Source organism: Micromonospora sp. NPDC005087 (assembly GCF_042872965.1).
Taxonomy (GTDB): domain Bacteria; phylum Actinomycetota; class Actinomycetes; order Mycobacteriales; family Micromonosporaceae; genus Micromonospora.
In genome coordinates this window covers 1-230,686 of sequence record NZ_JBIALB010000009.1, presented here as the reverse complement: position 1 = coordinate 230,686, position 230,686 = coordinate 1, and the positions used below count along the sequence as shown (strand labels likewise).

Here is a 230,686-nt window from a genome sequence, read left to right as displayed (position 1 = left end):
CGTCATCGTGTTGATGTGCGACCGGGCCATGCCGGCGTCGATCTCACCGGCGGCGACCTGCTCGATCAGATCGTGGATCTGGGCCAGCTCGCCACGCAGGCCGTCGTGCACCTGCACCAGGTGCTGGCCGGTCGCCTGCTCCTGTGCGGTGTAGGTGCGCGTCGGGTCGGGCGCGGGCCCGCTCGGCCGGGCCGACTCGTCCCAGACGCGCTGGTCGCTGAGCCGCCGCCCGTCGTCGGGGGTCGGCACGACGGCGAACGCGCCGCCTGTCACGCGCGGCCGCGCCGGGGGCTCGACGACGGCCGCCGGCTCGGTGACCGGGGAACGCGCCGGCGCGGTGCCACGGTCGCGCTCGGCGGCGACCAGCTCGCGGACGGCGGGCGCCACCTCACCGGCGAACCGGCGCAGGTCGTCGGGGTCGTCGCTGCCGAGGATGAAGGCGCTGATGCCGTCGCTTAGCGCGAGCTCGGCCAGCTCCCGCGCCCACTGCTCGGTGGGCCCGTGCAGCGTGCCGCGCCCGGCGGAGGCGAACTGGCCGGAGATGTTGAGCAACCGGCGGACGTCCCCGGGCGAGCGGCCGGCCTGCCGCGCGGCGTCGTCGATGATCTCGTTGCCCTTGGCCAGATCACCGGGCTGGAGGTAGCCCAGCGACGGCAGCCACCCATCGGCCCGGCGGCCGGTGAGCTCGAGCATGCGCGGCTTGTACGCGCCCAGCCAGATCGGCACCGCGTGCGCGGGGGCCGGGCCCCGCTTGGCGCCGACGACCCGGTGGAACTCGCCGTCGACCCGCACTCCTCCCCGCGCCTCGGCGTCCCAGAGCTGGCGGATGACGTCGATGGCCTCCTCGAGGGCCCGCACTCCCTGCCCGGGGGTCAGCCGTCGGCCGCCCATCGCCTCGATGGCCTCCCAGAACGCGCCCGCGCCGAGGCCGAGCTCGACCCGGCCGCCGCTGAGCAGGTCCAGGCTGGCGACGCTGCGGGCGAGCACGGCCGGCGGGCGTAGCGGCAGGTTGGTGACGTTCGCCGACAGGTGCACCCGACTGGTCCGCGCGGCCACGTAGCTCAGCAGCGTCCAGGTGTCGAGGAACCTCGATTGGTACGGGTGGTCCTGGAAGGTGACCAGGTCCAGCCCGACCTGCTCGGCCAGGACTGCGAGGCCGACGGTGCGGTCCGGATCGTCGCTGCCCGGCGTGGTGAACGATCCGAACACCAGGTCGTGGCCGTAGTCGCCCATCTGCGGAGCCTCCGTTTCGCGCGACGCCTCGGTACGACGCGTCATGACCTCAACCTTATGCCATACAGAACATCTGTTGCCAACAAGGTCTGCGGTGCTGCGCTATTGTCGACGCATGACGGGTGCCAGTGACACGCGGGACCGGCCCGATCCGCTCGACGACGACCTGGGCTGGATGCTCGGGATCGTCTTCCGTGGCTACGTCCGGGCGGCCGAGCACGCGCTCGCCGACTTCCCCGGCGGCCCGCGCGGTTACCAGGTGCTCACCGCCGCGATCAACGGACCGGCCCGGAACCAGGGTGCGATCGCTGAGGAACTCGGCATCGACCGCACCGTGCTCACCTACCTGATCGACGACCTGGAACGCCCCGGGATCGTGGCCCGTCGGGCGGACCCGGCCGACCGGCGCAGCCGGCTGGTGGACGTCACCGCCGCCGGCCGCGCGGCGTGGGAGCAGCGGCGTCGGGCGCTGCGGCAGGTCGAGTCGCACCTTCTGGGGGCGCTCACGCCGGCCGAGTCGGCGACGCTGCGGGCCCTGCTCCAGCGGGTCGCCTGCTCGGCCCAGGCGGTCGACCCGCTGCGCGACCTATGCGAGGTGGTCGCGCAGGTGCGGCCCGACCCGGCCGCCCCTGGCCCGAACCGGTCGGGGGCAGCGCCCGAGCCGGGCAGTCGGGCACCCGCCGCCCGGGCCCGCCGCCGCGGCACCGCCTGACATCCGGGCGAGTCGCCCGCCAGCCGCTGAAAGCGGCGCGGGTCCGCCAGCACCGCCCGACCGTCGTGCGTCGAGCCGTACCGGCGGACCCGCGATCCGCTGTCGCGCTGGTCAGCGCACGTGCACGAACACCGGGTTCGAGTAGAACCACAGGTCGTCCCACGGGCTCTCCAGCCCGTCGGCGAGCGGCTCGGCCTCGTCAGTGCTGGTGCCGCGGACCCGCGCGTAGGTGTCGGTCTCGACGTTGCGCAGGGTGTGCCGGATGACGTAGTCCGCTCCCTGCCGGCGCCAGTCGCGCGGGCCGAAACGGGCCACCACCTTGGTGGTGGGGTTGGTGTCGGCGTCCAGGCTGGCGCTCGGCCCGGTGATCTGGCCGACGATCAGGTCGACCCGGCGGACCTCGGGCCGGTCACCGTTGGCGTTCTCGCCGTTCAGCGGACGGAACTTGATCTCGATGTCGACGTCGGTGCGGTTGCGACGGCTGACCGTGATGGTCTCGCCCACCTCGGCGGTCTTGCCCTGGGACTTGGCGGTGACGTCGAGGCTGCGGATCAGATCGCCGGTGGTGACCCAGATCCGGCCGTTGCGCAGGCCGTCCATGATGTCGCCGTAGTCCTGGCGGGCGTGCACGTAGGTCTTGCTGTACTCGCCCGGCCAGAAGTCCGAGCCGCCGCGCGTCCAGTGCACGTGCGAGTCCGAGGTCGCGGTGATCCACCAGCGTCGGCCCTCACCGAGCAGCGAGTCCCACAGCCCGCCAACCCGCGCGGTCATCTGGTCGAAGCCGCCGTAGGTGGGGTGGTTGCCGTACCCGCCCCGCGCGCCACCGTTGAGCGGACCGGCCTGGTGACCGGGTGCGCCCTCGAAGCCAATGTAGACGTCCGGCGCGGCGTTGTTGCCGTTGCGGAACTCGCGCGGGGTGTCCTGGCCGTAGACGCCGAGACCGGGCGCCGAGCGGGACGCGTGGTGGGCGATCACCAGCGGCTTGTGCGGCATGCCCCGCGCGACCTTGAGGAACTCCACCATCTTGGCCTCGGTGTCCCGGGCCGGGTCGGTGGGGAACGCGTCGTACTTGGCGAACCGGCTCTCCAGCTCGAAGAGCTGCTTCGCCTCGTCGTCGTGGCGCGGGATCATCAGCGTGTGATGGTCCAGCGAGGGCGCGTCGAACTCCATGCCCCAGAACTGGAGCACCTCGGGGACCAGCTTGCGCGAGCGCAGCAGGTCGGGGTACGCCTGTTCGATGTTCACCTTCGAGTGCGTCGGTCCACCGTGATCGGTGCACATCGCCCAGGTCAGACCGAAGTTCTTGGCCATGATGGCGTTGGTGACGATCGGGTAGACCGCGTCCGCGCCCTTGTGGAAGACGATCGGCGACTTCGTGGTGTCGAACTCGCCGCTGTACTCCGAGTGGACGTGGTGGTCACCGGCGCGCCACGCCCGGGCCTTCGAGTCACCCCGGTCGTTCTTGTCGTCGCCGGGCCGCCGCTCCTCGTCGGCCCAGGCCGCACCGCCGCCCACCAACGGGCTGGCCGCGGCCAGCGTCGCGCCGATGCCCGCGTACTTGACCAGCTTGCGCCGTGTCAGCTGCGCGCGCTCGACCTCTTCGGGTTGCTTGTCCCTCACGTGCGAGCCTCTCCTCGATCAAGCGAATGCTCTTTGATCAAGAAGCCTCGGAGAGGGCCGTTAACGGCGGTTGTACGGGATACGGGTCCACGATGAACACCCTGCCCAAACCCACTGAAGGCGCTGCCGTCAGCGGCGCGACGCTGCGGTCGGTCACCCGATGACAGCGTGGGGTGCCGGAAACGGGCCGGCCGGTCAGGGCACCTGCCGGGTGTCCCGCGTGGTCCGGGCCGCCGACGGGTCGGCCGGCGCGGTGACCACCCGTGGCGCGACGTCGACCGTGGGCAACCCGGCCCGACCGGCGAGCGGGAGGATCAGCTCGCTGCGGCCGAGGTCGACCCGGACGGTGGCGTCCCGGTCGTCGGTCTCGGTGAACTCCGGGTCGCTCTGGCCGAGCACCAGCCCGAGCACGTGGCCGGCGGGCAGCACCGCGTCGTACGCGTTCAGCGGCACGGTCAAGGTGTACCAGCGGTCCGGCAGCAGCGGGGTGCGGAACCGCAGTGAACGGTGGTGGGCGGCGTCGAGCCAGCCCCGGGTCAGCACCGCGTGGTCGGAGACCCCGGTGATCTCCTCGGTGTCCGGGTAGCAGGCGTCGTCGGCGGCTGTGGAGGCTCCCCAGCAGGACTCGGTGCTCAGCGTCCGCACGCCCTCCGAGCTGTCGTAACGGATCCGCTCGGCGGTGCCGTAGTCGACCAGCCGGGCGGTCAGCTCGGTGGTCGGCCGGTCCACCCGGATCCGCAGTCGCACCGAGGGGCTGCCGGAGATCCGTACCGGCGCGGCGAGCGCGCCGGAGAGGAAGACCAACCGCCCGGAGGTCGCGGTGTTCGGCTCGGCGACCAGCTCGGCCTCGGTCAGCGACTCGTCGACGTACGCCTGCTCGCGGCCCGGCCGGGCGCCGCGCCCGCCGAGGGTGCCGGTCACGCCGTCCCCGGCGCCGAGGGCGACCCGGACCGACCGGGTGCCGGGCGCTGGCCAGTCCCGCTGCGTCGTCCACGTTCCGGGCGCGGTCTCCAGGTCGACCCGCGGCTCGTCCATGACCCCGTTGTGCAGCCCCTGCAACCAGTAGTCGAACCAGCGGTGCAGGGGGTCGACCCACTCGGCGCGTCGGACGTCGAACGGGTCCTCGTGGCCGGCCTGGTAGAGCCAGAGCTTGCGGGGCACGCCCTGCTCGGCCAACTCCTGCCACCAGCGGGCGAACTGGTTGGTCGTGACGTTCAGGTCGTTGACGCCGTGCGCCACGAACACGCTGGTCCGGACGCGGCCCGCGGCGGGCCGGTAGTCGCGTTGCGCCCAGAAGCGGTTGTGGTCACCGGTCTCCTCGGCGCTGTCGGCGCGCAGCCGGGCCAGCACGTCCGCGCAGACCCCGTCGGTGCGGCCGTTGACGTACGAGTGCAGGTAGCCGGGATAGTCGGCGGACCGCAGCACCCCCTGGTAGCGCATGTAGTCGTACCAGCTGGAGATCGCGGAGATCGGCACGATGGTCGCCAGCCCCGGGATGCGGCGCGTGGATGACATTCCGTCGCATCGATACCGGTCTTGCCTAGGGCGCGTTTCTAATCCGGGCTCGGGGCAGCCAGCCCAGGAAGCGCAGCCGGGCCCCGGGCAACGGCAGCGTGGGCAGGTCCTGCGCGGCGGCGACGAGGCAGGAGCCGAGGTACACGGCGAGGGCGGCGCGCGCCCCACCGAACTCGGCGAGGAGTTGACTCTGCTTGGTGGCACAGGGCCAGTCGCGACCACAACCGGTGCAGGTCCAGGTCGGCGGGCTGGGCAGGTGTTCCGGCAGCTTCGGCCGGTACCGGCCCACGACGTTGTTGTCGGAGCGTACGTCGCGTCGCCCGGGCACCGGGCCGCCGTTGCGGTGCGTGGGCTGCCGGCCGGCGGGCAGGTAGCGCCGGACGGTGCCGAGGAGTGCGCCGACGCGGACCAGCGCGTCCGGCCCCACCTGGTGGGTCAGCAGCGCCGTCAGCAGGTGGTGCCCCAGCAGGTCCATGGAGTCGCGGTTCAGGCGCAGGTCGCGGCACAGGTCGACGAACTGGGGCGTCGTGAGCGGCACCCGGTCGTCGAGCGCCCGGCGCAGCACCTCGCGCAGCGCACTCCCGAGGCTCTGCAACGCGTCCGTCTCGCCCAGTGCCAGACTGTCCTCGCCCGCCACCCGCGCGAGCGTCTCGGCCACGGCGAACCGAACGACCCGGTCAGATTCGGTACTGTCCAATGGTCTCCCCCTATGTGGCCAGTCGCCCGGCATCCCCTACGACCCCCGGGGAATCATGGAAAGAATTCCGCCGGTGCAACCTGCATGGCTAGGCCAGTAGACGCAGGAACCCCGGACGCGGTAGCCGGAAAGCGAAGTCGACTCAACGGATCGGACGAGCGCGAGCGGAACACGGGCGGATTATCGTAGGGATTGAGTTCCCGTCATTGGCTATTCCGATAGCGGGAATCAAAAGATCAGCTCCGATCCACACTGGCTCGACCGACCGCCGCCGTCCCGCTCACAACGCTTCATTCACCCCGAGATCTCCCAACCCGAACACCCCCGCCGCCAGGTCCCGCCACCCGTCCGAACTGGACGGCGCGGGCGGGAACTGGCACCGCAACGGCTCCGCCGGCAGCAGCGTGCCGGGACGCGCCTCCGCGCAGGCACGTCCCGACCTCGCCGCCGGCCCTGGTTCGCCATTCGGCGGCACCATTCCGGACGGAGACAGCGGATGACGTCACCAGTGCAGACCCGAGGGTTCGACAGCCGAGATCCGTCGGCCATCCACCACTTCCTGGCCAGGACGTACAACACGGAACTACGAATGCGCGGCGGGGACGACGGAATCCGGCTCGTCCACAAACGTGTCGACGCCGGGCCGTTCGCCGTCGCGACCACCGGGCAGACGGCGTACCTCGACATCGAGGTGGGTGCCATCGACGGATTGGTGATCTGCCGCGCCCACACCGCCCGGGTCGACCGTACCTGTGATGGCACGGCCCACCGGTTCGCTCCCGGCGACGTCTTTCTCGCCACCCGGCCCGACCTGCCGTACAGCGTGCGTTGGCACCCCGGCGAGGTGGAGATCTGTGTGCTGGACCTCGCGGTGCTCTCGCAGGTCGCCACCGCCGCGCCGGGCCGGCGACCCGGTCAGATCCGGTTCACCGACATCGGCCCGGCCTCGGCGACCCTCGCCCGACAGTGGCGCAACACCACCAGCTACGTCAGCGACGTCGTCCTGAACAACCCGATCGCCAGCGCGCAGCCGCTGGTGATCGGCAACGCCGCGCGAATGCTCGCCGCGTCGGCGCTCACCGTCTTTCCCAACACCGCGGTCACCGATCCGACCGTCCAAGACCGACGCGACGCCAACACCGCAACGTTGCGCCGGGCCATCGCCTTCATGGACGAGCACGCCGACCGGGACATCACGGCGGCCGACATCGCGGACGCCGCGGCGGTCTCCCTCCGGGCGGTGCAACTCGCCTTCCGCCGTCATCTCGACACCACCCCGATGGCGTACCTGCGGCAGGTCCGGCTCGATCGGGCCCACCACGACCTGCTCCTGGCCGACCCTCGCCGGGACACCGTGTCGGCGATCGCGAGCCGGTGGGGGTTCGCAAACCACAGCAGGTTCACCGCCCGGTACCACGCCAGTTACGGAGTACCGCCCCGCGAGACGCTCAACGCCTGACGGCCAGGCGGGCACCGTCACGGACGGCTCACGAGGCGCGTGGCAGCGCGAGCCACTCCTGCCAGGTGATGTCGCGGCCCAGATAGCGGGGCTGACGGAAGGGCCAGTCGGCCGCGATCCACCACGGCACCAGCGCGTCGAGCGCGCGCTCCTCCTCGCCGCCGACAAGGTCGTCCACCACCCACCAGGAGACCTCGCCGTCGGAGCCGGCGCGCTCGGGCGGGTCGATGTAGACGCAGCCCAGGATCGCCGTCTCTTCCTCGTCCAGCAGCGCGTAGTTGAACGACTGGTGCGCGGCTATCTCCTTCTCGTGCCGCAGCAGATCGATGCGGTCCTCTTCATAGGTCATCGTCGCCGGGGGCCAGGCCCAGGCCGGGCCGAAGATCTCCCACAGGCGCTCTTGGGAGCCCATCACGGCGGGGTAGTCGAGCGGGGTGTCCGCCTCGCGGATCGGCCGCAGGTGCAGCGCGGTGCCGGGCACGGGCACGTGGACGGGGTGGACGAACTCGTCAGGCAGCCAGCTCATGAGGGCTGAGGCTACAACCCGGCCGCCGCAGGATGATCAACGCGGCAGGTGTGCCGCGGAAGCGCTAGCCCCGGTCGCGCTCGTGGGCGTCGCGCGCGGTCTGCAGCTCGGGCACCGAGGCCTCCAGCAGGTTGGCGAGGCCGCGAATCTGCTCCGCGACCCGGGCGCCGAGGGGCGTCAGCGAGTATTCGACACGCGGCGGGATCGCCGTGAGGACCTCGCGGGTGAGCATGCCGTCGCGTTCCAGGGTTTGGAGGGTCTGGGAGAGCATCCGCTCGCTGACCCCGTCGATGCGGCGGCGCAGCGCGTTGAACCGGTAGCGACCTTCACCGAGCGCGAGCAGGGCTAGCGACGCCCACTTCGAGGTGACGTCCTCGAAGGCCGCGCGGGAGGTGCAGCCCCGCGCGAAGACATCGCTGACGAGTTCCTGGGTAGGCCCCGCCGGGTCCCGGGCCGGCATGTCGCTCACCTCACCAGCCTACCCCAAAGTTACGACTTAGCATGTGCTGTAGATTCGTAAGTGCTTACAGGTTTACATCACCCTATCGGAGGTTGTCATGCCCACCTATGCCGTCACCGGCGCCACCGGCCGCCTGGGCCGCCTGGTGATCCAGCAGCTGCTCGACACCGGCGTACCCGCCGCCGAGATCGCCGCCATCGTCCGCACCCCGGAGAAGGCCGCTGACCTCGCCGCGCGTGGCGTCGAGATCCGTCGGGCCACCTACGACGACCCGTCGATGCTGCCCGGCGCCGTGGCCGGCGTACGCCGCCTGCTGCTGATCTCCGGTGACACGCCCGGTCAGCGCGTGCGCCAGCACACCGCGGTCATCGACGCGGCCAAGCTCGCCGGTGTCGAGCGCCTGATCTACACGAGCATCCTGCGCGCCGACACCACCACGAACCCGCTGGCGCCGGAGCACAAGGCCACCGAGGAGATCCTCGCCGCCTCAGGCCTCCCCCACACCGTGCTGCGGAACAGCTGGTACACCGAGAACTACACCGACCAGCTGCCGCAGTACCTGCGGACGGGCACGATCCTCGGTGCCACCGGTGGCAGCAAGGTCTCCGCCGCGACCCGGGGCGACTACGCGGCCGCCGCCGCCGCGGCGCTGACCCGCGAGGAGGACGGCAACACCGTCTACGAGCTGGGCGGCACCGCCTTCACCTTCGACGAGCTGGCAGCGGCCGTCACCGAGGTCACCGGCACCACCGTCGTCCACCAGGACCTGTCGGCCGCCGAGCTGGCCTCGGCCCTGGAGAACGTCGGGCTCGACGCCGGCACCGCCGGGTTCGTCGCCGCGCTCGACCACTCGATCGCCATCGGTGAGCTGGTGACCGACAGCGACGATCTCAGCCGGCTGATCGGAAGGCCGAGCACCCCGCTGCACGACGCGATCCGGGCCGCGCAGGCCTGACCGTCGGCCGAGCCGACCGGCAAGCCGGGCGGGCGACGGGTGTCCGCACCCGCCGCCCGCCGGCGCGCTCCGCCCACACCGGACGGCAGGGCGTGGTCGATTACGCGGCGGGCTCGGCGAGGAGCAGACCGGTCAGCAGGCCGCGCAGGGCCCGCTCGAACAGGTCGGTCCGGGGCGCTGGTGGCGAGGGCTGACCGAACGCCGCGACCAGGTGCGGGTACGCCGCGAGGTCGGTGCCGGCGAAGGTGAAGGACCCGGCCGTGGCCTCGCTGCGCGCGAAGAGGCTCACCACGCCGGTCACCATCGCGATCGCCTCGAACTTTGCCGTGACGGCGCAGCGGACGGGTTCCAGGATCCGGAGGCAGGTGTCGAACCAGGCCAGGCTCTCGGGGCCGATGCCAGACGGTCGGTGAATCACGTCGGTCAGCCACGGGTGGCGGCGGTGCAGCGCCAACTGCCGGCGGGCCAGCAACAGCATCCCGTCCAGCCAGTCGCCCTCCGCCCGCGGGTACGGCCGCAACTCCCCCACCACCCGGTCGGTCATCAGGTCCAGCAAGTCGTCCCGGGACGACAGGTACCGGTAGAGCGACCCGGCCCCGGTGCCCAGCGCGGTGGCGACGGCCCGCATCGACACCGCCGCGAGTCCTTCCTTGTCCGCCAATGCGATGGCGGCCGCGACGATGGCGTCGCGACTGTGTGCCGGGGCGGGACCGCGGCTGCCGCGTTCGGGTCTGGCCCAGATCGGCTGCCGGTCGGAACCGCCGTCGCCGGCTCTCGTGGGTGCGTCGCTCACGGATCTACTGTAAACTGCAAACGTCGTTCGCAGTTCAATCACGGGAGGTGGGCTGGCGATGGAGCGGATCACGGCACGGGACGGCGCGAACATCGTGCTGCACTCGACGGGCACTGGGCCTGGGATCATCGTGGTGCACGGCGGCGGGATCACCATCGACATGTACCGACGGCTCGCCACGGCGTTCGCCGACCGGTTCACCGTGCACCTCTACAACCGGCGGGGACGGGCGGACGCCCCGCCCAGGTCGACGCCCTACACCTTCGAGCAGGACATCGACGACCTCGCCGTGGTGCTGGAGCACACCGGGTCCGGCAACGTCATCGGCCACAGCTCCGGCGGCTTCATCGCGCTCCAGGCGGCGCTCCGACTGCCGATCGACCGGCTCGCCGTCTACGACGCCGCGGTCTCCATAGACGGCGGCTTCCCCACCGCGTGGCTCGACCCCGCACAGGAGGCGCTGCGGTCCGGCGACATCGCCCGGAGCCTCGCCATCACGGCCGCCGGCATCAATCCGCAGATGGCGGCGGCGAAACTCCCGTTCGGCGTACGGCTGGCCATCGTCCGCGCGTTCATGCGTACGCCGATCGGGCGGACGATGGCCTACCTGCTGCCGATGACCCTGGACGAGTCAGCCCTGATCCGGGCGCACGACGGCCCGGCCAGCCGATGGGAAGGCGTCACCGCCGAGGTGCTGCTCGCCTGCGGCGCCGACAGCCCGCCCTACTACGTCGACCTCAACGAGGCCCTGGCCAGCGTGTTGCCCCGAGCCCGGACCCTGGTGATTCCCCGCAGCGGCCACGACGCCGTGAACCGGGCCCATCCGAGGTTCGTGGATCCCTTCGCCACGTTCTTCGGAGCCCCGGTCAGTCCGGAACGGACCGGCCACCACTGACGCGCCGCGCGGTCACCCCACCCGTGGCCGAGCGGGAGACCGTCGGTCACGGGTCGGGCGCTTGGTTAGGGTGATGGACATGCCCGCACGCCGCCCGCACCGCCACGACGCCGGCCGGAGGTGGGCCCGACCGGCGGCCTCCGCACGCACCATCGGGCCGGGCGACTGGTGAGTGGCGCACGCGTACCCGTCCCGCGGGGTGAGTCGGCGGCGCCCGCGCCCGGCCGGTCCAGACTGGTCGACGCCTGCGGTCGACTCGCCCGGTCGCGCCCCTTCGAGGTCGGCATCGTCGCCGTCATCCTCGCCAACGGGATCGTCCTCGGCCTGGAGACGTACCGGGGCCTGACCGTGGCGGGCACCGTGCTGCACTGGCTGGAGTTGCTCTTCCGAGCCGTCTTCGTCGTCGAGATCGGCATTCGGCTGGCCGCCTACGGCCGTCGCCCGCAGGACTTCTTCCGGCACGGCTGGAACGTCTTCGACTTCGCCGTGATCGCGGCGATCTTCATTCCGGGCCTGCACGGCGATCCGGCGCTGCTGCGGGTGGTGCGGGTCGCCCGGATGGTCAGGCTGGTGCGTTTCTCCCCGGGCCTTCGTACCATCGTCTCCGCCCTGTGGCGCAGCCTGCCGGGCGTCGGTGGTTTCCTCGCGCTGGCCGTGGTGACGCTCTACGTGTACGGCATGGCCGGTTGGCTGATCTTCGGCAGCAGATTTCCGGACCAGTACGGCGACATCGGCCGGTCCCTGCTGACGTTGTTCGTGCTGCTCTCCCTGGAGACGTTGCCGGACCTCATCCAGCAGGGCATGACGATCTCGCCGTGGACGCTGCTCTACTACGTCAGCTACGTGGTCATCACCGTCAACCTGCTGCTCAACATCCTCATCGCGGTGATCGTCAACTCGATGGAGGAGGCACGCCGGCTGGAGATGACCGAACGCCTGGCCCCGGGGTACGACGAGGACGGCGACGGCGTACCGGACGAGGTGGACCGCATCGCGATCAGCCAACGGCTCGACGATCTGCGCGCGGTGATCGCCGAGTTGGAGCGGGAGCTGCGGATCGACCGGGATGACGGGCACGGCCGGCCGCACCGCGAGGACGCCCGCGCCGGACGGTGAGCGGCCGCCCGACGCCGGTCGTCCTCGCCGACAGGACCACGCGAGCGGTTCGCGCCCATGTCGGCCATCCGACGCTCTCGCCTCGCGATGCTCGACTGGGATAGCCTCGACGGCGGTGCCATCGGTCCGGCCGAAGGGGACATTCCCATGACAGCCAGTGTCGACAATGCCCGCCCCAACATCGACCTTCTGCCGATGCTCGGCACGCTGATCGACGACGTGATCCGCCCTCAGGCCGCGCTCGTCGACCGGGACGGCACCTTCCCTCGGCAGAGCGTGGACGCCCTCGCCGCGGCTGGCCTGCTCGGCCTGGCCTCCTCGACCGAGGTCGGTGGCGGCGGCCAGGGTCTGCGCACCGTCGCGGAGGTCATCGAACGACTGGCCGCCGAGTGCGGCTCCACGGCGATGGTCGTTCTCATGCACTACGCGGCGACCGCCGTCATCGAAGCGCACGGCCCGCGTGACGTCCGTGCGGCAATCGGCGCGGGTCAACACCTGACCTCCCTGGCGTTCTCCGAGTTCGGCTCGCGCAGCCACTTCTGGTCGCCGACCGGCACCGCGACGACGGACGACGGCGCGGTCCGGCTCGACGCCCGCAAGAGCTGGGTCACCTCGGCGGGTGAGGCGGACAGCTACGTCTGGTCGAGCCTCCCGCTCGCTGCGGGAGCGGGTCCGATGACGCTGTGGCTCGTTCCCGCCGGCAGCGCCGGCCTCAGCATCGCCGGCGACTTCGATGGGCTCGGCCTGCGCGGCAACGGATCCCGGCCGATGACCGCCGACGGGGTCCGCGTCCCCGCCAGCGCGATGCTGGCCACCGACGGCGCCGGCCTCGACATCGCGCTCGGCGCGGTCCTCCCCTGGTTCCTGGTGCTGAACGCCGCGTTCTGCCTCGGCCTCGCGGACAGCGCGGTCGCCGAAGCGGGCCGGCATCTCACGGGCACCACCCTCGCGCACACCGGCGCGGCCCTTCGCGACGCACCGGTCACCCGGCGCGGCTACGCCCAGCTGAAGATCCGCACGGACGCCCTGCGCGCCTTCCTCGGCGACACCCTGACCGCGCTGGAGACCGGCCGGGAGGACGCGACGCTGCGGGTGTTGCAGGTCAAGGCGCTCGCCGGCGAGACGGCCGCCGAGGTGACCGACGGCGCGATGCAGCTCTGCGGCGGCAGCGCGTTCCGCAAGGAGTTGGGCCTCGAACGCCGATTCCGCGACTCCCGCGCGGCCCGGGTGATGGCACCCACCACCGACGCCCTGCACGACTTCGTCGGCCGTGTCGCCACCGGGCTGCCGCTGCTCGACGAGGTCAACCGCTGATGGCGGCGCCCACTGTCCTGATGGGCGCGGTCGCGTACGACCCCAAGGTGGTGACCATCTGGGAGGGCTTCCGCGCCTGGCTGCGAGGGCGTGGCCTGGACTTCGACTTCGTCCTCTACTCGCACTACGAGCGGCAGGTCGACGATCTCGTCGCCGGGCGGATCGACGCGGCGTGGAACTCACCGCTCGCCTGGCTGCGGGCCGAACGGTTGGCGGCGGCCAGCGGCGGCACGGTGAGCGCCCTCACCATGCGCGACACCGACCGGGACCTCACCTCGGTCGTGGTGGTGCGCGCCGACTCACCCGTCCGACAGGTCGAGGACCTGTCCGGCTCGCTCGTCGCCGTCGGCGCGGTCGACAGTCCGCAGGCGACGCTGATACCGCTCGGGCACCTCGGGGCCGCCGGGGTCGAGGTCGACGTGCGCCGGTTCGACGTCGGCGTCGGGTTGCACGGCGACCACATCGGCGGTGAGCGCGACGCCGCCCGGGCCCTCGTGGCCAAGGAGGTGGACGCCGCCTGCATGATCGACGCCAATCACCTGGCGTTCGTCCGGGAGGGCACGCTCCCGCTCGATGGCACCCGGATCGTCGCGCAGACCGCACGATACGACCACTGCAACATGACGGTGCGCGATCCGGCGTCCGCCGGGGTCCGGCTCTTCGGCACGCTGCTGCGTGGCATGTCCTACGCCGACCCGGAGGTACGCCCGTTGCTCGACCTCGAAGGGCTGACCGCCTGGGAGGACGGCCGCACCACGGGGTACGACGCCCTCGCCCGGGCGGTCGACGCCAGCGGGTTCTACGCGGCCGACGGGCGGGTGACCGCCGCGGACTACCGGCCGTGAGCGGCGCGCCGGCGGCCGACGCCGAGCTCCACCTCGGGGGTCTGGGCTTCGACCGGGGCGCGCACCTGCTGGTGCAACGCGCACTCGCCTCGCTACCGCCCGGCGGCCGGCTGGCGGTCTCCGGCCTCGACGCCGCCCTGCCGGTGCACCTGCCCGCCTGGTGCCGGAGCCGGGGTCACCGGCTCGAATGGCCGGATCCGGCCGACCGGAGCGAACTGGTCGCGGTGGTCGTCCGCGGCACGGCGGACGACGCCCGCTGGTTCGGCGCTGAGCGGGCCGGGCCCGCCCTGCCCTCGGCGCTCAGCAGGCACCCGCCGCCACGGTGGGGGCTCGGCGCCCGCGGTGCGCTGCTGGAAGCCGGCGGCCCCGAGGCCCGGTTCGACCTGGACGACCGCGATCTGGTGTGGGCCGACGTCGCCCCCAAGCTGTACGCGCAGGCGGCGGCGCGGCAGTGGGACCCGGAGACCGCGGTGCCGTGGGACGACGCGTTCGCGCTGCCGGCCGACGTCGAGGCGGCGGTGGTGCAGGTGATGACCTACCTTGTCGAGAACGAGCAGGCCGCGCTCGTCGTGCCGGCACGGTTCGTCGGGCGGATACACCCGCACTTCCGTGAGGTGATGCAGCTCCTCGCGGTGCAGATGGCCGACGAGGCCCGGCACATGGAGGTGTTCGGCCGGCGAGCGCTGCTCCGGGGCGCCGAGCTGGGCACGTCGTCGGCCGGCGGTCGGCAGTCGCTCTTCACACTCGTCGCCGAGTCCGACTTCGCGTTGGCCTCGTTCCTGCTCTCCGTACTCGGGGAGGGCAGCTTCGTCGACCTGCTCTCGTTCCTGGAGCAGAACGCGCCGGACCCGGTGACCCGTCGCGTCTGCTGGCTGGCGATGCAGGACGAGCGACGGCACGTGGTGTTCGGCATGGCACACCTCGAGCACCAGGCGACCGTGGACCCCCTGCTGCGGGACCGGCTCCGCGCGGCCATCCACCGCCGCCACGACGCGCTCGTCGACACCGCGGGGCTCAACGCGGACGTGTTCGACGCGTTGGTGGTCCTCGCGGCCGGTGGCTGGCACCCCGACGACGTGTCCGCCGGCTTCGAGCGGGTGCAGAAGCTGCAGCACGTGATGGATCAGGGCCGGCAGCGCCGGCTGGTACGGCTGGGTTTCCGGCCCGACGAGGCGGCGGCGCTCTCCGCCCTGCACACCCGCAACTTCATGTAGCGGGACAGCCACCGCCGAGGCGTCCGCCCGGCCGACCTGGGCCACCCGCAGTACGGTTGAGCGGCCATGAACAGGGATTTCAGCTCGATCCGCGCGGAACTGCTCCACCTACGAGACCAGAGCCGGGCCCAGGCCGAAGCGTTGGACAGCGATCTGCGGAGCCTCTTCGAGGCCTCCCGGTCGTCCAACGCCGACGATGAGCACGACCCCGAGGGCAGCACCATCGCGTTCGAACGGGCCCAGCTCACCGCCGTCCTGGACGCGACGCGCCGACGCCTCTCCGAACTCGACGTCGCGCTGCGGCGGGTCGAGGCCGGCACCTACGGCGTGTGTGAACGATGCTCCCGCCCGATTCCCGCCGAACGACTCGCCGCCCGCCCCTCAGCGAGCAGGTGTGTCGGCTGCGCCAGCCGGACCTGACGCACCGCCGGGGGGCGACGACGGCGGAACCGGCCCCCGTCGCCCCCGGCGGTGTTCTAGAAGTCGTCGTCGAACGCGACGGTGCCGCTGACCCCGACCTGGTACGCCGACACCCGCCGCTCGAAGAAGTTGGACAGCTCCTGCACGTCCTGCAGCTCCATGAAGGCGAACGGGTTGGCCGACCCGTAGTGCGGCGCGATCCCGAGCTGGGCCAGACGCCGGTCGGCGACGTGCTGGAGGTACTCCCGCATGTCGGCCAGCGTCAGGCCGGGCACCCCGTGGCCGAGCAGGTCCTCGGCGAACTGGACCTCGCACTCGACGGCCTCGGTGAGCATCTGGCGGACCTGCCCGGCGAGGTCGTCGTCGAACAGGTCGGGTTCCTCGCCGCGCACGGTGTCGACGACGTCGAACGCGAAGGCCATGTGCATGGACTCGTCGCGGAACACCCAGTTGGTGCCGGAGGCGAGACCGTGGAGCAGGCCGCGAGAGCGCAGGAAATAGACGTACGCGAACGCGCCGTAGAAGAACAGTCCTTCGATGCAGGCGGCGAAGCAGATCAGGTTGAGCAGGAACCTCCGCCGGTCCTCGCGCGAGCGCAGCTCGCGGAGTTCGCTCAGCGAGTCGATCCAGCGGAAGCAGAAGTCGGCCTTACGGCGGATCGAGGGGATGTTCTCGATGGCGGCGAAGGCGGCGAACCGCTCGCTCTCGTCGGGCACGTACGTGTCGAGCAGGTTCAGATAGAACTGGACGTGCACCGCCTCCTCGAACAGCTGCCGGGACAGGTAGAGGCGACCCTCCGGGCTGTTGACATGCTGGTAGAGGTTGAGCACGAGGTTGTTGGCGACGATGGTGTCGCCGGTGGCGAAAAACGCGACCAGCCGGCTGACCAGGTGCCGCTCCGCGGGGGAGAGCTTGTCGAGGTCGGCGAGGTCGGCGTGCAGGTCGACCTCCTCGACCGTCCAGGTGTTGCGGATGGCGTCGCGGAACCGGTCGAAGAAGTGCGGGTAGCGCATCGGGCGGAGGGTGAGGTCCATCCCGGGGTCGAGCAGCATGTGCGTGGTCCTCGTGTCGGTGGCGGTGGTGTCGGCGGCGGTCACTGGCAGGCCTCGCACGACTCAGGGTTCTCCAGGGAGCAGGCCAGCGCCTCCGGGTCGGTCGCCACGGGTGCGCCGAGGGCGACGGTGGCGGGTGCGACGGTGGCCTGCTGGATCCGGGTGGCCGGGCGGGACCGCAGGTAGTAGGTCGTCTTCAACCCGGCCTTCCAGGCGTACAGGTACATCGAGGAGAGCTTGCCGATGGTCGGCGAGGCCAGGAACAGGTTCAGCGACTGCGACTGGTCGATGAACGGCGCGCGAGCGGCGGCCAGGTCAATCAGCGCCCGCTGCGGCAGCTCCCACGCGGTGCGGAACAACTCCCGCACGGCGGCGGGTAGCTCCGCGATGTCCTGCACCGACCCCTCGGCGCGCTTGATCGCCGACCGGACCGGCTCGGTCCACAGGCCACGGGCCTTCAGCTCGCGTACCAGAGCGGTGTTGACCTGAAGGAACTCCCCCGACAGGGTTTCGCGCTTGAACAGGTTGGACACCTGCGGCTCGACGCACTCGTAACAACCGGCGATCGAGGCGATGGTCGCGGTCGGGGCGACCGCCACCAGCAGCGAGTTGCGCAGCCCGTACGCCTCGACCCGCTCCCGCAGCGCGGCCCAGCGCGCGGTCTGCGTCCCCTGAACGCCCCACAGGTCGGGCTGCAACTGCCCCCGCGCTGCCCGCGTCTGCCCGTACGCCGGGTGCGCGCCGAAGCGCCGCGCCAGATCGGCGGAGGTCTCCAGGGCGGTCAGGTACAACTCCTCGCTGACCCGGGTGGACAACTCCCGCGCGGCTGGCGAGTCGAACGGCAACCGCAGCGCGAAGAACACGTCCTGCAGGCCCATCAGCCCGAGCCCGACCGGCCGCCAGCGGGGGTTGCTCGCCGCCGCCTGCGCGGTCGGGTAGTAGTTGATGTCGATGACCCGGTCGAGGAACGTGACCGCGGTCCGGACCGTGGCGCGCAGCCGCTGCCAGTCGATGACGCCATCGGTGACGTGAGCGGCCAGGTTCACCGAGCCGAGGTTGCACACCGCGGTCTCGGCGTCGCTGGACACCTCGACGATCTCGGTGCAGAGGTTGGACAGGTGCACCACGTTGCCCGGTTCGGCGGTCTGGTTGCACAGCCGGTTGGCGGCGTCCTTGAAGGTCATCCACCCGTTGCCGGTCTGCGCCAGGGTGCGCATCATCTTCCTGTATAGCTCTCGCGCCGGGACCTGCCGCACGTAGCGGCCCTGCGCCTCGGCCTCCCGGTACGCGACGTCGAACCGCTCACCCCACAGGTCGGGCAGTTCCGGCACCTCGTTCGGGTCGAACAGCGACCACACCTCGTCGGCCTCGACCCGGCGCATGAACTCGTCCGGGATCCAGTTGGCCAGGTTGAGGTTGTGGGTGCGCCGGGCGTCCTCGCCGGTGTTGTCCCGCAGTTGCAGGAACTCCTCGATGTCCGGGTGCCACGGCTCCAGGTAGACACACGCGGCGCCCTTGCGCCGCCCGCCCTGGTTGACCGCGGCGACGCTCGCGTCCAGCGTGCGCAGCCACGGCACGATCCCGTTGGACTGCCCGTTCGTGCCGCGGATCAGCGCGCCCCGGGACCGGACCCGGGAGTACGCGATGCCGATGCCGCCGGCGAACTTGGACAGGTTGGCGACCTGCGCGTACCGCTGATAGATCGAGTCCAAATCGTCGCGCGGGGAGTCGACCAGGTAGCAGGAGGACATCTGGGTGTGCCGGGTGCCGGAGTTGAACAGCGTCGGCGAACTGGGCAGGTAGGCGAGGCTGGACATCAGCCGGTAGAAGTCGACCGCCTCGTCCGGCGTACGGGACAGCCCGCAGGCCACCCGCAGCAGCCAGTACTGCGGCGTCTCCAGCACCAGCCGGCTGGTCGGGTGGCGAAGCAGGTACCGGTCGTACACCGTGCGCAGGCCGAAGTACTCGAACCGCAGGTCGCCGTCCGGGTCGACGGCGTCGTCGAGCGTCCGGCCGTGCGCGGCGACGAAGGCGGCGGTCTCGTCTCCGATCAGTCCCTCGGCATGGCCCATCCGGATCGCCGTGCTGAACGAGGTGACGCCCTGCCGGCGCACCTCCTTGTCGACGTAGCCGGCCAGCAGCCGGGCAGCCAGCCGCGAGTACTGCGGCTCCTCGCCGATCATCTCGGCCGCGGTCTGGATGGACAGCCGGTCCAGCTCCGCGGTCGTCGCGCCGTCGTAGAGGCCGCTGATCGTCCGGGTCGCCACCCGCAGCGGGTCGACGTCGGTCAGGTCGTCGGTCCACCGCTCGACCGCGCGGACGATCTTGTTGACGTCCACCGGTTCGCTGGCGCCGTCGCGCTTGCGGACGTGCATCTGCGTCCGCCGCCGGCCCGGCAGGTCGGTGTCGCCGCCGGTCGGGACCACCTGGGTGACTGTCACCACTCACTCCTCGCGAGTTCGAGACCTGATGGCCCTCGGACGCGAGGAGACAGACACCGGCGGACGCCACGCCGGGCGTGGGTCAGGGGGCGTCGGCCGTCCCACGCGGCGTCGGGCCGCCGCCCACCCGGGTGCGGGTGCACGGCGCGCTGGCAGGTCTTCGGACTCGTGGGCACGACCGGGCTCGCCGGTCTCCTACTGGCCGTCGCTTCCCAGGCCGCTTGGCGGCCCAGTGCTGATGACGGCGGTCGTTCCCACTCACCGCTGCGGGGCAGTCCCGGAATTCCACCGGGTTCCCTCTTGCCTCGACCACTGCAGACGAGCGGCCGAACCAGCTGCGTCGACACCATATATAGGGACGACGCCGTTGTCACACCCCACATCTCGGGTATGGGCGTGTCGGCGGTCGAGTCAGTGACGACGGTCACCGGCCCGGACGCCCCCGCCGGGCGGGGTCATGGTCGACGCTAGCTGCGCGCGGGGCGGGCCGTGATCCGGCCCGCCCCGCGCGTTACCGCTACCGCCGACTCAGTTCGTGACGGTGAAGGGCAGCGCGACCCGCGTCACCGACTCGGCCCCCGCCAGCGTGATCACGGTCGAGCCGGCCTTCGCCGCCCCGGGGACGCTGACCGTCGCACCGGCGATGACACCGTCACCATTCGCGCGCACGGTGCTGACCGCGAGGCCGTCACCGAAGCTGACCGTGACCGCCTCGTTCGGAGCGAACCCGGCGCCGTCGACCGTGATCGACGTACCGTGCGGTCCCGCGGTGGTCGTCAGCGCCGCCTGCGGATCGTAGGTCGGCTTCTCCTGCTGACCGGTCACCTGGACGGTGGCCGTCGCCGGCGTCCGGGAGGACGCGCCGGTGGCGGTGACGGAGTACCGGCCGGGCTCGGCGTCACCGGACGTCGCGACGGAGGCGCGTACCGCTCCCGCCGCGGACGCCGCGACCTTGACGGTCCGCGCCGGACTGGTGCCGAGAGTCACGGTCACCTGCTCACCGGCCGCGAACCCGCTGCCGTCGACGGTGACCGCGTCACCGGTGGTCACGGTGGCCGACGCCGACACCGCGATCGCCGGCTGGAGTCCGCCCCGCGCCACGGTCACCGTGAAGGTCGCGGTGCTGCTCGACGACGTGTCCCATGCGGTGACGTGCACCGTGTAGGGGCCCTCCTGCGCATAGGTGTGCCGTCCGCTCAACGCGCCGTCCGGGCCGACCGTGACGTCGTCCGGAACCGTGCCGTCGCCCCACTGCACCCGGGCGTGGAAGCCCGTCGTGCCGGGAACGCCGCCGCTCACCGAGCCGAGCGTGGCCGCGAGGACCTGCCCGGCGTTGGCCGTCTGGTCGCTCGGGGCGGTGGTCACCAGCGCGGCGGCCGGAGTGCCGTCGTTCGCGATGGCGAACACGTGGATCCGGCCCGCCGAGCCGGGGTCGCCGGTCTGCGTCGGCAGGGTCACCGAGACGAGCGTCTTGCCCGCCGGGATCTGGTACGGCGCGGTGGCGAACAGGAACGGCTGCGCGCCGTCCCGGCTCGTGCCGCTCAACCGGTACGCGGCCTTGGCGACGACGATGTTGCCGTACGACGGAGTGCCGTTGGCGTTGCCGCCCAGCGTCCAGTCACTCATCTGGATCGGGATGCTGGCCGTGCTGCCGTCGCTGAACGTCGCCGTGCCGGTGCTGTTCTGGTTGCCCTGCGTGCCGGCGCCGATGAACGAGATGCTCCGGGCGTCGGTCGGCAGGTCGAGAACGACCGTCCTGCCGTTGCCGGTGGTGTTGTCCGGCTGCCCCGCCGGGACCGCCGGCAAGGTGAACTGCAGGTCCGTTCCGGGCACCTGGTGCCGCTGGCCCTGGGTCACGCCGGCCGCAGTCAGGGCGGCCCGCGAGTACGCCCACGACTTGGCGTCGCAGTTCGCCGCGAGGGCGCCCTCGTCACCGATGCAGACGGTGTCGAACGCCGCGGTGAGGCCGGAGCTCGGCGCGTAGGCCACGTCGACGCCGACCGTGACCGAGCCCTGGCCGGTGCCGTCGGTCACCGTGACGCTCGCCTGGTGGTGACCCGGCGTGGCGTACGTGTGCGAGCCGCTGACGCTGTAGACGGCCCGCGAGCTCAACGTCAGGGTGCCCTCGGTGGTCGGTGAGCCGTCACCCCAGTCGATCGTGGCCCGGTAGCCGCTGGCGGTACCCCCGGTGACGGAGGCCAGTGGCACCGAGACGGGTGCGCCGGACGTCGCGTGCACGCTGCCCGCGGCGGTCACCGTGATGTCGCCGCCACCAATCTCGAGGTCGCCTCCGGCGAGCAACTCGATCTCGGCGAGGTTGGCCTGCGCGGCGCCGGCGGTCCTGGTGACGACGAGACGGAACTGGGCGTACCGTCCCGGCCTGTCGATGGTGAACGGACGGGTCTGGTTGCGCCACCGGAACGCCTCGCCCTTGCGGGAGTCGACGGTGCTCCAGGTGATGCCGTCATTGGAGCCCTGCAACCGCCAGTCCGCCGGATCGCCCGCACTGGCACCGGAGGTGAGGGTGTAGTGGCTCGGCTTCTGCCTGGCGCCACGGGAGGCCCAGCTGACCTGCGGCGTCGCGGTGGTGAACGTCAGCTGCGTGGTCGACGAGTCGTCGAACAGCTTCGACGCGTCCTGGCCGTCCGTCGCGGTGGCGGTGCCGAGACCGGGGCCGGTGACGTCCTGCAGCGGCTTGGGCGCCTTGTCGCCCCTGGTCAGCGAGGGCGGCGCGTCGTTCTTGCCGCTGCCCCAGGACGACGGCTTGGGGCCCATCTCGAAGTCGATCGTGCCGCCCTTGGCGAACGCGCTCACGTCGACGGACAGCTCGCGCTGCTTCTTTCCGTTGACCTTGACGCCCTGCACGTAGACGTTCTTGGTGCTGTTGTCCGGCGCGTTGACGACGATGTCGCCGCTCGTGCGGTGGACGGTCATCTTCGTGAACTGCGGCGAGCCGATGGCCCAGTGGGACGATCCGGCCTGCAGCGGGTAGATGCCCAGCGAGCTGAGGATGTACCAGGACGACATCTCGCCGTTGTCCTCGTCGCCCAGGTAGCCCTGGCCGATCTCGCTGCCGACGTAGAGGCGCTGCAGGATCTCCCGTACCGCCGCCTGCGTCTTCGCCGGCGCGCCGGCGAAGTTGTACATGTACGGGATGTGGTGCGACGGCTGGTTGCTCATGCCGAGCTGTCCCATCCGCACCGCGCGCGCCTCGAGCATCTCGTGGATCGTGCCGCCGTACCCGCCGGGTCGGTCGGCGTTCTCCGGGGTGGCGAAGAACTGGTCGAGCTTGTCGCGCAGCGCCTTCTGCCCGCCGTGCAGGTTGGCCAGTCCCTGGCCGTCCTGCTGGGCGGTGAACGCGAAGTTCCACCCGTTGGTCTCGGTGTAGACGCCGCCCCAGTCCAGCGGGTCACCGGCGAGGAAGTTGCCGGACGCGTCCCGGCCCTGGAAGAGCTTCGTCTTCGGGTCGAAGAGGTGGACGTAGTTGCGGGCGCGCTCCAGGAAGTACCGTGACTCGTCCTTGAGCCGCTGGCGCTCCGACTTCGGCGTGGCCGGGTCCTTGGCCAGGGCCGCGCCCATGTTGCCGATGCCGTAGTCGTTGATGAAGCCTTCCAGCGCCCACGACACCGACTCTCCGGTGGACGTCGGCGTGTAGCCGAGGAACAGCGAGGTCTCGATGCCCTTGCGGCCCACCGCGCTGCGCCCGGAGGCGACGGTCGCGTCCTTGACCGCCGCGTCGTACGCCGCGAGCGGGTCGGGCAGCTTTACGCCGGTGAGGTACGCCTGGGCCAGTGCCACGTTCGCGCTGGTGCCGGTCATCAGGTCGGCGTAACCCGGAGACGACCAGCGGGCGATCCAGCCGCCGTCGCGGTAGTGCTGGACGAACCCGTCCGAGATCCGGGCCGCGACGTCCGGGTACAGCAGCGCGTAGGCGGGCCACACGGTGCGGTAGGTGTCCCAGAAGCCGTTGTTGACGTAGATCTGGCCGTCCACGATCTTCGCGCCGGTGAGGGTGGCGGACGACGTGCCGGTCGGCGCCGACACCGGGCTCGCGTACTGCCAGCGCGGCGCGGCGGCGGTGCCGGTGTTCTCCGACTGCGAGTTCGGGTACAGGTTCAGCCGGTACAGGTTCGAGTACATCGTCACCAGCTGCGTCTCGGTCGCTCCCCGCACCTCGACCCGGCCGAGCCGGTCCTTCCACGCGGCGGTGGCGGCCGCGCGGACCTGGTCGAAGCTCTTCCCGGTGACCTCCAGGTCGAGGTTCCGGTGCGCCTGGTCGACCGAGAGGAACGAGGTCGCGATGCGCATCGTCACCTGGCGGTTCGCGGAGATGTCGAAGGTGGCGGCCGTCGCGGAGGACGCCGTGGGCGCCCGGTCGAACGTGCCGGACACGAACATCCGGCTACGACCGGCCGACAGGCCACTTCCGTTGTCGACCCAGCCGGTGAACGTGCCGTCGGCGCCGATGGTGAACGTGCCGTTGTAGAAGACCAGGCTTCCGGTCGCCGGCCCGGACGGGAAGGTGAACCGCATGATCCCGGCATGGTCGGTGGGCGACATCTCGGCGGTGAGGCCGTTCTGCAGCGCGACCCGGTAGAGGTCCGGCTGGGCCGTCTCGTCGTCGTGGTTGAAGGCGAGCGCCCGGCTGCTGGGCGGCCCGGTGAGGGGGCCGTCGCCCGCCACCGGCATGACCGACATCTGGTTGCGGTCACCCATCCACGGGCTCGGCTCGTGTGAGATCGCGAGGCCCTGCAGGGTGGGCAGGTTGGCGGCGTTGTTGACCCGGTGGTACTGGTACTCCCACGAGTCGGACGTCGCGTCGGTCACCGGGGTGAAGAAGTTGAAGCCGTTCGGCACCGAGGTGATCGGCAGGTTGTTGCCGCGCGAGAACCCACCGGTCGAGTTGGTCCCGCGCCGGGTGTCGACGTAGTTGGTGAGCCGCGAACCGTCGATGGACGCCGGCGAGGCGGTCACCGCGACGTCGTCGAGCCAGCCCTGGAACCGGGTGTCCGCCGTCGCCTGCGGGTTGTCGTAGGCGAGCAGGATGCGGTCGATCGTCCTGCCGCGTGCGATCGCGCCGATGTCGGCCTGCACCGCGTTCCACTGGTCGGCGTAGAGCACCTTCGACGCACCCTGCCCGGCCGGGGTGAGCGCGTAGCCGTGCTGGTCGACGGGCGAGAGGCCGCTCAGGTAGCTGCCGTCGGTGAAGTGCAGGTCGACGGCCGCGAAGGTGGACGGGTACTGCGGGTCCTCGCCGGTGTACTCCGGGAAGATCTTGTAGGAGAGCCGGGTCTTCGGCCCGACCGGGATGTTGACGTCGAACAGCCGGTTGGTCGCGTACGAACGGCCATCGTCCTCGGCGCCGCCCGCGTACCGGAGCGAACCCAGTCCGGTGAAGCCGGCCCCCGGCTTCGTGGTGTAGCCGCCGGACGGACCGGTGCCGACGACGCTGACCATGGGGGCGGCCGGCGGTCGGACGTTGGAGCCGTCGCTGATGTCCCAGCCGGCGAGCTGCACGAGGGGGTCACCGGAGTTCGCGGTGATGTTCAGCCGGTAGTAGCCGTAGGCGGTCGTGTTGGTGAGGCTGTAGGTCTTCGTGGCGAACCGCCGAGGGAAGCTCTGCTCGGTCTGCCTGTTCAGGTCGACCCAGGTGCTGCCGTCGGTGGACCCCTGCACGGTGAAGTCCCTGGGGTCACGGGTCGGAGCGTCGTCCCCGGAGGTCAGCGCGTACCGCACCACGGCCGTCGGCTTGGTCAGCTGGTAGGTCACCCAGCCGGTCCGGTTGCGCGCCAGCCATTTGGTCGACGGATCGCCGTCGGTGAGCTTCGCGGCGGTCTCGTTCGGCGGGTTCTCGGCGCTCGCGGTCACCGCCTGGACCTGACCGAGCAGGCTGCCGGGCAGTACCCTGCGGCTCGATCCGCTCAGGTTCGCCTGGACCGGTTTTCCACTCCGGTCGACCTCGACGGTGCTCGCGGAGGGTTGCGGGTCGGCCGACTCGAACGAGGAGCTGAAGGTGCCGGGCGGCGCGGTGGTCGGTGCGGCGCTGGCCAGGGGCGCGCCGACGAGCAGGCCCACCGGCAGCAGGACCGCGGTTGTCGCGGCGATCAGTCGGGGGGACAGGAGGCGCGCGATGGGGGGTTGCGACATAGGGGCAGGGCCTTTCGCCTCGAACCGGGTCGAGTACGTCGAACGTCTGGGCAGAGTGGACCGTGGCTGCGGTCCATCGTGGTGGATTCCTCGGAGCCGCCTGACATCGTTGTCATGAGAACTCACGACGACGACGCAGGAGCAGTGGACTGTCGCTGATGGTTCCGGGTGGATCACGGCCGTGTCAATGGGTTCACCAGAGCGAAACAACCTGTGGTCGCATCCGCTCCGAAAACCGTTTCGGCTCGTCGTCGCGGGCGTGACGATCTACCGCCCTCGACAGCTTCGCTACCTTCCCCGGAGCCAGCGTGCGCACTACGCTTGCGGGGAGCACGGGCAGCAGGCACCCGCCATTCACCCCTGAAATGTTTGCGAAAGGCTTTCGGTGGGCCGACGACGATCCCAGTCAGTGACGTTGAGCGACGTGGCGAACCGCGCCGGCACCTCCGTGGCCACCGCGTCCAAGGCACTCAACAGCCGCGCCGAGGTCGCGCCGGAAACCCGGGAACGGGTCCTGCGGGCCGCCGCCGAGCTGTCGTTCCAGCCGAACGTGCTGGCCCGCGGTCTGATCTCCGGGCGCACCCGCACCGTCGGGCTGCTCACCGACGAACTCGGTGGCCGGTTCGCCATACCCATCCTGCTCGGCGCCGAGAACGCCCTCGGCAACGGACAGATGTCCGTGCTGCTCTGCGACGCCCGTGGCGACGCGATCCGCCGGCAGCACTACATCCGCACCCTGCTCGCCCGCCAGGTCGACGGGTTCATCGTGGTCGGCGACAGCAACGACCTGCGCTCGTCGTTGACACAGGACATCCCGGTCCCGGTGGTCTACGCCTACGCCGAGTCGACCGATCCGAACGACCTGTCGATCGTCGCCGACGACGAGGGTGGCGCCCGGCTCGCCGCCGAACACCTGGTGTCGCACGGCCGCCGCAGGATCGGGCACATCACCGGGCCGGACACCTACCGAGCGGCCCGTGATCGCGCCACCGGACTACGAACGGTGCTCGCCGAGGCCGGGCTCACCCCGGCCGGCGACCCGCTCTACGGCGAGTGGTCGCAACGATGGGGCCGGCACGCCGCCCGGCTGCTGCTGGCCGCCCGGCCGGACGTGGACGCGATCTTCTGCGGCAACGACCAGGTCGCCGCCGGTGCCGCCGACACGCTGCGCGATCTAGGTCGGCGGATCCCCGACGACGTGGCGATCGTCGGATACGACAACTGGGAGTTCTTCGCGGCCGACTGCCGACCACCCCTGACCACCGTGGACCTCAACCTCGAACAGCTCGGGGCCGCCGCGGTCAACCATCTCTTCGCCGCGATGGACGGCAACCCCGGCTCCGGGGTCATCCGGCAGCCCGGCCGCCTCGTGGTCCGCGAGTCGACCGGCCCGGTGCTGCACCACTGAAACCCACGGCCGCGCGGGCGTGCAGCACGGCCGCCGGACTCAGCCGACGGGCAGGGTCGACTCGCGCATCACCACGCGGCCGGGGAACTCCTCCGAACTGGACGCGGCACCGTCGATCGCCGCGAAGAGCCGCTGGCCGGCCACCTCGCCGAGGTGCTTCAGGTTCATGTCGATGCTGGTCAGCCGCGGACGGGAGTCGGCGGCGACAGCCTCCCAGTTGTCGAACCCGATGACCGAGATGCTGCGCGGCACGTCACGTCCGAAGTCACGCAGCGTCTCCAGGACACCACGTGCGATCTGGTCGCTGCCGCAGAAGATCGCGTCGACCTCGGGGTGTTGCTCGACGACCATGTGTGCGGCGGCTCTGCCCCAGGACTCGTCCCACGACCCGAAGTAGGGCCGGTCGCCGACCATTCCCAGGCCGGCGTCGGCGAGGGCGGCGGCCGCGCCCTCGGCACGGTCCCTCGCCGCCTGGAACCCGGCCTCCCCGGTGATGTGGGCGATGGAGCGCCGGCCGCACGCCAGCAGATGCTCGATGGCGAGCCGCCCACCCCCCACGTTGTCGACCGTGATCGAGATGTCCGCCGGATCGGCGGAGGGTGCGTAGACGTAGACGACCGGCACGGGGATGGTGCCGGCCAGCGGCGGGCGGGGGTCGGTGCGGGAGCCCACGACGATCAGGCCGTCCACCCGCCGGGACAGCAGCGCCTGCACGTGATGCTTCTCCCGGATCGCGTCGCCGCGCGCGTCGCACAGGAAGACCGAGACCTGGCCGGCCCCCGACGCGTCCTCGGCGCCCATCAGGATGGGGATCGAGAAGCGCCCCTCGAGGTCGCTCGTCAGCAGGCCGACGGTGCCGGTCCGGCCACTGAGCAACCCGCGGGCCAGGGCGTTCGGCGCGAAGGACAGCAGCTCCGCCGCCTCGAGCACCCGGACTCTCGTGGACGACCGCACCTCGCCGCGACCGTTGATGGCCTTGGACGCGGTGGCGACCGACACCCCGGCGAGCTTGGCCACATCGGTGAGCGTGGGCGGGCGGTAGGCGGGGATCTCGGGCTCGGTGGTCATGCGATGCTCCCTCTCAGCGACCGACACAGGTGCGCTGCGCGTCGGTGAGGCCGTCGCCGGGTGTCTTGTCGATCAGCCAGCGGAAGCACATCCTAAAACCTTTTCGGAGATGTTGCGGCGCGGGTGCGGCCCCCGCAGCACGCGCGGAACCCCTACCTGGGCGGAACACTACACGGGGAGCTCGCCGCCCTGTCACAGGCAGGGACACCCGTCCCGAAAACCTCTCGAAACCTCGACCGAATGCCCTCGCTCGGCGGCGGCAGCGAAGGCCACCGAACGGCCGTGGCCCGGTCGACTCGACCGGGCCACGGCCGTCCAGCACGCGGGAGGACGGCAGCAGGCGACGCCTACGGAGCGAGCTCCTTGTTCGATCGGGCGGCGGTCGTCACGACGGTCGACCTCTCCTCCTGGCTGAGCAGTCCCGCCTCGACGAACGCCTGCGCGACGTGGTTGACGGTCGACACGAACTGGCCGTGGTTCTTGAAGGGCGCCTGATCCCAGACCAGGTCGAGGAAGGTCGGGCCGTCACTGCCGGGCGACGGAACGCCCGCCACGGGTACGTCGTAGTTCGGCAGCCCGTCGTTCCGCTTTCGGTTGGGCACCCCGGTGTCGACCGAGCCGAACACGATCGTCGGCTCGATCCGTCGGAAGTACGTCGAGGCGGCCTGCGCGTCGCCGATGTGGTACGGCCGCAGGTTGAAGCCGTGCGTGGTGAAGAGCGCGTCACCCGCCTGCGTGGTGCCCGTGGGGGTGATCGCCGCGCGGGCGTAGTCGCCGTCCCGCTTCAGGTGGCGGTACAGGGACAGTTCCCGGTAGTTGCCGACACCCGGGTTCCCGAGGATCTGCATGAGGAGGGGCCCCCAGAAGATCGACTGCGTGTCGGGACGGTCGATCGCCCGTTCGATCCGGATGCTGAACGGCATCCGGATCTCGATGGTGTCGCCCGGCGCCCAGGTACGGCTCAACGTCAGGTAGCTTGCGGGTTTCGCGTCGACGTCCTGGCTGACGCCGTTGATGGTGACGTGGAAGCCCTTCTGCACCCAGCCAGGCACCCGCAGCTTGATGTCGAGCGGCCCGCTGCCGTTGACGGTCAGCCTGGTGTGGTCCTCGCGCGGGTAGCTCGTCTCCTGAGTGACGGCGAAGCCCTTCTCGGCCCAGGTCAGGGTCGACGGTACGTACAGGTTGACCCACAGCGTCGTGCCGTCGGCGGACTTGAAGTAGACCGTTTCCTGGTACTTGGTGTGGTTCTCCAGGCCCGTCCCGCCGCAGCAGGTCCCGGTGTTGCCGTAGCTGCGGGTGATGCCCGGGGTCAACGGCTGGAAGTAGGTGACCTGTGGGTTGCTGACGCTCGTCGTGTCGGCCCGCGAGCCCGCGATCTGGTTGAACAGCCCCCGCTCGTAGTGGTCCATGTACGCCGGGTCGTGCTCGTGCAGGAACAGATTGCGGGCCAGCTTGAGCAGGTTGTACGCGCTGCAGGTTTCCGCACCGCCCTGGGCGATCGAGTTCGCGATGTTGTCCCGGTTCTGGAACAACTCGGTGTTGTTGTTGGAGCCGGGGTAGTTGCCGCCCAAACCACCGTGTGCGTACCTGCGGTGCGGCACGAGCATGCCGAAGAAGTTCTTGGCGGCCTGGAAGTACTCGGGGTCCCCGCTGTGCTCGTAGACACGCATGTAGCCGACGAACTGCGGCATGTGCATGTTGACGTGCAGCCGATCCGGGCGGCGCCGACCGGGCCTGGTGTCCGGCGTCGTGACCAGGATGTCGCGGTTCTCAACGCAGGCGTCGAAGAGCGACTCCCGGTTGTCGAAACGCTTGGCGGTGTCCAGGTGCTTCACGTCGCCGGTGAGCGCGTAGATCTCGGGGAACACCTCGTTCGCGCCGCCGGACTCGCCGGCGATGTAGAGGTCCCACATGTAGTTCAGGTTGTCCCGGGTGATCGGGCCCGCGTACGCGGGGTGGTTCTTATCCCCGATGGTCAACGCGAGGTGCGCCCAGTTGGCCATCTTGACCACGACGTCGAGGGCCTTGGGGTTGTCGGTGTGGTAATACGCGTCGAGCAGACCACGCATGATCTTGTGCTGCGTGTACCACGGCGCCCACGTGTTGGTGGCCGCGTTGCCGCCGTAGACGGCCCACCGCGGCGGACCGAGCCGCAGCACCGTGTCCTCCGGGAGCGCGCCCAGATAGCCGGGGTGGGTCGGCACCCAGTCGGCGGCCCCGCTGCTCTGGGCCGCGACGATGCCGCCGTCCCGGCCGTTGGGCGAGGCATCCTTGATCGCGGTACCGCCCTCCTCCTCGAACCGGTACCAGGCGATCGACCCGCCGGCGGTGCTCCCGGTCGGCGAGTCCAGCATCGACTGGACCTCCGCCTGGCTCAGGGCCCGGTCGAAGATGTGGAACTCGTCGATGCTCGCGTCCAGGAACGGATCGCCGTACTGCGACCGCCCGATCCACCGGTTTCCGGGGTTCCCGAGGTTGGCCGGGCTCAGCGTCATGGCCGTGTTCTGGCCGGCCTGCTGACCGTTCACGTACAGCGTGCCGGTGTTCTGGGTGAGGGTGACGGCCAGGTGCACCCACTGGTTGGTCGGCAACGCCGCGTTGCCGTCGATCCGTTGCTCGCCGCCGCTACCGCTGACCGTGATCGCGAACCGCGGCACGTTTCCGGTGACACCGGCACGCGGGGTCAGGAACATGTTGACCGTGGTGTTCTGACCGAAGTCGAACAGCCGGCTCCAGTTCTGGGTGGCCGCGAGGTTCACCCAGGTGGCGATCGTGAAGTCGGCGAGCTGGCTGATCGCCTCCTGCGGAAGGGTCACGTGCTGCGCCCGGCTGGGGCCATTCAGGCGGAGCGCGCTGCCGAAGCGGCCCGGCACCCGGCCGATCTGCGGCTCCTGCGGCTCCTCACCGCCCGGGCCGCCATCGCCCATCCGCGCGGTGATCGCGGCCTGGCACGCCGCGAGTTCGCCGACCATCCAGTCGAGCTTGGTCTTGAAGATCGGCTCGCCAAGGTCGGCGTAGCCCTGCGCCAGGGCCGTCATGAAGTGGCCGGCCCAGTGGCCGCTGAGCAGACCGCCGTCCTCCCACCCGCCAGGGACGGAGACGCCCGCCGGGTTCGGCCGACCAGCCTGGTTGTTGAACAGCACGAGGAACCGGCGCTCGTCGAACTGCCGGAGCCAGGCCTTCATGCGGTCGCGCTTCTCCTGGAGCAGTCCGTTGCCCAGCTTCACGTCACGCAGCTGGAACGGCCTGACCGGGGCGGTACCGCCGGGACCGGGATCGGCCGGGGTCGCGCCCAGGGCGGTCGCGCCGGTCGTCGTCGCCGTGGCTGTCGCAGCCTCGGCGGCGGTCGCCGGGAGCGCGCCCGCGGTGGCCACGGCGGCGGCGCCAATGGCCGATGCCTGAAGTACCTGACGTCGGCTGACGGGCATCTTGTCGGATTCCACCATTGCGGATCGTCCTTTCGGGCAGGGGGTTTTACGGGGCCTTCGGCGCGTTGCCAGCCAGTGCCGAGGTCCGGGCTTCCGCCCGGCCCTCGTTCCGGGCGTCGGCGAGCAACTGCACGAGTCGCCGCCGGCGTCGGCGGACGGTGCTCCGGAGGGCAAACGCGAGGGCTGCGAGGGCTGCGGCCAGGGCCAGTTGCGGCCACGGCAGCGCCCAGATGGTGACGGTGGCGGTGGCGGGCCTGATCTCGGCGCCGGCGGGGCCACCACCGAGGACGGCCGGGGTGAGGTCGACGCGGGTCTGGAGCCGTCCCACCGCCCACACCCCGTCGAGGCGGGCCTCGACCTCCCGGGTGCCTCCGGGAAGCGTCTCCTCGACGTTCGTCGCGATTCGCCGTGTGGCCAGGTCGAACGGACCGGTGGCCGCCGTCCGGCCGGTGCCGGTCACCGCGACGTTGCCGTCGTTCGTCGTGGTGTACCTGAGACGGACGGTGCCGGCCGAGAAGGGATTCCACGAGCGCTCGTACCTGGCGGTGAGGCCGCTCACCGCCAGAGACGCGGTGACCGTGCCGCTGGCCCGCAGCATGACCCGGAACCCGACCCGACTCTCGACGGCGACCGTGCCTCCCGTGCTCGTGACCGCCGCCGCGATGCCGGCCGGGTGGTCCCCCGGCGTGGCGTCGCGGGGCACGGCGATGGTGAACGGCACCACCTTCGTCTGCCTCGGCCCGACGCTGACCGTCTCCTGCACCCTGATCCAGGTGCCACCGTCCACCGACTTCCGGTTGGACGGGAGCATGTTGAAGCGCCCCTTGTCGGTGAGGTAGCCGTCGGCCGCCTTCAGCGCGAAGACCACCGTGCCGTCGCTGAGGTTCCGCACGGCCAGGTGCTCGGTCACCACCTGGCCCGGGTCGAGCGTGCGCTCGACCCACCGGCGGCCGTCCGGGCCCTGCTGACTGGCCGGCTGGACCGCCCAGGTCAGCGTCGGGCTGGTGGGTTCCGCCACCGCGGTGGCGGGTGCGATCGGCACGGCGACGAACACGGCGGCCAGCACGGCGAGCAGTCGCAGCGGCGTCCGCGGCAAGGTCCGGATCATCGGGGTCCTTCGACGGAGGGATGTGATGGTGGGGGCCACGGCGACGCGGCCCCCACCCGTGCGTCACTCGAACAGCGAGAGGGTCAACGTCGAGGTGTACGAGCCGGCGGCGACATCCGCCGGGGTCCGCAGGTACAGGTCGGCGTCCACCGAGTACGCGTCGCCGGTGACCGCCTCGGAGTCGAACGTCGACACCAGCAGCTCCTGGTCGACGAGGCCCACGTTGTTGCCGGGCTGGGTCGGCTCGTCCAGGACGGTCACCACCTCCTCGCCTTCGGTGACCAGGCCGCTGTCGCCCCCGTCGAGAAGGCGCGGCTTCCAGCCGAGATGGCCGGCGCTGATCGGCGCCTGGCCGGCGCCGCCGACGAAGTCGGTGGCGCTACCCAGCACGGCCCAGGCCGCGTTGTCGGGCACCTCCTCGGCCGTACGGGTGTCGGTGACCGTCACCGTCGGCAAGCTGCCGACGAACTGACGGACCAGCAGGGTCGAGCCGTCCTCGGACAGCGCGACGGAGTTGCCGGCGATCGACATGGCGAGCACGCCGGGTTCGGCGATCTCCTCGATGTCGACCGTCACCCGCACGTCGGCGCTGTCGCCGGGCTCGGCCTGGACCGGCGCCTGCAACGCCACCGTCCCGACCAGCACCGCACCCGCGGCACCGGCCGCGAGCAACCGCCTACGGTTTCCTGTGTTCATCTGCTACTCCATCGTCGCTAGTGGTTACGGGGCCTGACGGGGATCGCCGGCACAATCGGCGCCGGCGTGGTCTGCGGTGCGGACGGTCGTCACGTTCACACCGTTGATGGGCCCGGTGGCGCGGACGGTCGCCGAGCCGGCCGGCACCGAGGGCGTCCGGGTGGCGAACGACTGGTAGGCGTTCGCACCGGGTGCCACGTCGGCGACGGAACGCTGGCCGTAGGCCGTCTCCAGGACGATGTCCACGGGCGCGTCGTGCTCGTTGCGCGCCTGCACGGCGACGTACGCCCTACCGCCGACGCACCGCGCCTGGACGCTGACCGTGACGGGCAACGCGGGTTGGACACCCGGGTCGTCGGCGACGACCCGCCACTCCGTGATCGCGACCGCGGAGTAGGTGGTGCCGTTCCCGTCGGCCCGGATCGTCGCCCGCACCCGAGGTGTGGTGACTGGATCGAAGGTGACGGTGTTGAACGCGGTGGTGCTCGTGCCGTAGGCGGACGCGCCGGTCACGTCACGCCAGGCCGTGGTCCCCTCGTCCCAGTACTGCAGCACCCACCCGTCGGGTTCGGCGACGCCGTCGCCGGTGCCGCGGTTGGAGTCCCGCCAGAACTTCAGCTCCGTCCCGGTGACGCGCACCGGTCGGGCCCAGTCGTACTGGACCCACTGGGTCGCCGGGCGGGTCCCGGACCAGGTGCCCCAGAGCTGCGCCTGGCTCGGGTTCGCCGGGTCGGCGCCGTCGTTGAGGGCGGTGAGGCTGTTCCAGCCCGCCGTGTAGGACGCCGTCGGGGTCGCGATGGGCCCGATGTTGCCGGTCAGCGGCCCGGACAGGTCCGCCGGGATGGTGACCGTCTTCGCGGTCTCCTGGTTCCCGGCCGTGTCGAGCGCGCGGAACGACACGGTGTGCCGGCTCGAGTCGGGCGCCGCGATGGCGCCGCTGTAGGCCGTCCACGGGCCGGCGTCGATGGCGTACTCGACACGGGCGAGACCGGAGGTCGCGTCGCTCGCGGTCACCGTGACCGCCCGGGTCGTGCTGTCCACGGTGGCCGTGCTGACCGGTGCCGTCGCGTCGATGCGTACGGCCAGGCTCGCGGGCTCCGAGGTGTTGCCCGCGCGGTCGGTCGCGGTCGCCCGGAGCGTGTGCTGGCCGTCTCCGGAGACGGTCACGTCGACGGACCGCACGGCGCTCGCGACGACCGGCTCGCCGTCGTCCACCCGCGACTCGATGGTCAGCCGACCGCCGCCGTCGTCGACACCGGCGATACGCACCCGCACGGCGGACCGGAACCAGCCGGCACCGCCGGCGCTGCCGCTGGGTGTGAGCGTCAGCGTCGGCGCCGTCTCGTCGCCCTCGGTGTCATCCGGTGAGATGACCCTGACCTGGGCGGAGACGCGACCGGCGGCGTAGCCGAGCACGCTGCCCCCGATCGTGAACGTCCCGGGCGTCGCGACGTCCTCCGGCGTGACCGGGTCCCAGAAGACCGGCACCCGCAGCGTTTCGGCGCCGAACGACACCGGGAGGCTGTCGGGCAGCTCGGTCTCCCCCACCTCCACCGTCATTCCCGGCGGGGTGACGGACTCGGGCTGAGTGGCGAGGATCTTCCACTCCTCGACCGCCACTCCGGAGTAGGTGCTGCCATTGGTGGACGCGTCGAACACGGCGCGGACCTGCGTCGTGGTCACCGGGTCGAACGTGGTGTCCTGGAAGGCCTGCGTGCCGGTCGGGAAGCCGCTCGGGTTCGGCACGTCGGCCCACTGTCCGCTGTCGAGATTCCAGTACTGGAGGCGCCAGCGGGCCGGCGCGGCGACGCCCGCGCCGGTGCCCTGGGGCTGGTCGTTCCAGAAGTCGATCTGCGACCCGGAGATCCGCATCGGCTGGTCCCACGTGTACTGCGCCCACTGCTGGGGCGGGTTGTTGCCGGTCCAGGTGCCCCACATGTCCGGTGGCAGCGGGTTCGACCGGACGATCTCGTCGTTGAGCGCCTTCACCCAGTACTGCGTGGGCACCGGCACGTTGGAGACGGTGACCGTCGCCTCCTGGGCGATGTTCGCCCGCGGGGTGCGATCAGGCCCCCTGACCGGCGTCGGCGTCACGAGCTTCAGCCTCGGCGGGTTCTGCGTGTCGTCCCACTCGACGGGGTCGATCGCCACCGAGCGGCGGAAGTGGCCGCCGCCCACAGCGTCGGCGGTGTGGTACGCGATGTACCACCGGCCGTCGAACTCCAGGATGCCCGGGTGGCTCGTCGTCGAGGAGACCGGCCGGAGCATGGTGCCCCGGTAGGTCCACGGCCCCTCCGGCGACGACGCCGTCGCGTACGCGATGCAGGCGTGGTAGTTCGCCGGGGTGCACTGCGAGGTCGGACCGGCGTTGTTCCCGGCGTACGCCATGTAGTAGGTGCCGTTGCGCTTGAACGCCCAGGCCGCCTCGAAGAAGCCGGTCAGGCCGGTGACCGAGCGCTGGGTGGTGACCGGGGTCTTCATGTCCTGCTGGAGCTCGATCATCCGCAGCTGGCTGAACGAACCCCACCAGAGGTACACCCGCTGGTTCGGTGCCGTGCCGTCGACGAGGATCGTCGGGTCGATGTTGTGGATGGTGTTGGGCGTGGGCACCCGCTGCGAGATGATCGGCCCGCCCGCGTGGTCGGTCCACGGGCCGGTCGGGCTGTCCGAGACGGCCACGCCGATCGCGAACTTGTCCGAGGCCGGGCTGTCCCGTTCGTTGATCGGTACGTACCAGTAGTAGCGCCCGTCCACGCCCCGGACGACCTGGCCGGCGTACGCGCGCCCCGGCGTCGCCCAGGCGAAGACCTGTTCCGGGCGCATCAGCGACGGGTAGTGGGTCCACTCCCCCGCCTCGACGTCCGTGGTCCGGAAAGCGCCCCACTCGTTCATGACAAAGTCGTTGGTGGACGGCCCGGCCTGGTCGTGGCCGGTGTAGATGTAGAGCTGGTCCTGGCCGCTGTCGTTGCCGGGTGCGCCGCTCGGCACGACGACCGGCGCCGGGTCGGCGGAGTAGTAGCTGCCGTCGCCGAGGATCGGGTTGACGGTGTTGGTGAAGGTGTACGAGTCGGCGGCGCGCGCGGGCGCGGCGACCCCGACCAGGCCGGCGGCGACGAGCCCGGTGACCGCCGCCGCGGCGACCACCCTGCGGAGCCGGCGCACGGGCCGGCGGGTTGGTGGGGCGGCGCCGCCCACCACGGTGGTGTTCACGGTGTCGATCTCCTCACTGTTGTCCGGAGGTGGTGGCGGCGCCGGTGCGGCGCCGCCACCACGAAGGGTCAGCCGCAGGCGAGCGCGCCGAACGGCGCCTCGAACGCCGCCGTCACCGGCTGGCCGTCCACGCTGCCGGTGGCCTTCACCGTCGCAACCCCGGCCGGCACCGACTCGGCGCGGGTGGTGAACGCCTGGTAGGCGGACTTGCCGGGGGCGACGCCGGACACCGTGCGCGAGCCGTACGGCGTGATCAGCTCGATGGTGAGCGGCACGTCCTCGGCGTTGCGCGCGTTGACCGAGACGTAGGCGCGGGTGCCGATGCACTGGGTGCGCGCCTGCACCTCGACGTCCCACGTCGGGGTCTCCGGGGGGTCGCCCACGGTGAGGGTCAGCGTGGTCCGCGTGGCGCCGGCCTGGCTGACGTAGTCGGGCAGGATCAGGTTGCCGATGATGGTGTAGCGGCCGGGGGTGTCGACGATGTCCTCGTCGAACTCCCAGTCGACGCCGATGGCCTGGTTGTCGCGGGAGCCGTCGTTGTAGGAGACCTCCACCTTGTCCGGCAGGTGGGGCAGCTCGCCCACGTCGACGGAGCGCTCGAACGTCTCCGCGCCCTGGATCGAGATGCCGCCCGGGGCTGTCTCGGGACGCACGTACACGCGGGCCTCGGCGATCAGGCCGTACGCGTCGTTCGTGCCGTAGACCACGAACGGTTCGACGTTGGTCTCCGCGACCATCGCCGGCGTGATCTCCTGCCAGTTGAAGGCGACGGTGCCGCGCGCACCGCTGGCGTAGACCGCGTCGAGCGTGCTCGGCAGGGTGGGCACAGCGCCCACGGTGGTCCGGATGAGCACCGGCGAGCGCACCGAGTCGACGGTCTCGCCGTTGGCACGCCACCGCAGCACGCCGGTGCCGGCGCCGCTGCCCATGAGGCCCCAGATGCGGATGCGCAGATAGCTGGTCGTGACCGGTTGGAAGTCGAAGTGGTTGTAGGTGTTGGTGGCGAGCCCGTCGGCGTACGTCGAGTCCCCGGTGAGGGTGACCGGCGTCCAGGTGGTGCCGTCCGCGGAGCTCTCGATGGCGTACGTCGTGCCCGTGGGCCGGCGGGTGCCACCGTTGTCGTCGTACCAGTAGATGTCGGTCGACGACAGCCGCACCGGTCCGGTCCACCGGTACTGGATCCACGCCTCCCGCTCCGGGCTGGTGCCGTTCTGTGTCTGGCCCCAGTTGCCCCAGCCGTTCCCGGCACCCGGGTTCGAGCTGTTCGGGGTGGTGCTCTCCTTGACCCGCTGGTGGTTCTCCCACGACGCGGTGCCGCTGGTGCTGACCGTCGCCGAGGAGCCGAACTCGGCGACCACCTCCCGCTTGGCGAGGGTCACCGCCACGGTCGCCTCCGACCGCTTCTCGCCGTCGCTGGCGAAGAGGCGGAACACGTAATCACCCTCGACCGTGCCGGTCACCCGGGTCGTCAGTGCCTTCGGGTCGGAGAAGATGACGCCCGCTCCGGGCGGGGCCGAGACGGTCTCCCAGCCGAAGGTGAGCTCGCTGTCGTAGGGGATGCCGTCGTCGGACGCCGTGCCGACCAGCCTGGTGGACAGGTTGCCGTCCGCCGAGCCGTCGCGCGCGGCGGTGACCACGGGGGCCTGGTTGGAGACCTCCGGTACGTCGCGTCCCGAGTCGAACACCTGGACCTCGGAGATCGCCGTGTAGAACGTCGGGTTGTTGGTGAAGGCGATGCGCAGTTTGCTCGACGTCACGGTGTCGAACAACGCCTCGTTGAACTTCGCCGACGGGACGGTCGGGTTCTTGAACTGGCCCGGTACCTCCTTCCAGCCGCCGTCGCCGTCGGGCACCTGCACCCACCAGCGCGCGGGCTCGCGGTAGCCCCCGGCCTGGCGGTCGCTGACGGCGTACACCTTGACGTTGTCGAAGGATTTCGCCGACCCGAGGTCCAGCTCGATGTAGCCGTTCTTGTCGGTCGTGCCGTAGTTGCCCCAGTACGGCTCGTTGGCGGTGACGCCGTCGGTCACGGCCGCGAGCGACACGGGCCGCTCGGTCTCCTTGATGGCGCCGGGTGTGTAGTTCATCGAGGTGGTGCTCCAGCCGGGCGTGTGGAACTGCCGCCACGGCGTCGGCCGCACGCCCTGCTGGGTGTACGACGAGCTGAGGTTGGCGCCCGCGGCCAGGTTCGGCGCGTCCTCGGTGAGGTCGATGCCAGCCGTCTTCAGGTACTCGACGACGCGGGTGTCCTCGATCGGGGTGTCGACCGCGCTCGGGACGTCGGCCCCGGTCGTCGCGGTGAACGTGACGGTCAGGCCGGCCTCGGCCTGGACCTGGTTGGTGCGCGGGTCGTAGGTGAGCTTGCCGATCTTGTCGGTGCTGACCTTCTTCTCGCCGTTGAGGAACAGGCTGTAGCCGGCGCCCAGGCCATACTTACTGCCGTCGGGGTCCCAGACGATGGTGACGTCCTGCCCGTGGTAGCGCAGGTTGTTGGCCATGAAGTGGTCGTAGCCGAATTTGATCGGTGAGAGCTCGATCTTGTCGTCGGAGCGCGGCTGGAGGCCGGCCATGTCCTCGACGAAGATGTAGTTCATGTTGCCGAGCATCACGTGGTTCGGGTTGTTGCGGTTGTAGGTCTTCGCGGTCGGGTTCCAGTTGGAGTAGTACTCCGCCTGGTTCGGGGCGCGCAGGTCCGCGTTGGGGTAGATGCTCCAGGCCATCCAGTCCAGCAGCCGCTTGGCGTACGCCGGGGTGATGTACTTCTGCTCCGGGTCGTAGTGGCGCAGCGCCGAGCGGACTCCGCGGTACTGCACGGTGAAGTTGATGTTGGAGAAGTTGTTGGAGCCGCCGATCCCGTAGGCCGTCCGGTCGTACTGGTTGGCGGTGTAGAACGGGAAGATCGGGAAGTTGTCGCCGTAGGTCAGGAAGCGGTACCCGTCTACGTAGTTCTGCCACTGGTCGTACGGGATGAGGTTCTCGGCGTAGACGTCGTAGAGGTTCGACTCCCGGGCCGGGATCAGGTCGCGGGCCGTCGCGGGCAGCGGGTTGGGCCGGCCGTTGGCGCTCGCCGCGCTGGTGGCGCCGTGGGAGGTGCCGGCGAGGAACATCCGCATGTCGGGGCTCCACAGCCGGTCGAGGATCGCCGCGCGGATCGCGTCGGCGCCGCCGGCCATCTCGTCGACCTTGCCCTGGTCGGCGCCGGCGAGCTGGTAGAGCTGGCGGGCGGCGTCGAACGCGCCCCACACGTACGCCGACTCGGGGCGCTCGATGGTGCGCGCGCCGGGTGCGCCGGCGTTGCTCTTCGGGTAGCCGAAGGTGATCGCGTCGGCGTCGTTGCCCGGCATGTAGTTGGTGTCGTAGGCGATGAGCTTGTCGTCGTTGCCGTCGTAGTGCTCGAGCTGGCCGACGCCGTCGCCCTCGAAATAGTGGGCGAACTTCCGGGCGATCTCCTTGCCGCCGCCGTGCACGTTGTAGGCCTCGAGCCCGGCGGTGCCGATGTACTGCGAGTAGTGGTTGTTCCAGCTCGTGTGCCCCGGGCTGTCGAGGAAGGCCGACGAGCCGGACAGCTCGCCGATGTTGAGAACCTGGCCGTACGGCAGGTAGGGCGTGCGCAGCCACTTGGTGTCCTGCAGGTGCATCGGCTGGGTCAGCGCCACGGCGTTCTGGTAGAGGTTCACGCCCTCGATCGTCGTGGGGTACTGGTAGACGTGGCCGGGCGCGTTGGCGTCGAGGGTGTTGTACCGCTCGCCCCACCAGCGGTAGACGATGGCCTTCTCCAGTGCGGGATCGGGCACGTTGATGTAGGGCACGTCCTGCGCCCAGCGGCGGTTGAAGGCGGTGATGCCGGTGCGCACGGCCGTGGCCGGCGACATCTCGGCGTACTCCTGGTAGCTCTGCACGGTCCTGGTCAGGCTGGCCGAGGAGACGGCGCCGACCACGGACAGCGACACCGAGCCGCCGGCCGGCACGGTGATCTCGCGGTCCAGGTTCGCTCCGGTACGACTGAAGCCGGCACCGGTGACGTCGACTCTGATCGAATCCCACGCGGTGTCGACGAGCCCGTTGTTGGCGCCGCTGGTGATGGTGCGCGTGCCGGTCAGTGCGGCGGCGCCCGGTCCGGCCTGGGTGGCCAGCGGGGACGCGGCGCGGACGGTGAAGGTGGCCGACGCGTCGCCGGGGTTGTCGAAGTCGAGGGCGGTGACGGCGACGTTGTCCTCGGTGATGAACTTGGTCTGGTTGGCGGTGACGCCGGTGGTCCCGATCGTGTACCGGCTCTTCGCGTGGCTCGGCGCGTTGAACCGGTTGGCGTTGACCTCGGCGACGGTCTGCCCGGGCACCGTGACGGTGTACAGGTTGCCGAGGTTGTTGGGGCCACCGACGTACGCGCTGCCGGCGAAGCCCATGACGGTGAAGTTGTTGTTGCTCGCGCCGCGCATGTAGAGAGAACGGCCCCGGGTCATCAGCACCGCCGACCCGATCGTTCCGGGGACGCCCAGCACGCGGTCGAGGTAGTAGTCCGTGCCGCCGGCGGCCAGGTCCTTCTCGAAGATCGACTGGTGCATGTTCCCCGCGGTGAACGGCACGCCGGGCTTGAGCTGGTTGGCGACGTCACCGACGTTGCTGTAGGTCGGGTCGCCGATCTCCATGGCATGGTTCTGCCCGTTGGTGTAGACCCCGACGTCACCCTCGTTGCCCGGCAGGATTGGGCTGGCGGCGTGGGCCGGAGACGGTACGCCGACCGCCCCTCCCAGCACCAGCGCGCCCAGGGCGGCCCAGAGGGGCACCCTCCTCACTCTTCTATGGATCATGTCGTTTCCTCCCTGTCGTCGGTGCGGCTGAACGGGCGAGGCGCGTACGGGCGTTAGCGCTAACATCAGGGAGCCGGTCGGCCCCTGACATCTCGTCAGTGCTCTGTCGGGAGCCAGACGCGCATGGTCGAGGGCCCTCGGTTGGCCCAGTCGTGGTACTCCACCAGCGCCACCTCGTCGACGCCCTCGTCGACCACCGGCGCCGACTCGGCCGCGTCGGTCCGGTACGGCCAGTCGTGCTCGCGTGGATGGACGCGCCGGCACTGCACGGTGACGCGGCCGTCGACGAGGCGGGGCGGTTGGCTGGTGTCGACGCGGAGCTCGTCGACCGTCTCGACGTCGGGCACGTCCACCGACTCCAGGGCGAGCACGAGGGGGCCGTGCTCCACCGCGACGCAGCCACGGACCGCGTCGATGCGGGCGTCCGGGTAGGTGAACCGGGGCGCCATCGGCAGAGACAGAACGACCTCGTCGTCCCGTCGCCACGTCCGGTTCTCCGTGACGAGGCCGGGACCGACCGCACGGGTGTCTCCGTCGACGGTCAGCGTCGCACCCTGGCCCGCCCAGCCGGGCACCCGCAACGACAGCGACCAGGGACGGTCGTCGTCGCTCTCGATCCGCACCCGGACCTGCCCGCCGTGCGGGTAGTCGGTCGCGATGCGCACGCACAGGTCGCGCCCGTCGGCGAGGCGGTGCTCGACGGTGCCCGGCAGGTACTGGTGCAGTTGCAGACCCTCGTCGTCGGACGTCGCGACGTAGGCCGCCAGGCTGGCCAGGGTGCGGGCGACGTTGGTCGGGCAGCAGGAGACCTCGAACCAGGGCGCCCGCAGCGAAGCCGCCGCGCGCAGGCTGGGCCGGTCGGCGTCGGGAAGGCTGCCGAGCTCGCGGCGGTGCAGCGTGTTGGTGTAGAAGAAGCTCCGTCCGTCGGCCGACGGCGAGGTCGACACCACGTTGAACAGCGTCCGCTCGATGACGTCGGCGTACCGGGGGTCGCCGTCGGCGAGCAGCAGCCGCCACGCGAGCATCACCGAGCCGACGCCGGCGCAGGTCTCGGAGTAGGCACGGTCGGGAGGCAGCACCCAGTCCTCGCCGAACGCCTCGTCCTGATGCCGGGAGCCCTGGCCGCCGGTGACGTACGTGCGCCGGGCCAACCCGTTGCTCCACTGGGTGCGTACCGCGTCCAGCAGGCTGGCGTCCTTCAGTTCGACGGCGACGTCGGCGGCGCCGGCCGCGAGGTAGTTCGCCCGTACCGCGTGCCCTCGCAGGACCGTCGCCTTCCGGACGGGCCGTTCGTCCTGGAAGTACTCCCGCCCGAACTCCACATCGCTGAGCCGGCCGTGACCCCGCCGGTCGACGAAGAGCGCGGCCTGGGTCAGGTAGCGGTCGTCACCGGTGACCCGGGCGAACTCCACCAACGCGGTCTCGATCACCGGGTGCCCGCAGATGCCGTCGACGCCGTCCGGCCCGAAGGTCTCGCAGACATTGTCGGCGGCACGGCGGGCGACCTCGAACAGCCCGTCGTCCGCACCCGGACGCGTTCGGGCGCGGGCGACCGCGGCCTGCAGGAGATGACCGACGCAGTAGAGCTCATGACCCCATTCGAGGTCGGACCACCGGGGCGCCTGCCCCGGGCGACCGAACCTGGTGTTGAGGTAGCCGTCGGCCTCCTGCGCCGCGGCCACCCGTCGCACGAAGGCGCGAAACCGCGACTCGAGCCCCGCATCGCCGGTCCGGCCGATCTCCCACGCCGCCGCCTCCAGGAACTTGTAGATCTCCGAGTCGGAGAACTCGCGTCCACGGCGATCGCGTGACAGGTCGCCCCGCACGGCACGGTCGAAGTTGCCGATCCAGCCCGCACGCTCAAGCCAGTGCGCGATGTGCGGCAGAGTCGCGGCGGCGTTGATCGACTGACGCTCGGCCCAGAATCCCCCCGTGATCCGGACCTGGTCCAGCCCGAGCGGCCGGAGCCGGCCACGGATCGGCAGGACAGGGGCGGCCGTAGGTGCGGTGCCGCTCATGGTCATCCTTTCATCGCGCCGGACATGAAGCCGCGCACGTAGTGTCGTTGGAGCAGCAGGAACAGGACGATGCACGGAAGGGCGAGAACGACGACGCCCGCTTCGGTCGCCCCGTAGTCGACGACACCCTGGACCTGGCCCCGCAGGTTGGACACAGCGAGCGGAAGGGTCATGCGCTCGCTGTCGTTGATGAGGATCAGCGGTGCCATGAAGTCGTTCCACGCGGTGAGGAACGCGAACAGCCCGACGGTGATCAGGCCCGGCTTCACCGCGGGCAACAGCACCCGCCACAGAGCGCTGAACGTCGAGCACCCGTCGACCATCGCGGCCTCGTCCAGTTCACGTGGCACCGCCTCGAAGGAGATACGCATCAGGAAGGTGGAGAACGGCAGCTGGAACATCGTGAGCACGAGGGCCACGCCGACGAGGGAGTTCTCCAGCCCCACCTGGTTGAGCAGCACGTAGAGCGGGATCAGCAACGTCGCGTACGGGACCATCAGGATGGCGAGCGTGACCAGGAACAGGATGTTCTTGCCGGGGAAGCGGAACCGGGCGAACGCGTAACCACCGAAGAGCGAGATCAGCAGCGTCAGGGCGACCGCGAGCAGGGCGACGAAGGCCGTGTTCGCGAGGTAGCGCCAGATGCCGGCCTGGTAGTTCGCCAGCGTCTCGTAGTTGCCGAAGCCCCAGCCGTCCACCTGGTTGGTGCCGGCCCGCGGGCCCACCGAGGCGACCGCCGTCCAGAGCAGCGGAGCCAGGAAGATCAGTCCGACCGCGCCGGAGAACACCCAGTACGGCGTGCGCAGCGCGATGCCGGCGATGGTGACGCCCCTGGGTCCGCCGCGACGGCCGGGCGCCGCGGCGGGTGGCGGAGTTCCGCCGGGATCGACGCGGGAACGGGATACGGCGACCATCGGGGTCAGCTCTCCTCGGATCGGAAGGCGCGCAGTTGCAGCGCGTTGATGAGGACCAGGGCCAGCAGCACGATGAGGGAGAGGGCGGCCGCCACACCGAGGTCGTTCTGACCCTGGAACGCCACCATGTAGATGAGCTGGACGACGGTGATCGTGCTGTTGTCCGGGCCGCCCTTGGTCAGGATGTAGAACTGCTCGAAGGCGAGCAGGGAACCGGTCACGCACAACACGGTCGTCAGCGCCAGGGTCGGACGCAGCAGGGGCAGGGTGATCTTCCGAAAGGTCTGCCAGCGGGTGGCACCGTCCGCGCGGGCGGCCTCGTACACGTCAGCCGGGATGCCCTGGAGGCCGACCAGCATGAGCACCATGTAGAAGCCCGCGTAGCGCCACACGATGAGGAAGGTCGTCGAGATGAGCGCCGCGGTCGGTGAACCGAGGAAGGTGACGCCGAGACGGTCCATCACCGGCGCCAGCGGGCTCGCGTACGGCGAGTAGAGCACGTAGAACAACAGGGACGCCGACGCCAGCCCGAGCGCGCTGGGAATCAGGAACGACGCACGGAGCAGGTTGTTCCACCGGCTCGACTCCTGCACGAGCAGGGCCAGCCCCAGGCCGAGGGCCAGGAGCAGCACGGTCGCGAGCACGGTGTACTTGACGGTGAACACCACCGAGTCGGTGAAGAACCGGTGGTTGACCGCCTTCACGAAGTTGTCGGGAGCGTTGATCCCCTGGTCGCCGGTCAGCAGCGGCCATCTCGACACCGACATCCTGATGACGAGCAGCAGCGGTACGGCGAACAGCGCCACGACGAACACCGCGGTCGGTGTCGCGTAGAGCCAGCCCAGCAGGGCCTGCCGGCCGCGTGGGCGGGCACGGCCCCGCGTCGCCGCACTGGGCGGGCGAGACGGTGCGGTGACTCTCATGGGAACCTCTCGGTCGGTCGACGGCGGGCGGTCGTGGACACGCGGGGACGTGTCCCGCCGCGGGCGTGTGCCGGCCCGGGAAAGCCGTTGGTCGGCACACGCCCGCGATGGGCAGCTACTGCTTGAGCACGGCGGTGATCTCGCCGTTGTCCTTCTGCAGGTCGCCGCTGCCGTTCAGCACCTGATTGCGGACGAGGGTCAGCCAGGGGCTGTTCGGCGCGTTGAACGCCTGCTGGAAGTTCAGCGCGACGGGGGTGTCGCCCTTGCCGGCCGCCTCGTTGATGGTGACCAGTCGCGGGTCCTCGGCGGCGTACTTGTTGGCCGCGAGGTCGGCGCGGGACACCACGTCCTTGTTCTTCGCCAGCACCTCGACCTGGGCCTCCTCGGACATCATCCAGCTGAGGAAGTTCCAGGCCTGAGCCGCCTTCTTCGAATCCTTCGACACGCCGATGCCGTCCCCGCCTACGAAGGTGGAGCCACCACCGCTGGGGCCGGGGATCGGGGCCACGCCGACGTCGAACGGGGTCGAGGAGAGCAGCGTCGCCGGGTAGAGCATCAGACCGACCTTGCCCTCGGTGAACGGGGCGGTCCAGGTCGGACCCGTCTCACCGGCCGAGGCGGGCAGCACGGCTCCGGACTTCCACAGGTCGTTCCAGGTGCGGTAGACCTTCTGGGCGGTGTCGTCGGCGAGCTTGGACTCGGTGCCGTCCTCGCTCAGCACCTCACCGCCGCCGGCCCAGACCGACGGGAACCAGGTGAAGACGAGGCAGCCTCCGCAGTTCAGGCCGGTCGCCGTGCCGTAGACGCCGTTCTTCTTGGTCGCCTGGACCGCCTTGGCGGCAGCGGCGTACTCCTCGAGCGTCGCCGGGGCCTTCTCCGGGTCCAGCCCGGCGTCCTTGAACAGCTGCTTGTTCCAGAACAGCATCGACAGGTCCAGCACGAAGGGCAGGACGTGCTTCTTGCCGTCCACCGTGCCGGCCGAGAGGTGCCCCTTGTTGATGGAGTCCTTGAAGCTCAGGCCGTCGATGTTGGCGCTGAGGTCCTGGAAGAGGCCCTGCTTCACCCAGTTCGGCACGTAGACGATGTCCGCGGCGAAGAGGTCCGGAAGGCCGTCCGAGCCTGCGGCCGCGCCGACCTTCGCGACGTAGTCGTCGTTGGGAACCACGGTCAGCTTGACCGTGTTCTGGTGGCCGGCGTTGTACGCGTCGACGAGGAGCTTCGCCTGCTTCTCCAGCGGCGCGCGGGTCCACAGGGTGAGCTCACTGCCGTCGTCGACGCCGTTGGGGCCGGCCTCTGCCGCGCTCGTGCCGCCGTCGTCGCTGCTGCACGCGGCCGTGGCCACGGTCAGCGCGGCCACGAGGACTCCTGCCAGTGAACGCAGAGCGGTGCGCCTGCCCAAGGTTCTAATCATGGTTCCTCTCCTAGGGGTTCATCGTTCGGAGAAAGCCGCTACGCGGGTCCCGCGAGCGAGGATCAGTCCGGTTCCTTGGTTCGTTCGTGTCGTCGGGGCGGGCCGTAGCCGCTACGCCAGAGCGATGACGTCGGCCACCGCGGTCGATCACGGTGGCCGCCGGGCGGGTTCCGCGGATCGGGTCGGCAGCCGTGCGGACCGGTCCACTGCGGACCATCCGGCACGTCGCGAGATCGCTGGTCCTCATCGCGCCCCCCGCCTCCCGCCGGATCCGGCGCGGCTCGTGCAGCACGTCGTTACCGCCGCGACCGGGGTGGTGGATGTCACGTTCCGCCGCTAGCGTCGCGCACGAAAACGGTTTCGGCAAGATGTCAGGCGGGTAAAACCTGAACCGCTTTCGCTGGCGTCCTTACCGTCCTACGTTGGCAGACTGGGCACCTGGCCTGCCAGGGGTCGGAGTCCGCGGGTGACTGTCGGGTTCCCTGAAAAGCTTGCGAAAAGGTTTCGGTAGACCGGCAGGCAGGTCGACCAGGTGTCCGCGGATCCACACGGCTCCGCGTCCCACGCCGTCGGTTCTCACCGACCGCCAGCGGCCAGCTCGGCGAGCATCCCCTCACAGCTGCGGACGACGACCTGCGCGCCGCGCCGCTGAGCCAGTGGGAGCAGCGGGTCCTCGGCCCGGTCCCGCCACCGCCACTGCGCATCGGCGGCGACCTCCCAGAGCCGCTGCACCGTCGCCTCGTGCTCGACGCCGAGGCGGGCCGCCAGCCCGACGCCGTCGCCACCGACCAGCCGCTGCGCCTCGGCGACCAGCTCGGCGTCGAACCCGAGCCGGCTGTTGCGTAACGCCACCAGCAGACGAAGCTCCCGGAACTCGTGCGCACCGGCGAGGATCTGCTCAATCGTGCCGACCAGCTCGTCGGCGCCCCGGACGGGCTCGGCTCGCACCAGCGCCTCCACAGCGGCCAACGCCGACCGGGCCTTCAGCGTGTCGCGGCGATCGATGAAGCAGCGGGTCATCGACTCGCGCAGCTCGGTGAGCCCGCTACGCCGGATGAGTTCGGCGGACAGCTTCACCCGACTGTCGAACCCGCTACGGACCAGGACGGCCGCCAACCGGATCCCGAAGAGCCCGAACCGATCCAGCAGTGCCGCGCGCACCTCGGGGTCCAGCCGTACCGGCAGCTCGCCACCGAGGAAACGGTCGGCGGAGAGCAGGTGCGGCTCCAGCTCCGCTCGGGGCACCCGGGCCAGCGTCGCGAGCGCCACGAAGTCCGACTCGCTGAGCATCCGACCCGCCAGACCGATCGCCCCGCTGCACGCCACCACGTTCACACAGAGCGCGCCGACCCGTGGGTCCCGGTGGTGGCGGCGGGCGAGCTGGCGGGCCGTGAGCAGCCCGTCGATCCGGCCACCACCGGTCTCGTCGGCCCGGGACAGCACCATGATCACATTCACCGGCGCGGCCTGCCCGACCGCACTGTCCCGGCCGGACTCCAGCACCCGCAGATCACTGTCGCGACCATCGCGGGTCAGGTACAACACCGCGTCCGCGTCCCGCAGCACCCGGTCCATCACCGGCACGCGACCCTGCTCACCGGTGCCGGCGACCGCCGGAGTGTCGATCAGGGTCACCTGGCGCAGTGCCCGGGTCGGCCACCGCACCACGATGTCCCGCACCTCCCCCGCGCCCCAGCCGAGGTCCACCCGCATCCCGGTCGCGGACTTGACCACCGTCAACTCCTGCGGAGGCTGGCCCGCCGGGTAGGCGGTGGCGCGCGGTTCGGCGCCGTCCTCGTACCAGGTGAAGACGCCGTCGGCTCCCTCGACCGGCGCGACCTCCTCCCCCATCAGCGCGTTCAGCACCGTCGACTTGCCGGAACGCCAGGGGCCCGCGACCGCGATCCGCAGCGGTTGCTCCAACCGGGCCACCTGATGCCGCAACTGCCCGACGACCCGGGGATTGTCCTGGTAGAGGTCGATGGCCTGGTGCAGCAACCCCCACGCGGCCTCGTCCAACCGCAGCCCGACGGTCACGCCCGAGGCTCCAGCAGCACCGGGGCCGCGCGGGTGCCGCTCAGCTGCTGAGCCTGCTCGTAGAGCGTGGCCAACCGGGTCATCTTCAGCCGGATCTCGCGCTGCCGCTGGTCACGCAGGGCGGCATCGGTGTCGGCCTCATGCTTTGCGCTGCGGAACGACTGGACGATGGCCTCCTGCAGCTCCTCGGTCAGCCCCGTGAAGTGGTCCCGCAGCATCCGCTGCACCTGCCGGGCGGCGTCCCGGCAGTCCCTGATCATCCGGACGAAGAAGTCGTCGACATGCCGCTGGATCGCCGTCTTGACGGTCGCCTGTCGGCGACGCAGCAACTGCCTGCTCTCGTCGCGGATGCTCTTGCCGCCGAAGAGCGCCCCGATGCCGACCGAGACCGGATTGATCATCGGCATCCCGGCCAACGTCGTCGCCAGACCGAACATCAGCATGCCGCCGTACGAGCCCTTCATGCCGGTGAACAGCTTCTGACCCGTGGTGAACCGGTCGATCTTCGGCCGTTCCAGCTCCGGCAGCCGGCCACCGATGTCCTCCGGCATCGTCATCGACCAGGGCGGCAACACGTCGTAGCCGTACCGGGCGAAGTTGGCGGCCACCCGCCGGGCGATCCAGTCACAGCGCTGGATCAGCCACTCGTGATTCGCCTCCGCCGCCTCCACCAGGCTGCGCTCCAGCCAGTCCTGGAAGGTGTCCCAGGCGACCAGCGGATCGGCCGTGTCGAACGCCTCGTCCACCGTTCGCAGGATCTGCCGGGTCCGGTCGCGCAGGTCGTACTCGATGTCCGAAAGCAGGTCGGCCATCTCGTCGGTGAGGGTGTTCTGCCACCGGGTGGAGCAGCGGCGCAGCTCGTCGACCTCACGCTGTGCCGCGTGCAGCCGGGAGATCGGCCCGGACTGCTCCTCGGCCTCCTGGGTCGCCAGCTCGGCGCGCAGCGGCGCGGCCAGCTGCTCCACCACCGTCCGGGCCACCCCCTGCACCGAGGCCCGGGCCAGCTGATCGGCCTTGCCGGACAGGTCCCGCTGCAACCGGGCGATCAGCGCGGGAAAGCCGGACTCGGCGTTGAGGCCGCGGTCGTCCGCCGCGGCCGCGCGCAGCCGCAGGTCCGCCGAGACCGGGATCACCGGCGCGGGGACACCGGCGTCGGCCAGGTGCTGGCGGTTGCGCTCGGCGATCGCGCGCCAGTCCGCCACGAGATCGGTCTTGCTCTGCACCACGACCACGTTCGGATGCGAACGCATCACGTGCAGCAGCATGTTCAACTCGGTGACCGAGAGTTCCCGCGTGGAGTCGGAGACCAGCAGCACGGTGTCCGCGCGGGTGGGAGCGGCGACCGCAGCGTTGCCGCCCAGCGCGGCGATCTCGTCGGCGCCGGGAGTGTCCACCAGCACCAGTCCGGCACCGAGCAGGGCGCGGGGCAACCCGATCTCGACGTACGCCGGGCCACCACCGGGCCGACGCCCGACCGCGCCGGCCACCCCCGCCGCGACCTGGTCGAGCGCCACCGGGGATCGCTCGAGGATCGCCGCGGGCGCGGCGCCGGCGGGCCGGCCCGGAGCCGGTGGCGGCGCCTGGATCACGGCCGCGGACGGAACGTCGGCGTGCTGCACCACGGTCGGCAGGACGGTGGTGCGGCCGTCGCCGACCGGGCACGCCGGCGCGTTGATGATCGCGTTGATCAGCTGACTCTTGCCCTGGTTCGGCTCGCCGATGACCAGGACGCGGAGCTTCGGGTCCAGCAGTTGGGCGCGCTTCTGCCGCACCGTCTGGAGCAGGTCACCTCGGCCGTGTGCGTTGCACGTGCGGGCGATCTCGTCCAGCACGTCCAACCAGATCCCCGCCATCACCGCACCAAGTGTGCGGATTTCGGCTCAATTATCAAGAGGGACCGGATGTGGAACCGGAGAGGGCCGGACCGCCCAGGGCGATCCGGCCTCCCGCTCCTACCGGGAATCCCCGTCAGAGCAGACCGCCGGTGATGCCCAGCAGTCCGTTGTCCGACGCGGCGTGCCCGCCGTCGTGCGAGTCGCCCAGCACGCCATCGGTGAGGCCGCCGGTCACGTCGCCGACCGTGCCGGTGACACCGGGCACAAGCCCGTCCACCTGGTGCGTAACGCCGCCCACCACGGACGGCACGTCGAGCGGCGGGACCACGCCGCCGACACCGTCACCGTGACCCAGGCCCAGCCCGCCCAGGGTGTCGTCGACACCGAGGGAGCCGACGACGCCGTCGAGCTGACCGCCGGTGCCGGAGAGGAGCCCACCGGTCAGGTCGCCACCGTGCAGGCCCGAGTCGGCGGTGCCGACCAGGCCGGTCGGGTTGCCCACCGTGCTGGTGACGTCACCGAGCACCGGGTCCACGATGCCGTCCACCGGCGCGACCACGTCGGCGTCGAGGGTGTGCGCCACGTCGTTCACACCCGTCAGGTCGGTGTCGAGCCCGTTCGGGCCGACGCCGAGGCCGATCCCGGGCAGCACGGTGACCCCGGCGGCGACCGTTGCCGGATCGACCGCGATGGCGCCCAGCACGCCGGCCTTGACGTCCAGGCCGGTGGGAGCACTGGTGATGCTGATCTGCTGCGCCACGCTCTGGAGTTGGCCGACCACATCGGTGGCGTCGGTCACCAGCGGGTCGAACCCGAGCTGCCCGACCGGGGACAGCGGCGCCAGGCCCTGCCCCGGGGCGTAGTCGACCACCAGCGGAACCACGTCCTGCACGTCGGCCGCGGTGATGTCGGTGAGGCCCGCGGCGTTCAGCGCGCCCTCCGGGTCGAGGTCGAAGGCCGACCGCGCGTCGGGGTTCGTCAGCAGGTCGAGCACGAAGTCGTGGAGGGTCTGGTTCGAGTCCATGTGCCGGTTTCTCCTCGGATGTGGCGTCAGCGACCGTCGTTCGTCGACAGTGACGTTATTGCGGGGAGCCACCCCGGACATCGGGGCTCGGCCCGCATCCCGTCCCGCTGCATTAGGGTCTCCGCAGCTTCGTACGTTAGGGGGACTGGGGGAAACCGTCCCGGTCAGATTAGGGTCCCGACCAGGGAGCGATCTCTGGTACGAACGTAGGAGCCCGCGGGGGTTCGCCGGGGGTGGGTCGCCGGGCAGCGCCGAAGCGGTCGCCACCGGCCGGCCAACTCACGGGGAGAGATGAGACGGATGCCGTACGTCCTGGGGATAGACATCGGAAACACCAACACCGCCGCCGCCGTGGCGCGGCGACACGGTACGACCTGGACGCGTCCCGAGGCGGTCCCCCTGCACGCCGGCTCGGCCCTCGTACCGTCGGTGCTGCACCTGTCGGAGGACGGCTCGCTGCACGTCGGAGAGCCCGTGACCGACGACGGCAGCCGCACCACCAGGGACTTCGTCCGCCGGATCGGCGATGATGTCCCGCTGCTGCTCGGCGGCGAAGCGTGTGCGCCGCAGACGCTGACCGCCGAGTTGGCGACGTGGGTGGTGGAACGGGTGTACGCCTTCGAGGGCGGCCCGGCCGACGCGATCGTGCTCAGCCACCCGGCGGGCTGGCGCCCGTACCGGCGGGAGTTGCTGCACCGGGCGCTGTTCGACCTCGGTCTGCGCAACGTGACGCTGCTGCCCCACACGGTCACGGTGGCCGAGAGCCACGCGGCGCGCGGGTTCGCGGGCACCACGGCCGCCGTCTACGCGCTGGGTGGCAACAGCTTCGAGGCGGCCCTGGTGCGCCGCACCCCGCGCGGCACGTACGAGAGCTTCGGCGTCCCGCAGGGTCTCGATCCGATCGGCGGGACCGACTTCGACGAGGCGCTGGCCGGGCACGTACGGACCGTGCTGGCCCGGGAGCTGGCCGGCACCGCACGCCGGGGCGCCCAGGCCGCCCTGCGCGGGCTCCTCGCCGAGTGCGACCGGGTCAAGCGGGAGCTGACCGTCGACCTCGCAGCCGATGTGGTGCTGGCCCTGCCGACCGGCCCGGCGCGGGTCCCGGTGACCCGGGCGCAGTTCGAGGCCATGATCCGCCCGACGGTGCAGGCCACCGTGGACCTCCTGCTCCGGACCGTGCAGGGCGCCGGCCTGGCGCCGGCGCAGCTCGACGGCGTCCTGCTCGCCGGCGGTTCCGCCCGCATCCCGCTCGTCACCGAGCTGATCACCGCGGCCCTCCCGGTCCCCGTCGAGGTGGAGCCGGACGCACAACTCACCGCTGCCACCGGGGCGGCGATGGCCGCCTGCCAGGTGGTGTCGCCGCGCCCCCGCCCGCCGGAGCCGGTACGCGAAGCAGCGCCGACCTCCGGCGCCGGCCGGGCCACCATCCCGGCGACGCGCCGCCCTCACCACGACACCATCGTCCCGGGCGATCCGCCACCCCGACCCCCGGTCCGGATCCTCCCACTGGAACTGCCGAAGGCGTCCCGCCTGGCGCTGGCCCGAAGCCGGGGACGCGAAGGATGACCTTAATGATCATGAATGACGTCGCCGGGTCCCGGCTGGTCCTGGGCAAGGGGCCGACAGCCCTGCTGGAGATGGTCGCCGAGGACCCGACCGGCCCGCTCACCGTCGGCCTGGCCGGGCCGGGCGGCCATGGCAAGACGGCGCTGCTCGCCGAGCTGGCGCGGGTCCACCAGCAGGCCGGCATCGCGGTGCGGATGGGCGTCCCGGAGCCGAGCGAACCGGTCGACCCCGACGCATTGGTGCTGGTCGACGACGCGCACCTGCTCGACGACGCGCGGCTCGGGGCGCTGCTGCGTCTGGTGGCCACCCGCCGGCACCGGCTGGTGGTCGCTTACCGCCCGTGGCCCCGGTCGGCGGCCCTCATGGAGCTGGCCGACGCCCTGCGTCGCGACGGGCGGGCCCTGCTGCTCACCGCGTTCACCCGGGAGCAGACCGCGGCCCACCTCGCCGCCGTGCCCGAGCTGGGCCGGCGGAGTGACCTGGTCGACTTCGTGCACGCACAGACCGCCGGCGTGCCCCGGGACGTCGAGCGGCTGGCCCGCGGACTGCGCGGGCCGGAGAACGGCGCCGGCGTACCGGTCGAACCACCCCGGTCCGTCGTCCTGGAGTTCGGGCCGGACCTGGAGGTCCTGCCGGCCGATGTCCGTCGACTGCTGCTCGCCGTCGCGGCGGGCGTGCCACTGCCGGTGAGCATGCTCGGCGCGCTCCTCGGCCGGGAGCCCGAGGCGGTGGACGAGTTGATCGCGACGACCAGGGCGGCCGGGCTGCTCGGCGCCGATGGCCGGCTCGCACCGATCGTCCGGCGGGCCGTCACCGCGCTCAGCCCGGCGACGGACCGCACCGCCGTCTGGCGCCGGCACACCGAGTTGCAGCTCGCGCGGGGCGGCGCGGTGCTGCCCCTGGTCCGGTCACTGCTCGCCGTCGGCGTGCTCGGTGACTGCCCGGCCCCGACGTTGGCAGCCGCCGCGGAGGAGGCACTGGCCGATGAGCCGGCCTTCGCCGCCGAGTTGTTCGCGGCCGCCACGGCGGCCGGGTGGCCAGCCAGCGCCCGGCAGGCGCTCGCCGCCGCGCTCGCCGGCAACCTCGACGGCGCCCTGCGGCTGGCGGACCGCCTCCTGGCCGCAGCCGCTCCCGCCGACCGCACCGAGGCCGCCATCGTGGCCGCGACCGCCCTGGCGCACCGCGGTCACGCCGACCGCAGCGTGGAGCTGTACCGGTGGGCGGGCACCTCCTCGTCGATCGCGTTCGCCACCGTTGGGGGGCTCGCCACCGGCGACCTGGCCGCCGCCACCGAGCCGCCGGCGGGCGACCCGGCCGGCGAACCACCCACGCTGCACGCCAGCGCCGCCCGCCTGATGGCCGACGGGGTACGGGAGAGCGTCGCCGGCACGCCCACCGGGGCGCTCTCCGCGCTCGTGCAGGCCGCCGCGCTGCTGGAACCGGACGGGCGGGCCGCGCTCCTGCCGGACAGTCCGGCCGCGCTGGCCGCCCTGACCGCCGTGCACTGCGGTGAGCTGGAGATCGCCGAACGGGTGCTGCACCGGGCCCTCGCGGCCGGTGTCGGCGGCCCGCTGATGGCGCGCCGTCACCGGCTGTTGCAGGCGTGGATCCTGATGGTCCGGGGTCAGACGCTCGCCGCGGCCGAACACCTCGCCACGGTCGCGCTCGACGGGCGACCGCTGGAGTCACGCGACCAACTCTTCGCCGCCGCGCTCCAGATGGGCATCGGCCGGCGCAACAGCGACCTCGGCGCGCTCAAGCGCGGCTGGGGGCAGGCGCTGGAGGCGGTCGTTCGGCACCCCGTCGACCTGTTCGCGCTGCTGCCGCTGGGCGAGCTGACCATCGCGGGCGCCCGGCTGGGTGACCTGGCCCGCCTGGAGCCGTACCTGCGGGAGGGCCGAACGCTGCTCGGCCGGCTCGGGGAGCCGGCACTGTGGAGCGTCCCGCTGCACTGGAGCGGGCTGCACGCCGCGATCCTGACCGACGAGCCGGTGACCGCCGACGAACACGTCGCCGCCCTGCTCGCCGCCGCCGGCCACAGCCGGTACGCGGCCGTGGTCGCCGCGGCCGCCGAGAGCTGGGTGGAGGTGCTGCGGGGTGTGGTCGACCCGGTCCGGGTGGAGGCCGCCGCCCGGGGGCTGCACGACACCGGGCTGTGCTGGGACGGCGCTCGCCTCGCCGGGCAGGCCGCGATCCGCACCTCGGACCGGCGCGCGATGACCAGCCTGCTGGAGTGCGCCCGAGTCCTGCAGGGCCGCCCGGCCGGCGCCAACGGCGGGCAGCGGCCCGCCACCGGCGAGGGCGCCACCCAGGTCGCCGACGCCACCACCGGCCCCACCCAGCAGGGGCTCAGCGACCGCGAGTACGAGGTGGCCGAGCTGGTGCTGGCCGGGCTGACCTATCGGGAGATCGGCGACCGGCTCTTCATCTCGGCCAAGACCGTGGAGCACCACGTGGCCCGGATGCGCAACCGGCTCAACTGCGCCAACCGCGCCGAGCTGCTGACTCTGCTTCGCGCGATGGTCGCCGACCGCGCCAGCAACGCGGCCGGCCAGCCGTGGCCGCAACGGACGGCCCGATGAGGCGGCGACAGGGTCCACGCCGGCCGGCCGAGCGGAGCGGAACGTGACGGGGCCCGAGGACCGGCGGACGCGGACCCGGCTCGTCGCGCTGGCGGCGGTGCTGGTCACGCTCTGGTCGTACGCGGCCTACCTGAGCGTCCAGGACGCGGCTGACCTGCTGCGGGTTCGGGCCCTGGCGGACACGCTGGGCCAGCCCATCGACCGGCTGATCCTGAACCTGCAGACCGAGCGTCGGCTGACCGCCGAGACGATCGCCGGCGCTGAGGGGCCGGGGACCGCGCTGGCCGGGGCACGTGCGGGCACCGACCGGGCGGCCGCCGAGGTCCGCGCGTTCATCGAGGGCCGTGACCTCCGGCTGCTCACCGCCGGCGCGGTCCGCGACCGGGCCGACGAGCTCGGTCGACGGCTGAACGGCCTGAGCGCCGTCCGGTCCCGGGTGGACGCCGAGCGGCTCGACCGCGCCGAGGCGGTCGACGGGTACGACCAGCTCGTCGACGCGGCCTTCGCCGTGTACGGCCCGGAGTGGGGCGCGTACGAGAGTGCGCTCGCCGCCGACACCCGCGCGGTGATCGGCCTGGCCCGCGCCCGGGAGCTGCTGGCCCGGGAGGACACCCTGGTCAGCGCCGCCCTGGCCGGCGACCGGATCTCACCCGACGAGCGGCGCCGCCTGGCCGAACTGGTCAGCAACCAGCGGTACGCGGGCGCCGAGGCGACCGTCGGGCTGCCGGCCGACGGCCCGGGAGACCATCAGCGACTCACGCAGGGCCCGCGGTTCGCGAACCTGCTCGCCCTGGAGGACGTGCTGCTGCGAACGGGCAGCGCGAACCCCCTGAGCGGAATCACCGGGCCGGCCTGGCGGGCGGCCGCGGACGCCGCCCTCGGCGCGCTGCACGAGCTGGTGACGACGACCGCCCGCAGCAGTGTCGAGCGGGCCACGCCGGGTGCCGCCGTGATCGTCGCGCGTACCGGCGCCGTGGTGGGGCTCGGCCTCATCGCGGTGATCGTGGTCCTGCTGGGCTGGGCCGCCGCCGTCCGCCGGCTGACCGACCAGCTGGCCCGTTCGGGCATCGACCGCCGCTGGCCGGAGCCACCGGCCGGCGCGGCGCTCGCCGGCCCCGACCCTTCAGCGGGCGTCGAGACCTCGGCCCGGCCCCGGGGTGCCACGACGACCGAGCACGCCACCCGGGACCTGTTCCTGCGGCTCACCCGACGCAACCAGGTCCTGCTACGTGATCAGCTCGGTCTGCTGGACGGTATGCAGCGGCGGGAGCGGGCCGCCGAGGAGGCCGACGAGCTGTTCCGGCTCGACCACCTCACCACCCGTGTCCGGCGCAACGTGGAGAAGCTGATCGCCCTGGCCGGCGCGGCGCCGGCCCGCCGGTGGCGGCATCCGGTGCCCCTGCTCGACGTCGCGCGCGGTGCGGTCGCCGAGGTGCCGGACTACCACCGGGTCCTGATCGCGCCGCACTGGCCCTGGTCGCTCGCCGGCCCCGCCGTCACGGACGTCATCCACCTGCTGGCCGAGCTGATCGAGAACGCCCTCGCCTTCTCGACGACGGAGACCACCGTCCGGGTCGCCGGCGAGCACCGGCCGCAGGGCTGCGCCATCCTGGTCGTCGACGACGGCCCAGGCCTCGACGCGACCGCGCTGGCCGGGGCCAACCGGTTGCTCGGCAACCCGCCCCCGGGCGGCCCGCCCGCCGGCCAGGCCGGGCTGTACACCGTCGCCGTGCTCGCCGCCCGCTGCGGCGCACGGGTCTTCCTGCGTCACAGCCAGCGCGGTGGGACGACCGCGGTCGTGCTCCTTCCGGCCAGGCTGGTCACGGTCACCGGAGCCGTCGGCGGACCGGCCGCGCCGCCCCCCGACCCCGCGCACCGACCGGCCCGGGCCGGAGCCGACGGGCCGGGCCCGGGCGACCACGGCGAGCTGCCGGTGCGGACCCGCCAACCCGGTCCGACCGGGCCCGAACCCGGCACCCCCGGCCCCGAGACCGTCGAGTTGCCGGTCGCGAGAGCAGCAAGGAGACATCGATGACGCATGCAGTGGTCACCGGATACAGCCTGACCGGCGCCCTGGACCGCCTGGTCGCCCGGGTGCGTGGCGCGGAGTTCGCCGTGGTGCTCTCTCCGGACGGGCTGCCGTTGGGCGGGTCCCGGCATGTCGAGGCGAAGCTGGCCGAGCAGATCTCCGGCGTGGTGGCCGGCCTGCTGGCGCTGGGTTTGGCCGCCACCCGGACCTGCGACGCGGGCGGCCTGCGCCAGATCGTGGTGCAGATGTCGCGGGCGTTCCTGTTCGTCGCCACCATCCGCAACGGGACCATCCTCACCGTTCGGATCGCCGGAGACGAGGCCGAGATCGGGGACATGGCGTACGAGGTGGCGCTGTTCGTGGGGCAGGCCGAGCGGCACCTGCCCGTCACCCTGGAACCAGCCTCCGCGGCGAGGAGCGGGGACACAGGTGCACACCTCCGACACCGCTGACGAGGCCTGGTACGACGACGACGCCGGCCCGGTGGCGCGTCCCTACACGATGACCGGCGGGCGCACCGCATCCGATCGCGGGCGATTCGACCTGATCTCACTGGTCGTCGCCCGGCGGGGCGTCACACCCGATGCGCCGCTCTTCCCCGAACAGGCGCGGATCGTCGAACTGTGCCACCATCCGATGTCGGTGGCTGAGGTCGGCGCCGAGTTGGACCTGCCCCTGGGGACCGTCCGGGTTCTCCTCGGTGACCTGCTCGCGGCCGGGCTGATCGAGACGCACGAACCGCCGGCGCTGTCGGAGCTGCCGACCGCGGACCTGCTTGAGGCGATACTCGTCGGGCTTCGCGCGCTGTGAACTGGACGGTTGGCCCCCGACCGGGGGGCGCAGGCGCGTGTCCGGTGACGAATTGAACGGGAGACCTGTAGTGCCGGCAACACCGCCCCAGCCACGGCGAACTGTGGTGATCGTTCTGCTGGACCGGATCGTGGCCGTCGCCGCGTCCGTACGGCTGGTGCTCACCGGCCGGGGCGACGTTTCCCGGGCCACCTGGGTGGCCGTCATCGCGGCCCTCGGGGTGCTGATCGCCACGGCGGTCTCCGTCATCGGGGTGCTGCGCACGCCGGAAGGGCTGACACCGGTGGCCCTCGACCCGCCGCCATCCGCCGACCAGGTGGGCACTATGCCGACCGACACGCCCAGGGCGGGGCAGGCGAGACCGGCGGCCACCAGCCCGACGAGGCCGGTGCCCCCGCAGGCCACGGCAGCCCCGCCGACCCCTGAGCCGTCGACGAGCACGACCGCGCCGACCCCCGTGACGGCCCCACCCACACCGGCCGCCCTGCGCGCCGACTTCGCCATCGCGGAGAACGCTCTGCTCAGCTACGGCGCCGCCGTGACCATCAGCAACCCCGGCGAGGCGCCGGTGGCGCGGTGGAAGCTGGCCATCACCCTGCCCAGGGAATCGCTGCGCGTCAGCTCGGTCGAGGGCGCGACGGCCAGCCAGGACGGTGCGGTGTGGACGTTCGTGCCCGACGGCAGCGCCGGGCAGGTGCCCGGCAGCGCCTCGGTACGGGTGACGTTCCGGGTCAACGGCTCGTCGATCGGCTCCACCCCCACGGCGTGCACCATCGACGAGGTCGCCTGCACCGGCCTGCCGCACTGACCGGCCTTCCCGGAGGCGGGCCGGTCCCTCGGTAGGGGTTTCCCCACCGCCGAGATCATGGGTCGCCGTGTGGTCCGGAAACGTCGCCTCGACCAGGCTTTCCGCTATGCGAAACAGCGATGTGACCCCCGCTCTCGGGCTGGTCGTCGAGGTGCTCGACGTGACGAAGACCTATGCCGGCGGGGGCGGTGTCCGGGCGTTGAATGGCGTGTCGGTCGCCTTCGAGGCCGGTTCGTTCTGCGCCGTGATGGGCCCGTCGGGCTCGGGCAAATCGACGCTCCTGCACTGCGCGGCGGGCCTGGATCGGCCGGACAGCGGCCGCGTGCTCCTCGCCGGTCAGGACATCGGCGGGCTGCGTGAGCCCCGGCTCACCGAGGCACGGCGGCAGCGGGTCGGGTTCGTCTTCCAGTCGTACAACCTGATGGACTCGCTGTCGGTCTGGCACAACGTCCTGCTCCCACAACGGCTGGCCGGAACACGACCGGACCGGGACTGGGCGCGGGAGGTGATGCGCCGCGTCGGGCTCACCGGGCGGGAAGACGACCGGCCCGGCCAACTGTCCGGCGGTCAGCGGCAGCGGGTCGCGCTCGCCCGCGCGCTCGCCAGCCGGCCGGAGGTCATCTTCGCCGACGAGCCGACCGGCGCGCTGGACCTCTCGACCGGCCGCGAGGTGCTCGGTCTGCTGCGTGAGGCCGTGGACCAGACCGGCACGACGATCGTCATGGTGACGCACGACCCGGCCGCCGCGGCGTGGGCCGACCGCGCGGTGTTCCTCGCCGACGGGCGGATCGTCACCGAACTCGCCGACCCGACCGCCGAGAAGGTCGCGGCGCAGATGACGGCGGTGACCGTCCGATGATGCGGCTCGCTCTCGGCACCCTGCGCCAGCACCGTGGCGCCTACGCCGGCACGTTCTTCGCCGCGCTGTTGGCCGTGGCCCTGCTCGCCGGCGGCGGCCTGCTGCTCGCCTCCGTGCTCACCGCGAAGCCGCCGGCCGACCGGTTCGCGGCAGCGCCGATCGTCGTTTCGGGCGACCGCGACGTGACCCTCGAGAAGGTCACCACCAAGCAGAAGAAGGACAAGGCCAAGGTCAAGCGGAAGGTCAAGTCCGAACGGCTCACCGGGGCCGGCTCGCTGCCGGTGGACCTCGCCAGCCGACTGGGTGGCCTCCCGGGTGTCGCGGCCGCGGTCGCGGACGTCGCCTTTCCGATCCAGGCGAGTACGCCGGACAGACGTCCACTGCACGGCGCCGACGAGGCTCCGGTGATCGGACACGGCTGGGCCTCCGCACCGCTGACGCCGTACGCGCTGCGCGTCGGCGAGGCGCCCGGCCGGGGCCAGGTGGTCATCGACGCCGACCTGGCTCAGCGGTCGGGCACCGTGGTGGGTGGGCGTCTCGTCGTCACCACGAAGACCGGGGTCCACACCATGGTCGTCTCCGGCGTCGCCGCGCCGGCCGGCCGGGACGGGCTGCCCGCCCAGGGCGCGCTGTTCGTCGCCGACGGCGAGGTGGCCGCGGTGTCCGGGCTGCCCGGTCCGACCGCGGTGGCCGTCCTCACCCGACCCGGCACCGACCCGGTCGCGCTCCGCGACGCCGTCCGGGGGGTTGCCGGGAACGCCAAGGTGCTCACCGGCGCCGACCGTGTTCGGGCCGACCTGCCCGGTGCTCTGCCGGACTACATCGGACCCATCTCGATCTTCGGGTTCGTCATCGGCATCACCGCGTTCGCGGCCGTCTTCGTCCTCACGGGCACGGTCACGCTCGGCGTCCGCCAGCGGCTGCGCGAGCTGGCCCTGCTGCGCACGGCCGGCGCGACTCCCGGTCAGTTGCGCCGCCTCCTCGGCGTGGAGAGTCTCCTGCTCGCCGGGGCCGCCGCGCTCCCCGGCGCGCCGCTGGGTGTGGTGTTCGCCCACGTGGTGGCCGCCCGGTTCCGCGAGCTGGGCGCGGTGCCGGCTCAGTTCGTCGTACGGACCAACGTGATCGTGCTCGTCGCCGCCGCGGCAGCCGGGATGCTGGTGACCTTCATCGGTGCCCGGATCGCCGGACGTCGAGCGGTGCGGATCGCCCCGACGCAGGCACTCGCCGAGACCGCGAGCGCACCGACCGGCGGACTGGTCCCCCGGACAGGCGTCGCGCTGGTGACCACGGCCGGCGCGATCGCCCTGCTCACCTTCGTTCCGCTCGACGGGCCGCTCGGAATGGGCATGACCTTCGTGTCGTCCGCCCTGCTGCTGTGCACGGTCGCGGCCCTCGGACCGCTGCTGGTCCGGGCGCTGACGACGCCCGTGTCCCGCCTCGTCGGCGCCGGCGGCGCGACCGGCTGGCTGGCCGGCCTGGTCACCCGGGCCGAGCGGCGACGGGTCGCGGCGGTCGCTGTCCCGCTCGTGCTCATGTTCGCGATCAACGCCACCATGCTGCTCAACAGCGCCCTGCTGGGCCAGCTGGCCGGGCGGGAACAGGCGGAGCGGACCGCGGCCGCGACGGCGCAGGTGACCGCACCGGGCGGGCTTCCGCTCGGTACCGTCGAACGGCTCGTCGCTCTCGACGGGGTGACCGGTGCGGCGGCGACGCTGCCGACCCGGGCGATCGTCGAGCAGGGTGGCAAGCCCGAGGACTTCGCCGGCCAGGGCCTGCTGATCGCCGGCACCGAGGCCGCGCTCGACCTCGACCTGCGCGCCGGGACGCTGCCCGGCACGGGCACGTTCGCCGCCAGCGAGTACCTGACCGGTCAGTACGGCTGGCGGATGGGCGACGACGTGCGGATCTGGCTCGCCGACGGCCACCAGGTCGACCTGCGTCTCGCCGGGGTGTACGCCCGGGCTCGTGGCTTCGGCGACCTGGCGCTGCCCGCGGACCTGGTGGCGGCACACGACCCACGCGGACTGGTCAGCACGGTCGGGCTGCGCTACCGAGGCGACGTCCCGGGCCGGATCGCCGCCTCGTGGCCCGGCCTGCGGCTGACCCCCACGCTCGGTGCGGCACCCGCCGGTGACGCGCAGAACCAGCAGGGCGCCTGGGAGCTCATGGTGGTCGTCTCCCTCGGCTTCACGGCGATCGCGGTCGTCAACACCTTCGCCATCGCCACCGTCGCGCGCCGCCGCGAATTCGCTGAGCTGCGGCTGGCCGGGGCGACGACCGGGCAGCTGCACCGGCTGGTCGACCGCGAGGCGGTGATCACGGTCACCGTCGGGCTGGTGCTGGGCGCACTGGTCACCGGGATCGTGGTCGGCGCGTTCAGTGCCGCGCAGGACGGCACGTTGCGGGTGTTCGTCGACGCTGGCACGTACGCGGGGATGCTCGGCGGTGTCGCGGCACTGGGGCTGGTCGCGGGTGCCGTGCCGGCCCGGGTCCTGCTGCGGCGGCGCAGCCTGCCGGCCCTGAACGACGGACGCTGACAGGTGCTTCCGAACGGATCGCCGCTCGGACCCGTCCTCCGGATCGTCCGGGGCCGGGTCCGGCCGGTGGCCGTGGGGGGTGCCGCCGATAGGATCGCCAGGATGATCCGCACAACCGCGTCGGCGCTGGCGTACCTGCTCAGCAGCCTCGTCGCCGGTGTCGTCGGCCTCGCCTGGAGCCTCGCGTCCACCCTCGCCGTCGGCCTGCTGTCGGTCACGCAGCTCGGTGGCCCGGCGTTCCTCGGCGCCACCTGGGTCACCCGGCGCCTCGCGGACCTGGAGCGGCACCGGGCCGGTTGGGTGCTCGGCTCCGCCATCGCCGCGCCGTACCTGCCGATCGAGGGCGGCAGCGTCCGGCAGCGGGTCCGCGCGGTCGCCGTGCAACCGGCCACCTGGCGTGACCTGGCCTGGCTGGTCGCGGTTTTCCCGCTGGGCCTGGCGGGCGGCATCGCCACCATCGTGGTCACCGTCGTCGATCTCGCCGCCGTCGTGGCGCCGGCGTGGGCGTGGGCCGTGCCGAACCCGCACGCACCGTTCCCGATGCGTCCGCTCATGACGACGGTGCCGGGCCGGTTCGGTCTGACCGTCCTCGGCGTGCTGCTGTTGCCGGTCACCGCGTGGTTTCTACGGACCGCCGGACGCGCCCAGGCCCGCGCGGCCCGGGGCCTGCTGGCGCCCGGCGCGCACCGACAACTCGTCGAGGAGGCCGCTCGCCTCGCACAGACCCGCCGTCGGGTCGTCGACGCCCAGGCGGCGGAGCTGCGTCGGATCGAGCGGGACCTGCACGACGGCGCCCAGGCCCGGATCGTGGCCGCCGGAATGACGCTGGCGCTGGCCGCCCGCAAGCTGCGGACCGGTGCGCCCGCCGCATCCGACGTGGACCTCGCCCGCCGGCAGCTCGACGACGCCCTCACCGAGCTGCGCCGGCTGGTGCGCGGCATCCACCCGCCGATCCTCACCGATCGGGGGCTGCACGCCGCTGTCGCCGCCCTGGCCGGCGACAGCCCACTCGCCGTCGAAATCCGGGGCGACCCGGACGACCGGTTTCCACCAGCGGTCGAGTCGGCGGCCTATTTCGTCATCGCGGAGGGTCTCGCCAACGCGGGCAAGCACGCCGAGGCCCGGACCTGCGTCGTCACCCTCGCCCGAGGCGCCGGTACGGTCACCGTCACGCTCACCGACGACGGGCACGGCGGCGCCGACCCGGCCGGCTCCGGGCTCGACGGCCTGCGGCGCCGCGTCGAGGCACTCGACGGCCGGCTCACCATCACCAGTCCACCCGGCGGTCCCACCGTCCTGTCCGCGGAGCTGCCCCACTGATGCGTATCGTGATCGCCGAGGACCTGTTGCTGCTCCGGGACGGCATGGTGCGGCTGCTGACCGACACCGGCCACACCGTCGTCGCCGCCGTGGACACCGCACCCGCCCTGCTGGCGGCCGTCACCGAGCACCGGCCCGATCTGTCCATCGTCGACGTTCGGTTGCCGCCCGGCTTCCGCGACGAGGGGCTCCGCGCCGCCCTGACGCTGCGGGCCACGGACCCGGACTCCAAGGTGCTCATCGTCTCCCAGTACGTCGAACGGGCCTACGCCGTGGAGCTGCTCGCCGACGGCCGGGGCGGCGTCGGTTACCTCCTCAAGGACCGGGTCACCGCCCTGGACGACTTCCTCGACGCGGTGCAGCGGGTCGCCACCGGTGGCACCGCCCTGGACCCCGAGGTGGTACGGCAACTGTTCACCCGCAACAGCCGCAACCACGGCATCGACGGGCTCACCGCACGGGAACGTGAGGTGCTCGGCCTCATGGCCCAGGGCCTGTCCAACGCGGCCATCTGCGCCGCGCTCGTCCTGGCGCCGGTCTCGGTGGAGAAGCACATCACCAACATCTTCGCCAAGCTCGACCTGCCGCCGGCCGAGGACGCCAACCGACGTGTCCGCGCGGTCCTCGCCTACCTCAACCACTAGCGACTCCCCGCGGGCCCCGGCCCCCGCTCCCGGTCGGTACATCCAGCGTTCGGGCGGCAGCCACGCTCGATTGATCATGAGTTCGGGTCCGCTTCGTACCGTCCCGAGCATGACTGTCCTATCCGCATCATCGCCGCTCGGCCGCGCCGCGACGAGGCTCGTCGCCGTGCGTAGCCGGACCACCGCCACCATCGCCGCGCTCGCCATCACCGGCGCTGCCGTCGCGGTGGCCGTCGCGACGTCGTCGCCCGCCACCGCGGAGCCGGGCAACGTCGTCGTCTCGGAGAACTTCTCCTCCGGGTCGCTGCCCGCCGGCTGGAACGCGGTCGACGGCGCCTGGAAGGTGGAGAACGGCCGGCTGTACGGAACCTCCGCCAGCTCGGGCGAGAACAACAAGATCACTTTTGGTCGGCACCTGGCCGACTTTCGCCTCGAGGCGACCATGCGCTTCGAGTCGGTCTCCGCCGCCACCCGCTGGGCGTCGCTCGGCATCGACGTCCCGGCCGACGGCGCCACCCCGTGGTGGATCGCCACCATGCGCAGCGGCACCACCGCCGCCAACGGTCTCGAGTTCGCGCAGCGGACGACGGCGAACGCCTGGGTCGTGACGAACACCGCCTCCGCCCCGTACGCCGCCGGCACAGGTCGGGACGTCCGCGTCGCGGTCGAGGTGCACGGCAACCAGGCCCGCTGGATCTTCGACGGGCGGGAGGCGATGCGCACGAACAGCCTCCAGCGCTCCGCCAACGGCGTCCAGGCGCTCTTCGTCAACGGCGGCACCGTCTCGTACGACGACGTCACCGTCACCGAGCTGCCGCCGAACGGCTACATCCGCCCCGAGGGCAGCCCGTTCACGGTGATCGCGCACCGCGGCGCGTCCGCCGCCGCGCCGGAGAACACCCTGGTCGCGCAGGAGATCGCGCGCAAGGGCGGCGCCGACTGGATCGAGAACGACGTCCAGCCGAGCAAGGACGGCATCCCGTTCATCCTGCACGACGGCACGGTCGACCGGACCACCGACGGGACCGGCAACATCCGCGACCTGACCGCCGCGCAGATCAAGGCGCTCGACGCCGGCTCCTGGTTCGGTCCGCACTATGTGGGCGAGCGGGTGCCGACCCTGGCCGAGCAGCTCGCCGACCTGCGTACCCGGGGCGGCAACCTGCTGCTGGAGATCAAGGGCCGGCACACCCGGGACGAGGTCGCGACGATCATCCAGGTGATCCGGGACGAGCAGATGATGGGCCGGGTGTTCGTCCAGAGCTTCGAGGTCGACGCCCTGAAATACACCTACGAGCTCGCCCCCGAGCTGCCGCTCGGTCTGCTCCGCAGCAGCCTCGACGCCGATCCGGTGGCGATCTCCAGGGAGCTGCACCTGACCGCGTACAATCCGGACGGCAACGCGCTGCTGGCCAAGCCGGAGGTCGTCGCCCCGCTGCACGCCGCCGGGGTCGCCGTGATGGCCTGGACGATGGACTCCGCCGGCCTGTGGCAGCGGTTGGAGCGGATCGGCACCGACGGTGTCATCACCAACCGGGCGTCCGAGCTGGTCGGCTGGAACTCGGCGTTCATACAGCGGGCCTCGGCTGATCCGACCGTGCAGATCACGTCGCCGGTCGACGGGGCGCGGCTCGACCGGGCCCAGTCCCCGGTGATCGCGGCCGCCGCCACCAACGCGGACACCGTCACCGTCACGCTCGACGGCAGGAAGTCGGCCGCCGGGCACAAGCTCGACCTGGGCACACTGACCGCGGGCAGGCACACCGTCCGTGCCGAGGTGACCGGTCCGGAGGGCACCGCGACCGCGACCAGCACGTTCACCGTGACGGTGAGCCAGGCCGGCCTCGGCTACCTGGTCCTCACCTCGGGCGCCGAGCCGGCCGCGATCAACGCCATGACGGTCAAGCTGGTGCACGCGCAGTACGCCCAGCTGGCCACCTACGCCGAGCGGCAGGCCGGCAAGCTGGTGCCGGCAGCGGTCGCCAGTGTCATCGCCGCCGACGCTCGGACCCTCGCGTTGAAGTAGTCCGTCGCCACACCGGGTGTCCCCGCCGTCGCGACGGCGGGGATTCCCGTCGCCGGGGCTGGCCGATGCTGCCGTGATCCAGTCCGGCCGGCGACGGGTGGGGTGGGGAACTCCTCGTGCCTTCGGCGTGTGAGGATGCGGCGCATGCGTGCGGTGATCTTCGACGAGTTCGGTGCCCGACCCGAGGTCCGCGACGTCCCGGACCCGGCGCCGCCGCCCGGGGGCGCGGTCATCCGCGTCGAGGCGACGGGGTTGTGCCGCAGCGACTGGCACGGTTGGCAGGGACACGATCCGGACATCCGCCTGCCGCACGTACCCGGTCACGAGTTCGCCGGCGTGGTCACGGCGGTCGGCGCCGGCGTGCGCGGCTGGCGGCCCGGCGATCGGGTCACGGCGCCGTTCGTCTGCGCCTGCGGGCGGTGCCCGGCCTGCCTCGCCGGCGATCAGCAGGTCTGCGAGCGGCAGACGCAGCCGGGCTTCACCCACTGGGGCTCGTTCGCGGAGTACGTGGCGGTGCGGAACGCCGACGTCAACCTGGTCCGGCTTCCCGACGAGCTGGACTACCCGGCCGCGGCGGCGCTCGGTTGCCGCTTCGCCACGGCGTTCCGGGCCGTGGTCACCCAGGGGCGCGTCGCGGCGGGCGAGTGGGTGGCGGTACACGGTTGCGGCGGGGTGGGCCTGTCCGCGGTGATGATCGCGGCGGCCTGCGGCGCGCGGGTGGTGGCGGTCGACGTCAGCCCCGGCGCGCTCGAGCTGGCCAGGAACTGCGGGGCGGCGGTCTGTCTGGACGGCAGCGCCCTGACCGGGCCCGGCGCGGTGGCCGCCGCCGTTCGGGAGGCGACCGGCGGCGGCGCCCACCTGTCACTCGACGCGTTGGGCAGTCATGGCACCTGCGCCGCGTCCATCGAGAGCCTGCGCCGGCGGGGGCGGCACGTGCAGGTCGGGCTCCTCCCCGCCGCGCAGGGCCGACCGGCTCTGCCGATGGATCTCGTGATCGCGTTCGAGCTGGAGCTGCGGGGCAGTCACGGCATGCCCGCGCACGCCTATCCGGAGCTGCTCCGGCTGGTCACCGCCGACGTGCTGCGCCCCGCCGAGCTCGTCACCCGCACCATCGGCCTCAGCGAGGTGCCTGACGCGCTGGCCACGATGGACCGGCCCGCCCTCGGCGGGATGCGCCTCATCCGGCCGACGACGCGGCGCTGAGTGGGCCCTCGTTCCCGCTGCGATCCAGCGCGGACACGCAGTAGGTGAGCGCACGGTCGGCCGGGGCGGTGCGGTCGACCCACCCCGTACCGCGGGCGGTGCCGACGAGCCGGGCCCCGTCGCCGTCCACCCGGTAGACGGCGAAGCTCGTGGCGTCGTCGCCACGCCAGCTCAGCTCCATTCCGGTGTCCGTGCGCCGTACGCCGGTGACCTCCGGCGCGGCCGGGGGCGCCGCCGGCAACCGCGCCATGGTGGGCACCAGCGCCGGGCCGGCGTAGTGCGCCGCGCTGTACCGGCTGACCGCCCCGAGCTTGTCCGCGCGCACCTGCCGGGCGCTGAAGTGCACACTTCCCTGCACCCCGTACCGGCGGTTCAGGGCGAGCTGGCGGTCCAACTCGGCCGGGTCGCGCCACGCGCCGCGCTCGCCCACCCGGTAGTCGGCCTGGCCGATGTAGAGCTGCACCCGGGTGCCCTTCACGGTGGCCGCCCACCATGGCAGGAGCTTGGCGTAGTCGGCCTTGTCGAACCCGATGTGCCAGTAGAGCTGCGGCACGATGTAGTCCAGCCACTGCTCCCGTACCCAGAGGCGGGTATCGGCGTAGATGTCGTCGTAGCTCTGCAACCCGGCTGTCGCGGAGCCGGCCGGGTCGGTGCGCTTGTTGCGCCAGATGCCGAACGGGCTGATGCCGAACTTCACCCACGGCTTGATGGCCTTGATCCGCTCGCTCATCTCCCGGACCAGCGTGTTCACGTTGTCGCGGCGCCAGGCGTCCCTGTTCGCGAAGCCTCCGCCGTAGCGGGCGAACGCCGCGCCGTCCGGGAAGTCCTGTCCGGCTTCCGGGTACGGGTAGAAGAAGTCGTCGAAGTGCACCCCGTCGACGTCGTACCGCTGGACGGCCTCCAACATCGAGTCCTCGACGAAGGCGCGCGCCTCAGGGATTCCCGGGTTGAAGTAGAGGCGGCTGCCGGGCCGGTCGGCGCTGGGGTAGGTCACCACCCAGTCGCGGTGTCGCCGCAGCGGGTGTGTCGGCGCGAGCTGGTCCAGCTTCGGACCCGGCCCGCCCACCGTGGCCGGCTGCCCGCCGCGGTACGGGTTGAACCAGGCGTGGAACTCCAGGTTGCGGGCGTGCGCCTCGGCGACCATGAACTCCATCGGGTCCCAGCCGGGGTCGCGCCCGTCGCGGCGTCCGGTCAGCCACTCCGACCACGGCGCGTAGCTGGACGGCCAGAGCGCGTCCCCGCTCGGCCGCACGTGCACGAAGACGGCGTTGTGGTTGTGCCGTACGGCGAGGTCCAGCCAACCCCGGAACTCCGCCCGCGCCGTCTCGGCCGGCAGTCCGCGGCGGCTCGGCCAGTCGATGTTGTTCACGGTGGTGATCCACATGCCGCGCAGCTCGCGGGGCGCCCGGGCCGGCTGGCCGGCACAGGTGGGGATGCCGTCCGCCCGGCCGGCGCCGGGTGCCGGGCTCACGGCGGCCGCGCCGGCCGGCCGCGCGGCGACGAGGCCCGCCCGCGTGTCAGCAGTAGAGGTTGGCTCCGGCCGGCACGCCCAGGATGCCCACGAACTGCTGGTACCTGGTGACCCGGCTCTGCACCTGGCCGGGGTTTCCGCCGTTGCACTCGATCGAGCCGTTGATGCTGCGGATGGTCTCGCCGAAACCGGCGCCGTTGACCATCGCGTTGTGGGCGGTCATGCTGCCCGGCCCGTTCTGGGTCATCCAGTACCAGATGGCGGTCTTCCAGGCCACCGCGGCATCGTTCTGCACCAGCCACGGGTTGGTCAGCAGGGGCAGTCCGAGGGCGTTTCCGGCGGCGTTGTAGTTGAAGTTCCAGCTCAGCTGGATCGGCCCGCGCCCGTAGTAGGCGGCCTGCCCCGCCGGGCAGCCGTACGGCTGGCCGGGGTCGCAGTAGTGCGGGTAGTTGGCGGTGTTCTGCTCCACGACATGGACGAGTCCGCCGGTCTCGTGGTGCACGTTCGCCAGGAAGGCCGCCGCCTCCTGGCGCTGGACGGTCGCGCTGCCGGTCCTGGTGAACGCCGAGTAGGCGCTGAGGGCGGCGACGAGCCCGGAGTGCGTGTAGAAGGGGTTGCGGCCTGGGAACATCTGGTTGAACTGGGCCTCGCTGACCACGAAGCCGCCGGGGTTGGTGGGCGGGTTGGTGGGCGGCGTCCCGCTGCAGGTGTAGGGCTCCCAGTACCAGGTGCTGATGACGGGGTCGTAGCCGGGATTGTCGTGCTCGGCGATGTAGTACAGACCGTTGGTGTACCGCACGATGCTGCCGGTGGCGTACCAGGTGCCGGCGACCCAGTTCGGGTGGTTGCAGCTGCCCGTGGGCGGCGGTGTGGTGCCGCCCCCGCAGGCGCCGAGGTCCTGCCATACGCCGGTGGTGCCCGGCGGCGCCTCGTTCTGCGTCCACCACTTCGCCTGGTAGTTGCGGCCGTTGTGGGAGACCTGGGCGCCTCCCGTGTAGACGGCCGAGGCCTGCCACGACGCTGCGCAGGCCGCAGCGGATGCGGCGGTCGCCGGGATGATTGCCACCAGTCCGCCGGCGACGACCAGTGCCGCAAGTGCGACCAGGGCCCGCAGTCTCGACATGGGATCACTCCTTCCTGGGATACCACGTGCCGATGACTCGGCAGTACATCGACAGGAGTGACTGTAACACCTACTGTTCACAATCCTTACTAATTCCCGAGGCGAACCACCGCACGGACCGGGCACGGGCGCACGGGATGGCGGCTGCCGATCCCCGGTGGTCTGGGTAGCCTGGACGCCATGATCTTCATTACCGCCAAGTTCCGGGTTCTGCCCGAGCACGCTGACCGGTGGCCGCAGATCGCCGCCGAGTTCACCGGGGCGACCAGGGCCGAGCCGGGCTGTCTATGGTTCGACTGGTCCCGCAGCCTGGACGACCCGACCGAGTACGTGCTGGTCGAGGCGTTTCGCGACGACGAGGCCGGCGCGGCGCACGTGCAGTCCGCCCACTTCCGCAAGGCACAGCAGGACCTGCCGCCCCACCTGGCCGAGACGCCGCGCATCGTGAACGCCACCGTGCCGCAGCAGGACTGGTCGCTGCTCGGCGAGATGGCCGTCCCCGAGGGTCGCTGATCACCACCGGCGCACCGCCGCTGCCCCGGCGTGTGTCCCACGAACGCGCGGAGCAGCGTCCATCGCCACGCGTTTCCGGGCCGGCAGCCAGGGCGGTGACGGCGCACGCGGGTGGCCCGGCCGTCGCCGGCCGGGCCACCCGCTCGGCGTACGGTCAGCCGCCGAGACTCGCGGCGGCCGAGGCGATCGTCGAGGCGAAGTAGCTCACCTGGGTGTAGACGCCCGGGTAGTTGGGCCGGGCGCAGCCGTTGCCCCAGCTGACGATCCCGACCTGGACCCAGGCGTTGCTGGCGTCGCGGCGGAACATCGGGCCGCCCGAGTCTCCCTGGCAGGTGTCCACGCCACCGCTGGCGTAGCCGGCGCAGATCTCCTGTGCGGGGATGATGTCCCCGCCGTAGTAGGAGTTGCAGGTGGAGTCGCTGACGAACGGGACGGTCGCCTTGAGCAGGTACCGCTGTTGCGAGCCACCCTCGCGGGCGGCGCCCCAGCCGGCGACGGTGAAGGTGCCGCTGTCGTACGCGGTGGTGTTCGCGATCTTCAACGTGCTCAGCCCGGTGACGGGGGTGGCCAGCCGGATCAGCGCCCAGTCCCTGCCGTTGCCGTTGTAGCCGGGAGCCCGGTAGACGTAGTTCGACCGGACGGTGATCCGGCTGGACGACTGGAGGTCGACCACGCCGAGCGTCGCGGTGATGCTGGTGTTGGTGCCGGTGGCGCCCACGCAGTGCGCCGCGGTGAGCACCAGCCGCGAGCTGTACAGGGCCCCGCCGCACCCCATCGAGAGCCGGACCATGAAGGGGAACTCGCCCTGGGCGGCCCGGGTGCCACCGACGACGTTGGGCGTCGGAGTGACGTCGGCCGCGGCCGCCGGGGCCGCGACAGTGAGGCTGCCCGCGGTCACCGCGGCCAACACGGTGGCCAGGAGGCCGGTGAGGGTACGCCAACGGACCATGCATTCCTCCGCATCAGGACGGCACGCCTCGTGAGCGCACCTGATTCACGAGGCGGTCATCATATTGAGATCAATGGATCGGATAGGACATCCTCTCTGGGTCGTACCGCCGGCGCTATGGATCCCGGCGGGGCCGGCCGCTCCGATCCATCCACAACTCCGGTCAGAGCCGGTGGCGGACCCACACGTTCGGTTCGACGTAGACGCCGTGGTCATGCTCGACGTCGCAGCGGACCGGGACGAGCGCGCCCGGCACGCGCACCGGGCCGGTGCGGTCGAACGGCAGGCCGGTCCACCGCCGCCACTCCTGCAACGTGCCCGGGATGGTCATCGACCGGGGCGCCACGGACTCGATCACCCCGCCAGCACGGACGTGCGTACGCAACCACGGGTCCACCGGCAGGCCGTCGTCGCGGACCCGGAAGGCGTACCGGTCCATCGGCTCATCGGGAACCGCGTGCTTGCCGCTGGGGCGTACCGGCGCGACCAGGGTGTGGTAGCCGAGCCGGCGGGCGTTCTCGCGCATCGCGTCGAGCATCCGGGCGGACAGTCCCCGACCGCGAGCCTCGGGGCGGATGCAGATCTCCAACGCGGACACCGTGTTCGTCGGCATGCCGGCGAGGCGGTTGATCGTCGCCCGCTGCACGACCCGGTCCCATCCGCCCGGCGGCAGTCCCTCCTCGGTCCAGGACAGCGGCACGCTGTAGGCCCGTGCCAGCGCCCGGCCGGGCTCAGCGGGGTCGATGGCGAGCAGGACGAACTCCGGGTACAGCTCGTTGGCCACCGCGTAGTACAGCGAAGCCATCGGATCCCAGCCCATGAACTCCGGCCAGGCGCCGTCGAAGTCGTCCAGCAGCGGCGCGAGCTCGGGGCGCTGCGCGACCGTCACGATTTCAAGATCCATCCGGCGGACGATAGCGGACCGACAGGGCGACAGCACCCGAGTTTTCTCCCCGCGGGTGCACGCTCACGGACGTTGGTGAGGCGTGCCGGTGCTCTCTCGGCGGATCAGCCGGAACGGCGTCTGCACGGTCAGCGGCGCCGTGACCTCGGTACCCTCGATCCGGGCGACGAGGCGGCGTACCGCGAGACGGCCGATCGCTTCCTTGTCCGGCGCGATGGTGGTGAGGGTCGGTGTGCTGAAGCGTCCCTCCTCGATGTCGTCGATGCCGATGAATGCGACGTCCTCCGGCACCCGGTGGCCGGCCTCGGTCAACGCCCGCAGCGCGCCGACGGCGACCAGGTCGTTGTAGCCGAACACCGCGTCCGGGGCTACTCGTTCGAGTCGGTCAACTCTCCCGGGCAGTACCTGCGGCACCAGAACTCGCGGGTACGCAACTCGCCGAACGACGGCTCCGCGCTCACCCGCGCCGACGCCACCTGGTGCGCACGGGTGGGCTTGACCGGCACCGGCGTGTCGCTGGGGTCGTACAACTTCCGGGGCAGGTACCTGCGGCACTACAACTCGGAGGTATGGCTCAGCAACGGCGCCGGCGGCGACCCGTACAACACGCCAACGCTGTGGGCCGCCGACAGCACCTGGACGATTGCCGCCCCCTGGGCGCCCTGACCGGCCAGAGGCCGCGACAGGGTCGTCGCGGCCTCCGCTGACCGGGGGGTCCGGCCTTGCCGGACCCCCCGGTCAGCCGGCCACCCGCGCGCGGCGGTCAGAGGGTCGTCTCGTTGGGCAGGCCGAAGAAGTCGTGCCACTTGACGCCGCCGAGGAAGGCGGTGCCGGCCGAGAGGCCGACGTAGACGTCGTTGAGGCTGCCCCTGGTGAAGGCGATGATGTCGTCCCTGCCGTCGCCGTCGTAGTCACCGAGGTAGGGGAACTCGCCGGCCAGGCAGAAGAAGTCGTTCCACTTGACGGTGGTGCCGGCGAAGGAGGTGCCGGTGGAGACGGCCGCGTAGACGTCGGCGTCGGCGTTGCAGGTCAACGTCACGATGTCGTCGCGACCGTCACCGTTGATGTCCCCGACTCGCGGCTGTTCCGTCCCGACGGCGAACAGGTCATGCCACGTCTGCGCGGCGCCGAACGAGGATCCCGTGGACAGGGCGACGATCACGTCCGAGGCCGTGGCCGGCCCCTGGGTGAAGGTGATGATGTCGTCCCTGCCGTCGCCGTTGACGTCGCCGAGGGCCGGATACTCGCCGGCGATCGAGAAGTACTCGTGCCACTTCAGCGCCGTACCGGTGAACGACGACCCGGCGGACAGCGCGACGTACACGTCCCCGGCGCCGTCGTGCGTGAAGGCGATGATGTCGTCGCGGCCGTCGCCGTTGACGTCCCCCACCGCGGCGACCTCGGTGTTCGGCGCGAACCAGTCGTGCCACTTCGTGGCGCCCGCGAACGACGACCCGGTCGACAGTGCCACGTACACGTCGGCGAGCGAGCCGTGGGTGAACGCCACGACGTCGTCGCGCCCGTCGCCGTTGAAGTCCCCGGACAGCAGCGTCTCGTCGCTCAGCCCGAAGAAGTCGTTCCACTTCACCGACGTCCCGGCGAACGAGGTCCCGGTGGACGGCGACACGTACACGTCGTTCAGCGACCCACGGGTGAACGCGACGAGTCGTCGCGGCCGTCCCCGGTGAAGTCGGTCGGCGAGCCGGCCAGGTACCGGCTGCCGGGCGACCCGCCGCAGTTGTCACTGACCAGGTACTTCTGGTTGTACTGCGACGGGTAGGGGGCGAGCGAGACGCCGTTGATGGCGATCGTCTGCCCGACACCGTTGTAGAGCTGCTCGTAGTGGACGTGCGGCCCGGAGGAGTTTCCCGTGCTGCCCGTGATGCCGATCTGCTGGCCCTGCTGGACGTACGCGCCGTTGGGCACGGAGTAGGCGCTGAGGTGGAAGTGGTAGGTGGTCCAGCCGCCGCCGTGGTCGATGACGAGATAGTTGCCGGCTCCGCTGGGCTGCGAGTAGTGCCGCGCCACCCCCGCGGCGGAGGCGACCTGCGGGGTGCCTCCGGTGGTGGCGCCGTCGGCGCGGACGAAGTCCAGCGCCTGTCGGACCTCGGCGCTGCGGTGGTCGTACGTCCACCGCTGCCCGCAGGGGAACGGCGCCTTGAAGGTCGGTGCGGCGAACGCGGGCGAGGGCGACGCCACCACGGCGGCCAGGACCGCCGCGGCCAGGGTGAGAAGCGCGACCAGGGCGCTACGCGCGGGGGTACGCGAATGCCGGATCATGGCGTGACTCCTGTCGGGGCTCAGAGGGTCGTTTCGCCGTTGAGGCCGAAGTAGTCGTGCCACTTGGTGCCGCCGAGGAAGCCGGTGCCCGTGGAGAGCCCGACGTGGACGTCGTTGGTGGCGCCCCTGGTGAAGACGATGATGTCGTCCCTGCCGTCGCCGTCGAAATCACCGAGGTAGGGGAACTCGCCGGCCAGGCAGAAGAAGTCGTTCCACTTCACCGTGGTGCCCGCGAACGACGTGCCGGTGGAGACCGCCGCGTAGACGTCGCCGTCGGCGTTGCAGGTGAACGTCACGATGTCGTCCCGACCGTCACCGTTGATGTCCCCGACACGCGGCTGCTCCGCGCCGACGGCGAACAGGTCGTGCCACTTCTGCGGTGCACCGAACGAGCCGCCAGTCGACAGGGCGACGATGACGTCGCTCGCGGCGACCGGCCCCTGGGTGAACGTGATGATGTCGTCCCTGCCGTCGCCGTCGACGTCACCGATCGCCGGGAACTCCCCAGGGATCGAGAAGTACTCGTGCCACTTCACGCCGGGCCCGAAGCCGGTCCCGGTGGACAGCGCCACGTACACGTCGGCGTTGGTGTCGTGGGTGAAGGCGATGATGTCGTCGCGACCGTCCCCGTTGACGTCGCCGACGGCCGCGACCTCGGCCCCCGGCGCGAACCAGTCGTGCCACTTCACTCCACCGCCGAAGCTCGTGCCGGTGGACAGGGCCACGTACACGTCGGCGAGGGTGCCGTGGGTGAAGGCGATGACGTCGTCCTTGCCGTCGCCGTTCACGTCTCCGGTGAGCAGGGTTTCACCGGTGAGCAGGGTTTCACCGGTGAGACCGAAGAAGTCGTTCCACTTGACGGAGGTGCCTGCGAAGGAACTCCCGGTGGAGGTGGCCACGTAGACGTCGTTGAGGCTGCCCTGCGTGAAGGTGACCACGTCGTCCCGGCCGTCACCGGTGAAGTCGGTCGGTGATCCCGCCAGGTACCGGCCCCCCGACCCACCGGCGTTGACCAGGGAGATGTAGTAGTTCCAGTTCCAGTTCGGCCCGGGATCGGTGTGGTCGTTGCCGGGCATCTCGTTGTGCCCCTTGATCGCGTTGCGGTTCTTCGGCAGCCCGTACCTGTCGCAGAGGTAGCGGGTCAGCGCGGCCGACGACCGGTACATGGCGTCGGTGAACCAGGCCGGGTTGTCCACGAACCCCTCGTGCTCAATACCGACGGAATACGGATTCGCCGAGCGCGCGTGGTAGGCCGTGTCGCCCTCGCGGACCATCTGGGTGATCTCACCGTTGCTGGACTTCACGACATAGTGCGCGCTCACACCCGCCGACGGGTTCTGGAACCAGCTCACCGTGCCCGCGTACGACCCCTGGGTCACGTGCACCACCACCGTGGTGATCCGCGACGACCGGCCCGCCTGGTAGTTGCCGCCGTAGGCGGGGACCCACCGGGCCGGTCCGTACTCCGGTACCGCCGCGGCGGCGGCGACGTTCGGGCCGGTGGCGCCCGCGGGGGCGACCCGCGCGTAGCGGCCCAACTCGGGTCGGACCGGGTACGGCGCGACCCATACCGAGCCGGTCACGATGCCGGTTCGCAGGAGGTCGTATACGTGGTCGGCGTAGAGCCGGGCCGTCGCGTCGTTGACGGCGGCGCTGTACCGCGCCACGACCGGATACCAGGCGGAGAGCCGGTCCCGTGCACCCGCCGTCAGGCCTTCGCTGTCGGCCAGGTCGCGGAGCACCGCGGCGCCGCCCCGGACGTTGGCGGAGGTGACCGAGCGCAACCGGTCGACCGGCTCACCGGTGAGCGTGGCCGCCCGTTCGAGACTGTGCTGGGTGGGGTTGCTGACGAGGTGCATGACGCCGTAGCCGTTGGCCTGGCTGGGCAGTCCGCCGTGCTCCTCCAACCGCGACTCACCGTAGGCGACGGCGATCAGCAGGTCCCGTGGCACGTCGTACTCGCTGGCTGCGCGGTCGAACGCCGAGGCGAGTGGACCGGGGGCGACGGGTTGGGAGGCCGCCGCCGGCGCGGCCGTCATCTGGCCGGCGAGTGCCGCCGTCAGGAGCAGGGCGCAGGCGCGCCGCGAGAGTCTGGTCAGTCGCATGGGAGCCTCCAGTTCGCCGGTCACAGCGTCGTCTCGCCGTTGAGGCCGAAGTAGTCGTGCCACTTGGTGCCGCCGAGGAAGCCGGTGCCCGTGGAGAGCCCGACGTGGACGTCGTTGGTGGCGCCCCTGGTGAAGACGATGATGTCGTCCCTGCCGTCGCCGTTGGCGTCGCCGAGGTAGGGAAACTCGCCGGCCAGGCAGAAGAAGTCGTTCCACTTCACGGTGGTGCCCGCGAACGAGGTGCCGGTGGAGACCGCCGCGTAGACGTCGGCGTCGGCGTTGCAGGTGAACGTCACGATGTCGTCCCTACCGTCACCGTTGATGTCCCCGACACGCGGCTGCTCGGCGCCGACGGCGAACAGGTCGTGCCACGTCTGCGGCGCACCGAACGAGCCGCCGGTCGACAGGGCGACGATGACGTCGCTCGCGGCGACCGGCCCCTGGGTGAACGTGATGATGTCGTCCGCGCCGTCGCCGTTGACGTCACCGAGGGCCGGGAACTCGCCGAACGGGCTGAAGTACTCGTGCCATTTCAGGCCGGGTCCGAACGAGGCACCGGTGGAGAGGGCGACGTACACGTCGCCGGCGGGATCGTGGGTGAACGCCACGATGTCGGCACGGCCGTCGCCGTTGACGTCACCGACCGCGCCGATCTCCGCGCCCGGCGCGAACCAGTCGTGCCACTTCAGGCCACCGCCGAACGAGGTGCCGTTGGACAGCGCGACGTAGACGTCGCCGGTGTTGCTGTGGGCGAAGGTGACGATGTCGTCCCGGCCGTCGCCGTTGACGTCGCCGGTCGAGGCGGTCTCCCCACCGATGGAGAAGAAGTCGTTCCACTTCACGGAGGTGCCGGTGAAGGAACCGCCGGTGGACGTGCCCACGTAGACGTCGGCGAGAGTGTTCTGGGTGAAGGTGACGACATCATCGCGGCCATCGCCGGTGACGTCGGTGGCGGATCCACCGGCGATGGCGTGGGTACGGGCCGCCTCGTTGAGCTGGGTTCGAGCGGTGGCCGCCACCTGGTCGTACCGGTCGGGGAAGCCCGACCGTTGAACGCACTGGGCGACCTGACCCGCGCTGTAGCCGGGGTTGTTGCGGTCGCAGACGATCGCCCTGGTCACGTACTGGGTGCTGGCGTAGACCGGGTCCATGATCTGCTCCGGAGTGCCCCAGCCGTAGTCCCAGCGCTGCTGGAACACCCCGAGCGACGACTTGTCGCCACACGGCAGGTTGTTCATGTGCGACTCGACCCAGCCCGCCTCGAAGGCGGACAGCGTCACCTTGTCGTTGGCGTTGTGGGCCCGCGCGACCCGGTAGACCACCAGGGTCACGGCGGGGTCGCGGTTGGCGGGGATGGAGGGGCAGGCCAGGATGCCGATCGGGTCGGCGTCGGCCGGCGTCGCGGTGACCGTCGCCGCGGCCACGCCGAGGGCGACCAGCAGGGCCAGGAGAGTACGTCGCACGGTGCTCCTCGCAGGGTCGGGGGGGTCAGCTCGGGGCTTCGCGTACCGGTCTCCGGCGCTGATATCGATTGCCGAGTGTGCCATCAGGGCGATGATTCCTGTCAATGCGTTCCGAAGATTTCCTTCACCATGCAGGCGGCAGCGGGCAGGTATTGACATCGATGGTGGCTGCAGGTTTACTCGCCGGTAATCGATGTCCGGCCGCTCACCAGCAGAGGACCCGCCATGGGTATGCGTCGCCGCTCGTTCATCGGTCGTGTCGCCGCGGTTGGCGCCGCCAGCGCCCTCGGGGGCGCCGGGGCAGTCCTGACGGCGCCCGGGCCGGCCCAGGCCGCCGTGTGGAAGAAGCGGTTGACCGGCGCGGACCTCGACACCAACAGCCGGTGGCGGGTCGCCGGCACCGACCTCGGCATCCCCTACGTGCTGGAGAACGGGTCGATCGGCTACCTCTTCGGTGACACCTTCGACACGCCGTGGCCGGAGGGCCCACCCCTGCCGAACGACTGGCGGTCACCGGTCATGTTGCGCTCCGCCGTCCACCCGGGCGCGCCGGGCGGAGTGGTCTTCGACAGCGCGGCACGGGTCGCGGGCAACGGCCGGGCTCCCGAGCTGATGCACAACGGCCACCACGGCATCGGCATCGACGGTCTCCCGGAGGTGACCGTCATCCCCAACGACGGCATCAGCTTCCCCGAGACCGGCCGGCAGCTCATCTCGTACATGAGCATCGAGAACTGGAACTCGGCCGGCCCGGCGGGACCCCACTGGAAGTCGCGCTACGCGGGGTTGGCCTACTCCGACAACGGCAACGACTTCGTCCGTACGCCCCTGAAGTGGTGGAACAGCTCGGACAACAAGGATCCGTTCCAGATGTGGACCATGCAGCGCGCCGGTGATCACGTCTACGTCTTCTCTGTACGAGCAGGCCGCCAGAACGGCCCGATGATGCTGCGTCGCGTCCGGTGGGACCGCCTCTTCTACCCCGAATCGTATGAGGGGTGGGGTTGGAACGGCACGAGCTGGGGCTGGGGACGGCCCTGCACACCCATCCTCACCGGCCGCTTCGGCGAGCCGTCCGTACGCCGCCTGGGCGACGGCACCTGGGTCATGTCGTACCTGAACTGCCAGACGGGGTGTCTGGTCACCCGGACCGCTCCGGGGCCGGACCAGGTGTGGACGGCGGAGAAGATCCAGGTCACGAGCTGGCAGGAGCCTGCCCTCTACGGTGGGTTCATCCATCCCTGGTCGAGCCGCGACGCCAACGACCTGCACCTGATGGTCTCGAAATGGACTCGTACGCCGGACGGCCGCAGCACCGCCTACCACGTCAGCCAGTTCGTCGGCTCGGCCTGACCCCGGTGACCCGGCGGGTACTCCTACTGCTTGAATTGGATTACCAGCCGTCGAGCCATTAGGGGCCATGCGTGACAGCCTCCCTCCCGTCGGGCGAGGCCGCGCACGACGCCCGCCGCGCACGGCAGTGGTTGTCCGGGCACGCCCGAGGCGAAGGCGTGGACCGCCGGCAGCTGATCGAGCTGGGCACCGCGATGGGCGCGCTCGCCGCCGCCGCGGGCGAACCTCGCCCCGCCGGTGTCGCGCCCGAGCCGACCGCTGGTGCGGCGATCGTCAAGCCGCTCCCCCCGGGCCTGCTCACCCACCACGACAGCAACGCCGAGATGCGGTGGGAGGCCATGGCGGGGCAGGGCCACGTGGTCCCGATTGACCGGTTCTTCGTCCGCAACCACACCAGCACCCCGCGGGTGGATGTCGACACGTGGCGGTTGCGTCTGTTCGGCACCGGCCTGCGGGGCAGCCCGACGCGGGACGACGCGGTCGAGTTCGACTACGACGACCTGCGGACCATGCCCGCCGAGGAGACCACGGCCCTGCTGGAGTGCGCGGGCAACGGCCGCCGCCACTTCGCCTCCCAGCAGGCCCACGAGACGCCGGGGGTCGCGTGGGGTCTCGGCGCGGTCGGGGTGGCGCGCTGGCGGGGCGTACGACTCTCGACCGTGCTCCGCCACGCCGGCCTGACCGACGCCGCGGTCGACGTGCAGCCCGAGGGCCTGGATCCGGACTACGTGACCGGCGGGGTGAACCTCGGCCGGGTGCGCCGACCACTTCCCGTCGGCAAGGCCCTCGACGACGTGTTGCTGGCGTACGAGATGAACGGGACGACACTGCCGGCCGACCACGGCTTCCCGGTGCGGTTGGTGGTGCCGGGCTGGATCGGTATCGCCTCGATCAAGTGGGTCGGCCCCGTGGAGGTCTCCGCCACAGCCCTCTTCTCACCGTGGAACACCCAGTTCTACCGCATGTTCGGCCCCGGTCATCCCGCCGACGGCGACCCTCTGACGACCCAGACAGTCAAGAGCGCCTTCGAACTGCCCTGGGACGCACGCCTGCCGGCAGGCGTGGACGTGCTGCTGCGGGGACGATCCTGGTCCGGAAACGGGCCGATCCGGTCCGTCGAGATCAGCACGGGTGACCGCGACGACTGGCAGCCAGCCACCCTGGAACGCCACGACGAGGGCGGGGCCTGGCAGCGGTGGACGGCCGTCTGGCGCCCGCCGGGGCCGGGCCGGTGGACCGTGCGCGCGCGGGCCACGGACGTCACCGGGGCCGGCCAGTCGGAACAGGCCCGTCCCAATGCCCTGGGGTACGTGTTCGACGGCATCGTCCGGCACCCGGTGACGGTCGACTGACCCCGGCGGCACGGCGGTACCCGTACACCGCGTTTCGCAGTTGTGGAAACGTGGGTCCGGTCCGCTTTCGGCGCTGTCGCTCGCCCACCGGAACCGCGCGTCGCGGCCCCTCGCTCCCACCACGCGGCGGGCAACCGATGCGGCGTCACCTGCCGTCGTGGTGGTCGTTTCCCCGGTCATGAGGGAAATGCGGCGACCTGTTATCCCCACCGTCCGTCGTGGTCGGTCCGATCGGGTCCGTCTCCGTTCGGTTGGCCGCAACGTCGCGGCCAACCAGGACCGGCACGGCGCTCGGCGCCGGCTCCCGGGCACCCCGATCCGGGCCGCTCAACTGCGCCGACGCAGGCAAGGACCGGCTCGCAACTTGCATCCGGCCGGCATTGACCCGTCCGTTGCACCACGCAATTACGACGTCCAATAAATAGACGACTGCCAATCTTGACTTGTGCAGCTCGTCAGCGCACCGTGAAGAGTAAGAGGCAGATCCGCGCCATTATCGGCCCGACTGACGCGGTTCGCTGAATGGGGGCGCTGCCGATTTCACGCCGCGCGCAACAGGAGGCGTTACATGCGGTTGAATCCGTTCACCGGGACCTATCTCAGCGATCCGGCCAGCGTGTGGCGACGCATTCTCGACGATCCCGCCGGGGTGCACTACGCCGAGGATCTGGGCCTGTGGTTGATCAGCAGGCACGAGCACGTCCGGCGCGCGCTCGCCGATGCCGGGACCTTCGGCAACGCCCTCACCCTCGCTCCGGTCTACGAGGTCTGCCCGGAGGCGATGAGCGTCATCATGCAGATCGACGCGCCGCCCACCACCGCCGCCGCGGATCCGCCCGTACACCCCCGCACCCGTCGGGCCCTGCGCGCGACCTTCGCGAACACCCCGGACCGGGTCGAGGCCCAGTACGGCCCGATCGTCCGTCGCCGGGTCGACCAACTGGTGTCCCGGCTGGTCGCCCGCCAGGGCCGGCAGGTCGATCTCGTCCCGGAATTCGCCACCGCGCTTCCCCTGCTGGTCGTCCTGGACATCCTCGGAGTGCCCGACGCCGACATCAGGCGGATCCGGAGTTGGGCGGACGGCCAGATCGCCCTCATCTGGGGGCGGCCCGATCCGGAGGAACAGGTACGCCTGGCGCAGGGTCTGCTCGAGTTCTGGCACTACTGCCAGGAACTGGTCCGCCAACGGGCCAACGGTGGGCACCTCGGCGACGACTTCATCAGCCGGGCCCTGACCTACCGCGACGACGTGTTGACCGTGACCGAGGTGGCGAGCCTCGCCTTCAACCTCCTGGTCGCCGGCCACGAGACCACCGCCGGGCTGCTCTCCCACGCCCTCGACCAGGCGCTGTCCAGCCCGCAGCGGTGGCGGGCGATCGCCGCCGACCCGCTGTCCGTCCCCGCGTTCGTGGCCGAGACGCTCCGGTTCGCACCCGCCATCGACGGCTGGCTCAGGGTGACCCGCCGACAGGTCACCCTGGGGGACGTCACCATACCCGCCGGGGCACGCTGCCTGCTGTTGATCGGAGCCGCCAACCGGGACTCCGTGGTCTTCGCGCACCCGCCTCCGCACAGCACGCCCCCCGCTGAGCCGGACAGCTCTACGGAGGCGCCGACCGAACCGGCCGGGCTCCCCGCCAGGGAGCCCGGCCGGGCCGCGTCTCAGTGGCGGCGGCCCTCGCTCACCCGGTACGTGCGCAGGTTCGGGTCGGCCTTGATCTGCGCCTCGGTGTACTTGATCGTGTCCCAGCCCTTGCCGGAGTAGAGCGCGGTCTGGTCGCCGTACCAGGGGGAGTTCGGGTTGGTCGACTGGGAGTAGGTCAGGATCTGCCGCCCGGACGGCCCGTGCGGGCCCAACTCGACGGCCATCACGAACGACGAGCCGTGCACCACCTTCGGGTAGCCGACGCCCGGCACCCGGTTGTTGATGATCATGTTGAAGATGCCGGCCTCGGCGCGTCCACCATGGATCGGGATACGCCGGTCGCCGCGCGGCTCGGTCTGGATGTCGCCGAGACGGGCGTCGAGCGGGATGCCGGCGAGGCGCTGCACGGCGTCGGCGAGCGCGGTGCGGACGCCCGGGTTGGTGGTGTCGAGCCGGCGCGGCGTGCGCACCGGGTCGCTGACGGCGAAGGTGTCGGCGAAGCGCAGCCCGTTGGCCAGGACGAACTCGGTGAACAGGTGCGCGCCGCGGCTGTTCAGGTCGGCGTGCAGGTCCCAGCGGGCCAGTGCGGTGCAGGCGGCACGCAGGTCGACGGTCGCGCCGTTCGACGCGGTGCCGGTGGGCTGGGCGGTGCAGAGCGCCACCAGGTCGTCGCGGACCAGCTCACCGCCGTACACCCGGTTGCCGAAGACCGTCCGCCACAGCCGGTCGGCGGTGAACCCGCGCCCCGGCAGACCGTCGGTGCCGGCGAGGCGCTGCTGCACCTGGTCGAGGCCGAGACGGGTCCGCAGGCTGCGCGGGGTGCGTTCGTCGCCGATGATCCGCGCGTAGCCCTCCAGCGGGGCCTGCGGGTTGGCCAACCAGTAGCTGTCGTTGGAGTTGGTGACGTAGTCGGTGCGGAAGCGGACCGGCAGGTTCGCCGGGCCGAGGATGCCGGGCACGGCGGCGTCCGGGTCGGCGCCGAGCGCGCAGGCCGACCGGGAGCCGTCCAGGACGGCCTGGCCGCTGCTGGCGTAGAGCGGCTGGAACGGCGCCGGGATGCAGGCGGCGGCGAGGGCGTCGGTCACCCGGGGCACCACCGAGTGGTCGGCGTAGAGCGCCTCACCGCGGGCGTCGGCGGCGATCACGTTGACCCAGGGCAGGAACTGGTAGCGGTCGAGCACCCGCTTCAGGTCGCGGACCGTCTCGGCGCGGCCCATCTGCAACCAGCCGTCGAAGGCCCGGTTGTTGGTGGCGTTGATGTCGGTGATGGCGTACGCGGTGCCGGCGGTCCAGTCGAAGGTGCCGGGCACCACCACGACCGGCCCGAAGTGGGTGTCGTGGAAGGTCCGGCTGACCGGTACCGTGCCACCGCTCGGGCCGGGCACCTGGACGGTGACCGTGCGGATGGTCATCTGTCGCGGCTTGCCGTCCACGTAGTACGACGTGGGGTCGCCAGGAACCAGCGCGAGGCGGTGCCACACGAACCGCCGGGCGGTGGAGACGGTGTGGCTCCACGCCATGGTGCGATTGTGCCCGATCTCGACGATCGGGTCGCCGATCAGCGCGGCGCCCTCGACGTCGTACCGACCCGGCACCTTGAGGTGCATCCGGTAGAAGCGTTCCGCGCCGTCCCATGGAAAGTGCGGGTTGGCCAGCACCATGCCGCCCCGGTTGGCGGTCGCCGCCTCGCCGAGCCCGTAGGCGTTGCTGCCCACCCCGGCGGGCGCGCCGTCTTTCGCGGCGAGCACCGCGGCCGCGCCGGGCGCGTCCTGGGCGGCGGCCGGGCCGGTGGCGGTGGGCGGTGCGGCGGCGACGATCCCATCGAGCACCGCCCGGGAGCCGGCCCGGACCATGCTGGCCCAGGTGGTACGCCAGATGTCCAGCTCGGTGAGCGGGCGCACCCACGGCTTGGCCCGGCACGCCGGGTCGGTGAGCTTCGCCGCACCGGTGCGGCGCAGGTAGGAGTTGTAGCCGGCGACGAAGCCGCGGATCTGGTCGCGGACGTCGTTGGACGGCGAGTGCACGCCGTCGCGGCGGCCGTCGAGCAGCCGCTGCACCGTCCGGTCGTCGATGGCCTTGCGGAAGAACAGGTCGCTGCGCACGTTCGCGTCGGTCGGGCCGGTCGCGCCGAAGTAGCGGGAGCGCTCGCCGTTGACCGTCACCACCTTCTCGGCGATCACGCAGAGGTTGTCCTCCGCCTGCACGTACCCCACCCCGAAGCCGAGGTTGGCGTAGCTGGTGGCGGTGATGTGCGGGACGCCGTAGGACGCGCGGCGGATCTCGGCCGAGTAGCCGCGATCGCGCTGGTGCGCGCCGGCCGGGGGTGTCGTCAACCCGGCCATGACCAGGCCCAGGACCACCCCCGCCGCGCCGAGGCGTTGTGCTGCTGTCACCGCGTCCTCCCCCCGTCGCGTCCCCCAGACGTCGTTGCCGGAGAGACATTCACGTTGGTCGGCATTCTCGTCGCTGCCGTGCCGTTCCGTACACCCCGGCGCGCCGACCGCGCGCCGTGGTGCGTTCAGTGGCAGCCCGCCGGCGCGCGGCGGCGAGGCCGCCACCGCCTCGGCGACGCGTCGGGCCTCGGGGTCGGTGGCGTGTCGGCACCCGTGTCGGCGGCGTGTCAGGACGGTGTCAGGCGACCCGCGCAGGCTCTACGACATGACAACTGACCTGGTGATCGAGGCCGAGGGCCTCGTCAAGACCTTCGGGCGGACGAGAGCGCTTCAGGGCGTGGACCTCGCCGTGCCCCGGGGGACGGTGCTCGGGGTGCTCGGCCCCAACGGCGCCGGCAAGACCACCGCCGTACGCATCCTCTCCACGCTCCTGGCCCCGGACGGCGGCAGCGCCCGGATCAGCGGCTTCGACGTCGTACGCGACGCCGAGCGGGTCCGGCAGACGATCGGCCTCACCGGCCAGTACGCCTCGGTCGACGAGGACCTGACCGGACGGCAGAACCTGGAGCTGTTCGGCACGCTGATGGAGCTGGGGCGCAACGGCTCCCGACGGCGGGCCGCCGAACTGCTCGAATGGTTCGATCTGACCGCCGCCGCAGACCGGCAGGCCAAGACCTACTCCGGCGGTATGCGGCGGCGCCTGGACCTGGCCGCGAGCCTCGTCGGCTCGCCGGATGTGATCTTCCTGGACGAGCCGACCACAGGGCTCGACCCGGCCAAGCGCGAGGACATGTGGGACGTGGTCCGATCGTTGGTCACGAACGGCTCGACCGTGCTGCTCACCACGCAGTACCTGGAGGAGGCCGACGCGCTGGCGGACGCGATCACGGTGATCGACCACGGCCGGGTCATCGCGTACGACACACCCGAGGGGCTCAAGCGGGTGGTCGGCGGCCAGACCCTCGAGGTCCGGCCGTCCGACCCCGCGCACCTGCGGCGGGTCGCGGCGATCCTGTCCGAGGTCGGCTCCGGCGCGCAGGCCGACGAGATCCGCAAGGGCGTGCTCGCGGTGCCGGTCACCGACGACGAGGCCCTGATCGAGAGCGTCGCGCGGTTCGCCGCCGCCGGCATCGCGGTCACCGAACTCTCCCTGCACCTGCCGAGCCTCGACGAGGTGTTCTTCACCCTCACCGGGCGTACCGCATCCGAGGACGACACCACCAGCCTGAAGGAGGTCGCCGCATGAGCACCCTGGTCGGCCCAGCACCCGCGAAGAGCCCGGCGCTCTCGACGGCCGTTCCGAACCCGCGACCGTTCCGGCTCGTCCGGCACTCCCTGGCGCTCGCCAAACGCAGCCTCATCAAGACCTGGCGTACCCCCGAGGCACTCATCGACGTCACGCTGCAACCGGTGCTGTTCCTGGTCATCTTCGTGTACATCTTCGGCGGCGCGGTCGCCGGGTCCACCCATGACTACCTGCAGTTCCTGTTGCCCGGCATCCTGGCGCAGACCATCGCCACCGGCGCCATCGCGATCGGCGTCAACCTGAACACCGACATCGCCAAGGGCATCTTCGACCGGTTCCGGTCGCTGCCGATCCCCCGCTCGGCGCCGTTGGTCGGCGCGGTCCTGGGCGACGTCGTACGGTACGTGATCGTCACGATCTCGACCCTCGCGATCGGTTACGTGCTCGGCTTCCGGATCGACTCCGACCCGCTCCGGGCGGTCGCCGGTTGCCTGCTCGCGGTGCTGTTCGCGCTCTGCCTGAGCTGGCTGCCGGTGTTCGTCTCGATGAAGGTGCGTACCCCGGGCGCCGTGCAGGGCCTGATGTTCGCGTTGATCATGCCGCTGAGTTTCGCGTCGAACGTGTTCGTCAGCGCCGACACCCTGCCGGGCTGGATGCAGGCGTTCGTGGACGTCAACCCGATGACCCACCTGGTGGCCGCGGTGCGCGGGCTGTTCCTCGGCACACCGGTCGGCTCACACGTGTGGTGGACGCTCGCCTGGTGTGCCGGCTTCGTGGCGGTGTTCATGCCGCTGGCGTTGCGCGCGTACCGCAAGAAGATCTAGCTAGGCGAGCAGGTCGTCCATCAGCTCACGGACCCGGGCGATGACCGCGGCGGCCGGCCGCTCGCGCCACACGGCCAGCAACGGCTCACGCTGCTCCTCGTCCCCGAGGGCGGCAGTGAGCCGTTCGGCGTCACCGGGCGGGGCGAGAAACCCGAAGGTGGCTCCGACGCGCGCCCCGAGCGCGAACAGTTCCCGCACGGTCGCTATGTCACCCCGGTACGCCGCCAGTTCGGCACCACCCAGCGCCCACGACCCGATCACCGGCAGGTCCCTCGTCGACAGCGCCTCCTCCCGGGCGAGCCTCAGCAACGCGGTCGCGGTAGTGTCGGCGTCCTCCCCGGAGCCAGGTCGCACCTGGGCCACCCGCAGCTGGAGGACCGCCACCGCGACCCGGAGGATGACGCGGGGCTGCGGTGGCCCGCCGGCCCACCCGGCCAGCCTCCGGGTCACCCCGTCGGCGTGGGCGAGCGCCTCGTCGTACCGCTCGCGTTGCCACGCGAGGTGGGCCAGCCCGAGGCGTGCCAGCGCGGAGTCCATGTCCTCGGCCTCGCCCGGCGTCGCCGCCTCGCCCAGCCGCCGCTCGGCTTCCGCGTCGCCGGTCAGGGCAAGCTGCGCGTCCAGCCGTACCCGGGTCGACCGGGCGTCCTGCGCCGCGCCGATCAGTTCCATGTGCCGGATGCTGCGCGCCAACCACTCGGCCGAGTCGGCGCCCCCGCGTGGAATCAGGAACTGCCCGATGGCCCCCGCCGCCATCGCCATGCCCCAGTGGTCACCGGCCACCTCGAAGCGGCGGTACGCCTGCTCGGCGTCGACCACCGACGGCTCGGCCATGCCGCCGTTCTCCTGGATGGCGGCGCGGGCGAAGTGGCCGAGGCCCTGCACGTACGGGTCCGGGTGCGCGATCATCTCGGCGGCGCCCTTCATGCCCCGGTCCGTGTCGGAGGCGTCGAACGCGGGCAACGCCGACGCGAGAACGATCTGCCGGGGCGACATCTCCGCGGGCCGCTCGGCGAGGAGCGTTCGCAGGGCCCGTCTGGCGAGTACGGCGAGCCGGAGCTCGCCGCCGATACCGGCGTTGACGCCGATCACCAGGCACATCCAGGCCAGCCGGTCGGCGTCGGGCAGCGGCCGGCCGGCGGCCCGTCCGCGCAGGATCGCCGATGCCCGCCTCCGGTCCGGGTCCTCGACGTGCAGCAGACCCCGCGCCCAGCCGACGACCTCGAGGTGCAGGCCGCGCACCGACCAGAGGTGGAACAGCGCGGTGGCGATATCGACCGTGGCCGGCTCGTCACCAGACCCGAGAGCCCAGCGCAGGCCCGCGATCAGGTTCTCCTGCTCGGCGGCGCAGCGGGCGAGCGCCTCGATCTGGCCGGGCCCGACGAACCGGTCCGCGACCGCGACCGCCTGCTCCCGGGCCCAACCGACCAGGCCGGCTATGGCCGGATCCCGGTCACCGGCCGCGTCGAGCCGGGCCTCACCGTACTCGCGGACGGTTTCGAGCATCCGGTAGCGGGGCGGGTCGTCCCCCTCGACCAGGGTCAGCAGAGACTGTTCGACGAGCGTCGCCAGGCCCCGTCGTACGTCCGGGGCCCGCGCGACCGCGGCGGCGAGGTCCGCGGTGAACGCCGCGGGAATGACCGCGAGCCGTTGGAGCAGTTCGCGGTCGTCGGGCGCGAGCAGTTCCCGGCTCCAGTCGACCATCGCCCACAGGCTCGCGTGCCGTTCCGGCAGGCCCCGCAACGCGTCGTCGAGCAGCGCGAACCGGTCGGTCAGCCCGGCGAGCACGTCGTCGATCGGCATGTGCCGCAGTCGCGCGGCGGCCAGTTCGAGAGCCAGCGGCAGGTTGTCGAGCCGGTGGCACAGCGCGAGCGCCCGTTCGGTGTCCCAGGTGGGCACCGCCCCTCCGGCCCTCGCCCGGGCCTCCACCAGCCCGAGTGCGTCGTCGTCGGACAACACGGTCAGGCGGTGGACCAGCTCGCCGGCGAGGCCGAGCGGGGCCCGGCTCGTCGCGAGGACGGCGACCTCGGGCGGGACCACCGCGATCAGGTCCGCGACGACGGTGGCCGCCGCGTCGAGAACATGCTCGCAGTTGTCGAGCACGATCAGCCCGTCGAGGTCCGGCGCCACGGCGCGCAACCGTTCCTCGGGGCTGAGCACCCGCCGTTCGAGGCCCAGGTTGCCGCCCGTCGCCGAGGTGTCCGCTCCGCCGAGTGCCGCGAGCACCGTGGGCAGCACAGCGTCGGGCGAGCGCAGGCCGGCGAGTTCGATCACCCGTACCGTCTGCCCGGCCGCCGCCGCGCGCCGCGCCACCTCGGCCGCGAGCCGGGTCTTACCCGCGCCGCCGGTCGCCACGATCGTCACCAGCGGCGCCTCCGTCAGCGCTCCGCCGACGGTCTCGACGTCCCGCTCCCGGCCGACGAGGGCGGTCACCGGCCGCCGCCACGCGGCGGGCAGGGCGATCCGCGCCGGAGGCCGGGGTGGCGCCACGACGGCCGGGCTGGTGAGTTCGCCGCGCAGCAGCGCCAGGTGGACCTGTGTGATCACGGGCGACGGGTCGGTGCCGTAGCGGTCCGCCAGTTCGGCACGGAGTCGCTCGACCACCTCCAGCGCGTCCGCGTCCCGGCCCTGGGCGGCGAGCACCCGGACGAGCAGGGCCGCCGACGGCTCGTCCGGCGGCGTACGCGCGACGAGCCGGCGCAGGTCGGCCTCGTCGAACGGCCCCGCACCGGCGAGGGCGGCCTGTGCGCGCAGCGCGGCGACGTCCGCGAACAGGCGCGCTTCCTCGGCGGTGACGAGTTCCGGGACCTCGGGGAACAGTGCGCGGGCCTGGTCGGCCGAGTGGCGGGCGCCCGAGGCGTCACCGGTACGGAGCACGGCACGCCCCCGCTCGACGAGCGTCCGTGCCTCGACCGCGTCGACGGAGATCTCCTCGGCGGGCAGGCGGTATCCCCCCGGAACCGCGACCACGGGCAGCCCGAGACGGCGTACCCGGGAGACGAGCGCCTGGACGGCGCCGGTCGCGTCGTCGGGCGGCGTGCCGTCCCACACGGCGTCCACGAGCAGGGTGGTGGAGACCGCCCGCCCCCGCGCGTCGACGAGCGCGCGGACCACCGCGGCGAGCCGCTCCCCCCGGACCGGCCGGCCGTCGACGGCGAGTGGCCCGAGGATGGTGATCTGCACGGACCCAGCATCCCCCACCTCGTCCATCGAGCCGCCGGCAACCCGCTGGTGGTCATCGGCCGCCATGCGGCAGGGCTAGGGGGTGTGCGCCGAGGTGGCGGCGGGCCGGCCGCGGAACAGGCCGAGCCGGAGCGCCCGGAGCAGGGTGCCGGGCCGGCTCAGCGTCGCCGGGTGATCGAGCATGGTGGTGACCCGGCCCAGCCGGGCGTTGAGCACCGGATCGGCCAGCGACGTCCGGAAGACCAGGTCACCGAACCATTTGGTGACCTTGTACCCGGGTGGGTACGGGCCGTCGACGTGTGGGAGCTCGATGTCGGCCGAGGTGGAGATCTGCCAGGCGGCGTCGACGATCACCCGCACCTGGTCGAAGTACGTCCGCGCCGCCTCCTCGTGCAGTTTCGGGCCGGAGCGCAGGTACGCCGACAGGCAGGACGCGTGCAGCATCGCGGAGGTCATGCCCTGGCCGTACACCGGGTTGAAGGACGCGATCGCGTCTCCGGCCGCGACCAGTCCGGCGGGCATCCGGTCGAGCTTGTGGAAGTCCCGGCGTCGGCTGTCCGCCTGGTGGTACGTGACCACCCCGCCGAGCATCTCGCCACGTTCGGCGATGTCGCCGAACATGTGCGGATAGTGCTGGCGGCAGCGGGCGGTGAAGTCGGCGACGTCGCGGCTGGGCCGGTCCTCGTCGTAGCCGGCGACCAGCATGATCCAACGGCCACCCTCGACCGAGTTGATCCCACCGATCCGGGCGGAACGGCCCTTGCCGGCCATGGTGTGGTAGACCACCACCCAGGTGTCGCTGACCGTCGGGTCCTGCTTGTAGAGCGCGGTCGCGTAGTTCAGTTTGATCGGCATCCGCCGCATCGGCGGGCGTGGCCACCCGTTGTCGGCCAGCCAGTCGCTGAGCCGGCTGGATCGGCCCATCGCGTCGACCACGAGGTCAGCCGGTTCGACGATCGGCTCGGTCCCGCCGTCCGGCACGTACCGTGCGCCGGTGACGCGCCGGTCGGCGAAGACCAGGCCGTCCGCCCGGCCGTACACCATCCGGATGTTGTCGACCGCGAGGGTCCGCCGCCGGACCAGCGCCTCCAGGAACGGACGTGTGGTGATCAGCATCGGGCCGGTGCCGGATGGCGCCGGCGGCAGCCCCAGCACGCCGTTCACGAAGATCTTCGCCGCGCCCTGGTCGGTCGGCGGCGGTGGGGCGCCGAGCGCGAGCGCCTCGTCGACGATGCCGGGAAACCAGCGTTCCAACTGGATCTGACCGGAGGGCAGCAGCGCGTGCACCTGGCTGCCCTGCGGCACACCGGGGCGCGGCCGGTCATCCACATCGGACGAATCGCGCTCGATGACGAGCACTTCGTCGGCATGGTCACTCAACACCCGAGCCGCCATGAGCCCGGCGATGCTGCCACCGAGCACCACCGCCCGCCGCATGATCACCCTGGTCTCGGTCGGGCGTTCCGCTGTCGCTATCTCCGAGAAGAGCCGGGACGGCGAGGGGGGCATACGGTCGCTCCTCGGGTGGTCGGGAAACCTCGGCATCCACGACCGTAACCACCAGACCCGCCGCAGTCAGTGGCAGCGGATCCGCATTTTCTCGTTGGTATTCACCGAGCTGCCGTCCGCCACCGGACACGGACCGCGCTCAACGACGTCGATGCGCGGGGCGCGGCGGGAAAACGCAGGTCGGGACTCGTCTTGACAGATCATCCGATGGTTAGGTTAGCCTAACCTCATGCAGAAGGAGTTGGCGTCGGCCACCGGGGAACACCGCCTGTCGGGCGTCGGCCTCCGCCTGGGTTACCACGGCGTGACCGTGGTGCACGGCGCGGCGATCGGCCTCCGCCGGGGTGCGGTGACCGCGCTCGTCGGGCCCAACGGCAGCGGCAAGTCCACCCTGCTGCGCGCCCTGGCCCGGCTGCACCCGATCGAGGCCGGCATGGTTCACCTCGCCGACGGCGGCGCGGCGGCAAGCCTGCCGGCCAGGGAGTTCGCCCGTCGGGTCACCCTGCTCGCCCAGAGCCGGCCGGTACCCAGCGGGGTCACCGTCCGGGACGTGGTGGGGTACGGGCGTCACCCCTACCGGGGACGCTGGCGGGCAGAGGATCCGAACGGTCCCGTCGCCATCGCCCGGGCCATGGACGTCACCGGCGTCACCGCGATGGCGGACCGTCCGGTCGACGAACTTTCCGGCGGCGAGTTGCAGCGGGTGTGGTTGGCCACCTGTCTGGCCCAGGACACCCCGGTCCTGCTCCTCGACGAGCCCACAACCTTCCTCGACCTGCGCTACCAGGTGGAGATCCTCGACCTGGTCCGTGACCTCGCCGACGACCACGGCGTCGCCGTCGGCGTCGTGCTGCACGACCTCAACCAGGCAGCCGCCGTGGCCGACGAGGTGGTCCTGCTGCACAACGGCCGGGTCCGCGCCACCGGCACCCCGGCCGCGGTGTTCACCGAGAACGCCCTGACCGAGACCTACGGGATCCGGATCGAGGTGAGCACCGACCCGCTTAGCGGGCTGGTCACCACCCGCCCCGTGGGACGGCACCTGACCCGCACCCCGGTCTGAACGACCACCCCGCTCCGTACCAGAGAAAGATCGTCATGACCCGTACCCGTTTCACCGCCCTCATCGCCGTGGTGGCCGCACTGTCGCTCAGCGCCTGCGGCACCACCGAGAACACCGCCACTCCCGAGGCCGCGGCCTCGGCGGCCGGCGGGCCGGTCACCGTCACGGACAGCCGCGGCAAGGACGTCACCCTCAAGGCCCCGGCGACCAAGGTCGTCGGCCTGGAGTGGGGTGAGGTCGAGATGCTGGTCAGCCTGGGCGTCCAGCCCGTCGGCGTCGCCGACCCCAAGGGCTACGGCACCTGGGTCAGCGCCGCCAAGCTCGACCCGGGTGTCAAGGACGTCGGCACGCGCGGCGAGCCGAGCGTCGACTCGATCGTCGCCCTCCAGCCCGACCTGGTGGTGATGGAGGACGACCGGGGCGGCACCCTGGTCAGCCAGCTTGAGAAGTACGTCCCCGTCGTGGTCGCCAAGGGCAGCGACGCCAAGGACAACCTCGGCCGGATGCGCACGGAGCTCACCATGATCGCCAAGGCGGTCGGCAGGACCACCGAGGCGCAGAAGCTGCTCGCCGACTTCGACGCGGCCATCGCCGACGGCAAGAAGAAGATCGCCGACGCTGGTGCCGCCGGCCGCCCGTTCGCCATCGCCGACGGCTGGAAGGAGGGCAGCACCGTGAGCATCCGGATGTTCGGCCAGGGCGCGCTCGTCTCCCAGATCGGTATCCAGCTCGGCCTCACCAACGCCTGGACCGGCAAGACCGACGAGGTGTGGGGCCTCGGCCAGACCGACGTCGAAGGGATGACCGTCCTCAAGGACCCGAACCTGCACCTCTTCTACAACGCCTCCGACGGCGACGACGTGTTCGCCGACGGTCTCGCCGGCAACGCCATCTGGAAGTCGCTGCCCTTCGTGCAGCGGGGCAACCTGCACAAGATGCCCGACGGCGTCTGGACCTTCGGCGGTCCGCTGTCCGGCAAGCAGTACATCGACCAGCTCGTCAAGACCTACACGGTGTGACCGTGCTGATCGCACCCCCGCGCCCGGAGCCGGCCACCCGGCCAGCTCCGGGCGGGCGGCTGGCCGTGCCCCGCGTCGTCGCCGTCTTCCTCGCCGCGACCCTGCTGCTGCTCGTGGTCGGCGCGGTGCACCTCACCCAGGGCACCTCCACCGTCGGCGCCCTGGACCTGCTGCGGCTCGCCGCCGGCGCGGACGACGAGGCGGCCCGCGTCCTGGTCGCCTCCCGGCTGCCCCGACTGCTCGCCGGGCTGGCCATCGGCGTCGCGCTCGGTGTCGCCGGTGCCGCGCTGCAGTCGATCGCCCGCAACCCACTCGCCTCCCCCGACACACTCGCCGTCAACGCGGGCGCCCACCTGGCGATCGTCTCGGTCGCCGCGTTCGGCGTCTCGCTGCCCGCACTGCCGGCCGGCGCACTGGCCTTCTGTGGAGGACTGGCCGCCGCCGGCCTGGTGATGGCCATGTCCGCCGGTGGACAGGCGGGCACCACCCGACTCATCCTCGCGGGCTCGGCGACCGCGGTGGCGCTCAGCTCGGTGACCACCCTGCTGCTGCTCCTGTTCGAGCAGGCCACCATCGGTATGTTCGCCTGGGGCAACGGTTCTCTGGTGCAGAGCGACCTGGTCGCGCTGACCCAGCTCGCCCCGGTGATCGTCGGCGCGATCATCGTGCTGGTGCTGCTCGGCCACCGCCTGGACATCCTCGCCCTCGGCGACGACACCGCCACTGTGCTCGGCCTCGATGTCCGGCGTACCCGACTCACCGTCACCGTGCTGGCGGTGCTGCTGTCCGCCGCGGCGGTGACCCTCACCGGCCCGGTCGGCTTCGTCGGCCTGTGCGCCCCGGTGATCGTCCGGCTGCTCGCCCCCGTGGTGCCCGGGGTGCACCGGCACCGCGTCCTGCTGCCGCTGTCCGGCATCGCCGGGGTGGTCATCGTGCTCGGCTCGGACGTGCTGCTGCGCGCCATCATGGGCGGGCAGGCCGGGGTGGAGGTTCCCACCGGCGTGGTCACCACCCTCTTCGGCGCGGCGATCCTCATCTGGTTGGCCCGCCGGCACCGCGACGCCGGCCCCACCCGCCGCCCGCCCGGCGGGCACGCGGCCGTCCGGTCCCCGGCATCCCACCGCACCGTCGTCGCCGTCACCGCCGTGGTCACCGTCGCCGCCGTGACGGTCGGCATGCTCGCCGGCGACACCTGGGTGCTCCTCGGTGACTTCGTCAACTGGGTCAACGGCACCACCGGGCCCGCGTACACCTTCGTGCTGGACCAGCGGTGGCCGCGCGTCGCGGCGGCGGTCCTGGCCGGCGCGGCGCTCGCGGTCGCCGGCACCACCGTGCAGGCGGTCTGTCGCAATCCGCTCGCCGAACCCGGCATCCTCGGCATCACCGCCGGCGCCGGACTCGGCGCGGTCGCGCTGCTCACGTTCGTGCCGCTGGCCGGCGTGTGGGCTGTCTCCGGCGTCGCCGGGCTCGGCGCGATGCTGGCGTTCGCCCTGGTCTACGGCCTCGCCTGGCGGGGCGGCGGGCTCAGCTCCGACCGGCTCGTGCTGATCGGCTTCGGCGCCTGGCAGGGCGGCACCGCGGTGATCACGTACCTGATCGTCGCCTTCGACCCGTGGAACACCGGGAAGGCGCTGACCTGGCTGTCCGGTTCCACCTACGGCCGCACGTCCACACAGGTGCTTCCGGTGCTGATCGCCCTGCTGGTGCTCACGCCGGCGGTGGTCGCCGCCCGGCGCGAACTCGACCTGATGACGCTGGACGACGACACCCCCCGGGTGCTGGGCGTCCGGCTGGAGCGCACCCGGCTGGTCGCGCTCGGCGCGGCGGCGCTGCTCACCTCCACCGCGGTCTCCGCCGTCGGGGTCATCGGCTTCGTCGGCCTGGTCGCCCCGCACGCCGCCCGGGCGCTCGTCGGCGGCCGCCACTCCCGGGTGCTTCCGGTGGCCGCCCTGCTCGGCGCGGCGCTGGTCAGCATCGCCGACACCCTCGGCCGGACGTTCATCGCTCCGGCCCAGATCCCCGCCGGCCTGGTCACCGCCATGATCGGCACCCCGTACTTCGTCTGGCTGCTGTGGCGCTCCCGCGCCGTGGCGAACCACCCCCGATAACACGCCGGCCCGAGCCCCAGAGAGGCACCATGACCGAGACCATGCCCATCACCCCGTGGCGCCTGTTCACCGTCGAGGTCCGCGCGGTACGCCGGCTGAGCCCGTCGTTCGTCCGGGTGACCTTCACCGGGTCGGACCTCGACCGCTTCGCCGACAACGGTTACGACCAGCGGATCAAGCTGGCGCTGCCGCTGCCCGGCCAGCGCGAGGTGCGTCTACCGGAGGGACCGGACTGGTACGCGAAATGGCGAGCCCTGCCCGAGCACCTGCGCAATCCCGTACGCACCTACACCGTACGGGCGGTCCGGCCGGACCTGGCCGAGGTCGACGTCGACCTGGTGCTGCACGGCGACAGCGGCCCGGCGACCCGCTGGGCCGCGAGGGTGCGCGCCGGCGACGAGATCGCCATCCTCGGGCCGGACGCCGGCTACGACGGTGACCACGGCGGGATCGAGTTCCAGCCGTCAGCGGCGGGAAGCCTGCTGCTGGCCGGCGACGAGACCGCCGTACCGGCCATCAGCGGCATCTGCGAACGGCTTCCACGCGATGCGCGTGGCACGGTCGTGCTGGAGGTGCCCGACATCGACGACGTGCTGCCGCTGGTGGCTCCGCCGCGAGTCGAGGTCCGCTGGCTGGTCCGAGGCGCGGACGGGCACGGCAGCAGGCTGGTGCCGGCCGTCGCCGCCGCGGCGGGGGAACTGCTGGCCGGCGACGCGACGGGGGCCGCCCAGCCCGTCGCGGACGTGGACGTCGACACCGAGATCCTGTGGGAGGTCCCGGACGAGGTGCCACCGGTTCCGCTGTACGCGTGGCTGGCCGGGGAAGCCGGTGTCATCCGGACCCTGCGCCGGCACCTGGTCGCGGAGCGGGGTCTCGACCGACGGGCCGTGGCCTTCATGGGCTACTGGCGGCTCGGCCGCGCCGACCCGGTCTGAGTCGTCGCCGTGCCCGCCGCCGAAGCGCCCCCGCCCGCCGTCGAAGCGTCGCCGCCCGCGGCGCGTCGACGGCGGGCCAGGTAACCGGCGAACACCAGCAGCAACAGGGCCTCGGCGAGCAGCACGGCGACCGCCCGGCCAGGCCCGAGCCAGCCGGCCAGCGAGACATACCAGAACCGCACCAGCAGCGTCAGCACGGTCACCGCGAAAGCCGCCGATGCCAGGCCGTATCCGGTGTAGATCAACCGTTCCCGGCAGCGGTAACCGGCGACCGTGGCAGGGCCGCCGCGCAGCAACCGACCCCAGAACCGGTAGGTGTCGGCCCGCAGGTCGGCCAGGTTGAGGGCGTGGCTGAGCATGTGGTAACCATCCAGGCGCAGGAACGGCACCAGGTTGAGCGCGGCGGTCGCGGCGCCGAAGAGCAGCATGGTGCCGGCCAGGTCGCGCAGCGCGCCGGGCCCCACCCAGGCCCGGATCGCGGCGAACGGCACCAGGGCCAGCATGCTGACGAACACGCCGGCGAATGCGGTGGCCACCCGCCGCCGGGGGGTGAAGAGCACGATGTCGTCGACCTTGCAGTACGGCGCCAGCAGCGGGAACCGCCACATCACCCCGATCTCGGTGACCCGCCCGCCGAAGTGCCGGCAGGTCAGCCCGTGCGCGCACTCATGCAGGAAGACGATCACCCAGGTGATCACCACCGCCGCCACGATCGCGGCGAGCGGGCGGTGTCCGCCACCCACCCCGTCCATCAGGTCCCGCAGGTGCACCGCGACATAGCTGGTCACGGCTATCACGGCCAGCAGGGCGGGCAGCACGAACCCCCAGCTGAACAGCGCGCCCAGCCGAGGAAGCAGCCGGGTGAAGAGCCGGTCCGGGTCGAAGAGCGGCCACCGGGCCGACAACGGCCCGCGCCGGGCCTTCGCGGCGCCCTCGGCAGCCGAGGCGGTCAGGCGGGCGATCGTCTCCGGGTCGGTGGCGTCGGCGAGCAACTGACGGCGGTGCAGCATGCCGAAGAGCTGCTGCCAGTTCTCCGGCCCGAGCCGGCGACGGTACGTCGCGGCGTACTCGGCGGCGAGATCGTCGAGCGTGCGGGTGCCGTCCATCCGGGAGAGCAGGAAGTGCTCCCGCGGCCCGACCCGGTAGTACCAGCCGGTCTCGCCGTCCTTGACGTGGTGCACGAGCTTCTCGCCCCGCCACTGGCCGGGGCCGAGCACGACCGTGGCGCGCAGACGGGGGCGGGCCCAGGTGGCGTCGACCGTCGTCATCGCGCGCCGGCCGGTGCGTCGTCGAGCAGCGCGGCACGCATCAGGTACGACAGGTAGATCTCGTCCAGGATGCTCACTCCGACCCGGTTGTTGGTCATGTGCACGTACGAGCTGAGCAGGATGGGCAGCGCGGCGTCGAGATCCGTGAGCGGGGTGGGCTCACCACCGCCGCGCTGGAAGACCAGCTCGCCGTCTCGGGCCAACGCCACGACCCGCTCGCGCAGCGCGCGACAGTGCGCCAGCCAGCGGCCCTCGACCCCACCCACACGCGCGGTCGACTGCTCCCGGGCCGCCACGCGGATGTCGGCGAGCCGACCCCGCAGCGCGGCGTCCATCCGCCGGTAGCTGGTGTCGAAGCTCGCGTGGTAGTCGTCGCTCGGCTCCGAGTAGGAGACCTCCCAGAACCGCCGGTACTCGTCGAGGAAGCCGGCAATCCGCCGGTCGTCGTCGAGGAAGACGGCGCACATCATCATGGCGAGCTGGGCGGAGAGCCCCAGCAGCACCGGACGGACGTGCACGTTCGTGGTGGCCAGCAGGTCGAGCACCACGTCACTGGACTGCTCGAAGTGCCACTCGGCCAGCTCGACGCCGGCGGGACCGCCGTACCGGCCGTACTCCCGTTCGTACGGGATGTGGTGGTAGCTGTTGTTCGCCCGCATCGGCATGACGCCGTCCGGGCCGTACTCCTCGTCCCACCGCTGTGCGCCGTACTCGGCGAGGAACATCTGCTTGTACAGGTCACCCAGCCCCGCGCTGTCCACCTCGTAGAGCGCGGGCCGGCGGCGCAGGAACGCGCCGATGGCCGCGTCCACCCGGGCGCGGACCACCGCCGGGTCGACGCCGGGGGCGGGCAGCACCCGCAACCGTACGTGCGGGCCCTCCATCCAGTACTTGATGAAGAAGTACCGGCTGATCAGGCCCTCGGCGCGCAGCTCGTCCACCAGCGGACGAACCCCCTCGACCAGCATGGGGTTGGCGTTGCTGGCGTAGAAGACGTGCACGCTGAGCCAGCCGTGGGCGGTCGGCGCGGGGTGGTCAGTCATGGTCTGCTCCAACTCGGACACCGTTGAGTTCGACGGTCAGTTCGGTGACGTACGTGCCGGTGCCGTCGCGCAGCACCTGCTCGTCGCGGCCCGGCAGCATCTCGGTCAGCACCAGCCGGCTGCCGGCGGCACGGGCCGTCGCGTCCAGCAGGTGCAGGGAGAAGTGGCTGTCGAAGTCCACGTAGAGCGGCTTGTGGTCCGGCCGGGCCCCACCCTGCGCGGCCGGCCCGGCGGCGTCGTCCCCGGCCGCCGGGGCGAGCCGGGTGCCCTCCGGGGTGGCGAACACGCGGCGCGGCAGGCCGTTGTCGCGCCGCCACCGCTGCCACCCGAGGAACCACTCCGCGTCGCTCTGCCCGGCCGTACGCGGCGGCAGGTGATCCGGGTGCAGCTTCCACATCCGCCGTTGCAGCACCAGGTCGCCGTGCACGATGCGGGGGTATCCGGCGATGCCCCGGCCGGGCAGCGGCACGGTCGTACCGGCCCACAGGTCGGGTTGGGCCATGCCCAGGTAGGCGAAGGTGAGCAGCACCTGTTGCACCTCCGGCAGCGCCATCGGCAGCAGGAACCCGAGGTAGACCGGGATGACCTCGGCGTCGAGCCGCCGCGAACGCAGCAGCAGCCGGTCGGCGACCGGGTCGTGCTCCACGCTGAGGTCGTCCATGTCGATCTGCTCGGCCGCCGGCCGGTGGCTGATCTCCCCCGGGCAGACCAGCTCGTACGGCGTGACCACGGGGTGCAGGTTGAGGTTGGTCGCGTCGTACCCGCCCTTGAGCTCGGCGAGCACCGCGCCGGGCGGCTGGAGCCGGACGAGTTCGGCGCGGAGCGCGCCGGCGAGGTCCTGCTCGGCGAAGAGGTGCGCGAAGCGGGAGAAGAGCAGCGTCATGCCGGAGTAGACCCGGTTCACCACCACCCGGTGCCGTCCACCCTGGTCGGCGAGCTGGAGGAAGAAGGACCGGGGGTCCAGCGTGCCGAGTGTCTGCGGCACCATGGCGGCGACGTCGGTCATGAACGCGTCGTCCAGGGCCAACTCCTCGGCGCCGGCCGGCAGCCGGTCGTACGCGTCGTTCATCCGCCGGGCCACCTCCAGCCGGGCGTCGTCCAGCGCGGTGATCTCCTCCTGCCGGAACCAGTTCTCCTGCCGCACGTAGCGGTTCTCCGCGTCGAACGCCCGGCGGCGCATCATCCGGCCGCTGTAGTGCTCGAAGAAGTCCTGCTGGAACTCGTGGGCGAAGGTGAGCAGGTCGTCGCAGCGACCGCCGGCGCCGTACCGGGCCCGGAAGAAGCCCTTGGTGGCCAGCCGGCGGGGCAGGTTGATGTCGAACACCGGCATGATCCGGGCGAGCGCCCGCAGGCCGGGTAGGACCTCCCGCTCCCAGCGCTCGCGGTCGGCGGTCACCGGGGCGCCGGTGTGCCGCGTGGCATCCTCGTAGACCAGGGTGCGGGGGGCCGGGACATCGGGGCGGCCGAGGTCGGTGTGGGCGGCGATCAGCTCGTCACGGATCCCGTCGAGCGCCCGGCGACGCCCGGGCAGGTCCGCCACCGGATAGGCGGTGGCCAGACGGTTCGCCGTCGCCACCCGCTCGGCGAGCCGGTCGGACCAGTCCCGGCCGATCCGCCGCAGCGCCGCCGCGTACCCCTGGACCGGGTCGTCGGCGTGGATGTCCAGTTGCAGGTTCGGCACCACCAGCAGACCGACCCGGAGCAGGTGGTGCAGGTACTGGGCGATCTCCTCGGCCGGGCGTCCGTCGCTGGTCAGCTCGGTGACCAGGTCGTCCATCCGTCGTACCAGTCCGCCGTCGAGCGCGTCCAGGATGTCGTGCAGCGCCCGGCCGGTGGGGAGCACGAAGAGCGACTCGTGGATCGACTCCAGGGTGATCGCGGCGTCGCCGTCCTCCGAGCTGGTCCGGCGGCGGCGCAGGTAGCGCAGCCGGCCGTGGGCGATGCGCCAACCGCTGGTCACGGTCACCGGAAGGTCGGCGCGGAGCGTCTCGTCGGCGAGCACGATGCTCGACAGGCGACCCAGCGCCGCCAGGTTGAGCCGGGCGCTGCCCCGCGTCGCCGTGACCGCCTCGTCGGTGCTCGGCGCGTCGGTGCTCGGCGCGTCGGTGCTCGGCGCGACGTCGAGGAGCCGGCCGGCGCCGGTTTCGAGGGTGCCGACGTTCACGGTGGTCAGGGTGCTGAACGGGCTGGTCTTCGCGGCAGCGCGGTAGGCGTACTCCAGCAGCGACCGCTCCACCCGGCGGGCCCGTTTGCCGAGCGGGCCGGTCCCGGTGAGGTAGCCGGTGAGGTACCGGTCCAGCGACGGGGAGGCGAGCAGGATGCCACCGCGCAGGTTCGGGTCGTCGGCGAGGGCACGCAGCACGGTCCGCCGCCGCCCCAACTCGTCGTCCAGCACCGCCGGGCCGGCGGCCAACTCCCGGCGGTACGCGGCGAAGGTCTCCAGCCAGTGGGCCAGGTCCCGGTGGGTGTCCGGCCCCAACGCGGCGACCGGCCAGGCCGACGGGTCGGCCGGTCGGGGCGGGCGGAGGTTGAACACGTCCCGGCGCAGCCGGATCAGCCGCTGCCGCAGCCCGTCATCGGTCAGGTTCCGGCCCACCGCGACCTGGAGCGCGTCGGCCAGGTCCCGGCCGGTCACCCGGAGCCGGTCCTCCAGGTCGAGCACGCGGCGGGACCAGTCGGCGGTCCGGTCGAAGGCGAGCTGGTCGGCGACCTCGATGGGCAGTCCGGCGGTGCGCAGCATGAACACCCCGGGCATCCGCCAGGAGACCGGGGTCACCGGGGGTGCGGGCAGGGACACCGTCACGGGTTTCTCCTTCGTCGACGGATGGTCACGGATCGGGCGTCCGCCGCTGGCGTCGGCGGAGCGGCGCGGGACGGGGTCGTCACAGTCGGTACGCCAGGTCGGCGGTGGCCTCGGGATGCCGCCCGAGGAGCAGGAAGAGCACGGTGCGTTCGTCGGTGCCGTCCAGCCCGAGGGCGGTGTTCATGGCGACGTTGTCGAAGCCGAGCACCGCGCCGCAGCCCAGGCGTTGCGCGGTGGCCGCGCAGTACGCCCGCTGGGCGACGGTGCCGACCTCGGCGTTCAGCATCCGGTAGCCACGGGGGCCGAACACGTCGAGGACCGCGTCCGGCCGGCCGGAGATGGCCAGCACCGCGCCGACCTGACCCATCGTGTAGTTGGTGAGGAAGTACTGCTGCTGCAGGAAGGCGGACATCCCGTCCTCGGGTTCGGGGCCGGCCGGCAACAAGGCGTGCCGCCGCTCGCAGTAGGCGTAGCCGCCGCCGGGCAGCCCGTCGACGTGGTTGGCGAAGACCCAGAGCCGGGTCAGCTCGGGCCCGCCGTCGGTTCGCTTGATGTCCGCCGGGTAACGCCGGGCGGCGGCGGCGAAGGCGAGCGTGGTGCCGAGGTCGGCGGCGGTCAGCTCAGGCGGCCGACGGAACCGGCCGAAGCTGCTGGACCGGCTGGCCAACACCGCCGACAGTGGACGGTTGAGCCGGTCCAGCTCCGGCTCGGGCAGCGCGACCGGCTCGCCCGGCAGGTCCCGGGGAGCGGCGGAACCGACGGTGTCGGGGGCGGGAACGGCCGACGTGGCCGCCGCCCGGTGGACCGCGGTGACCGCGGAGAAGTCCCGCACCCGACGGGACCGTTCGAAGGCGGGGTACCGGGCGCGCACCCGCGCGACGGCGTCCGCCGGCACCACCGGTGGGCGCGTGTCGGCGCCGGTCCAGTCCATCGGCACGACCGCGAAGATGCTCTCCGCGTCGCTGTCCAGGTCGAGCAGCCGGTCCAGGGGCGCCGGATCGAAACAGAGCAACCGCCGCAGGGGTACGCCCAGCGCCGGTGCCAGCAGGTCCCAGGAGCCGAGCAGAGCCCCGAGGTCCTGGGTGACCACGTGATAGCAGAAGCTGTTGTACTTGAACGAGTTCTTCCAGAACCGGATACCGGCCAGCAGGTAGCTGTCGCCGGCGGTCCCCGGGCCGTCGGCGCCGAGGGCGGCGCGGACGGTGCCGGTGACGTCGCCGAGCAGCAGCCGCTCCAGCACGTGCGCTCCGGTGTGGTAGTGGTAGACGCCCGGCAGCAGCGGCCCACCCGCCCCCACCACCAGGTACAGCTCCACCGGGTACATCCCGCCCCCGGACGCGGTGCCGCGTCCCCACACCGCGTGCTCGAGGTGCGCCCGCTTGGCGACGTCCTGGTTCCAGTTGACCGTCATCCGCCGGTCCAGCACCCCGTACGACAGGCGCAGCAGGGCGGCCAGCCCGGCCAGCGACCAGCGGGTGGTCGCCGGCAGGTTCTCCCCGGTGTGCAGGTCGCTCAGGGTGGGCAGCTCGGGCAGCTCGGCGGGCAGCGGCAGCCGGGACGCGCCGGGGTAGCTCTTGTGCCGGGACGGCTGGTCGGCCCAGTCCACCTCGTGGTTGAGCGGTTCCATCGGGGTCCGGGCCCGGCGGAACACCGCCTCGGTGTAGTCCCGGACGACCTCGCGGGCCTCCTGCTGCATGTCGCTGCTCCTACGGAAAGGGGTGCGGGTGGGGGTTGCGGCCGGTGGCGCCGAGCCCGTCCGGTCCGTGCCGGCCCCGGGCCAGGTACCGCTCCAGCCGGTCGCTCCACAGCACCCGCTGCCGCTGCCAGCCGAAGTCGATGGGGACCAGGGCCGGAGCCACGACGGCCATCGTGTGCACCCCGGCGACCTCCTGCTCCGGGCAGGTCTGGTCGACGGCGACGACGTCACCGCCGAGGCTGGCGATCAGGCCGGCGAGGTACGTCATGTCCGCGCGCAGGTCGTCGTGGTCAGGTCGGACGGCGAGCCAGTCGCCGTACAGCTCCGACATGGTCCGCAGCGGCGGGTCGTCCAGGAGGAACGCCGCGTGTCGCGCCATCTCCGGCAGGCCGTAGAGCAGCGCGTGGTGGCTCAGCTCGGTGACCCGGGTGTAGTCGCGGACCATCTCGCGCAGCTCGGGTTCGCTGGCGGCGACCCGCTCGTCGAAGCCGGGGACGTAGGAGGCGGTCTCGCAGAGCGCCGCCCGGACCGCGTCGTCCGGGTCGAGGCTCGCGCCGGCGGCGAAGCAGAGCTGGCCGAGCCCGTCGCCGCGCTTGACCGCGACCGCGGTGACCACCGGGACCGGCAGGTCGGCGCGGGTGTCGAAGAGCCGGATGTCGTAGCCGAGCAGGTCGACCCGGTCGAGCATGAAGTGCACCCGCTCGTCGCGGCAGGTCGCCGGGTCGATCTCGGCCAGCCGGGCCGAGCCGTACCAGGCGAGCAGGAAGGCGTCCCGCTCGATGAGTTCGAGCATGCCGTGCAGCAACGCTTCCTCCGGGCAGCTGCCGCTGGCGCAGCCGTTGGAGCACTCCTGAACGAACTTGCGTTGGTCGGTGCGGCGGTCCAGGTAGTAGACGATCTGTTCGGGAACGAGGCGGGGCGTGCTGTCGCGCAGCGACCACCCCCAGACCCAGTGCATCGGCTCGTCCGGCGAGTACGGGGTGTAGTAGAGCCCGTGCCCCTGGTAGAAGGCCGGGTGGTAGCCCAGGCCGGCCGGGTCGAGCGCGTCGGGGGCGAGGTTGGCGTAGCTGTCGAAGACCTCGGTGCGCTTGGCCCGCGGGAACTGGCCGGCGTAGCGTTCCAGCCCCTCCAGCAGCGCGTACGTCTCACTGCCGCCGTAGCTGTTGTCGTGCCCGCTCCACCACATCTCGTGCAGGTCGTACCGGCTGCGGACCCGGAAGTAGCCGGTGACCGGTGCGGTGGCGGTGGCGTTGTACGCCCGCAGCGCGTTGCCGCCCAGCGCCCCGGCGACCGGGTTGGCCAGCGCAGCGACCGGCAGGTCCAGCTCGCCGGCCGCACGCAGCCGGTACGCGGTCGGGTCCGGCTTGGGCCGGCGGGTCAGCGGGATCACCGCCGCCTCGGCGGTGTCCGCACGGGTGGTCGCGCAGGCGGGGCATTCGGAGTCGGCGAGCACCTCGACCAGCGTCGTCTCCAGGGTGTCCATCCGCAGCTGGTGCAGCCGCGCCACACCGGGGCGGTCGGCCCGGGAGCGGCACGCCTGCCGGAACAGCTGCCAGAGAGCGTCGACCGCGAACGGCGTGAGGTGCGGCAGGGGCGCCACCGTCCCGACCTGAGCGCCGTGCTCCAGGGCGTGCCGCTCCTCCCGGAGCCGGATGGCCTGCCAGCGCCGTTGGACGCAGAGCGGGCACGGCCCGGGTCGGGTCGGCACCGGGTCACCGGCGCCGGTCCAGCGGGGGCCGACCAGCGCGGTGGCGCCGTGCAGCCAGATCGGCACCACGTCGCCGGTGAGCCCCTCGCCGCCGTCGGCGTACGCGTCGGTCAGGCCGAGGGCGGCGATGCGGACGGTGATCCCGGCGGGTGACGGGCCGTCGCCGGCCGGCTGGCCAGCGTGGTTCTGGAGCCGCTCGTGGAACGCCTCGCCGAGCTGCTTGAGGCTGGCGTCCCACCCGGTGGAGGTGGTCCGGACATCGACGATCATGCGGTTCACCTGTCTGCGGTCGCTGCGGGTCTGGTGTCGGGACCGGGGCTCCCCGCCGGCGTGGCTCGCCGGCGGGGACGACTGCGGTGCGGTTACCCGCCGCCGCATCCGGTGCTGGTGCTGCTGCTGCAGCAACTGGATGTGCTGCAACTGCAGCAGCTGGAGCAGGAACAGCTGGAGCTGGACCAGTCCATGACCATCGCGTCGATCGCGTCGACGTCCTCGATCTCGAACGTCTCGGTCTCCAACGCGCGGAGTTCCTCCGTCAGATCCGGCATTTCCCTCTACCTCCCCTCGGGGCGTATGCGGGCCTCTGCGTCGTCCGACCGTCCGGAGCGGCCGGTGGCGCCGAGGCTCAGCTGGTGCTGCTGCAACTCGACGAGGTGCAGCTGCAACAACTGGACGTGCTGCAGCTGGAGCAGCTCGACGTACTGGTGCTGCTGCTGCAGATGTCCATGTGGTCAGCGGACAGATCGGCGATGTCCTCGACCTCGAACGTCTCGGTCTGCAGGTCCCGCAGTTCGCCGCGGACCGATTCGGACAGCGCGGCGGATGACAGGGGTTGTGTCACGGGCCTCTCCTTGAGCCGCGGTCGGCGCCAGTCGTGGTGGGTCTGCGTCCGCACCACCACGGTGGAGCCAGCGGAGGCACGCAGGGGCTACTCGCCGGTGTCGGCCGGCGGCGGTTGGTGCGTTCAGATGCGACGTCCCACCGGGGACTGGACTGCGTCAGCGCTGTGGGGGTCAACCCCGTTCACCCGGTCAGCCGCAGCTGGAGGTGCTGGTGCTGGTGCTGCAGCAGCTCGACGTGCTGCAACTGCAGCAGCTCGAGCAGGAGCAGCTGGAGCTGGTAGCGGCGAGCGCCTCGCCGCCGTCCTCAACCTCCTCGATCTCGAAGGTCTCGGTCTCCAGCTCGCGGAGCTCGTCGTTCAGGGTGATCGGCATGTTTCCACCTCCTTCCACGGTGCGTGCCTCGCTCGGACCACTGGTGTGGTGGTTCAATCGGCCGCCAGGCCGTCGTGCCGCAGCAGGACCACGCCGCTGCGGAACGCGCCGCTGGCCCGCAGGTCCCGGGTGGTGGTCTCGACCAGCAGCGCGCTGATCCCCCGCTCGGCGAGGGCGGCGAGCACCGCGTGCCGGTCGGTGCCGCCGACCGCCGCGGTGCCGTTGGCGGCGCGGCCGGTGAGGGTCGCCGGATCGAGGTCCGCGAGCACCGGATCGCCGAGGTCGGCGTCGGTCCCCTCGAAGTGCCGCACCTGGATTCGTCCGACCAGGTCGCGGAGGGCGCTGAGCCGCGTGGCGACCGGGTCGAAACCGCCGGCGAGCCGCCAGTCGCGGTCCCCACCGCCTGGTGCCTCGCTGACGGCGAGCACGGCGTGCGCCGGTGCCGCGCCGGGAAGAGCGAAGACCGCGAGCTGGTGGCCGAAGCGGTGGGCCGCCTTCACCACGAACGCGGTGTCCTCGTCGGCGACCAGCTCCTCCTCGCCGAGCGCGGCGAGACCACCGTCGCCCCGCATCGCCGCGGTCAGGGCGTGGTACGCCAGCGCGTCCGCGAGGCCCTGATCGATGACGCCGTCGAGACTGTCGGCGGCCGCCGCGCCGGCGTGGGTCCGCTCGGCGAGGCCCTCGCCGTTGGCAGCGGAGGTGGGCAGGGCCAGTGCCGCCGGAACCCACCCCCTCTCCGGACGGCCCAGCACGGTCGCCGGCAGCCAGCGGACCGCTCGGCGCGGGTCGTACGGCACCGCGCCGGTCGCGCTGTGCAGCTCGGTCCACGGCACCGGTTGCCCGCCACGCTCACGCAGTTGCTCGGCCGAGGCCAGGACGCCGGCGCGTGGGTCGGCGTACCGGGCGGCGTGGTCACACACCGCCACCCGGTAGGCGGCCAGCCGGGCGCTCAGCACGGTGTGCACGTCGAACGCAGTCACCTCGCGTGGCCCACGCCGGCCGGGCAGCCGCAACCGGGCCGTCTTCAGCGGCGCCTGCTCCAGCGGGTCGTCCACGAACCGGGTGAAGACGCCGGCGTTCGGTGACACCAACGCCTGGGCACGCTGGTAGGTCTCGTCGTCGGAGCTGCCCGCCCCGGCCGGCTCGGGCACGTCGACGTCCCGACAGACCGGGCAGGCCGGATGCGGCAGCACCCGTTCCCGGGCGGCCTCCAAGGTGGACCGGTCCAGTAGCAGCACGCCGTCGGCCGTGTCCGGCGCCAGCGCGCCGGTGAGGACCCGGAACAGCTCGAACGCGGCGGCGTTGCCGACCATCCGCGCGGTCACCTCCGGCAGCGGCGCGGGCGCGTCGGCGCCGGGGCCGACGGCGAGCTGCCGCCAGAACTCGGCGGCGACGGCGGCATCGGCGGCGGCGGTGAGCCGCAGCTGGGCACAGAGCCAGCAGGGGGTCCCGCCCGGTTCGACCGTCGGCCCCACCACCGCCCGCTCGTCGTCCCAGACCACCGGAACCAACAGCGGGCCGTCGCGGTGACAGGTGCGAGCCAGCTCGGCCAGGCCGGCCAGGTCCGTCCGGTCGGCGCAGTACACCACCGCGTCCGCTCCGCTCAGCTCGACCGGGCCGTCGTGCACTCGCAGCGCGGCCGCCAGACCGTCGTCGCGCAGCTCCTCCACCTCCGGCCGCAACGCCTCGGCGTAGCGCGACGGGTCGTCGTACGGGTACAGGTCAAGGTGGAGGCACCCGTTGCGGAGCAGGCCGCTCGCCGCGGCCAGCAGGGTCGCTCCCCCACCGACCAGCGCCACGCGGGCGGTGTGCAGGCGCAGGAAACGGCCGGTGGGATCGTCGGCGAAGTGGTCGATGAACTCGATCTGCGGGGCGAACCGCCGGCCCACCGCCTCGGCCAGCTCCGTACGGTCGCCGGCGTCCTTCGCGAAGCCACGGGCGAGCAACGCGCGGACCAGGGTGAGCACCGTCTGCCGCTGGCCCTGGTCCAGGGACGCGGTGAGCTGTCCCAGGGTGTGCTCCCCGGTCAGGTACGGGCTCAACGAGGTCAGCCAACGGAAGGCGGACCATCCTTTGATCAGGAAGGCGGTGTCCGGCCCGCGCAGGTAGGCGCCGGCCGGCGCGTCCAGGAAGACCACGTCGTATCGCAGCTTGGGTCGCACTTCCAGGTTCTCCGCACCGTCCCGCGGCAGGCTCATCCGGGCTCCTATGCCAGCGATCACCATCGACTCGAAAGTGTCTACATGCTGCCCATGGTCAATTCATTCGTCAACAGATTGTTTCGTCGAGGGCAGCGGCGGGAGTCAATTGGAGGGCACTGAGCTGCGGCTAGGGGAAATTTTTCCGCACCCCACCGCTGCGGGCCTTCCGGCACCGATCAACCTCCGCTACTCTGTGGGCGTCATCGGCACCTCCGCAGGTCAGAGACTTTTACATCGTTCCAGGCAAAGGCGGGCCGGTGGCGCGATCCCGAGGCTGGCGGTGCCCCACCGCCACCGCGACCGTGCCTTAACGGTCAGTTAGTTGACTGTGCACAATTAACCGTGTGTTGTGGGTCGGGAATCAGTGAGGACCGTCAGATGAAGACGATGGAAAATCTCCTCGGCGGCATCCGCCACACCGTCCGACGATTGCGGCAATCCGTTGGGGAATGACCGATTCGCCATCGAATTGCACGACGTCACCAAGCGTTATCCCGGCGACGTCACCGCGGTCGACCGCCTCGACCTGCGGGTGCCCGAGGGGACGGTCTTCGGCTTCCTCGGCCCGAACGGCGCCGGCAAGACGACCACCATGCGGATGCTGGTGGGGCTCGTCCGACCGACCTCCGGCCGGATCCGGGTGCTGGGCCAGCCGCCTGGCACCCCGGACCAGCTGGCCCGGGTCGGTGCCCTGATCGAGTCACCGGCGTTCTATCCCCATCTGTCCGGTGTGGACAATCTGCGGTTGGCCGCCCGCTACGCGGGAGTGCCCGACAGCGCCGCCGACCGGGTGCTGGCCGAGGTGGGCCTGACCGGACGCGCACGCTCGGCGTTCCGGACGTACTCGCTGGGCATGAAGCAGCGGCTCGGGGTGGCGGCCGCGTTGCTCAAGGACCCGAGCCTGCTGATCCTCGACGAACCCACCAACGGGCTCGACCCGGCCGGTGTGTCGGAGATCCGGGAGCTGCTCCGGTCGCTCGGGCAACGCGGGCGCACCGTGCTGCTCTCCAGCCACGTGCTCGGTGAGGTGGAGCAGGTCTGCGACCGGATCGCCGTGATCAACCGCGGCCGCCTCGTCGCTGACGGCACCTCGGACGAGCTGCGCGCCGCGCTCGGCGCCGGGGAGCTGCTCATCGCCGCCGATCCGGTCGACAAGGCCGCCGCGTGCCTGCGTGACCACCGGAGCGTCCGCGGGGTGGAGACGGTCGACGGCCGGCTACGGGTCAGCGCGGATCCGGCGCTGGCCGCGGAGCTCAACCGGCGGCTGGTCGAGGCGGGCATCGACGTACGGGAGCTGCGGCCGGTGCGCCACTCGCTGGAAGAGGCGTTCCTGGAGCTGACCGGGCCGGACCGGGCCGGTCGGGAGGAGTCGACGACCATGACGGGGGGCAACCGGTGATCGCCTCGGTACGCGCGGCCTGGTTCGCGGACCGGAAACGGCCGGCGGTCTGGACCGTCACCCTCACCTGGATCGTGTTGGCGCTCGCCTTCGGCGTCGGCGTCCCGTACCTGGTGCACCTGGCGCTGGCCGGCGATCCGGAGCAGGCGGCCTCGGCCGCGTCCCTGCTGGACGCCGTGCTGCCCGGCCAGCTGGTCACCACCGGAATCGGGCTGTTCCCGCTCTTCGGTGGGGCGATCGTGGTGATCCTCGGCGCTCTGGTCGTGGGCAACGAGTACCGCTGGGGCACGCTCAACCTGATCTTCACCCAGCGTCCCCGGCGGGCGCAGGTGCTGGCCGGGCACGCCGTCGCGCTCTGTGCCCTGACCCTGCTGCTCGTCGCGCTCACCTTCGCCGCGATGGCCGGGGTCACCGCGCTGCTCGCGCTGATCGAGGGACGCGGCCTGGACTGGCCGGCGACGAGTGACCTGGCGGGGGCCGTGGGGGCCGCCTGGCTGATCTGCAGCGCGCACGCCAGCGTGGGTTACTTCCTCGCGATCGTGTTCCGCAGCACCGCCACGGCCATCGCCGTCGGCCTGGTGTGGACGCTGGTGCTGGAGAACGCGATCAGCGGCCTCGCCCTGGTACTGAGCCCGCTGGAGACGGTCCAGAAGCTTCTGCTCGCCCCCAGCTCCGGCGCGCTGGCGGGCGCGCTGGGAGCCCCATCGCAGTTCGACGGGGGCACGCCAGGGGTGATCGAGTCGACCGGCGCCGGGCTGCCCGCCGCCGTCCTGGCGGGATACGTGGTGCTGATGTTCGGCCTGGGGATCTGGCTCGCGGCACGCCGGGACGTCAACTGATCGGAAAGGATGTCGAGATGGACTTCCTCCTTGCCTTCGCGTTGACCGGACTGGTGGCCTGCGGTGGCTGGATCGCGTGGGCCGTGGTCCGCGCCTTGGCCCGGGCACGCGACCGGCGACACGAGCTGCGCCTCGCTCAGGCCCGGTCGGCGGTCGAGCTGCGCCAGGCGGAGCTGACCGCCCGTGTTCGGGAGCAGGAGCTGGCCAACGAGACCTACCAGGACTTCGTCCGGCGCCACCCGGAGAGCTGACCCCGGGCGGCTTCGGGGCGAGCAGGGTGTGTGGGGTGCAGCGGAGGCCCTGCGGTGCGTACAGTTCCGGGTCGGACTTGGGGTGGGCCGGCTGGATCCGGCGCAGGGAACGGGACGAGACAGACACGCATGACGGCGGACAACGGTACGGAAATCGGTCAACCCGGGATTGACCGGAGCCAGCTGGAGACCTGTCTCGGCGTCTTCGAGGCGTTGGAAGCTCTGCCGTCCGATCATCCCGACGTGGTGCGGGTGCAGCGCGCCACTGCGAAGCTCTACAAGGTGATCAAGCAGCGGCGACGCGAGGAGCGGCGCGACGCCATCGTGACGGCCGACCGCGCGGTGACGGCGGCCACCGCCACGGGCGCCCCCGGCCGGATCGACGATGAGACGCAGGGCATCCCGCTCGCCTCGCCCACCGCGGGCGCCACGGCTGGCGTCCTGCACAATCCGCGCGGCTGCTACGTCTGCAAGCAGCGCTACCGCGAGGTGGACGCGTTCTACCACCAGCTCTGCCCGTCCTGCGCCGCGCTCAACCGGGAGCGCCGGGACGCCCGCACCGACCTGACCGGCCGGCGCGCGCTGCTCACCGGCGGCCGGGCGAAGATCGGCATGTACATCGCGCTGCGGCTGCTGCGTGACGGCGCGCACACCACCGTGACGACGCGGTTCCCGCACGACGCGGTCCGCAGGTTCGCCGCGATGCCGGACAGCGCGGACTGGCTGCACCGGCTGCGGATCGTCGGGATCGACCTGCGCGACCCGGCCCAGGTGATCGCCCTCGCCGACTCGGTCGCCGCACAGGGACCACTCGACATCCTGATCAACAACGCGGCGCAGACCGTACGGCGCTCGCCCGGGGCATACTCGCAGCTCGTCGCGGCGGAGGCCGCCGCCCTGCCGGAGGGCCCGCTGCCGGAGCTGATCACCTTCGCCAAGTCGGGCGGCCAGGGCACCCCGGCGGGCAGCCTGACCGCCGGGCCGCAGTCGACCGCGCTCACCCCGCACGCGCTGACCGCGCTGGCGCTGACCAGCGGCTCCGCCTCGCCGGAGCGGATCGCGGCGTCCACGGCCATCGACGCCGGCGGTCTGGTACCCGACCTCGACTCGGTCAACAGCTGGGTCCAGCGGGTGCAGGAGGTGGACCCAGTCGAGCTTCTCGAAGTGCAGCTGTGCAACGTTACCGCGCCATTCGTGCTGGTCAGCCGACTGCGACCGGTGATGGCCGCCGCGAAGGCCCGCCGCAAGTACGTGGTGAACGTGTCGGCGATGGAGGGCCAGTTCGGCCGTGGCTACAAGGGGCCGGGGCACCCGCACACCAACATGGCCAAGGCCGCGCTGAACATGCTGACCCGGACCAGCGCACAGGAGATGTTGACCGACGGCATCCTGATGACCAGCGTCGACACCGGCTGGATCACCGACGAGCGGCCGCACCCGACGAAGATGCGACTGGCGGACGAGGGCTTCCACGCCCCGCTGGACCTCGTCGACGGTGCGGCACGGGTGTACGACCCGATCGTCCGCGGCGAGCAGGGCGAAGACCTGTACGGCTGCTTCCTGAAGGACTACGCCCCCTGCGCCTGGTGACCGCCACGTCGGTCACGACGGTCCGCTGCGCTGCCTCCTCGAACCCACTACCAGCGGGTTTGCGACAATCAGCAGGTACGCCCACTCGACGAGGAGAAGGTACGCATGCCATCTGACCACGACCCGTGGCCCACGCTGGACGAGCTGCTGCGCGAGGAGAGCGAGCTGGAGCTCGCGGGCCTGTCGGAGACGGACGCGTACGAGCTGGGGACGCTCGCCGTTGCCGCCGCGAGCGAGCAGCGGCTCCCGATCGCGGTGGGTGTGTGGCGGGCCGGGCGCCAGCTGTTCCACAGCGGCCTGCCCGGCTCCACCGCGGACAACGACGTGTGGCTGCGCCGCAAGGGGCGCGTGGTGATGCGGTTCGAGCACTCGTCGCTGTACATGGCCCGGCTCTGCCAGGACAAGCAGGTGACGCTGGCGGAGAAGTACGGCCTGCCGGCCTCCCGCTACGCGGCCGCCGGGGGCGCGGTGCCACTGCGTGTTCGCGGCACCGGCGTGGTCGGCTGGATGGGCGTGTCCGGCCTTCCGCAGCTAGACGACCACCGCTTCGTCGTCGACATCCTGCGCAAGATTCAGCAGCAGTAGTCGCGCGCGGCGGCCGCGTGACGCCACCTCGGGCGGACCGATCAGCGCGCCCGCCGGTTGGCGCGCAGGGCGCCCAGGATCACGCGGGGTGCGGCCAGCGCGAGCGGGTGCTTGCGCATGGAGACGACCTCATTGAACCGTCGCGCGGTCGCCACGTCCGTGACGGTCGCCCTGACGATCTGATCGCTGGCCCAGTTGGAGAACCGGTAGCCACGCGGGTAGGGGCCGTCGACGTGCGGCAACGCCAGGTCGGCGGAGGTCGACGTCGACCAGGCGGCGTCGACCACGACCTTCTGCAGGGCGAGGTACCGGCGCGCGGGCGCGCTCAGATCCGGGCCGGACCGCAGGTACGTCGACAGGCAGGCCGCGTGCAGAGCCGCCGCGGTCATCCCCTGCCCGTACACCGGGTTGAACGACGCGACGGCGTCACCGACGCTGACCAGGCCCGCCGGGAAACGCTGCACCGCGTGGAAGTCCCGCCGGCGACTGTCGGCATGGTGGTAGGTCTGGACGTCGCCCAGCATCTCGTTTCCGGCGACCGCACCGAACTCCGGTGGGAACTGCTCCCGCAGCCGACGGACGAAGTCCTCCGCCGTACTTCCCGGGCGGCTGTCCCCGTAACCGGCCATCATGGCCATCCACCGGCCGCCCTCGATCGCGAAGAACGCGGCACCGACCACGTCCAGCGACATCTTCGGCGTGTGCAGCGCCAGCACGACCGTCGAGGCCGGGTCCGCCTCGGGACGTCGGAACAGGGCGGTCGCGTAGTTCAGGTGCACGGTCATCCGCCGTGTGGCGGGTCGGTCCCAACCGGCCTGCTCCAGCCAGTCGGAGAGCCTGCTCGAACGCCCCATGGCGTCCACCACGATGTCGCCGCTCTCGACCCCGGGAACCCCGCCGACCTCGCAGCGGACACCGCTCGCCACGGCGCCGTCGAACACGAGACCGGTGGCGCGGGCGGTGACCGTCTTGACGTTCGGCAGCCGCAGCACCTGCTGGCGGATCAGCCCCTCCAGGAGAGGGCGACTGCCCGCCAGGCTGTCGGCGTCGTCGGGGACGATCACCTTGAGACGGCCGTCGAGGTAGTTCCGCCTCGCCGCGGGCGGCGCCTCGATCGCTCCCTGGGCCAGGGCCTGCTCGCGGAATCCCGGGAAGAGGCGCTCGAACTGGACGAAGCCGCCGGGCAGCAGCGCGTGCAGCTGCGTCCCCTGTGGCACGCCGGGCCTCCCGCCCGTCACCTCCAGGTCGTCCCGGTCGATGATGACGACGCTCTCCGCGTAGTCGGACAACACCCGGGCGGCCAGCAGTCCGGCGATGCTGCCGCCGAGCACGACGGCCTTGCCCATGACCGGGGACGCCTGGTCGGGGGGCAGCACGGCATTGAGCGCGGCGAAGACCCGCGCCGGGGAGAGGGGCATCGTGCTCTCCAAGGGGTACGAGGTGTGGCGCCCTCCCCCGTGTCGGTCCACGACAGTGTGGACGGGCCGCCGGGAAGGGCTGTTCGACAGGGCGCCCGACGATCGTTGCACAGGCCTCGGCCATTGCCCGACACGCAGAGTCTGTCGTGAATTAGCTCTTTGTCGCGGCCTGGCCGCGGAGGCGTTCGAGCCCGTCCAGGAGCAGGTCGAGGGTGAACTCGAATTCGAGCTGGCTGTCACACCAGCCGAGCGTGGGGTCGGTGCCGTCGTGCATCTCGGTCGCCACCATGGCCGTCAGGTGCGGCAGGGCCGAGGCCATCGCGGCCAGGTCGGCTTCCGCCATGTCGGCCTCCATGCTCGCGCCCGCCGCCGGGCTGAAGATCTCCTGCGCGAACCCGAGCGGCAGGCTGCCGAACGCGTGCAACGCGCGGTGCGCGAGGTGGTGCGAGAACCCGGCCCGGAGAAGGGTTCCCACGACCCCGTCGTAGTACGTGTACAGGCCGACGGGGATGGCACGGCGCGAGCCCAACAGCTCTGGCATCCACGGGTGACGCAGCATGATCTGCCGCGCCGCGAGGAACTGCCCGCGCAGTCGCGTACGCCAGTCTCCGTCGTCACCGTTCGCGAAGAGGCGGCCAACCGCGGCGTCGATCTCCGCGATCACGGTCTCCACGACGCCGTCGAGGAGTGCCTCCTTGGCGGGCAGGTGGTGGTAGAGCGACATGGCCTCGACACCGAGGTCGCCGGCGAGGCGGCGCATCGTCAGGGCCGGGATTCCCTCCGCATCCGCCAGGGCGACCGCCGCCGACAGTACGCGCTCACGGTTGAGCGGCTGCCGAGCCGCCTTCGCTGCCATCTGTCCCCCCACTCTTGCCAGCACCTTACATCGTATGGTTGCCTTACGTTGTAAGGGAGTCACCACCACTCCACGATCCGGTACGGCCTCCCCGAAGGAGCCACGATGCCCGCCCTGACCCGTACCGCCCGCGCAGCCGGGACGCTCTACCTCGGCCTGGCCGTCTCCGGCGCACTCGGCTTTCTGCTCATCCGGCCGCGCCTCTTCAACGCCGACGACCCCGGCGCGACGCTCGACAATCTGGTCCAGCACGAGGCACTCGCCCGGGCCGGCGTCGCGTTCGAACTGCTCATCGTCGTCACCCAGGCCCTCGCCGCCGTCTGGTTCTACCGGCTGTTCCGCACCGCGGACGCACGCGCCGCCAGCGCCATCGCCGCGTTCGGCCTCATCAACGCGGTCGTGGTCCTCGTCAGCGCGGCGCTGCTCGGCACAGCGCTCGACATCGCGCTCGACCCCGTCGGCGATGCGGCAGCCACCGTCCAGCTCCTCTACCTGATCAGCGGAAACCTGTGGGCCGTCGGGGGGCTGTTCTTCGGCCTGTGGCTCATCCCCATGGGCAGCTGCGTGCTCCGCTCGAACTGGATGCCACGCCCGCTCGGGTACATCCTCGTCGGCGGCGGCATCGGATACCTGCTCAGCGCGTTCGTCGGATACCTCGCTCCTGGCGCTCAGTCCGTCGCCGACGCTCTCGTCCTTCCGGCGACGGTTGGCGAGTTCTGGATGATCGGCTACCTGCTGACGCGCGGCGTCCGTGGCCACGCGCTCGACCAGGCACCGTCCGGCGGGCAGCCGGAGGCCGCGCCACAGACCATCTCGTAGGACCCGGGCCCGCTACGGCGCTTCGGCCTCCATCCGGGTACAGCCGCTGGCCGGGCTCTCGCTGGACGCGATGACGGCGTCGAGCCGATCTCTGACCTGAGTCAGTTGGGTGATCTGCTGCTCGACGCGGTCGCGTTCGGCGTTGAGCAGGGCGCGGGACTGCGGGGTGTTGACGTTCGCGTCGACGCAGGGCAGCAGGTCCAGGATGGTCCTGCTGGACAGGCCGGCGCCGTACAGCATCTGGATCAGGTTGACCCGGTCGACGGCACTGTCGGGGTAGTGGCGCTGGCCGCCGCTACTGCGCGCCCCGATCAGCAGCTCCTGCTCCTCGTAGTAGCGCAGGGCTCGCACTGACACGCCGGTCCTGGCGGCGAGTTCACCGATCCGCACGTCCCGCACCCTGGTTGTGGCGCTGGCCACACGGCTTGCACCTCCGGAGCGCCCACGTCAAGGCGTCCCTCGCCGGCGACCCGAGCGCCTTCTACACCGCCACCGTCGGTTGACGGCAGCGGCACACCACCGCTGAGCGTCGAACGTCTCGTCCGACGCTCAGCGGTGGCGGCGAATGCGTTCCCAGCTGGTCGGCGGTTCCATCGCGGCGCCGGTCCGCAGCGTCGTGACGACCGGCTCGCCGACGCCGGCGGTGACCGTGAGCTGGCCGTGCTCGGCGCCAGCGGCGATCCGCGACGACACCTCGGGGATCTGCGCGTCAAGCCGTACCCGCAGGCCGGGCCAGCCGACCACCTCGACCTTCTCGCCGGCGCCGATGGTGCTGCCGGCACCCAGCGGGCCGCGCACGGTGGCAACCTGCTCGCCGGCCTCGACGAGCGTGTGGACAGCGAGCGCGGCCGCTGTCGAGCGCAGCAACGACCGGGTCACCGCGAACACCCGGTCCAGCTGGACCGGGGTGTTGGCGCCGGGTTGGCCCAGGACGGCACCGACGACGCGGAGCTTCCGGCCGCCCACGGTGACCACCGCCGCGAAGACGAGACAGCCGCCGGCCTCGTCGGTGGAGCCGGTCTTGATGCCCACGACACCGTCGCGGCCGACCAGCTCGTTGTAGTTCCGCACCGTGCCGGCCACCGGAATGGTCGCCTGCTTCTGCTTGACGATCTCGGCGAACGCCGGCAACGCCATCGCCCGGCTCGCCAGGATCACCTGGTCCCGCGCCGTACTCACGGTCTCCGGGTCGAGGCCGGAGGGGTCGGTGTAGTGGGTGTCGGACATGCCGAGGTCGTCCGCCACTGCGTTCATCTTCTCGACGAAGGCGGCGACGCTGCCCGAGTCCCAGGCCGCGAGGATCCGCGCCATGTTGTTCGCCGAGGGCAGGAGCACCGCCTGCAACGCCTGCCGCTCGGTGATCACCTCCCCGGCCCGCACCTCCACGAGCGACTCGCCGCGTGCATTCTCGGCCGGGTACGCGGCCGCCTGCGCGGCACTGACCGTCAGTTTCGGCCCCTGCTCACCGACAGCGAGAGGGTGCTCGGTGAGGATCACGTAGGCCGTCATAACCTTCGTCACGCTCGCGATCGGCAGCCGCTTCGACCCGCCGAAGGCGCCCATCGTCCCGAGCCCGTCCACCGAGATCATCGCCTGGCCCGTACGCGGCCAGGGCAGTCGCGGCGCCGTACCGGGAATGGCCATCGACGCCGGCAGGGTCAGCTCGACCGTCGGGGCGGGCAGCGGGTCGCGCAGCGGCGCGACGGCGTACAGCCCGCCACCGAGGAGCAGCAGCAGGACCAGCAGGCTGCCCAGCGCCCACGGCAGGCGACGCCGGCCGCCCCGGACCGGCGACGCTGCGAGCAGCTCGCTGAGATCCTCGGTCGGCGATTCCGTCGGACCACCCATCGTGTACCTCCCCCGTGATGGAACCCCGGAGGTTAACAGTCCCGGTCGGCCCGTAGCTGGCCGCGCTTCGGCCCGGTGGTCACCGGTCCGGCGCGGCCGCCGGCTCCTCAACGCGTGGCGCCGCCCGGGCGACCCGGGCCGGTCCCGGAGCGCCGGTGACCGACGCGTGGCGCCCGTACCACCGGCGAATTGCCCGCTCCCGGGCGGAAGCTCCGCGCCGCGTCGGCCACCGTCTCGTCAGGGTCACGCCCGAGAGCGTGCCGGATCCGCGACGGGATGACCTCGGACTTCGCCATCGCCAGTCGGACCTGCACCGAACGGTCGTCGACCAGGCGTTCCAGATCCGCCTCGTCCAGCTCGACCGCCCGCACCAGCGCGGCGCGGACGTCGACCACCGGGTCCTGGGCGAGCACGCTGCGCTGCGCGGCGGTGGTCCGCGGGTTGCGGGCGACCCCCTTGCGTACGCGCGCGGTGCGGTCGGCCATCAGGGCGGTGATCACGTCGGGGTCGTGGGTGTGGGTGGCGAGTCGTTCCCGTACCTCGGGTGAGACGTCGTCGATCAACCTTGCGGCCAGGTCGGGCTCCAACCCCCGGGTCTCCGCGAGGAGACCGCGAAGCTCCTTGTCGGGCGCCGCCGCCATCACCTGGCGAACCGACTCATCGCAGGCCGGGTTGCCGGCGACCGCCCAGCGGACCCACCGGTCGGCGTCCTTGACGAGACGCAGGAGATTGCCGACCGAGGTCGACGTGTTTCTCGCAACGGCCTCCCGGACCTGACGATCAGCGTCCCGGGTCAGCGATCGCAGCGCCTGCGCGGGTGCGTCGGTCCGGGACGCGACCGCCTTACGAACCACCGCCGACGGGTCCGACGCCAGATCGATGAGGGTCATCTGTGGCGTGGCGGGGTCCTGCGCGAGCGCGAGCTGCGCGTCCGCGCTGCCACCGGTCACAGGATGGTTGGTGGTGCCTGAACCGCTCTGACGGTCGGGCCCGCCGACGTCCTGCTGCTTACCCATGGGCGCAATCATGTCACGGGCCGACCGGGCCAACACGAGCGTGACCAGCCCGTTCCCGCTCTGCCCGCCGCCGGACCGCGACGACCACCGCCAACGCGGCGCCGACGAGCACGCCGAGGGGCGCCAGGATCGAGGCGGCCAGCCCGGCCAGCGCCTCCGAACGCGCGCCGTAGAAGCGGGGAGGATCGCCGATCGACAGCGACGGCGTCCCGTCCGCCGCCGAGGCCGTGCAGGTCAGGGTGTACGTGCCGGTCGGCCTGGCGCCCACCAGCACCACCGCTTGCCAGCGTTCGCCGTCCGCCTCCAGGGTGAGGTCGTCGAAACTCATCGAGACCATCTGCCACTCCTCGAGCTCCTCGGCCTCCACCCGTGCCGGTGCGCAACCCACACCCGGTGCGTCCGGGCCGCTGGCCTTGGCCCACACCATCTTCCCGCCCTCGGGAAGGTGCACCGTGAACGGCTGTCCGGACGTGACCGGCTGCCCGAGTTCACCCCCGAACGGAACGAGGAACAGCGCCGCCGCGGCGGCCAGCACACCGCCGGCGGCGATCAGCGCCGCGACGACGTACCAGATTCGGCGGGGCCGGAGCGGATCGGCGGAGACGGCGCCCGGAGCGGGATTCATGAAGGCATGATCGTCGGTCACTGATGGCCCGTGCCATCCCGCTCATCGTCGAACGTTGGCGTCGTTCGGTGTGCGCCACCGGACCGAACCGGACAGTCGGGCCGGTACCGCACAGGACGGCGCTCGGCGATCGTATTCGCGCAGCCGCCACTGGCAGCGAACGCGGCGGGATGACTTGCGTGTGGCCGGGAACCCGGTGCGGTGACGTCAGGCAACCTGAGGAGGTGTGGGTGACCGCGACATCACGGCGGCCGACGCCCGTGGATCCGTGGCCGGACATGTCGGCGGGGCGGGTGTCCAGCGGCGCATCCCGAGACCTGCCTCCGGAGTTGGGCCCCGACGCGGTCGGTGTGCTGGAGGGCCGTACGTTCATGTTCTCCGACGCCGCGGGGAACGTGCCGAGGGGCTCGATCGGCGGTCTCGTCCACGACGACACCCGGTTCCTCAACCAGTGGGAGCTGACGATCGATGACGCCCCGCTGCTGGTGCTCTCCTCCGGGACCGTCGACGCCTACTCGGCGGCGTTCTTCCTGGCGAATGCCGACCTGCCCCACCTGCCCGCGAATCGGGTCGGCGTGCGGCGGCAGCGCTTCGTCGGCGACGGCCTCTATGAGCGCGTCGAACTGCGCTATTTCGGCATCGAGCCGACATCGATCCGGCTGCGCCTGGCGGTTGGCACCGACTTCGCCGACCTGTTCGAGATCAAGGAGTCCGGCCGCGACCGCACCCCGGACATCACCCGCCAGGACGGACGGGGCGCCTCGGCACTCGGGTTCCACTACCGCAACGGCAGCTACGCCGCCTCGGTGAGCGTCGAAGCCGACCCACCTCCCGACCTGGTCGACGGCGATGCCCTGGTATGGAACCTGCGCCTCGAGCGGGGACAGAAGTGGAGCTGTGAGTTGCGTGTGCCGCTGTGGTGCGGCGGGGAGGACCGCCGGCCCGTGGTGCGCGGGTTCGGCGAGACGTTCGATCATGGGCCGGAGGACCCGTCGACGCGGTGGGCGGCGGAGAAGCCGCGTCTGCACGCGGAGGCGGATCTGTTGCGCGACGTCTACCACAGGTCGGCGATCGATCTGGTGTCCATGCGGCTCGAGAAGACCATCGCTGGCGAATCGGTCGTCCTCTTCTCCGCGGGTCTGCCGTGGTTTCTGACCACCTTCGGCCGCGACACGCTGGTCACGGCGTACCAGACCATGACCTGCGGCTCGGAGGTTGCCCGGGGAGCACTCATCGTGCTGGCCGACCACCAGGCCAGAGTGTTCGACGACTTCACCGACCAGGAGCCGGGCAAGATCCTGCACGAGTACCGCTCGGGTGAGCTCAGCCAGCTGGGCATCAAGCCCTACCGTCCCTACTACGGTGCCGCCGACACCACGCCACTCTGGCTGATCCTCCTGTCCGAATACTGGCGATGGACCCGGGACGCCGAGCTGGTGTGCCGGCTGCGCGAGAACGCCGAGGCCGCGCTGCGGTGGATCGACCGTCACGGTGATCGCGATGGCGACGGCTACGTCGAGTACGCCACCCGCTCCACCCAGGGCCTCGGCAACCAGTGCTGGCGAGACTCCCCCGACGGTGTGCAGTACGCCGACGGGACGATTCCCGTCCTGCCGATCGCCACCTGTGAGACACAGGGCTACACCTATGACGCGAAACTGCGCATGGCGGAACTGGCCGACGGGCCATGGCACGACCCCTCGATGGCCCACCGCCTGCGCGCCGAGGCCGCAGGCCTGCGCGAGAGGTTCAACCGGGACTACTGGATCCCCGAACGGGGCGGCTACTACGCCGTCGGCCTGGACGGCGACAAACGGCCCATCGACTCGATGACCTCGAACATGGGTCACCTGCTGTGGAGCGGCATCGTCCCCGAGGATCGAGCCGGACAGGTCGCGCGACAGCTCATGTCTCCGGAGATGTTCTCGGGATGGGGCGTACGCACCCTGTCGGCCCTGGACATCGGCTACAACCCGATCGGCTACCACGTCGGCACGGTGTGGCCGCACGACAACTCCATCATCGCCGCGGGGCTGGCCCGTTACGGCTACCGGAAGGAAGCGAACCGGATCGCGATGGCGATGCTGGAGGCCTCCCGGGACTCCGATCACCGGCTGCCCGAGGCGCTCTCCGGCTACGACCGGTCCTTCGGTCGCCAGCCCGTGCCGTACCCCACCGCCTGCAACCCGCAGGCCTGGGCCAGCGGGGCGCCCCTGCTGTTTCTGCGCACGATGCTCGGCCTCGAGCCGGGCGAGGACGGGCTCCTCGCCGACGCCCACGTCCCCGACGAACTCGGACGGGTCGGCATGCACCGTGTGGCGGTGGCCGGCCGACACTGGAGTGTCGATGCCACCGGTTCCCACTGCCGCGTCTCGCCCGCAGACTAGGGCCGCGTCGGGTCGGTCCGCTCGTCTCGGCAAACCGGTAGCCATGACCGGTACGGGGTAGAACAGCGACATGAGCAGTCCCCGCGCGGTGGTGATCGGCCAGCTCGCCCGCGATCTCGTCCTCGAGATCGACCACTGGCCGGAGGTCGGCCAGGCGGCCGACGTCCGGGGGCGGCGCGAGATGCTGGGCGGCAAAGGCGCCAACCAGGCGGTAGCGCTCGTTCAGCTCGGCGTGACGGTGGCGCTGGTCGCCGTGGCGGGCGACGACGACATCGGCGACCATCTGCTCGCGCAGGCCACCCGGGACGGGGTGGACGTCACTCAGGTGGTCCGCCGGCCCGACACCTCCACCGGGCTGATCGTGGAGGCGCTCGACGGAGCCGGGCGGTGGCGGTACCTGCAACACCTGCCCGACGAGGTACTCCTCACCGCGGCCGACGTCGAAGCCTCCGCGGAGCTGCTGTGCGCCGCGGACGCCGTACTCGTGCAGTTGCAGCAGCCGCCCGTGGCGGCCCTCACCGCCGCGCGTCTGGCCCACGACGCTGGTCGGCTTGTGGTGCTGGACGGTGCACCGGCCAACGACAGCGACGGCCCGGCGTTGCTAGCCGCGGCCGATGTCGTCCGCGGCGACGCGCACGAAGCACGCTTGTGGACGGCAGCGCCGACCGACGACATCGACCGGCTGCTGACCGCCGCCGGCGACATCCTGGCGGCCGGGCCGCGGCTGCTCGCCTTCGGCGTGGACGCCGGGAACCTCTTCGTCTGGCGCGACCAGCAGTGGGGCGACGGGCACCTGCTCGTCCCGCTGGCCGATCAGAAGGTGGTGGACACCACCGGAGCCGGCGACGCTCTCGTCGCCGCGCTGACCGCGGCGCTACTGCGTGGCGACCCGCCCCCGGTCGCCGCCCGATACGCCGTCGCCGCGGCCGGGGCAACCGTCCGATATCCCGGCGGGCGGCCGAACCTGACGGCAGACGCGCTTCGGGCCGCCCGTGCACCCCTACTCGGGGCCTGATCCTGGTGCTACGCGGACGTGCGCGCGTTCTCCCTGCTTGCCGATGAGGCTGAGGAACTCGACGGGACCGGAGCTGGTGGACCCGAACCAGTGCGGGGTTCGGGTGTCGAACTCCGCGGCCTCCCCCGGTTTGAGGATGAGATGGTGCTCGCCGAGGACCAGGCGCAGCGTGCCGTTGAGGACGTAGACCCAGTCGTAGCCCTCGTGGGTGCGCAGGTCGGGTTCGCGGTCGTCGGCCCCGGTCGGGAGGACGAACTTGTAGGCCTGGATGCCTCCGGGCCTACGGGTCAGGGGCAGGATGGTCGACCCGTCGCCGCCGGCGATGGGCCGCAGGTTGATGCGGGGGTCGCCGGTTGGTGGCGCGTCGACGAGCTCGTCGAGAGTGACGCCGTAGGCGCGAGCGAGCGGGAGTAGCTGCTCGAGGGTGGGGCGTCGCAGGCCCGCCTCGAGCCTGGACAGCGTGCTGGCGGAGATGCCGGTCTCCTCCGCGAGGTCGGTGAGCGTGAGGCCGCGGCGGAGCCGCAGGTGCTTCAGCCTCGGCCCGACAGCGTCGAGCGTGCGGTCCAGGTCGTTGCCCATACCCCCATTTTGCCATTTGGCAAGAAGTTTTGCGTATCGCTCGACTGCCGGCCACAGTCGTCAAGGACACGCGAAGACGGTGAAGGGGTGGCCCGATGACGCACGGATTCGACAAGGACTACTGGGAGCGGCACTGGCACCAGGCGCACCGGGACGGACCCGCGGTGATGGCCGGGAGTACGCCGCAGCCGTACCTGGCCCGCGAGACCAGCAGCCTGGTCCCGGGCACGGCGCTGGATGCCGGGTGCGGCACCGGCGCCGGCGCGATGTGGCTCGCCTCGCACGGCTGGCATGTCACCGCGGTCGACATCGCCCCCGAAGCCCTCGCCCGCGCCGCCGAGCGCGCGGCGAACAGCGAGGTGTCCGAGCGCGTGCAGTGGGTTGAAGCGGACCTGACCGTCTGGGACCCGGGCGTGCGGTTCGATCTGGTCACGACGCACTACGCGCACCCGGCGATGCCGCAACTGGCCTTCTACGACCGCCTCTCTGCATGGGTGGCGCCCGGCGGCACCCTGCTGATCGTCGGGCACCTGCACACCCCGGGAGCCACCGGGCACGGGCACCACCCTCCCGCCGAGGCATCGGTCACCCTCGCGGACATCACCGCGGGCCTGGACAGCACCGCGTGGGACATCACCACCGCCGAGGAGCACGTCCGCACGGTCACCGGCTCTGGCGGCCACGCGGGTCCGCTGCACGACGTCGTCGTGCGCGCCACACGACGCCCCTGATCAACACCGCGTCCTCGATGCGGGAACGTCGCACCCCGAATCGGTCCGTGGGCGCCGTCCCGGCGCCATCTCGGCGAGCAGGCAACATGCCGTATCCCGGTGACTTATGGTGAAAAGCCGGCGCGGCCCCTGTCGTCCGAGGTGGTGCGACGCGGGCGTCCAGATCAGGACCGTAGACCTTTCACGTTGTTCAGCCGAAGGACGGACCGATGACCGAGAGAACGTCACGGTGCCGCGTGCCGACGGCTCGGAACCACTGTCCGGCCGTTCAGGCCCGGTCGCACCGCTGAGATGGACTGGGCCGGATGGGGTTTGTTCGGGCTGGTCGCCACCGCGGTGCTCACCGCGGCGCTGACCACTGCCCAACTGGCCGGCCTCACCCGCCTCGACTTTCCGCTGGTCCTCGGGACCCTCGTCACCGAGGATCCCGACCGGGCCCGGGTCGTCGGCTTCTTTATCCACCTCTGCGCCGGTCAGGGCTTCGCCCTCGGCTATGCGGCCACGTTCGCCCTGCTGCACCGCGCCACCTGGTGGATCGGGGCGCTGCTCGGGACCATCCACGTCGGGATCGCGCTGACGGTGCTCCTGCCGCTGCTTCCGGGCGTACACCCGCGCATGGCCTCCCAGCGGGCGGGCCTGACCAGCACGGCCGTGCTGGAGCCGCCCGGCCTGTTCGCCGTCAACTACGGCATCCAGACTCCCGCGGTCGTGGCCGCCGTCCACGTGCTCTACGGGGTGGTCCTCGGGCTGCTCCTACAGGCCGATTGACCCGCGCCGCACGACCCGTCCGGCGGCGATCTCCATGACCGGCGCGAACGACACGAACTGTCCCCGGGACCCGGCGCCGATCAGCGACTACGGGCTGCTCGGTGACACGCGCACCGCTGCCCTCGTCGCCGGTGACGGCGGGATCGACTGGCTCTGCGTGCCTCGCTTCGACGGCGAGCCCCTGTTCGGCAGGCTGATCGGGGGCGCCGACGCGGGAAGGTTCCGGGTCGGCCCGGCCGGGCCGGCCACGGTCGTCGAACGGCGCTACCGGCAGTACACCGCCACCCTGGAGACGACATGGGCGGTGGGCAGCGGCCGGCTCACCCTCACCGAGGCCATGGTGACCGAGGTCAGCGGCCGCCTGCTGCCCACGACACTGATCGTGCGGCGTCTGTCGGCCGCTGACGCGGCGGTCGACGCCGTCATCGAGTTCGATCCCCGCTTCGGTGTACGGCACCGTCGGCCCCGGATCCAGCGTCGGCGCGAGGCCCTGGTGTGTGAGTGGGGGTCCCTCGCGGTCTCGCTGGGCAGCACACCCGGGCTCACCATCGAACCAGGCCGGCCTACCCGGATCAGGGTCACGCCGGGCCGTCCGGTCACACTCGTGCTGGCCGTGGCCCATCGCGAACCGCTGATCCACGTCGAGCCGGCATCGGCCTGGGACCTGCTGAGCGAGGACGAAGACCGCTGGCGGTCCTGGACAGCCGACATCGACGGGTCACTGCCTTTCCGGGAACACGTCGTACGAAGTCTGTTGACCCTGCGGCTGCTGACGTACTCGCCCTCGGGGGCCCCGGTGGCCGCACCCACAACGTCTCTGCCCGAGAATCCCGGCGGGATACGGAACTGGGACTACCGCTATGTCTGGCCCCGGGACGCCAGCATCGGCGTCAGTGCCTTCCTCAGCGTGGGCAAACCCGACGAGGCCCACGGTTTCCTCGCGTGGCTGCTGCACGCCAGCCGGCTGGAGCGGCCACGCCTGCCGGCGGTGCTCACCCTGCACGGGCGCCACGTGCCGGCGGAACGGGACCTGGCCGGCTGGCCCGGCTACCTCGGCAGCGTCCCGGTACGGATCGGCAACGGCGCCGCCGGGCAACACCAGCTCGACGGTTACGGCTGGGTGACCGACGCCGCCTGGGCGTTCGCACAGGCAGGGCAGAGGCTCTCCAGCGAGACGTGGCGGGCGGTGCGCGGCTTCGCCGACGTGGTGGCCCGTTGCTGGCAGGATCCCGACGCCGGCATCTGGGAGGTCCGCGAACCTGCCCAACACGTCCATTCCAAGCTCATGGGCTGGCTCGCGCTGGACCGCGCGCTGCGCATCGCCGACACGCACGCCCTGCCGGACCGCCAACGTCGACGCTGGCAGAAGGCACGAGACGCCATCGCCGCCGAGGTCCGGGCATCCGGCTTCGACCCCACGGCGGGCAGCTACATGCGCAGATACGGCTCGGAGGACCTCGACGCGGCCCTGCTCGTCCTGCCGCTGCTGAACATGGACAGCGTCGAGTCACCCCACGTGCAGGGCACCATCGACGCCATTCGGGACCAACTCTCCGCCGGCGGCCCGCTGCTCTACCGCTATCCGCCGGGGTCTGACGGCTTTCCGGGCACCGAAGGCGCGTTCCTGCCCTGCTCGTTCTGGCTGGTTCAAGCCCTCGCCCGCACCGGGCGCCGCACCGAGGCGGTCGAGTTGTTCGAGACCATGCTCGGCTACGCCAGCCCACTGGGCCTCTATCCCGAAGAGCTGGACCCGGCGACCGGTACCCATCTTGGCAACTACCCCCAGACGCTGACCCACGCCGCGCTCGTCCAAGCCGCACTCGCCATCCGGGACGCCCCCAACAGCCATCTACCGCTTTGAGGGTTTTGCCTCGCTGTGCTGCTGACATCTGCTGAAAAGTCTGCACCGTTGGTTCAACGATACCGTTCAAGGCATGACTGCTGGCATCACAGACGCCGTCCACGCCGTCGACGCTTCTTCCGTCATGGCGTTGTTTCCGGCCAGACCACGGCTGCTCGCCCTGGGTGAGCCGACCCACGGCGCGGGAGGTCTGCTCGACCTGCGGAACGATCTTTTCCGGCAACTCGTCGAGCAGGAGGGCTACCGGACGGTCGCCATCGAGAGCGACTGCGTGATGGGCCTGATCGTGGACGACTACGTCACCTCGGGCACGGGCACCCTCGACGAGGCCATGGAGCGCGGCTTCAGCCACGAGTGGGGCGCCTTCGCGGGCAACCGGGAGCTGGTGCGCTGGATGCGCGCGTACAACGACGGCCGGCCCGTGGCAGAGCGGTTGCGCTTCGCCGGTTTCGACGGCCCGCTGGAGATCACCGGCGCCGCGAGCCCCCGGCAGGCGCTCACCGCACTCCACGCCTACGTCACCACCTGGGTCGACGCCGACCTTCTTCCCTGCACCGCGGAGACGCTCGACCGCCTGCTCGGCGCCGACGACCGGTGGACCAACCCCGCCGCGATGATGGACCCGTCCCAGTCCGTGGGGCGGACGCCCGACGCCGAACAGCTGCGGCTGCTCACCGACGAGCTCGTCGCGCTGCTCGACGCGCAGACGCCCCACCTGATCGCGGCGTCCGCACGCGAGGACTGGCACCGGGCACGCCTGTACGCGCGCACCGCCATCGGCCTGCTGCGCTACCACTTCGCGATGGCCGACACGTCACCCAGCCGCATGGCGAGGCTGCTCGGCGTACGGGATTCCATGATGGCCGCCAACCTGCTCGCCATCTCCGAGCGGGGCCCGGCGCTGGTGAACGCCCACAACGGCCACCTTCAGCGGGACAGGAGCAGCATGCGGATGGGCGACCTGCCGGTCCAATGGTGGGGCGCCGGCGCGATCGTCGACGCCCACCTGGGCCAGGGGTACGCCTTCCTCGCCACAGCACTCGGCACGATCCGCCACCATGGCGTGGACTCCCCGCCCCCGGACACCATCGAGGGACTGCTGTACGCGCTGCCGGAGGACCGTCACGTCGTCGACGCCGGCCGACTGGCCTCCGCCCTCGCCACGGTGACGCCCGCTGCCCGGGTGTCCCCCTGGTTCGGCTACTCCCCGCTCGACCCGGCCCACGTGGCCAGCACCGACGGGATCGTCTTCGTCAAGGACGCCTGACGGAGCAGGGCTCGGCGGCGGCGTCCAACGTCGACTACTGGTACGCGCGCCGCCCCGACGACCGCGGCCCGGAAGGCGACGGGTTGTCGGACAGGCGCGCTAGCATCGCCGCGATCGCCAAGAGGGTGGGAGGACGCCATGGCCCGGGACGACGCCGCGACGTTTGTCGACAGGGACCTGCGGGGTGCGCGGTTCACCAGGTCGACGCTGGCCGGCGCCGTGATGCGCGGCGTCGACGTGCGGGGGCTCGACATCGATGCGCCGTGGCTGGCCGACGGTGCGCTCCTGGTCAACGGTGTCGACGTCGCGCCGCTCGTCGAGGCGGAACTCAACCGGCGGTTCCCCGGGCGCGAGCTGAGGCAGGCCACGGACCCGACCAGCCTCCGCGCGGCGTGGGCGGCGACCGAACGGGCCTGGGCGGCCGCAGTCGACCGGGTGATGTCCATGCCCGAGGGTGCCGCCGACGTCTCGATCGGCGGCGAGTGGTCGTTCGCGCAGACGTTGCGCCATCTCGCGTTCGCCACCGACGCGTGGCTGGGCAAGGCGATCCTGCGCCTGCCGCAGCCCTTCCACCCGCTCGGCCAGCCGCACGTCGAGTACGAGACCGACGGCTTCGACATGTCGGTGTTCTCGACGGAGCAGCCGACGTTCGCAGAGCTCCTCGAGGTGCGTGCCGAGCGGCAGGCCAGCGTTCGGGACTTCCTCGCGACCATCACTCCGGAACTGCTCGCCGAACCTCGCCCCACCGCATGGTCACCCGACCACCAGGAGCCGGTCCTGCACTGCCTTCACGTGATCATCGACGAGGAGTGGGAACACCTCCGCTTCGCGCTGCGTGACCTCGACGCGCAGGACCACGACCCCGGGTCCACGCGCGTCCTCGCATGACCTTGCACTGAGCCGGCGCAGTCGAGCCGGCGCAGCCGAGCCGGCGCAGCCGAGCCGGCGCAGCCGAGCCGGTACGGGCGACCTCCGACAGTTTCAGGCCTGGGGCGTGTTCTCAGAGGTGCTCCGGCGGGCCGTCCAACCGGACGCAGCAGGCCCCGGGACGCGGCGCGAGCCGGGGCAACAGGTCGGTGCGTCCCGCGCCGTCGATCATGCCGGTGAGGAACGCGTGGTTGAGGCCGCACACCAGGGCGGTCTGCCGGGTGGCGAGGGCGTGGAACGGGCAGTTGCGCAGCAGCACATGGTCGCTGAGCGTCTCGGGTTCGAAGCCGAGTCCGGCGAGCACGGGGATGAGGTCCTCGCCGGAGTCGCGTACCCGTGCTCCGATGTCCCGGCCGCGTCGCCGTGCGTGCCGTCGCGCCGCCTCGGGGGCGTCGTGCGGGTCGTCGGCGACCGCGTCGGCGAGGATCTCGGCGATGAGCTCGTAGCGTCGCTCGGGAACGGTGATCGCCACGCCGTCGCCGGCCGCCTCGTAGACCTTCGGCGTCCGGCCGCGGCCCCGGGGCTGGTCGGTCGGCGCCTGATAGTGGGCCCGCAGCAGACCGGACTCGACGAGCTTGTCGAGGTGGAACGCGGTGAGGTTGCGGGACATGCCGTGCGCCTCGGCCGCCTCCTCCCGGGTGACGGGGTGGTCGGCCCGGTACACGTAGTCGTACAGCGCCCGTCGGGACCGGTCGACGAGCGAGGCCATCGCGCTCCAGCGCTCGCCCGTGCTCACAGCGCCGAGATTATCACCAGCGAAGGCTATTGAAATTCCTGCCGCGCTGGGGGAGCATGATCGATAACACCAATGAGCGTTGGTGAAAATATCCAGCTTCGCCTTCGACCTTCCGCAAGGCTGACCGTCGCCGGTCACCTCGGCGGCGAACTGGTCCACCGGTACGGCGTGCACGTCGCCGACGAGACCATCCGGGCGCAGGGCCACAACAGCACAGACAAGGAGAACTCCTGATGGGCATCGCCGCACTCGGCACCTGGATCACGCACGGCTCCCCGACTGGTCCCGACCGCGCCCGCGGCCCTCGGCGTGGGAGGTCGCTGAGGTGAGTGTCACCGCCCTTCGGGTGCAGCACGAGCGTCCCCGCCGCGACCCGGCCGCCGCCGAACGGGCGGCGGCGGAGTTCCTGACCGCGCTCGGCGTCGACCTGTCCGCCAACGGGCTCGCCGACACCCCGGGCCGGATGGCCCGCGCCTACGCCGAGCTGCTCACCCCGCGCGAGTTCCAGCTGACCACCTTCGACAACAACGAAGGCTACGACGAGCTGGTGCTGGCCCGGGCCATCCCGATCCGGTCGGTCTGCGAACACCACCTGCTGCCGTTCGTCGGCGTCGCGCACGTCGGCTACCTGCCCGGCGAACGCATCCTGGGACTGTCCAAACTGGCCCGGGTGGTCGAACTGTTCGCCCACGGCCCGCAGGTCCAGGAACGCCTGACCAAACAGATCGCCGACTGGCTGACCAGCCAACTGCGCCCGCGCGGCGTCGGTGTGGTCATCGAAGCCGAACACCTGTGCATGACGCTGCGCGGCGTCCGGGCCGTGGGCAGCAGCACCATCACCTCCACCCTGCTCGGCACCCTGCGCGACGACCACCGCTCGCGCGCCGAGTTCTTCACCCTGACCGGAATCGGCCACCGCTGATCGACGCACCTCGAAAGGAGCTGGACCGATGTCGAAGACCGGCACGTTCGTAATCGTGGGAGCCGGGCTCGCCGCCGCGCGGGCAGCGCAGACGCTGCGGGAGGAGGGCTTCGACGGCGGGATCGTCGTGATCGGCGACGAGTCGGAGCGACCGTACGAGCGGCCGCCACTGTCCAAGGGTCTGCTGACCGGCGGCGCCGAACCCGACAGCGTGTACGTGCACGACGCCGGGTGGTACGCGGAGCACGACGTCGACCTGCGCACCGCCGTGCGTGCCGTCGCCGTCGATCGCTCCGACGGGCAGGTCCAGCTCGCCGACGGCCAGCGGATCCGCTACGACAAGCTGCTGCTGGCGACCGGCTCCAGACCCCGCGACCTCGCGGCACCCGGCGTCCACCTGGACGGGGTGCTGCGGCTGCGCACCCTCGCCGACAGCCGTCGAATCGCCGCGGCGCTGGTGGACGGCGCGCACGTCGTGATCATCGGAGCGGGGTGGATCGGCCTGGAGGTCGCCGCCGCCGCCCGGCAGCGCGGCGCCACCGTCGACATCGTCGAAACGGCCGCGCTGCCGTTGCGCCGGGTGCTCGGCGACGAGATCGCCCGGGTGTTCGCCGACCTGCACCGGGACCACGGCGTCACCTTTCACTTCGGCGCCGAGGTCCGTGAGATCCGCGGCACCGGTCGCGTCTCCTCGGTCCTGCTGGCCGACGGCACCGAGTTGCCCGCCGACGCCGTGGTGGTGGCCGTGGGCGTACAGCCGAACACTGAGCTGGCGACAGCGGCCGGCCTCACCGTCGAGAACGGAATCGTCGTCGACGCGTCCCTGCGCACCGCCGACCCGGAGATCTACGCCGCCGGTGACGTCGCCAACGCCTACCATCCCGTGCTGCGCCGGCGCCTGCGCGTCGAGCACTGGGCCAACGCACTCCACGGCGGCGCCGCGGCGGCCCGCGCCATGCTGGGGCAGCCCGTCAGCTACGACGACCTGCCCTACTTCTACACCGACCAGTACGACCTGGGAATGGAGTACGTCGGACACGCCCCGCCCGAGGCGTTCGACCGGGTCGTCGTCCGGGGCGACGTCGCCAAGCGCGAGTTCATCGCCTTCTGGACCGCCGGCGGGCGGGTGCTCGCCGGCATGAACGTCAACGTGTGGGACGTCGGCCCGTCGATTCGGCGGCTCGTCGCGACAGCCCAGCCGGTCGACCTCGACCGACTGGCCGACCCCGCCGTGCCGCTCGACGAGCTGCAGCCGCCCTCGGCACCCGGGACGCAGCTCGGATAGGCGGCGTTGAGAACGTGCACGACGCTCCGGGTTGGCGTGGTCGGCCTCCTTCTAGCGGACAATCAGCGTCGCGGTGGCCTGGTGGACCAGCGAGCCGCTGGTGCCGGTGATGACCATCGCGAACGTGCCGCGCGGGGTCCGGCTGGCGGTGTTCACCCGCAGGGTGGAGGCGCCGGCGGCGCCGACGGGGTTCGGCGTGAAGCTGGCCGACGAGACGGTTGGCAGCCCGGTTACCGACAATGCCACGGTGCCAGCGAATCCGCCGATCGTCGAGGTCGACACGGCGTAGGTGGCGGTCTGGCCCCGCTGCACCGTCGCCGCCGACGGCGAGACAGTAAGCGAGAAGTCCGGTGCCGGGGTGACCACCAGCGTGATCCCGGTGGAGTGGCTCTTCGAGCTGCTCGTACCCGTCACCGTCAAGGCGTACGTCCCTGGCGGCGCCGACCCCGACGTCGCGATGCGCAGGCTCGCGCTGCCCGGTCTGACGACGACCGACGGCGAGAAGGATCCCGTGCCGACCGAGGCCGGCAGGCCGCTCAGGCTCAGCCCGACTGTGCCGGTGAACCCGTTCAGGCCGGTGACGCCGATCGTGTAACCGGTGCTGCCGCCCGCGACGACGCCGGCGGAGGTCGGCGCGGCGACGAGGCCGAAGTCGGGCGGCGGGCTCACCACCAGCAGCATCACCGCCGTCCGGCTCAGTCCGCCGCTGGTGGCGGTGAGGGTCAGTGGGTAGGTCCCGGCCGCGATCGTGGACGCCGTGGTGACGGCCACCTGGGCGGAGCCCGTTCCACCCGCGATGACGGCCGGGGTGATCGTCCAGGTGGCCGGTGTGCCGGAGAGGCCGCCGAGCGCGAGCGCCACGTCCCCGGCGAAGCCGTGCACGCCCGAGACGGCGACGGTGTACGTGACCGTGCCGCCCGGGACGGTCGTCGCTTCGGGAGGCGACGCCGCCACGTTGAAGTCGGGCGCCGTGGCGAGCCACTGGTAGGCGGCGAGCGCGTCCACCCTGCCGTGCCCGTACGTGTTGTCCGGTCCGGGCTCCCCCAGATCCACCGCGGCGCTCTCCAGCGCGCTCTGCTGGCGGTCCGCGCCGAGGTCGGGGAACGCGCCGAGCAGCAGGGCGAGCACCCCGGCGACGTGCGGCGCGGCCAGCGACGTGCCGGACACGTCACGATAGCCGCCGTACAGGTCGGTGGTCCGAACGCCGACGCCGGGCGCGCTGAGCCGCGGCGCGATCGCCTGGGCACACGCGGACGGGCCGCGACTGCTCGATGGGTCGATGACCCCGCCGTCGTCGACGGCGCCCACCGAGAGGGCCTCCGGGTTGTTGGCCGGGCTGAGCACGGTGGAGGGATCGGGCCCGTAGTTGCCGGCGGAGAAGACCGGCAGGATGCCGGCCGCCCGCAGGTTGCGCAGGTCCGGCTGGAAGTCGAGATTGCACCCGCCGATGCTGCCGCTCCAGGAGTTGTTGACCACGTCGGGTGCGTCCGGCGTGGCCGGGTTGCCGTCGGGGTCGAGCAGCCACTGGAAGCCCAGATGGATCCGCGAGGTGGTGGTGCTGCCGTGGTCGTTGAAGATCTTGACGGCGATCCACTTCGCGCCCGGCGCGACGCCGATCGACGTGCCCCCCGCGGAACCTCCGACCAGCACGCCCATCGTCGCCGTCCCGTGCCCGTTGACGTCGGTCGGCGTCGCCGGGTGTTCGCCGTTCGGGTCGTACCAGCTATTGCTGCCGCCGCGCCAGCTCGCGGTGAGTTCCGCATGGCTGCCGTCCACTCCGGTGTCCATCGTCGCCACCACCGTTCCCTGGCCGGTGAGGCCGAGGCTCCACAGCGCCGGGGCGTTGACCGCGGCGATGTTCGGCTCCACGGGGGCGGCTGTGGTCGACGGGCCGGCCGTCGACGGCGGGGCCTGGACCGCACGGTCGGGGCGGATCTCGCGCACGTCGGGCCGTGCCGCGAGTTCGGCGATCACCGACGGCTGGGCGACTATCGCGACCGCGTTGACCACCCACAGGGGCAGCACGTCGGCCACCAGGCCCTGCCCGCGTCGCCGGGCGAGCAGGCCGAGCATGCCGGTCTGATCGGCGCCCGCCCGAGCGCGCAGGGCACGTACGAGCGCGACCGTGCGCCGGTGGCGGCTCGGCGCCACGACCGTGTTCGGGTCGACCTGGGACCTGAGCACGACGATGGCCCGCACCATGCCGGCACGTTCCGCGGAGGCCGTCGGGCCGGCATCGGCGGACGCCGTCCCGGCTCTGGGGCTCGCCGTCCCGGAGGCCATCAAGGCCACGGCGAGAGCGGCGGCGACAACGGTTCGCCTCATCGGGCATCCTCCCGGATCCTCTGCGCAACTTCGCCGGTGGGCATGGCTGCCGGCCGGCGGCGCCGCACGGCCGTCAGGCGCCAGCCGGCGAGCACCGCCAGTAGGCCGAGCACGGCGGCCGCGGCAGCGTTGGCGATCGGAGCGAGCCGGTCGCGGGACGGCGGCGGCGCGGCCGCCGGTGCGGATACCGACCATTGGAGGGGCACCGTCAGGCGCGCTCCGCCGCGGTGGATCACCGCTGTGACCTGTACGAGTCCGGGTCCGGACAGGTTGCCGATGCCGAAGTACCGGCCCGGCTCGATCTCGCGCAGGGGCACGGCGGTTGATCCGCGGTCGAACTCGACGGTGACGTCCTCGATTTCCGCCGGTGGTGGGCGGCGCGAGCTCGCGGCGAGAACCGTGAACCCGTTGGTGCCGGGCTGATTGGGGGTGACCGTCACCGAGACCACGACGTCGCCGACGGATCCGTTCCGCGTGACGGCGGTGGGGGCGCCGGCGTCGAGGGCCGTGGACTGCCTCGGCGGAGGCGTCTCGACCAGCGCTCCCGCCAGGAGCAGGAGCACGACACCCGCCGTGGCCTCGGCCGCGAGGAGCCGTCGCGACGGCGGTGCGGCGAGCCGGGCCGCTGTCCGCCCGTGCAGTCGGAGGGCGCTGGCCAGGCCGAGGCCGCCCGCCACCGACAGCAGCACGCCCTTGGCGATCAGCAGCCGGCTGTACGTCGTGTCGACCAGCGCGCGCACCGACTCGACCTCGCGCCCGGCGCTGTAGAGTCCGGTCGCCACGACCAGCGCCACGCAGACGGCGGCCAGCACCGTGAAGCGGTGACCGACGGCCTTCAGCAGGTCGCCCCGGCCGGCGGCCGGTCCACCGCGGCGGGCGAGCACCACCGCCAGCGTGACAACGCCGCCCAGCCACAGGCAGGCGGTCAGGGCGTGCACGGCGATCGCGGCGACTGCCACGGTTCGCGTGGCCCCGACCGATGCGGCGTGGCCGCCGAGTGCCTCGACCGTCACGGCGACCGACCCGAGCAACCCGACGGCCACCCACGGTGCCGGGCCGCGAAGGTGCGGCCCTCGGGCCGGGGATCGCAGGGCGGCGGCGACGGCGGCAAGGGCGAGCAGCATCGCCTCACGGGCCAGCCAGAGGTTGCCCCAGCGGGTGCCGGACAGCAGGGTGGCGGCCGTCGAGAAGCCGAGCGGACCCGACCGGTACGTCTGGGCGACCAGGTCGGCACCGCCGACGACCGCCGCCAGCCCGCCCGCGCCGGCCGCGAGCGTGAGCGCCCGCCGACGCGCCTCGTCAACGGCAACGCGGATCGGCTCAGCCGCCGCTGCGCCGACGGGGCGGAGCACGACCGCGGCGACTGCCAGTCCGCCGATCAGCCCGGCGAGCAGGCACAGGCCGAGCCACCGGCGGACGATGTCCGGTGGCGGCGTGCCGTCCCGGAATTCGGCGGCCTGCAGCGCCGGCGCACCGGGCGACGGGCTCCCGACCGTGAAGATCACGACCCCGTCCGTGGTGTGCCCGTCGTCCTCTGCGAGGACGCGCCAGGCGATGCCGTACGTCCCTGGTGCGAGCGTTGGCAGCTCGAGCACGAGCTGGCGAGCGCCCCGGCGGTCGGTCGCGATACGAGTACCCTCGACGGCCCGCCCGGTGCTGTCGAGCAGCGACGCGGCGCTGAACTCGGGCGAGATGTCCTCGCTGAAGCGCAGCAGCGCGACACGGGGCACCGCGGTGACGGTCGTGCCGTTGGCGGGCTGCGACTCGACCAGCACCGCGTGGGCGGCCGCGGGCCGCGCCGGCAGGAGGACGAGCAGGAGCGCACCGGCTGTGCCGAGCAGCCGCAACCAGATGCGGGCATCCGGCCGGCGGGCCGGGTCAGCGGACCGCGACATGCTCCACCTGCGCATTGCCCAGCAGCACGCTGACCCTGCCGCCGCGATGGATCCAGTTTCCGGGGTTCTCGAACACCAGGTAGTAGGTCACGCCGGTCCGGTACGCGCCGGTGTGGGAATGGTTCATCAGCAGCTCGTGGGCCACGAGACCGGTCCGCTCGTCCACCACGGCCGGTGGGGTGCCCGCGTCGTGCAGGGTGTTGGCCAGTTCCGGGTCGACGATCGTGAAACGCAGGTCGACCAGTCCTCCCCCACCGGTGACCGCCACCCGGGTGATCCGAACGCCGCTGCGCTGGCCGAGACTGTCGGCGTCCACGACCGGCCGCGCCCAGGCCGCCGGGACGGGGTTGTCGGCGGTCTTCGCGTCGTCCGTCGAGGCGCGCCAGGCCGACAGGGCGAACGCGGTCAGCGCGATCGCCAGGACGAAGCCGGTGAGCCCCCCGGCGAGGCGCGCGTGCCGCCCGCCCCAGCGCCACCGGCCCCTTCCCGCAACCGGGGTGCCGCCCCGATCGAGTGGATCGCTCATGGCCGTACCTCACCTCAATGGTGGATGAAAGTCAGCATCCCGCCGCCGGTCGCCGGGGTCGGGCCGGTGCCGGTCTGCACGCCGTTGGTGAGGTGCTGCTGGCGGTTGTACAGCGGGAATCCGTGTGGGCTCGGTCCGGACCCGGCCGGCATCGTGGCGATCGCGTCCTCGGTCGCGCCAGCCGGGATCGTCTCGGCGTTCGCGTCGAAGGGGACGTTCAGCGGCCGGGCGTCGCGGGCGAGCACCCGCTCGTGCATGCCGAGCAGCAGCATCGTCGTGTTGTCGTAGCCGGCGTTCAGATAGCGCAGCAGCACGCGTTGTCCGGCTGCCGCCGTGATGCCCGGTGCCGTGTCCGGGTAGGCCCTGCCGTTGATGAGCCAGTACGTCGCCCGGTAGGCGTGCATGTCGAAGGTCGCGGGTGCGGCGTTGAAGGCGGGGTCGATGGCGCTCAGGACGAGCAGGGCCTCCACGTCGTACGCGGTCGTCGTGGAGTTGTAGGCCTGGTTGGGCGTCGCCGGCCGGACAACGAGCGCACCGGAGAGCCCCATCGCCGCCTGGCGTCCGGCATCGCCGCCGCTGCCGTACAGGTAGGTGCCGGGCGCGTTGGCCGTGAAGGTACGGGTGACCGTCGCGCCGACGGCGGCGTCGGCCGGTCCCGCGTTGAAGGCGATGCCCGGGATCTCGAACGAGAGCGGGTGGCCGGCGGGGAGGTTGTTGGTGACCGCGAGCGTGACGGTGTCCCCGACGTTGACGGTCAGGGGCGGCCCCGGCAGGACCGGCGTGACGCCGGCACAGTTCCCCGGCGTTGCCGTCGTGCCGAAGCCCCAGATCGGGACGTTCACTCCACCGGCCAGGGTGACGCTACCGGCCTTCGCGCACACGTTGATGGATACCGGTGCGGCCGAGACGCTCGGGCTGCCAACCCCGAGCCCGGCGGCGATCAGGACCAGGACGAGCAGACTCCTGGTCGTCGTCTTCCACGCATGTGCGCGCATCGCCGATCTCTCCTTAACCTCGCGGCCGGTCATGGCGCGTCGTAGGTGAGGGCCATGAGGTTGCCCCACGTCGAGAAGGGGGTCGGGTTGGGGGCCGTGTACCGTTGCGTGTGGACGAGCACGCGGACCTGGCCGCCGTTCGCTCCGGTGCCGACGTAGGCGCTGGCGGGTCCGGGCAGCGTCCACGTCGAGGTGAGGTCGCTGGATCCGACGGTCCGCGGCTGCGTCGGCGGTGGCGGAAGGGTCACCCACCCGGCAGAGGTCGCGGACGAGCAGCCCGCCGCACCCGCGATCGTCCAATTGCAGATCTTGACCGTCTGCTGCGGCTGGTTCGAGCTGATCGTCACGCATGTGGTGGCGGTCGTGCTGCCGCAATTCTTGCCCTTGTAGGTCACCTTGAGGTTCTGGGCTCCGGCCGGAATGCCGGTGAACGCCGCGTACCAATCGGTTGCCAGCGCGGTGATCGTGGCGCCGCTCAGGTGGCTCGCCGCCACCGTGCCGAGTTGGCCCCGTGCCACCGTCCAGGTCGTGGTGCCCTGTCCGCCCGTGACCAGCAGAACCTCGTTGTCGATCCGAACGTGGTAGGTGCCCGAGGCGGGGAAGCCGGCGGCCGAGGAGACGGTGATGCTCGCCTGCGTGGCGGTCGTGGCCGTCGGCCGGGTCGTCGTCCTCGGGTTCACCATGTAGTACCTGCTGTCGTCCGCGGCGAGGTCGGAGACGCTGCCACCCTTGAGCGCACCGCCGACGATGGCGCCCGACGTCGGGTAACCCGTGCACCCGCCGGACGGATCGACCCGCAGCAGGGTGGCCATACCGCCGAAGCCTTCGTCGAAGTTGGTGAATTCATTGAGCGCGTGGCTGTGCCACGGGAAGTACCACTCGCCGCAGATGTTCTGCGACACCACCCCCGTCGGCAGGGTGCCCTTGTAGCCCAGGTATGGGCTGCCGCCGTACCAGGTGTTGCCGTCCTTGAACGTGACGTCGCGGTAGTTGGGCGGCGGCACCGGCAACGGGTGGGTGTTGGGATCCCACTGGTCCTGGTCGTCCCAACGCAGGAGGAAGTCCTCGGTCTGCCCGGAGCCGATGGTCTCGCCGAAGTGCTCGGTGGACGCCGAGCCCCCGCCGGGCGCGCGCAGCGGCCGGCCGTCCTGCGCGATCAGGGTGGTGTGGTTGCCGTGCGGGTGGAAGGGATGGTTCAGGGCACCCACGTTGATCATCCTGACCAGAGCGGGCGGAGTGCCGGGCGACGTCGGGCGGATCCGCACCAGTGCCCCGTACGGCTGGTTGGGCAGCAGCCCGGAGCCGTTGTCCTGGATGGTGTCCGGGAAGTCCCGTCCGTTGATGGCGAAGTAGCGATCGCGCCGGGCGTTGACGTCGTACGTCGCGCCGGTCTCCACCGCATGGTGCAGCTCTGGATCGATCTCGCTGAGCAGCAGGAGGTACTCGCGCGAGGGGTCGAACGCCGTCGTGGCGTCGTAGGCGTAGGCGGGGCCGAGGCTCGGCCGCACGACCAGAGCGCCGTAGAGGCCCATCTCGATCTGCTTGGCGATGCCCGAGCCGCTCTCGTACAGGTACGTGCCCGGACTGCCTGCCACGAAGCGGTAGCTGACGGTCCCGTTCGTCGCCGCCGCCTCGGTGGTCAACAGACCCGTGGCGCCGCCGGTGGCGGTCACCGCCGCGTCCTGGCCCGGGAACACGATGGAGGCGGGCTCTGGCAGGTTGTTGGTGAGGTTGACGACGACGGTCTCCCCCTGGGTCACGCACAGCGCCGGCCCCGGGCTCTGGAACTGCCCGCTGTCGGGGGCGTCCGCGTTGGCGTAGCTCCACATGAAGACGCTGTTGCCGTCAGGTGTCTCGATGTAGCCGGTCTTCGCCAGCAGGTTGAAGGTGTGGGTGCCGCCCGCGACGGTGCCGGGGGTGCAAACCATCCCGACCTTGGGCGCTTCGGTGGGAAGCGCGTCGGCGGGTCCCGGTACAAGCAGCGCCGAGCCGGCGGCGAGCGTGACGACGGTGACCAGCCGTTGGGCTCTCTGCCTCATCATGGCTTTTCCTTCCGCGACGCGCGGCCACGTCCACTCAGACATAGGTCTGGCCCACAACGGTTTGGGCCGGAAGGGGACGGGTCGGCGAGTAGACCCGGACCTCGGTGATCATTCCCCCGGGTCCCGGGGCCGCTGAGCCGAAGTTCGAGAGCTTTCGCCAGTCCCGGTTCTTGAGGTAATAGACGTTGTAGCTTCCCCAACTGTCCGACCCGGAGGGGCGTGCGGTGTCGTACGGGGGCGCGTCGAACAGGACGTCTCGTGCCTCTCCCGGTCCGACGTAGAGGGTGTTCGTCCAGTACGACGTGTCGACGGCGCCGTTGCGCAGCAGCGCCGCGTCCTGCCCGATGACATGCATCGGAATGCCCGGCAGTTGCATGCTGTGCTGCTGGTAACCGAGATTGGCCAGCCGCAGGAGGGCCCGATCACCGGGGTTGACCTGGACGAGCGCGGAGTTCGGCTGGCTGTAGTCCAGGGCGCCGCCGTAGTTCGGGTTTGGCGTGGCGATGCGCATGGCGGTCGGCAGGCTCGGGCTGTCGTTGGGCAGCACGGTCTGCGGGTAGACCCGGCCGTTGATGGTGAACCACTGCGGGTCGTAGTCGGTCGGAATGGACTCCTGGATGTCCCGGTCACCGTCGTGAAAATCTGTCCACAGCTCGTTGAGCAGGAGCGCGAAGTGGCGGTGGTAGCCGGTCGACCCGTCGCCGTCGTTGTACGCGAACCTGGTGAACCCGCCGATCGAGGTGCCGTCCTGCAGGGGCCGGACGAAGACGATCCCCGTCATTCCCATCTCCACGTGCTCGACGTCCTCGAAGTGGCAGTGGTACATGTACGTGCCCTCACGGTGCGGGCGGTAGAAGTAGGTCAGCTGTTTGCCGATGGGCACCGCCACCGACACCTCGGGCACACCGTCGTTCAACGGCGACGGCAGGTCGAAGCCGTGCCAGTGGATGGTGTGGGAGTCCGTCAGGTCGGGGCGCTGCACCAGACCCAGGTTCGTCAGGGTGATCCTGATGTCGTCGTTCTGCAGGAACTCAAGGGTCGGCGCGGTGTGCTTGGTGTGCCCCTTGTAGGTGGAGATGAGCTCCGCCACCGACAGAGAAGGGTCGACGGGAACGAAGCCGAAGATGTAGAGGGGGTTGCCCTCCCGGCCGGGGACGCTGAGGTACCCGTCCGTGGCCACCAGGGACAGCTCGGTCGTTGCCGCCTCCGCGCGGCGGGCGCCGAGGGGACCGTACGCCGCGGTCGTGCCGACGATTCCGCCGGCAGCGACTCCTGCCGCGCCCCAGCCGACCGCTCTGAGGAACGCTCTCCGTGTCGAAGTTCGCGCCATGGCTTTCACATCGGACTCCTCACTGGCCGCTCGGGGGGACGAGCACCGTTATTCCGGCCAGTTCGTCAGCGCCCAGATCCCACGGTGTGGTGTCCCGCCCCGACAGCCGCAGCTGCGGACGGCTCTGCCCGTCGATGTCGCCGGGGGTTCCGGTGGGAGCGCCGATCGCGGTGGCGGAACACGCCGAGATGCTCGCCGGTACCGGGGTGTTGGAGCAGCGCACGCCGCGGTCGATCGCCGGCGAGGTGACCTGGAGGTGGTAGTCACCGGTCAGTCCGACCGGCGGGTCCTGCCCGGTGATCGTCACCGCCGCGGTCTGCGGGTCCAGCCGCGACCCGGACACGGTCAACTCGTTGACGAACGGCGTCACGAACAGCGGGTTCTCGCCGATCCGGTTCGCCTGGCCACCAGGCAGTGCCCGCAGCGCGCCGTCCGGTCCCAGGATCTGGCCGTTGGTGAGCGTGGAGTACCGGGCTGTGAACGTGTCGGCGTTGTTGGTCGTTCCGCGCACCTCGAAGTCGATGAACCCTCGGTCGACCAGGGTGGCTCCCGGGCCGGGCTGGCTCAGGGTGAACGCGTCGTTGTTCCAGAAGATGTTGTTGAACAGCGCCACCGGGTTGGAGAAGCGCGGCGAACCGGCGGGCAGCGTCGCCTGGAACAGCGGGTCGTTCGCCTCGGAGGCCAGGCCGGCGGAGTGCGGGTTGCCGTCCGAGTCCTCCGACGATCCGGTGGAGACGTTGTTGGCCACGGTGTTGTTGACGATCGAAACGTTCGACGAGTCGTCCAGCGTGATGGCCCCGCCGACGTCCGCCGCCCCGTTGTTGTTGATCATGTTGTTGCGGATGTTGATCCGCGCGGTGAGGGCGTCGAGCACGAACATCCCGCCGCCGTCGTCGCCGGAGTAGTTGCTCTGGACCAGGTTGCGGTCGACGTCCACCGTCCCGGTCCCGTCTCCCAGCGCGGCCGGCGAGCCCACCGGCAGCTCGGTCTCGATGGCGATGCCGGCGCCGGAGTCGACGGAGTCGTTGTAGTAGATCTGGTTGTCGTGGATCCTGCCGCCGGGGCTGAGGCCGATGTGGGAGACGCCGGCTCCGTAGTTCACGCTGAAGTTCGAGCAGATTATGTTGCTCGCCAGCTCGTACCCGTTGGAGCCGTAGAACAGCCCCACGGCGCCGGCCTGGGTCAGGCCGCCGTTGCCGGTCAGCCGGTTGTTGGCGATCCGCACGTTGTAGTTGTGGTTGACCCGCGCGCCGGTTCCGCGCGGCCCGGCGTCGTACGGCTGGCCGAGCGCGATCCCACCGGCGACGATCCCGCCGTTGTTCTCCAGCACGTTGTTGGTCAGCTGCATGTTGTTGGCGGAGGCCTGCAGCTGGATGCCGCCCGCCCCGTCGCCCTGACCGGTGGTCAGGCCCAGGCCGTCGATGCGGGCCCGGTTGAACGCCGCGGTGAGGCCGGTGCCGATGTCGTACGCCGTCGCAGTCTTCGCCAGCACGGTGATGTCCGCGCCGCGCAGCACCGGGTGGTTGCCGACCAGGCCGTTGTTCGTCACTCCCGCGTAGGGCGAGTTCGCGCTGATCGTCGCGTCGTAGTCCGATGCGTTCTGCTGGAAGTACCGGCCGTCGATGACGGTGCCGGGGACGTTGAACCGCGCGTCCTCGGGGTCGCGGGCCTGCAGCTCGTGGGCGCCGATGATGCCGCCGGGGCCCCGTCCCTGCAGCTTGAGCGGCTTCCACAGCAGCACGTTCTCGTTGTAGACGCCGGGCGAGAGCACGAGCAGGCTACCCGGGACGGCGCTGTTGATCGCGTTCTGCAGGGCGTGCACTCCGCCGTTTCCGGTGGCCGGCGGTGGCGGTGGCACGTTCACCACGGTCGGCGTGTAGGTGACGACGTCCGTGCCGGAGCCGTTGCTGCCCAGCACGTGCAGCGTGATGCCGTTGACGCTCGACACGCCACCGTTCGCGTCCGCCGTCGTGATCGTCAGCTGCTTCGGCCCGGGCCGGAAGGTGGAGCTGAGCGCCGGCACGTTCAGCACGATGTTGTCGGGCGTGGAGCCGCTGCCCGGGGTCCAGCTGACGATGCCGCCGTTGGCCCGGGTCAGGGTCTGCACCTGGCCGGTGCGGCCGTCGGCCAGTGTCGCCCGGACGCCGGTCGTGCCCGTGGCCGTGCCGGGTGCGCCGATGAAGTCGGCCTGGACGGTGATCTGCCGGCTGCCGGCGGCCGGCACGACCGGGGTGGAGATCTGCAGCAGCTCGGGCCGTGCCGGGACGGCGGGGTCCTCGCATGCGGTGCCGGAGATCGGGTCCAGCGGCAGGTCGAGCTGCGTGGTCAGGCCGGGCCACGCCTCGGCCGGCGTAGTGGCGACAAGCAGGTTCGGGTTGAAGTTGGTGTTCGGGTGTTCCTTGGTCCCGGGGTCGTCGACCTTGACCAGGTACATGCCGGGGCACGGGCCCTGTGGGATCGGGCAGTTGAACGTCTCGGTGGAGGGCACGAGCACCTCGAACGAGCCGTCGGCGCTGGTGGTCACGGTCGTCAACAGCCGCCAGGTGTTCGCGTCGTACGGCTGGTTGACGTTCGGCACGGTGTCCACCCGGGCGTAGATGCCGACCGGAATGCCGGCGATCGGCCGCGGCTCGCCGTACCACGGGGACAGCTTGTTGCGCTCGAAGTAGATGTCGTTGAAGACCTGTCCGACCAGGCGGCCGGGCAGCTGCACGTCGCCGGTCCGGTGGTCAGCGGCGTTCGTGCCGTTGGGGTCGGTCCGGAAGTTCGTCATGAGGAAGAAGTCGGCGTTGGCGTTCTGGCCGTTCTCGAGAACGACCAGGCGCTTGTCGCACATCGGCCGGGACGTGCTGGTGGCCTGGTTCCCGGTGTAGTAAACGCTCCGGGGGGTCAGCGTCGACTGGTCGATGACGTGGCTGTCGCCGGCGCACGGCGGCGGTGGGATCTGCGGAGCGAACTGGTTGCCGAGGTCGACGTTGACGTCTTCCTCCCGGACGATGTGGTACAGGCATCCCTGGCCGCCGCCGGGGACGGCGCCCTTCGGGTTGCTGATCCGCTGGGTGGCGCCCGACGGGTTGCAGGCACGGGTGTCTGACGCGTCCTTCGGCATGACCACATGGGTGATGTACGTGCCGGCCACGAGCGGGTGATCGGACGGATCCGAGCCGTCCGTGCACAGGTCCGTTCCCAGGTTCAGGCCGCTCGGGCAGTAGTCGGCGAAGGCGTAGCCGCCGTCGAAGGCCCCGTCCTTGGTCTGCTCGCCGGTCAGCGGCACCTCGAGGCAGTTCGGCCCGATCTTGGGGTTGAACTGGGCGGTGATGTCCGCGCCGCTGATGTCCCGGATGGGGTTGCAGCTCTGCGTGAAGTTGTTGCCGTCGGGCTGCGGGTCCTGGCTGGCGTTTGGCTGCTGCCAGTGGTCGGTGACGTACCGGTTGAGGACCACGTCGTCGGCCGTGTTCGGCTGGCGGTCGGGCCCGGGGCCTTCGAGCAGAACGGTGACGTTGGGAATGCCCGGCTCGTAGTCCTCGGCGGCTTGGAACCGCGCGTCGAACTCGTTGCGCGTGGTGGCGTTGAAGGTGATGCCGACGATCTGGCCGGGCGTACCGGCGGGGTAGTCGCGCTTGCCGAAGTCGACCGTCGCGCGGTGTCCCTCGAGCAGGAGCTGGTTGTGCAGCAGACCGCCACCCTGGTTGGTCGGCACGCACGGGTTGGCCGGTACGGCCGGGGGCGCCACGCTGCAGGACGGGGTGACCGCTCCGGTGTGCTCGTCGTGCACGGAGGGGCCGGGGTAGGCGGTGAAGCGGGCGAAGCCCTGCTCGTTGACGATCCACCGGCCGAGTGGGCCGCCCTCCGCCGTCGGGTACTCGTAGTGCCCACGGGCGTCGGTGAACGTCGCTTCCTTGATGGAGCCGTCCCGCCACCGCTGGTCCACGTCGGTGGTCGGGATCGGCGCGTCGAGGCCCGCGTCGTACTTGCCGTTGTTGTTCAGGTCCTTGTAGACGTGCCCGTCCAGCCAGCCGAACCAGCGGGACACACCCAGGCCGACCTCACCGTCGTCGCCGGTGTCGTTGACGTCGACGGTCTGTCCTGCGCCCACGGTGAGGGGTTTGAAGCGCATGATGTAGCTGAGCTGCTCATCCCAGACCGACAGGTTGTAGGTCCCCGCTGGGACGTGCGGGATGTCGAAGTTACCGTCCTCGTCGCCCCGGCCGATGTAGACGGTCTGGTCGGTGGTGCTGTCGGACAGCGCGACGAACGGGTTCTCCACCGGCTCGTTGTAGGTTCCGGTCGTGTAGGGCGCCCATTCCGCCCAGTTGCGCGCCCTGCCCGTGATCTCGCCCGTGCCGCTGGTGGCGAACGGGGTGGGAGAGCACACGAAGCCGAACCAGTACGCGGTGCGGTTGTTCGGCGGTTCCCACAACTGCTCGCCCGGAGCGCCGGTGCCGTCGCTGCCCTCCTCGACGGGGGCCAGCAGCTGCAGCCCACCGTCGATGGTCGTGGTCTGGTACCACCGGCTGTCAGGGTCGCTGTTGCAGGGCTGGTCCGGCGGATGCACGTCGATGAAGTACGTCGCCGGCCCGAGGTCGTCGAGCTGGGTGAACCCGGTGTCGTCGGTCAGGCAGTTCCCGCCGCAGAGCGGATTGTTGTTGTAGTCGACGGTGACCGCGTTGCCGGTCTGCTCCTCGAGCCCGACCTTGAAGCCCTCCAGACCCGCCTCTTCGGTGTCCGGAGCGCCGTTGGCCCACGTGTTGTCCTCGAACACGAAGACCCGGATCTTCCCCAGCGGCAGCGGGTGGTCCTCGCTCTGCTCGGTCAGGTCGATCCGCGCGGTCAGCGTTCCGTCAGTAGCGGCATCGATGGGCAGCGTGATGTGCTTGCCCCACATCTTGTGATCCAGCGAGCGGACCGAGATCAGGTAACGTCCCGCGGGCAGCTTGACCGTCGGACGGCTCTGGTCGCCTTCGGCCACGATCGGACTGTTGCTCTCGGTGTTCAGGACGAGCGGATCGCTGGCCAGCTTGGTGTTGTCCGCGTTGATGATGTACGTGAAGTTCGCCAGCTGCCCGGCGGCCGGGTTGTCCCGAGCGGTCGCGAAGTCGCGCGCGTCCACGGTGACCGTGCAGCCCCCGGCCGGACACGCGGTGGCCGCCAGCGCCGACGAGGCGCCGGTGAATCCCATCACCGGTGGGAGAAGAGCGGCGACCATGAGGACGACCGTCGACGGTGCGATCACGCGGCGAGGTCGCCGGAATCGCCGGCGTACCGCAGGGAGAAGGATTGGCCCCGACCGTGGATCGACTCGGCCCGGACGGCGATTGTCCGGGGTCGCAGCCGATCCACGGCTCGAAGGCCGTGGACACCACGTCTTCCATGCTGTCCGCAGCGCGCTCGTCATCGTCGCCCTCGACCGATCTGGTCGCATCGGCTCCACCTCCCGGCGCGACGCTCGGCACGGATCCCCAGATCAGGGCACAGGTCGTGCGTCACACTGATGATGGAGCCCGGAGGTCGGCCCGCGGCGTTCGTGACAGGTTTGTCATCTGGCTGTCATGCCGGAGGTCCGTCGGCCCGGATCTCGCGCAGTTGTCCTGCGCCGGGCGTTCGGGCCGCCTCAACCGCCTGGGGCGGAACCCCGCTGCTGGGGCGCGGGCGCCGCATCCGTAGGCGCCTGCTGCGCGACGAAGCGTGGGAAGACCATTGAGATCCTCGTACCTACGTCGGGCTCGCTCTCCACCCGCAGCGAACCGCCCCACGAACCGACGACGGCTCTTACGATCGCCAAGCCGAGTCCCGTGCCGGAGTACATGCCCGGGGGGGCCGGTGACGCACCAGCGTTGCTCAGCGCCTCGACCTGCTCCGGATACATTCCCTTGCCCGAGTCGGCGACCACCATGGTCCAGCTGTTTCGCGTGCCGATTCCTTCGACCTCGATCCGGTCACCGGTTTCGGTGAACTTGACCGCATTGTCAAGAAGGCAGTCGAGAGCCATCTCCAGACGGTCCTGATTGATCGACGCCATCTCGACCGTGGAGCACACGCCCCACTGGCGATCCGCAGCGGGCCGCCACCGCCGCACGATGCCAGCCAGCAGCAGGTCGACGTCTCGCATCTCGCGGACGTACGGCCCGTCCAACTGCATGAGGGTCACCAGCCGGTGGGTTATGCCGGCCAGCCGATCCAACTCCTCCAGCACGATTCTAGTGTCCTCCCGGATCACGGGATCGGAAGTGGCAGCAGACACCAGCTCGGTGTGCCCACGGGCGATCGTGATCGGGGTTCGCAATTCATGTGACGCAAGCCGTACGAAGCGGTCCTGGGACTCGGCGCGCCGGCGCTCGACATCGGCAAGTCGGGCGACCTCGGCCACCATCTGCTGGCGTCGCCGCACATGCCAGACCATGACGCCGAACACCGCAGCCATCAGTGGCACCTCGGTGACTTCCTCCCACCCGATGGCGGCCGCGGCGGCATGGTGGACGAGGATGTATCCCGTGGTGAGCGTGACGGCGGCGAGCACGACGACCATGACAACCGGGCGCCAGGTGGTCAGTCCGTACACGACCGACAGCCCGATCCACACGAGATGGAAGGGAACTGTCTCCTTTCCGGGTAAGACGTACATCAGGCAGCTGTTGACCATCGCCGTGGCGGCCCAGGCGGCGAGGAGAAGGCGGTCATTCCGCGATGAATCGATACCCGACATTGCGTACTGTCTCCACCCGCTCGGGGGTGTCCAGCTTTGCTCTGAGCCGGCGAACGTACACGTCGACCACGTTGCTGCCTGGGTCGAACAGTAGCCCCCAGACGTCGGCCAACAACTCAGCCCGGCTGCACGCCTGCCCGGCCCGCTCCATCAGGTGCTGAAGCAGAAGGAACTCCCGCAGCGACAGCTCGACCGGCCGGCCGGCCACCGAGGCGCGGCGCAGCCGAAGATCCAGGCGGACCGGCCCCACGGACAGGGAACGCTGCGCCGGACCGGGGGCGGGGCCGCGCATCCTCGCCCGTACCCGGGCCACCAGCTCCGCCACCGCGAACGGCTTGACGAGAAAGTCGGCCGCTCCCGCCTCCAGGCAGGCGACCCTGATGCCGATCTCCGGCACCGCGGACACGACGAAGACCCGTTGGTCGGGGCGGGAGCCAACGAGCCGGTCGAGGATCTCGACACCGCTGATGCCCGGCAACATCAGATCCAGCACCACAAGATCGAACTCGGTGGCGAGGGCCGCGTCCAGACCGTCCCGCCCGGTTCCGGCCCGCTCGACGACGTGCCCGTCGTCACGCAGCGCCCGCGACACGAGCCGAGCTATTCGGTCGTCGTCCTCCACGACAAGTACCAGCCCCACCGGACACCTCCGTCGGCGCTCGCAACATAACCGCCCTACCCTGGGTAGCCAAGACTTCTGTCGTAAGTCAGGCGCGGGTTGCGCCAATACCGGCACGGTCCACCGCTGCAGCGCCCGAGGGGCGGCGTGGGCTGCGGGTACGCGGTCGCGATCTCGGCAGGGCGCGCCGAAGGGCACGCCGCCCACGATTACCCCGTTGCCATCGACCGGTTGCCGTCGACGCGGAAGCACCCCGGTCGAGCACGTGCCCTCGTTTACTGGGTCGCAGCGGCTTGGGCGGCGCGTTACCTCGGGGGCCGCCGGGAGATACTCGCGAGCGGGGTGGAGTTGCCCGCCGTGCGTCGCGGCCGGCGTGCCGCAAGGCTTGCGCGCCTGTAGACGCTGACCTGCGTTGAACGCACCGAGGCCCCGCTCCCGGGTCGGCACGGGGCGATGCGCGGGCCACGAGAGCGGGGTCGGGTAGTGCGATCAGCGCTACTCAGGGGTAGCAGACACCCCCGTCGTCGAAGTGGCTCTTGCCGCCGCTGGCGTCACGGGCGTTAAGGGCGCCCGTGGGCTTGTTCTGCGGGTTGATCTTGGCCGGCCCAAACTTGCCAAGATGAGGTTCTACCTGGCCCGTGCGGACGCAGTCATGCCCGTAGTTGAGGCCGGGGCTGGCCTGGGCGGGTGCCGCGAAGCCGATTACGGCAATCCCGCCCGCCGCCAACGCGGCTGCAAGTCTCCGCATGGTTCCCCCGTTCTGCTGCCTTCGGCCGGGCCTGGTCGGCCCAGGGAAGCCTGGGCAGCAGCTATAAGTTATGGGTTCACTACGTTGTGTATCGGGGTTATGCCGAGTTTGGGGTGAAGCGCAAGGGGACGGGCCACGCCCATCGCCTCGGGACCACCACGCCGTGGTGGTGGAGATGCGGTCCGTCGCGCCGCGGCACGACAGAGGTCACGCGTAGCCGACGAGTGTCGCCGAACTGCTCACGGACAGCTACTAAGTCCTGGCGTCGAATAGCCTGGCCACCTTGGTGACCCGGCCGTGCGAGCTCGAACCGTACGTCACGCTAACGCTGCGTAGTGCAACGTCATTGCCGAGACAACCATCGGCAAGCGGGGAGCTGCAGGGGCGGCCGAACGACGGCGAAGTGGTGGCGCGAGGCTCCCTACCTCTTCCGTAACCGCTCAGGCAACGGCCTCGTGTGCACGACGGCCAGCTCACGGTTCTGCCGGGTGAGTGCCGTGTAGAGCGGCCCCTGACGGCCGAGGTCCTGCGGGAAGTCGGCGGGTTCGACCACGACGACGCCATCGAACTCCAACCCAGGGGCGGTGTCCGGGTGGGCCACCGTCACCTCGCGGCCCGAGTCGACGCCGCGGGCGGCGAACCAGCCGACGGCGTTGCGTAACACCTCGATAGCCGTGGCGGCTTTCTCGTCGTCACGGATCTCGGCGTAGGCGACCCGGGAGTGATCATCGACGACGGTGTGCACGAACGCCGTACCCATCTGAGGTTCGTAGACGCCGTTACGTGCCCCGGTCCGCCGTGCGGTGGCCTGGCGGTTGCGCCCGCCCTTGCTGGCGGCCGACGAAACGCCACCCGCCGCCGTCGGGGATGTTGCCGTACTTGGTGACATCCACCTGCAGCATCGCGCCCGGATGCGGGTGTTCGTAGCGGCGGATCGGTTCCCCGGTGACCCGGTCGATGTGTGACAGCCGGTGGAGTCGGCAACGCGTCAGCACCGCGTGCACGGTCGAGGCCGGCATGCCCAGGCGGCCGCCGATCTACACGGGTCCGAGGCGCTGTTTCCACCGCAGGTGCACGATCTTGCGTACCAGCGGACGCGTGGTCCGGGCCGGGCTGCGGTGCGGCCGCCACAAAGGTCCTGCATGCCCTCGGCGCCCTGCTGCCGGTATCGCTGCGCCCAGCGGTTCGCGGTCGGCCAGGACACGTCATAGCGTTCGGCTGCTCGGGCGACCGACCAGCCCTCATCCACGATCAGACGCGCCAGGCGCACACGTGCGCGAGGGGTCAGGGCAGCGTTAGCGTGGGACACGAAGGCCTCCTGGTTGGCGGAGCGGTTCCTAGACAGCTCCACTCCACAACCGGAGGCCTTCACCTATTTCAAGATCCCAGCCGTGTCACCAACGTCCATGGACAGAACACCTAGTTGCTGCCCTGGTCGTGAGGGACGGTGACGGTGACCGTGCAGCCGACCGGCCGTCCGATCTCGTCGTGACCGTCATACGTGAGGTGGTACACCCGGTCCCCGCCATTCCCGGCGCGTTCGGCCCGTAGCTTGCCACTCGCGTCCGGCGTGCCGACGGCGAAGCCACTCACGTCCGCGGCCTCACCACCGGTCACGCCGGTCAGGGTGAACGCGTTCGGGCCGAGGACGCCGTCGTGCAGGTCGACTGTGACGTTGACGTCGACCAGCTCATGGTTCGGCGGCCACAGGACCGGCCGGTCCACGGCACAGTCGAGCTGCCGTACCGGCAACGGGTTCGCCAGGGTGGCGGTGGCGTGTCCGATGGTCGCGGTGAGCCGGCCGCCAGCTTCGTAGTACATGTGCGCGGTCTGCCCGTCGAAGTAGAACGTCGGCGCGGCCGAGCGGCCGAGGTCGGGCGCGGCGGTCATCGAGTCGTGCACGGTGCCGAGGTGGATCTCCTGGTCGAAGTCCTGCCCGACGTCCACCGCGTGCATGTTGCCGTCGGCGGCGTGGTAGATCACCAGGTTGCGGTCGTTCCAGCGCAGGAAGAACGGCCCCGAGGCGTTCGGGCCTTCGATGCCCTGCGGGGTCACGATCGGTTCGGGTTGCATGGTCCAGGTCCGCGCGTCGTTGGAGACCGCCCAGCGGATCCGCCGCGACACGGGCCCGGTCGGTCCGGGCAGTGCAGCGGTCGGATTGTCCATGAAGAGCATCAGGTACCGGGTGCCCAGGCGGGGCACGGACTGCTCGAACACCCGGGCGTAGGAGGTCTCGCCACCGGTCGTGTCGTTCCGGCTGACCGCCGTCCCGCCGTAGCTGAAGTGGATGCCGTCGTCGGAGGTGGCGTACCGGGTGATGGAGTTCTCGCCGTGGAAGTAGAGGAAGAGCTTGCCCTCGCCCTCGATCCACACCGCGTGCGGCGAGGAGATGTGGCTGACCGTCGCGTAGTACGGCAGCCAGGTGTTGCTGATCAGGGGGTTGGCGACGTACTCCGTCCACGGACCGTTGATCGAGTCGGAGTACGCGAGGGCGATCCCGCCGGGACGCTCGTGCGGCGCGTAGTACAGGTAGTAGGCGCCGAGTGGGTTGGGGAAGTAGTCGGCGGCCCGGATGACGCTCGGGAAGATGAACTCGTTCGTCGGGTTGTAGGCGAGGGTTCCCTTGTCGAACGCGGTGCCCTGGTAGGTGAACTGGGGGAAGTCGAACTGGGGTTCGGCGGCTGCCGGCCGGGCGCCGGCTACTGCGGCGACGAGCAGGCCGGCACTGGCGGCCGCCAGGACAGCGCGTCGGGACGACGGGGCGGATGGTCTCGTCATGCGGCTTCCTCTTCGGTCGGTCGGATCGGCGGCACGAACGGCGCGGCGCGGCGCGGCGCGGTGTGACGCTCAGTAAGAACACAGGGGACACCGATCGGCTGGCAGCCCTTGGCACCACCCGAGCTAATACGTATTAGCATCTATGTTTCTCGAATATTGCGCGCCCGGCGGCGACTCTGTCAAGAGCCGGCTCGCGGCCCGGGCCAGACAGCGACCCGCCGCGAACCTGGACGGCTAATGCGCATTACTCCAGCAAGTTCACCGTGCCGAAATCTTGCGTCCACCCCTTGACACACGCCGGGCCACCGGCCAAGCTCCTTCCCAACGCCGACCGCTAATACGCATTAGCAACACCGGAAGGACCCGACGTGACCGCTCCCCCCAGACGTGTCACCCAGCGTGACATCGCGCGGATGGCCGGCGTCAGTCAGGCGACGGTGTCGCTGGTGCTCAACAATCGGACCGACGCCGACGTCCGCATCGCCCCGGAGACCCGGGACCGCGTGTTGCGGGTCATCGCCGAGACCGGCTACGCCGCCGACCCCGTGGCCCGCCGCCTCGCCTCGCGGTTCAACCGGATCATCGGCGTCTTCACGTACGAGCCCGCATTTCCCAGCGGCAGCCGGGACTTCTTCCACCCGTTCCTGCTCGGCATCGAGGAGTACGCCGAGCGGGTCGGCTGCGACCTGCTGCTGCTCACCAGCGCACCGGTGATGGACGGCCGGCGACGCATCTTCCACCAGGACAACCGGCTACGCCTGGCCGACGGGTGCATCCTGCTCGGGCGCGAGATCGACGGCGCGGAGCTGCACCGGCTCAACCGTGACGGATATCCGTACGTCGCCGTCGGGCGCCGCGACGACGCCGGCGGGCCGGTCCCCTACGTCGGCGCCGACTACGCCTCGGCGGTGGCCCAGCTCGTCGAGACGGCGCTGCGGCACGGTCACCGCCGCCTGACGTACGTCAGCATGGGCACCACCGCGGAATCCTCCGAAGACCGGCTCCGTGGGTTCCACGCCGCCGCCGCGACCGCGGAGAGCGCCGGGCAGATGTCGGCAGTGGCCGCGGAGGCCGAAGCAACCGTCGACACCCTGCTGGCCGACGGGACCACCGTCGTCTTCGTGGAGGACTTCGCCACGGCGGTCGCGCTGGAGTCGGCCACCCGTCGGCGTGGCCTGACCGTGCCCGGCGACCTGTCGATCGTGACCCTCGGCGACCCGACGGCCCCGGTCCCCACCGACATCGCGTTCACCGGGTTCCGCATCCCCCGCGAGGAGATGGGCCGACAGTCGGTCGAGGTGCTGACGGGCGTCATCGATGGCAGCGCGGCCGGCGTCCAGCAGCGACTTCTCCCCTGCGAACTCGTCGAGGGCGTCACCCTCGGCACCCCCGATCCGGCGGTCGACCGGCGCTGAGCGGTCGGCCGCGCAACTGGAAGGAAACACGTGGTACTCATGCGTACGGACGTCCTCGTCGTCGGGGGCGGACTGGGCGGCGTCGCCGCGGCGCTCGCCGCGGCCCGGGCCGGCCGGTCCGTCATCCTGACCGAGGAGTTCGACTGGCTCGGCGGGCAACTCACCAGCCAGGCCGTCCCGCCGGACGAACACTCCTGGATCGAGCAGTTCGGCGCCACCGCCAGCTACCGGGCGCTGCGCAACGGCATCCGCGACTACTACCGTCGCCACTACCCGTTGACCGAACGGACCCGGGCCTGGACCGACCTCAACCCCGGTGCGGGTTGGGTGAGCCGGCTCTGCCACGAGCCGCGGGTAGCCGTCGCCGTCCTCGAACAGATGCTCGCCCCGTACCTCGGTTCGGGCCGGCTGCGTGTGCTGCAGCCGTACCGGCCGGTCGCTGCGGAGACCGACGGGGACCGGGTGACCGGCGTGACGCTGGCGCACCGCGACCGGGACGAGCGGATCGACGTGGTCGCGCCGTACGTCCTGGACGCCACCGAGACCGGCGAGTTGCTGCCGCTGACGGGCACCGAGTACGTCACCGGGTTCGAGTCGCAGGCGGACACCGGTGAGCCGAGCGCCCCGGCCGAGGCCCAGCCGATGAACATGCAGGCGGTGTCCGTCTGCTTCGCCCTCGACCACGTCGACGGCGACCACACCATCGACCGTCCCGCGGGGTACGACTTCTGGCGCGACTACAAGCCCGACTTCTGGGGTGACCGCCTGCTGTCCTGGAAGTCGCCGCACCCGCGCACGTTGGAGATCGTCGAGCGCAGCTTCACCCCCAACCCGGACGACGACCCGCTGAGCGTCAACGCCGATCAACGCGTCAACCCGGGCGATGGCAACCTGTGGACGTTTCGGCGGATCGCCGCACGGCGCAACTTCACCGACGGCGCGTACGGCAGCGACATCACCCTGGTCAACTGGCCAATGATCGACTACTTCGAGGGTCCGGTCATCGACGTGCCGAACGCGTCGTGGCACCTGACCAAGGCCCGCGAGCTGTCGTACTCGGTGCTCTACTGGCTGCAGACGGAGGCGCCCCGGCCGGACGGCGGCACCGGCTTCCCGGGCCTGCGGCTGCGCGGCGACGTGACCGGCAGCTCGGACGGCCTGGCCCAGGCCCCGTACATCCGCGAGTCCCGCCGGATCCGGGCCGAGTACACCGTGGTCGAGCAGGACCTGTCCCTGGCGGTCCGGGGCGACCACGGCGCGGTCAGCTACCCGGACGCGGTGGGCGTCGGCATGTACCGGATCGACCTGCACCCGTCGACCGGTGGTGACAACTACATCGACGTCGGCTCCTGCCCGTTCGAGATCCCGCTCGGCGCGCTGATCCCGAGCCGGATGGAGAACCTGCTGCCGGCCGGCAAGAACATCGGCACCACCCACGTCACCAACGGCAGCTACCGGCTGCACCCGGTCGAGTGGAACGTCGGCGAGGTCGCCGGCCTGCTCGCCGACTTCTGTCTGGCGCGGGGCGAGTCCCCGCGTGCGGTCCGCAACACCCCCCGTCTGCTGGCCGACTTCCAGGACCGCCTGACCGCGGCCGGCGTGGAACAGCGCTGGCCGCAGATCGCGGGCTACTGAAAACACCCCCGGTGAGGAGAAGATTGTGAGAGCAGGAAAGGCCCTGCGCGGCGTCGCCGTCGCATTGACCGGTGCGCTCGCCCTGACCGCCTGCGGCGGCGGTGGCGAGGCCGACGACAGCGGTCCGGCGAAGCTGCGGATGACCGTCTGGTCGGCCAACGAGGCGCACCTCAAGCTGTTCAACGAGATCGCCGACGAGTACCGCAAGAGCCACCCGGACGTGGCCGAGATCAAGTTCGACCCGCTGCCGTTCGACACCTACACCACGACCCTGACCACCCAGATCGCGGGCGGGAACGCGCCCGACCTCGCGTGGGTGTTCGAGAACTCCGCCCCCGACTTCGTCTCCTCGGGCGCGTTGCTGCCCCTCGACGACACGCTCAAGAAGGCCGAGGGTTACCAGTACGAGGACATCTCCCCCGCCACCCTCAAGCTCTGGCAGAACGACGGGAAGCTGTACGCGTACCCCTTCTCCACCTCGCCGTTCGGGGTCTTCGTCAACACCGACCTGCTCACGAAGGCCAAGCAGAAGACCCCGGCCGAGCTGATCGCGGCCGGTCAGTGGACCTGGGACAACGCTCTGGCCACCGCCGCGGCGACCGCGGCGAATTCCGGCAAAGCCGGCCTGGTCATTCGGGACTTCGACTACAAGGGCTGGGACAACCTGTCCACCTTCTGGACCGGGTGGGGAGCCCAGGCATGGAGCGAGGACGGCAAGGCCTGCGGCTTCAACAGCCCGGAGATGGTCGACGCGATGACCTCCCTGCACAAGGCCACCTTCACCCAGAAGGCGCTGCCCGGCCCGGGCACGACCGCCGACTTCTTCGCCGGTGACTCGGCCATGACGATCACCCAGATCTCCCGCGCTTCGCTGCTGAAGGACGGCGGCTTCGGGTGGGACCTGGTGCCGCTGCCGGCCGGGCCGAAGGGGAACTACGCGGTGGTCGGCCAGGCCGGCCTCGGGGTGATGAAGAAGAGCCCGCACGCCAAGCAGGCGGCTGACTTCCTGGCCTTCTTCACCAACCCCACGAACTCGGCCAAGCTCGCCCAGTTCTTCCCGGCGCCCCGACAGTCGCAGCTGACCGCCGAGACGCTCGCCAAGACGAACCCGAAGCTCAAGCCGGAGCAGCTGCAGAAGGTCGTCATCGACGGCATCACCAACGGCGTGGTCAAGCCCAGCCACTCCGGACAGGCCGAGCTGAGCCAGCAGGTCCGCGCCGGCCTCGACCCGCTGTGGCAGCCGAACGCGGACGTCAAGGCCGTACTCGACGGCGTCTGCGCCAAGATCCAGCCGCTGCTGGCGAAGTAAGGCCAACGATCATGACCCAGACGGACACCAGGGTGGGCTCGGCTGTTGCCGGGCCCGCCCCGGGCCCGGCCCGGCCGTTCTGGACCAGCCGCCGCCGGGACCAGCTCACCGGTTACCTGTTCATCGCCCCGCAACTGCTCGGCAGCGCCGTCTTCGTGATCCTGCCGCTGATTCTCGTGCTCTGGTACAGCCTGCACGAGTGGAACGTGCTCGCCGGGACCTTCGACTTCGTCGGCACCGACAACTACACGGCTCTCGCCGATGATCCCAACCTCGGCGCGGTGCTGCGCGCCACCGGGCTCTTCTCGGTCGGCCTGGTGGTGCTCAACCTCAGCCTGGCACTGCTGCTGGCCGTCCTGCTGAACCAGAGGCTGCGGGGCACGATCGTGTTCCGCACGCTGTTCTTCTCCCCGGTGGTGGTCTCGCTGGTGGCCTGGACCATCGTCTGGGGCTTCCTGCTTCAGGACAACGGCGGGATCAACGGGCTGCTCGACACCGTCGGCGTGGACGGGCCGAACTGGCTGCGCGGCGAGGGCACCGCGATGGTGTCCGTGATCGTCGTGCAGGTGTTCAAGAACGTCGGCCTGAACATGGTGCTGTTCCTGGCCGCCCTGCAGGGCGTGCCGGCCGAGCTGTACGAGGCCGCGGAAGTCGACGGGGCGAGCCGGATGCGCCAGTTCTGGCTGATCACCGTACCGCTGATCAGCCCGACGATCCTGCTGACCTCGATCATCACCGTGGTCGGGTCGCTGCAGGTCTTCGCGCAGATCGCGGTGCTCACCCAGGGCGGACCCGGCACATCGACGACGGTGCTCGTCTACTACCTGTACCAGCAGGCCTTCCAGTTCCATCACTTCGGCTACGGCGCCACGCTGTCGATCGTGCTGTTCGCCATCGTGCTCGCCCTCACTGTGCTGCAGTGGCAGATGCGCAAGAGGTGGGTCTTCCATGAATCGTGACCTGTCCCGGCGGACCAAGCTGGTGCTCTACGGTGTGCTGCTGGTCCTGGCGATCCCGTTCGTCTTCCCGACCTGGTGGATGGTCACCTCGTCGCTGAAGCCGGTGGCGGACATCTTCGCCTTCCCGCCGCAGCTCCTGCCGACCAACCCGCGGTTCGACGCCTACCAGCGGGTGTTCGAGTTGCAGCCGTTCGGGCAGCAGTACCTGAACAGCCTCTACATCGCGCTGGTCGTCACGGTCGGCACCATGGCCGTTGCGGCGCTGGCCGGGTACGCCTTCGCGCGCATCCGGTTCCGCGGCCAGAACGTGCTGTTCCTCGTCGTCCTCGCGGGCCTGCTCATTCCGAGCGAGGTGACGATCGTGCCGCTGTTCCAGATGTTCTTCAAACTCGGCCTGGTCAACACCCACTGGCCGCTGATCCTGGTGCCGATCTTCGGCGCGCCGAGCGTCCTGGCGACGTTCATCATGCGGCAGTTCTTCATCAGCCTCCCCGGTGAGCTGGAGGAGGCGGCCCGGGTCGACGGGCTGGGCCGCTTCGCCACCTTCTGGCGGATCGCCCTGCCGCTGTCGCGGCCGGCACTGGGCGCGGTGGCCATCTTCACCTTCCTGCACAGCTGGAACCTCTACCTGGAACCGATCGTGTTCCTCTCCTCTCCGGAGAAGTTCACCCTGCCCCAGGCGCTCACCCAGTTCGTCGACGCGTACGGCGGCCCCATGTGGGACGTCCAGATGGCCGCGGCGTCGATGACGGCGCTGCCCGTCCTGGTGGTCTTCGTCATCGCACAGAAGCAATTCGTCGAGGGCCTCGCGCACACCGGCCTCAAGGGATGACGACACCGATCGTCGGCATCGACATCGGCGGCACCAAGACGGCGGCCGCGCTGGTCGACCGGGCCGGACGAGTGCTGGAGCGCCGCGAGGTGCCCACGCCCGCCCGGTCCGGGCCGGGGGCCGTGCTGGACGCCGCCGCCCGGCTGGCCACCGACCTGCTCGGCGCGGCCGCCGGGCCGGTGGGGGTGGGCACCGCCGGCACGGTCGACCCCGCAACCGGCGGCATCCGGTACGCCACCGACAGCCTGCCCGGCTGGGCAGGCACCCCGGTCGCCGACGCGCTGGCCGCCCGGCTGGGTCGACCCGTGCGGGTCACCAACGACGTGAACGCCGCCGCGCTTGGCGAGTGCTGGGCCGGCGCCGGACGGGACCGCGCTCATGTGCTGCTGGTGGCCGTCGGCACCGGGCTGGGCGGGGCGGTCGTCCGCAACGGCCACGTCGAGGCCGGTGCGCGCGGCGCCGCCGGCGAGGTCGGACATCTGCCGGCCCCGGGCGCCGACCTACTGCGGTGCGGGTGTGGCCGGTACGGGCATCTGGAGGCGATCGCCTCCGGCAGCGGGCTGGCCGCCGCGTACGCCATCGAGACCGGCACCCACGTCACCGGGCGGGCCGTGGCGGACCGCGCCGCAGCCGGGGACGGGGTCGCCCAGCGGGTCGTGGAGCGGGCCGGAACGGCCCTCGGCGCGGCCCTGGCGGGGTTGGTGGCCCTGCTCGATCCGGAAGCTGTCCTGGTGGCCGGCGGAGCGGCCGGTCCCCTGCTGCCCACCGCGTCGGCCGCCTACTCGGCCGAGTTGCCCGCGGGCTGGGCCGACGTTCCGCTGCTGTCCGCCACGTTGGGCGCTGACGCGGTCGTGGTCGGCGCGGCCCGACTGGCCATCGACACACAGGAGTGAGCGGTGCTGACACACGCCGGCACTCGGATCAGTGAAAGGACCAGCGGGTGAGCGTGCTTGACGACCTGGCCGGCGGGCTGGTGGTGTCCTGCCAACCGCTGCCCGACGATCCTGACGACCCGATGCGGGACCCGTACGTCCAGGCCCGGGTGGCGGCCGCGGTGGTACGCGGCGGCGCGGTGGCGGTCCGGGTCAACGGACCGGACGACGTCAGAGCGGTACGCGCCGCCGTCGACGTTCCGGTGATCGGGTTGTACAAGCACGGCACCGAGGACGTCTTCATCACCCCGACCGCGGCCCACGCGCTCGAGGTGGCGCTGAGCGGGGCGGACATCATCGCGATCGACGCCACCGACCGCCCCCGACCGGACGGATGCCCCTTCGCCGACACGGTCCGGGTGATCCGCGAACGGACCGACGCACTGGTCCTGGCCGACGTCTCCACCACGGCTGAGGGCGTCGCCGCCGTCGAGGCCGGCGCGGACGCCGTCGCCACCACGCTGTCCGGCTACACCCCGGCCAGCCCACCGACTGACGGGCCCGACCTCGGGCTCGTGGAGCGACTCGTCGCACTGCTGTCCGTGCCGGTGATCGCCGAAGGGCGGTACCGCACCACGGAACAGATCCGCCGGGCCTTCGAGGCGGGTGCGCACGCGGTGGTGATGGGCAACGCCGTCACCTCACCGCTGTGGATCACCCGCCGGCTCGTGCCGGCCGTCCCCCGCGCGGCGAGCGCCCCGAGAAAGAAGGAGTGACCATGAGAAGACGTACCCTGCTGGCCACCGGCGTGGCCGGGCTGACCACCGTGGCCATCGGCCGACCCGCATTCGCCGGGCCCGCCAACCGGCGGCTGACCGTGGCACTGGTCCCGCTGGACGACCGGCCGGTCAACACCTACGCCCCGCAGATGACCGCGGCGAGCGCCGGCGCCCAGGTGCAGCTGCCGCCACGGGAACTGCTGGGCCGCTTCTTCAACCCGGGCGACGGGGCCGCCATCGCCCGCTGGCTCGGCACCACCAACGGCGTCGACGGGTACGTGATCTCGGTCAGCATGCTCGCCTACGGCGGCCTGATCGCCTCCCGCACCGCCGCCCCAACCCTGGCGGCCGCCCTGGAGAACCTGGCCGCGATCCGAAACCTGCGCTCGACCCGGCCGGGGGCGGTGATCGAGGTGCACGACACCATCCAGCGCCTCGCCATCACCAGCACGGGCACCGAGCTGGACCAGTACCGCGACCTGCTGGTCAGCTGGGCGAAGCTCTACGACCAGGTGGTGAACCTCGGGCAGGAGGAGCTGCGGGCCCAGCTCGACGCCGTCCGGGCGCGAATCCCCGACCAGGTCGTTGAGGACTATCTCGCCGCTCGGGCCCGCAACCACCAGGTCAACCGGCTGATGGTCGAGTGGGTCGCCGACGGCACCATCAGCCACCTCGTGCTCTCCGAGGACGACACCGCGCCGGTCGGCCTGGCCCGAGCCGAGCGGGTGGAACTGGAGGCGCTTGTCGCTCAACTCGGCGTCGACGACCGGGTGGAGATCTTCCCCGGCGCCGACGAGGTCGACGCGTTGCTGGTCGCGCGGGTGATCGCGGCCGGCACGGCGCCCACCTACCGCGTGGAGTACGCCGGCGTCTCCGGCGAGGACTGGACCGCTCAACTGGAGGGCATCCCGTTCGCGGAGAACATCCGCCGGCACGTGGCCGCCGTGGGGGGACGGGTCGTCAGCGGCGACACGGACATCGTGCTCGCCGTGAACACCCCCTCGTCGGCACCCGGGCAGCGGGCCGCTGACCTGGACGCCTTCGTCGCGCGGATCGGCAAGCTGCTGGCTGCCGGCACCCCGGTCATCGTGGTGGACCCGCTCATCGTGAACAAGGCGGACCACGAACTGGTCGCGCGGATGGAGAGCGGCCTGGATCTCGCGGCGCTGCTGTCGTACTCGGGATGGAACACCGGCGGCAACGCACTCGGCCTGGCGCTCGGCCACGGCACCGCCCGGTGGGCGTACCTTCGCTCCTCCGGCAGCGGATTCGGTGTGCCCGAACTGCGCGGGCCCGGCCAGGCGCACGCCGAGTACCTGCTCTACCGGCTCGTCAAGGACGACCCGTGGAAGAACATCGTGCAGGTCGAGGCGTACGCGCACGCACGGGCGCAGGGCTGGGACCCGCTCGCGCTCACCCCCGAGCAGAAGACCTACTTCGACGGCTGGGTGAGCGAACGGCTGGTGCCGCTGACCGAGCGGTACTTCGCCGACCACTTCGCCGGGCACCGCATCGTGCTGGGCCAGCGAGGCGCGAAGACGTTCACGGCGACCCTGGCTCGCTTCGAGTCGGCGCGTGTCGAGCTGCCGTGGGACCGACTCTTCGAGGTGATCCTCGAGCCTCGGCTGCGACTGTCCTGACCGGACGGCCGGTCGCGCCGGGGGTTGACCCGCCGGCGCGACCGGTCCGGTGCCGTCGTCAGCCCGCGCGCTCGCGGTGCTGGCGCGCCTAGTGGTGCGGGCGGTTCGGGTCCGTCGCCGTCCCCCGTGCCGTCCGTCCCGGCCGCCCGGGTGTGCCCGTCGGCCGGCGTCAGGGCGTCGCTTCGATGATGCGCAGGTCGGGGTCGGCGCCGTCGCCGAGCGCCCGCAGCGCCTCCTGGTAGGCGGGTGTCTCGTGGGCGGCGAGCGCCGCGCCGACGCTGACGCCGCTTTGCGCTCAGGAGGGCACAGCAGCCCGTGTGGCGTCGAGGACCCGGCGTACCTCGTCGCCGTCCGTGGCCTCGCGCCCGTCGCGCCGCACCGGTGCCCGCAGGTGCACCTCCCGCGCGCCGGTCTCCGCGAGCACCTGCCGGACGTTGTGCGACCGGATGCCGCCGCCGGCGATGACCCGCAACCGGTCGACGGCCCGATGCCGCAGCGCGGCGATCCGTGGGGCACCGGCCAGCGCGCTCGGCGCCCCGCCCGAGGTGAGCACCGCGTCGGCCCCGAGGTCGATGAGTTCCTCGATCGCCCTCAGCTGGTCGCCGACCTCGTCGAAGGCCTTGTGCACCGTCACCGGCAGCGGTCCCGCAGCCTCGATCAGGCGCCGCAGCACGGCCAGGTCGAGGCCGCCCGCGGCGGTGAGGGCAACGGCTCGCCGGCCTGTCCGTTCCCGACGGCTGGGGCGCACCGGCCCTCGGTGACCACGACCACGACGAGGGTGGAGTGGCCTCGACACCTTGACGATGCCCGTCCGGCGCGAGTGGATTGGGCGTACACGGCCGGCGGGCAGCGAAGCCGCGGCCGTCCAAGGGACAGGATCTACACGACACTCCTCTCGAAGGAGACGCGGGACGGCTGGACCACCTTCAGACGCTAGACCTGAACCGCGTGCAGGCGGAGACCGATACACGCAACGTGGCATCTGCCCGCGTGCTGGAGAAGCTCGGGTTCGTGCGTGAAGGGACGTTGCGCGAAGACTGCGTCGTGAACGGCGAGGTCTCGGACTCGTGGGTCTACGGGCTGATCAGGCGAGAGTGGCCGACGAGGAAGGGACACGGTACGGACATGACGCTTCCCTCGCGCGGGCGGCCATACTGACCGTGCGGGCCGGGGCCCGACCACGAAGGAGGTGACCGCTGTGCCGATCGGTCGGCTCCACCATCTGATCGTCGACTGCCTGGATCCGACGGTCGAGGCGCGTTTCTGGAGCGCGGTCCTCGGCGACCCGATCACCTACGCGGACGAGGACTTCGCCGTCGTGTCGGCCAGCACGTCGGCGTCCGGGCTGGCGTTTCAGCGCGCCGCCGACCTGACGCAGCCGACGTGGCCGGAGCCGGCGGTGCCGCAGCAGATGCACCTCGACGTGATGGTTGACGATCAGGCCGCGGCAGGCGAGGCAGTGCTCGCGCTGGGTGCGCGGCGGTTGCCCGGCGAGCATGTGTACGCCGATCCGGCCGGCCACCCGTTCTGCCTGATCAGACGCCCCACCTGGGCGCCGCCCGTGAACTGAGCTCAGCCCTGGCTGTTACGGCTGGTAGAACTTGCACCGGCTGCACGGCAGCCTGGGCCACCGCAGTCCCGCCGACAACGAGGCCGCCCTGGCGGCCTGACCACCACACCGGTGGTGTCCGCCGCAGCGGAACGAGTCAGACCACAGGAGTGTCACAACGTATGGACGGAACCGCAGGCAGCCCGTGGGCGGTAACCGGTCTGGATCCACTGGCCGGACTGGTGTTGGAGCACCTGGTATCCGTGCCGTCGGCGGACGCCACCGAGGTGGCGGCCGCTGTCGGGGTGTCCTCGGCGGAGGCGGAACGAGCACTGCGGCACCTGGCGGACTCCGCACTGGCGCTGCAGATCGACGGCACGACACCGCGATGGGCGGCCGGCCCCCCACGGTCATCGCTCAGCGCCCTGCTGGCCCGGCGGCGGGCCGAACTGGCCCGTGTTGACGGCATCGTGGAGCGGCTTCACGAGGTGTACGAGGCGGTGTCCGGGCCGCGCGCTGCGCACCTGGTGGAGGTGCTGGAGCGCGAGGACGAGGTGCCGGCGCGCTACGGTCAGCTGCTGAAGGGGAGTTCGGTCGAGGTACTGCATCTGGCCAAGCCGCCGTATGTGACGGCCGCGCAGCCGTCCGTCGGGGAGTCGGGCGTGGCGCCCGGGGTGCGGATGCGGTCGGTGTACGAGACGGAGGGCTTCACCGACGCGGTGTCGCTCACGACGGCGCTGCGCGGGACGGGTCAGGGCGGGGAACTGCGGCTGGCGGCACGGCTGCCGGTGAAGTTGGTGGTGTTCGACCGGGCGGCGGCTCTGCTGCCGGTGCGCGGGGACCGCCCGGCGGCGGGTTCCTTGGTGGTGCACCCCCCCGCGCTGGTGGTGGCGCTGGTGGCGCTGTTCGAGAGCGTGTGGGAGCGCGCCGAGCCGGTGTCGCTGGCGAGCCGACATGACGGGCCGGCTCCGAAGGGCGGTCCGGCGACCGAGGGGCCGGACGGGCGAACACGGGAGATCCTGCACATGATGGCGACCGGGATGAAGGACGAGGCGATCGCCCGCGTGCTCCAGGTGAGCCGCCGTACGGTGCAGAAACATGTCAGCGAGGCGGGTTCCCTGCTCGGCGCCCGGACCCGGTTCCAGATCGCGCTGCTGGCGGCGGAGCGGGGGTGGCTCAAGGGCCCGGTGGGGAATTGACCAGGCCATGTCCTGAACGCGACGCCGCGCCGGGACCGCCCTGAGGGGTCCCGGCGCTTCGTCGTGGAGCGCGCCTCCTAGTAGGGGCTCACTTGCAGGACTTGGCTCCCTTCGCGTACGCCAGGCCGAAACCGCCGGCCGACGAGTCCATGAAGATCACCTCGCGCCCCGTGCCCGCCGTCGCGAACATCTGGGCGCCCGGGCTGCACGACGCCGGGCCGACGTACTTTCCGTTGAGCGTGTACTGCTTGAGCTTCGGATTGAGCGAGTTGTCCGGGTAGCCGCCGGTCGAGAGCCAGAGGTCCGCGGGGGCCTCCTCGGTAACCGTGAGGGTCGTGTCGGACAGCGTGAGGACGTCGGCGCGGATCGCCTGCGGGGAGTTCTCCTCGAAGAGCAGGTGGCTGGTGCCGGTGGCGAAGTCGAACAGCCGCACGGAGTCGTTGAACGTCCCCTGGCTCCACTCGCCGTCGACGTACCTGCCGTAGTCGCGGTTGATCACCCAGGCGACGCCGGTGGCGGACACCTGGGGGTAACTCATCGTCTCGGCACCAGGGTCACCGCCGGCGAAGGTCGTCTTCCCCGTCGCGATGTCGTACACCTCGACGCCCAGCGACCACCAGTTGCCGTTGGCGTCGGGCTGCGGGTAGTCCTCGTACCGGACGTAGGAGATCTTCCCGTTCTTGACGCTCGGCGCCGTCGCGTTCCCGAGCCAGTCGGGGTGGGCGAGGGTGTGGACGGTCCGCGAGCTGCCCTGCAGGTAGCGCACGACGTCGCGGTAGCCCTGCTCCGGGTCGTACTGGCTCCACGTGACGACGGTGCCGTCGAAGCTCAGGCCGTCGATCCGGTACGGGGAGCTGTAGAGCTCCTCGACCTGGCCGCCGCCGACTGGCGCCGACAGGATGTGGTCGACCTCCCACGTCGGGGAGTCGGGGTCCGCCTCGATCGACAGCCACACGACCCGCTTGCCATCGGTGTGCGGGAAGCTGTGCATGTTCCCGTCGTCCGGGGAGATCCGGTACGGCGCGACCTTGCCGTCAATGCGGCCCATCCAGATCGACGGCGGCTGGGTGTGGTTCGCGTCCGAGCGCGGCACGGTGAACCAGCCGCCGGCCATGCTCGCAGTCATGTCGACGTACATCCCGGTGTTGAGCCGGTCGACGAGGAGGTCGGTCTTCTTGCCGTAGAGGTTCGCCTTCCACTTCGCGGTGATCCCGCGCGAATCGAACGCCGCCCGCACCACCTTGAGGTCCTTCTGACTCAGGCCGGAGGACTTGGCGGAGGCGAGCACCGCCTCGCGGGCGTCGACGAAGTCGGACATCGGCGTGAGGTAGTCGGTGAGCGCCCGGTAGACGATCTTGTCGGCGACCGCGCCACCGAATGCCTGACGCAGGTCCCACAGCGCCCCGGACACGATCGTCGAGTTGAGGTGCACGCCGCCGTCGTCCATCTGCGGCGTGTCCATGAGGTGCTGGAAGTTCGCCGTGGTGGCGCCGTCGTCGAGGTTGCGCAGGGCGCACTTGGTGGGCGCCAGGGTGCGGCAGAGGTCGCCGCCGATCAGGCTCGCCTCGGGGTCGGACATGGGCGTGCCGGCCGCGTCGAGGTCGATGGCGTTGCCGAAGTAGTCGGCGATCGCCTCATTGAGCGCGCCGGGCTGGCCGGCGTAGACGAGGTTGGCGGAGTTCTCCACCACACCGTGCGTCATCTCGTGGCCCACGACGTCCGGGTCGGCGGCCAGCGGCAGGTACTCGTCGTCGCCGCTGCCGTACACCATGCGGGTGCCGTCCCAGTACGCGTTGACGAACGGGTAGCCGCCGTAGGTAATGCCCACGATCGAGTTGATCGGCATGCCGTCATCGTCCAGGCTGTTGCGCCCGAGATTCGTCTGGAACCACTCGAACACCTTCGCGGCGTCCCAGGCCGCGTCCACGGCGCCGGCGTCGGTCAGGTCCGCGCCGAGTGTGCTCGACGGCGACGCGAACGGCCCCACGCCCTCGGGCAACTGGCCGTCGAGCAGCTCGTAGTAGTCCCGGCCCCGAGCGTCCCAGGTGGTGATCGGCACCGTCCGGCCGTCCGGGAGGGTGTGGGTCTGATCGATCATGAGGTAGGAGCTCGCGTCGTCGGTCCGGACGAGCGGGACCGGCACCGTGGCGCCGTGCAGGCTCCTGCCCTCGCCGACGACCGGCGTCGTGCCCTTGCGCGACGGGAGCGCCTTCGTAACGGCCCGCGGCGCGACGGCGGTCCCGCCGGCGGCCAGGGCGGCGGCCTGCTGCGCGGTGGCGAAGGGCTTGATCCGGCTGACGCTGAGCAGCGTCACGCCGTTCGTCGCACCCACGTACACGTCGCGGAGCACGGGCTGGCCCGTGACGACGTCCTTGCCCTTGACGAGCACGCGCCGGGCGAGCACGCCGGTGCCAGTCGGCATGACCACGAGACCCTGGTCGGTGCCGCTGAGATCGGCGTGGGCGGCGTCGGGCGTCGTGCCGGGCCGCGGGGCGCCGGCCACGACGGCCGCACCGGGGTGCAGGCTCTTGCGCACGTCCTCGACCGCTCGGGAGACCGCGATGTGCGCGGGCATCGGGGTGCTGGTCGTGTCGACGTCGAGGTCTGTGAAGTAGGTGCCCGACGTGCCGGTCACCGCCCGCTTGCCGGCCTTCTTCTCCATCCGCACCACGTACTGGGCGCCGAACACGGGCAGGCCCTTGTACTTCTGGTTCAGCCGGACCGTCTCCCGCGCGCCCTGCGTGTCGATGTTCGCGGTGGTGAGCGTGCCGGCCGGGTCGGCGATCCGGTAGCGGTCCTTGTGGCCCGCGAGGTGGGCCTTGGCGGCCTTGTCCGGTGCGATCGTGGCGTCGACCTGGTCGGCCAGGTCATCGACGAGCGCGGGGGCGTCCGTAGCGGGTGCCACGGTGGCCGGAACTGAAGCCTCCGCGGCGGTAGTCGTGCCCGTCGGCGACGGGGTCGCCGCGGTCGCGGCCTGGGCGGTGGTTCCGAGGAGGGCGGCCGTCGCCAGGACGGCGAGGGCGGGTGGTGCCTTGAGTCTGCGCATCTGTGCTCCTGCAAGGTGGTCCAGCGCCCGGCCGACTCCTTGCGGCACGGGGTTCGCTCACCCTCACCGCGGTGTCGCCATCGACACAAGGACGACTTTGCGCATCTGCACAAGTCAGAAGCCCGTCGAGGGAGAGCCGATCCGAACGGCACACCTGGTCGGGGCCGATGGTGGGCGCAGTGTCATCCCTGCACCCCGCACCGGTTCATGGCGACGAGGAGCGGCCGTTGGCAAGGGCTCGTTTCCCCGCGTGGCTCAAGGCCCGGTGCCCCGGCGCGACCGAGTTCGCTGCGCGGAGACTCCGTTCAGATGGGCGGGCGGCGGGACAGCAGGCATCCAGTCAGCGCCGCTGCGAGGCCGGCCAGCCCGGCTGCCGCGAAGCCGCCCGCTGGGACGGAGACGTCGATCGCCAGCCCGACGACCGGGGATCCGAGCGCGAAACCCGCGCTCAGCGCCGAGGATTGCAGACCTGTCGCCTCACCCCGCACGCTGGCCGGCGCAAGCCGGCTCACCGCGTCGGCCACCGTGGAAAGGGTTGGCGCGGTGAGAAGCCCGGCGCCGACCAGTGCCAGTCCCGGCGCACCGTTCGCTCGGGGCCGGACGCGCTTGCGGGCCCAGCACAGGACGATGGCCGAATAGCCGTGTGAGCTCTCCTGGGCGACCTGCCGGACCTCGATCGACCCGTCCAGCGGCCCGAACTCCGGCCGCAGCACCGCCCTGAGGTCGTGTTCGTCGACATCAGCACTGGGAAAGGTCCTTCCCGCGACGAGGTAGCCGCGACATCGGCGCAGGGCCGCGGTGACGAAGAGACCCCCGGGCTGGACCAGGCCCGTGATGTGTCGCATGAGGAGCTGCCAGGTGGGCCGGTCGTCGGTGGCGGAGTCCGCGCAGTAGGCGCTGACCACCGTCGCGTACCGGCGGTCCACCGGGCGGGCGTGCCGGCCATCCACCCGGATCAGCGCGGTGATCTTTCCCCTGACGAGGTCCTCGCGGGCGGCCACGTCCTCGTCGGTCGGGCAGCTGATCCCCTCGCACCGCAGGGTGTGGCGGACGAACGGTCGCCAGTCGTGGGCGTCGGGTTCGCGGTCGATCCACCGCTGGATCTCGCGGAGGTTGGCCGGCAGATAGTCGCCCAGGTGAATCTCCGATGCCACCTCGGCTGCCGCGAACACGTGGTGCAGGGTGGGCCCGACCCCGAAGAACAACACGGGTTGACCGCGCTCCGCGTGGCGCATCGCCTCGACGAAGAACGCGATGGTGGCGATCTCGTCCGGTTCGACGGCCCGGTAGTAGCTGGCGAGGTACTCGGCCGGTACCCAGTCCGTGTCGAACGAGGCGTACCGGTGGCGGCGGCGCCGGAGGAATGCTCGGGTGAGACGGGCGAGCCCGTACTCGTACAGCGCGGCACCGAGGTTCGCGCCGCCGAGGAACACGAGTGCGTCGTTCGAGCTGATCGAGTCGCTGAGCGCGGCGACCCCGAAGGCACCCGCGTAGTAGGGCACCTCCTTGGCGACCTCCGTACCGGCGTACCCGATGGCCGCCGCCACGCGCGGTGCGCGGGCGCTGTTCGTCATCCGCCGGATCACGTCGTACGCCGCTTTGGACAGCACGTTGGTGCTGGTTCCGGTCGTGGCCAGGAGCATCCAGTTCGCTCGCACATTGGCGGTGAGGCCGATCCCCCAGACCGCGTAGCTCGCGACGAGAAACGCCACCACCCACTGGCGGTCGAGGCCGCTGAACAGACCGGAGGCGACCAGGCACGTGCCCGCGGCCACCACGCTCGCCTCCAGCGCGTAGGCCGACGCCACGGTGGCGGCAAGGCTGACGGTCCACTTCCTGAGCCCTGGGTGCTCCGTCGGCGGGCGCCGCGGTGGCCGAACCGCCTGCGCCACGGGAATCCCGTTCATACCGGTGCCGCCGCTCGGGCCGGTTCCCAGGCCACCGCCTGAAATACCGCGACCACCAGCGCGCAGACCGGTTGCCCGGTGCACCGAGCGCCCGCGACCTCGATGCCACGCCGCGGGAAGCTCGTACCCCGGTTGCGGCACAACGCGTCCAGAGAGGTGGTCACCAGCCTCCGCAGGCTCGCCTCGTCGCTGGCCTCGTGTTCCACCAGCAGTCCGCGTCCGCACCCGTCCTGCGCCCAGCCGACACCGGCCCAGGCCTCTGCTTGTGGCACCGCTGTTCGCGCCTGTGCCGCCACGCAGTACAGCCGGTCGCCCCAACTGCCCGAGGTACAGCCGATCCGGTCGACCTGTCGTACCGAGCTGGCGGGTGGCAACACCGAGCTGAGGTAGATCAGGTTACGGTCGGCGACGCCGGCCGCCACCAGCGCGGCGTCGAACGCTGCCAGCTGGGTCGGACCACGGCCGACGGCCCCGGCCACCAGGATGTTCATCGGTTCCCGCCAGCCGAGCGGAGTTCGGCCGGGGATGCCTGCGCGGTCCGCGTCCGTTCCGACCGGACGCGCTCGGCCTCGACCAGTACCCGGCGCGAGAGCTTGCCCGACGGCGCCCTCGGCACCGATGGGGTGAACCGAACGGCGTGGAGCCGCTTGTAGGGGGCGACCCGCTCAGCCACGTAGGCCAGCAGCTCGTCGGCCGTCGCCGGTCCCCGCAGCACCACGTGCGCGACCGGCACCTCGCCGGCGTCCGCGTCGGGCCGGGGCACCACGGCCGCGTCGGCGACCGCCAGGTGGGTGCGGAGCAGGTGCTCCAGCTCGGCCGGCGCGACCTGGTACCCCTGGTACTTGATCAATTCCTTCAGCCGGTCGACCACGTACAGGTAGCCGTCCTCGTCGAAGTAGCAGAGATCGCCGGTGTGCAGCCAGCCGTCGGCGTCGATGGTGGCGGCCGTGGCCTCCGGTCGGTCGCGGTAGCCCCGCATGAGCTGCGGGCCACGGATCCACAGCTCGCCGGCGCGTCCGGCACCGAGGTCGCCGCCGCCGCCGTCCGGGTCGACGACGCGCGCCTCGGTGTTGGGTACCAGCCGGCCGACCGACCCGCGCCGCGGCTCGTCGAGTGGGCCGACGGTGACCATGGCGCTGGCCTCCGTCATGCCGAGGCCCTGACTGACCACACAGCCGAGCCGCTCGGCGCACCGCTGTTCCACATCGGCGCCGAGAGGTGCCGCACCCACGCCGAGGCTTCTCAGCGACGACAGGTCGTGCCTGTCCACCAGCGGATGGTCGGCCAACGCCGTCGCCAGCGGCGGTGACACGACGCTGACCGTCGCCCGGTGTTCCGCAATGGCCCGAAGGAAGACCTCGAGGTCGTAGCCAGCCAGGGTCACGACGGTGGCGCCCGCCGCCAGGCTGCAGGGCAGCAGGAAGTTGAACCCCATGACGTGGAAGAACGGCGCTGCGGCGAGGACCACGTCGTCCTCGCGGAAATCGATCACCGCCTGGCTCTGGCGGACGTTCGTCACCAGGTTCGAGTGGGTCAGCTCCACTCCCTTGGGCAGGCCGGTGGTGCCGCTCGAGTAGGGCAGGGCGGCCAGCTCGTTGTCGAGGTCGCTCGTCACCTCCGCCGGCGGATGGTGGTGGGCGATCAGCTCGCGGAACGACGTCGCGCCCGCCGCCTCCCCGAAGACCAGCACCTCCTGGACGCCGGCCAGCTCGGCGGCCGCCAACGCGCGGTCCAGGAACGGCGGGACGGTGACCAGCATCCGCGCCGCGGCGTCGGTGAGCTGGCCGGCCAACTCCTCGACGGTGAGCATCGGGTTGGCGCCGGTGACGATCCCGCCGGCCGCCATCGTCCCGTAGGCCGCCAGGGCGTACTCGGGCAGATTGGGGCTGTAGAGGGCCAGGACGTCACCCGCCGCGAAGCCTCGGGCGACCAGGCCGGCCGCGACCCGCTCCACACCGGTGGCCAGCTGGCGGTAGCTGATCGTGCGGCCGGTTACGCCGTCGATCAGGGCCGGCTTCTCGCCGAGGCGGGCGGCGTGCCGCAGCACGAGCGATTGCACGGTGGTACCGCCGACCTGCACCTCGGGCAGTTCGCTGCGGAACGGGTGGACGACTGCCATGGTGACTCCCCTGCCGTGTGCGACCACACCAGCCGGCGGGATGCCGCTGGTGGACCGGGTTTCGCCCCTCATGACCCGACCGTAGGGAGCCGTCGTGTGCAGACCGTTTCCCGACCGTTTTCGCAGCGTGGATCGCGATAGAGTTCTTCGCGGACGACGACGGCGGTGGCGATGCGGGACCAGGAGTTGCGTGTCCGGGTGCTCGGCGGGGCCGAGCTGACGGTCGGCGGCCGTCCACTGGTCGAGCTGGCCTCTGCCAAGGCGACGGCGCTCCTGTTCTACCTGGCGGTCACCGGCACCGCCCACTCACGCTCGGCGCTGGCCGGGTTGCTCTGGAGCGACCTTCCGGAGCCGACGGCCCGGGCAAATCTGCGGCTGGTGCTGACCAAGCTGCGTCGGGTCGTCCCGGAGCATGTGGCAGTGAGCAGGCAGACCATTGCGCTCGCGGACAGCCGGCAGGTGTGGGTCGACGCTGTGGAGGTGGGCCGGGTGGCCGCCTCCGATCAGGACGACGACGAGCTGCTGGAGGCCGTCCGGCTCTGCCGAGGCGATTTTCTCGAGGGTTTCGGCGTCCCCGGAGCCCCGCTGTTCGACGAGTGGTTGGCCGACCGGCGCGCCGCGGTCCGAGCGGACATGCTCGCGCTCATGGACCGTGCCGTGCGGCGGGCCAGAGACCGGCGGGATGCTGCCGGCGGCATCGAGGTGACCCGTCGTCTGCTGCAGCTGGAGCGGCTCCACGAGGAGGCGCACCGCGCGTTGATGTGGTTCCTGGCCGTGGGCGGTCAGCGCAGCGCCGCTCTCGCCCAGTACGAGACCTGCCGCTACCTCCTCCGAGAGGAGCTGGGCGTCGAGCCAGCGCCGGCCACGCTCGCTCTGCGGGACGAGATCGCCAGCACCGGTGGGTTCACCGCGCTGGGTGTCCTCCCGGCCACGGCGAACCCGGCCCGGTCGGCCGGGTCGCCGACGTCCGACCTGCCTCGCCCACTCACCGCGCTGATCGGTCGGGACCGGGAGCTCGCGCGTCTGCATGAGCTCCTCGACGATCCGGCGTGCCGGCTCGTGACCCTCGTAGGCCCCGGCGGAATCGGTAAGACCCGGCTGGCGGTGGAGGTCACCGCGAGTCGGCGGACGCGGCATCGTGGCGGGACGGTGTTCGTGTCGTTCGTGGGGACCAGCGCGGCCCGCCCGGACGAGGCCGCCGACCTGGTCGTCGCCGGCCTCGCCCGCGCGCTGGAGGTAGAGCTGGCCGTGCCCCGCGAGCCACTGGACCTGCTCACCGACCAGCTCGCCGGCCGCGAACTGCTGCTGGTGCTCGACAACCTGGAGCACCTCCGGGACGCCGCGGGGGTCCTCGCCGAACTGCTGCGACGAGCACCGGGTACGCAGCTGCTGGTGACCTCCCGGCGGCAGCTGGGGCTGGGCGTGGAGTGGCTGGTCGAGGTGCCCGGCCTGCCGTACCCGCCGCCGGGCGCCGACGCGGACGCCGCCGGCTACGAGGCGGTGCAGCTCTTCCAGGAGCGGGCGCGGCCGCTGCGCCCCGGCTTCCCCGCCGTCGTCGACGCCGAGGGCGTCGGTCGGGTGTGCCGGCTGGTCGCCGGTGTGCCGCTGGCCATCGAGCTGGCCGCCCGCTGGGTACGGTCCGCCAGCCCGGCCGCCATCGCCGACCGGCTCGCCGACGGGCTCGAACTGCTCGAGACGACCGCACCTGACGTGGAGCGGCGGCACCGCAGCCTCCGCTCGGTGATCGACTGGTCGTGGCGGCTGCTGACCGACGAGGAACGACGGACCCTGCGTCGGTTGTCGGTGCTGCGCCGCAGCTTCGACCTCGCGGCCGCCGGCGCCGTGGCGGACGCCGGACTGCCGATGCTGGCCAGCCTGGTCGACCAGTCGCTGGTCGCCGTCGGTGGGGATGGCCGCTACGAGATGCACGAGCTGCTCCGGCAGTACGCCGCCGAGAGTCTGGCCACGGACCCGGCGGAGGAGGCGCGGGCGCGGTGGCGCCACGCCGAGCACTATGTCGCGCTGCTCCCCCCACCGGATGAGGCCCGCGCCGAGGGCCGGCCGAGTCTGGAAGTCGAGCAGGAGAACCTGCGCGCCGCCACCGACTGGCTCATCCTGGACGCCGACCCGACCGCGCTCGACGCCCACCTGCTGCGGCTGTGGGCGCTGTACCGGCGCCTGGGCTGGTTCCGGGAGGCTCAGGTCTTCTTCGGCGCCGCCCTGGAACGCCATGGGATCACGACCCTGCAGCGGGCACGCTGGCACCGCATGCTCGGCGAGACGCACCAGCAGCTCGGCGAGGCGAACGCCGCGCGGTACCACCTGGAACGGGCGTTGGATCTGCTCGGCGCCCGCGTGCCGGCGTCGACGACGGGCCGGCTGGGGATGCTCACGTCACAGGTGGCACGCCGGACACTCCGGGGCCTGCGGCCGGGTGGTGCCGTCGCCCGTCGTGCGGAACGGCGCGAGGCGGCCCGGGAACGCGCCGCCACCTGCTTCACGATCGCCGAGGTCTACTGGGTGCTCAATGAGCACTTCCCGATCCTCGCGGCGTCGATCTCGTCGTTGAACGATGCCGAACGCGCCGGGGACCTCGACCTCATCGTCCGGGCGCAGGCCGGTCTCGGGATGACCGTCGGCACCCTGGGGTTGCGCCAGCTCGCGGGCCGACACCTCCGCGCCGCGAGCGCCGCCGTCGAGCGCACCGACGACCCGCTCACCGCCTGCTGGGTCGGCATCGTGGGCGGGCTGCACTGGACCGGCGTCGGCGACTGGGCGGCGGTCGAGGCCGGCGCCGACAGGGTCCTGAAACTCCGACGCCGGACACCGATGCACCGGTGGGCCGACGAGGTGCTGCTGATCACCGCGGTCACCCGGTACCTCACCGCCCGCTATTCGCAGGCGGCCGCGGCGGCCGTCGAGGCGATGGCTTCCGGCCGCGACCGCCGCGATCCCATCGTGCACCTGTGGGGGCTGCTCGTCCTGATCGAGACGGCCCTGCGCGCCAACCCCGACGACGCGGCTCTGGCGGGCTGGTCCGAAGAGGCCGCACAGCTCCTGCCGGCAGCAGCCCGGATCGACGCCGCCCGCCTCCACGTCGCCACCGCCCGCCAACACCTCGCCGCCGGGCGGCGGGCGGACGCGTGGCAGGCGATCCGCACCGCCGACCACCTGATGGGCCTACATCAGTCATTCGAGCAGTACGCCATCGAGGCGCACGCCGGCGTCCCCGAGGTCTGTCTGACGCTGCTCGAACAGGCCGGCTCTCGGGAAAATCCGGCTGGCGGAGCGGACGAGCCGGACCCCGCCCACCTACGCGCGACCACAGCGGTCGCCCTGCGCCGGCTGCATCGCTACGCCCGCACGTTTCCCATGGCCCGTCCGAGGGCGCTCATCTGCCTGGGCTGGCACCGCTGGCTCGACGGCCGCGCCGGGGCCGCCCGCCGGGCGTGGGTCCGGGCGGTACGCGAAGCCGAGCGCCGTGGGATGCCCTACGAACTGGCGCGCGCCCACCACGAACTCGGCCGTCACCTCGCCTCGGGGCAGCGGTCCACCCTCGGGCTCACCAGGGCCGAGCACCTGGATCGGGCGATCGCCGGATTCGACGCCGCCGGGTGTGGCGCCGATCTGCGCCGAGTTCAGGCGCTCGCCGGTTACTTGTCCGGCCGTACCATCTCCCGGTGATCTCCCCCCGCCGACGGCTGGCCGCCGCGTCCATTCTCCTGGTGTTGGAGGCGGTGGCGTTCGGGCTCGTCGTGACCGAGTCCGTGACCGGTGCGATCGCCGCCGTTGCCATCACCTGCGTGTCGTTGTGGGTGCACCTCGTCCTGCACGAGTGCGGGCACCTTGTCATGGCGAAGCTGCTGCGTCTGCCGGTCATCGCGGTCCGTATCGCACCCTTCGGCGGGTGGCGGAACGAAGTGTCGGTCCGGCCAGCGCCGTCGGCGACCGCGCTGCCGCTGCGGATGGTGCTGTTCTACCTCGGTGGCCCGATGGCGAACCTGTGCAGTGCGGCGGTGCTCTGTGCCGCAGCGGCGTTGACGAGCACGGCGTTGACACGCCTCGCGCTGTTCGGCGCAGCGCTTTTCGCGGCGCTGCTCGGGGTGGTCAACCTCATTCCCGGGACTTCGCCCCGCAGTGACGGCCGCAACCTGCTGCGCTGGCTCCTCGCGCCAACAGCCACCCTTGCCGCGCTACGGGCTGGCTACTACCAGGAGGAGGTGAGCAGCACGTTGCGGACGATCGCCCGAGGGCAGGTCGACGACGATCGTCTCGGAGATCCAGCTCGCGACGGCAACGACCCGCGACTCGCGCTCGCCGCCGTCCACCGGCGCTGGAGCACGGGCCACACGCAGTCGACGGCGGACCTCATCGCCGACGCTGAGCGGCTCGCGGCGCTGGCGCGCGCCGACCGCACCGATCCCATGACCGCCGCCGCAATCGGACAGGTGCTCACCGTGCAGTTCGGGTTGTGGTACCTGTACGCCGCGGTGGTGAACGAATCGCCGGTCCAACACCCGGAGGTGGTGGAGATCGCGGAACTGGCCCAGCTCGCCTTCCACGTACAGCCGCACATGTTGTCCGCCCGTGTCGCCATGAGCCTGGCTCACCTGCTCAACCAGCGGCCGGAGCAGGCGCGTTCGCTGCTTCTCGACATTCGGCCGAGTGTCGACCCGCCGAACCTGTGCAGCGTCGCGTTACTCCTGCGGGCCATCGCCGAGTGTTACCTCGGCAACCACGCCGATGCGGACGCCCTCACCAGGGCGGCCGGCCGCGACCACCCGCAACTGACGCAGGTCGTTGCCGCGATCCAGGCTGCGGATCCGGTGCCGCCCCTGTTCGCCCCGGCACCGATGGCGGACACCTGACCGCGAGGGCATGTCCGCGGCACCGGTTCGGCTCGACAGACCGGCCGGTCGGCGTGGCGCCGGGGTCAGGCCCCGCGCGACGGCGCGCGGCGCAGCGAGCTGGTCGCGTTCACCCCGGCCTTGTCACTCACCCCGATGCCCAGCCGCTCGACCAGTTCCCCGCCCAGCCAGGCAGTCCCCAGGGCCAGGATGATGCCCGCGAAGCTCAGGACCAGCGCGGCGGCGTTCGGCTCCCAGTTCTCCCGGGACAGACGCACCAGCCAGCTCACCGCGAACAGGATCACGACCACCAGGTTGCCGACGCCGTGCGCCGCGCCGATCCGCTTGGCCCGGGTGCCGGCCGGGATGGCACTCCAGTCGATGAGGCCGAACAGGGCGGCGACCACGCCGCCGATGACACCCGCCGCGATGGTGTACGCGGCGGAGATCTGGAATCCGGTGCGGTCGGTGATCAGATAGAGGATGTCGAAGATGACCGACGTGGCGAGGAGCCCGAGCGGGAACACGATCAGCATGGGATGGATCGCGTGACCCATCGCCTTGGCTCGACTTTCCACCACTACCTCCTGTCGGGGCGACAACCGCGCCCGCATACCCGGACCGGACGCCGATACACCCGGCGGGACAGTTCGGTTTCAACGGCCGCCGGCGGACCGAGCGTTCAGGTGAATGGCGTCGCGTATGACCGCGGCCAGGGCGGGTTCACCGACGTCGGAGCAGCCCTCGTTTGGTTATGAAGGCTCGCAACGTCTCGGCATCCTCGGCCGACATCAACCAGCGTGGGATCACGGTCGCCGGCATCCGGCCGACGTACACGATCCAGAACTCCGGGGTATCCCTCACCTCGGCGACCCCGTCCCAGGCTATGCCACCGGACTCCGAGCCGCTGCGCATCATGATGTTGTCATCGGTGATGTCGTAGGCGCCCTCGACGGCGTAGCGACTGGAGCGACGCCGGGCGCGCCACCGCACCCACGGCCAGTACAGCATCGACAGCAGGCCGCCCACGATCATCGCCATCCACAGCGGCGAAGTCTGTTCACCCCACCCGGACCCCCGCGAGACGGCCAAACCGATCGCCCCGACCGCCGCCAGCACCGCACCGATGTAGCCGAACCTGCGCAGCCGGACCCTGCCGAGCGCAGCGGCCACGCGGCCTGGGTAGGCGGGATCGGCTGGGACGTCAAAACGGATGTGCACGCCAGAACGATAGTGCCCCCACCCGCCCCCTGGCAGCGCCTGACTCCCGCCGCCGGGCCGGACCGTCGAGCGCCGCCGTTGTCAGCGGCACGCGGCAGGAGCCTCTGCTCATCGGCGGTCCCGCGAGAATTCTTCTGGCATAGCGTCGGATCCAGGGCGAGTCGTTCGTAGAGCAGGCGAGAGGCAGCTGGACGAGGTCGCCGGGACAAGGGAGCCATGGGATGACGCGATACTTGATCTCGTTCAATGACGGCTCGATGGACCACATCCCCGACGAGGATTGGCCCGACGTGGGCAAGGCATCGCACGCGGTAGTCCAGGAGGCCGTGAACGCCGGCGTGTTTGTGTTCGGCGCTGGACCCGAACGCCAGAGGGCGAGCGTCGTGGCAACGGACGGGATGGTCACCGATGGCCCTTACCCGGAGACCAAGGAGGTCATTGGCGGGTTCGTGGTCGTCGACGTGGCCTCACGCGAGGAGGCGCTGACGTGGGCTGCCAAGATTGCCGGCGCTTGCCGCTGCGCGCAAGAGGTTCGGGAGCTCATGCCCGATCCCGAAACAGACGCGATGCTTCGCCGGGCTGACATGTGATGGTGACGTTCCGACGGTGTCGGATCGAGGAAGACTCGCCACGTCAGAGCAAGACTTGCGTCGGAGTCGCTCTCATCGCGGCTGCGCACCGTAGGTTGGTGTGGCTCTCATCTGGCGTGCGCCCCGCCGGTCACCGCGGCGGTGAGAGGCTCAAGAGGTCAGGAATGGTCCGTTCGCAGCGGCTGATCGCAGGCGGCGGCACGATCCAGTAGCAGGCTCCGCTCCCGCTCGTTGCGGGTCAGCGACGCCGCCCGCTCGAACTCCGCCCGCGCCTCGGCGTGCCGGCCCAGCTTGACCAGGAAGTCACCGCGTGCACTGGGCAGCAGGTGGTAGTTCTGCATGGCCGGGAAGGCCATCAGCTGATCCAGCAGCGCCAGCCCGGTCGCCGGCCCGAACGCCATGGACAGCGCCACCGCGCGGTTCAGCTCGACCACCGGGGACGGCATCGCCTCGGCCAGATTCTCGTAGAACCAGGCGATGCGCTCCCAGTCGGTGTCCTCGAAGCGGCGTGCCCGGGCGTGGCACGCGGTGATGGCCGCCTGCAGCACGTACGGGCCGGGCTTGCCATCGATCAGGGCCTCGGCACGCTCCAGCGCGGCCAAGCCGCGGCGGATCAGCAGCTGGTCCCAGCGGGCCCGGTTCTGGTCGCCCAGCAGGATCGGCTCGCCCCCGGGGCCGGTGCGAGCGACCGCCCGGGAGGCCTGGATCTCCATCAGCGCCACCAGGCCGTGCACCTCGGGCTCGCGCGGGGCCAGCCGGGCCAGGACCCGGCCCAGCCGCAGGGCCTCCTCGCACAGCGCCGGCCGCATCCACTCGTCGCCGGTGGTGGCCGAGTAGCCCTCGTTGAAGATCAGGTAGACGACCTCGAGCACCGAGGAGAACCGGGCCGCCAGCTCGTCGCCCTGCGGTACCTCGAACGGCACCTGGGCGTTGGCCAGGGTCTTCTTGGCCCGCACGATCCGTTGCGCCACGGTCGGTTCCGGCACCAGGAAGGCCCGGGCGATCTCGTCGGTGGTCAGGCCGCCGAGCAGCCGCAGGGTCAGTGCGGCGCGGGCCTCCGTGGACAGCACCGGATGGCAGGCCACGAACACCAGCCGCAGCAGGTCGTCGCCGATGCCGTCGTCCTCGGCGACCATCGCGCCGATGTCCGGGGTGGATTCCTCGAGTTCCCGGCCGACCTCCTCGACCTTGCGCTTGAAGGTCTCGTTGCGCCGGATCTGGTCGATGGCCCGACGCTTGGCGGTGGTCATCAGCCACGCGCCCGGATTGCGCGGCACGCCCTCCGCCGGCCACTGCTCCAGCGCCGCGACCAGCGCGTCCTGCGCCAACTCCTCGGCCACGCCGATGTCGCGGACGAGCCTGGTCAGTCCGGCGATGAGCCGGGGCGCCTCGATCCGCCAGGCAGCCTCGATCGCGCGGTGGGTGTCAGTGGCCACGGCCCCCGTCTACCCCACCGCGCGATCGGACGCAAGCACGCTCATGCCACGCGGGCGGGTTCGGTCCTGAGCCGAACCCGCGTCTCCCAGGTTGCGGTGATCAGTTCCCGGCGACCGTCGCGCGCCGCCTCTCCACGGCCGCCTGCTGCTCGGCGGTGAATTCCTCGCCGAAGTCCTCGGCGTGGAAGACCCGCCGGATCTCGATGTTGGTCTGCGCCCCCACGCCCGGGTGCTGGATCGGGCAGCGCTTGAACCACTCGACACACTCCTCGAGCGACTTCATTTCGACCAGGTAGTAACCGGCGATGAGCTCCTTGGTCTCGGTGAACGGCCCGTCCACCACGGTCTTCTTGTCGCCGTCGAAGTAGATCCGGGCACCCTTGGCGCTGGACTGAAGGCCGCCGGCGTCCAGCAGCACGCCGGCGTCGACCATCTCCTGAATGAACTTGCCCATCGTGTCGAAATCCTCGGTGGCGGGCAGCACGCCGGCCTCGCTCGCCGCGGTGGCCTTGGTGATCACCATGAACCGCATCGCTGTCTCCTCATGTCAGGGTGCCATCTCACCTACGCGTCGAACGGCGGTCGGCCCGCTCGACACCCTGCCAGAAGTTTTTTCCGCCGCGCTTGGCAACGCCGCGCTCGGCGGGTCGGCGGGTCCGCTGCCCACCAGGCGAAGGCGGCCGGTCCGGCCTAGCGGGCGCCCGACGGCGGCCAGCGCTGGCGGGACGACCCTCCGCCCGGTTCGGTTGACTCCTGACCTGTGCGGATGTGTTCCTCACTGGAAGGATGTCTGTATGCCGAAGGCGTTCCCGCCGGAGTCGCGTCGTGATGCGGTCGCGGTCGCCCGCGCGGGTGAGGCGCCGATCGCCAAGGACCCGCACACGCGGCCTGAACTACTCAACCCCGCGAGTCAATCCAACCCGGGACGGTACGCCGGCAAAGCTGGAAGGCGACAGGGTTGAGCAGCGATCTGCGCGTGGCGGTGGCCGGTGCCGGCCTCGGTGGGTTGTGCCTCGCCCAGGGGCTCGTGCGGGCCGGCGTCGACGTCCAGGTCTACGAACGCGACGCCGCGCCCGACGTCCGCCGGCAGGGCTACCGGCTGCACGTCGACGCACGCGCCAGCCTGGCACTCGACAAGTGCCTGCCGCCGAAGCTGTTCCGGCTGTTTCTCGCGACGGCGAGCCAGCCGAGCAGGAAGTTTACCGTTCTCTCCGCCCAACTGCGCGTCCTGCACGAGACACTCACCGACCCGAACCGCGACCCGTACCAGCCCGAGACGCTCAGCACGTCGGTCAACCGCGGGACGCTTCGCGAGATTCTCGGCGCAGGCCTCGACGATCGGATCCACTTCGGCCGCGAACTCGACGAGTACGAGCAGGACACGGCCGGTGTGACAATGCACTTCGCGGACGGTTCGACCGAGCGCGCCGACGTGCTCGTCGGCGCGGACGGCGTGCACTCGGCGGTCCGCCGCACGATGCTGCCCGACGCGACGGTCGTGGACACCGGGTCGCGCATCATCTACGGCAAGACGCCGCTCGACGACGAGACGCGACGGCTCGTCCCGGCGGCGCTACGTGACGGGTTCACCGCGATCATCGGCGGCCACATCGGCTTGGCGACCGGACTCGTCGAGTTACGCCAGCCGCCGCCGGAGGCGGCCGCCGCAATCGCCCCGAGGGTGAGGTTGAGCCCGACCGGCGACTACCTGATGTGGGGCGTGTCCGCGCAGCATGACCGGTTCCCAGAGTCAGACGCGACGATGACCGGGATGGACGCGGTGGCGCTGCATGTCGTCGCGTCCACGGCGATCCGTACGTGGCACCCCGACCTGCGCGCGCTGCTCGCCAAAGCCGCGGTCGACGAGACGTTCCTCGTCCGGGTCCGCAGCGCCGAACGCGTCCAGCCGTGGACGCCGAGCCGGGTGACCCTGCTCGGCGACGCGATCCACGCGATGAGCCCGGCCCGTGGCTCCGGCGCGAATACGGCCCTACTGGACGCGTCGAACCTGTGCGGTGCGCTCACCGGTGGCGGCACCGACATCGTCGCAGCGATCGGTGCCTACGAGGAGAAGATGCGCGACTACGGCTTCACCGCAGTCGAGGCGTCCCGGCAGGCAGAGACGCGTACCGCTCGCTGGGGGAACTCGGTGTGGCTCTGGATCTTCAACCATCTGCCGAAGCCACGCTCCCGCACGTGACGGCCGGGCGCGGGTGTCCGCCACCGGGCAGGGCCCGTAGGACCGACGCCGCGATGCGCACTCGGTACGACCTCGGTGTAGGTGCCGGACATCGGACGGCCGCGGCCTGGGCTCGCGATGCCAGGACCAGGCCTTGCCCGGCACACACCCGGGCAGCTACAGGGCAGTCGCGGTCTTCTCCAGGATGCTGCCAAGTGCGCCGTAGTCGACGGTTTGCCCATCTCTGATGTCAACGGCTTTGCGTTCACCGTTGCCCAGAGCCCGAAGAAACCCCTTGACCTCAGGAACGTCCGTTGCGTTGAACATCATGAACGAGACCTTGTCCTTGGCCACCGCGATGACGGCCGCGTAGTGCCCGTTCTTGAGGTAGTGCGGCTTGCCGTACTGGAGCCGCTCCTCGACATCTGGAATGGTCTGGCCGACCATCGCACGTAGTTTCTCGCACACATCGATCTGCCACGGCTGCGCCTTGTTGATGTACTGGGTGACATCGTCACTCAAGGTCTTCTCCTTCATTGTCGTTGCCAGAAATGACGGTCCATATCCAGACCGATGCACGACGACCAGCTGGGTCTCATCGTAGATCCGGATCGTGCCGGTGCACCGCCCCGTTTACCCGTCACCGACACGCGTGTCACCACGCCGCCCGCGCCATCGGCGCAACCGTCACCGGCGTGACCCGTCACAGGTTGATTTGAGCGCTCTCGACCCCGGCGAGCACGACCAGATCCGCTACTGGAAGCCAACCACCCTCGGCGAGCTGCTGTTCAACCACTGGGACTGAAGACCAGTAGCCTGAGACAAGGAACAACCAAGATCATCTAGTCGGACGTGTCACGAATCAAATGACAGCGATCCGTAACGCATCAAGTGGAGCCCGACATCGCCGGAAGCCGGCTGTCCGGTTCTCAGGACCTGCGTGACATATCGGTATAAGGAACTCACCGGCGTCGACTGTCGCCCGTCCGTGTAACGCGGGTCGCTCGATCCAGTCCATGGCGGCACGTTCGCGATCATCGCCGCTGCCGCATGTCAGAATGCTCCCAAACGTGGAGCAGAGCTGGCAGAACGGGCGAGCCGATGACGACGGGCAGGGCGTCCGAGCTGGTGCGGAAAGCCGAGGATCCACAGCGGGCCACGTTCCTGGAACTCTTCTTCGACCTGGTGTTCGTCCTCGCGCTCGCTCAGCTCTCGCGCGGCCTGGCCGAGGATCTCGGGTGGGGCGGCGCCTTCCGGACGCTGGTGCTGTTGGGGGCCCTGTGGTGGGTCTGGTCCAGCACCGCGTGGCTGACCGACCGGACGGACCCGCAACGAACGGTAATCCAGGCGCTGGTCATCGCGACCATGGTCGGCAGCCTGGTGATGGCGGCCGCGGTGCCCGAGGCATTCGGCGACACGGGCCTGATCTTCGCGGGTGCCTACGTCGCCATCCAGCTCGGCCGCGGGCTCGTCCTCGTGGTCGTTCTGCGTGGCCACGAGCTGCAGCGCACCGGCGTGCGCGGGCTGTTCTGGTACGGCCTGTCGGCGCTGCCGTGGTTCGCGGGGGCGCTCGTGCACGGTACGGCGCGTGGTGCGTTGTGGGCACTCGCGGTGGTCCTTGACCACACGGCAGGCAGAATCGGCTTCCCCACCCCGGGGGCGGGCCGTACGCCCAGCGAAGATCTTGTGATCTCGGGCGAGCACCTGTCCGAGCGCTACCGGCAGTTCTTCATCATCGCGCTCGGCGAGCTGATCTTCGTTACCGGACTGGCCCTGAGCAGCAGCGGCTTCGCGCCGGACAGGGTCGCCGCGTTCGCAGTGTCGATCGCGACCACCGTGCTGCTGTGGCGGATCTACATATACCGCGCTGGGCAGGTCCTGGCCGAAGCGATTGCCGTGTCTGGCGACCCGGTCCGCCTCGCCGGAACGGCGTCATACGCCCACCTGGCCATGGTGGCCGGCGTGGTCGCTACAGCCGTCGGCGACGAACTTGTCATCGCAAATCCACTCGGGCACACCCCACCGGCCTGGATCGCCGTCATCCTCGGCGGACCCGCGCTGTACCTGGCCGGGCGCGCCCGCTTCGAGCACGCGGTATTCTGCCGCGTATCCCGGTCCCGACCAATCGGCGTCCTTGCACTGGCCGCCCTGACACCGGCGATGCTCCCCCTGCCACCAGTCGTCGTCGCCACCGCCGCTGCCCTCGTCCTGACCGGGATCGCCATATCCGACGCAGCCCGCGCCCGCGGACGGCCGCCCGAGCCGCCGTCACCACCCGGCTAGCCAGAGGTTTCACCCATGTCTCGAGACTGATCTGTTACGCACGTCCCGCAAAGAGCTACTGGCAACCGGGGAAACCGTACGCAAGCGGACGGCCGGAACTGGCACAGAACTCACCAGCCAGGAAGCCCAGATCTCCAGGCTGGCCAGAGACGGGCACACCAATCCTGAGATCGCCGCCCAGATGTTCATCAGCCCACGCACGGTGGAGTGGCACCTCGGCAACGTGTTCAGCAAGCTCGGCGTCAGGTCACGCAGGCAACTCCGCACATTGCTCTCTCCTTCGCAACCGCCGCCGACGTAATCAGCAGCGGTCTCGCGATATCTGGCAAGGAGACCCGCGCGCGAACTCACGCCCAGCTTGGGGAAAAGGCCTTGTACAGGTGGGTCGAGACGGTACGCGGCGGCAGCACGAGTCGCGCGGCGATCTGCTTCGTGGCCGACTCGTCCACCGACGTGCAGCGGTGTCCCGCCTGTTGCTTTCCGATCGTCACCCAGTCCTCCGCCCTGCGAGGCCACGTCTCCATCTCCCGGATCGACCTGATTTCCTTTAGCATCGTCGGCGTGGCAACGCGGCTGGTTCAAATCAACATGAAGGCTCGGGACGACTCCGCGCTGGGCGGCTTCTGGGCGCAGGCGCTCGGCTGGGAAGTCTCCAGCGAGGGACCCGGCGTGACCAACCTCGAACCCGAGGGCTTCGTCTACCCCGACCCCGTCGCTGTCTGCATCGACCTCGTCGTCTCCCCGGAACCCAAGACGGTGAAGAACCGCGTGCACGTCGACCTCGCCACCACCTCGGCGGCCCATCACGCGGAGGTGATCACGCGCCTAAAGGATCTCGGCGCAACACCCGCCGACGTCGGCCAGGGCGACGTCCCATGGACGGTCATGGCCGATCCAGAGGGCAACGAGTTCTGCGTGCTGGACTGGCACGACCCGATCCGAGACACCGGACCGATCGCCACGGTAGTGGTCGACTGCGCGGATCCGCGTGCCATGGCCCGCTTCTGGGGCGAGGCCGTGGACTGGACCCTGCACGAGGTGACCGACCACAAAGCGGTACTGCGCTCCGCCAAGGGTGTCGGCCCATATCTGCAGTTCCTCCGCACACCCGACGTGAAGACCGTGTGGAACCGCGTCCATCTCGACGCCCGCCCGTATCCAGGTGACGACCTGGAGGTCGAGGCGGCCAGGCTGCGCACTCTCGGCGCCACCGCAATCGACCTAGGCCAGAACGAAGTCCCGTGGACGGTCCTCGCCGACCCCGAAGGCAACGAGTTCTGCCTCCTCGCCCCAGGCTGAGCAAAACCCTCTTCACCCGCTCGCTACGGCAACGGCGCGGACGTGCGACGGCCGCCGCGCCCCGGGCGGCTGCCGACCCACCAGCTGCCCACGCAACGGGCTGTCGTTCTGCGGCGGTCCTCCGGGCTTCCCGCTGTCCGCGCCAGCCGCCGGGCATCAGGCGTGACGGCCGCAGAGCGGCAGCGGCCGGCGAGCGCCCTGGCGGCGGCGCGTGCGGCCCGTTGCGGCCGCCTTGGCCCGCGTGACTGGACTCCCCGCGAGCTGCGGCACGGCTTCGTGTGGCGGAGAGCTGGAAGGCAGCGTCCCGGTTGCCGACGGCGTTTGGCACGCGTGAGTCGCGGCAGAAATGACGTGGCACGGGGCGGGTATGCCGGACATCGCGGCCAGAGGTCGGCGGGACGCGGGCGATAACGGACAAAGCCGAGGTGATCTCATGGCAAGGAACTGGCTGGCCAGTCTGACGAACGGGATCGTGGCCGGTGCCGCCGGCACGCTCGCCCGCGAACTGTTCAGCAATCTCGACGTGGGCGTCCGGGCTCGTCCGATGAGCGACACGCACGAGCGCGCCGTGCAGCGGATGGTGGATCTGGCCCACGTGAACCTGGGGCCGGCAGACCGGGCGGCGAAGCGGCGTGCCGGGTTCGGGCCGGTGTTCGGGTTCGTCAACGGAGTGTTGGCCGTGTCGCTCTTCGCGGCGCTCACCGGGCGGCGGCGGCCACCACTGCCGGTGGCGGCGGGGGTGATCGGGATCGGCGGCATGCTGGTGGCCGACGGGTCGATGGCCGCGCTCGGGGTGACGGACCCGCGCCGCTGGGGCGCCGAGGGCTGGCTCGAGGATGCCCTACCGTACGTCGCGTACGGCCTGGTCGCCGCCGCGACGCTCAAGCGGCTGGACCGGTGCGGCTGACGCGGCCCGGCGCATCGGTGTTCAGCGGTCCGTTCGAGCGGGTGCCGGAGCCGTTGGCAGCAGTTGCCCGCGGGCCGCGGCGACAACCGTCCGGACGGCGATGCCGCCGATCAGCACGGTGATCGCGGCCAGCACCAGGTACGCGTAGACCCGGTGCCCGGACGGCCGGGTGTCGGCGATCCAGTGCAACGTGGTCGTCGCCACCGCCGCGAACGGGAACGTGAACGCCCAGAACGTGGGGGCGAACGACAAGCCCAGGTACGCGGGGAGGAGCCGGACCTGCGTGAGGACCATCAACAGCCCGTAACCGGAAATTAGCGAGACGACAAAGTCGATCCGCGCCCCGTTGAGAGCAAACAGCGCCACAGCGGCCAGCGCAGGGGGCGCCACCTCGATAGCCAACGTCGGAATCAGCGCTGGCGGCAGCGGCGGCCGGAAGAACAGCCGGTTGAGCGTCAGCGAGCCGATGACGAGCCAGCAGACGAGCCCGAGTCCCAGCATGAGCAGTGAGAGCGGGCGCTGCCCGACGACGGCGGTGCTGGCGGAGGCGACGAGTCCACCGGCCACGGTGGGCAGGAAGTAGCCGGGGTGCATGCGATCGAGGTCGAGCGGGCCGTACATCCATTGGCCGGTTATCCATGCACCGAACAGCACAGTGAGGACGACGAACACGTCGACGACGATCCGGGCGGCACCGAGGTGGTGCGGCGCGAGGCCCTGGGCGGCAAGCGGCATCGGCGTGATCACCGCAAGCGAGGCGAATGGGGCGAGCACCGGATCGAGCAGGTCAGCGACGAGCGCGCGGCGGACCGACAGGGTGTAGGCCGCGTAGCCCACCGTGGTGGCCAGCCAGACCGCCGCCGCGAGCACGAGCAGGGCGTCGCCGACCCAGGTCGGCGCGCTGCCGCCGCCCGCCGCGACGGCCCAACTGCCCGCCAGGCCGGCCAGCCCGAAGGGAATGCCGAAGACGGTCGGCGGGACACGGACGGCGGCCATCGGCACCTCTCCTGCTCGGGCCTTGGGTCCACGCTGCCGACGCTCACCGCCCCCGGCGACGAGCGGTGCCGGGGTGGCCTGTTGCGGGCTGTGTGGGCGGCCGATTCGGGCCGTGCTCAGTGGCCGTCGACCGCGGAGGCGATCTTGGCCGGGGCGTTCAGGGGTGCAAGCTGATCCTCGCCCAGTCCGTACCGCTGGGCGAGGTACGCGGGGTCCTGCCAGGTCACCAGCGAGCCGGGTTGTCCGTCGTTTCGCACCATGAGTCGCATTGGCAGGTCGATGGCGATCTCGGGACGGGCCTGCATGAGCGGAGTGCCCGCCTGCGGGTTCCCAAAGATGATTACCTGTGTGTCGGGCATACTCAGCCCGGCCTTGCGCGCGGCCGCCGCATGGTCGACCACCGCCGCCACCGCAGCGCCCACGCGTTCCGCCTCAGCCTGCAGCGCGGAGATTGTCTCTCCGACATCGTAGGCGCTCCGCCTGGTCACCAATCCGTCGTTCACGGCCGACCCCCGCTCACCGCGTCGCTGGGCGAATCCATCTCATCTTGCCCGCACCGGAGGCCGGTCTGGGGAGGTTTGCCGTAAAACGGCTGTGGGAACTGCTCGTACCTTCGCCGTCGGCGACGCCCCAGCTGTCGAGTAGGAGGCCGGTCCGACCTTCGTCGGCCCGAGCGAGCTACCTACCGTGTGAGCCGGGGCGTCGCCGCGACGACTTCGTTGCGTCAGGCCGGGGCGGCCGGACAGCTCGCGCCGGTTGGGGGTGTGGCTCTTTCGATGAGGTACCGCTCGACGTGACTCCGGACGCACTCCGTCCGTGGGCAGCTGCCGTGCCCCGACCCCTCATAGGTGAGGAGGTGGGCTTGCCTGCCGATCTCTCGCACGACCCGGAGCGCGCCGTCGTACGGGGTTGCCGGGTCCTAAACGACCGTTGAGCACCAGCAGCGGGGCGCTCGTCCGTACCCGCAGCTGATGTTGCGGGTTGATCGCCGTCCAGCCCAGGCAGATCGCGGTGAAGCGGACGGCCAGCGGTGAGGCCCGCAGGGTGAGGTGCCGTGGCGCGGGTCAGTTTGAGGTCTCTTTCTGCACAGTCGCAGCGATACGACATGTACACCCGCGAGCAACTCGTGCCGCGGGCGATGAACCACCGGCCGGACCTCGAACCCGAAGAGAGCTGGGCCTACTCCAACACCGGTTTCGTCCTGGTCGGCAGGATAATCGAGCGTGGCGTCGGCCGGTCTCTGCAACAGGAGGACACCAATCGGATCGTCTGTCCGCTCGGGCTGCACCACACACCGCCAGGACGTTCCAAGCGTCACACCGCCCGGCCCCCGCCACCGGGGTAGGCGCGTCACCAAGGCGACCAACTTTGCACTCACCCGTCGGCGCGCACTAGCCGTAGACGTGGGGGCTGTATCGGTCGATCGACACGAACCGATTCCCAGCGCGGACTACGCCTATCCGGCGTCATCCCATTCGGCTAGAAGTCACCCGACGGACAGCCGGAACCAAGTTCCGGTCTCGGAGCCTCCCCACGTCTGACTGCGTCGGCCGCCAGCGGGCCGCCGTCCAGGCACCCGAGGGCGACGTCGGGCCCGCCGTGCCTGACGGTCTGACCACGACTTGCCATTCCAGTTCAAACGGGTCCGCCGAGGTACTCCAAGATCGCGGCCACAGCCACCGCCTTGATCATCGTGATCTGCGCGGATCTGGAGAATCGTCAGACGGTGGCCACCTCACGCTGAGCACCACCCGCCGAAGTCCACGCAGGACTGCTCCGGACGTCAGTAGCCGAGCTTGAACGACTAACTCAAGCAATGCTCAAGATCGGGCTCACGCGGGCCGTCGATGCGAAGAATTTGCATACACTCACCGCGCCCAGGTCGCTCACAGCCCGCATGCGCCTCTTACGACGACGACCGTCGTCGTACCCAGGCTCACCGTGGGCGACCTCAGCATATCCATCCGAATGGTTCGGTCCGGCCCGCTCGTGGGCCGGCCACGCATCAACCACAGGCCGAAACAGAAGGAGGGAAGCATGCACCGCAGACGACTGCGCATCGCGCTTCTCGCGCTGCCCGCCCTGGTGGCGAGCGTCCTCGTCGTGCCCGCGCCCGTAGGCGCGGATCCCGCGGCGTCCACAGCCACGACGGGTTCGGGGCGGTCCCACCTCGAGGACCAGGAGTCGGTACGCCTCGTACGCATCCAGCTGACCGGTGCCGACATGCTGGACAAGGTGGTCGCCGCCGGCTTCGACCTCGAGCACGGCCTCAGGCGCGTGCCCAGCGGCATCGAAGGCGAGGCGGTGGTAACCGCCGAGCAGATCGCCGAACTCGAGGCGATGGGCGTCGAAATTCTCGGCGACGACGAAGGGTTCGCCTGGAGCGAAGAGGCCGACGGGGGCATCCAAGCCTCCCGTATGCAGGCTGCCCAGCCGCTCAGCCACGAGGAGACGGTACGGATCGTCCGCGCTGACTGGTTCACCACGAAGGGCCAGGGTTTCCTCTACGTCGAGGCGCGGACCACCGAAGGGCAGCAGGCGGACCCGATCGTCTCCATGCAGCTCGAGAACGACTCAGGCCGGCGCACCTCGTTCGGCTTCGCCCGGACGATGAGCCGGTTCGTCGACTCCGGGCAGTACATGTTCCACCGGAACCTGTTCAAGCTCGACGTGCGCCCGAACCAGATCCGGGTCACGAGCTCGACCGGTGGCGTCACCACCGGCGACGTCTCCGACTGGCTCGAGGACGCTCCGCCGCCGCTGACGGAGAATCGGGGCTACAAGTCGGACTTCGTCGACGGCTACCGGAACCCGCAGCAGCTCTACAGCCGCGCCAAGGAGATCGCCCGGCAGTACCCGGACATCGCCGAGATCGTCTACCTGCCGAACCAGACGAATGGCTACCAGCGCAAGGCGCAGGCCACGATCGGCGGTACCGGGCAGTCTGCGGTCGTCGTCAGCTCGACGGCGTGGGGCCACGAGGGTGGCAACGACATCACCGTCGAGTTCGTGGAGCGCCCGGGGGCGAACCTTCCGCTCACCGTCGAGGTGGCGGGCAAGGCGGTTCGCGTCCTCCTCGCGAAGGACGCCTCCGCCGGGGGCGCGAGTACGGCTACCGAGGTGGCGGCGGCGCTGGAGGCCCAGTCCCAGGGCCTCATCGACCGGGCGCACCCGTACCGAACCAACGCGGGCACCGGCATCGTCGCGCCGACGTCCGGCCCTGTCGCGCTGACCGACTTCCTCGACCAGAAGCGCGTCGGCGCACCGGAGGGCGAGGTGCCGCGTGGCCCGGCCACGATCCCCGTCCTGCGGATCGGTAAGCACCGCGACGGCAGGAACCCCGGTGTACTGATCCAGGCGCAGGACCACGCCCGCGAGTGGGTGCCCGCGACGACCTCGCTGGAGTCGGCCGAGCGTCTGGTGCACAACTACAAGTCGGACAAGGAAACAAAGAAGATCGTCGAGAGCACCGACATCTTCTTCATCCTGTCCAACAACCCCGATGGGGCGAACTACAGCTTCTACAACTTCGCCTCGCAGCGCCGGAACATGACGAACCACTGTCCGGATGAGAACGCAGATCCGGCCCGGCGTAACTCCTGGGGCGTCGACCTGAACCGGAACTACCGGGTCGGGTCGGGTCACGACGGCTACTCGGGTGCGTCGACCAGCTGCGTCAGCGACACCTACCAGGGACCGGAGAAGCTGTCCGAACCTGAGTCGGAGAACATCATCTGGCTGGTCGAGAAGTACTCGAACATCAAGTTCATGATGTCGGTGCACTCCAACGGCGGCCAGCTGTTCTGGCAGCCCGGTGCCTACATCGCGGACGGGCGGATCACCACGCCGCGCCCGCCGCTGGGTGACGAGGCGTTCTACTGGCAGTCGGCCGGCAGGATCCTGTCGCAGGTCAAGGCGCACCGGGAGACCGTCGTCACGCCGGAGAACGTCGGCGGCTCGTCGGACGTCCTCTACTCCTCCGCGGGCAACGTGCGCGAGGACCTGTACCACACCTATGGGATCTACGCCTTCGGCTGGGAGGTCGGCGGCTCGGTCTACAACCCGGCCACCGGCAACTGGCAGGGCGGCTCGTTCCAGCCGGTGTGGGAGGGCGATCCGAACCTCGTCAGCGGCCACGCCGAGACGATGGAGTACGCCAACGGAATCATGGAGATGTTCCGGGTCGCGGCGGACTGGGGCAAGGACAAGAAGGACCCGACGTCCAAGCTCGTTCCCGGCGGCGGAAAGTACTCCAAGCCCGTCGACGTGCGCTTCGAGACGAGCGAGCCGGCCACCATTTACTACACGACGGACGGCAGCCGGCCCACACTCCAGTCGCCACGCTACGAAGCGACCGAATTCCGAGAGCCGGGCGAGGTGTTCCACGTGACCGAGACGACGACGTTCCACTGGTTCTCGGTCGATGCGGCGGGCAACATCGAGCAGAACTACGACCCGACGAAGATCGACAAGCGCAACAACTACCGTAAGGCGACCATCACGATCCGCAAGAAGTAAGCGCCCATCTGGTCCGAGCGGGGTCGCGGGTCAGTCATGTAAACCCGGTTGGATGAGATTGGTCCGCCGGTACAGGTTCACCTCGAAGACCTGTACCGGCGGACCTCCCTCCAGGGACCCGGTAGCGTATCCGCCGTCGTCGCTCCCCCGGTCCACGCCGCCGGCGGACGGCAGTGTCGCCGCTCTGGTCTGGGCCTCCGTCCCCCTCGACCAGTCCAACCGCGACGACGGCCTCGCGCTCGCCCGGCAGATCCGGCTGGCCGTCGAGGGCGCCGCCGGCCGTACGGTGACGGCGACCCGGCTCGACCGTTAGCACGGCGACGTCCCCACACTGGCCGAGCGACTCGGCGCGGCCGACTGGCCCGTCGGGGAACAGTGGGACGCGTTGCGCGCCGCCGACTCGCTTTCCAGGCAGGTCAGGCCGACGGCAATACTGGCCAAGTCGGCCTAGGATCGGGCGGGTTTCTGTACGCTGCGCTGCGTGAATTGGGCACGTTCCTTCGTCGCGCTGGCGGCGACCCTGACTGTTGCGGCGTGCGATGCCGTCCGGACCCCGCCGGCCGGTGCGCCGACCCGCGCCGCCCTTTCGGCCTCCCCGTCGCACCCCGCCGAGATCACCTTGGCCTTCGCGGGCGACGTGCACTTCGCCGGCCGTACGGCCGACCTGTTGGGCGACCCGGCGACCGCGTTCGGTTCGATCTCGTCGACCCTGTCGGCCGCAGACCTGACGATGGTCAACCTGGAAACGGCGGTCACCACACGCGGCGCTCCCGAGCCGAAGGAGTTCCATTTCCAGGCGCCAGCAAGCGCGTATGACGCGGTGAAGGCCGCCGGCATCGACGTCGTGTCGATCGCCAACAACCACGCGTTGGACTACGGGCGCACGGGGCTGGCCGACACCCTGGACGCAGCCAGGGCCGTTGGGTTGCCGGCCGTCGGGGCGGGCCCCGACGCGGCAGCGGCGTACCGGCCGTGGATCAGCGAGATACGCGGTACCAGAATCGCTATCCTCGGCTTCAGCCAGGTCTCCGAGCTGTGGTCGGAGTGGAAAGCCACCGACACCCGGGCCGGCATCGCGATGACCCGGGACCTGCCGCGCGCCGTCGCGGCGGTGCGCGCCGCCCGGGGCCAGGCCAACGTGGTCATCGTCTACGTCCATTGGGGGACGGAGGGCGACGCGTGTCCACCCGCCGAGGCTCGCGCGTTCGCTGCTGAGATGGCCGAGGCGGGTGCCACGATCGTGGTCGGCACCCACGCCCACCTACTGCTCGGCGACGGGTGGCACGGCAAGACCTTCATCCAGTACGGACTCGGAAACTTCCTGTGGTGGCGTGACGACGCGTACAGCAACGACACCGGGGTGCTGCGGGTGACCCTCGACGGTTCGGCGATCTCGAAGACGGAACTGGTACCCGCAACGATCTCCCGAGGCACCGGTCGACCACAACTCGCCGGCGGGGAGGACGCGGCCCGGATCCGCCGGGAGTACGCGGGCCTGCACGCCTGCACCGGACTCGCCGCGAGCCCCACCCCATAGTCGGGCGAAGCACGGCCGGGCAAACCTGATGTCTGAAGGATCGATGGCTGTCGTGGATACTCCCGCAGTGGCGAAGAACGGGCTGGGATAGCCGGCGGACGGTGTCGGCGCGGACCTGATCGCACCCCACAACGGTGCGCGGTCCAAGACGGTGCTCACGGTTGTCGGCCCGGTCGAGATCGACATGCCCCGGGACCGCGATGGCAGCTTTGCCCGGGTTTCCTCGCTGCCAGTCGACCTTGCCGGGCCGCCCGAAACCGAAGCTCGCGCGAGCGGCTTGCATCTTGTACCTAGGTACAGGTCTACCGTCGGAGCATGACCGAGATGAAGGCGCTGGGTGAGGATCCGTGGGTGCCGCAGGCGTGCACGCTGCCGACGGTGGAGCGGCCGTTGCGGCTGGCCGAGTTCGATGACCTGTTCGCCTCAGCGGTGGTCGGAGTGGAGCGGGTTGACCGGTTGCGGGTGCGGCTGGAGCTGCGGCCCGAGCCGACGGTAGCCGGACGGGCGGCGGACCTGGTTACAAGGGAAACCGGGTGCTGCTCGTTCTTCACCTTCACCTTGACGGCGACCGGCGGGCAGCTCGCCTTGGACGTAGCGGTGCCGGCGGGTCACGTCGACGTACTCGACGCTCTCGCCGCACGCGCCGGGCTCCAGGACGTCGCGTGAAGCCGGGGTTGCGGTCGGGGCAGGTAGCGGAGGCGGCGGGGGTGAACCAGCAGACGCTGCGCTACTACGAGCGGCGAGGTCTGGTGGCCGAGCCGGATCGGACGTTGGGTGGGCATCGGCTCTACCCGCCGGAGACGGTCACAGTCCTGCGGGTGATCAAGACCGCGCAGCGGCTGGGATTCACCCTGGATGAGGTCGCCGACCTGCTGGACGTGGGTGTTCACCGGCATGGTCGACGGCCCGAGGCCGGGTTGCAGGCCCGCGCTCAGGCGAAGCTGGTCGAGGTGGAGCAGAAGATCGCCGACCTGTCGGTGATCCGGGACACGCTGCGCGAGGCGGTCGCCGCTGGCTGCGACGACCTGGTCGCGTGCGCGGACAGCCCATGCTGTCCGCTTCCGTTCGTGGAACTAGCCAAGGGAGCTGATCTTGTCGAGGGTTGATCCACGTCGATTGTTGCCGTCCGGGTTGACCGGGCTGGCCGGCGTCGCATGCGCGGCATGCTGCGTGCTGCCGCTGCTGCTGGCGGCCGGGCTCCTCGGCGGTGCCGGCTGGGCCGCCGCCACCCGGGCGATGCCCGGCGTCGCGGTCGGTTTGGCAGTCGCGGCGGGCGTCGCCTGGTGGTGGGCGGCCCGGCGGCGCCGGCACCGCACCGGATGTGCTGGCGGGAGCTGTGCCTGCGCCGAACCGTCTACACATCGGTCGCCGGAGGAGACCTCGGTAGGTTCCTCGTCGTGACCCTCGCGCGTTCCCTCGTCTTGTTCGTCCTGGCTGCGCTGGCCGAGATTGGCGGGGCCTGGCTGATCTGGCAGGGCTGGCGGGAGCATCGCGGGTTGCTGTGGATCGCTGCCGGGATCGTGGCTCTCGGTGCGTACGGTTTCGCGGCGTCGTTGCAGCCGGACCCGAACTTCGGCCGGATCCTGGCCGCCTACGGCGGAATCTTCGTCGCCGGCTCCCTGGCCTGGGGCGTCGTCGTGGACAAGTTCCGCCCAGACCGGTGGGACATCACCGGCGCGGGGATCTGCCTGATCGGCGTCGCCGTGATCATGTACGCGCCGCGCGGCTGACACCGCCACGAACCCGCTGCCAACTGCTTGCCAGCCGACGTACCAACTTCAGGCCGCGCCGGAATTGCCGATCTGGCGAACAGAGCTTCGGCAGCATCCAGCAACGTTCGCGTCAGCCGATAGCCCGGACGGCCCGGGCCAGACGCGGCGTCCCGTTCTAGTCAGCCAGCAGGAGTGGGACCACGGTCGGGCATCCCGTCGGTCGGGACGAATGGGAAGGCAGCCGGACCGGTCGTATCACCAGGCGCCTAGGAACGACGTACCGTCGCTTGGGTGGACGTGTTGCTGCGCGGCGGGCCGGGTGACGGCCAAGTGGTCCGCGGCGGCGGGGAGAACGTCCTGTGGCAGGCGTGCCTGTACGAGATCACGTCCGAGGTAGCTCTCCGTCGCGGACGTGATCTGCGGGTGTACCGACACCGCCCCGATTGCTGCGAGCCGCACGGGCGAGGCTCCGAGGACAAGTGTGAGTGACGCTGTTAGACCCGACGCCCGTGTGGCCGTGTAGCGGTTCGGCCCGGGCGCGTATGGGTTGATCGCCTCAGGTCTGGGCGGTGAAGGGTTGTGGCGCAGGGGTTCTCGCTCGGGTGGTCATGCCGATGGCGGCGAGTGCGCAGCAGGTGGCGACGGCGGTGAGCAGCAGTGTGTATCCGCCAGCGGTATGCAGGAGGACGGCGGCTGCCAGGGGTGCGGTTGCTTTGGCGATGGTGACGGGGGCGGCGAGGCGTCCGGCGATGGTGGCGTAGGCGGTGGTGCCGTAGCGGTCGGCGAGTAGGGCTGGGGTGGCGAGGCTGGTGATGCCGAAGCCGAGTCCGAAGCCGACGACGGTGATGACAGCGCCGGCGCGGGTGTCGGCGAGCAGGGGCATCGTGAGGACGGCGGCGGCCTGGGTGGCGAAGACGACAGCCACGATCGTGGTGACGCGTAGGTGTCGGCGGGCGGCGGTCAGGACGAGTCGGCCGGTGACCGACAGGACGCCGAGCAGGCCGGTGGCGGTGGCGGCGAAGGTGGCGGGGTGGCCGCGGCTGATCAGGTAGCCGACGAGGTGGACGGTCATGGTGCTGGTGGCCGCGCCCTGGGCGATGAAGGTTGCGGACAGGACCCAGAACCGGGCGTCGCGCATCGCGGCCTTGACGATCGCGCGCCGCTGGGCGTCGGCCGGCGGTGCGGGGTCGCTAGGTGCCGTCGTCGCTGTCGACCCGGGTCGGCGGATGGTGAATGCGTGCAGGGGCACGGTGACCAGGCCGTGGATGACGGCGAGGACGAGGAGCGCGTCGCGCCAGCCAAGGTGTGCGGCCAGGAGGCCGGTCAGCGGCATGAAGATGGTGCTGGCGAAGCCGGCCACGATGGTGACGGCCAGCAGGGCCGTGGCGCGTCGGTCCGGGGTGAACCAGGCGATGATGACGGCGAAGGCTGGCTCGTAGAGAACCATCGCGCCGGTGACTCCGATGCCGATCATGACGGCGTAAAGCTGGCCGATGGTCTGCACCTGGGACCAGGCGACGAGCAGGGCGGTCGCGGCGATCGACCCGATGGTCATCAGCGCGCGCCCGCCGCGGTGATCAAGCCACCGGCCGACCGGGATGGCCATGAGGGCGCCCGCGAGGACGGAAACGGTGAGCGCGCCGGTCACGGCGGTGGTGGAGGCGCCGAGGGTGGCGGCCATGGGACGGAGCAGGACCGGGTAGGCGTAGTAGAGGGTGCCGTAGCCGACGGTGGAGGTGATGGCGAAGGCGGCGACGATTCGCCAGCCGTGGCCGTGGTGCCCGCCGACTGTGGGGTCGGCGGGCACCCTCGTGGTGGTGGGCATCAGCTGCCGCAGCAGCCGCCGGCCTGACCGCCAGCGGGGGCGGCGTCGAGGGTGACCAGGTTCAACGGTGCGGACAGCAGACCCCCGGAAATGCCGGTGGCCAGCCCGCGCGCCGCCGGCTCGGCGGCGGGCGTCGGCCCACAGCAGCTGTCGCCGGTGGCGGAGTCGGCGGGGTTGCTGTTGCACACCCCGGTTTCGGGCAGGTCGAGCTGGACGTCGCGGGCGGCAGTCCAGTCGCCGGCGAGGGCCGCGACGACGGAGCGGACCTGCTCGTAGCCGGTGGCCATCAGGAACGTCGGCGCGCGGCCGTAGGACTTCATGCCGACGGCGTAGTAGCCGGTCTCCGGGTGGGCGAGCTCGTTCACGCCGTGTGGGGGCACGGTGCCGCAGGAGTGCTCGTTCGGGTCGATCAGCGGCGCGAGGGCGCGGGTGGCGCCCAGCACCGGGTCGAGGTCCAGGCGCAGCTCGGCGGCGATCGAGTGATCGGGGCGGAAGCCCGTCGCGGCGACGATCCGGTCCACCGTCACTGACTCCTCGCTGCCGTCCGCATGCCGCACGACGACGGTCACCCGCCCGCCTGTCGGGGTGAGGGCGTGCACGGAGAAGCCGGTGAGCAGCCGGATCCGGCCGGCGTCGACGTGCGCGCGCAGCCGCGAGCCCAGGGCACCGCGCGCGGGCAGCGCGTCGGCGTCCCCGCCGCCGTAGGTCCGCGTCGGTGAGGTCGTCCGGATCGCCCAGGTCACCTCGGTGCCCGGCGTGGATTCGGCCAGCTCGGCCAGGGACAGCAGCGTGTTCGCGGCGGAGTGGCCGGCCCCGACCACGAGGGTGTGCCGACCGGCGAAGCGGTCCCGGGCCGCGCCAAGGACGTCGGGCAGCGCGTGCTCCAGGAACGAAGCGACAGTGGTCTCGCCGCGGGCGGGCAAGCCGGACGCGCCCAGGACGGTCGGCGTGCCCCAGGTGCCGGACGCGTCGATCACGGCGCGGGCGAGGAGCTCGTCGCCGTCGGCGAGGCGGATCAGGAACGGCGTGGACTCACGGCCGGCGGTGCGCAGCCGGTCCAGGCCCAGGCGGCTGATGGCCTCGACCCGGGCGCCGTAGCGCAGGTGCGGCTTGAGCTGCGGCAGTTCCGCGAGGGGTTGGAGGTAGTCGTCGACCAGCTCCGCTCCGGTGGGCAGGGCTTCCGGGTCGGGGGCGAGCCAGCCGGCCTCGTCGAGGATCCGGCGGGCGGCCGTGTCGATGTTGTAGCGCCACGGGGAGAAGACCCGCACGTGGCCCCACTGCCGCACGGCGGCACCCGGGGTGTCCCCGGCTTCGAGGACGGTGAAGGCGATGCGCCGCTCGTGTAGGTGCGCGGCGGCGGCCAGGCCTACCGGGCCGGCGCCGATGACCACGACGGGCAGCTCGTTCAGGGCGCTCATCAGTCAAACTCCTCTGTGTTGATAACTGTCGAATCAAATAGGTAGACGCGCCCCGCTTGCAGGGGCGAGGGTTGGTCAGGTGACGGCGGGGCTGCGCCGCTCGAGCAGAACGACGTCGCGCCAGCGGCCGTGGTGGCGACCGACCCGCTCGCGCACACCGATGACCCGGAAGCCGGCCCGCTCGTGCAGGGTGAGGCTCGCGGCGTTTTCGGGGAAGACTCCGGACTGGATGGTCCAGATGCCGGCGGCTTCGGTGGAGGCGATCAGAGTGTCCAGCAGCAGTCGGGCGACGCCGCGGCCCTGCGCGGCGGGGTCGACGTAGACGGAGTGCTCGACCACACCGGCGTAGACCGTGCGGCCCGAGATGGGTGCGACAGCGATCCAACCGATCACCGTGTCGTTTCCGTCGGTCGCCACGAAGCGATGCTCGGGCAGCTTCGCCGCGTTGAAGGCCGCCCAGGTGGGTGCGGTCGTCTCGAAGCTGGCGTTGCCGGCGTCGAGTCCGGACTGGTAGATGACCAAAACCCGGTCGGCGTCGGCGTCCCGCAGGGGGCGCACCGAGATGTCGGCCATCAGCAGGCTCCGTTCGGGTGGGGGGCGGGTCGGCCCATGACCACGTCCGCGGCGGAGGGGAAGCAGTCGACGCAGGCGTCGTTGATCCGGTAGTGGCGGGCGGTGCCGGCCGGCTCGACGAGGACGAACCGCACCTCGGTGAGGATCTTCAGGTGCTGCGAGACGGTGGACTGCGCCAGGCCGACGGCGGCGACGATCTCCCCCACGCTCATCGGCCGGGCGTGCCGGGCGAGGTACTCCACGATCTGCACCCGGGTCGGGTCGGCGAGTGCCCGGAACCACGACGCGTACGTCTGCGCGGTGGCTCGGTCGAGCAGCTCGGCCACCACACCGCCCCCTTCATCGTTTATCGCCGATTGACGATGAAAGTGTAGCGGGTGCGGGCGCGGCGAGGGACACGGTCGCGACAACCAGGCGGGCGATGGCCGTCAGGGTGTGCGGGTCGACGCGATCCGGGGTGTCGGCCGGGCTGTGGTAACCGGCCATTCCCGCACCGATGCCCACGGCCGCGAGCCCGGCGGCGCCGTAGCGGCGGTTGTCCGACGCCACCGGCCCGGCAGTGAGGGCAAGGCCGGTGTGTCGACCGGCTTGGTCGAGCAGGGCGAGCAGTCGGTGGGCGGGCCCGCCGGCCTCGACCGCGGCGGCCTGGTCGAGGCGGCCGGCGCCGTCGACGTTGATGACCAGCGGATTGCCGCCGCGGTCACGCAGTTGGGAACTGTGGTGGGCGGATCCCAACGCCCCGATTTCCTCGGCGTCGAGCAGCGCGACGGACAGTCCGAGGTCGTCGGGGAGTACGGCGGACAGGACCCGGGCGGCCTCCAGGACCACGGCGACGCCGCTGGCGTTGTCGGACGCGCCGGGCTGGCGCAGGCCGGGGTGGTCCCCCACCCCGTCGTAGTGAGCGGTCAACAGCAGCTCCAACGTACGGGGCGAGGGTGGGCCGAAGGTGGCGTAGATGTTGACACCGGTGGCGTCGGCGCGGCGCAGCGGGGTGTTCGCGCTCATCCAGCCCTCACCGGCGGCGTCCAGGACGACAGGGTGCGTGCGCGGGTCCAGCGTCAGGACCGGCAGGGGTCCCGGGTCCGGGCCCGCGAGGGTTGTGTACTGCCATCCGTCGGCGTCGACGGCGCGGCTCAAGAGCAGACCGGCGGCCCCTCGGGTGTCCCGGTAGGCGTCGAACAGGCTCATCCCCGCTGGCACGACCAGCCAACGGCCGGCGGGCTCATCGCTACCGGCCACGCCCAGCAGGCCGCGCCTGACCTCGATGGTGTCGGCGGAAGCCGGGTGGATCGACACCTCACGACCGAAGGTCAGATCCGCCGACACGGCGCCGACACCCCATGTGACGGTCGGTGCGGCGTAGATGTCCGGCACGGCTCGGACCGGGAAATCGTCGGTGTCGACCCTCGCGCCGAGCGCGGTGAGGTGGTCGGCGAGCCAGGCGCGGGCGGCGGCCCCGCCCGGTGTGCCGACCCGCCGTCCGGCGAAGTCGTCCCCGGCCAGGGCGGCGACGCTCGTGGTCATCCGCCTGGCGGACACGGCCGCGAGCCGCGCCGCCATGGCCGCGGGCGGGCCGGCTGCCGGGGTCATCCGCAGCACCCCTGTCCGGTGCGCACGGCGTCAGCCTTCGCCGTGGTGCCGCAGCATGAGTCGGCCGCCTCGGCGGCCCGTTGGGTGCCGCAACACGGGCCGTCGGTCGCTGTTTCGCCGGCGGGCGGGAGGATCGAACCGACCCCCTGCGCGGGGCTTCCGCAACAGGAACCCGACCCGGTCACGGCCAGGGCGGCGGCCGGGTCGCCGGTGAAACCGCCGGCTGCCCTCTGGGTGTTCTCGCTCATCATGACGTCCCTTCCCTTCCTGGTTACCGTGAGCCGGTCAGGGTGTAGTAGCTGGTGCGGAGGTGGTCGTAGCTACGCTGCGCGCGCTGCGCAGCGGTGGTCGCCGTGGCGCAGGAGTCACAAAACCGCGCTCCCGCTCGATCCACCGCTGAGCGTCGACCTCTGGAGAACATGACAGTCCCTTCCCGCGACGTCTGTCTTGACGTCCGTCTAAGCAGAGAGTTGCACGTTGATTAGAAGGATGTCAACCTAGAGGTATGTCAAAGCAAGGCGCACCCCGCGCTCTCGTGGATCTGACCGCTGACACGCCATGCTGCCCACCACTGGCTCAGCGGCGGGTGCCGGCCGAAACCGCCGCAGTGCTTGCTCCGGCCTTCAAGGCCCTGGGCGACCCGGTGCGGCTGCAGCTGATGTCGATGATCGCCTCGGCGGAGGGCGGGGAGGCGTGCGTATGCGACCTCACTCCCGCCTTCGACCTCACCGGGCCGACCATCTCGCATCACCTCAAGACGCTGCGCGAGGCCGGCCTTGTCGACGCCGAGCGACGCGGGACGTGGGTCTACTACCGGGCCCGCCCGGCCATCCTGCGCCAGCTCGCCGCGCTGCTCACGGTCGAACCGACCCCCGCTGCGTAAGGCGCGTCCGGCGCCGCAGCCCTCCGTGCAGGGCGCGGGTGAGGGCGGTGACGACGTGGATGGCGTCGCGGCCAACGCCGCGCAGAGTGTTGGACGAGAACGACCGCTGGAACTCCAAACCGAGGTAGACCAGCCCGGGGTGGGAGGTGGAGACACCGCCCGCATGCCGGGGCAGACCGTCGCGCTCCAGGGTCCCGAGTGCAGCGAGGTATCCGAGGTTCGGACGGTAGCCGGTCGCGAAGATCACCGTGTCGACCGCCTGGTCAGTACCGTCAGGCCAGATCACGCCGTCGGCGGTGAAGGCGGTGAACATCTCCCGGCGGGCGAGCAGGCCGGAGGCGATGGCGTCGCGGTAGACGCCGGTGTCGAGCACGGCGGCGTGGCGGACGAGTCGGGTGAGCACCGCCCGGGGCAGGAGGTCCGCGCCGGCAACGTGGAGCCAGTGGTGCAGGTCCCGGCCGCGGATGCGCTGGGGTATGAACTGGATCGGCGCCCGGGTGGTGAGGGTGACCCTCGCATGTGGCGCGAGCTCGTAGGCGACCTGGATGGCGGAGTTCCCGGCGCCCACGACGAGGACCCGCTTTCCGGCGTAAGGCTCGGGTCGTCGGTAGTGCGCGACATGCCGCACCTCGCCGGCGTAGGTGTCTCGGCCGGGCAGCACTGGCAGGTGCGGGTTGCTGAAGGAGCCGCTCGCGGCGACGATGCCCGCCGCCGCGATCTCGTCGCCGCTGTCGGTCTGGACGAGGTAACCACCGCCTGGGCGTGGGTGCACAGCGGTGACCCGGGTGCCGGTGCGGATCTCGGCGTCGATGCTCCCGGAATAGCGGCGCAGATAGGCGACGACCTCGTCGCGGGCCGGATTGCGGTCGGGGTCTGCGCCGTCGAACGCCATGCCGGGCAGCGAGCTGTATCGGGCCGGGGAGAACAGGGTGAGGCTGTCGTAGTAGTCGGGCCAGGACCCCACCGGCGCGGCGCCTGCCTCCAGGACGACGGGACGCAGGCCAGCGGAGAGGGCTGCGCGAGCGGCGACGAGACCGGACTGGCCGCCACCGACGATGACGACGAGCCCTGAAGAGGTGGTCACTCCAACATCATATCGTCCTTTTGTTGAATGACAATATGATGATGATGCGAGAAGGTGGGGCCATGGATCAGCCAGAGCCCGCAGCGGTGGCGCCCGGCGCCGGACCAACCGGGCTGGCGCCGGACACGCAGGAGTTCCTCAAGGCGCTGGGCAGCCCAACGCGACAGCGGATCATGATGCTGTTCTCCCAAGGCGCCGAGCTGTCGGTCGGGGAGGTCGCCGAACGCACGGGCATCAGCCAAGCGACGGCGTCGCAGCAGCTGACGCTGCTGCGCCGGGGGCGGATCGTGACCTCACGGCGCGAGGGGAAGACCGTGTACTACCGCGCCGACCGCGACGGCGCCGTCGCGGCGCTGGCCGAGCTGCGGACCTATCTCATGACCTGCTGCTGAGCCGAAGGCGGAGACGCCAACGACACCACTCCCCCAGCTGGTCGCCCATCGGCGCGAACCACCCACGGAAGCAGGCCCTGCCAGATCCAGGAGTCAGCCTGCCTCGGCCCAACCTCCACCCGGCCCGGCGCACGCAGCGTGCCCCCATCGACCACTGCCTCGTCGTCATTTGACAGCGCCACAGTAGCTCAGTGATAGTTGACTCAATGACTACTGAGCTAGAATTCCTGCAGGGGCGTGCCCGCGTCCATGCCGCGCTCGGGGATCCGGCGCGCCTGGCGGTCGTCGACGCGCTCACCCTGGGCGATGCCTCCCCTGGTGAGATCGCCCAAGAGCTGGGGATGCCGACGAATCTGGTCGCCCACCACGTCAAGGTCCTCACCGAAGCCGGGCTCGTTGTTCGCGGCCGCTCCGAGGGAGACCGCCGTCGCACCTATCTGCGGCTGCGGCCCGAGGCCCTGGCCATGTTGATGCCGGCGCCGTTGCCCGAGGCGGGTCGGGTGGTGTTCGTCTGCACCCACAACTCCGCCCGCTCGCAGCTCGCCGCCGCCCTCTGGTCCTACCGCACCCACACCTCAGCGGCGTCCGCCGGAACGAAGCCCGCCGAGAGGGTTCATCCGCGCGCTGTCGCCGTGGCCCACCGGCACGGGCTGCGGCTGAACCCGACCGGCACGGCGCACGTAGCGGACATCGTGCGCGACGGCGACCTCGTCATCGCGGTCTGCGACAACGCCCATGAGGAACTCACCGGCCCCGCCGCGCCCCGGCTGCACTGGTCGGTGCCCGACCCGGTCCGTGTCGACACCGACGCCGCGTTCGAGGCCGCGTTCGCCGACCTCGCCGCCCGTGTCGAACGCGTCGCCCCCATCGTCGCCCCCGCCGCGAGTTCGGCCAGCCGCGATGACTGACACCAGCCCGTACGTGCGCGATGAACGAGCGCAACCCGGCGCCCAACCGCACCCCGCAAGAACCAAGTCGCAGCACGGTGAGGCGGAAACGTATCGGAGCCTGGTGAATACCTCGCGTTCCGCCAGCCGTTACCAGCGGCTCGACCGCAACAGCGACCCCGCCCGCGCCCTGGCGGCGATTCCCGACCAGGCACTAATCAACCGGCCCGGCGCCCCGTGCTGCAAGGAAGGCTCCTGATGTCCACCAAGCCCAGCGTTCTGTTCGTCTGTGTGCACAACGCCGGCCGCTCCCAGATGGCCGCCGGCTGGCTACGCCACCTCGCCGGCGACACCGTCGAGGTCCGCTCCGCCGGCTCCGCCCCCGCCGCGACGGTCAACCCCGCCGCCGTGCAGGCCATGCGGGAGGTCGGAATCGACATCACCGCCCAGACCCCGAAGCTCCTCGAGTACGCCACGGCCGAGTCCTCGGACGTCATCGTGACCATGGGCTGCGGCGACACCTGCCCGGTCTTCCCCGGCAAGCGCTACGAGGACTGGAAACTCGACGACCCCGCCGGCAAGGGCGTCGAGTCCGTACGCCCCATCCGCGACGAGATCCGCAGCCGGGTGGAGAAGCTCCTCACCGAGTTGCGCCCCGTCCTCTGACCCTGACCGCACCGCCCGCCCGGCCACTGGACCTACCACCGGCTGCGGCCGGCAGCGGTCCACGCACTCGGCCAGGGCCTCGCCGCCCTCGCCTACCAAGCGCCACCGGCGCCGAGGGCAGACGGCCCAGTGGACCGGACGCACCCACCCCGGAACCAACAGAGGAACCGACCACATGACGACATTGGCCACACCGGCGCGCACCACCCCCCGGCTCTCGACGCTGGATCGGCTCCTGCCGGTATGGATCGGCGCCGCCATGGCCGCCGGGCTGCTCCTCGGCCGGCTGATCCCCGGTCTCGACGATGCCCTCGACCATGTCAAGATCGGCGGGATCTCCGTACCCATCGCCCTCGGTCTGCTGGTCATGATGTACCCGGTCCTGGCCAAGGTCCGCTACGACCGCCTCGACACCGTCACCTCCGACCGGCGCCTACTGATCTCCTCGCTGGTCATCAACTGGCTGATCGGCCCCACGGTCATGTTCGCCCTGGCCTGGCTGCTCCTACCCGACCAGCCCGCGTACCGCACCGGCCTGATCATCGTCGGCCTCGCCCGCTGCATCGCCATGGTCATCATCTGGAACGACCTCGCCTGCGGCGACCGGGAGGCCGCCGCCGTCCTGGTCGCGCTCAACTCCGTCTTCCAGGTCCTCGCCTTCGGCTTGCTCGGCTGGTTCTACCTCACGGTCCTGCCCGGCTGGCTCGGCCTGGAGCAGGCCGGACTGTCGGTCTCCGGATGGGACATCGCCGGCAGCGTCCTGGTCTTCCTCGGCATCCCCCTGGCCGCCGGCTACCTCACCCGCACATTCGGCGAACGCGCCAAGGGCCGCGACTGGTACGAGGCGAAGTTCCTGCCCCGGATCGGACCGGTCGCCCTGTACGGGCTGCTGTTCACCATCGTGTTGCTCTTCGCCCTGCAGGGCGACGCGATCACCGCCCAGCCCTGGGACGTCGCCCGCATCGCGCTCCCCCTCCTCGCGTATTTCGCGATCATGTGGTTCGGCTCGTTCGCTATCGGTCGAGTAATCGGCCTGAACTACGAACGCACCACCACGCTCGCCTTCACCGCGGCCGGCAACAACTTTGAACTCGCTATCGCCGTGGCGATCGGCGTGTTCGGCGTCACCAGCGGCCAGGCCCTCGCCGGAGTCGTCGGGCCACTGATCGAGGTGCCGGTCCTGGTCGCTCTCGTCTACGTCAGCCTTGCCGCCCGCCGCCGGTTCTTCCCCACCGGAGTCACCAATGCCTAGCTGGGCTCCGGCTCCGGCCGCCAGCGGCGCGAGGTCGCCGGTCGGTAGCCGTTCGGAACCAGCTACTCCGGCGGCAGGCCCCACCCGGATCACGACGGCTCATTGGCCAGCGGCTGGCACCGTAGGAACCCCGTGATGGACGGCCCGTTCGACGGTGCGGACACCCGGGATGTCGACTACGTGCTCGGGCAGATCGGGAAACGGCTCTCAAGTCGGTTCACCGGCGTGTTCGGCCCGGAAACCGTCGAACGGTACGTCTTCGAGTCCTACATGTACCTGCACCGAACCGTCCGCCTTCAAACCCACCTGCCCGCCCTGGCAGAGAACTTCGCCGCCGAACGACTCACCGCCCTGGCGCAGGTCGAAGGCAGCATCGACAAACCCGTACCCGAGGTGCTGTTCCTCTGCGCCTACAACGCCGGCCGTTCCCAACTCGCCGCCGCACTCGCCGACCGGTACGCGCAAGGCAAGGTGCACGTGCGGTGCGCGGGCTCGCACCCGGCGCACTGGCTGGACCAGAACGTCATCGAGGCGCTCGGCGAATGGGGCGTCGACATCAGCCGGGCGTACCCCAAGCCCCTGACCTCGGACATCCTCGACGCGAGCGACGTGATCGTGACCATGGGCTGCGGCGACGCCTGCCCAGTCCTCGCCGGCAAGCGCTACCTCGACTGGGACATCCCCGACCCCGCCGGACAAGACCTGCCCTTCGTCCGAACCGTCCGCGACGACATCGACGCCCGCGTGCGAGCGCTGATCGACGACCTCACCCTGAGTTGATCTCAGAAAGTGCGAGGACTGACAGGCGACTGTTCTGTTCGTGTGCGGGCACAACGTAGGCCGCTCCCAGATGGCCTCCGGCTGGCTGCGCCCGCTTCCGGCAGTCCCGCTCGGACGGACGGGGTTCCACCGACCGGCAGGCGCCACGCTCGTCGACCGGCTGACCTTGACGGCGACTGCCACGCTGTCGCTGCTGCAGCACAGTGCGGCCGGTGACAGCAGCGAGCAGGTTACGAGCCGAGCCAGCGGCCCAGGTAGGCGAGCAGCCCGGTCAGGTTGGTGCCACCAGCCCGGTAGCCGATGTGCCCATCGGGACGGACCAGTAACACGCCATTAGCGCCGGGGCCGAGACCCAGCCGCCGCAGCGCCGGAGCAGCGGACGTGGGGGCCGCTCCGGTGGCGTCGGGCTCGGTCAGCCGGTGCACGGTGAGCTGATCCCGGGCCAACCCCGCGATGTCGCCGGCCGGCCAGGCAGCGGATGGTCCGCACAGCAGCAGGTGCCATCCGGGCGTGGCGGTGAGCCGATGCAGTGTGCTGGCGTCTCCGGTGCCCGGCAGTGGGACGTCGGGCAGCCGGTCGCCGGGTCGTGGACCGGTGCGCGATGGGCGCGGCCCTTGCCACGACAGCGGGCTGTTCCGGTAGCTGATGCCCAGCTGCGAAACCGTCCGGAACGCGGAGGCCCGCACGAACCGGGACGCGAGCACGACCGGGATGAGAGCGGGGGCGATCCTGGTACGAGCGAACCGGACGGCCGGATTGGTGGACGTCGCGACAGTGAACGCCCGGTCGCTGAAGCGCAGCACCATCCGGCCGACCGGCGCCCGTTCCGTCTCGTAGGTATCCAGCAGTGTCGAGGTGGCGTCGTCCCGCAGGGCCTGGGCGAGTTTCCAGCCGAGGTTGACGGCGTCCTGGATGCCGGTGTTCATGCCCTGAGCGCCGGCGGGGCTGTGGATGTGCGCGGCGTCGCCAGCCAGGAACACCGGCCCGGCCCGGTAGTGGGTGGCGGCGCGGTGGTGCAGCCGGAAGTTGGTCATCCAGACAGGATCACGCAGGCGCACAGTCGCATCGGTGTACGTGTCGGCGAGTGCCTGCACCTCATCGAGGGTGACCGGGGCGTCTGATGAGACCACCTCGGCGGGTGGCCGCATGACCAGCAGGCGCCAGGTGCTCGGGTGACCGAGTGGGAAGAAGAACAGCATCCCCCGCCCGGACAAGAAGACGTGCGCCGCCCCAGTGTCGAGGCCGTCGGCCTCCAGGTCAGCTAGGACGAACGTCTGGGGATACGCAGCGCCCTCGAATCCGATTCCGGCGAGGTGCCGCACGGCGCTGTGCGCGCCGTCGCAACCCACCACGAACCGGGCCGCCACCCGCTCCGCCCGGCCGTCCCCATGCCGCACCGTCGCCACCGCACCGTCGGCGGCACGGTCCAGACCAACCAGCTCCACACCCCGTTCAATGTCAAGCCCCACCGCCGCCAGGTGCTCCCCCAGGATGCGCTCGGTCTCCGCCTGCGACAGGAACAGCAGATACGGATACGCGGTTCCCGACAGACCCAAGTCGAACAGCGGCACGGCACGCGCCCGCCCCCGCGCGTGCAGACACAGCCGCACCGCGCGGTTCCCGACAGCCACCAGCTCCTCGGTCACCCCGAGACTGGCGAGGACCTCCAGAGTGCGGGGCTGAATCGCCAGTGCACGGGACTCGTGAACCCGGTCGAGCGAACGGTCTACCACCCGGACCCGCACACCCAAGGCAGCCAACTGCCCGGCCATGGCGAGTCCGGTTGGCCCCGCCCCGACCACCAGAACCTCGACGGCCCTCACCGGACATCGACCCGTCGAGAGCCGACGATCGCGACCGGTGCTGTCAGCGGACCGGCCGAGGTCCCGAAAGCGATCACGTAATCAATGCCGACCATCCAGATCCCCCGGCTCGACGCGCGACTGCCCCGTCTCGACCCGACGGTAACCCCATATCGCCAACAGCATCACGGACGCGATCCAGCCCGCGGCCAGCGGCGCGCACGCCTCACCGATTGAGGTGGCCAAGGTGGGTGGTTCTCGGCGGTTCGCTGCCAGGCGCGCCGTTCTGCGTCAGGCAGCCGGGCGTGTGGCGGCCGGGGACCAGCTGGGTGGGCACGTGGGCGAGTTTCGTCCAGTCCAGGCGCGCGGTACGTGCTCGGGGAGCCGCTCCGTGCCATCGGTGATCGTCATGCCGGCGACGCTACGTGGTCGGTTGGACTGCGATATGGTCTGCTTTCGTGGCAGATTCGCGGGCCAATTCGGAGGCCAGATCAGCGTCGGTGTTCGGCGTCGACCTACATCTGGACCTGACCGGCCCCGGCCTGCGCGCCGGGCTCACGGACGCCCTGCGGGAGGCCATCCGGACCGGACGTCTGGTGCCCGGCACCCGGCTACCGTCGTCCCGCTCACTCGCAGCCGATCTTGGTGTCGCCCGCAACACCGTTGCCGACACCTACGCTGAACTGGTCGCCGAGGGCTGGATCACCGCCCGACAGGGCTCCGGAACGCGGGTGGCCAAGCGGGCCGAACCGCGCGGCGCGGCGCCCGCCGCCGCTCGCCCGAGGCCCGCCCAGCGCCGTCCCACGTACGGCCTGCTGCCGGGTTCGCCGACCCTCGCGGAGTTTCCCCGCACGCAGTGGCTCACAGCAGCTCGCCGGGCTCTGATGGCGGCCCCGAACGATGCCTTCGGCTACGGCGACGCTCTCGGCCGGGTGGAGCTGCGTACCGCCCTCGCGGACTATCTGGCGCGGGCTCGCGGGGTGTACGCCGAGCCGGACCGGATCGTGATCTGCGCCGGTTTCCACCACGGTCTGACGCTGATGGCGCAGGTCCTGCGGGCACGGCGTGTGGCGGCGCTGGCTGTCGAGTCGTACGGCCTCGACGTCTATCGCGATCTGCTGACCAGCGCCGGCCTGCGTATCCCGCCCCTCTACGTCGACGAGCACGGCGCCCGCACCGACGACCTGGCGGGGTTGAACGCGGCGGGCGCGGCGCTGTTGACACCGGCGCATCAGTACCCGACGGGGGTCGCGTTGACCCCGCAGCGGCGCACCGCGGCGGTGGACTGGGCCCGCGCCACCAGCGGGCTGATTCTGGAGGACGACTACGACGGGGAGTTCAGATACGACCGCCAGCCGGTGGGCGCGCTGCAGGGCCTCGACCCGGAGCGGGTGGTGTACTTCGGCACGGCGAGCAAGTCGCTGGCGCCCGGGCTGCGGCTCGGTTGGATGGTGCTGCCGAAGGAGCTGGTCCCGGAGGTCGTGGCGGCCAAGGGGGACATCGACTACATGTCGAGCGCGCTGGAGCAGCTGACCCTCGCGGAGTTCATCGCCTCGGGCGCGTACGACCGTCAGGTGCGCTCGATGCGTGTGCGCTACCGGCGCCGCCGGGACGAGCTGGTCGCGGCGCTGGCTCAGCGGGCGCCCGGCGTCCGCGTGACCGGGATGGCCGCCGGGCTGCAAGCGGTCCTCGAGCTCCCGCCCGGCACCGAGGGTTCGGTCGTCCAGGCGGCCGCCCGCCAGGGCCTGGCGGTGGCCCGGATGGCCGACTTCCGCCACGAGCTGGCCGACCCGGAATGGCGGTTGGCCGAGCGGGACGCCCTGGTGGTCAACTACGCGGCTCCCTCGGACAGCGCGTGGGCGGGAGCGCTGGACGCACTGTGCAGGGTCATGCCCTAGGCCAGACCCGGTCAGAGGGTTGCCGCGTCGCCGGTTTGGTGAGGTTGTGCCAGGCCGCCGTTCAGGTGCTGGCCTGGCCGCCGCGCTTCGGGTTTCGCAACGGCTGGCACTCGTGGATGCTCCGGATCAACGCCGGATTGGCCCATGGATCTGCCACGGAACTGGACCAGAGCACAGTGCCACCCGGCGCGTAACTTTGCGGCCGTGACCACGAACCAAGCACCAGCAAACGGACAACACCCCCAGAGCGCATAGCGCGCCTGAACTGGACGAATGTCTACCAAGCCATGACTGCCTCGACAGGCCCGCGCGTCCCTCCGTGCCATCAGTGAGGGCGATCAGGGTCGGCGGCGGATGGCAGGACACCTTTCTCCCGCTGAGCGACCGGGCGTTACCGGCGCTGCTGTAGCGGGCCAGTCGTCGCGCGGACCGGTGCAGTCCAGCGGCGGCAGCGCACATAGCTCGACCTACCGAACTACGAATAATTGGGAGAAATGATGCGGGTATTTCTTGCCGGTGCGTCCGGCGTGATCGGGCAGCGGCTGATCCCCCGACTGGTTCAGGCGGGGCATGTGGTCGGTGGCATGACGCGATCGTCCGACAAGACGGAGCTGCTGGCGCAGCTTGGCGCCGAGCCGATCCTGTGTGACGTCTTCGACCGGGACGCCCTGATCCAGGCGGTTCGAGACTTCGAACCGGACGTCATCCTGAACGAGCTGACCGATCTGCCGGATGAGGTGGAGAGGATCGGTGATCATGCGGAGCTGAACGCTCGCATCCGGACCGAGGGCAACCAGAATCTGATCGAGGCGGCGCGGCAGAGCGGATCGCCGAAGATCCTGGCCCAAACCGTCGCCTGGCAGTTGCCGGACGGGCCCGACGCCCGGGCTGTCGCCGAGTTGGAGCGCGCCGTCCTCGCCGAGGGTGGCGTGGTACTGAGCTACGGACAGTTCTACGGGCCCGGCACCTACAACGAACAGCAGATCCCGGCCGAGCCTCGGGTCCAGATCGATCGGGCTGCCGAGCGCACGGTGAAACTGCTGGATGCACCGTCGGGTGTCGTCGTCATCACCGACTAGCGATCACGATCCGGCCGCCGTGCCGCGCCGAGTTCGGCCGTGGACCAGATCCGGGCCCGACGGCAGTGGCCCGGCGGCGGATTCCCCTTCCCACCTTCACCAATTCTTCGGTCCGCGCATCGCTGCGGCCGCCCTATGGAGCTGTCATGTCCTCGATTCCGGGAACCATCGACGCGCCCTCGACCCGTCGGCGGCGCACTCTCCCCGCCGGACTGGCGTTGACAGGTACGGCGCTCGCGTTCACCAGCCTGTATCTCGCGGCGGGTGTGCTGACGCCCCTGCTGGTGCTCTACCGCCAGCAGTGGAACTTCGCACCGTCGCTGCTCACGCTGGCGTTCGCGGTCTACGCGATCGGCTTCCTCGCCGCCGTCCTCACCCTGGGGTCGCTGTCCGACCATGTCGGCCGGCGCCCGGTGCTGATCGGCGCACTGGTGATCCAGCTCGCGTCGAATGCCCTGTTCCTCGTCGCCCCCGATGTGAGCTGGGTGATCGCCGGGCGCATCGTGCAAGGTGTCGCCAGCGGCGCGGCGACGGCCGCCTTCACCGCGGCGCTCGTCGAACTCGCCCCGCCGAACAAGAAGAGACTGGGTACGATCCTCGGCAGTGTCGGCCTGACCGGTGGGCTGAGTGTCGGCTCCCTGCTGGCCGGTCTCGCCATCCAGCTCACGCCCAGAGCGAACTCGATCGTCTTCGCCGTCCTCGTCGTCCTCACGATTCTCGGCGCCGTCGTCATCGCCCTGTCTCCGGAGACCATGCCCCGCACCGCGGGTGCGCTCCGCTCGATGGTTCCGCGCGTCGCCGTCCCGCCCACTGCCCGAGCGGAGTTCGCCGCCGCGGCACCCGTGGTCGCCGCCGTCTGGATGCTCGCAGGTCTCTCCGGCGGGCTGGCCCCGAGCATGGTTCGCAGCGTCTTCCATCTGGACAGCGGCCTGCTCAACGGCGTGGCCGGGTTCATCGCGCCGGCGGTATCGGCCATCGTCGGACTGGCCTTCGCCCGCATTAACCCGCGGCGAGCGATGACCATCGGAATCTACGCGTCCCTCGCCGGGGCCATCGGCATCATCGGTGGAGTGTTCGCCGGAAGCCTGGCCGTCATGATCATCGGGCAGGCCATCGCCGGTGTCGGCTTCGGCGCGTCCTTCACCGCCGCGCTACGCCTCATCTTCCCGCTCGCGGCAGCGCACCAGCGCGCCGGAGTCGTCGGCGGAATCTACGTCGTCTCCTACGTCGCCTTCGGGCTGCCCATCGTCATCGAGGGGCAGCTCACCGGTCCGCTCGGCGAGGTGCCGGCAGTCGTCTGCTACACCGCGTTGACCGTCCTCCTCACGCTCATCAGCCTTGCCGCCCAGACCCGCATCACACGGCGCACGCGCGGCTGACGGACGCAACGTAGGCAACCGACGAAGGACCTGGAAAGTGAACCAAACGGACCGACCCGATGCTGCCTCGTGGCTCGTCGCCCTGGACCTTGACGGAACCACGCTCCGCGAAGACGGCTCCATCAGCAACGCGGTGATCGAGCAGGTACGCCGGCTCGACGCGGCCGGCCATCACCTGGTACTCACCACTGGCCGCTCCTCCGCGACCACCATCCCGGTGCTTGATCAGCTCGGCATCGCGCCGCGGTTCCTGGTCTGTTGCAACGGCGCGGTCACCCTGCACCGTGACCCGGGTGCGCCAAGCGGCTACCGGCGAGAATGGGTGGAGTCCTTCGACCCGACCGAGGTGCTCCGGTCGATCCGCGCACACCTGGTACACCCCCGGTTCGCAGTCGAGGACGAAGACGGCCGCTACCGGTACACGGAACCGTTTCCAGCCGCGACGACCGGTCTCGACAGCGAGCAGGCGAAGGTAGCGTTCGAGGAGTTGTGGAACCGTCCGGCCACCCGGGTCGTCGCGATTTCGCCCGGCCACGACCTGGACGACTTCCTCGCCGTGGTCGAGAAGATGGAACACGAAGACGGCCTCGCTCAGGTCCTGTCCACACTGAAGTGATCTCAGCAAGAGTTCGACGGCGGTGACGTTTCGCGATCTGCTGGTGGAGTCGGCCGTCTGCCAGACTGGGGAGACGCTACTCGCGATATCCGGCATGCTGTGGGCATGAGCGAGGAACCGAAAGGTCGTTCCGCACTGTCCGGCGACACGGTGTCCGCTTCGCCGCCAGTGATCTCTGTGATGTTGATCGTTCCAGATGCAGACGCTGCGGTCGCCTGGTACAGGACCGCACTGGGCGCGACAGAGCTGTGGAACCTCGGTGGCGTGGCCGGCCTCGAGATCAGTGGCGCCGCCTTCTTCCTCCACGAGGTCAATCCCAAGAACCCCGCAGAGACCAGTCCCGGCCAGGCGGGAGTCACGAGCACGCGCATCGAGGTGTTCGTCGATGACCCCGACAACTTCATCGAGCGCGCCGTCGCCGCCGGCGCAACCGCCGGAGCGGCAACCGAGGATCACCGCGTGCCGTGGGGGACGCACCGTCAAGGTGGCTTCACGGACCCGTTCGGTCACACGTGGTCTGTAGGCGATAGGTCACCCCTGGGTCGGTTCCCACGCTGATCGGGCCAGCCGTCACATGGGCCGGCAGGATCGCGCAGCGCCTCATGGCGCGCGGTCTGTCCGGCTCGGACGCGATGTGTCACTGCCGTAGCTGGCGTCTGAAATATGTCGACACGGGCTAATCATTCATAGTGGACGATGCTGGATATGGGCGTGAAGTCCCCAGTAGAAGAAGGTCTGCCAAGATTTACTTCACCAGTCAGGACTCCACGTGATCGCCTATCGTGCCATGCTCGACGTCCCCAGGGAACTCGTGCACTACCTCGCCCAGTTGCTGGCCGCCGAGCGTCGCGCCCGCGGCACCCGCACGGGCACCAGGGCGTTGACCTGCTTCCGCCAGGCGCTGATGGTGCTGGTCTGGTTCCGCAAAGGCGAGGACAAGACCCTGCTCGGCACCGGCTTCGGGGTGTCGCGGGCCACCGCCTACCGCCACATCGCCGAAGCCATCACCGTGCTGTCCGCCCAGGCCCCGGACCTACACACCGCCCTGCAGCGGGTCGCCGACGAGGGCTGGTCCCACGTGATCCTCGACGGAAAACTGTTCACCACCGACCGCCTCACGGAGACGACCACCAGCGTCAAAGGCGAGCAGATCGACGCCTGGTACTCCGGCAAGCACCGCGACTTCGGCGCGAACATCCAGGCGATCATGCGCCCCGACGGGCTCCCGGTTTGGACCTCCGACGCCGCACCCGGCCACCTGCACGATTTCACCTGCGCCCAACTCCACGACATCACCGGCGCGCTGTACTGGGCCGCCTCGCAACTGGACCTACCCGCCCTCGCCGACTCCGGCTACGAAGGCGCGGGCCAGGGCATCCACACCCCGGTCAAACAACTCGCCGACAGCGACCGCCTCGCCATCGACAACCGCACCTACAACCGGCTCCTGCGATCCCTACGCGGCCTCGGCGAACGCGGCTTCGCCCTACTCATCGGCCGCTGGTACGCCCTACGCCATACCACCGCCAGCCCTCGCAGCGTCAGCGACATCGTCCGCGCCGCCCTCGTACTCACCCAATTCGAATACCGGTACCTACCAAATTCTCGTTGAGATCACGTCACTGTAGTCTCCCCCCATGCTGCGACCGGCCGGAGCTGACTTCCTGCCGATTCTCTACACGGCGCGCTCTATTGCCTTATGGCCAGGCGGCTGCCGATTTCTTGGACGCTAACTGAGCCTTTCCGCGTAACGGTGTGAGTACTGCGGGTAGCCGTTCTGGTGATCGGTGCGGACACGCCCGAACCCGTTGCGGTGTAACGAAAAGACGCAGAACCCCGGTATGAAGTGGTCCTCTCACAGATCAACTTCAGTAGGGGCCCTGCGGCGCCATGAGTGTCACATACACCGCCACGCTGTCCGTGCGCGAGGAGACCGTGTTGTTCCTGTCCGGGCTGCTGGACACCGAACGTCAACGCCGCGGAACCCGCGCCGAGACCCGGGCCTTGGGCTGCTTCAAACAGGCGATCCTCGTGATCCGCTGGTTCCTCGACGGCACCCGCGTCAAGCAGTTGACCGCCGACAACAAGGTCAGCCTGTCGACCGGCTACGCCTATCTGCACGAGGGCATCAGGGTCCTCGCCGCCCACGCGCCGGGCCTGGAGTCAGCCCTGCTGGCAGCGAAGATGGCTGGCTACGCTCACGTGAACATCGACGGAACCCTGATCGAGACCGACCGGTGTCGTACCCCCGGGCCGACACCTGGGGTGGATCTGTGGTGGTCGGGAAAACACGACAACCACGGCGGGAACATCCAGGTCATCACCGCCCCGGACGGATGGCCGCTGTGGACCTCGCCGGTGCGCCCCGGCCGGGAACACGACACCACCGCCCTGCGTGAGCACGGCATCCTTCCCCTGCTGAGCACCTGGACCGACGATGACCTGCGCGTGCTCGGCGACCTCGGCTACGAAGGCGAAGCGACCACGATCACGGTCGCGTTCAAGAAGCCAAAAACGGTGCCTGCACCGACGTCCAGCAGCAGTTCAACAGGGCCCACAACGGTGTGCGCGCCATCGGCGAACGCGGAAACTCCCTACTCAAGACCACCTTCAAGGCGCTACGCAACGTCAGTCTCTGCCCTTGGAGCATCGGAAAGATCACCGCGGCCGCTCTGGTCCTCCTGCACATCGACCACGCCCGCACAACGTGATCACACACCGCCACGACTCGTTACGCGGAAAGGCTCACTCAGTGGCAATGCGGTTGGTGATAATCATCGGACGAGGTGCCGAGGTCATCGTCGCGTCCGACCTTGATCCGTGACCACTGGGCGGTGCCCCGGCCCGCGCGGCGATGCCGCCAGGCGCTCACCGCGCGGGAGCGCCACGTGCTGGCGTTGATGGCACAGGGGCGTTCAACGCTGGCATCGCCGGCGCGCTCGTGGTGACCGTCGGAACCGTGGAAAGCACGTCGCGAGCATCTTCGACAAGCTGGGGCTGCCCCAGGACGAGGCCGACAACCGCCGCGTCCTCACCGTCCTGCGCTACCCGAGCTCGTAAGTCCGCACCGACCCCTTCCCTGCGACGAGCAGTGGGCCACCCTGATCGCAGCGCTCGAGGGCAGCCTCCGGCTGCACTCCACCGAGACTGAGCCGCGCCTGTTCTCGCTGATCCGGGCACCGTCCGTAAAGGACGGTATCCGGAGATCCTGACCTCCGGCCCAGACCTAAACGCCAGGATCTTACGAACCACCCTCGGAGTCAGGTTGCGAGTGATCTTGCGAGGATCGCAATTGCTCTGCCAGCCGCTGCCGGACCTGGGTCTGTCAACAGTTGTATCGCCTCGGCTACGCGGTCTTTTTGTCGGGCAATGGGGGCTAACCCCCATGTCGGGTCTCGGGTTTTCCGGCTGGTGCCGACATCGAAGATCTTCGTACGGTTTGCCCACAGTCGCTTTCCCGAAAGGAGCCTCAATGTGAGCGCACGTTCCGCAGTCCAGAGGACGGTGAGGTGGCGGAGGGTCGTGGCGGCCGCGACGGCTGGCGCGGTGCTGGCCGCGGCGGTCGGCGGTGGGGCCGGGTCGGCCGCGCCGCCGACCCCGGATCACCGGTCCACGGCCACGGTGCTCCAGCACGGCCTCGGCGATCTGCACGACCTCGGCGTATCCGGGACGCAGGGCCAGGTCCGCGACGGAAACCGGGTGACCGTGGCCCGCAGCGGCGTGGCCGACCTGGACACCGGCACGCCAATGCCGGTCGACGGGTACTTCCGGATCGGCAGCACCACGAAGACGTTCGTGTCGGTGGTGCTGCTCCAACTCGTCGGGGAGGGCCGGATCGGGCTGGACGACCCGATCGAACGCTGGCTGCCCGGTGTCGTCAACGGCAACGGCAACGAGGGCCGGCACGTCACCGTACGCCAGGTCCTGCAGCACACCAGCGGCCTCTACGACTCCACCAACGACCTCGCCGCGCTGCAGTCGGCCGACGAGTTCCTGGCGCACCGCTTCGACCACTACACCGAGGCGCAACTGGTCGCGATCGCGATGCGCCACCCGCCGCTGTTCGCCGCCGGTACGCACTGGAGCTACTCGAACACCAACTACCTCCTGGCCGGGATGCTCATCAAACGGGTCACCGGACACCTGTGGTACACCGAGGTACGCTCCCGGATCCTGATGCCGCTGCACCTGACCCACACGTTCTACCCCGGCGACCGGCCGACCCTGCCCCAGCCCCACGCCGAGGGGTACCGGCAGTTCGCGCCGGGCGGGCCGCTGATCGACACGACCGTCTTCAATCCGACCGTGACCGCATCGGCCGGCGGCCTGGTCAGCACCCCCACCGACCTGGCCCGCTTCTGGCAGGCGATGGCGCGCGGGCAGCTGTTGCGGCCCGGACAGATGGCCGAGCTGCACCAGACCGTGCTGGCCGACGGGTTCCAGGAAATCCGGCCCGGCATCCGCTACGGCCTGGGCATCATGTGGATACCCAACCGGTGCGGCGGCTCCTGGGCGCACGTCGGCTCCATGCCCGGGATGAGCACCCTCGCCGCGGTCACCCCAGACGGGCACCGCTCGACGGTCTTGTACCTGGCCACCGAGCTGGCCGACCCGGACTGGGCAAAGGCGGTCATACAGCGGGAGATGGCACTGCTCGACGGCCTGATCTGGGGCTGACGGTCATCGGGGAAAGAACGGGAATTCGATGTACACCCGGTCGGCGGCGGCGAGGATCTTCGCGGCGCCGTCGACCGGGGGTGGATGTGTTGGTTGACGCGCCGCTTGACATCGGCGGCGGCCAGGCCCTGGCAGGAATCGCCGATCCGCGATCTGGTCGCAAGCCTCGGAGTCGAACCGAGCAGGCCGCCGTTATGAGCAGCAGCTGGACCCACGTCCGCCTGCGCCTCACTCCGCAGTGAATGGCATCTGGAGGCCGTAGCGGGACTCGAACCCGGCGTGCGCGGTTTTGCAGACCGCTCCCTGACCTCTCGGGCATACGACCGTGCGCGCCCCCGGACCGATTCGAACGGCCGGCCTGCGGTCCCGGAAACCGCTGCTCTATCCGCTGAGCTACGGGGGCATGGTGCAGGAGGAGGGACTCGAACCCCCAGGGCTACTGGTTTACAGCCAGCGCTGGACAGCCATCAGCTCCTGCCTGGGGTGACTGGCGGGTACTGACCCCGCACCTCCGGGACCACAACCCGGCGCTCTACCACTGAGCTACAGTCACAACTTCGGCCATTCGGCCAGTGCCCGCGGAGAGATTCGAACTCCCGACCCTCGCTTTGTAAGAGCGACGCTCTCCCCCTGAGCTACACGGGCATGCGCGGAGAGGGTGGGATTCGAACCCACGAGGGCGCTTACGCGCCCCACGCCGTTTCCAACGGCGTCTCCTTGACCACTGGCCTCTCCATTGCTCCCCCGCCTGGACTCGAACCAAGATCAGCCGGTTAACAGCCGGCCGCTCTGCCCTTGAGCTACGAGGGAATGGTCGCGCGTGCGGGGCTCGAACCCGCTTCATCGCCTTGAAGGGGCGAGGGCCTACCCATAACCGAACGCGCGGTGCTGTGCCCCGAGCTGGTGTCGAACCAGCGACCCCCGCCTTGTCGAGACGGTGCTCTCCCGCTGAGCTACCGGGGCTTGGTGGCGGGTGTCCGATTCGAACGGCGTCTCCGGGTTATGAGCCCGGCGTGGTGCCTCTCCACCACACCCGCAAGTGCCGCCGGAGGGAATCGAACCCACCTCAGTCCGGATCAGAAGTCCGGTGCCCGGCCATCAGGCGCCGGCGACTTAAACGATCTTGTGGGAGGCTGGGCCGGGTCGTCAGCTTCGGCCGAGGCCGTCACCCACTTGATCGAGCATTCTCGAAACCGAGCCCCCCGCTGTGCACAACGCGATAACTTCGCGATGTGGGCATCACCGGGGGGATAGCATGCGTTCTTCTGATCGCCGTCATCGTGGCGGGCCTCGTGCTCTGGTTGTTGCGGGCCGGATTCGGCCCTAAGAAGCCACCACCGCCACCATCGGACGTTCTAGAGCCGCCGGAGCACCCACGCGACCGCTGACGCGACGACCGGCCGGTCCAGGCGCACCCCAATCAAGAAGATCACGTCCCCCGAGCGGGACTCGAACCTGCGACGGCCGGTGCAGGAAACGAGCGCTCTGTCCACTGAGCTACCGGGGGAATTGGTACGCCGCCAGGGACTCGAACCCTGCACTTACTGAATAAGAGTCAGCAGCTCTACCCCATGAGCTAGCGGCGCTCGGCCGTCGAGCCGCGGCCACCTGAAGGTGCGGGCCGTTCGACGGCGGTGGTCGTTGGCGCAGACCACCTCACACTTCTCGATCTCGACGAGGGTTCGATCCCACGGAGCGCCGGCGCCCCACCAGTGCGTTCACCCCGACCTCCTTGTCGCGCTGGTGGTCGAAGTTCGGCCTGCTTGGCCCACGCGTAGTACCTCGAGGCGCCGATGTTGAGGACCCGTAGCAGGAGCGCGACCGCGAACTGGTCACGGTGTTCATAAATGAACGTCATGACCGTCGCCGGGTCGGGTCGAGCTCCGCCGCGAAATACGCGCTCGCCGCTTTCAAGATCTCATTCGCCCGGCGCAGCTCGGTGACTTCCCTACGCAGCCGGCGGTTCTCCTCCGCCATCTCGCTGGTCGGCCGGTCATGACGCTCGTCGGCGTCTGCCTCGGCTTGACGGATCCAGTTCCTGAGCGCCTCGTGATGCACGCCCAGCTGCTCAGCCAGCCGCCGGATCACGGGCTTCGGGTCCGACTCGCGGTACAAACGCACAGCGCGCTGACGTAGCTCATCGGGGTACTTCCAACGTCACGAAGTTAAGGCCGCCGGGTGACGTGTCAAGCTGGTCTGGATCCCTGGGACCGCGGCGGTGTTGCTCCTGATAGGACAAGACGTTCAGCATGATCGTCTTGAGGAGCCCGTTGTCCCACCGAAGCCGTACCGTCGTGCTTTCTCGCGCCGTCACGGTGGCCGAGGGCATCTTCGCCCCTGGCCACCTTGGGGAACTGACCAGGCAAATTCCGTTCGAGCTGGTGGACGACGTGCTGGAGCGCACCCGCACGACGCAGCGCCGGTTACGGTTATTGCCCTCACGGGTGGGGGTCTATTTCACCCTCGCTCTGGCGTTGTTCCCGATGCTTGGCCATGCACGCGTATGTGACAAGCTGGTCGCAGGCCTCGACGGGTTGTCCCTGCGCCGGCCCTCGGAGAAGGCACTGCGAGATGTCCGCCGCAGGCTGGGTCCAGCCCCGATCAAGCTGCTGTTCGACACTCTCGCCGGGCCAGTTGCCCGGCCGAACGTTCCGGGCGTGCGCTACCGACGGTGGCGAACCGTCGCGTTCGACGGATGCAGCTCGACCAAGGCACCCGACAGACCACGAGCAGTCGCCTGGCTAGGGAAGATCAAGCACCGCTTCGGCCAGGAAGGCTACCCGATGCTGCGGATCGTGGCCTTATGCGAAACGGGCACCCGATCACTGCTGGGAGCGGTGTTCGGGCCCGTCGACGTCAGCGAGAACGCGTATGCCGAGCAACTACTCCCGCTGCTCGATGACGGCATGCTGCTGCTCAACGACCGGGGCTTCGACGCTGACGACTTCATCGCCAAAGCGGCCGCCACCGGCGCCCAGCTGCTGGTTCGTCTCAAAGGCCGACGGACCCCGGCCAGACAGGCATGCCTTCCCGACGGCACCTATCTCACCCGGATCAACGGGGTGGCTCTTCGCATCATCGACGCTCACATCAGCGTGACCACCGCCAAAGGACTCCAGATAGGCGGCGACTACCGGCTGGCCACCACCCTGACCGACCATCGGCGATATCCCGCGCACGAACTCATCGCGCTCTACCACGAGCGGTGGGAAATCGAGTCGGCGTTCTACTCACTACGCCACACCCTGCTGCAAGGCCTCGTCCTGCGCTCGCAGGACGCCTACGGCATCGAACAGGAAATCTGGGCCCAACTCACGCTCTACCAGGCCCTGCGCCGCGCCATGGCAGAAGCCGTCGAGTCCGTTCCCGGCACCGACCCCGACCGCGCCGCGTTCACCATCGCGCTCGAGACAGCCCGAGATCAAGTCGTCACCGCTGACGGAATACTTCCCACCACGCTCGAGTCAACGCCGGGCAGGATTGCGCGAGCCGTCCTCACCAATCTGCTGCCTCCACGGCGCCCACGAATCTCCCCGCGCCGGGTGAAGTGCCCCATCTCTCGATATGCGGCGCCACCAGCACAGCGACTCATCGACGGAGCGGCACCGATCACCAACATCACGATCACCGTGCTGCCCGCCTCGACACTTCACCCCGACGGGCGACGTGATCGGACCCTGCAACTCATGCGCACGGACCCCCACCGACCATGGACCGCACGCGAAATCGCCGCCGGCCTCGGCCTTACTCATCACCGAGGCCTGACCGCAGAGCTCAGCCGATGGGTCAAGGAGAACATGATCTCGCGAACAGCCCCCGGCACCTACGCCCTCACACACGAATGGACCCATCCCGACCAGCCCACAGCAACCGTCCAAGCCGAGTTGACAGGCCAATCAGCGCCTTAACTTCGTGACGTTGGGGTACTTCTTCGGTGCTGCCACGGACGACTTCCTCCCCACGGCCATCAGACCATGATCAAGAAGCTCCATAAAAGCGGGGGTGGCTCAGTCCGACACTGGATCGATTTCCTGTCCGGCAGACTGCCTCGATCCCGAGAACGTCCGCCGGACGGTGTCCGCCGCCAGCTGGCATATCTGGTCCCGGCCCTCCGGAACCGGTCGGAACGCTATGACTCGCTACGCGAGGTCGTCCGAGACGACATCAAGTCCCTTGCCTTCGCCGAGAACCAGACGCTGCTCCAGCGCACCGGTCGGCTGGGCGCCCTCCGCTCACTGTTCCGCCGGCTCAAGCGAGATCAGATGATCTTCCGTAACCCGACGACGCAGCTATCGCTCCCCGCCGACGATCGGCTCCCGAATGCCCGGCTCCTGCCCGACAAAGAACTTCGGCGAGCGATCGACTGGTCTACCGGCAAACCAGAGCGAGCCGTCCTGGTTGGGCTAGCAGTGGGACAAGCTCTCCGACCAGCTCAGATGCGCCGCCTTCTGCTGGACGACGTCAACCTGGGGGAACGGGTCCTACTTGTCGACGGGCAGCCTTGGCCTCTGCACGACCTCACGCTTGGGGCCCTGACGTCCTACCTCGACCACCGCCGGGCCCGATGGCCCAGCACCCAAAATCCGCACCTGCTGATCAGCCAGCAGACCGCAGTTGAGATGGGAGAAGTCAGCAGCACCTGGCACAAGATCCACATGAAATCGCTCGGCATCACCCTAACCGAGCTCCGCCACGACCGGCTGCTCGACGAACTTACTGCTCACGGCCCCGACCGACTGCACCTTCAGGCCGTATTCGGTTGCAGCAAGGAGACCGCCCTGAAATACCTGCGGCTCGCCGAACAGCTTTTCAGCGATGAACCTCGATTCCATTCGAAGGGTGAGCAATTGACATGACGAGCGCCTTGGGCCACCGTGTCCGCCCGCAGGGCCTCCCATAAGGTGGCTCTCCATGGCCATACCTGAGTGGCTTCGGTCGTGGAAACGGGGCCCAGATAGGCGTCTCTTCTGGGCCCAGTGCGGAGTGTTACTCCATGATCAATGTGCGGGAGTTCGGGTCCCGCCCTGGAGGCGTCGGCGGGTGAGCGCAAGCATGTCGATCAACCAGCCGGGGCCGCCGGTGATGTCTTGGCCGCGGAGAAGGGCATTTCACGCTCGCCGCGCAGCGCCGATCGACTCCTCGAAGGCGAGGACGTCCTCGAAGACCAGGACGGCGCGCTCCCGGTGAGCTGGCGGCGATGGACCCTTGTGATTCAACGCGCGCGGCGGTAGTGCATGGCCACCGCGCCGTTGCGGAGCGGCTCCGCCGATAGCAGCTCGAGCTGGCGCGTGCCGGGCAGCCCGCTCTGGTACAGCGTCGGGCCGTGGCCGGCGATCCTGGGATGGACGAGCAGCTTGTACTCGTCGATCAAGTCCAGCCGGTCGAGCTCGGTCGCGAGCTTGCCGCTTCCGAGGAGGACCCCGCCCGGGGTCGCGTCCTTGAGCTTCTGCACGCCCTCGCGCAGATCACCGGCGATGTGGTAGCTGTTGGCCCACGAGAAGTCCTTGCGCGTCGCCGACACCACGTACTTGGGCTTGGCCTCCAGCTTGACCGCCCACTCGCGTATGGCCGGCGGCGCCTCCTCGTCGCCGCGGGCGACGGCCGGCCAGTAGCTCTCCATCATCTCGTAGGTGACGCGACCCCACAGCATTGCCCCGCCCTCGTCCATGAGACGGGTGAAGAAGGCGTGGGTCTCGTCGTCGGCGATCCCCTCCTGGTGGTCGACGCAACCGTCCAGGGTGAGGTTGAGGCTGAAGGTGAGCAGTCCCATGGCCGGCGACTCTACGCCACTACGGCGTCGCGGCCAGGCGGGCGTGGCGTCAGCGAGCTCGAGGTACACGCGCCCCGGGTCCCAAACTCACGCCCAATGAACCCCGCCGGAAGACGCCGGGACCCAAACTCCCGCCCAGTCGGGACCGCTACTCGCAATGAGAACCACCCGAGTTTGTCGTCGCCCTGCGCACCCAAATCGGCCACGCCCCGCTGCCGCTGTCCGGCGTCATCGCGGTCGTGCTCGACGAGGAAAATCGCGTACTGATGGTTCGGCGTTCAGATACCGGAGACTGGGCCCTCACCACAGGATGCCTGGAACCCAGCCAACAGCCAGCGGACGGGGCGGCCCGCGAAGTATTCGAAGAGGTCGGCGTTGAGGTCACCGTCGAGCGACTGCTGTCGGTCGAAGCGCTGGACCTATCTGTCGCGCCCAACGGCGACCAGGTCTACTGGCTCACGGTTGGTTTGCAATGCCGACTCCTGCGGGGTCGGGCGCGGGTCAACGACGACGAGTCGGTGGAGGTCGGCTGGTTCGACCTGCATGCCGTTCCACCTCTGTCACCCCATCAAGCCCGCTGCCTGGCCCTTGCCGCCGACCAGGACTCCGCTGCCTGGATTGCCCGACCGACGTTCGAAGCTGGCTAAACACCCCGCTCACCAACCCGGCCGCCGGCTCAACTTCACCTCGAACTTGAAGGCGAGGTGCTGTTCAAGGCGTTGGAGGGGTTCCAAGTTCGTCCTGAAGCAACTTCAGTTCGCATGAACTTAGGCGGGTCGCGGACGACGGGATTCGAACCCGCGACCTTCACCTTGGCAAGGTGATGCGCTACCAGCTGCGCTACGTCCGCATGGAGCCGTCGGCCGGGATCGAACCGGCGACCTGCGCCCTACCATGGCGCTGCTCTACCGACTGAGCTACGACGGCGTGGTGCCCCGAGCGGGATTCGAACCCGCACTGTGCGCGGTTTGAGCGCGCTGTCTCCTACCGGGTTGGGCTACCGAGGCGAGATTCCGCTGGTTGCAGGGAGGTGGAAGCAACTTGCGCCGTTCATCGCCGCCGGCCGGCCGCTGCCGAATACCATGACGAAGATGTCGCGCTTCCAGCCGCCGCGCCAGCCCACGACGATGGACGCGGCGCAGCGCCGCGAGATCCGGCGGAGGTGGGTCGAGAGCTGGCGCAACGCCGGTCTGCCCGAGCCGACCAGGCAGGGCCGGGGCCGCATCGCCGACAAAGTGGTGGAGGCGGTGGCGGATCCGTTCAAGTCCTGCCAGCTGCCCGCGGCGGCTGCCGAGAGCAGTGACATCTCAGTGAAGACCGACCTCGCCGGGCGCGGGGGCCAGTAGGGAGTCAGCCGGGCCGCGGCTACCGGCCGGATACTCCTGTAACGGCACCGCTCCCGCCCGCCAGGCTTCGAGCACCGGCTCCACGATGCGCCAGCATTCCTCAGCGGTGTCGCCCCGCACCGACAGCGTCGGGTCGCCGTCGAAGGCGCCACGAAGCACCTCCCCGTACGGCGGCAGGTCGCCGGGGCCAAAGTGCGCCACCAGCTGCACCTGATCAAGTCCCAAGGGTTCCCCCGGGCCGTTGATGTTGACGTCGAGGCCCAGCTGGTCCGGACCGAAGCCAATCCGCAGCCGGTCGGGTTGCTCGTATCCGGAGAGGCCGGTGGGCACCCGCGGAGGTTGTCTGAAGGTGACGACGGCCTCCTTGCGCCGGCCGGCCAGCGCCTTGCCGGAGCGCAGTCGAAACGGCACACCCGCCCACCGCCAGGTGTCCACGGCCAGCACCACCTCCGCCAGGGTTTCGGTCCCCCGGGCCGGGTCGATGCCGGGCTCGTCGGCGTACGCGGGCAGTCGCCGCCCGTTCACCTCCCCCGCCGTGTACTGGGCCCGCCCGCTCCACCGCACCGGATCGCCGTCCCACACCCTCGTGGCCCGCAGCACCTGCGCCTTGCGGCCCCGCAGTTCCCTGGCGTGAAGGGTGGGCGGCGCATCCATCGCCATCAACGCGAGGACCTGCAGCAGGTGACTCTGCACCATGTCGACGAGCGCGCCCGCGCCGTCGTAGTAGCCGGCCCGGCCCTCCAGGCCCAGGGCCTCGTCGAAGACGATGTCCACGCAGGCCACGTGCGCGGCGTTGAGCACCGGTTCGAAGATCCGGTTGGCGAAGCGCAGACCGAGGATGTTCACCACCGTGGACTTGCCCAGGAAGTGGTCGATGCGGTGTACCTGGTCCTCCGGCACCAGCCCGGCCAGGATGTCATTGAGCGACCTCGCCGAATCGGCGTCCGTACCGAATGGTTTCTCCAGCATCAGCCGGGTACCGGGCGGCAGACCGATGCGGGCCAGCGCTGCGGCGGCCCGGGCCGTGATCACCGGCGGCAGGGCGAAGTAGATCACCAGCTGGTTGTGGCAGACGGCCAGCAGCCGCCGCAGGTCTTCCTCCCCGGTAACGTCGGCACGCAGGTAGCGGGTGGTGCGGACTATCTCGGTCTCCCGAGGCCCGTCCGCCCCCACCGTCGCGAAGGATTCGGCCACGCGGCGACGCCACCGCTCGTCGTCCCAGTCGTCCCTGCCGCTGCCGATCAGCGCAAGGTCCGGCTGGGCGCCCGTGGCCACCAGCCGACCCAGCCCGGGCAGGAGCAGGCGCTCGGCCAGGTCACCGGTGGCGCCGAGCAACAGCAGCGTCTGGGGTTCGGGGTCCCCGGGAGCGGGACGGTCGGCCACGGAATTGGCGGCGCTCGGGGTCGATGTCGTCATGCACCCACCATGCCTTGCCGGTCGGGTGGGTACGCGCCCGTTTGCCCGGATTTATCTGGTCGTCGCGCATCGGAGGCCGGCTCGATCTATGGCGGGATCAGCGCCCTGGGTAGTCCGCGTCAAGTCGGGCGTCGATTGTGACCTCACAGCGCGACCGTGTACTACCGCGACGGCGCCGTCGCGGCGCTGGCTGGCGCTCACGATGCCCGCCTCAACGCCCGGCCGTGCCGGTGTGGCTGACACGGCCGACCGGGAGCGCGGTGCTGCTGCCTTCTCGCTGCCCTGCGTCGGCCCAGGCGCTGTCATTGTCGTACGCGTCCAGCGCTCCGAGCGGACTGCCGGGCATTATCGGTGGCGGGCGACGCGCAGCGACTCGGCAGCTATCAGGAGCGCCGCACCGAGGAGCACTGTGTCCTTCAACAGGAATTGCCCCAGCTGAGAAAGGCTGAACATCCCCTGCCCTTCCTGCCGAGTCCCGGGTGCCGTGGCCAGGAAACTGAGCGTGGTGAGGAACATCCCGACCGCCCCGAAGCTACCGATCGCCGACGCTCTGGGCGCAAACGGCTTCGCGGCGATCAGAGAGCCCACGGTGATCTCCGTGACACCGATGAGTCGGTTGAGCTTTTGTGCGCCCAGCTTTTCTCGGAACCGCGAGAACAGCGGACTCGAGGTGACCAGGGGTTCGTCGTTTTCGACCTCGTACTGCTTGAATTTGAGCGCACCGATCCACAAGATGTTCGTCGCCAGTGCGGAGCGCAGGACCGAGAAGCCTACGGAAGCGAGGTCATCGGCCGAGGCGTGTCGTGTGCCCATCGCTCGCTCCTAGTCGCTGTGTCGACGGTCGGCGTGCCGGGGACCATTACCCGCTGGGACCCGCCACACACCGAGGACGTGCCGGTCTGGCCCGACTTGGACACCGTCCAAGCCGCCGTCGACGCCGTTCGGCACGAATACAACACCAACCGGCCGCACCAGTCCCTGAAGATGGCCGTCTCCGCCGACCGCTTCACCCCCGCCAAGGCTGCCGAGGAAATGGTGCCGGTGAAGCTGCCTCCCCGGCTCACTTAACCCGTCGACCAGACCCTCGTCTCACCGTCGCCTCCGGTCCCGGCGCCCGTTCAGGTGGTGGCGGGGGCGGTGAAGTTCGACCGGGTGGTGCCACCGTCGGGGAATCTGCAGGTGGCAGGTAAGCAATTCTGGCGGCCCGGCCTGCTCCGGTGTGACGGTCACGTCCTGGGCAGACACCGATGTCATCCATCTCCTGATCGCCGGCGTCCGGCTCAAGTCAGTGCGCTCCCACCTGTCCGCCGCCGACCTCGCTGCGCTGCTGCGCCAGGAGGCCGTCCCGCTGGTGAGCCGCCGTTGCCGCCGGCGCCACCGGGTGAAGCGGTCCAGGTCGACCGAACCATCAGCCGGGCAGGTCGCGTTTTCCTGGGCCAGCACATCGTCCTGGCCGCCGAGATCCTCGGCGGGCAACGCGTCGGCATCCGCAGCGATGACAAGACCAGCTTCTTCGACCGACACCCGCTAGCTGCCGCGCACCCGACCCAACCCGCTCACCCCCGCCGAGGTAGCCCGCCTGCGCGACGCCCGACCCGCCGGACCACCCCCGCAACCCGGGGCCGGACCGGTGCGGTGCAGCGGCGGGCCTCCAACAGCGGGCTCGTCACGGTCGTGGGGCAGAAAGTCGCCCTCGGCCGCGTCCACGCCGGCAAGAACGTCACCATTGATATCACCGACACCGAACTGGCCGTCGCGTGCGATGACAGCATCCGCACGGTCCGGCGCAGTACCGACCAGTTCGTCCGCAATCTGAAAGCCAGCGACCTCGCAAAGTGGCCGCCGATGCCTAGGCCTGTCTCAAACTCCGGCTTATTTGATCTTGTGGCAAGATCGCCGGATGCTGCAACTCACCGATTTCATCATCGACTGCCCGGACACGATGGCGCTGGCAGCCTTCTATTCAGAGGTGACGGGTCGCCCGGTCAAGGAGGGCAGCCACGGCAACTGGGCCGGTATCCGGTTCGGCGAGATCGAGCTGGCCTTCATCCGGGTGGAGGACTACCGCGCCCCGCAGTGGCCCGACAGCGAGCACCCCAAGCAGTTCCATCTCGACTTCGAAGTCGACGACATCGAGGCCGAACAGAGCCGCGTCCTGGCCCTCGGCGCGACCCTGCAGCAGGACTCCATCGGCCCCGACGGCTACGGCTGGCGCGTCTACGCCGACCCCGTCGGCCACCCGTTCTGCCTCTGCCACAACAAGGGTGTCACCTGGACCGACCAGGGCCCCATCTGGCCCAAGAGCGAGTAGAGCGTGTATCTGAAGTGGGTCAAAGCCATTCGTTGATCGCGGCGATGTGTACGACGGCCGCGTAGCGCACGGCAAGCTTGTCGAAGCGCGTGGCGACGCCGCGGTTGCGTTTGAGCCGGTTGATGCCGCACTCCACAGCGTGACGCTGCTTGTAGGCATCGCGGTCGAAGGCAGGTGGCCGTCCGCCCTTCGACCCTCGCTTACGGCGGTGAGCGTCTTGGTCGGCTTTGCTCGGGATAGTCGCCTTGATCCCGCGTCGGCGCAGATAGGCGCGGGTCGCCCGAGAGGTGTACGCCTTGTCGGCCAGCACCCGGTCAGGCCGGGTCCGGGGCCGGCCACCGGTCGGGCGGGGCACACGGATGCCGGCCAGGACCGCGATGAACTATGGGCTGTCTCCGCGTTGCCCAGCAGTCAACACGATCGACAGCGGCTTTTGGCCCTGCTCGCAGCCCAGATGAAGCTTCGTGGTCAGTCCGCCGCGGGACCGACCAAGAGCGTGATCGGCTGGCTCCACGTATACGCCACCAGGCGTTTCTGCCTGCAGATCCCCCTTTTCCGGACGCCAGCGGCATGCTGATGCGCTCGGGCAGTTGTCGAGTCCACAGACACGTCCCAGGTGATGCGGCCGGCCGCGTCCACGAGGGTCTGCAACGCGGTCATGATGCGGGCCCAGGTCCCGTCGCGCTGCCAGCGGCGGAACAACGCGTACGCCGCCGACCAGGAGCCGTAGCAGGCCGGGACGTCCCGCCATGGGGCACCGACCCGGATCCGCCACCGGATCGCGTCGATGAGCTGCCGTCTGGTCCATCGAGGTGGCCGACCGGGCCTGCGTGCGACCGGCAGCAGAGGCTGCAACACTCTCCACTGCGCGTACGTCGAAACGCCGCCGCACCTGCCGGACAAGCCCTGGCGCGGATCCCCGGTTCGGACCGGACTCGGACCGGCGGCATCGCCTACAGCTTGGCTCACTTCGTGCTCATCGCCGGGATCATCTACCTGGCCCTCGGCATCGAGGTGGTCCTCGCCCACATGACCCACCACCCACTTCAGCAGCCCGCTGGGGTCCCGCTGGACTGGACTTCGACCGCAGCTCTGTTCGGCGGCCCGGCCCTTTACCTCGTTGGTCGGGCCCTGTTCCTTCAACTCACCGTCCGGCACACCCCACTCGCCCCGATCCTCGCGGCCGGCACCATCCTCGAGCTGCTGCCCGTCGCCCGACACCTTCCCGCCCTCGCCGCCCTCGCTCTAGTCGCCATCATCTTGATCGCCCTGGTCTGCTATGAACGGATCAGTTGGCAGCCAACTGCCGCAGCGAAATGACCACGTATCCGGCCTGCCGAACCCGAAGACCGGCAGTCTGGTCCAGTTCCCCGCTGCCACTGAGAACCTCGCTGACGCCCGCGAGGACCTCCTCGCGTTCACTGAGGTGATCTCAACAAGAATCCGGTAGGTACCGGTATTCGAAATGTGTGAGGTTGAGCGCGGCGCGGACGTGGTCGCCGAGGTTTCGGGGGCTG

Annotated in this window: 181 protein-coding genes, 15 tRNA genes, 7 pseudogenes and 1 riboswitch (1 of these 204 cut by a window edge); of the genes and pseudogenes, 98 read left to right on the top strand and 105 right to left on the bottom strand. The window is 70.9% G+C overall.

The window, feature by feature from the left end; translation table 11 throughout:
* Positions 1-1,278: the 5' portion of an LLM class flavin-dependent oxidoreductase gene (locus tag ACFYPS_RS22100; protein WP_387326596.1), read on the bottom strand. 336 nt of this gene lie to the left of the window's left edge; only the first 1,278 of its 1,614 coding nucleotides appear in the window; its start codon is at positions 1,276-1,278; its stop codon lies off the left edge, out of view.
* A gap of 70 nt (positions 1,279-1,348) precedes the next feature.
* Here ACFYPS_RS22100 and ACFYPS_RS22095 point away from each other — a divergent pair, with 70 nt between their 5' ends.
* Positions 1,349-1,945, top strand: a complete 597-nt coding sequence (locus ACFYPS_RS22095; RefSeq protein WP_354966735.1) for a MarR family winged helix-turn-helix transcriptional regulator — start codon at positions 1,349-1,351, stop codon at positions 1,943-1,945.
* Between the two features lie 111 nt (positions 1,946-2,056).
* On the opposite strand, the gene ACFYPS_RS22090 is transcribed toward ACFYPS_RS22095, so the two are convergent.
* The 3 genes from ACFYPS_RS22090 to ACFYPS_RS22080 all read right to left on the bottom strand — a co-directional run bounded on the left by ACFYPS_RS22090 (position 2,057) and on the right by ACFYPS_RS22080 (position 5,777).
* Positions 2,057-3,565: a phosphoesterase gene (locus tag ACFYPS_RS22090; protein ID WP_387326593.1), complete on the bottom strand. Its 1,509-nt coding sequence runs from the start codon at positions 3,563-3,565 to the stop codon at positions 2,057-2,059.
* Positions 3,566-3,760: 195 nt separating this feature from the next.
* Positions 3,761-5,080: a CocE/NonD family hydrolase C-terminal non-catalytic domain-containing protein gene (locus tag ACFYPS_RS22085; RefSeq protein ID WP_387326590.1), complete on the bottom strand. Its 1,320-nt coding sequence runs from the start codon at positions 5,078-5,080 to the stop codon at positions 3,761-3,763.
* Between the two features lie 25 nt (positions 5,081-5,105).
* Positions 5,106-5,777 carry a hypothetical protein gene (locus tag ACFYPS_RS22080; protein ID WP_354966738.1) on the bottom strand — a complete coding sequence of 224 codons (672 nt, stop codon included), beginning with the start codon at positions 5,775-5,777 and terminating at the stop codon, positions 5,106-5,108.
* Between the two features lie 496 nt (positions 5,778-6,273).
* Here ACFYPS_RS22080 and ACFYPS_RS22075 point away from each other — a divergent pair, with 496 nt between their 5' ends.
* The gene (locus tag ACFYPS_RS22075; protein ID WP_354966739.1) at positions 6,274-7,236 is read left to right on the top strand and encodes a helix-turn-helix domain-containing protein; all 963 of its coding nucleotides are present in this window, start codon (positions 6,274-6,276) and stop codon (positions 7,234-7,236) included.
* Positions 7,237-7,264: 28 nt separating this feature from the next.
* Here the strand turns inward: ACFYPS_RS22075 and ACFYPS_RS22070 are convergent, their stop codons facing one another.
* A complete protein-coding gene (locus tag ACFYPS_RS22070) occupies positions 7,265-7,762 on the bottom strand; it encodes a GNAT family N-acetyltransferase (protein WP_387326586.1) in 498 nt (165 codons plus the stop codon).
* 64 nt (positions 7,763-7,826) lie between these two features.
* A complete protein-coding gene (locus ACFYPS_RS22065) occupies positions 7,827-8,222 on the bottom strand; it encodes a winged helix-turn-helix transcriptional regulator (RefSeq protein WP_387326729.1) in 396 nt (131 codons plus the stop codon).
* Positions 8,223-8,319: 97 nt separating this feature from the next.
* On the opposite strand from ACFYPS_RS22065, the gene ACFYPS_RS22060 reads away from it, so the two are divergent.
* Positions 8,320-9,177, top strand: a complete 858-nt coding sequence (locus tag ACFYPS_RS22060; protein WP_387326584.1) for an SDR family oxidoreductase — start codon at positions 8,320-8,322, stop codon at positions 9,175-9,177.
* 100 nt (positions 9,178-9,277) lie between these two features.
* Here the strand turns inward: ACFYPS_RS22060 and ACFYPS_RS22055 are convergent, their stop codons facing one another.
* Positions 9,278-9,970, bottom strand: a complete 693-nt coding sequence (locus ACFYPS_RS22055) for a TetR/AcrR family transcriptional regulator (RefSeq protein WP_387326581.1) — start codon at positions 9,968-9,970, stop codon at positions 9,278-9,280.
* 58 nt (positions 9,971-10,028) lie between these two features.
* Here ACFYPS_RS22055 and ACFYPS_RS22050 point away from each other — a divergent pair, with 58 nt between their 5' ends.
* The 6 genes from ACFYPS_RS22050 to ACFYPS_RS22025 all read left to right on the top strand — a co-directional run bounded on the left by ACFYPS_RS22050 (position 10,029) and on the right by ACFYPS_RS22025 (position 15,774).
* A complete protein-coding gene (locus tag ACFYPS_RS22050; protein ID WP_387326579.1) occupies positions 10,029-10,865 on the top strand; it encodes an alpha/beta fold hydrolase in 837 nt (278 codons plus the stop codon).
* A gap of 168 nt (positions 10,866-11,033) precedes the next feature.
* On the top strand, positions 11,034-11,981 hold the full coding sequence (locus ACFYPS_RS22045; RefSeq protein WP_387326576.1) for an ion transporter: 948 nt from the start codon (positions 11,034-11,036) through the stop codon (positions 11,979-11,981).
* A gap of 147 nt (positions 11,982-12,128) precedes the next feature.
* Positions 12,129-13,295: an acyl-CoA dehydrogenase family protein gene (locus ACFYPS_RS22040; protein ID WP_387326573.1), complete on the top strand. Its 1,167-nt coding sequence runs from the start codon at positions 12,129-12,131 to the stop codon at positions 13,293-13,295.
* On the top strand, positions 13,295-14,140 hold the full coding sequence (locus ACFYPS_RS22035; RefSeq protein WP_387326570.1) for a phosphate/phosphite/phosphonate ABC transporter substrate-binding protein: 846 nt from the start codon (positions 13,295-13,297) through the stop codon (positions 14,138-14,140). Before ACFYPS_RS22040 ends, ACFYPS_RS22035 begins: the two co-directional genes overlap by 1 nt.
* A complete protein-coding gene (locus tag ACFYPS_RS22030; protein WP_387326567.1) occupies positions 14,137-15,354 on the top strand; it encodes a ferritin-like domain-containing protein in 1,218 nt (405 codons plus the stop codon). The genes ACFYPS_RS22035 and ACFYPS_RS22030 overlap by 4 nt, the downstream gene beginning before the upstream one ends.
* A 66-nt stretch (positions 15,355-15,420) precedes the next feature.
* Complete coding sequence (locus ACFYPS_RS22025; RefSeq protein ID WP_354966748.1) at positions 15,421-15,774, top strand: TraR/DksA C4-type zinc finger protein; 354 nt, start codon at positions 15,421-15,423, stop codon at positions 15,772-15,774.
* Between the two features lie 56 nt (positions 15,775-15,830).
* Here ACFYPS_RS22025 and ACFYPS_RS22020 read toward each other — a convergent pair whose 3' ends face one another.
* From ACFYPS_RS22020 to ACFYPS_RS22010, 3 genes are all read right to left on the bottom strand, one after another.
* The gene (locus ACFYPS_RS22020) at positions 15,831-16,826 is read right to left on the bottom strand and encodes a ribonucleotide-diphosphate reductase subunit beta (RefSeq protein WP_387326726.1); all 996 of its coding nucleotides are present in this window, start codon (positions 16,824-16,826) and stop codon (positions 15,831-15,833) included.
* A 41-nt stretch (positions 16,827-16,867) separates the two neighbouring features.
* On the bottom strand, positions 16,868-19,201 hold the full coding sequence (locus ACFYPS_RS22015; RefSeq protein WP_387326724.1) for a ribonucleoside-diphosphate reductase subunit alpha: 2,334 nt from the start codon (positions 19,199-19,201) through the stop codon (positions 16,868-16,870).
* A gap of 199 nt (positions 19,202-19,400) precedes the next feature.
* Positions 19,401-19,618, bottom strand: a riboswitch (cobalamin riboswitch).
* Positions 19,619-19,795: 177 nt separating this feature from the next.
* Entirely contained in the window at positions 19,796-25,414 is a 5,619-nt protein-coding gene (locus ACFYPS_RS22010) for a GH92 family glycosyl hydrolase (RefSeq protein WP_387326564.1), read from the bottom strand.
* 385 nt (positions 25,415-25,799) lie between these two features.
* On the opposite strand from ACFYPS_RS22010, the gene ACFYPS_RS22005 reads away from it, so the two are divergent.
* Positions 25,800-26,822 carry a LacI family DNA-binding transcriptional regulator gene (locus ACFYPS_RS22005; protein ID WP_387326561.1) on the top strand — a complete coding sequence of 341 codons (1,023 nt, stop codon included), beginning with the start codon at positions 25,800-25,802 and terminating at the stop codon, positions 26,820-26,822.
* 39 nt (positions 26,823-26,861) lie between these two features.
* On the opposite strand, the gene ACFYPS_RS22000 is transcribed toward ACFYPS_RS22005, so the two are convergent.
* The 13 genes from ACFYPS_RS22000 to ACFYPS_RS21940 form a co-directional block, all read right to left on the bottom strand.
* On the bottom strand, positions 26,862-27,890 hold the full coding sequence (locus ACFYPS_RS22000) for a LacI family DNA-binding transcriptional regulator (protein ID WP_387326558.1): 1,029 nt from the start codon (positions 27,888-27,890) through the stop codon (positions 26,862-26,864).
* 347 nt (positions 27,891-28,237) lie between these two features.
* Positions 28,238-31,336, bottom strand: coding sequence for a beta-L-arabinofuranosidase domain-containing protein (locus tag ACFYPS_RS21995; protein WP_387326555.1), 3,099 nt, complete (start codon positions 31,334-31,336; stop codon positions 28,238-28,240).
* A 28-nt stretch (positions 31,337-31,364) separates the two neighbouring features.
* A complete protein-coding gene (locus ACFYPS_RS21990) occupies positions 31,365-32,426 on the bottom strand; it encodes a hypothetical protein (protein WP_354966763.1) in 1,062 nt (353 codons plus the stop codon).
* A gap of 63 nt (positions 32,427-32,489) precedes the next feature.
* Positions 32,490-33,122 (bottom strand): hypothetical protein, encoded by a 633-nt coding sequence (locus tag ACFYPS_RS21985; protein WP_354966764.1) that lies wholly within the window; start codon positions 33,120-33,122, stop codon positions 32,490-32,492.
* Between the two features lie 24 nt (positions 33,123-33,146).
* Positions 33,147-36,332 carry a family 43 glycosylhydrolase gene (locus ACFYPS_RS21980; RefSeq protein WP_387326551.1) on the bottom strand — a complete coding sequence of 1,062 codons (3,186 nt, stop codon included), beginning with the start codon at positions 36,330-36,332 and terminating at the stop codon, positions 33,147-33,149.
* A 68-nt stretch (positions 36,333-36,400) separates the two neighbouring features.
* Positions 36,401-41,116 carry an Ig-like domain-containing protein gene (locus ACFYPS_RS21975; protein WP_387326548.1) on the bottom strand — a complete coding sequence of 1,572 codons (4,716 nt, stop codon included), beginning with the start codon at positions 41,114-41,116 and terminating at the stop codon, positions 36,401-36,403.
* 119 nt (positions 41,117-41,235) lie between these two features.
* Complete coding sequence (locus ACFYPS_RS21970) at positions 41,236-43,158, bottom strand: glycoside hydrolase family 127 protein (RefSeq protein WP_387326545.1); 1,923 nt, start codon at positions 43,156-43,158, stop codon at positions 41,236-41,238.
* A 2-nt stretch (positions 43,159-43,160) separates the two neighbouring features.
* Positions 43,161-44,072 (bottom strand): carbohydrate ABC transporter permease, encoded by a 912-nt coding sequence (locus ACFYPS_RS21965; RefSeq protein ID WP_387326543.1) that lies wholly within the window; start codon positions 44,070-44,072, stop codon positions 43,161-43,163.
* 5 nt (positions 44,073-44,077) lie between these two features.
* A complete protein-coding gene (locus ACFYPS_RS21960) occupies positions 44,078-44,995 on the bottom strand; it encodes a sugar ABC transporter permease (protein ID WP_354966768.1) in 918 nt (305 codons plus the stop codon).
* A 115-nt stretch (positions 44,996-45,110) separates the two neighbouring features.
* A complete protein-coding gene (locus ACFYPS_RS21955; protein ID WP_387326540.1) occupies positions 45,111-46,406 on the bottom strand; it encodes an ABC transporter substrate-binding protein in 1,296 nt (431 codons plus the stop codon).
* Positions 46,407-46,982: 576 nt separating this feature from the next.
* Complete coding sequence (locus ACFYPS_RS21950; protein ID WP_387326537.1) at positions 46,983-48,443, bottom strand: hypothetical protein; 1,461 nt, start codon at positions 48,441-48,443, stop codon at positions 46,983-46,985.
* Positions 48,440-50,296: a dynamin family protein gene (locus tag ACFYPS_RS21945; RefSeq protein WP_387326534.1), complete on the bottom strand. Its 1,857-nt coding sequence runs from the start codon at positions 50,294-50,296 to the stop codon at positions 48,440-48,442. Before ACFYPS_RS21945 ends, ACFYPS_RS21950 begins: the two co-directional genes overlap by 4 nt.
* A 115-nt stretch (positions 50,297-50,411) precedes the next feature.
* Positions 50,412-51,302, bottom strand: coding sequence for an IniB N-terminal domain-containing protein (locus ACFYPS_RS21940; RefSeq protein ID WP_354966772.1), 891 nt, complete (start codon positions 51,300-51,302; stop codon positions 50,412-50,414).
* 300 nt (positions 51,303-51,602) lie between these two features.
* Here ACFYPS_RS21940 and ACFYPS_RS21935 point away from each other — a divergent pair, with 300 nt between their 5' ends.
* The 12 genes from ACFYPS_RS21935 (at position 51,603) to ACFYPS_RS21880 (ending at position 67,686) form a co-directional block, all read left to right on the top strand.
* Positions 51,603-52,868, top strand: a complete 1,266-nt coding sequence (locus ACFYPS_RS21935) for an Hsp70 family protein (protein ID WP_354966773.1) — start codon at positions 51,603-51,605, stop codon at positions 52,866-52,868.
* A gap of 5 nt (positions 52,869-52,873) precedes the next feature.
* Positions 52,874-55,450 carry a LuxR C-terminal-related transcriptional regulator gene (locus ACFYPS_RS21930; RefSeq protein WP_387326529.1) on the top strand — a complete coding sequence of 859 codons (2,577 nt, stop codon included), beginning with the start codon at positions 52,874-52,876 and terminating at the stop codon, positions 55,448-55,450.
* Positions 55,451-55,493: 43 nt separating this feature from the next.
* A complete protein-coding gene (locus ACFYPS_RS21925; protein WP_387326526.1) occupies positions 55,494-57,485 on the top strand; it encodes a nitrate- and nitrite sensing domain-containing protein in 1,992 nt (663 codons plus the stop codon).
* Complete coding sequence (locus tag ACFYPS_RS21920) at positions 57,482-57,931, top strand: roadblock/LC7 domain-containing protein (protein ID WP_387326524.1); 450 nt, start codon at positions 57,482-57,484, stop codon at positions 57,929-57,931. The genes ACFYPS_RS21925 and ACFYPS_RS21920 overlap by 4 nt, the downstream gene beginning before the upstream one ends.
* Complete coding sequence (locus ACFYPS_RS21915) at positions 57,909-58,289, top strand: DUF742 domain-containing protein (protein ID WP_354966777.1); 381 nt, start codon at positions 57,909-57,911, stop codon at positions 58,287-58,289. Before ACFYPS_RS21920 ends, ACFYPS_RS21915 begins: the two co-directional genes overlap by 23 nt.
* Positions 58,290-58,395: 106 nt before the next feature.
* Positions 58,396-59,097 carry a cellulose binding domain-containing protein gene (locus ACFYPS_RS21910; RefSeq protein WP_387326521.1) on the top strand — a complete coding sequence of 234 codons (702 nt, stop codon included), beginning with the start codon at positions 58,396-58,398 and terminating at the stop codon, positions 59,095-59,097.
* A 106-nt stretch (positions 59,098-59,203) separates the two neighbouring features.
* Positions 59,204-59,956 carry an ABC transporter ATP-binding protein gene (locus ACFYPS_RS21905; protein ID WP_387326518.1) on the top strand — a complete coding sequence of 251 codons (753 nt, stop codon included), beginning with the start codon at positions 59,204-59,206 and terminating at the stop codon, positions 59,954-59,956.
* Positions 59,956-62,493 carry an ABC transporter permease gene (locus ACFYPS_RS21900; protein ID WP_387326515.1) on the top strand — a complete coding sequence of 846 codons (2,538 nt, stop codon included), beginning with the start codon at positions 59,956-59,958 and terminating at the stop codon, positions 62,491-62,493. The genes ACFYPS_RS21905 and ACFYPS_RS21900 overlap by 1 nt, the downstream gene beginning before the upstream one ends.
* 102 nt (positions 62,494-62,595) lie before the next feature.
* The gene (locus ACFYPS_RS21895; RefSeq protein WP_354966781.1) at positions 62,596-63,813 is read left to right on the top strand and encodes a sensor domain-containing protein; all 1,218 of its coding nucleotides are present in this window, start codon (positions 62,596-62,598) and stop codon (positions 63,811-63,813) included.
* Positions 63,813-64,457: a response regulator transcription factor gene (locus tag ACFYPS_RS21890; protein WP_354966782.1), complete on the top strand. Its 645-nt coding sequence runs from the start codon at positions 63,813-63,815 to the stop codon at positions 64,455-64,457. The genes ACFYPS_RS21895 and ACFYPS_RS21890 overlap by 1 nt, the downstream gene beginning before the upstream one ends.
* A gap of 109 nt (positions 64,458-64,566) precedes the next feature.
* Positions 64,567-66,483 (top strand): glycerophosphodiester phosphodiesterase family protein, encoded by a 1,917-nt coding sequence (locus ACFYPS_RS21885; RefSeq protein WP_387326510.1) that lies wholly within the window; start codon positions 64,567-64,569, stop codon positions 66,481-66,483.
* 144 nt (positions 66,484-66,627) lie between these two features.
* On the top strand, positions 66,628-67,686 hold the full coding sequence (locus ACFYPS_RS21880) for a zinc-dependent alcohol dehydrogenase family protein (RefSeq protein WP_387326508.1): 1,059 nt from the start codon (positions 66,628-66,630) through the stop codon (positions 67,684-67,686).
* Here ACFYPS_RS21880 and ACFYPS_RS21875 read toward each other — a convergent pair.
* Positions 67,661-69,157: a family 10 glycosylhydrolase gene (locus tag ACFYPS_RS21875; RefSeq protein WP_387326505.1), complete on the bottom strand. Its 1,497-nt coding sequence runs from the start codon at positions 69,155-69,157 to the stop codon at positions 67,661-67,663. The two genes, ACFYPS_RS21880 and ACFYPS_RS21875, sit on opposite strands and share 26 nt — an antisense overlap.
* Positions 69,158-69,203: 46 nt before the next feature.
* Entirely contained in the window at positions 69,204-70,280 is a 1,077-nt protein-coding gene (locus ACFYPS_RS21870; protein WP_387326502.1) for a glycoside hydrolase family 19 protein, read from the bottom strand.
* Between the two features lie 180 nt (positions 70,281-70,460).
* Between ACFYPS_RS21870 and ACFYPS_RS21865 the strand changes: the two genes are divergently transcribed.
* Positions 70,461-70,793 carry a putative quinol monooxygenase gene (locus tag ACFYPS_RS21865; RefSeq protein ID WP_354966787.1) on the top strand — a complete coding sequence of 111 codons (333 nt, stop codon included), beginning with the start codon at positions 70,461-70,463 and terminating at the stop codon, positions 70,791-70,793.
* Between the two features lie 154 nt (positions 70,794-70,947).
* Here ACFYPS_RS21865 and ACFYPS_RS21860 read toward each other — a convergent pair whose 3' ends face one another.
* The 3 genes from ACFYPS_RS21860 to ACFYPS_RS21850 form a co-directional block, all read right to left on the bottom strand.
* A complete protein-coding gene (locus ACFYPS_RS21860; RefSeq protein ID WP_354966788.1) occupies positions 70,948-71,742 on the bottom strand; it encodes a serine protease in 795 nt (264 codons plus the stop codon).
* Between the two features lie 163 nt (positions 71,743-71,905).
* Positions 71,906-72,646: a GNAT family N-acetyltransferase gene (locus ACFYPS_RS21855; protein WP_354966789.1), complete on the bottom strand. Its 741-nt coding sequence runs from the start codon at positions 72,644-72,646 to the stop codon at positions 71,906-71,908.
* 63 nt (positions 72,647-72,709) lie between these two features.
* Complete coding sequence (locus ACFYPS_RS21850; RefSeq protein WP_354966790.1) at positions 72,710-73,003, bottom strand: substrate-binding domain-containing protein; 294 nt, start codon at positions 73,001-73,003, stop codon at positions 72,710-72,712.
* Here ACFYPS_RS21850 and ACFYPS_RS21845 point away from each other — a divergent pair.
* Positions 72,941-73,312, top strand: coding sequence for an AbfB domain-containing protein (locus ACFYPS_RS21845; RefSeq protein ID WP_354966791.1), 372 nt, complete (start codon positions 72,941-72,943; stop codon positions 73,310-73,312). The genes ACFYPS_RS21850 and ACFYPS_RS21845 overlap by 63 nt on opposite strands.
* Before the next feature lie 97 nt (positions 73,313-73,409).
* On the opposite strand, the gene ACFYPS_RS21840 is transcribed toward ACFYPS_RS21845, so the two are convergent.
* The 4 genes from ACFYPS_RS21840 to ACFYPS_RS21825 are packed head-to-tail and all read right to left on the bottom strand — an operon-like array spanning position 73,410 to position 78,494.
* A complete protein-coding gene (locus ACFYPS_RS21840) occupies positions 73,410-74,273 on the bottom strand; it encodes an FG-GAP repeat domain-containing protein (RefSeq protein WP_387326496.1) in 864 nt (287 codons plus the stop codon).
* 11 nt (positions 74,274-74,284) lie between these two features.
* Positions 74,285-74,926 carry a M23 family metallopeptidase gene (locus tag ACFYPS_RS21835; protein ID WP_387326493.1) on the bottom strand — a complete coding sequence of 214 codons (642 nt, stop codon included), beginning with the start codon at positions 74,924-74,926 and terminating at the stop codon, positions 74,285-74,287.
* A gap of 20 nt (positions 74,927-74,946) precedes the next feature.
* Entirely contained in the window at positions 74,947-77,031 is a 2,085-nt protein-coding gene (locus ACFYPS_RS21830; RefSeq protein ID WP_387326490.1) for an N-acetylmuramoyl-L-alanine amidase, read from the bottom strand.
* A gap of 20 nt (positions 77,032-77,051) precedes the next feature.
* On the bottom strand, positions 77,052-78,494 hold the full coding sequence (locus ACFYPS_RS21825) for a VCBS repeat-containing protein (RefSeq protein ID WP_354966794.1): 1,443 nt from the start codon (positions 78,492-78,494) through the stop codon (positions 77,052-77,054).
* A 231-nt stretch (positions 78,495-78,725) separates the two neighbouring features.
* Between ACFYPS_RS21825 and ACFYPS_RS21820 the strand changes: the two genes are divergently transcribed.
* From ACFYPS_RS21820 to ACFYPS_RS21810, 3 genes are all read left to right on the top strand, one after another.
* On the top strand, positions 78,726-79,847 hold the full coding sequence (locus ACFYPS_RS21820; protein ID WP_387326721.1) for a DUF4185 domain-containing protein: 1,122 nt from the start codon (positions 78,726-78,728) through the stop codon (positions 79,845-79,847).
* 71 nt (positions 79,848-79,918) lie between these two features.
* Positions 79,919-81,199 (top strand): sulfite oxidase, encoded by a 1,281-nt coding sequence (locus ACFYPS_RS21815; protein ID WP_354966796.1) that lies wholly within the window; start codon positions 79,919-79,921, stop codon positions 81,197-81,199.
* Between the two features lie 568 nt (positions 81,200-81,767).
* Complete coding sequence (locus ACFYPS_RS21810; protein ID WP_387326485.1) at positions 81,768-82,964, top strand: cytochrome P450; 1,197 nt, start codon at positions 81,768-81,770, stop codon at positions 82,962-82,964.
* Here the strand turns inward: ACFYPS_RS21810 and ACFYPS_RS21805 are convergent.
* Entirely contained in the window at positions 82,862-85,186 is a 2,325-nt protein-coding gene (locus ACFYPS_RS21805; protein ID WP_387326718.1) for an acylase, read from the bottom strand. The two genes, ACFYPS_RS21810 and ACFYPS_RS21805, sit on opposite strands and share 103 nt — an antisense overlap.
* 316 nt (positions 85,187-85,502) lie before the next feature.
* Between ACFYPS_RS21805 and ACFYPS_RS21800 the strand changes: the two genes are divergently transcribed.
* Positions 85,503-86,483 carry an ATP-binding cassette domain-containing protein gene (locus ACFYPS_RS21800; RefSeq protein ID WP_354966798.1) on the top strand — a complete coding sequence of 327 codons (981 nt, stop codon included), beginning with the start codon at positions 85,503-85,505 and terminating at the stop codon, positions 86,481-86,483.
* On the top strand, positions 86,480-87,307 hold the full coding sequence (locus ACFYPS_RS21795) for an ABC transporter permease (RefSeq protein ID WP_354966799.1): 828 nt from the start codon (positions 86,480-86,482) through the stop codon (positions 87,305-87,307). Before ACFYPS_RS21800 ends, ACFYPS_RS21795 begins: the two co-directional genes overlap by 4 nt.
* On the opposite strand, the gene ACFYPS_RS21790 is transcribed toward ACFYPS_RS21795, so the two are convergent.
* A complete protein-coding gene (locus ACFYPS_RS21790) occupies positions 87,308-90,553 on the bottom strand; it encodes a BTAD domain-containing putative transcriptional regulator (protein WP_354966800.1) in 3,246 nt (1,081 codons plus the stop codon).
* A 9-nt stretch (positions 90,554-90,562) separates the two neighbouring features.
* Entirely contained in the window at positions 90,563-91,996 is a 1,434-nt protein-coding gene (locus ACFYPS_RS21785; RefSeq protein ID WP_354966801.1) for an FAD-dependent oxidoreductase, read from the bottom strand.
* Between the two features lie 229 nt (positions 91,997-92,225).
* Here ACFYPS_RS21785 and ACFYPS_RS21780 point away from each other — a divergent pair, with 229 nt between their 5' ends.
* Genes ACFYPS_RS21780 through ACFYPS_RS21765 form a run of 4 tightly spaced genes read left to right on the top strand, consistent with a single transcriptional unit; the run spans position 92,226 to position 97,121 of the window.
* Positions 92,226-93,059, top strand: a complete 834-nt coding sequence (locus ACFYPS_RS21780; protein ID WP_354966802.1) for an ABC transporter ATP-binding protein — start codon at positions 92,226-92,228, stop codon at positions 93,057-93,059.
* A gap of 35 nt (positions 93,060-93,094) precedes the next feature.
* Positions 93,095-94,078: an ABC transporter substrate-binding protein gene (locus ACFYPS_RS21775; RefSeq protein WP_387326480.1), complete on the top strand. Its 984-nt coding sequence runs from the start codon at positions 93,095-93,097 to the stop codon at positions 94,076-94,078.
* A gap of 5 nt (positions 94,079-94,083) precedes the next feature.
* Complete coding sequence (locus ACFYPS_RS21770) at positions 94,084-96,186, top strand: iron ABC transporter permease (RefSeq protein WP_387326715.1); 2,103 nt, start codon at positions 94,084-94,086, stop codon at positions 96,184-96,186.
* A gap of 29 nt (positions 96,187-96,215) precedes the next feature.
* Positions 96,216-97,121 (top strand): siderophore-interacting protein, encoded by a 906-nt coding sequence (locus tag ACFYPS_RS21765; RefSeq protein ID WP_387326477.1) that lies wholly within the window; start codon positions 96,216-96,218, stop codon positions 97,119-97,121.
* Here the strand turns inward: ACFYPS_RS21765 and ACFYPS_RS21760 are convergent.
* The 9 genes from ACFYPS_RS21760 to ACFYPS_RS21720 form a co-directional block, all read right to left on the bottom strand.
* Entirely contained in the window at positions 97,088-98,389 is a 1,302-nt protein-coding gene (locus ACFYPS_RS21760) for a metalloprotease (protein WP_387326474.1), read from the bottom strand. The genes ACFYPS_RS21765 and ACFYPS_RS21760 overlap by 34 nt on opposite strands.
* Positions 98,386-99,432 (bottom strand): lantibiotic dehydratase C-terminal domain-containing protein, encoded by a 1,047-nt coding sequence (locus ACFYPS_RS21755; RefSeq protein WP_387326471.1) that lies wholly within the window; start codon positions 99,430-99,432, stop codon positions 98,386-98,388. The genes ACFYPS_RS21760 and ACFYPS_RS21755 overlap by 4 nt, the downstream gene beginning before the upstream one ends.
* A complete protein-coding gene (locus ACFYPS_RS21750; RefSeq protein WP_387326468.1) occupies positions 99,425-102,235 on the bottom strand; it encodes a lantibiotic dehydratase in 2,811 nt (936 codons plus the stop codon). Before ACFYPS_RS21750 ends, ACFYPS_RS21755 begins: the two co-directional genes overlap by 8 nt.
* Positions 102,236-102,314: 79 nt before the next feature.
* Complete coding sequence (locus ACFYPS_RS21745; protein WP_387326465.1) at positions 102,315-103,931, bottom strand: SagB family peptide dehydrogenase; 1,617 nt, start codon at positions 103,929-103,931, stop codon at positions 102,315-102,317.
* Between the two features lie 10 nt (positions 103,932-103,941).
* The gene (locus ACFYPS_RS21740; RefSeq protein WP_354966809.1) at positions 103,942-105,909 is read right to left on the bottom strand and encodes a TOMM precursor leader peptide-binding protein; all 1,968 of its coding nucleotides are present in this window, start codon (positions 105,907-105,909) and stop codon (positions 103,942-103,944) included.
* A gap of 92 nt (positions 105,910-106,001) precedes the next feature.
* Positions 106,002-106,187 (bottom strand): thiazolylpeptide-type bacteriocin, encoded by a 186-nt coding sequence (locus ACFYPS_RS21735; RefSeq protein ID WP_089021435.1) that lies wholly within the window; start codon positions 106,185-106,187, stop codon positions 106,002-106,004.
* 77 nt (positions 106,188-106,264) lie between these two features.
* Entirely contained in the window at positions 106,265-106,480 is a 216-nt protein-coding gene (locus tag ACFYPS_RS21730; protein WP_307871652.1) for a hypothetical protein, read from the bottom strand.
* A gap of 190 nt (positions 106,481-106,670) precedes the next feature.
* Positions 106,671-106,853: a hypothetical protein gene (locus ACFYPS_RS21725; RefSeq protein WP_046564715.1), complete on the bottom strand. Its 183-nt coding sequence runs from the start codon at positions 106,851-106,853 to the stop codon at positions 106,671-106,673.
* A gap of 53 nt (positions 106,854-106,906) precedes the next feature.
* Positions 106,907-109,051, bottom strand: coding sequence for a TOMM precursor leader peptide-binding protein (locus ACFYPS_RS21720; protein ID WP_387326460.1), 2,145 nt, complete (start codon positions 109,049-109,051; stop codon positions 106,907-106,909).
* A gap of 445 nt (positions 109,052-109,496) precedes the next feature.
* Between ACFYPS_RS21720 and ACFYPS_RS21715 the strand changes: the two genes are divergently transcribed.
* The 5 genes from ACFYPS_RS21715 to ACFYPS_RS21695 all read left to right on the top strand — a co-directional run bounded on the left by ACFYPS_RS21715 (position 109,497) and on the right by ACFYPS_RS21695 (position 113,718).
* Positions 109,497-110,453 carry an ABC transporter ATP-binding protein gene (locus ACFYPS_RS21715; protein WP_354966811.1) on the top strand — a complete coding sequence of 319 codons (957 nt, stop codon included), beginning with the start codon at positions 109,497-109,499 and terminating at the stop codon, positions 110,451-110,453.
* Positions 110,450-111,292, top strand: a complete 843-nt coding sequence (locus ACFYPS_RS21710) for an ABC transporter permease subunit (protein WP_354966812.1) — start codon at positions 110,450-110,452, stop codon at positions 111,290-111,292. Before ACFYPS_RS21715 ends, ACFYPS_RS21710 begins: the two co-directional genes overlap by 4 nt.
* Positions 111,293-111,309: 17 nt before the next feature.
* Positions 111,310-111,543, top strand: coding sequence for a hypothetical protein (locus tag ACFYPS_RS21705; protein ID WP_354966813.1), 234 nt, complete (start codon positions 111,310-111,312; stop codon positions 111,541-111,543).
* Between the two features lie 129 nt (positions 111,544-111,672).
* Positions 111,673-113,133: an SDR family NAD(P)-dependent oxidoreductase gene (locus ACFYPS_RS21700; protein ID WP_387326454.1), complete on the top strand. Its 1,461-nt coding sequence runs from the start codon at positions 111,673-111,675 to the stop codon at positions 113,131-113,133.
* Between the two features lie 105 nt (positions 113,134-113,238).
* The gene (locus tag ACFYPS_RS21695) at positions 113,239-113,718 is read left to right on the top strand and encodes a heme-degrading domain-containing protein (protein WP_354966815.1); all 480 of its coding nucleotides are present in this window, start codon (positions 113,239-113,241) and stop codon (positions 113,716-113,718) included.
* Between the two features lie 41 nt (positions 113,719-113,759).
* On the opposite strand, the gene ACFYPS_RS21690 is transcribed toward ACFYPS_RS21695, so the two are convergent.
* Together ACFYPS_RS21690 and ACFYPS_RS21685 are read right to left on the bottom strand one after the other, a co-directional pair.
* Positions 113,760-115,136: an FAD-dependent oxidoreductase gene (locus ACFYPS_RS21690; RefSeq protein WP_387326450.1), complete on the bottom strand. Its 1,377-nt coding sequence runs from the start codon at positions 115,134-115,136 to the stop codon at positions 113,760-113,762.
* 151 nt (positions 115,137-115,287) lie between these two features.
* Complete coding sequence (locus tag ACFYPS_RS21685; protein ID WP_354966817.1) at positions 115,288-115,992, bottom strand: TetR/AcrR family transcriptional regulator C-terminal domain-containing protein; 705 nt, start codon at positions 115,990-115,992, stop codon at positions 115,288-115,290.
* 105 nt (positions 115,993-116,097) lie between these two features.
* Here ACFYPS_RS21685 and ACFYPS_RS21680 point away from each other — a divergent pair, with 105 nt between their 5' ends.
* Entirely contained in the window at positions 116,098-116,811 is a 714-nt protein-coding gene (locus tag ACFYPS_RS21680) for a DUF4386 domain-containing protein (RefSeq protein ID WP_354966818.1), read from the top strand.
* Positions 116,812-116,823: 12 nt separating this feature from the next.
* Here the strand turns inward: ACFYPS_RS21680 and ACFYPS_RS21675 are convergent, their stop codons facing one another.
* The 4 genes from ACFYPS_RS21675 to ACFYPS_RS21660 all read right to left on the bottom strand — a co-directional run bounded on the left by ACFYPS_RS21675 (position 116,824) and on the right by ACFYPS_RS21660 (position 120,300).
* Positions 116,824-117,201, bottom strand: a complete 378-nt coding sequence (locus tag ACFYPS_RS21675) for a MerR family transcriptional regulator (protein ID WP_354966904.1) — start codon at positions 117,199-117,201, stop codon at positions 116,824-116,826.
* A 159-nt stretch (positions 117,202-117,360) separates the two neighbouring features.
* The gene (locus ACFYPS_RS21670; protein ID WP_387326446.1) at positions 117,361-118,659 is read right to left on the bottom strand and encodes a D-alanyl-D-alanine carboxypeptidase family protein; all 1,299 of its coding nucleotides are present in this window, start codon (positions 118,657-118,659) and stop codon (positions 117,361-117,363) included.
* A 107-nt stretch (positions 118,660-118,766) separates the two neighbouring features.
* A complete protein-coding gene (locus ACFYPS_RS21665; RefSeq protein WP_354966820.1) occupies positions 118,767-119,675 on the bottom strand; it encodes a hypothetical protein in 909 nt (302 codons plus the stop codon).
* Positions 119,676-119,688: 13 nt separating this feature from the next.
* Positions 119,689-120,300, bottom strand: a complete 612-nt coding sequence (locus ACFYPS_RS21660; RefSeq protein WP_354966821.1) for a hypothetical protein — start codon at positions 120,298-120,300, stop codon at positions 119,689-119,691.
* 230 nt (positions 120,301-120,530) lie between these two features.
* On the opposite strand from ACFYPS_RS21660, the gene ACFYPS_RS21655 reads away from it, so the two are divergent.
* Both ACFYPS_RS21655 and ACFYPS_RS21650 read left to right on the top strand, forming a co-directional pair.
* Complete coding sequence (locus tag ACFYPS_RS21655; RefSeq protein WP_354966822.1) at positions 120,531-122,687, top strand: glycogen debranching N-terminal domain-containing protein; 2,157 nt, start codon at positions 120,531-120,533, stop codon at positions 122,685-122,687.
* Positions 122,688-122,757: 70 nt separating this feature from the next.
* A complete protein-coding gene (locus tag ACFYPS_RS21650; protein WP_387326441.1) occupies positions 122,758-123,702 on the top strand; it encodes a PfkB family carbohydrate kinase in 945 nt (314 codons plus the stop codon).
* Here ACFYPS_RS21650 and ACFYPS_RS21645 read toward each other — a convergent pair.
* The gene (locus tag ACFYPS_RS21645; RefSeq protein ID WP_354966824.1) at positions 123,688-124,281 is read right to left on the bottom strand and encodes an XRE family transcriptional regulator; all 594 of its coding nucleotides are present in this window, start codon (positions 124,279-124,281) and stop codon (positions 123,688-123,690) included. The genes ACFYPS_RS21650 and ACFYPS_RS21645 overlap by 15 nt on opposite strands.
* A gap of 95 nt (positions 124,282-124,376) precedes the next feature.
* On the opposite strand from ACFYPS_RS21645, the gene ACFYPS_RS21640 reads away from it, so the two are divergent.
* From ACFYPS_RS21640 to ACFYPS_RS21620, 5 genes are all read left to right on the top strand, one after another.
* Positions 124,377-125,012: a class I SAM-dependent methyltransferase gene (locus ACFYPS_RS21640; protein WP_354966825.1), complete on the top strand. Its 636-nt coding sequence runs from the start codon at positions 124,377-124,379 to the stop codon at positions 125,010-125,012.
* 291 nt (positions 125,013-125,303) lie between these two features.
* Entirely contained in the window at positions 125,304-125,780 is a 477-nt protein-coding gene (locus tag ACFYPS_RS21635) for a hypothetical protein (protein ID WP_354966826.1), read from the top strand.
* A gap of 34 nt (positions 125,781-125,814) precedes the next feature.
* On the top strand, positions 125,815-127,641 hold the full coding sequence (locus ACFYPS_RS21630; RefSeq protein WP_387326436.1) for a glycoside hydrolase family 15 protein: 1,827 nt from the start codon (positions 125,815-125,817) through the stop codon (positions 127,639-127,641).
* A 73-nt stretch (positions 127,642-127,714) separates the two neighbouring features.
* Positions 127,715-128,908: an erythromycin esterase family protein gene (locus ACFYPS_RS21625; protein WP_387326433.1), complete on the top strand. Its 1,194-nt coding sequence runs from the start codon at positions 127,715-127,717 to the stop codon at positions 128,906-128,908.
* 138 nt (positions 128,909-129,046) lie between these two features.
* On the top strand, positions 129,047-129,796 hold the full coding sequence (locus ACFYPS_RS21620) for a DinB family protein (protein WP_387326430.1): 750 nt from the start codon (positions 129,047-129,049) through the stop codon (positions 129,794-129,796).
* Between the two features lie 112 nt (positions 129,797-129,908).
* Here ACFYPS_RS21620 and ACFYPS_RS21615 read toward each other — a convergent pair whose 3' ends face one another.
* A complete protein-coding gene (locus ACFYPS_RS21615; RefSeq protein WP_387326427.1) occupies positions 129,909-130,571 on the bottom strand; it encodes a helix-turn-helix transcriptional regulator in 663 nt (220 codons plus the stop codon).
* A 72-nt stretch (positions 130,572-130,643) separates the two neighbouring features.
* Between ACFYPS_RS21615 and ACFYPS_RS21610 the strand changes: the two genes are divergently transcribed.
* The 3 genes from ACFYPS_RS21610 to ACFYPS_RS21600 all read left to right on the top strand — a co-directional run bounded on the left by ACFYPS_RS21610 (position 130,644) and on the right by ACFYPS_RS21600 (position 132,778).
* Positions 130,644-130,805, top strand: coding sequence for a hypothetical protein (locus ACFYPS_RS21610; RefSeq protein ID WP_354966831.1), 162 nt, complete (start codon positions 130,644-130,646; stop codon positions 130,803-130,805).
* Positions 130,806-130,896: 91 nt separating this feature from the next.
* Positions 130,897-131,493, top strand: coding sequence for a GTP cyclohydrolase I FolE (gene folE, locus ACFYPS_RS21605; RefSeq protein WP_387326424.1), 597 nt, complete (start codon positions 130,897-130,899; stop codon positions 131,491-131,493).
* 28 nt (positions 131,494-131,521) lie between these two features.
* Entirely contained in the window at positions 131,522-132,778 is a 1,257-nt protein-coding gene (locus tag ACFYPS_RS21600) for an NAD(P)/FAD-dependent oxidoreductase (protein ID WP_387326422.1), read from the top strand.
* A gap of 51 nt (positions 132,779-132,829) precedes the next feature.
* On the opposite strand, the gene ACFYPS_RS21595 is transcribed toward ACFYPS_RS21600, so the two are convergent.
* The 12 genes and pseudogenes from ACFYPS_RS21595 to ACFYPS_RS21540 form a co-directional block, all read right to left on the bottom strand.
* Complete coding sequence (locus ACFYPS_RS21595) at positions 132,830-135,103, bottom strand: S8 family serine peptidase (protein ID WP_387326419.1); 2,274 nt, start codon at positions 135,101-135,103, stop codon at positions 132,830-132,832.
* Positions 135,100-136,998, bottom strand: a complete 1,899-nt coding sequence (locus ACFYPS_RS21590) for a copper resistance protein CopC (RefSeq protein ID WP_387326416.1) — start codon at positions 136,996-136,998, stop codon at positions 135,100-135,102. The genes ACFYPS_RS21595 and ACFYPS_RS21590 overlap by 4 nt, the downstream gene beginning before the upstream one ends.
* The gene (locus tag ACFYPS_RS21585; protein WP_354966836.1) at positions 136,982-137,524 is read right to left on the bottom strand and encodes a hypothetical protein; all 543 of its coding nucleotides are present in this window, start codon (positions 137,522-137,524) and stop codon (positions 136,982-136,984) included. The genes ACFYPS_RS21590 and ACFYPS_RS21585 overlap by 17 nt, the downstream gene beginning before the upstream one ends.
* A 14-nt stretch (positions 137,525-137,538) precedes the next feature.
* Complete coding sequence (locus tag ACFYPS_RS21580; protein WP_387326413.1) at positions 137,539-138,519, bottom strand: multicopper oxidase domain-containing protein; 981 nt, start codon at positions 138,517-138,519, stop codon at positions 137,539-137,541.
* Positions 138,520-138,548: 29 nt separating this feature from the next.
* Complete coding sequence (locus tag ACFYPS_RS21575) at positions 138,549-140,561, bottom strand: multicopper oxidase domain-containing protein (RefSeq protein ID WP_387326411.1); 2,013 nt, start codon at positions 140,559-140,561, stop codon at positions 138,549-138,551.
* A 34-nt stretch (positions 140,562-140,595) separates the two neighbouring features.
* Positions 140,596-141,741 carry a multicopper oxidase domain-containing protein gene (locus ACFYPS_RS21570; RefSeq protein WP_387326408.1) on the bottom strand — a complete coding sequence of 382 codons (1,146 nt, stop codon included), beginning with the start codon at positions 141,739-141,741 and terminating at the stop codon, positions 140,596-140,598.
* A gap of 169 nt (positions 141,742-141,910) precedes the next feature.
* The gene (locus ACFYPS_RS21565; protein WP_387326405.1) at positions 141,911-147,124 is read right to left on the bottom strand and encodes a hypothetical protein; all 5,214 of its coding nucleotides are present in this window, start codon (positions 147,122-147,124) and stop codon (positions 141,911-141,913) included.
* A gap of 378 nt (positions 147,125-147,502) precedes the next feature.
* Positions 147,503-148,594, bottom strand: coding sequence for a HAMP domain-containing sensor histidine kinase (locus ACFYPS_RS21560; RefSeq protein WP_354966841.1), 1,092 nt, complete (start codon positions 148,592-148,594; stop codon positions 147,503-147,505).
* Complete coding sequence (locus ACFYPS_RS21555; protein ID WP_354966842.1) at positions 148,566-149,234, bottom strand: response regulator transcription factor; 669 nt, start codon at positions 149,232-149,234, stop codon at positions 148,566-148,568. The genes ACFYPS_RS21560 and ACFYPS_RS21555 overlap by 29 nt, the downstream gene beginning before the upstream one ends.
* Positions 149,235-149,712: 478 nt before the next feature.
* Complete coding sequence (locus ACFYPS_RS21550) at positions 149,713-149,961, bottom strand: hypothetical protein (RefSeq protein ID WP_354966843.1); 249 nt, start codon at positions 149,959-149,961, stop codon at positions 149,713-149,715.
* 622 nt (positions 149,962-150,583) lie between these two features.
* A pseudogene (locus ACFYPS_RS21545) lies at positions 150,584-151,270 on the bottom strand (helix-turn-helix domain-containing protein); the annotation flags it as partial.
* 110 nt (positions 151,271-151,380) lie between these two features.
* Complete coding sequence (locus ACFYPS_RS21540; protein ID WP_387326400.1) at positions 151,381-152,739, bottom strand: hypothetical protein; 1,359 nt, start codon at positions 152,737-152,739, stop codon at positions 151,381-151,383.
* A gap of 368 nt (positions 152,740-153,107) precedes the next feature.
* Between ACFYPS_RS21540 and ACFYPS_RS21535 the strand changes: the two genes are divergently transcribed.
* The 8 genes from ACFYPS_RS21535 to ACFYPS_RS21500 are packed head-to-tail and all read left to right on the top strand — an operon-like array spanning position 153,108 to position 162,180.
* Positions 153,108-154,154 (top strand): LacI family DNA-binding transcriptional regulator, encoded by a 1,047-nt coding sequence (locus ACFYPS_RS21535; protein WP_387326397.1) that lies wholly within the window; start codon positions 153,108-153,110, stop codon positions 154,152-154,154.
* Positions 154,155-154,193: 39 nt separating this feature from the next.
* Positions 154,194-155,789 (top strand): FAD-dependent oxidoreductase, encoded by a 1,596-nt coding sequence (locus ACFYPS_RS21530; protein ID WP_387326394.1) that lies wholly within the window; start codon positions 154,194-154,196, stop codon positions 155,787-155,789.
* A 25-nt stretch (positions 155,790-155,814) separates the two neighbouring features.
* Positions 155,815-157,098 carry an ABC transporter substrate-binding protein gene (locus ACFYPS_RS21525; protein WP_387326391.1) on the top strand — a complete coding sequence of 428 codons (1,284 nt, stop codon included), beginning with the start codon at positions 155,815-155,817 and terminating at the stop codon, positions 157,096-157,098.
* Between the two features lie 11 nt (positions 157,099-157,109).
* Positions 157,110-158,057: a carbohydrate ABC transporter permease gene (locus ACFYPS_RS21520; RefSeq protein ID WP_387326388.1), complete on the top strand. Its 948-nt coding sequence runs from the start codon at positions 157,110-157,112 to the stop codon at positions 158,055-158,057.
* Positions 158,047-158,889, top strand: a complete 843-nt coding sequence (locus tag ACFYPS_RS21515) for a carbohydrate ABC transporter permease (RefSeq protein WP_354966849.1) — start codon at positions 158,047-158,049, stop codon at positions 158,887-158,889. Before ACFYPS_RS21520 ends, ACFYPS_RS21515 begins: the two co-directional genes overlap by 11 nt.
* On the top strand, positions 158,886-159,782 hold the full coding sequence (locus tag ACFYPS_RS21510; RefSeq protein WP_387326385.1) for an ROK family protein: 897 nt from the start codon (positions 158,886-158,888) through the stop codon (positions 159,780-159,782). Before ACFYPS_RS21515 ends, ACFYPS_RS21510 begins: the two co-directional genes overlap by 4 nt.
* A 47-nt stretch (positions 159,783-159,829) precedes the next feature.
* On the top strand, positions 159,830-160,537 hold the full coding sequence (locus ACFYPS_RS21505) for an N-acetylmannosamine-6-phosphate 2-epimerase (RefSeq protein WP_387326382.1): 708 nt from the start codon (positions 159,830-159,832) through the stop codon (positions 160,535-160,537).
* A 2-nt stretch (positions 160,538-160,539) separates the two neighbouring features.
* Complete coding sequence (locus ACFYPS_RS21500) at positions 160,540-162,180, top strand: DUF4127 family protein (RefSeq protein WP_354966852.1); 1,641 nt, start codon at positions 160,540-160,542, stop codon at positions 162,178-162,180.
* A gap of 295 nt (positions 162,181-162,475) precedes the next feature.
* On the opposite strand, the pseudogene ACFYPS_RS21495 reads toward ACFYPS_RS21500, so the two are convergent.
* Positions 162,476-162,886: pseudogene (locus tag ACFYPS_RS21495) on the bottom strand (copper homeostasis protein CutC); the annotation flags it as partial.
* 119 nt (positions 162,887-163,005) lie between these two features.
* Between ACFYPS_RS21495 and ACFYPS_RS21490 the strand changes: the two are divergent.
* The 3 genes from ACFYPS_RS21490 (at position 163,006) to ACFYPS_RS21480 (ending at position 164,928) form a co-directional block, all read left to right on the top strand.
* Positions 163,006-163,338, top strand: a complete 333-nt coding sequence (locus ACFYPS_RS21490; protein ID WP_354966853.1) for a GNAT family protein — start codon at positions 163,006-163,008, stop codon at positions 163,336-163,338.
* A gap of 31 nt (positions 163,339-163,369) precedes the next feature.
* On the top strand, positions 163,370-163,750 hold the full coding sequence (locus ACFYPS_RS21485; protein WP_354966854.1) for a VOC family protein: 381 nt from the start codon (positions 163,370-163,372) through the stop codon (positions 163,748-163,750).
* 161 nt (positions 163,751-163,911) lie between these two features.
* Positions 163,912-164,928 (top strand): LuxR C-terminal-related transcriptional regulator, encoded by a 1,017-nt coding sequence (locus ACFYPS_RS21480; RefSeq protein ID WP_387326377.1) that lies wholly within the window; start codon positions 163,912-163,914, stop codon positions 164,926-164,928.
* Between the two features lie 88 nt (positions 164,929-165,016).
* On the opposite strand, the gene ACFYPS_RS21475 is transcribed toward ACFYPS_RS21480, so the two are convergent.
* The 4 genes from ACFYPS_RS21475 to ACFYPS_RS21460 all read right to left on the bottom strand — a co-directional run bounded on the left by ACFYPS_RS21475 (position 165,017) and on the right by ACFYPS_RS21460 (position 172,072).
* Complete coding sequence (locus ACFYPS_RS21475) at positions 165,017-167,974, bottom strand: M4 family metallopeptidase (RefSeq protein WP_354966857.1); 2,958 nt, start codon at positions 167,972-167,974, stop codon at positions 165,017-165,019.
* Between the two features lie 305 nt (positions 167,975-168,279).
* On the bottom strand, positions 168,280-169,782 hold the full coding sequence (gntF, locus tag ACFYPS_RS21470; protein ID WP_387326373.1) for a guanitoxin biosynthesis pre-guanitoxin forming N-methyltransferase GntF: 1,503 nt from the start codon (positions 169,780-169,782) through the stop codon (positions 168,280-168,282).
* 95 nt (positions 169,783-169,877) lie between these two features.
* Positions 169,878-170,372, bottom strand: coding sequence for a pyruvoyl-dependent arginine decarboxylase (locus ACFYPS_RS21465; RefSeq protein ID WP_387326370.1), 495 nt, complete (start codon positions 170,370-170,372; stop codon positions 169,878-169,880).
* Positions 170,369-172,072, bottom strand: coding sequence for an AMP-binding protein (locus tag ACFYPS_RS21460; protein WP_387326368.1), 1,704 nt, complete (start codon positions 172,070-172,072; stop codon positions 170,369-170,371). Before ACFYPS_RS21460 ends, ACFYPS_RS21465 begins: the two co-directional genes overlap by 4 nt.
* Before the next feature lie 99 nt (positions 172,073-172,171).
* Here ACFYPS_RS21460 and ACFYPS_RS21455 point away from each other — a divergent pair, with 99 nt between their 5' ends.
* Entirely contained in the window at positions 172,172-175,684 is a 3,513-nt protein-coding gene (locus tag ACFYPS_RS21455; RefSeq protein WP_387326712.1) for an ATP-binding protein, read from the top strand.
* Complete coding sequence (locus tag ACFYPS_RS21450) at positions 175,681-176,868, top strand: hypothetical protein (protein WP_387326365.1); 1,188 nt, start codon at positions 175,681-175,683, stop codon at positions 176,866-176,868. The genes ACFYPS_RS21455 and ACFYPS_RS21450 overlap by 4 nt, the downstream gene beginning before the upstream one ends.
* A 65-nt stretch (positions 176,869-176,933) precedes the next feature.
* Here ACFYPS_RS21450 and ACFYPS_RS21445 read toward each other — a convergent pair whose 3' ends face one another.
* The gene (locus ACFYPS_RS21445) at positions 176,934-177,425 is read right to left on the bottom strand and encodes a DUF2231 domain-containing protein (protein ID WP_354966861.1); all 492 of its coding nucleotides are present in this window, start codon (positions 177,423-177,425) and stop codon (positions 176,934-176,936) included.
* 145 nt (positions 177,426-177,570) lie between these two features.
* Positions 177,571-178,068, bottom strand: coding sequence for a YcxB family protein (locus ACFYPS_RS21440; RefSeq protein ID WP_387326362.1), 498 nt, complete (start codon positions 178,066-178,068; stop codon positions 177,571-177,573).
* Between the two features lie 221 nt (positions 178,069-178,289).
* Here ACFYPS_RS21440 and ACFYPS_RS21435 point away from each other — a divergent pair, with 221 nt between their 5' ends.
* A complete protein-coding gene (locus ACFYPS_RS21435) occupies positions 178,290-178,658 on the top strand; it encodes a YciI family protein (RefSeq protein ID WP_387326359.1) in 369 nt (122 codons plus the stop codon).
* Between the two features lie 158 nt (positions 178,659-178,816).
* On the opposite strand, the gene ACFYPS_RS21430 is transcribed toward ACFYPS_RS21435, so the two are convergent.
* Complete coding sequence (locus ACFYPS_RS21430; protein ID WP_387326356.1) at positions 178,817-180,094, bottom strand: RNA polymerase sigma factor; 1,278 nt, start codon at positions 180,092-180,094, stop codon at positions 178,817-178,819.
* 100 nt (positions 180,095-180,194) lie between these two features.
* Entirely contained in the window at positions 180,195-180,626 is a 432-nt protein-coding gene (locus ACFYPS_RS21425; protein WP_387326353.1) for a YciI family protein, read from the bottom strand.
* 426 nt (positions 180,627-181,052) lie between these two features.
* Between ACFYPS_RS21425 and ACFYPS_RS21420 the strand changes: the two genes are divergently transcribed.
* Positions 181,053-182,294, top strand: a complete 1,242-nt coding sequence (locus tag ACFYPS_RS21420) for an FAD-dependent oxidoreductase (RefSeq protein WP_387326350.1) — start codon at positions 181,053-181,055, stop codon at positions 182,292-182,294.
* A gap of 156 nt (positions 182,295-182,450) precedes the next feature.
* On the opposite strand, the gene ACFYPS_RS21415 is transcribed toward ACFYPS_RS21420, so the two are convergent.
* Complete coding sequence (locus tag ACFYPS_RS21415) at positions 182,451-182,795, bottom strand: DUF1801 domain-containing protein (protein ID WP_387326347.1); 345 nt, start codon at positions 182,793-182,795, stop codon at positions 182,451-182,453.
* A 579-nt stretch (positions 182,796-183,374) separates the two neighbouring features.
* On the opposite strand from ACFYPS_RS21415, the gene ACFYPS_RS21410 reads away from it, so the two are divergent.
* Positions 183,375-184,556 carry a low temperature requirement protein A gene (locus ACFYPS_RS21410; protein ID WP_387326344.1) on the top strand — a complete coding sequence of 394 codons (1,182 nt, stop codon included), beginning with the start codon at positions 183,375-183,377 and terminating at the stop codon, positions 184,554-184,556.
* Between the two features lie 31 nt (positions 184,557-184,587).
* Entirely contained in the window at positions 184,588-184,857 is a 270-nt protein-coding gene (locus ACFYPS_RS21405; RefSeq protein ID WP_387326709.1) for a helix-turn-helix transcriptional regulator, read from the top strand.
* A gap of 46 nt (positions 184,858-184,903) precedes the next feature.
* Here ACFYPS_RS21405 and ACFYPS_RS21400 read toward each other — a convergent pair whose 3' ends face one another.
* Positions 184,904-185,047 carry a hypothetical protein gene (locus ACFYPS_RS21400; RefSeq protein WP_387326341.1) on the bottom strand — a complete coding sequence of 48 codons (144 nt, stop codon included), beginning with the start codon at positions 185,045-185,047 and terminating at the stop codon, positions 184,904-184,906.
* A gap of 70 nt (positions 185,048-185,117) precedes the next feature.
* On the opposite strand from ACFYPS_RS21400, the gene ACFYPS_RS21395 reads away from it, so the two are divergent.
* Together ACFYPS_RS21395 and ACFYPS_RS21390 are read left to right on the top strand one after the other, a co-directional pair.
* Positions 185,118-185,855 carry a VOC family protein gene (locus ACFYPS_RS21395; protein ID WP_387326338.1) on the top strand — a complete coding sequence of 246 codons (738 nt, stop codon included), beginning with the start codon at positions 185,118-185,120 and terminating at the stop codon, positions 185,853-185,855.
* 433 nt (positions 185,856-186,288) lie between these two features.
* On the top strand, positions 186,289-186,762 hold the full coding sequence (locus ACFYPS_RS21390) for a hypothetical protein (RefSeq protein ID WP_387326335.1): 474 nt from the start codon (positions 186,289-186,291) through the stop codon (positions 186,760-186,762).
* A 21-nt stretch (positions 186,763-186,783) separates the two neighbouring features.
* Here the strand turns inward: ACFYPS_RS21390 and ACFYPS_RS21385 are convergent, their stop codons facing one another.
* The 3 genes and pseudogenes from ACFYPS_RS21385 to ACFYPS_RS21375 all read right to left on the bottom strand — a co-directional run.
* Entirely contained in the window at positions 186,784-187,758 is a 975-nt protein-coding gene (locus tag ACFYPS_RS21385; RefSeq protein WP_387326332.1) for a hypothetical protein, read from the bottom strand.
* 116 nt (positions 187,759-187,874) lie between these two features.
* Positions 187,875-188,261, bottom strand: a complete 387-nt coding sequence (locus ACFYPS_RS21380) for a DUF302 domain-containing protein (RefSeq protein ID WP_387326329.1) — start codon at positions 188,259-188,261, stop codon at positions 187,875-187,877.
* A gap of 221 nt (positions 188,262-188,482) precedes the next feature.
* A pseudogene (locus ACFYPS_RS21375) lies at positions 188,483-188,665 on the bottom strand (alpha/beta hydrolase); the annotation flags it as partial.
* Positions 188,666-188,863: 198 nt separating this feature from the next.
* Between ACFYPS_RS21375 and ACFYPS_RS21370 the strand changes: the two are divergent.
* The 9 genes and pseudogenes from ACFYPS_RS21370 (at position 188,864) to ACFYPS_RS21330 (ending at position 196,014) form a co-directional block, all read left to right on the top strand.
* Complete coding sequence (locus ACFYPS_RS21370; protein WP_387326326.1) at positions 188,864-189,103, top strand: serine hydrolase; 240 nt, start codon at positions 188,864-188,866, stop codon at positions 189,101-189,103.
* A 692-nt stretch (positions 189,104-189,795) separates the two neighbouring features.
* Positions 189,796-192,276: a M14 family metallopeptidase gene (locus ACFYPS_RS21365; RefSeq protein ID WP_387326323.1), complete on the top strand. Its 2,481-nt coding sequence runs from the start codon at positions 189,796-189,798 to the stop codon at positions 192,274-192,276.
* Between the two features lie 52 nt (positions 192,277-192,328).
* The gene (locus ACFYPS_RS21360) at positions 192,329-192,589 is read left to right on the top strand and encodes a hypothetical protein (RefSeq protein ID WP_387326320.1); all 261 of its coding nucleotides are present in this window, start codon (positions 192,329-192,331) and stop codon (positions 192,587-192,589) included.
* 168 nt (positions 192,590-192,757) lie between these two features.
* Positions 192,758-193,813, top strand: coding sequence for a CapA family protein (locus ACFYPS_RS21355; protein ID WP_387326317.1), 1,056 nt, complete (start codon positions 192,758-192,760; stop codon positions 193,811-193,813).
* Between the two features lie 130 nt (positions 193,814-193,943).
* A pseudogene (locus ACFYPS_RS21350) lies at positions 193,944-194,033 on the top strand (transposase); the annotation flags it as partial.
* Between the two features lie 95 nt (positions 194,034-194,128).
* The gene (locus tag ACFYPS_RS21345; RefSeq protein ID WP_387326314.1) at positions 194,129-194,479 is read left to right on the top strand and encodes a hypothetical protein; all 351 of its coding nucleotides are present in this window, start codon (positions 194,129-194,131) and stop codon (positions 194,477-194,479) included.
* Positions 194,476-194,919 carry a MerR family transcriptional regulator gene (locus ACFYPS_RS21340; RefSeq protein WP_354966880.1) on the top strand — a complete coding sequence of 148 codons (444 nt, stop codon included), beginning with the start codon at positions 194,476-194,478 and terminating at the stop codon, positions 194,917-194,919. Before ACFYPS_RS21345 ends, ACFYPS_RS21340 begins: the two co-directional genes overlap by 4 nt.
* Positions 194,920-195,210: 291 nt before the next feature.
* Positions 195,211-195,543 carry a YnfA family protein gene (locus tag ACFYPS_RS21335; RefSeq protein ID WP_387326311.1) on the top strand — a complete coding sequence of 111 codons (333 nt, stop codon included), beginning with the start codon at positions 195,211-195,213 and terminating at the stop codon, positions 195,541-195,543.
* Positions 195,544-195,816: 273 nt separating this feature from the next.
* Positions 195,817-196,014 carry a hypothetical protein gene (locus ACFYPS_RS21330; protein WP_354966882.1) on the top strand — a complete coding sequence of 66 codons (198 nt, stop codon included), beginning with the start codon at positions 195,817-195,819 and terminating at the stop codon, positions 196,012-196,014.
* 67 nt (positions 196,015-196,081) lie between these two features.
* Here ACFYPS_RS21330 and ACFYPS_RS21325 read toward each other — a convergent pair whose 3' ends face one another.
* The 5 genes from ACFYPS_RS21325 to ACFYPS_RS21305 form a co-directional block, all read right to left on the bottom strand.
* Positions 196,082-197,350, bottom strand: a complete 1,269-nt coding sequence (locus ACFYPS_RS21325) for an MFS transporter (RefSeq protein WP_387326307.1) — start codon at positions 197,348-197,350, stop codon at positions 196,082-196,084.
* Positions 197,350-198,768: an FAD-dependent oxidoreductase gene (locus ACFYPS_RS21320; protein WP_387326304.1), complete on the bottom strand. Its 1,419-nt coding sequence runs from the start codon at positions 198,766-198,768 to the stop codon at positions 197,350-197,352. Before ACFYPS_RS21320 ends, ACFYPS_RS21325 begins: the two co-directional genes overlap by 1 nt.
* Before the next feature lie 75 nt (positions 198,769-198,843).
* On the bottom strand, positions 198,844-199,341 hold the full coding sequence (locus ACFYPS_RS21315) for a GNAT family N-acetyltransferase (protein WP_387326301.1): 498 nt from the start codon (positions 199,339-199,341) through the stop codon (positions 198,844-198,846).
* Positions 199,341-199,670: an ArsR/SmtB family transcription factor gene (locus ACFYPS_RS21310; RefSeq protein WP_387326298.1), complete on the bottom strand. Its 330-nt coding sequence runs from the start codon at positions 199,668-199,670 to the stop codon at positions 199,341-199,343. The genes ACFYPS_RS21315 and ACFYPS_RS21310 overlap by 1 nt, the downstream gene beginning before the upstream one ends.
* Before the next feature lie 10 nt (positions 199,671-199,680).
* On the bottom strand, positions 199,681-200,931 hold the full coding sequence (locus ACFYPS_RS21305; RefSeq protein ID WP_387326295.1) for a M28 family metallopeptidase: 1,251 nt from the start codon (positions 200,929-200,931) through the stop codon (positions 199,681-199,683).
* Positions 200,932-201,436: 505 nt separating this feature from the next.
* Here ACFYPS_RS21305 and ACFYPS_RS21300 point away from each other — a divergent pair.
* Positions 201,437-201,814 carry an ArsR/SmtB family transcription factor gene (locus ACFYPS_RS21300; RefSeq protein ID WP_387326292.1) on the top strand — a complete coding sequence of 126 codons (378 nt, stop codon included), beginning with the start codon at positions 201,437-201,439 and terminating at the stop codon, positions 201,812-201,814.
* Here ACFYPS_RS21300 and ACFYPS_RS21295 read toward each other — a convergent pair.
* On the bottom strand, positions 201,786-202,898 hold the full coding sequence (locus tag ACFYPS_RS21295; protein ID WP_387326289.1) for a flavin-containing monooxygenase: 1,113 nt from the start codon (positions 202,896-202,898) through the stop codon (positions 201,786-201,788). The two genes, ACFYPS_RS21300 and ACFYPS_RS21295, sit on opposite strands and share 29 nt — an antisense overlap.
* Before the next feature lie 62 nt (positions 202,899-202,960).
* On the opposite strand from ACFYPS_RS21295, the gene ACFYPS_RS21290 reads away from it, so the two are divergent.
* From ACFYPS_RS21290 to ACFYPS_RS21270, 5 genes are all read left to right on the top strand, one after another.
* The gene (locus tag ACFYPS_RS21290) at positions 202,961-203,290 is read left to right on the top strand and encodes an ArsR/SmtB family transcription factor (protein WP_387326286.1); all 330 of its coding nucleotides are present in this window, start codon (positions 202,961-202,963) and stop codon (positions 203,288-203,290) included.
* Between the two features lie 206 nt (positions 203,291-203,496).
* A complete protein-coding gene (locus tag ACFYPS_RS21285; protein WP_387326283.1) occupies positions 203,497-204,198 on the top strand; it encodes a helix-turn-helix domain-containing protein in 702 nt (233 codons plus the stop codon).
* A gap of 237 nt (positions 204,199-204,435) precedes the next feature.
* Positions 204,436-204,843 carry an arsenate reductase ArsC gene (locus ACFYPS_RS21280; protein WP_354966892.1) on the top strand — a complete coding sequence of 136 codons (408 nt, stop codon included), beginning with the start codon at positions 204,436-204,438 and terminating at the stop codon, positions 204,841-204,843.
* A 175-nt stretch (positions 204,844-205,018) separates the two neighbouring features.
* The gene (arsB, locus tag ACFYPS_RS21275; RefSeq protein WP_354966893.1) at positions 205,019-206,095 is read left to right on the top strand and encodes an ACR3 family arsenite efflux transporter; all 1,077 of its coding nucleotides are present in this window, start codon (positions 205,019-205,021) and stop codon (positions 206,093-206,095) included.
* 135 nt (positions 206,096-206,230) lie between these two features.
* On the top strand, positions 206,231-206,875 hold the full coding sequence (locus ACFYPS_RS21270) for an arsenate reductase ArsC (protein ID WP_354966894.1): 645 nt from the start codon (positions 206,231-206,233) through the stop codon (positions 206,873-206,875).
* A 230-nt stretch (positions 206,876-207,105) separates the two neighbouring features.
* Here the strand turns inward: ACFYPS_RS21270 and ACFYPS_RS21265 are convergent, their stop codons facing one another.
* Positions 207,106-208,698, bottom strand: coding sequence for an FAD-dependent monooxygenase (locus tag ACFYPS_RS21265; protein WP_387326278.1), 1,593 nt, complete (start codon positions 208,696-208,698; stop codon positions 207,106-207,108).
* Positions 208,699-209,135: 437 nt separating this feature from the next.
* On the opposite strand from ACFYPS_RS21265, the gene ACFYPS_RS21260 reads away from it, so the two are divergent.
* From ACFYPS_RS21260 to ACFYPS_RS21225, 8 genes and pseudogenes are all read left to right on the top strand, one after another.
* Positions 209,136-210,575 carry a PLP-dependent aminotransferase family protein gene (locus ACFYPS_RS21260; RefSeq protein WP_387326275.1) on the top strand — a complete coding sequence of 480 codons (1,440 nt, stop codon included), beginning with the start codon at positions 209,136-209,138 and terminating at the stop codon, positions 210,573-210,575.
* A gap of 494 nt (positions 210,576-211,069) precedes the next feature.
* Positions 211,070-211,654, top strand: coding sequence for an NAD-dependent epimerase/dehydratase family protein (locus ACFYPS_RS21255; protein WP_387326706.1), 585 nt, complete (start codon positions 211,070-211,072; stop codon positions 211,652-211,654).
* A 146-nt stretch (positions 211,655-211,800) separates the two neighbouring features.
* Positions 211,801-213,033: an MFS transporter gene (locus ACFYPS_RS21250; protein WP_387326272.1), complete on the top strand. Its 1,233-nt coding sequence runs from the start codon at positions 211,801-211,803 to the stop codon at positions 213,031-213,033.
* A gap of 37 nt (positions 213,034-213,070) precedes the next feature.
* Positions 213,071-213,649, top strand: a complete 579-nt coding sequence (locus ACFYPS_RS21245) for an HAD family hydrolase (protein ID WP_387326269.1) — start codon at positions 213,071-213,073, stop codon at positions 213,647-213,649.
* 105 nt (positions 213,650-213,754) lie between these two features.
* Complete coding sequence (locus ACFYPS_RS21240; RefSeq protein WP_387326266.1) at positions 213,755-214,207, top strand: VOC family protein; 453 nt, start codon at positions 213,755-213,757, stop codon at positions 214,205-214,207.
* Positions 214,208-214,418: 211 nt separating this feature from the next.
* Complete coding sequence (locus ACFYPS_RS21235; RefSeq protein ID WP_387326263.1) at positions 214,419-215,261, top strand: transposase family protein; 843 nt, start codon at positions 214,419-214,421, stop codon at positions 215,259-215,261.
* Between the two features lie 278 nt (positions 215,262-215,539).
* Positions 215,540-216,360, top strand: a pseudogene (locus ACFYPS_RS21230) (transposase family protein).
* An 811-nt stretch (positions 216,361-217,171) separates the two neighbouring features.
* On the top strand, positions 217,172-218,326 hold the full coding sequence (locus tag ACFYPS_RS21225; RefSeq protein WP_387326260.1) for a serine hydrolase domain-containing protein: 1,155 nt from the start codon (positions 217,172-217,174) through the stop codon (positions 218,324-218,326).
* A 250-nt stretch (positions 218,327-218,576) separates the two neighbouring features.
* Here the strand turns inward: ACFYPS_RS21225 and ACFYPS_RS21220 are convergent.
* From ACFYPS_RS21220 to ACFYPS_RS21160, 13 genes and pseudogenes are all read right to left on the bottom strand, one after another.
* A tRNA-Cys gene (locus ACFYPS_RS21220) sits at positions 218,577-218,651 on the bottom strand.
* 5 nt (positions 218,652-218,656) lie between these two features.
* Positions 218,657-218,729, bottom strand: a tRNA-Arg gene (locus ACFYPS_RS21215).
* Between the two features lies 1 nt (position 218,730).
* Positions 218,731-218,804: transfer RNA gene (locus ACFYPS_RS21210), tRNA-Tyr, on the bottom strand.
* 1 nt (position 218,805) lies between these two features.
* Positions 218,806-218,879: transfer RNA gene (locus ACFYPS_RS21205), tRNA-His, on the bottom strand.
* Between the two features lie 20 nt (positions 218,880-218,899).
* Positions 218,900-218,971: transfer RNA gene (locus ACFYPS_RS21200), tRNA-Val, on the bottom strand.
* A gap of 5 nt (positions 218,972-218,976) precedes the next feature.
* Positions 218,977-219,061: transfer RNA gene (locus tag ACFYPS_RS21195), tRNA-Ser, on the bottom strand.
* Between the two features lie 4 nt (positions 219,062-219,065).
* Positions 219,066-219,136 (bottom strand) — tRNA-Asn (locus ACFYPS_RS21190).
* A gap of 1 nt (position 219,137) precedes the next feature.
* Positions 219,138-219,211: transfer RNA gene (locus ACFYPS_RS21185), tRNA-Glu, on the bottom strand.
* Between the two features lie 6 nt (positions 219,212-219,217).
* A tRNA-Val gene (locus tag ACFYPS_RS21180) sits at positions 219,218-219,289 on the bottom strand.
* 5 nt (positions 219,290-219,294) lie between these two features.
* A tRNA-Met gene (locus ACFYPS_RS21175) sits at positions 219,295-219,363 on the bottom strand.
* Between the two features lie 3 nt (positions 219,364-219,366).
* A tRNA-Arg gene (locus ACFYPS_RS21170) sits at positions 219,367-219,439 on the bottom strand.
* 397 nt (positions 219,440-219,836) lie between these two features.
* Positions 219,837-219,912, bottom strand: a tRNA-Lys gene (locus tag ACFYPS_RS21165).
* 268 nt (positions 219,913-220,180) lie between these two features.
* Positions 220,181-220,468 (bottom strand): annotated as a pseudogene (locus tag ACFYPS_RS21160) (transposase); the annotation flags it as partial.
* A gap of 107 nt (positions 220,469-220,575) precedes the next feature.
* Between ACFYPS_RS21160 and ACFYPS_RS21155 the strand changes: the two are divergent.
* Together ACFYPS_RS21155 and ACFYPS_RS21150 are read left to right on the top strand one after the other, a co-directional pair.
* Entirely contained in the window at positions 220,576-222,234 is a 1,659-nt protein-coding gene (locus tag ACFYPS_RS21155) for an IS4 family transposase (RefSeq protein ID WP_387326257.1), read from the top strand.
* A 66-nt stretch (positions 222,235-222,300) separates the two neighbouring features.
* The gene (locus ACFYPS_RS21150) at positions 222,301-223,182 is read left to right on the top strand and encodes a hypothetical protein (protein WP_387326255.1); all 882 of its coding nucleotides are present in this window, start codon (positions 222,301-222,303) and stop codon (positions 223,180-223,182) included.
* Between the two features lie 356 nt (positions 223,183-223,538).
* On the opposite strand, the gene ACFYPS_RS21145 is transcribed toward ACFYPS_RS21150, so the two are convergent.
* A complete protein-coding gene (locus ACFYPS_RS21145) occupies positions 223,539-224,096 on the bottom strand; it encodes a dihydrofolate reductase family protein (RefSeq protein WP_387326252.1) in 558 nt (185 codons plus the stop codon).
* A gap of 185 nt (positions 224,097-224,281) precedes the next feature.
* Between ACFYPS_RS21145 and ACFYPS_RS21140 the strand changes: the two genes are divergently transcribed.
* A complete protein-coding gene (locus ACFYPS_RS21140; RefSeq protein ID WP_387326703.1) occupies positions 224,282-224,743 on the top strand; it encodes an NUDIX domain-containing protein in 462 nt (153 codons plus the stop codon).
* Between the two features lie 130 nt (positions 224,744-224,873).
* On the opposite strand, the gene ACFYPS_RS21135 is transcribed toward ACFYPS_RS21140, so the two are convergent.
* The 3 genes from ACFYPS_RS21135 to ACFYPS_RS21125 form a co-directional block, all read right to left on the bottom strand.
* A tRNA-Gly gene (locus ACFYPS_RS21135) sits at positions 224,874-224,946 on the bottom strand.
* A gap of 1 nt (position 224,947) precedes the next feature.
* Positions 224,948-225,023 (bottom strand) — tRNA-Thr (locus ACFYPS_RS21130).
* Position 225,024: 1 nt separating this feature from the next.
* Positions 225,025-225,103, bottom strand: a tRNA-Leu gene (locus ACFYPS_RS21125).
* An 84-nt stretch (positions 225,104-225,187) separates the two neighbouring features.
* Here ACFYPS_RS21125 and ACFYPS_RS21120 point away from each other — a divergent pair.
* Positions 225,188-225,442 (top strand): hypothetical protein, encoded by a 255-nt coding sequence (locus ACFYPS_RS21120; protein ID WP_354968171.1) that lies wholly within the window; start codon positions 225,188-225,190, stop codon positions 225,440-225,442.
* Here the strand turns inward: ACFYPS_RS21120 and ACFYPS_RS21115 are convergent.
* Together ACFYPS_RS21115 and ACFYPS_RS21110 are read right to left on the bottom strand one after the other, a co-directional pair.
* The gene (locus tag ACFYPS_RS21115) at positions 225,404-226,858 is read right to left on the bottom strand and encodes a glucose-6-phosphate dehydrogenase (RefSeq protein WP_387326249.1); all 1,455 of its coding nucleotides are present in this window, start codon (positions 226,856-226,858) and stop codon (positions 225,404-225,406) included. The genes ACFYPS_RS21120 and ACFYPS_RS21115 overlap by 39 nt on opposite strands.
* A gap of 345 nt (positions 226,859-227,203) precedes the next feature.
* On the bottom strand, positions 227,204-227,671 hold the full coding sequence (locus tag ACFYPS_RS21110) for a YkgB family protein (RefSeq protein ID WP_387326246.1): 468 nt from the start codon (positions 227,669-227,671) through the stop codon (positions 227,204-227,206).
* Between the two features lie 33 nt (positions 227,672-227,704).
* Here ACFYPS_RS21110 and ACFYPS_RS21105 point away from each other — a divergent pair, with 33 nt between their 5' ends.
* On the top strand, positions 227,705-227,926 hold the full coding sequence (locus ACFYPS_RS21105) for an integrase core domain-containing protein (protein WP_354968174.1): 222 nt from the start codon (positions 227,705-227,707) through the stop codon (positions 227,924-227,926).
* Between the two features lie 832 nt (positions 227,927-228,758).
* Positions 228,759-229,169: a VOC family protein gene (locus tag ACFYPS_RS21100; RefSeq protein WP_354968176.1), complete on the top strand. Its 411-nt coding sequence runs from the start codon at positions 228,759-228,761 to the stop codon at positions 229,167-229,169.
* 19 nt (positions 229,170-229,188) lie between these two features.
* Here the strand turns inward: ACFYPS_RS21100 and ACFYPS_RS21095 are convergent.
* Positions 229,189-230,072 (bottom strand): annotated as a pseudogene (locus ACFYPS_RS21095) (IS5 family transposase).
* On the opposite strand from ACFYPS_RS21095, the gene ACFYPS_RS21090 reads away from it, so the two are divergent.
* Entirely contained in the window at positions 229,962-230,489 is a 528-nt protein-coding gene (locus tag ACFYPS_RS21090) for a low temperature requirement protein A (protein WP_387326700.1), read from the top strand. The pseudogene ACFYPS_RS21095 and the gene ACFYPS_RS21090 overlap by 111 nt on opposite strands.
* Positions 230,490-230,686: the final 197 nt, after the last annotated feature.

What these genes read in the sequence shown, in the direction of transcription:
- ACFYPS_RS22095 (WP_354966735.1), top strand. Translation starts at nt 1,349, where the DNA reads ATGACGGGTGCCAGTGACACGCGGGACCGGCCCGATCCGCTCGACGAC.
- ACFYPS_RS22085 (WP_387326590.1), bottom strand. Translation starts at nt 5,080, where the DNA reads ATGTCATCCACGCGCCGCATCCCGGGGCTGGCGACCATCGTGCCGATC.
- ACFYPS_RS22075 (WP_354966739.1), top strand. Translation starts at nt 6,274, where the DNA reads ATGACGTCACCAGTGCAGACCCGAGGGTTCGACAGCCGAGATCCGTCG.
- ACFYPS_RS22070 (WP_387326586.1), bottom strand. Translation starts at nt 7,762, where the DNA reads ATGAGCTGGCTGCCTGACGAGTTCGTCCACCCCGTCCACGTGCCCGTG.
- ACFYPS_RS22065 (WP_387326729.1), bottom strand. Translation starts at nt 8,222, where the DNA reads ATGCCGGCCCGGGACCCGGCGGGGCCTACCCAGGAACTCGTCAGCGAT.
- ACFYPS_RS22060 (WP_387326584.1), top strand. Translation starts at nt 8,320, where the DNA reads ATGCCCACCTATGCCGTCACCGGCGCCACCGGCCGCCTGGGCCGCCTG.
- ACFYPS_RS22050 (WP_387326579.1), top strand. Translation starts at nt 10,029, where the DNA reads ATGGAGCGGATCACGGCACGGGACGGCGCGAACATCGTGCTGCACTCG.
- ACFYPS_RS22040 (WP_387326573.1), top strand. Translation starts at nt 12,129, where the DNA reads ATGACAGCCAGTGTCGACAATGCCCGCCCCAACATCGACCTTCTGCCG.
- ACFYPS_RS22035 (WP_387326570.1), top strand. Translation starts at nt 13,295, where the DNA reads ATGGCGGCGCCCACTGTCCTGATGGGCGCGGTCGCGTACGACCCCAAG.
- ACFYPS_RS22025 (WP_354966748.1), top strand. Translation starts at nt 15,421, where the DNA reads ATGAACAGGGATTTCAGCTCGATCCGCGCGGAACTGCTCCACCTACGA.
- ACFYPS_RS22020 (WP_387326726.1), bottom strand. Translation starts at nt 16,826, where the DNA reads ATGCTGCTCGACCCCGGGATGGACCTCACCCTCCGCCCGATGCGCTAC.
- ACFYPS_RS22015 (WP_387326724.1), bottom strand. Translation starts at nt 19,201, where the DNA reads ATGCACGTCCGCAAGCGCGACGGCGCCAGCGAACCGGTGGACGTCAAC.
- ACFYPS_RS22010 (WP_387326564.1), bottom strand. Translation starts at nt 25,414, where the DNA reads ATGTCGCAACCCCCCATCGCGCGCCTCCTGTCCCCCCGACTGATCGCC.
- ACFYPS_RS22000 (WP_387326558.1), bottom strand. Translation starts at nt 27,890, where the DNA reads ATGACCACCGAGCCCGAGATCCCCGCCTACCGCCCGCCCACGCTCACC.
- ACFYPS_RS21995 (WP_387326555.1), bottom strand. Translation starts at nt 31,336, where the DNA reads ATGGTGGAATCCGACAAGATGCCCGTCAGCCGACGTCAGGTACTTCAG.
- ACFYPS_RS21990 (WP_354966763.1), bottom strand. Translation starts at nt 32,426, where the DNA reads ATGATCCGGACCTTGCCGCGGACGCCGCTGCGACTGCTCGCCGTGCTG.
- ACFYPS_RS21985 (WP_354966764.1), bottom strand. Translation starts at nt 33,122, where the DNA reads ATGAACACAGGAAACCGTAGGCGGTTGCTCGCGGCCGGTGCCGCGGGT.
- ACFYPS_RS21970 (WP_387326545.1), bottom strand. Translation starts at nt 43,158, where the DNA reads ATGAGCGGCACCGCACCTACGGCCGCCCCTGTCCTGCCGATCCGTGGC.
- ACFYPS_RS21965 (WP_387326543.1), bottom strand. Translation starts at nt 44,072, where the DNA reads ATGGTCGCCGTATCCCGTTCCCGCGTCGATCCCGGCGGAACTCCGCCA.
- ACFYPS_RS21960 (WP_354966768.1), bottom strand. Translation starts at nt 44,995, where the DNA reads ATGAGAGTCACCGCACCGTCTCGCCCGCCCAGTGCGGCGACGCGGGGC.
- ACFYPS_RS21955 (WP_387326540.1), bottom strand. Translation starts at nt 46,406, where the DNA reads ATGATTAGAACCTTGGGCAGGCGCACCGCTCTGCGTTCACTGGCAGGA.
- ACFYPS_RS21945 (WP_387326534.1), bottom strand. Translation starts at nt 50,296, where the DNA reads ATGGCGGGGATCTGGTTGGACGTGCTGGACGAGATCGCCCGCACGTGC.
- ACFYPS_RS21940 (WP_354966772.1), bottom strand. Translation starts at nt 51,302, where the DNA reads ATGGACTCGAACCAGACCCTCCACGACTTCGTGCTCGACCTGCTGACG.
- ACFYPS_RS21935 (WP_354966773.1), top strand. Translation starts at nt 51,603, where the DNA reads ATGCCGTACGTCCTGGGGATAGACATCGGAAACACCAACACCGCCGCC.
- ACFYPS_RS21930 (WP_387326529.1), top strand. Translation starts at nt 52,874, where the DNA reads ATGATCATGAATGACGTCGCCGGGTCCCGGCTGGTCCTGGGCAAGGGG.
- ACFYPS_RS21920 (WP_387326524.1), top strand. Translation starts at nt 57,482, where the DNA reads ATGACGCATGCAGTGGTCACCGGATACAGCCTGACCGGCGCCCTGGAC.
- ACFYPS_RS21905 (WP_387326518.1), top strand. Translation starts at nt 59,204, where the DNA reads ATGCGAAACAGCGATGTGACCCCCGCTCTCGGGCTGGTCGTCGAGGTG.
- ACFYPS_RS21900 (WP_387326515.1), top strand. Translation starts at nt 59,956, where the DNA reads ATGCGGCTCGCTCTCGGCACCCTGCGCCAGCACCGTGGCGCCTACGCC.
- ACFYPS_RS21895 (WP_354966781.1), top strand. Translation starts at nt 62,596, where the DNA reads ATGATCCGCACAACCGCGTCGGCGCTGGCGTACCTGCTCAGCAGCCTC.
- ACFYPS_RS21890 (WP_354966782.1), top strand. Translation starts at nt 63,813, where the DNA reads ATGCGTATCGTGATCGCCGAGGACCTGTTGCTGCTCCGGGACGGCATG.
- ACFYPS_RS21885 (WP_387326510.1), top strand. Translation starts at nt 64,567, where the DNA reads ATGACTGTCCTATCCGCATCATCGCCGCTCGGCCGCGCCGCGACGAGG.
- ACFYPS_RS21880 (WP_387326508.1), top strand. Translation starts at nt 66,628, where the DNA reads ATGCGTGCGGTGATCTTCGACGAGTTCGGTGCCCGACCCGAGGTCCGC.
- ACFYPS_RS21870 (WP_387326502.1), bottom strand. Translation starts at nt 70,280, where the DNA reads ATGTCGAGACTGCGGGCCCTGGTCGCACTTGCGGCACTGGTCGTCGCC.
- ACFYPS_RS21865 (WP_354966787.1), top strand. Translation starts at nt 70,461, where the DNA reads ATGATCTTCATTACCGCCAAGTTCCGGGTTCTGCCCGAGCACGCTGAC.
- ACFYPS_RS21860 (WP_354966788.1), bottom strand. Translation starts at nt 71,742, where the DNA reads ATGGTCCGTTGGCGTACCCTCACCGGCCTCCTGGCCACCGTGTTGGCC.
- ACFYPS_RS21855 (WP_354966789.1), bottom strand. Translation starts at nt 72,646, where the DNA reads ATGGATCTTGAAATCGTGACGGTCGCGCAGCGCCCCGAGCTCGCGCCG.
- ACFYPS_RS21835 (WP_387326493.1), bottom strand. Translation starts at nt 74,926, where the DNA reads ATGATCCGGCATTCGCGTACCCCCGCGCGTAGCGCCCTGGTCGCGCTT.
- ACFYPS_RS21830 (WP_387326490.1), bottom strand. Translation starts at nt 77,031, where the DNA reads ATGCGACTGACCAGACTCTCGCGGCGCGCCTGCGCCCTGCTCCTGACG.
- ACFYPS_RS21820 (WP_387326721.1), top strand. Translation starts at nt 78,726, where the DNA reads ATGCGTCGCCGCTCGTTCATCGGTCGTGTCGCCGCGGTTGGCGCCGCC.
- ACFYPS_RS21810 (WP_387326485.1), top strand. Translation starts at nt 81,768, where the DNA reads ATGCGGTTGAATCCGTTCACCGGGACCTATCTCAGCGATCCGGCCAGC.
- ACFYPS_RS21805 (WP_387326718.1), bottom strand. Translation starts at nt 85,186, where the DNA reads ATGGCCGGGTTGACGACACCCCCGGCCGGCGCGCACCAGCGCGATCGC.
- ACFYPS_RS21800 (WP_354966798.1), top strand. Translation starts at nt 85,503, where the DNA reads ATGACAACTGACCTGGTGATCGAGGCCGAGGGCCTCGTCAAGACCTTC.
- ACFYPS_RS21795 (WP_354966799.1), top strand. Translation starts at nt 86,480, where the DNA reads ATGAGCACCCTGGTCGGCCCAGCACCCGCGAAGAGCCCGGCGCTCTCG.
- ACFYPS_RS21790 (WP_354966800.1), bottom strand. Translation starts at nt 90,553, where the DNA reads ATGGCGGCCGATGACCACCAGCGGGTTGCCGGCGGCTCGATGGACGAG.
- ACFYPS_RS21785 (WP_354966801.1), bottom strand. Translation starts at nt 91,996, where the DNA reads ATGCCCCCCTCGCCGTCCCGGCTCTTCTCGGAGATAGCGACAGCGGAA.
- ACFYPS_RS21780 (WP_354966802.1), top strand. Translation starts at nt 92,226, where the DNA reads ATGCAGAAGGAGTTGGCGTCGGCCACCGGGGAACACCGCCTGTCGGGC.
- ACFYPS_RS21775 (WP_387326480.1), top strand. Translation starts at nt 93,095, where the DNA reads ATGACCCGTACCCGTTTCACCGCCCTCATCGCCGTGGTGGCCGCACTG.
- ACFYPS_RS21765 (WP_387326477.1), top strand. Translation starts at nt 96,216, where the DNA reads ATGACCGAGACCATGCCCATCACCCCGTGGCGCCTGTTCACCGTCGAG.
- ACFYPS_RS21760 (WP_387326474.1), bottom strand. Translation starts at nt 98,389, where the DNA reads ATGACGACGGTCGACGCCACCTGGGCCCGCCCCCGTCTGCGCGCCACG.
- ACFYPS_RS21755 (WP_387326471.1), bottom strand. Translation starts at nt 99,432, where the DNA reads ATGACTGACCACCCCGCGCCGACCGCCCACGGCTGGCTCAGCGTGCAC.
- ACFYPS_RS21745 (WP_387326465.1), bottom strand. Translation starts at nt 103,931, where the DNA reads ATGCAGCAGGAGGCCCGCGAGGTCGTCCGGGACTACACCGAGGCGGTG.
- ACFYPS_RS21740 (WP_354966809.1), bottom strand. Translation starts at nt 105,909, where the DNA reads ATGATCGTCGATGTCCGGACCACCTCCACCGGGTGGGACGCCAGCCTC.
- ACFYPS_RS21735 (WP_089021435.1), bottom strand. Translation starts at nt 106,187, where the DNA reads ATGCCGGATCTGACGGAGGAACTCCGCGCGTTGGAGACCGAGACGTTC.
- ACFYPS_RS21725 (WP_046564715.1), bottom strand. Translation starts at nt 106,853, where the DNA reads ATGCCGATCACCCTGAACGACGAGCTCCGCGAGCTGGAGACCGAGACC.
- ACFYPS_RS21720 (WP_387326460.1), bottom strand. Translation starts at nt 109,051, where the DNA reads ATGAGCCTGCCGCGGGACGGTGCGGAGAACCTGGAAGTGCGACCCAAG.
- ACFYPS_RS21705 (WP_354966813.1), top strand. Translation starts at nt 111,310, where the DNA reads ATGGACTTCCTCCTTGCCTTCGCGTTGACCGGACTGGTGGCCTGCGGT.
- ACFYPS_RS21700 (WP_387326454.1), top strand. Translation starts at nt 111,673, where the DNA reads ATGACGGCGGACAACGGTACGGAAATCGGTCAACCCGGGATTGACCGG.
- ACFYPS_RS21695 (WP_354966815.1), top strand. Translation starts at nt 113,239, where the DNA reads ATGCCATCTGACCACGACCCGTGGCCCACGCTGGACGAGCTGCTGCGC.
- ACFYPS_RS21690 (WP_387326450.1), bottom strand. Translation starts at nt 115,136, where the DNA reads ATGCCCCTCTCCCCGGCGCGGGTCTTCGCCGCGCTCAATGCCGTGCTG.
- ACFYPS_RS21685 (WP_354966817.1), bottom strand. Translation starts at nt 115,992, where the DNA reads ATGGCAGCGAAGGCGGCTCGGCAGCCGCTCAACCGTGAGCGCGTACTG.
- ACFYPS_RS21680 (WP_354966818.1), top strand. Translation starts at nt 116,098, where the DNA reads ATGCCCGCCCTGACCCGTACCGCCCGCGCAGCCGGGACGCTCTACCTC.
- ACFYPS_RS21670 (WP_387326446.1), bottom strand. Translation starts at nt 118,659, where the DNA reads ATGGGTGGTCCGACGGAATCGCCGACCGAGGATCTCAGCGAGCTGCTC.
- ACFYPS_RS21665 (WP_354966820.1), bottom strand. Translation starts at nt 119,675, where the DNA reads ATGGGTAAGCAGCAGGACGTCGGCGGGCCCGACCGTCAGAGCGGTTCA.
- ACFYPS_RS21660 (WP_354966821.1), bottom strand. Translation starts at nt 120,300, where the DNA reads ATGAATCCCGCTCCGGGCGCCGTCTCCGCCGATCCGCTCCGGCCCCGC.
- ACFYPS_RS21650 (WP_387326441.1), top strand. Translation starts at nt 122,758, where the DNA reads ATGAGCAGTCCCCGCGCGGTGGTGATCGGCCAGCTCGCCCGCGATCTC.
- ACFYPS_RS21645 (WP_354966824.1), bottom strand. Translation starts at nt 124,281, where the DNA reads ATGGGCAACGACCTGGACCGCACGCTCGACGCTGTCGGGCCGAGGCTG.
- ACFYPS_RS21640 (WP_354966825.1), top strand. Translation starts at nt 124,377, where the DNA reads ATGACGCACGGATTCGACAAGGACTACTGGGAGCGGCACTGGCACCAG.
- ACFYPS_RS21635 (WP_354966826.1), top strand. Translation starts at nt 125,304, where the DNA reads ATGGACTGGGCCGGATGGGGTTTGTTCGGGCTGGTCGCCACCGCGGTG.
- ACFYPS_RS21630 (WP_387326436.1), top strand. Translation starts at nt 125,815, where the DNA reads ATGACCGGCGCGAACGACACGAACTGTCCCCGGGACCCGGCGCCGATC.
- ACFYPS_RS21625 (WP_387326433.1), top strand. Translation starts at nt 127,715, where the DNA reads ATGACTGCTGGCATCACAGACGCCGTCCACGCCGTCGACGCTTCTTCC.
- ACFYPS_RS21620 (WP_387326430.1), top strand. Translation starts at nt 129,047, where the DNA reads ATGGCCCGGGACGACGCCGCGACGTTTGTCGACAGGGACCTGCGGGGT.
- ACFYPS_RS21610 (WP_354966831.1), top strand. Translation starts at nt 130,644, where the DNA reads ATGAGCGTTGGTGAAAATATCCAGCTTCGCCTTCGACCTTCCGCAAGG.
- ACFYPS_RS21600 (WP_387326422.1), top strand. Translation starts at nt 131,522, where the DNA reads ATGTCGAAGACCGGCACGTTCGTAATCGTGGGAGCCGGGCTCGCCGCC.
- ACFYPS_RS21595 (WP_387326419.1), bottom strand. Translation starts at nt 135,103, where the DNA reads ATGAGGCGAACCGTTGTCGCCGCCGCTCTCGCCGTGGCCTTGATGGCC.
- ACFYPS_RS21590 (WP_387326416.1), bottom strand. Translation starts at nt 136,998, where the DNA reads ATGTCGCGGTCCGCTGACCCGGCCCGCCGGCCGGATGCCCGCATCTGG.
- ACFYPS_RS21585 (WP_354966836.1), bottom strand. Translation starts at nt 137,524, where the DNA reads ATGAGCGATCCACTCGATCGGGGCGGCACCCCGGTTGCGGGAAGGGGC.
- ACFYPS_RS21580 (WP_387326413.1), bottom strand. Translation starts at nt 138,519, where the DNA reads ATGCGCGCACATGCGTGGAAGACGACGACCAGGAGTCTGCTCGTCCTG.
- ACFYPS_RS21575 (WP_387326411.1), bottom strand. Translation starts at nt 140,561, where the DNA reads ATGATGAGGCAGAGAGCCCAACGGCTGGTCACCGTCGTCACGCTCGCC.
- ACFYPS_RS21560 (WP_354966841.1), bottom strand. Translation starts at nt 148,594, where the DNA reads ATGTCGGGTATCGATTCATCGCGGAATGACCGCCTTCTCCTCGCCGCC.
- ACFYPS_RS21550 (WP_354966843.1), bottom strand. Translation starts at nt 149,961, where the DNA reads ATGCGGAGACTTGCAGCCGCGTTGGCGGCGGGCGGGATTGCCGTAATC.
- ACFYPS_RS21540 (WP_387326400.1), bottom strand. Translation starts at nt 152,739, where the DNA reads ATGACGAGACCATCCGCCCCGTCGTCCCGACGCGCTGTCCTGGCGGCC.
- ACFYPS_RS21530 (WP_387326394.1), top strand. Translation starts at nt 154,194, where the DNA reads ATGCGTACGGACGTCCTCGTCGTCGGGGGCGGACTGGGCGGCGTCGCC.
- ACFYPS_RS21520 (WP_387326388.1), top strand. Translation starts at nt 157,110, where the DNA reads ATGACCCAGACGGACACCAGGGTGGGCTCGGCTGTTGCCGGGCCCGCC.
- ACFYPS_RS21515 (WP_354966849.1), top strand. Translation starts at nt 158,047, where the DNA reads ATGAATCGTGACCTGTCCCGGCGGACCAAGCTGGTGCTCTACGGTGTG.
- ACFYPS_RS21510 (WP_387326385.1), top strand. Translation starts at nt 158,886, where the DNA reads ATGACGACACCGATCGTCGGCATCGACATCGGCGGCACCAAGACGGCG.
- ACFYPS_RS21500 (WP_354966852.1), top strand. Translation starts at nt 160,540, where the DNA reads ATGAGAAGACGTACCCTGCTGGCCACCGGCGTGGCCGGGCTGACCACC.
- ACFYPS_RS21480 (WP_387326377.1), top strand. Translation starts at nt 163,912, where the DNA reads ATGGACGGAACCGCAGGCAGCCCGTGGGCGGTAACCGGTCTGGATCCA.
- ACFYPS_RS21475 (WP_354966857.1), bottom strand. Translation starts at nt 167,974, where the DNA reads ATGCGCAGACTCAAGGCACCACCCGCCCTCGCCGTCCTGGCGACGGCC.
- ACFYPS_RS21465 (WP_387326370.1), bottom strand. Translation starts at nt 170,372, where the DNA reads ATGAACATCCTGGTGGCCGGGGCCGTCGGCCGTGGTCCGACCCAGCTG.
- ACFYPS_RS21460 (WP_387326368.1), bottom strand. Translation starts at nt 172,072, where the DNA reads ATGAGGGGCGAAACCCGGTCCACCAGCGGCATCCCGCCGGCTGGTGTG.
- ACFYPS_RS21455 (WP_387326712.1), top strand. Translation starts at nt 172,172, where the DNA reads ATGCGGGACCAGGAGTTGCGTGTCCGGGTGCTCGGCGGGGCCGAGCTG.
- ACFYPS_RS21435 (WP_387326359.1), top strand. Translation starts at nt 178,290, where the DNA reads ATGACGCGATACTTGATCTCGTTCAATGACGGCTCGATGGACCACATC.
- ACFYPS_RS21425 (WP_387326353.1), bottom strand. Translation starts at nt 180,626, where the DNA reads ATGCGGTTCATGGTGATCACCAAGGCCACCGCGGCGAGCGAGGCCGGC.
- ACFYPS_RS21410 (WP_387326344.1), top strand. Translation starts at nt 183,375, where the DNA reads ATGACGACGGGCAGGGCGTCCGAGCTGGTGCGGAAAGCCGAGGATCCA.
- ACFYPS_RS21390 (WP_387326335.1), top strand. Translation starts at nt 186,289, where the DNA reads ATGGCAAGGAACTGGCTGGCCAGTCTGACGAACGGGATCGTGGCCGGT.
- ACFYPS_RS21385 (WP_387326332.1), bottom strand. Translation starts at nt 187,758, where the DNA reads ATGGCCGCCGTCCGTGTCCCGCCGACCGTCTTCGGCATTCCCTTCGGG.
- ACFYPS_RS21370 (WP_387326326.1), top strand. Translation starts at nt 188,864, where the DNA reads ATGTACACCCGCGAGCAACTCGTGCCGCGGGCGATGAACCACCGGCCG.
- ACFYPS_RS21365 (WP_387326323.1), top strand. Translation starts at nt 189,796, where the DNA reads ATGCACCGCAGACGACTGCGCATCGCGCTTCTCGCGCTGCCCGCCCTG.
- ACFYPS_RS21360 (WP_387326320.1), top strand. Translation starts at nt 192,329, where the DNA reads ATGAGATTGGTCCGCCGGTACAGGTTCACCTCGAAGACCTGTACCGGC.
- ACFYPS_RS21345 (WP_387326314.1), top strand. Translation starts at nt 194,129, where the DNA reads ATGACCGAGATGAAGGCGCTGGGTGAGGATCCGTGGGTGCCGCAGGCG.
- ACFYPS_RS21325 (WP_387326307.1), bottom strand. Translation starts at nt 197,350, where the DNA reads ATGCCCACCACCACGAGGGTGCCCGCCGACCCCACAGTCGGCGGGCAC.
- ACFYPS_RS21320 (WP_387326304.1), bottom strand. Translation starts at nt 198,768, where the DNA reads ATGAGCGCCCTGAACGAGCTGCCCGTCGTGGTCATCGGCGCCGGCCCG.
- ACFYPS_RS21315 (WP_387326301.1), bottom strand. Translation starts at nt 199,341, where the DNA reads ATGGCCGACATCTCGGTGCGCCCCCTGCGGGACGCCGACGCCGACCGG.
- ACFYPS_RS21305 (WP_387326295.1), bottom strand. Translation starts at nt 200,931, where the DNA reads ATGACCCCGGCAGCCGGCCCGCCCGCGGCCATGGCGGCGCGGCTCGCG.
- ACFYPS_RS21300 (WP_387326292.1), top strand. Translation starts at nt 201,437, where the DNA reads ATGTCAAAGCAAGGCGCACCCCGCGCTCTCGTGGATCTGACCGCTGAC.
- ACFYPS_RS21290 (WP_387326286.1), top strand. Translation starts at nt 202,961, where the DNA reads ATGGATCAGCCAGAGCCCGCAGCGGTGGCGCCCGGCGCCGGACCAACC.
- ACFYPS_RS21285 (WP_387326283.1), top strand. Translation starts at nt 203,497, where the DNA reads ATGACTACTGAGCTAGAATTCCTGCAGGGGCGTGCCCGCGTCCATGCC.
- ACFYPS_RS21280 (WP_354966892.1), top strand. Translation starts at nt 204,436, where the DNA reads ATGTCCACCAAGCCCAGCGTTCTGTTCGTCTGTGTGCACAACGCCGGC.
- arsB (WP_354966893.1), top strand. Translation starts at nt 205,019, where the DNA reads ATGACGACATTGGCCACACCGGCGCGCACCACCCCCCGGCTCTCGACG.
- ACFYPS_RS21270 (WP_354966894.1), top strand. Translation starts at nt 206,231, where the DNA reads ATGGACGGCCCGTTCGACGGTGCGGACACCCGGGATGTCGACTACGTG.
- ACFYPS_RS21255 (WP_387326706.1), top strand. Translation starts at nt 211,070, where the DNA reads ATGATGCGGGTATTTCTTGCCGGTGCGTCCGGCGTGATCGGGCAGCGG.
- ACFYPS_RS21250 (WP_387326272.1), top strand. Translation starts at nt 211,801, where the DNA reads ATGTCCTCGATTCCGGGAACCATCGACGCGCCCTCGACCCGTCGGCGG.
- ACFYPS_RS21240 (WP_387326266.1), top strand. Translation starts at nt 213,755, where the DNA reads ATGAGCGAGGAACCGAAAGGTCGTTCCGCACTGTCCGGCGACACGGTG.
- ACFYPS_RS21155 (WP_387326257.1), top strand. Translation starts at nt 220,576, where the DNA reads ATGATCGTCTTGAGGAGCCCGTTGTCCCACCGAAGCCGTACCGTCGTG.
- ACFYPS_RS21150 (WP_387326255.1), top strand. Translation starts at nt 222,301, where the DNA reads ATGATCAAGAAGCTCCATAAAAGCGGGGGTGGCTCAGTCCGACACTGG.
- ACFYPS_RS21145 (WP_387326252.1), bottom strand. Translation starts at nt 224,096, where the DNA reads ATGGGACTGCTCACCTTCAGCCTCAACCTCACCCTGGACGGTTGCGTC.
- ACFYPS_RS21120 (WP_354968171.1), top strand. Translation starts at nt 225,188, where the DNA reads ATGTCGCGCTTCCAGCCGCCGCGCCAGCCCACGACGATGGACGCGGCG.
- ACFYPS_RS21115 (WP_387326249.1), bottom strand. Translation starts at nt 226,858, where the DNA reads ATGACGACATCGACCCCGAGCGCCGCCAATTCCGTGGCCGACCGTCCC.
- ACFYPS_RS21110 (WP_387326246.1), bottom strand. Translation starts at nt 227,671, where the DNA reads ATGGGCACACGACACGCCTCGGCCGATGACCTCGCTTCCGTAGGCTTC.
- ACFYPS_RS21100 (WP_354968176.1), top strand. Translation starts at nt 228,759, where the DNA reads ATGCTGCAACTCACCGATTTCATCATCGACTGCCCGGACACGATGGCG.